This window comes from Bradyrhizobium canariense, assembly GCF_900105125.1.
GTDB lineage: Bacteria > Pseudomonadota > Alphaproteobacteria > Rhizobiales > Xanthobacteraceae > Bradyrhizobium > Bradyrhizobium canariense_A.
The window spans coordinates 674,989-898,043 of sequence record NZ_LT629750.1 but is presented as its reverse complement, the minus strand read 5'-3'; the positions used below and the strand labels follow the sequence as shown (position 1 = coordinate 898,043).

Annotated in this window: 240 protein-coding genes, 3 tRNA genes and 2 pseudogenes (1 of these 245 running past the window's edge); 92 read left to right on the top strand and 153 right to left on the bottom strand. The window is 61.7% G+C overall.

Features of this window, described 5'->3' with window-relative positions; all coding sequences use genetic code 11:
* Positions 1–89: 89 nt before the first annotated feature.
* The 5 genes and pseudogenes from BLV09_RS38435 to BLV09_RS04470 form a co-directional block, all read right to left on the bottom strand.
* Entirely contained in the window at positions 90–344 is a 255-nt protein-coding gene (locus tag BLV09_RS38435) for a glutathione S-transferase family protein (protein ID WP_283806833.1), read from the bottom strand.
* A pseudogene (locus tag BLV09_RS04485) lies at positions 301–1,016 on the bottom strand (IS5 family transposase). Before BLV09_RS04485 ends, BLV09_RS38435 begins: the two are co-directional and overlap by 44 nt.
* A complete protein-coding gene (locus BLV09_RS04480) occupies positions 988–1,749 on the bottom strand; it encodes a glutathione S-transferase (protein ID WP_433994380.1) in 762 nt (253 codons plus the stop codon). Before BLV09_RS04480 ends, BLV09_RS04485 begins: the two are co-directional and overlap by 29 nt.
* Before the next feature lie 22 nt (positions 1,750–1,771).
* Positions 1,772–1,993, bottom strand: coding sequence for a hypothetical protein (locus tag BLV09_RS04475; RefSeq protein WP_146686447.1), 222 nt, complete (start codon positions 1,991–1,993; stop codon positions 1,772–1,774).
* 20 nt (positions 1,994–2,013) lie between these two features.
* Complete coding sequence (locus tag BLV09_RS04470) at positions 2,014–2,238, bottom strand: hypothetical protein (protein ID WP_146686446.1); 225 nt, start codon at positions 2,236–2,238, stop codon at positions 2,014–2,016.
* Positions 2,239–2,498: 260 nt separating this feature from the next.
* Between BLV09_RS04470 and BLV09_RS04465 the strand changes: the two genes are divergently transcribed.
* Positions 2,499–2,858: a hypothetical protein gene (locus tag BLV09_RS04465; protein ID WP_146686445.1), complete on the top strand. Its 360-nt coding sequence runs from the start codon at positions 2,499–2,501 to the stop codon at positions 2,856–2,858.
* 242 nt (positions 2,859–3,100) lie between these two features.
* On the opposite strand, the gene ldtR is transcribed toward BLV09_RS04465, so the two are convergent.
* Entirely contained in the window at positions 3,101–3,616 is a 516-nt protein-coding gene (gene ldtR, locus BLV09_RS04460) for a transcriptional regulator LdtR (RefSeq protein ID WP_100382217.1), read from the bottom strand.
* A gap of 479 nt (positions 3,617–4,095) precedes the next feature.
* Positions 4,096–4,554, bottom strand: a complete 459-nt coding sequence (locus BLV09_RS04455; RefSeq protein ID WP_146686444.1) for a DUF6163 family protein — start codon at positions 4,552–4,554, stop codon at positions 4,096–4,098.
* 164 nt (positions 4,555–4,718) lie between these two features.
* Here BLV09_RS04455 and hemB point away from each other — a divergent pair, with 164 nt between their 5' ends.
* From hemB to BLV09_RS04440, 3 genes are all read left to right on the top strand, one after another.
* Positions 4,719–5,780: a porphobilinogen synthase gene (gene hemB / locus BLV09_RS04450; RefSeq protein WP_146686443.1), complete on the top strand. Its 1,062-nt coding sequence runs from the start codon at positions 4,719–4,721 to the stop codon at positions 5,778–5,780.
* 263 nt (positions 5,781–6,043) lie between these two features.
* Positions 6,044–6,595 (top strand): RDD family protein, encoded by a 552-nt coding sequence (locus BLV09_RS04445; RefSeq protein ID WP_146686442.1) that lies wholly within the window; start codon positions 6,044–6,046, stop codon positions 6,593–6,595.
* A gap of 89 nt (positions 6,596–6,684) precedes the next feature.
* Positions 6,685–7,461, top strand: coding sequence for an arginyltransferase (locus BLV09_RS04440; RefSeq protein ID WP_100382221.1), 777 nt, complete (start codon positions 6,685–6,687; stop codon positions 7,459–7,461).
* Between the two features lie 26 nt (positions 7,462–7,487).
* Here the strand turns inward: BLV09_RS04440 and BLV09_RS04435 are convergent, their stop codons facing one another.
* Positions 7,488–8,873, bottom strand: coding sequence for an Nramp family divalent metal transporter (locus BLV09_RS04435; protein WP_146686441.1), 1,386 nt, complete (start codon positions 8,871–8,873; stop codon positions 7,488–7,490).
* A gap of 587 nt (positions 8,874–9,460) precedes the next feature.
* Here BLV09_RS04435 and BLV09_RS04430 point away from each other — a divergent pair.
* Positions 9,461–10,714, top strand: a complete 1,254-nt coding sequence (locus BLV09_RS04430; protein ID WP_146686440.1) for an MFS transporter — start codon at positions 9,461–9,463, stop codon at positions 10,712–10,714.
* 86 nt (positions 10,715–10,800) lie between these two features.
* Here the strand turns inward: BLV09_RS04430 and BLV09_RS04425 are convergent, their stop codons facing one another.
* Positions 10,801–12,060, bottom strand: coding sequence for an adenylate/guanylate cyclase domain-containing protein (locus BLV09_RS04425; protein WP_100382223.1), 1,260 nt, complete (start codon positions 12,058–12,060; stop codon positions 10,801–10,803).
* 154 nt (positions 12,061–12,214) lie between these two features.
* On the opposite strand from BLV09_RS04425, the gene BLV09_RS04420 reads away from it, so the two are divergent.
* From BLV09_RS04420 to BLV09_RS04410, 3 genes are read left to right on the top strand one after another with little or no spacing between them, the layout of a single operon-like run.
* Positions 12,215–13,372, top strand: coding sequence for an MFS transporter (locus tag BLV09_RS04420; protein ID WP_146686439.1), 1,158 nt, complete (start codon positions 12,215–12,217; stop codon positions 13,370–13,372).
* Positions 13,369–13,632, top strand: a complete 264-nt coding sequence (locus tag BLV09_RS04415) for a hypothetical protein (RefSeq protein WP_244548966.1) — start codon at positions 13,369–13,371, stop codon at positions 13,630–13,632. The genes BLV09_RS04420 and BLV09_RS04415 overlap by 4 nt, the downstream gene beginning before the upstream one ends.
* 27 nt (positions 13,633–13,659) lie before the next feature.
* A complete protein-coding gene (locus BLV09_RS04410) occupies positions 13,660–14,076 on the top strand; it encodes a RidA family protein (protein ID WP_146686438.1) in 417 nt (138 codons plus the stop codon).
* Between the two features lie 3 nt (positions 14,077–14,079).
* Here the strand turns inward: BLV09_RS04410 and BLV09_RS04405 are convergent, their stop codons facing one another.
* Positions 14,080–14,973 carry a DMT family transporter gene (locus tag BLV09_RS04405; RefSeq protein ID WP_146686437.1) on the bottom strand — a complete coding sequence of 298 codons (894 nt, stop codon included), beginning with the start codon at positions 14,971–14,973 and terminating at the stop codon, positions 14,080–14,082.
* 81 nt (positions 14,974–15,054) lie between these two features.
* Here BLV09_RS04405 and BLV09_RS04400 point away from each other — a divergent pair, with 81 nt between their 5' ends.
* Positions 15,055–15,879 carry a helix-turn-helix domain-containing protein gene (locus BLV09_RS04400; protein ID WP_146686436.1) on the top strand — a complete coding sequence of 275 codons (825 nt, stop codon included), beginning with the start codon at positions 15,055–15,057 and terminating at the stop codon, positions 15,877–15,879.
* Positions 15,880–15,944: 65 nt separating this feature from the next.
* Here the strand turns inward: BLV09_RS04400 and BLV09_RS04395 are convergent, their stop codons facing one another.
* From BLV09_RS04395 to rpoZ, 15 genes are all read right to left on the bottom strand, one after another.
* Entirely contained in the window at positions 15,945–16,760 is an 816-nt protein-coding gene (locus tag BLV09_RS04395; protein WP_433994409.1) for an N-acyl homoserine lactonase family protein, read from the bottom strand.
* 99 nt (positions 16,761–16,859) lie between these two features.
* Complete coding sequence (gene dmeF, locus BLV09_RS04390) at positions 16,860–17,816, bottom strand: CDF family Co(II)/Ni(II) efflux transporter DmeF (protein ID WP_146686434.1); 957 nt, start codon at positions 17,814–17,816, stop codon at positions 16,860–16,862.
* Positions 17,817–17,908: 92 nt separating this feature from the next.
* Entirely contained in the window at positions 17,909–19,930 is a 2,022-nt protein-coding gene (locus BLV09_RS04385; RefSeq protein ID WP_167558620.1) for a PQQ-binding-like beta-propeller repeat protein, read from the bottom strand.
* Positions 19,931–20,051: 121 nt separating this feature from the next.
* Complete coding sequence (locus tag BLV09_RS04380; RefSeq protein WP_146686432.1) at positions 20,052–21,002, bottom strand: cation diffusion facilitator family transporter; 951 nt, start codon at positions 21,000–21,002, stop codon at positions 20,052–20,054.
* Between the two features lie 150 nt (positions 21,003–21,152).
* Positions 21,153–23,408, bottom strand: coding sequence for a DNA topoisomerase IV subunit A (gene parC / locus BLV09_RS04375; RefSeq protein ID WP_146686431.1), 2,256 nt, complete (start codon positions 23,406–23,408; stop codon positions 21,153–21,155).
* A 278-nt stretch (positions 23,409–23,686) separates the two neighbouring features.
* On the bottom strand, positions 23,687–24,094 hold the full coding sequence (locus BLV09_RS37855) for a hypothetical protein (RefSeq protein ID WP_244548965.1): 408 nt from the start codon (positions 24,092–24,094) through the stop codon (positions 23,687–23,689).
* 239 nt (positions 24,095–24,333) lie between these two features.
* On the bottom strand, positions 24,334–25,077 hold the full coding sequence (gene recO, locus BLV09_RS04365; RefSeq protein WP_146686430.1) for a DNA repair protein RecO: 744 nt from the start codon (positions 25,075–25,077) through the stop codon (positions 24,334–24,336).
* A 128-nt stretch (positions 25,078–25,205) separates the two neighbouring features.
* Complete coding sequence (locus BLV09_RS04360) at positions 25,206–25,586, bottom strand: hypothetical protein (RefSeq protein ID WP_146686429.1); 381 nt, start codon at positions 25,584–25,586, stop codon at positions 25,206–25,208.
* Positions 25,587–25,596: 10 nt separating this feature from the next.
* The gene (gene era, locus BLV09_RS04355) at positions 25,597–26,523 is read right to left on the bottom strand and encodes a GTPase Era (RefSeq protein ID WP_100382237.1); all 927 of its coding nucleotides are present in this window, start codon (positions 26,521–26,523) and stop codon (positions 25,597–25,599) included.
* On the bottom strand, positions 26,516–27,220 hold the full coding sequence (gene rnc / locus BLV09_RS04350) for a ribonuclease III (RefSeq protein ID WP_244548964.1): 705 nt from the start codon (positions 27,218–27,220) through the stop codon (positions 26,516–26,518). The genes era and rnc overlap by 8 nt, the downstream gene beginning before the upstream one ends.
* A gap of 104 nt (positions 27,221–27,324) precedes the next feature.
* On the bottom strand, positions 27,325–28,083 hold the full coding sequence (gene lepB, locus BLV09_RS04345; RefSeq protein WP_100382239.1) for a signal peptidase I: 759 nt from the start codon (positions 28,081–28,083) through the stop codon (positions 27,325–27,327).
* A gap of 268 nt (positions 28,084–28,351) precedes the next feature.
* Complete coding sequence (gene acpS / locus BLV09_RS04340; RefSeq protein WP_146686427.1) at positions 28,352–28,771, bottom strand: holo-ACP synthase; 420 nt, start codon at positions 28,769–28,771, stop codon at positions 28,352–28,354.
* Entirely contained in the window at positions 28,768–29,538 is a 771-nt protein-coding gene (locus BLV09_RS04335; protein WP_146686426.1) for a pyridoxine 5'-phosphate synthase, read from the bottom strand. Before BLV09_RS04335 ends, acpS begins: the two co-directional genes overlap by 4 nt.
* A 63-nt stretch (positions 29,539–29,601) precedes the next feature.
* Entirely contained in the window at positions 29,602–31,890 is a 2,289-nt protein-coding gene (locus BLV09_RS04330) for a RelA/SpoT family protein (RefSeq protein WP_146686425.1), read from the bottom strand.
* A gap of 303 nt (positions 31,891–32,193) precedes the next feature.
* Positions 32,194–32,586 carry a DNA-directed RNA polymerase subunit omega gene (rpoZ, locus tag BLV09_RS04325; protein WP_024512695.1) on the bottom strand — a complete coding sequence of 131 codons (393 nt, stop codon included), beginning with the start codon at positions 32,584–32,586 and terminating at the stop codon, positions 32,194–32,196.
* Positions 32,587–32,934: 348 nt separating this feature from the next.
* On the opposite strand from rpoZ, the gene BLV09_RS04320 reads away from it, so the two are divergent.
* The 3 genes from BLV09_RS04320 to BLV09_RS04310 are packed head-to-tail and all read left to right on the top strand — an operon-like array spanning position 32,935 to position 34,782.
* A complete protein-coding gene (locus BLV09_RS04320; protein ID WP_100382243.1) occupies positions 32,935–33,564 on the top strand; it encodes an NYN domain-containing protein in 630 nt (209 codons plus the stop codon).
* Entirely contained in the window at positions 33,542–34,246 is a 705-nt protein-coding gene (locus BLV09_RS04315) for a uracil-DNA glycosylase (protein WP_146686424.1), read from the top strand. The genes BLV09_RS04320 and BLV09_RS04315 overlap by 23 nt, the downstream gene beginning before the upstream one ends.
* Before the next feature lie 35 nt (positions 34,247–34,281).
* Positions 34,282–34,782 (top strand): hypothetical protein, encoded by a 501-nt coding sequence (locus BLV09_RS04310; protein WP_167558619.1) that lies wholly within the window; start codon positions 34,282–34,284, stop codon positions 34,780–34,782.
* Positions 34,783–34,831: 49 nt separating this feature from the next.
* Here BLV09_RS04310 and BLV09_RS04305 read toward each other — a convergent pair whose 3' ends face one another.
* From BLV09_RS04305 to BLV09_RS37850, 5 genes are all read right to left on the bottom strand, one after another.
* Positions 34,832–35,407: a peroxiredoxin gene (locus BLV09_RS04305; RefSeq protein ID WP_100382246.1), complete on the bottom strand. Its 576-nt coding sequence runs from the start codon at positions 35,405–35,407 to the stop codon at positions 34,832–34,834.
* 93 nt (positions 35,408–35,500) lie between these two features.
* Positions 35,501–35,974: an SsrA-binding protein SmpB gene (gene smpB, locus BLV09_RS04300; RefSeq protein WP_100382247.1), complete on the bottom strand. Its 474-nt coding sequence runs from the start codon at positions 35,972–35,974 to the stop codon at positions 35,501–35,503.
* Position 35,975: 1 nt separating this feature from the next.
* On the bottom strand, positions 35,976–36,392 hold the full coding sequence (gene mscL / locus BLV09_RS04295; protein ID WP_146686422.1) for a large conductance mechanosensitive channel protein MscL: 417 nt from the start codon (positions 36,390–36,392) through the stop codon (positions 35,976–35,978).
* Positions 36,393–36,449: 57 nt separating this feature from the next.
* Positions 36,450–37,340 carry a 4-hydroxy-tetrahydrodipicolinate synthase gene (gene dapA, locus BLV09_RS04290; protein ID WP_146686421.1) on the bottom strand — a complete coding sequence of 297 codons (891 nt, stop codon included), beginning with the start codon at positions 37,338–37,340 and terminating at the stop codon, positions 36,450–36,452.
* Between the two features lie 170 nt (positions 37,341–37,510).
* Positions 37,511–37,741, bottom strand: coding sequence for a hypothetical protein (locus tag BLV09_RS37850; protein WP_244548963.1), 231 nt, complete (start codon positions 37,739–37,741; stop codon positions 37,511–37,513).
* Between BLV09_RS37850 and BLV09_RS04285 the strand changes: the two genes are divergently transcribed.
* Positions 37,734–39,815, top strand: a complete 2,082-nt coding sequence (locus BLV09_RS04285) for a lytic transglycosylase domain-containing protein (protein ID WP_244548962.1) — start codon at positions 37,734–37,736, stop codon at positions 39,813–39,815. The genes BLV09_RS37850 and BLV09_RS04285 overlap by 8 nt on opposite strands.
* 195 nt (positions 39,816–40,010) lie before the next feature.
* Here the strand turns inward: BLV09_RS04285 and BLV09_RS04280 are convergent, their stop codons facing one another.
* On the bottom strand, positions 40,011–41,618 hold the full coding sequence (locus BLV09_RS04280) for a porin (protein WP_146686420.1): 1,608 nt from the start codon (positions 41,616–41,618) through the stop codon (positions 40,011–40,013).
* An 882-nt stretch (positions 41,619–42,500) separates the two neighbouring features.
* Between BLV09_RS04280 and BLV09_RS04275 the strand changes: the two genes are divergently transcribed.
* Positions 42,501–42,594: transfer RNA gene (locus BLV09_RS04275), tRNA-Ser, on the top strand.
* A gap of 902 nt (positions 42,595–43,496) precedes the next feature.
* Here the strand turns inward: BLV09_RS04275 and BLV09_RS04265 are convergent.
* Together BLV09_RS04265 and BLV09_RS04260 are read right to left on the bottom strand one after the other, a co-directional pair.
* Entirely contained in the window at positions 43,497–46,193 is a 2,697-nt protein-coding gene (locus BLV09_RS04265) for a tetratricopeptide repeat protein (protein WP_146686419.1), read from the bottom strand.
* 194 nt (positions 46,194–46,387) lie between these two features.
* A complete protein-coding gene (locus BLV09_RS04260; RefSeq protein WP_100382253.1) occupies positions 46,388–46,654 on the bottom strand; it encodes a hypothetical protein in 267 nt (88 codons plus the stop codon).
* Positions 46,655–47,681: 1,027 nt separating this feature from the next.
* Here BLV09_RS04260 and BLV09_RS04255 point away from each other — a divergent pair.
* Complete coding sequence (locus BLV09_RS04255) at positions 47,682–48,119, top strand: hypothetical protein (RefSeq protein WP_146686418.1); 438 nt, start codon at positions 47,682–47,684, stop codon at positions 48,117–48,119.
* Here BLV09_RS04255 and gatB read toward each other — a convergent pair.
* On the bottom strand, positions 48,054–49,538 hold the full coding sequence (gene gatB / locus BLV09_RS04250) for an Asp-tRNA(Asn)/Glu-tRNA(Gln) amidotransferase subunit GatB (RefSeq protein WP_146686417.1): 1,485 nt from the start codon (positions 49,536–49,538) through the stop codon (positions 48,054–48,056). The two genes, BLV09_RS04255 and gatB, sit on opposite strands and share 66 nt — an antisense overlap.
* A gap of 263 nt (positions 49,539–49,801) precedes the next feature.
* On the opposite strand from gatB, the gene BLV09_RS04245 reads away from it, so the two are divergent.
* Positions 49,802–51,247 (top strand): FkbM family methyltransferase, encoded by a 1,446-nt coding sequence (locus BLV09_RS04245; RefSeq protein WP_146686416.1) that lies wholly within the window; start codon positions 49,802–49,804, stop codon positions 51,245–51,247.
* A gap of 28 nt (positions 51,248–51,275) precedes the next feature.
* Here the strand turns inward: BLV09_RS04245 and BLV09_RS04240 are convergent, their stop codons facing one another.
* The 7 genes from BLV09_RS04240 to BLV09_RS04210 all read right to left on the bottom strand — a co-directional run bounded on the left by BLV09_RS04240 (position 51,276) and on the right by BLV09_RS04210 (position 56,448).
* A complete protein-coding gene (locus tag BLV09_RS04240) occupies positions 51,276–51,584 on the bottom strand; it encodes a hypothetical protein (protein WP_146690978.1) in 309 nt (102 codons plus the stop codon).
* 8 nt (positions 51,585–51,592) lie between these two features.
* Complete coding sequence (locus tag BLV09_RS04235; RefSeq protein ID WP_146686415.1) at positions 51,593–52,690, bottom strand: sensor histidine kinase; 1,098 nt, start codon at positions 52,688–52,690, stop codon at positions 51,593–51,595.
* Between the two features lie 81 nt (positions 52,691–52,771).
* Positions 52,772–54,247 carry an Asp-tRNA(Asn)/Glu-tRNA(Gln) amidotransferase subunit GatA gene (gene gatA / locus BLV09_RS04230; RefSeq protein WP_146686414.1) on the bottom strand — a complete coding sequence of 492 codons (1,476 nt, stop codon included), beginning with the start codon at positions 54,245–54,247 and terminating at the stop codon, positions 52,772–52,774.
* On the bottom strand, positions 54,244–54,456 hold the full coding sequence (locus BLV09_RS04225; protein ID WP_100382260.1) for a hypothetical protein: 213 nt from the start codon (positions 54,454–54,456) through the stop codon (positions 54,244–54,246). Before BLV09_RS04225 ends, gatA begins: the two co-directional genes overlap by 4 nt.
* Positions 54,457–54,536: 80 nt before the next feature.
* Positions 54,537–54,824 (bottom strand): Asp-tRNA(Asn)/Glu-tRNA(Gln) amidotransferase subunit GatC, encoded by a 288-nt coding sequence (gatC, locus tag BLV09_RS04220; RefSeq protein WP_100382261.1) that lies wholly within the window; start codon positions 54,822–54,824, stop codon positions 54,537–54,539.
* A 237-nt stretch (positions 54,825–55,061) separates the two neighbouring features.
* Complete coding sequence (locus tag BLV09_RS04215; RefSeq protein WP_146686413.1) at positions 55,062–56,138, bottom strand: NAD(P)H-dependent flavin oxidoreductase; 1,077 nt, start codon at positions 56,136–56,138, stop codon at positions 55,062–55,064.
* Positions 56,139–56,223: 85 nt separating this feature from the next.
* The gene (locus BLV09_RS04210) at positions 56,224–56,448 is read right to left on the bottom strand and encodes a hypothetical protein (RefSeq protein ID WP_146686412.1); all 225 of its coding nucleotides are present in this window, start codon (positions 56,446–56,448) and stop codon (positions 56,224–56,226) included.
* Between the two features lie 53 nt (positions 56,449–56,501).
* Here BLV09_RS04210 and ruvX point away from each other — a divergent pair, with 53 nt between their 5' ends.
* Complete coding sequence (gene ruvX / locus BLV09_RS04205; protein ID WP_167558617.1) at positions 56,502–56,984, top strand: Holliday junction resolvase RuvX; 483 nt, start codon at positions 56,502–56,504, stop codon at positions 56,982–56,984.
* 253 nt (positions 56,985–57,237) lie between these two features.
* Here the strand turns inward: ruvX and BLV09_RS04195 are convergent, their stop codons facing one another.
* The 3 genes from BLV09_RS04195 to BLV09_RS04185 all read right to left on the bottom strand — a co-directional run bounded on the left by BLV09_RS04195 (position 57,238) and on the right by BLV09_RS04185 (position 60,603).
* A complete protein-coding gene (locus tag BLV09_RS04195; RefSeq protein ID WP_146686411.1) occupies positions 57,238–58,014 on the bottom strand; it encodes a CPBP family intramembrane glutamic endopeptidase in 777 nt (258 codons plus the stop codon).
* Between the two features lie 136 nt (positions 58,015–58,150).
* Entirely contained in the window at positions 58,151–59,794 is a 1,644-nt protein-coding gene (locus BLV09_RS04190) for an acyl-CoA dehydrogenase family protein (RefSeq protein ID WP_100382266.1), read from the bottom strand.
* A gap of 32 nt (positions 59,795–59,826) precedes the next feature.
* Positions 59,827–60,603 carry a M15 family metallopeptidase gene (locus BLV09_RS04185; protein WP_146686410.1) on the bottom strand — a complete coding sequence of 259 codons (777 nt, stop codon included), beginning with the start codon at positions 60,601–60,603 and terminating at the stop codon, positions 59,827–59,829.
* A 179-nt stretch (positions 60,604–60,782) separates the two neighbouring features.
* Here BLV09_RS04185 and BLV09_RS04180 point away from each other — a divergent pair, with 179 nt between their 5' ends.
* From BLV09_RS04180 to plsY, 3 genes are read left to right on the top strand one after another with little or no spacing between them, the layout of a single operon-like run.
* Entirely contained in the window at positions 60,783–61,736 is a 954-nt protein-coding gene (locus tag BLV09_RS04180) for an aspartate carbamoyltransferase catalytic subunit (protein ID WP_146686409.1), read from the top strand.
* 5 nt (positions 61,737–61,741) lie between these two features.
* Complete coding sequence (locus BLV09_RS04175) at positions 61,742–63,043, top strand: dihydroorotase (protein WP_146686408.1); 1,302 nt, start codon at positions 61,742–61,744, stop codon at positions 63,041–63,043.
* A gap of 35 nt (positions 63,044–63,078) precedes the next feature.
* On the top strand, positions 63,079–63,672 hold the full coding sequence (gene plsY, locus BLV09_RS04170; protein WP_100386918.1) for a glycerol-3-phosphate 1-O-acyltransferase PlsY: 594 nt from the start codon (positions 63,079–63,081) through the stop codon (positions 63,670–63,672).
* A gap of 109 nt (positions 63,673–63,781) precedes the next feature.
* Here the strand turns inward: plsY and BLV09_RS04165 are convergent, their stop codons facing one another.
* From BLV09_RS04165 to BLV09_RS37845, 3 genes are all read right to left on the bottom strand, one after another.
* Positions 63,782–65,023: an amidase gene (locus BLV09_RS04165; RefSeq protein WP_146690976.1), complete on the bottom strand. Its 1,242-nt coding sequence runs from the start codon at positions 65,021–65,023 to the stop codon at positions 63,782–63,784.
* 286 nt (positions 65,024–65,309) lie between these two features.
* Positions 65,310–66,098 carry a hypothetical protein gene (locus tag BLV09_RS04160; protein ID WP_146686407.1) on the bottom strand — a complete coding sequence of 263 codons (789 nt, stop codon included), beginning with the start codon at positions 66,096–66,098 and terminating at the stop codon, positions 65,310–65,312.
* Positions 66,099–66,108: 10 nt separating this feature from the next.
* Positions 66,109–66,309 (bottom strand): DUF6471 domain-containing protein, encoded by a 201-nt coding sequence (locus BLV09_RS37845; protein ID WP_146690975.1) that lies wholly within the window; start codon positions 66,307–66,309, stop codon positions 66,109–66,111.
* Positions 66,310–66,437: 128 nt separating this feature from the next.
* On the opposite strand from BLV09_RS37845, the gene dprA reads away from it, so the two are divergent.
* Complete coding sequence (gene dprA, locus BLV09_RS04150) at positions 66,438–67,574, top strand: DNA-processing protein DprA (protein ID WP_146690974.1); 1,137 nt, start codon at positions 66,438–66,440, stop codon at positions 67,572–67,574.
* Here the strand turns inward: dprA and BLV09_RS04145 are convergent, their stop codons facing one another.
* Positions 67,575–67,988 (bottom strand): winged helix-turn-helix transcriptional regulator, encoded by a 414-nt coding sequence (locus BLV09_RS04145; RefSeq protein ID WP_100386919.1) that lies wholly within the window; start codon positions 67,986–67,988, stop codon positions 67,575–67,577. It lies immediately after the preceding gene.
* A gap of 84 nt (positions 67,989–68,072) precedes the next feature.
* Between BLV09_RS04145 and BLV09_RS04140 the strand changes: the two genes are divergently transcribed.
* Positions 68,073–68,681: an FMN-dependent NADH-azoreductase gene (locus tag BLV09_RS04140; protein ID WP_100382274.1), complete on the top strand. Its 609-nt coding sequence runs from the start codon at positions 68,073–68,075 to the stop codon at positions 68,679–68,681.
* A gap of 75 nt (positions 68,682–68,756) precedes the next feature.
* Here the strand turns inward: BLV09_RS04140 and BLV09_RS36970 are convergent, their stop codons facing one another.
* Positions 68,757–68,918 carry a hypothetical protein gene (locus BLV09_RS36970; RefSeq protein ID WP_167558616.1) on the bottom strand — a complete coding sequence of 54 codons (162 nt, stop codon included), beginning with the start codon at positions 68,916–68,918 and terminating at the stop codon, positions 68,757–68,759.
* A 177-nt stretch (positions 68,919–69,095) separates the two neighbouring features.
* Complete coding sequence (locus BLV09_RS04135; protein WP_146686406.1) at positions 69,096–69,869, bottom strand: SDR family oxidoreductase; 774 nt, start codon at positions 69,867–69,869, stop codon at positions 69,096–69,098.
* Between the two features lie 119 nt (positions 69,870–69,988).
* Here BLV09_RS04135 and BLV09_RS04130 point away from each other — a divergent pair, with 119 nt between their 5' ends.
* Positions 69,989–70,456, top strand: a complete 468-nt coding sequence (locus tag BLV09_RS04130) for a winged helix-turn-helix transcriptional regulator (RefSeq protein WP_100382276.1) — start codon at positions 69,989–69,991, stop codon at positions 70,454–70,456.
* Between the two features lie 18 nt (positions 70,457–70,474).
* Here the strand turns inward: BLV09_RS04130 and BLV09_RS04125 are convergent, their stop codons facing one another.
* Positions 70,475–70,717 (bottom strand): hypothetical protein, encoded by a 243-nt coding sequence (locus BLV09_RS04125; RefSeq protein WP_100382277.1) that lies wholly within the window; start codon positions 70,715–70,717, stop codon positions 70,475–70,477.
* A 221-nt stretch (positions 70,718–70,938) separates the two neighbouring features.
* Here BLV09_RS04125 and topA point away from each other — a divergent pair, with 221 nt between their 5' ends.
* The 5 genes from topA to BLV09_RS04100 all read left to right on the top strand — a co-directional run bounded on the left by topA (position 70,939) and on the right by BLV09_RS04100 (position 79,294).
* On the top strand, positions 70,939–73,719 hold the full coding sequence (topA, locus tag BLV09_RS04120) for a type I DNA topoisomerase (protein WP_146686405.1): 2,781 nt from the start codon (positions 70,939–70,941) through the stop codon (positions 73,717–73,719).
* A 30-nt stretch (positions 73,720–73,749) separates the two neighbouring features.
* On the top strand, positions 73,750–76,092 hold the full coding sequence (gene rnr / locus BLV09_RS04115; RefSeq protein WP_146686404.1) for a ribonuclease R: 2,343 nt from the start codon (positions 73,750–73,752) through the stop codon (positions 76,090–76,092).
* Positions 76,080–76,520: a DUF983 domain-containing protein gene (locus tag BLV09_RS04110; protein ID WP_100382280.1), complete on the top strand. Its 441-nt coding sequence runs from the start codon at positions 76,080–76,082 to the stop codon at positions 76,518–76,520. The genes rnr and BLV09_RS04110 overlap by 13 nt, the downstream gene beginning before the upstream one ends.
* A 36-nt stretch (positions 76,521–76,556) precedes the next feature.
* Positions 76,557–77,312, top strand: coding sequence for an NUDIX hydrolase (locus BLV09_RS04105; protein WP_146686403.1), 756 nt, complete (start codon positions 76,557–76,559; stop codon positions 77,310–77,312).
* 296 nt (positions 77,313–77,608) lie between these two features.
* Entirely contained in the window at positions 77,609–79,294 is a 1,686-nt protein-coding gene (locus tag BLV09_RS04100) for a hypothetical protein (protein WP_174556523.1), read from the top strand.
* Between the two features lie 142 nt (positions 79,295–79,436).
* Here the strand turns inward: BLV09_RS04100 and BLV09_RS04095 are convergent, their stop codons facing one another.
* Positions 79,437–80,174, bottom strand: coding sequence for a glucose 1-dehydrogenase (locus BLV09_RS04095; RefSeq protein ID WP_146686402.1), 738 nt, complete (start codon positions 80,172–80,174; stop codon positions 79,437–79,439).
* Between the two features lie 248 nt (positions 80,175–80,422).
* On the opposite strand from BLV09_RS04095, the gene BLV09_RS04090 reads away from it, so the two are divergent.
* From BLV09_RS04090 to BLV09_RS04080, 3 genes are all read left to right on the top strand, one after another.
* Positions 80,423–81,751, top strand: a complete 1,329-nt coding sequence (locus tag BLV09_RS04090; protein WP_146686401.1) for an LLM class flavin-dependent oxidoreductase — start codon at positions 80,423–80,425, stop codon at positions 81,749–81,751.
* A 124-nt stretch (positions 81,752–81,875) separates the two neighbouring features.
* On the top strand, positions 81,876–82,043 hold the full coding sequence (gene rpmG / locus BLV09_RS04085; protein ID WP_100382284.1) for a 50S ribosomal protein L33: 168 nt from the start codon (positions 81,876–81,878) through the stop codon (positions 82,041–82,043).
* 135 nt (positions 82,044–82,178) lie between these two features.
* Positions 82,179–82,709 (top strand): hypothetical protein, encoded by a 531-nt coding sequence (locus BLV09_RS04080; RefSeq protein ID WP_146686400.1) that lies wholly within the window; start codon positions 82,179–82,181, stop codon positions 82,707–82,709.
* Between the two features lie 19 nt (positions 82,710–82,728).
* Here BLV09_RS04080 and BLV09_RS04075 read toward each other — a convergent pair whose 3' ends face one another.
* The 3 genes from BLV09_RS04075 to BLV09_RS04065 all read right to left on the bottom strand — a co-directional run bounded on the left by BLV09_RS04075 (position 82,729) and on the right by BLV09_RS04065 (position 85,694).
* Positions 82,729–83,508 (bottom strand): DUF6745 domain-containing protein, encoded by a 780-nt coding sequence (locus BLV09_RS04075; protein ID WP_167558615.1) that lies wholly within the window; start codon positions 83,506–83,508, stop codon positions 82,729–82,731.
* Between the two features lie 319 nt (positions 83,509–83,827).
* The gene (locus tag BLV09_RS04070) at positions 83,828–84,172 is read right to left on the bottom strand and encodes a hypothetical protein (RefSeq protein WP_157809944.1); all 345 of its coding nucleotides are present in this window, start codon (positions 84,170–84,172) and stop codon (positions 83,828–83,830) included.
* 124 nt (positions 84,173–84,296) lie between these two features.
* The gene (locus tag BLV09_RS04065) at positions 84,297–85,694 is read right to left on the bottom strand and encodes an ammonium transporter (RefSeq protein WP_146686398.1); all 1,398 of its coding nucleotides are present in this window, start codon (positions 85,692–85,694) and stop codon (positions 84,297–84,299) included.
* Between the two features lie 36 nt (positions 85,695–85,730).
* On the opposite strand from BLV09_RS04065, the gene BLV09_RS04060 reads away from it, so the two are divergent.
* Positions 85,731–86,039 (top strand): hypothetical protein, encoded by a 309-nt coding sequence (locus BLV09_RS04060; protein WP_146686397.1) that lies wholly within the window; start codon positions 85,731–85,733, stop codon positions 86,037–86,039.
* A 191-nt stretch (positions 86,040–86,230) separates the two neighbouring features.
* Here BLV09_RS04060 and BLV09_RS04055 read toward each other — a convergent pair whose 3' ends face one another.
* On the bottom strand, positions 86,231–87,463 hold the full coding sequence (locus BLV09_RS04055) for an MFS transporter (protein ID WP_146686396.1): 1,233 nt from the start codon (positions 87,461–87,463) through the stop codon (positions 86,231–86,233).
* Positions 87,464–87,625: 162 nt separating this feature from the next.
* Between BLV09_RS04055 and BLV09_RS04050 the strand changes: the two genes are divergently transcribed.
* Both BLV09_RS04050 and BLV09_RS04045 read left to right on the top strand, forming a co-directional pair.
* Positions 87,626–88,204, top strand: coding sequence for a TetR/AcrR family transcriptional regulator (locus BLV09_RS04050; protein ID WP_146686395.1), 579 nt, complete (start codon positions 87,626–87,628; stop codon positions 88,202–88,204).
* 232 nt (positions 88,205–88,436) lie between these two features.
* Positions 88,437–89,789 (top strand): globin-coupled sensor protein, encoded by a 1,353-nt coding sequence (locus BLV09_RS04045; protein ID WP_146686394.1) that lies wholly within the window; start codon positions 88,437–88,439, stop codon positions 89,787–89,789.
* An 81-nt stretch (positions 89,790–89,870) separates the two neighbouring features.
* Here BLV09_RS04045 and BLV09_RS04040 read toward each other — a convergent pair whose 3' ends face one another.
* Positions 89,871–91,244, bottom strand: coding sequence for a PleD family two-component system response regulator (locus BLV09_RS04040; protein WP_146686393.1), 1,374 nt, complete (start codon positions 91,242–91,244; stop codon positions 89,871–89,873).
* A 10-nt stretch (positions 91,245–91,254) separates the two neighbouring features.
* Positions 91,255–91,620 (bottom strand): response regulator, encoded by a 366-nt coding sequence (locus tag BLV09_RS04035; protein ID WP_100382293.1) that lies wholly within the window; start codon positions 91,618–91,620, stop codon positions 91,255–91,257.
* A gap of 224 nt (positions 91,621–91,844) precedes the next feature.
* Between BLV09_RS04035 and BLV09_RS04030 the strand changes: the two genes are divergently transcribed.
* Both BLV09_RS04030 and BLV09_RS04025 read left to right on the top strand, forming a co-directional pair.
* Positions 91,845–92,144, top strand: coding sequence for a DUF3572 domain-containing protein (locus BLV09_RS04030; protein WP_100382294.1), 300 nt, complete (start codon positions 91,845–91,847; stop codon positions 92,142–92,144).
* 148 nt (positions 92,145–92,292) lie between these two features.
* Positions 92,293–93,588, top strand: coding sequence for a DNA polymerase IV (locus tag BLV09_RS04025; RefSeq protein ID WP_146686392.1), 1,296 nt, complete (start codon positions 92,293–92,295; stop codon positions 93,586–93,588).
* A 118-nt stretch (positions 93,589–93,706) separates the two neighbouring features.
* On the opposite strand, the gene BLV09_RS04015 is transcribed toward BLV09_RS04025, so the two are convergent.
* On the bottom strand, positions 93,707–94,582 hold the full coding sequence (locus tag BLV09_RS04015; protein WP_146686390.1) for a cell envelope integrity EipB family protein: 876 nt from the start codon (positions 94,580–94,582) through the stop codon (positions 93,707–93,709).
* Between the two features lie 341 nt (positions 94,583–94,923).
* Between BLV09_RS04015 and BLV09_RS04010 the strand changes: the two genes are divergently transcribed.
* The 4 genes from BLV09_RS04010 (at position 94,924) to BLV09_RS03995 (ending at position 97,982) form a co-directional block, all read left to right on the top strand.
* Positions 94,924–95,391, top strand: coding sequence for a RidA family protein (locus tag BLV09_RS04010; protein ID WP_100382297.1), 468 nt, complete (start codon positions 94,924–94,926; stop codon positions 95,389–95,391).
* 13 nt (positions 95,392–95,404) lie between these two features.
* Positions 95,405–96,157 (top strand): glycerophosphodiester phosphodiesterase, encoded by a 753-nt coding sequence (locus tag BLV09_RS04005; protein ID WP_146686389.1) that lies wholly within the window; start codon positions 95,405–95,407, stop codon positions 96,155–96,157.
* Between the two features lie 104 nt (positions 96,158–96,261).
* The gene (locus tag BLV09_RS04000; protein WP_146686388.1) at positions 96,262–97,509 is read left to right on the top strand and encodes a GNAT family N-acetyltransferase; all 1,248 of its coding nucleotides are present in this window, start codon (positions 96,262–96,264) and stop codon (positions 97,507–97,509) included.
* Between the two features lie 50 nt (positions 97,510–97,559).
* Positions 97,560–97,982 (top strand): HIT family protein, encoded by a 423-nt coding sequence (locus BLV09_RS03995; RefSeq protein WP_100382300.1) that lies wholly within the window; start codon positions 97,560–97,562, stop codon positions 97,980–97,982.
* Positions 97,983–98,111: 129 nt separating this feature from the next.
* Here the strand turns inward: BLV09_RS03995 and tsaA are convergent, their stop codons facing one another.
* Both tsaA and BLV09_RS03985 read right to left on the bottom strand, forming a co-directional pair.
* A complete protein-coding gene (gene tsaA, locus BLV09_RS03990) occupies positions 98,112–98,603 on the bottom strand; it encodes a tRNA (N6-threonylcarbamoyladenosine(37)-N6)-methyltransferase TrmO (RefSeq protein WP_146686387.1) in 492 nt (163 codons plus the stop codon).
* A 71-nt stretch (positions 98,604–98,674) separates the two neighbouring features.
* The gene (locus BLV09_RS03985; protein ID WP_197685021.1) at positions 98,675–99,337 is read right to left on the bottom strand and encodes a TetR/AcrR family transcriptional regulator; all 663 of its coding nucleotides are present in this window, start codon (positions 99,335–99,337) and stop codon (positions 98,675–98,677) included.
* A 174-nt stretch (positions 99,338–99,511) separates the two neighbouring features.
* Between BLV09_RS03985 and BLV09_RS03980 the strand changes: the two genes are divergently transcribed.
* The 3 genes from BLV09_RS03980 to BLV09_RS38565 are packed head-to-tail and all read left to right on the top strand — an operon-like array spanning position 99,512 to position 101,250.
* Complete coding sequence (locus BLV09_RS03980; protein WP_146686386.1) at positions 99,512–100,084, top strand: hydrolase; 573 nt, start codon at positions 99,512–99,514, stop codon at positions 100,082–100,084.
* A gap of 6 nt (positions 100,085–100,090) precedes the next feature.
* The gene (locus tag BLV09_RS38570; RefSeq protein WP_349536716.1) at positions 100,091–100,429 is read left to right on the top strand and encodes an AbrB family transcriptional regulator; all 339 of its coding nucleotides are present in this window, start codon (positions 100,091–100,093) and stop codon (positions 100,427–100,429) included.
* 17 nt (positions 100,430–100,446) lie between these two features.
* Positions 100,447–101,250 (top strand): AbrB family transcriptional regulator, encoded by an 804-nt coding sequence (locus BLV09_RS38565; protein WP_349536715.1) that lies wholly within the window; start codon positions 100,447–100,449, stop codon positions 101,248–101,250.
* A gap of 6 nt (positions 101,251–101,256) precedes the next feature.
* Here BLV09_RS38565 and BLV09_RS03970 read toward each other — a convergent pair whose 3' ends face one another.
* Positions 101,257–102,264, bottom strand: coding sequence for a transglycosylase SLT domain-containing protein (locus tag BLV09_RS03970; RefSeq protein ID WP_433994379.1), 1,008 nt, complete (start codon positions 102,262–102,264; stop codon positions 101,257–101,259).
* Between the two features lie 81 nt (positions 102,265–102,345).
* On the opposite strand from BLV09_RS03970, the gene BLV09_RS03965 reads away from it, so the two are divergent.
* From BLV09_RS03965 to BLV09_RS03945, 5 genes are all read left to right on the top strand, one after another.
* The gene (locus BLV09_RS03965) at positions 102,346–103,281 is read left to right on the top strand and encodes a glycine/sarcosine/betaine reductase selenoprotein B family protein (protein WP_146686385.1); all 936 of its coding nucleotides are present in this window, start codon (positions 102,346–102,348) and stop codon (positions 103,279–103,281) included.
* Positions 103,282–103,428: 147 nt separating this feature from the next.
* Positions 103,429–103,785, top strand: a complete 357-nt coding sequence (locus BLV09_RS03960; RefSeq protein WP_146686384.1) for a PilZ domain-containing protein — start codon at positions 103,429–103,431, stop codon at positions 103,783–103,785.
* 117 nt (positions 103,786–103,902) lie between these two features.
* A complete protein-coding gene (locus BLV09_RS03955; protein ID WP_146686383.1) occupies positions 103,903–105,324 on the top strand; it encodes an MFS transporter in 1,422 nt (473 codons plus the stop codon).
* Between the two features lie 164 nt (positions 105,325–105,488).
* Positions 105,489–106,205, top strand: coding sequence for an SGNH/GDSL hydrolase family protein (locus BLV09_RS03950; protein ID WP_167558614.1), 717 nt, complete (start codon positions 105,489–105,491; stop codon positions 106,203–106,205).
* Positions 106,206–106,307: 102 nt separating this feature from the next.
* Positions 106,308–107,411 (top strand): acyltransferase family protein, encoded by a 1,104-nt coding sequence (locus BLV09_RS03945; RefSeq protein WP_244548960.1) that lies wholly within the window; start codon positions 106,308–106,310, stop codon positions 107,409–107,411.
* Positions 107,412–107,549: 138 nt separating this feature from the next.
* Here the strand turns inward: BLV09_RS03945 and clpA are convergent, their stop codons facing one another.
* Positions 107,550–109,970 (bottom strand): ATP-dependent Clp protease ATP-binding subunit ClpA, encoded by a 2,421-nt coding sequence (gene clpA / locus BLV09_RS03940; protein ID WP_146686380.1) that lies wholly within the window; start codon positions 109,968–109,970, stop codon positions 107,550–107,552.
* A gap of 235 nt (positions 109,971–110,205) precedes the next feature.
* On the bottom strand, positions 110,206–110,538 hold the full coding sequence (gene clpS / locus BLV09_RS03935) for an ATP-dependent Clp protease adapter ClpS (RefSeq protein WP_100382311.1): 333 nt from the start codon (positions 110,536–110,538) through the stop codon (positions 110,206–110,208).
* Positions 110,539–111,024: 486 nt separating this feature from the next.
* Between clpS and BLV09_RS03930 the strand changes: the two genes are divergently transcribed.
* Entirely contained in the window at positions 111,025–113,004 is a 1,980-nt protein-coding gene (locus BLV09_RS03930) for a TadE/TadG family type IV pilus assembly protein (RefSeq protein ID WP_146686379.1), read from the top strand.
* A 74-nt stretch (positions 113,005–113,078) separates the two neighbouring features.
* On the opposite strand, the gene BLV09_RS03925 is transcribed toward BLV09_RS03930, so the two are convergent.
* On the bottom strand, positions 113,079–113,387 hold the full coding sequence (locus BLV09_RS03925) for a phasin family protein (protein WP_146690971.1): 309 nt from the start codon (positions 113,385–113,387) through the stop codon (positions 113,079–113,081).
* Between the two features lie 398 nt (positions 113,388–113,785).
* On the opposite strand from BLV09_RS03925, the gene BLV09_RS03920 reads away from it, so the two are divergent.
* Together BLV09_RS03920 and BLV09_RS03915 are read left to right on the top strand one after the other, a co-directional pair.
* A complete protein-coding gene (locus tag BLV09_RS03920; RefSeq protein WP_146686378.1) occupies positions 113,786–115,600 on the top strand; it encodes a serine hydrolase in 1,815 nt (604 codons plus the stop codon).
* A 250-nt stretch (positions 115,601–115,850) separates the two neighbouring features.
* Positions 115,851–117,185, top strand: a complete 1,335-nt coding sequence (locus BLV09_RS03915; RefSeq protein ID WP_100381492.1) for an IS5 family transposase — start codon at positions 115,851–115,853, stop codon at positions 117,183–117,185.
* A 202-nt stretch (positions 117,186–117,387) separates the two neighbouring features.
* Here the strand turns inward: BLV09_RS03915 and BLV09_RS03910 are convergent, their stop codons facing one another.
* From BLV09_RS03910 to BLV09_RS03895, 4 genes are all read right to left on the bottom strand, one after another.
* Entirely contained in the window at positions 117,388–118,116 is a 729-nt protein-coding gene (locus tag BLV09_RS03910; protein WP_100382314.1) for a DnaJ domain-containing protein, read from the bottom strand.
* A gap of 111 nt (positions 118,117–118,227) precedes the next feature.
* A complete protein-coding gene (locus BLV09_RS03905; protein ID WP_433994408.1) occupies positions 118,228–118,944 on the bottom strand; it encodes a VWA domain-containing protein in 717 nt (238 codons plus the stop codon).
* A gap of 158 nt (positions 118,945–119,102) precedes the next feature.
* Positions 119,103–119,954 (bottom strand): alpha/beta fold hydrolase, encoded by an 852-nt coding sequence (locus BLV09_RS03900; RefSeq protein WP_146686377.1) that lies wholly within the window; start codon positions 119,952–119,954, stop codon positions 119,103–119,105.
* Between the two features lie 331 nt (positions 119,955–120,285).
* Complete coding sequence (locus BLV09_RS03895) at positions 120,286–121,209, bottom strand: division plane positioning ATPase MipZ (protein WP_100382317.1); 924 nt, start codon at positions 121,207–121,209, stop codon at positions 120,286–120,288.
* Positions 121,210–121,511: 302 nt separating this feature from the next.
* Between BLV09_RS03895 and panC the strand changes: the two genes are divergently transcribed.
* The gene (gene panC / locus BLV09_RS03890; protein ID WP_146686376.1) at positions 121,512–122,363 is read left to right on the top strand and encodes a pantoate--beta-alanine ligase; all 852 of its coding nucleotides are present in this window, start codon (positions 121,512–121,514) and stop codon (positions 122,361–122,363) included.
* A 185-nt stretch (positions 122,364–122,548) separates the two neighbouring features.
* On the opposite strand, the gene BLV09_RS37840 is transcribed toward panC, so the two are convergent.
* On the bottom strand, positions 122,549–122,947 hold the full coding sequence (locus BLV09_RS37840; protein ID WP_244548959.1) for a hypothetical protein: 399 nt from the start codon (positions 122,945–122,947) through the stop codon (positions 122,549–122,551).
* Positions 122,948–123,068: 121 nt separating this feature from the next.
* On the opposite strand from BLV09_RS37840, the gene BLV09_RS38430 reads away from it, so the two are divergent.
* Positions 123,069–123,203, top strand: coding sequence for a hypothetical protein (locus BLV09_RS38430; RefSeq protein ID WP_283806832.1), 135 nt, complete (start codon positions 123,069–123,071; stop codon positions 123,201–123,203).
* A gap of 20 nt (positions 123,204–123,223) precedes the next feature.
* On the opposite strand, the gene BLV09_RS03880 is transcribed toward BLV09_RS38430, so the two are convergent.
* From BLV09_RS03880 to mgtE, 9 genes are all read right to left on the bottom strand, one after another.
* Positions 123,224–123,661 carry a DUF1489 family protein gene (locus BLV09_RS03880; RefSeq protein WP_100382319.1) on the bottom strand — a complete coding sequence of 146 codons (438 nt, stop codon included), beginning with the start codon at positions 123,659–123,661 and terminating at the stop codon, positions 123,224–123,226.
* Positions 123,662–123,729: 68 nt separating this feature from the next.
* Complete coding sequence (locus BLV09_RS03875; RefSeq protein WP_146686375.1) at positions 123,730–124,746, bottom strand: hypothetical protein; 1,017 nt, start codon at positions 124,744–124,746, stop codon at positions 123,730–123,732.
* Between the two features lie 148 nt (positions 124,747–124,894).
* The gene (locus tag BLV09_RS03870; RefSeq protein WP_100382321.1) at positions 124,895–125,086 is read right to left on the bottom strand and encodes a hypothetical protein; all 192 of its coding nucleotides are present in this window, start codon (positions 125,084–125,086) and stop codon (positions 124,895–124,897) included.
* A 220-nt stretch (positions 125,087–125,306) separates the two neighbouring features.
* Positions 125,307–125,675 (bottom strand): YidB family protein, encoded by a 369-nt coding sequence (locus tag BLV09_RS03865; RefSeq protein WP_100386923.1) that lies wholly within the window; start codon positions 125,673–125,675, stop codon positions 125,307–125,309.
* A gap of 101 nt (positions 125,676–125,776) precedes the next feature.
* Positions 125,777–126,433 (bottom strand): glutathione S-transferase family protein, encoded by a 657-nt coding sequence (locus BLV09_RS03860; protein WP_146686374.1) that lies wholly within the window; start codon positions 126,431–126,433, stop codon positions 125,777–125,779.
* A gap of 95 nt (positions 126,434–126,528) precedes the next feature.
* Positions 126,529–127,395, bottom strand: coding sequence for a hypothetical protein (locus tag BLV09_RS03855; protein ID WP_146686373.1), 867 nt, complete (start codon positions 127,393–127,395; stop codon positions 126,529–126,531).
* A 44-nt stretch (positions 127,396–127,439) separates the two neighbouring features.
* Positions 127,440–128,258, bottom strand: a complete 819-nt coding sequence (locus BLV09_RS03850; protein ID WP_146686372.1) for an aldo/keto reductase — start codon at positions 128,256–128,258, stop codon at positions 127,440–127,442.
* A gap of 56 nt (positions 128,259–128,314) precedes the next feature.
* Positions 128,315–128,653 (bottom strand): helix-turn-helix domain-containing protein, encoded by a 339-nt coding sequence (locus tag BLV09_RS03845; RefSeq protein WP_146686371.1) that lies wholly within the window; start codon positions 128,651–128,653, stop codon positions 128,315–128,317.
* Positions 128,654–128,730: 77 nt separating this feature from the next.
* Entirely contained in the window at positions 128,731–130,152 is a 1,422-nt protein-coding gene (gene mgtE / locus BLV09_RS03840) for a magnesium transporter (protein WP_146686370.1), read from the bottom strand.
* 84 nt (positions 130,153–130,236) lie between these two features.
* On the opposite strand from mgtE, the gene BLV09_RS03835 reads away from it, so the two are divergent.
* Positions 130,237–131,055 (top strand): polysaccharide deacetylase family protein, encoded by an 819-nt coding sequence (locus BLV09_RS03835; RefSeq protein WP_146686369.1) that lies wholly within the window; start codon positions 130,237–130,239, stop codon positions 131,053–131,055.
* A 92-nt stretch (positions 131,056–131,147) separates the two neighbouring features.
* Positions 131,148–132,536 (top strand): polysaccharide deacetylase family protein, encoded by a 1,389-nt coding sequence (locus tag BLV09_RS03830; protein WP_146686368.1) that lies wholly within the window; start codon positions 131,148–131,150, stop codon positions 132,534–132,536.
* A gap of 5 nt (positions 132,537–132,541) precedes the next feature.
* Here BLV09_RS03830 and BLV09_RS03825 read toward each other — a convergent pair whose 3' ends face one another.
* From BLV09_RS03825 to BLV09_RS03815, 3 genes are all read right to left on the bottom strand, one after another.
* Positions 132,542–132,916 carry a hypothetical protein gene (locus tag BLV09_RS03825; RefSeq protein WP_100382329.1) on the bottom strand — a complete coding sequence of 125 codons (375 nt, stop codon included), beginning with the start codon at positions 132,914–132,916 and terminating at the stop codon, positions 132,542–132,544.
* Between the two features lie 326 nt (positions 132,917–133,242).
* Positions 133,243–133,327 (bottom strand) — tRNA-Leu (locus tag BLV09_RS03820).
* A 160-nt stretch (positions 133,328–133,487) separates the two neighbouring features.
* Positions 133,488–133,730 carry a FliM/FliN family flagellar motor switch protein gene (locus tag BLV09_RS03815; RefSeq protein WP_100382330.1) on the bottom strand — a complete coding sequence of 81 codons (243 nt, stop codon included), beginning with the start codon at positions 133,728–133,730 and terminating at the stop codon, positions 133,488–133,490.
* Positions 133,731–133,792: 62 nt separating this feature from the next.
* Here BLV09_RS03815 and lipB point away from each other — a divergent pair, with 62 nt between their 5' ends.
* Together lipB and BLV09_RS03805 are read left to right on the top strand one after the other, a co-directional pair.
* Entirely contained in the window at positions 133,793–134,533 is a 741-nt protein-coding gene (gene lipB / locus BLV09_RS03810) for a lipoyl(octanoyl) transferase LipB (RefSeq protein WP_146686367.1), read from the top strand.
* Positions 134,534–134,701: 168 nt separating this feature from the next.
* Positions 134,702–136,222 carry a PAS domain-containing sensor histidine kinase gene (locus BLV09_RS03805; protein ID WP_146686366.1) on the top strand — a complete coding sequence of 507 codons (1,521 nt, stop codon included), beginning with the start codon at positions 134,702–134,704 and terminating at the stop codon, positions 136,220–136,222.
* Positions 136,223–136,259: 37 nt separating this feature from the next.
* On the opposite strand, the gene BLV09_RS03800 is transcribed toward BLV09_RS03805, so the two are convergent.
* From BLV09_RS03800 to BLV09_RS03790, 3 genes are all read right to left on the bottom strand, one after another.
* Positions 136,260–136,559 carry an acylphosphatase gene (locus tag BLV09_RS03800; protein WP_146686365.1) on the bottom strand — a complete coding sequence of 100 codons (300 nt, stop codon included), beginning with the start codon at positions 136,557–136,559 and terminating at the stop codon, positions 136,260–136,262.
* Positions 136,560–136,566: 7 nt separating this feature from the next.
* Entirely contained in the window at positions 136,567–137,433 is an 867-nt protein-coding gene (locus BLV09_RS03795; protein WP_146686364.1) for an isocitrate lyase/PEP mutase family protein, read from the bottom strand.
* Positions 137,434–137,518: 85 nt separating this feature from the next.
* A complete protein-coding gene (locus tag BLV09_RS03790; RefSeq protein ID WP_146686363.1) occupies positions 137,519–139,534 on the bottom strand; it encodes an acetyl-CoA carboxylase biotin carboxylase subunit in 2,016 nt (671 codons plus the stop codon).
* A gap of 348 nt (positions 139,535–139,882) precedes the next feature.
* On the opposite strand from BLV09_RS03790, the gene BLV09_RS03785 reads away from it, so the two are divergent.
* The 6 genes from BLV09_RS03785 (at position 139,883) to BLV09_RS03760 (ending at position 146,892) form a co-directional block, all read left to right on the top strand.
* Entirely contained in the window at positions 139,883–140,950 is a 1,068-nt protein-coding gene (locus BLV09_RS03785) for an ABC transporter substrate-binding protein (RefSeq protein WP_244548958.1), read from the top strand.
* Between the two features lie 3 nt (positions 140,951–140,953).
* Entirely contained in the window at positions 140,954–142,645 is a 1,692-nt protein-coding gene (locus BLV09_RS03780) for an ABC transporter permease (protein ID WP_146686362.1), read from the top strand.
* A 56-nt stretch (positions 142,646–142,701) separates the two neighbouring features.
* Positions 142,702–143,745, top strand: a complete 1,044-nt coding sequence (locus BLV09_RS03775; protein WP_146690969.1) for an ABC transporter ATP-binding protein — start codon at positions 142,702–142,704, stop codon at positions 143,743–143,745.
* A 25-nt stretch (positions 143,746–143,770) separates the two neighbouring features.
* Complete coding sequence (locus BLV09_RS03770) at positions 143,771–144,454, top strand: MgtC/SapB family protein (RefSeq protein WP_146686361.1); 684 nt, start codon at positions 143,771–143,773, stop codon at positions 144,452–144,454.
* Between the two features lie 57 nt (positions 144,455–144,511).
* On the top strand, positions 144,512–144,901 hold the full coding sequence (locus tag BLV09_RS03765) for a DUF930 domain-containing protein (RefSeq protein WP_100382339.1): 390 nt from the start codon (positions 144,512–144,514) through the stop codon (positions 144,899–144,901).
* A gap of 140 nt (positions 144,902–145,041) precedes the next feature.
* Entirely contained in the window at positions 145,042–146,892 is a 1,851-nt protein-coding gene (locus BLV09_RS03760) for an alkaline phosphatase family protein (RefSeq protein WP_146686360.1), read from the top strand.
* A 35-nt stretch (positions 146,893–146,927) separates the two neighbouring features.
* Here BLV09_RS03760 and BLV09_RS03755 read toward each other — a convergent pair whose 3' ends face one another.
* On the bottom strand, positions 146,928–147,509 hold the full coding sequence (locus BLV09_RS03755; RefSeq protein WP_100382341.1) for a hypothetical protein: 582 nt from the start codon (positions 147,507–147,509) through the stop codon (positions 146,928–146,930).
* 380 nt (positions 147,510–147,889) lie between these two features.
* On the opposite strand from BLV09_RS03755, the gene BLV09_RS03750 reads away from it, so the two are divergent.
* A complete protein-coding gene (locus BLV09_RS03750) occupies positions 147,890–148,549 on the top strand; it encodes a peroxiredoxin (RefSeq protein WP_146686359.1) in 660 nt (219 codons plus the stop codon).
* 7 nt (positions 148,550–148,556) lie between these two features.
* On the opposite strand, the pseudogene BLV09_RS03745 reads toward BLV09_RS03750, so the two are convergent.
* Positions 148,557–148,951: pseudogene (locus BLV09_RS03745) on the bottom strand (DUF2177 family protein).
* 65 nt (positions 148,952–149,016) lie between these two features.
* Here BLV09_RS03745 and BLV09_RS03740 point away from each other — a divergent pair.
* Together BLV09_RS03740 and BLV09_RS03735 are read left to right on the top strand one after the other, a co-directional pair.
* The gene (locus BLV09_RS03740) at positions 149,017–149,787 is read left to right on the top strand and encodes an FAD-binding domain-containing protein (protein WP_433994378.1); all 771 of its coding nucleotides are present in this window, start codon (positions 149,017–149,019) and stop codon (positions 149,785–149,787) included.
* Positions 149,788–149,859: 72 nt separating this feature from the next.
* A complete protein-coding gene (locus BLV09_RS03735; RefSeq protein ID WP_146686357.1) occupies positions 149,860–150,150 on the top strand; it encodes a histone in 291 nt (96 codons plus the stop codon).
* Between the two features lie 62 nt (positions 150,151–150,212).
* Here the strand turns inward: BLV09_RS03735 and BLV09_RS03730 are convergent, their stop codons facing one another.
* Positions 150,213–151,091 (bottom strand): DMT family transporter, encoded by an 879-nt coding sequence (locus BLV09_RS03730; RefSeq protein ID WP_146686356.1) that lies wholly within the window; start codon positions 151,089–151,091, stop codon positions 150,213–150,215.
* A 118-nt stretch (positions 151,092–151,209) separates the two neighbouring features.
* Positions 151,210–151,656, bottom strand: coding sequence for a hypothetical protein (locus BLV09_RS03725; protein WP_146686355.1), 447 nt, complete (start codon positions 151,654–151,656; stop codon positions 151,210–151,212).
* Positions 151,657–151,868: 212 nt separating this feature from the next.
* Between BLV09_RS03725 and BLV09_RS03720 the strand changes: the two genes are divergently transcribed.
* The 4 genes from BLV09_RS03720 to BLV09_RS03705 all read left to right on the top strand — a co-directional run bounded on the left by BLV09_RS03720 (position 151,869) and on the right by BLV09_RS03705 (position 155,305).
* Positions 151,869–151,945: transfer RNA gene (locus BLV09_RS03720), tRNA-Arg, on the top strand.
* 845 nt (positions 151,946–152,790) lie between these two features.
* Positions 152,791–153,048: a hypothetical protein gene (locus BLV09_RS03715; RefSeq protein WP_146686354.1), complete on the top strand. Its 258-nt coding sequence runs from the start codon at positions 152,791–152,793 to the stop codon at positions 153,046–153,048.
* A gap of 402 nt (positions 153,049–153,450) precedes the next feature.
* Positions 153,451–153,891: a hypothetical protein gene (locus BLV09_RS03710; protein WP_146686353.1), complete on the top strand. Its 441-nt coding sequence runs from the start codon at positions 153,451–153,453 to the stop codon at positions 153,889–153,891.
* 184 nt (positions 153,892–154,075) lie between these two features.
* A complete protein-coding gene (locus tag BLV09_RS03705; protein WP_146686352.1) occupies positions 154,076–155,305 on the top strand; it encodes a hypothetical protein in 1,230 nt (409 codons plus the stop codon).
* A 79-nt stretch (positions 155,306–155,384) separates the two neighbouring features.
* On the opposite strand, the gene BLV09_RS03700 is transcribed toward BLV09_RS03705, so the two are convergent.
* Together BLV09_RS03700 and BLV09_RS03695 are read right to left on the bottom strand one after the other, a co-directional pair.
* The gene (locus BLV09_RS03700; RefSeq protein WP_100382350.1) at positions 155,385–155,648 is read right to left on the bottom strand and encodes a helix-turn-helix domain-containing protein; all 264 of its coding nucleotides are present in this window, start codon (positions 155,646–155,648) and stop codon (positions 155,385–155,387) included.
* A 70-nt stretch (positions 155,649–155,718) separates the two neighbouring features.
* Complete coding sequence (locus BLV09_RS03695) at positions 155,719–156,204, bottom strand: hypothetical protein (RefSeq protein WP_146686351.1); 486 nt, start codon at positions 156,202–156,204, stop codon at positions 155,719–155,721.
* Positions 156,205–156,448: 244 nt separating this feature from the next.
* On the opposite strand from BLV09_RS03695, the gene csgH reads away from it, so the two are divergent.
* The 7 genes from csgH (at position 156,449) to BLV09_RS03665 (ending at position 160,513) form a co-directional block, all read left to right on the top strand.
* Positions 156,449–156,751 (top strand): curli-like amyloid fiber formation chaperone CsgH, encoded by a 303-nt coding sequence (gene csgH, locus BLV09_RS38710; RefSeq protein WP_433994377.1) that lies wholly within the window; start codon positions 156,449–156,451, stop codon positions 156,749–156,751.
* Positions 156,736–157,233 (top strand): hypothetical protein, encoded by a 498-nt coding sequence (locus BLV09_RS03685; protein ID WP_146686349.1) that lies wholly within the window; start codon positions 156,736–156,738, stop codon positions 157,231–157,233. The genes csgH and BLV09_RS03685 overlap by 16 nt, the downstream gene beginning before the upstream one ends.
* 33 nt (positions 157,234–157,266) lie before the next feature.
* Entirely contained in the window at positions 157,267–157,569 is a 303-nt protein-coding gene (locus tag BLV09_RS03680) for a curli assembly protein CsgF (protein ID WP_146686348.1), read from the top strand.
* Positions 157,570–157,614: 45 nt separating this feature from the next.
* Positions 157,615–158,505 (top strand): CsgG/HfaB family protein, encoded by an 891-nt coding sequence (locus BLV09_RS03675; protein ID WP_146686347.1) that lies wholly within the window; start codon positions 157,615–157,617, stop codon positions 158,503–158,505.
* Positions 158,506–159,018: 513 nt separating this feature from the next.
* A complete protein-coding gene (locus BLV09_RS03670) occupies positions 159,019–159,738 on the top strand; it encodes a lytic transglycosylase domain-containing protein (protein WP_244548956.1) in 720 nt (239 codons plus the stop codon).
* Positions 159,739–159,929: 191 nt separating this feature from the next.
* Positions 159,930–160,085, top strand: a complete 156-nt coding sequence (locus BLV09_RS36965; RefSeq protein ID WP_167558613.1) for a hypothetical protein — start codon at positions 159,930–159,932, stop codon at positions 160,083–160,085.
* 179 nt (positions 160,086–160,264) lie between these two features.
* Complete coding sequence (locus BLV09_RS03665) at positions 160,265–160,513, top strand: hypothetical protein (protein ID WP_146686345.1); 249 nt, start codon at positions 160,265–160,267, stop codon at positions 160,511–160,513.
* Between the two features lie 68 nt (positions 160,514–160,581).
* On the opposite strand, the gene BLV09_RS03660 is transcribed toward BLV09_RS03665, so the two are convergent.
* Both BLV09_RS03660 and BLV09_RS03655 read right to left on the bottom strand, forming a co-directional pair.
* Entirely contained in the window at positions 160,582–161,010 is a 429-nt protein-coding gene (locus tag BLV09_RS03660; RefSeq protein WP_146686344.1) for a hypothetical protein, read from the bottom strand.
* Between the two features lie 147 nt (positions 161,011–161,157).
* Positions 161,158–161,751 carry a hypothetical protein gene (locus tag BLV09_RS03655; protein ID WP_146686343.1) on the bottom strand — a complete coding sequence of 198 codons (594 nt, stop codon included), beginning with the start codon at positions 161,749–161,751 and terminating at the stop codon, positions 161,158–161,160.
* A gap of 256 nt (positions 161,752–162,007) precedes the next feature.
* On the opposite strand from BLV09_RS03655, the gene BLV09_RS03650 reads away from it, so the two are divergent.
* Positions 162,008–162,391, top strand: coding sequence for a VOC family protein (locus BLV09_RS03650; RefSeq protein ID WP_146686342.1), 384 nt, complete (start codon positions 162,008–162,010; stop codon positions 162,389–162,391).
* Positions 162,392–162,626: 235 nt separating this feature from the next.
* A complete protein-coding gene (locus BLV09_RS03645) occupies positions 162,627–162,974 on the top strand; it encodes a GrlR family regulatory protein (RefSeq protein WP_100382360.1) in 348 nt (115 codons plus the stop codon).
* Positions 162,975–162,987: 13 nt separating this feature from the next.
* Here BLV09_RS03645 and BLV09_RS03640 read toward each other — a convergent pair whose 3' ends face one another.
* The 8 genes from BLV09_RS03640 to BLV09_RS03605 all read right to left on the bottom strand — a co-directional run bounded on the left by BLV09_RS03640 (position 162,988) and on the right by BLV09_RS03605 (position 172,563).
* Complete coding sequence (locus BLV09_RS03640) at positions 162,988–165,663, bottom strand: PAS domain S-box protein (protein WP_100382361.1); 2,676 nt, start codon at positions 165,661–165,663, stop codon at positions 162,988–162,990.
* Positions 165,664–165,757: 94 nt separating this feature from the next.
* Complete coding sequence (locus tag BLV09_RS03635; RefSeq protein WP_146686341.1) at positions 165,758–166,735, bottom strand: Bug family tripartite tricarboxylate transporter substrate binding protein; 978 nt, start codon at positions 166,733–166,735, stop codon at positions 165,758–165,760.
* A gap of 148 nt (positions 166,736–166,883) precedes the next feature.
* Positions 166,884–167,726, bottom strand: a complete 843-nt coding sequence (locus BLV09_RS03630) for an NUDIX hydrolase (protein WP_146686340.1) — start codon at positions 167,724–167,726, stop codon at positions 166,884–166,886.
* 123 nt (positions 167,727–167,849) lie between these two features.
* Entirely contained in the window at positions 167,850–168,803 is a 954-nt protein-coding gene (locus BLV09_RS03625; RefSeq protein ID WP_100382364.1) for a dihydrodipicolinate synthase family protein, read from the bottom strand.
* Between the two features lie 170 nt (positions 168,804–168,973).
* Positions 168,974–169,852 (bottom strand): SDR family oxidoreductase, encoded by an 879-nt coding sequence (locus tag BLV09_RS03620; protein WP_100382365.1) that lies wholly within the window; start codon positions 169,850–169,852, stop codon positions 168,974–168,976.
* Between the two features lie 105 nt (positions 169,853–169,957).
* Positions 169,958–170,818, bottom strand: coding sequence for a MaoC/PaaZ C-terminal domain-containing protein (locus tag BLV09_RS03615; RefSeq protein ID WP_146686339.1), 861 nt, complete (start codon positions 170,816–170,818; stop codon positions 169,958–169,960).
* Between the two features lie 207 nt (positions 170,819–171,025).
* Positions 171,026–171,415: a Zn-ribbon domain-containing OB-fold protein gene (locus tag BLV09_RS03610; RefSeq protein ID WP_146686338.1), complete on the bottom strand. Its 390-nt coding sequence runs from the start codon at positions 171,413–171,415 to the stop codon at positions 171,026–171,028.
* Positions 171,415–172,563, bottom strand: a complete 1,149-nt coding sequence (locus tag BLV09_RS03605; protein ID WP_100382368.1) for a thiolase domain-containing protein — start codon at positions 172,561–172,563, stop codon at positions 171,415–171,417. The genes BLV09_RS03610 and BLV09_RS03605 overlap by 1 nt, the downstream gene beginning before the upstream one ends.
* A gap of 986 nt (positions 172,564–173,549) precedes the next feature.
* On the opposite strand from BLV09_RS03605, the gene BLV09_RS03600 reads away from it, so the two are divergent.
* Entirely contained in the window at positions 173,550–174,749 is a 1,200-nt protein-coding gene (locus tag BLV09_RS03600) for an ABC transporter substrate-binding protein (protein ID WP_146686337.1), read from the top strand.
* A 282-nt stretch (positions 174,750–175,031) separates the two neighbouring features.
* On the opposite strand, the gene BLV09_RS03595 is transcribed toward BLV09_RS03600, so the two are convergent.
* A complete protein-coding gene (locus BLV09_RS03595) occupies positions 175,032–178,523 on the bottom strand; it encodes an indolepyruvate ferredoxin oxidoreductase family protein (RefSeq protein WP_146686336.1) in 3,492 nt (1,163 codons plus the stop codon).
* Positions 178,524–178,787: 264 nt separating this feature from the next.
* Here BLV09_RS03595 and BLV09_RS03590 point away from each other — a divergent pair, with 264 nt between their 5' ends.
* Positions 178,788–180,017, top strand: a complete 1,230-nt coding sequence (locus BLV09_RS03590) for a c-type cytochrome (protein ID WP_433994376.1) — start codon at positions 178,788–178,790, stop codon at positions 180,015–180,017.
* A 15-nt stretch (positions 180,018–180,032) separates the two neighbouring features.
* Here BLV09_RS03590 and BLV09_RS03585 read toward each other — a convergent pair whose 3' ends face one another.
* Complete coding sequence (locus BLV09_RS03585) at positions 180,033–180,674, bottom strand: trimeric intracellular cation channel family protein (protein WP_146686335.1); 642 nt, start codon at positions 180,672–180,674, stop codon at positions 180,033–180,035.
* Positions 180,675–180,837: 163 nt separating this feature from the next.
* On the opposite strand from BLV09_RS03585, the gene BLV09_RS03580 reads away from it, so the two are divergent.
* Entirely contained in the window at positions 180,838–181,302 is a 465-nt protein-coding gene (locus BLV09_RS03580) for a hypothetical protein (RefSeq protein WP_146686334.1), read from the top strand.
* A gap of 67 nt (positions 181,303–181,369) precedes the next feature.
* On the opposite strand, the gene BLV09_RS03575 is transcribed toward BLV09_RS03580, so the two are convergent.
* Genes BLV09_RS03575 through BLV09_RS03565 form a run of 3 tightly spaced genes read right to left on the bottom strand, consistent with a single transcriptional unit; the run spans position 181,370 to position 182,931 of the window.
* Positions 181,370–182,185 carry an isocitrate lyase/PEP mutase family protein gene (locus BLV09_RS03575; protein ID WP_146690967.1) on the bottom strand — a complete coding sequence of 272 codons (816 nt, stop codon included), beginning with the start codon at positions 182,183–182,185 and terminating at the stop codon, positions 181,370–181,372.
* A 49-nt stretch (positions 182,186–182,234) separates the two neighbouring features.
* Positions 182,235–182,579, bottom strand: a complete 345-nt coding sequence (locus BLV09_RS03570; RefSeq protein WP_146686333.1) for an antibiotic biosynthesis monooxygenase family protein — start codon at positions 182,577–182,579, stop codon at positions 182,235–182,237.
* A 43-nt stretch (positions 182,580–182,622) separates the two neighbouring features.
* Entirely contained in the window at positions 182,623–182,931 is a 309-nt protein-coding gene (locus BLV09_RS03565) for an NIPSNAP family protein (RefSeq protein ID WP_167558612.1), read from the bottom strand.
* Between the two features lie 75 nt (positions 182,932–183,006).
* On the opposite strand from BLV09_RS03565, the gene BLV09_RS03560 reads away from it, so the two are divergent.
* Positions 183,007–183,702, top strand: coding sequence for an ArsR/SmtB family transcription factor (locus tag BLV09_RS03560; protein WP_146686331.1), 696 nt, complete (start codon positions 183,007–183,009; stop codon positions 183,700–183,702).
* 214 nt (positions 183,703–183,916) lie between these two features.
* On the opposite strand, the gene BLV09_RS03555 is transcribed toward BLV09_RS03560, so the two are convergent.
* The 3 genes from BLV09_RS03555 to BLV09_RS03545 form a co-directional block, all read right to left on the bottom strand.
* Positions 183,917–184,150 (bottom strand): GCG_CRPN prefix-to-repeats domain-containing protein, encoded by a 234-nt coding sequence (locus BLV09_RS03555; protein WP_146686330.1) that lies wholly within the window; start codon positions 184,148–184,150, stop codon positions 183,917–183,919.
* Positions 184,151–184,239: 89 nt separating this feature from the next.
* On the bottom strand, positions 184,240–184,524 hold the full coding sequence (locus BLV09_RS03550) for a twin-arginine translocation (Tat) (RefSeq protein ID WP_146686329.1): 285 nt from the start codon (positions 184,522–184,524) through the stop codon (positions 184,240–184,242).
* Positions 184,525–184,658: 134 nt separating this feature from the next.
* On the bottom strand, positions 184,659–185,108 hold the full coding sequence (locus BLV09_RS03545; protein ID WP_146686328.1) for a hypothetical protein: 450 nt from the start codon (positions 185,106–185,108) through the stop codon (positions 184,659–184,661).
* 147 nt (positions 185,109–185,255) lie between these two features.
* On the opposite strand from BLV09_RS03545, the gene BLV09_RS03540 reads away from it, so the two are divergent.
* A complete protein-coding gene (locus tag BLV09_RS03540) occupies positions 185,256–185,837 on the top strand; it encodes a GFA family protein (RefSeq protein WP_244548955.1) in 582 nt (193 codons plus the stop codon).
* 44 nt (positions 185,838–185,881) lie between these two features.
* Here BLV09_RS03540 and BLV09_RS03535 read toward each other — a convergent pair whose 3' ends face one another.
* The 6 genes from BLV09_RS03535 to BLV09_RS03510 form a co-directional block, all read right to left on the bottom strand.
* Positions 185,882–186,196, bottom strand: coding sequence for a hypothetical protein (locus tag BLV09_RS03535; RefSeq protein ID WP_146686326.1), 315 nt, complete (start codon positions 186,194–186,196; stop codon positions 185,882–185,884).
* A 129-nt stretch (positions 186,197–186,325) separates the two neighbouring features.
* The gene (locus BLV09_RS03530; RefSeq protein WP_146686325.1) at positions 186,326–187,288 is read right to left on the bottom strand and encodes a dihydrodipicolinate synthase family protein; all 963 of its coding nucleotides are present in this window, start codon (positions 187,286–187,288) and stop codon (positions 186,326–186,328) included.
* Positions 187,289–187,492: 204 nt separating this feature from the next.
* A complete protein-coding gene (locus tag BLV09_RS03525) occupies positions 187,493–187,840 on the bottom strand; it encodes a hypothetical protein (RefSeq protein ID WP_146686324.1) in 348 nt (115 codons plus the stop codon).
* A gap of 182 nt (positions 187,841–188,022) precedes the next feature.
* Positions 188,023–188,595, bottom strand: a complete 573-nt coding sequence (locus BLV09_RS03520; protein ID WP_146686323.1) for a hypothetical protein — start codon at positions 188,593–188,595, stop codon at positions 188,023–188,025.
* Positions 188,588–189,490 (bottom strand): hypothetical protein, encoded by a 903-nt coding sequence (locus BLV09_RS03515; RefSeq protein WP_146686322.1) that lies wholly within the window; start codon positions 189,488–189,490, stop codon positions 188,588–188,590. Before BLV09_RS03515 ends, BLV09_RS03520 begins: the two co-directional genes overlap by 8 nt.
* A 113-nt stretch (positions 189,491–189,603) precedes the next feature.
* Positions 189,604–191,136, bottom strand: a complete 1,533-nt coding sequence (locus BLV09_RS03510; RefSeq protein ID WP_146686321.1) for an acyl-CoA carboxylase subunit beta — start codon at positions 191,134–191,136, stop codon at positions 189,604–189,606.
* 140 nt (positions 191,137–191,276) lie between these two features.
* Between BLV09_RS03510 and BLV09_RS03505 the strand changes: the two genes are divergently transcribed.
* On the top strand, positions 191,277–191,687 hold the full coding sequence (locus tag BLV09_RS03505; protein WP_146686320.1) for a DUF4260 domain-containing protein: 411 nt from the start codon (positions 191,277–191,279) through the stop codon (positions 191,685–191,687).
* A gap of 133 nt (positions 191,688–191,820) precedes the next feature.
* On the opposite strand, the gene blaOXA is transcribed toward BLV09_RS03505, so the two are convergent.
* From blaOXA to BLV09_RS03485, 4 genes are all read right to left on the bottom strand, one after another.
* Entirely contained in the window at positions 191,821–192,639 is an 819-nt protein-coding gene (blaOXA, locus tag BLV09_RS03500) for a class D beta-lactamase (RefSeq protein ID WP_146686319.1), read from the bottom strand.
* Positions 192,640–192,837: 198 nt separating this feature from the next.
* The gene (locus tag BLV09_RS03495) at positions 192,838–193,104 is read right to left on the bottom strand and encodes an EscU/YscU/HrcU family type III secretion system export apparatus switch protein (protein ID WP_146686318.1); all 267 of its coding nucleotides are present in this window, start codon (positions 193,102–193,104) and stop codon (positions 192,838–192,840) included.
* Positions 193,101–194,897 carry a flagellar hook-length control protein FliK gene (locus BLV09_RS03490; protein WP_146686317.1) on the bottom strand — a complete coding sequence of 599 codons (1,797 nt, stop codon included), beginning with the start codon at positions 194,895–194,897 and terminating at the stop codon, positions 193,101–193,103. Before BLV09_RS03490 ends, BLV09_RS03495 begins: the two co-directional genes overlap by 4 nt.
* 58 nt (positions 194,898–194,955) lie before the next feature.
* Entirely contained in the window at positions 194,956–195,741 is a 786-nt protein-coding gene (locus BLV09_RS03485) for an ATP12 family chaperone protein (protein ID WP_146686316.1), read from the bottom strand.
* A 77-nt stretch (positions 195,742–195,818) separates the two neighbouring features.
* Here BLV09_RS03485 and BLV09_RS03480 point away from each other — a divergent pair, with 77 nt between their 5' ends.
* The gene (locus BLV09_RS03480; RefSeq protein WP_146686315.1) at positions 195,819–196,268 is read left to right on the top strand and encodes a hypothetical protein; all 450 of its coding nucleotides are present in this window, start codon (positions 195,819–195,821) and stop codon (positions 196,266–196,268) included.
* Positions 196,269–196,278: 10 nt separating this feature from the next.
* On the opposite strand, the gene BLV09_RS03475 is transcribed toward BLV09_RS03480, so the two are convergent.
* Both BLV09_RS03475 and BLV09_RS03470 read right to left on the bottom strand, forming a co-directional pair.
* Positions 196,279–196,593, bottom strand: a complete 315-nt coding sequence (locus tag BLV09_RS03475) for a hypothetical protein (protein WP_244548954.1) — start codon at positions 196,591–196,593, stop codon at positions 196,279–196,281.
* 32 nt (positions 196,594–196,625) lie between these two features.
* A complete protein-coding gene (locus tag BLV09_RS03470) occupies positions 196,626–197,831 on the bottom strand; it encodes an RluA family pseudouridine synthase (RefSeq protein WP_146686314.1) in 1,206 nt (401 codons plus the stop codon).
* A 99-nt stretch (positions 197,832–197,930) separates the two neighbouring features.
* Here BLV09_RS03470 and BLV09_RS37835 point away from each other — a divergent pair, with 99 nt between their 5' ends.
* The 4 genes from BLV09_RS37835 (at position 197,931) to BLV09_RS03455 (ending at position 200,167) form a co-directional block, all read left to right on the top strand.
* Entirely contained in the window at positions 197,931–198,083 is a 153-nt protein-coding gene (locus BLV09_RS37835) for a hypothetical protein (RefSeq protein WP_244548953.1), read from the top strand.
* A gap of 93 nt (positions 198,084–198,176) precedes the next feature.
* The gene (locus BLV09_RS03465; RefSeq protein ID WP_244548952.1) at positions 198,177–198,686 is read left to right on the top strand and encodes an alpha/beta hydrolase; all 510 of its coding nucleotides are present in this window, start codon (positions 198,177–198,179) and stop codon (positions 198,684–198,686) included.
* A gap of 89 nt (positions 198,687–198,775) precedes the next feature.
* Positions 198,776–199,480, top strand: coding sequence for a hypothetical protein (locus BLV09_RS03460; protein ID WP_146686313.1), 705 nt, complete (start codon positions 198,776–198,778; stop codon positions 199,478–199,480).
* A protein-coding gene (locus BLV09_RS03455; RefSeq protein WP_146686312.1) for an IS5 family transposase occupies positions 199,404–200,167 on the top strand; the annotation gives its coding sequence in 2 pieces (ribosomal slippage) (positions 199,404–199,739 and positions 199,742–200,167; 762 coding nt in all). The genes BLV09_RS03460 and BLV09_RS03455 overlap by 77 nt, the downstream gene beginning before the upstream one ends.
* A 738-nt stretch (positions 200,168–200,905) precedes the next feature.
* On the opposite strand, the gene BLV09_RS03450 is transcribed toward BLV09_RS03455, so the two are convergent.
* Complete coding sequence (locus tag BLV09_RS03450; protein ID WP_146686311.1) at positions 200,906–201,928, bottom strand: IS110 family transposase; 1,023 nt, start codon at positions 201,926–201,928, stop codon at positions 200,906–200,908.
* 131 nt (positions 201,929–202,059) lie between these two features.
* Here BLV09_RS03450 and BLV09_RS03445 point away from each other — a divergent pair, with 131 nt between their 5' ends.
* Positions 202,060–202,263, top strand: coding sequence for a hypothetical protein (locus tag BLV09_RS03445; RefSeq protein WP_146686310.1), 204 nt, complete (start codon positions 202,060–202,062; stop codon positions 202,261–202,263).
* Positions 202,264–202,279: 16 nt separating this feature from the next.
* Here the strand turns inward: BLV09_RS03445 and BLV09_RS03440 are convergent, their stop codons facing one another.
* The 4 genes from BLV09_RS03440 to BLV09_RS03425 form a co-directional block, all read right to left on the bottom strand.
* Positions 202,280–202,789: a GDSL-type esterase/lipase family protein gene (locus tag BLV09_RS03440; RefSeq protein WP_174556521.1), complete on the bottom strand. Its 510-nt coding sequence runs from the start codon at positions 202,787–202,789 to the stop codon at positions 202,280–202,282.
* Between the two features lie 122 nt (positions 202,790–202,911).
* Positions 202,912–204,240, bottom strand: a complete 1,329-nt coding sequence (locus BLV09_RS03435) for a replication-associated recombination protein A (RefSeq protein ID WP_146686309.1) — start codon at positions 204,238–204,240, stop codon at positions 202,912–202,914.
* Positions 204,237–205,631: a DegQ family serine endoprotease gene (locus BLV09_RS03430; RefSeq protein ID WP_146686308.1), complete on the bottom strand. Its 1,395-nt coding sequence runs from the start codon at positions 205,629–205,631 to the stop codon at positions 204,237–204,239. The genes BLV09_RS03435 and BLV09_RS03430 overlap by 4 nt, the downstream gene beginning before the upstream one ends.
* Before the next feature lie 82 nt (positions 205,632–205,713).
* On the bottom strand, positions 205,714–206,091 hold the full coding sequence (locus tag BLV09_RS03425; RefSeq protein WP_146686307.1) for a winged helix-turn-helix transcriptional regulator: 378 nt from the start codon (positions 206,089–206,091) through the stop codon (positions 205,714–205,716).
* A gap of 115 nt (positions 206,092–206,206) precedes the next feature.
* On the opposite strand from BLV09_RS03425, the gene BLV09_RS03420 reads away from it, so the two are divergent.
* Positions 206,207–207,220 (top strand): zinc-binding alcohol dehydrogenase family protein, encoded by a 1,014-nt coding sequence (locus tag BLV09_RS03420; protein ID WP_146686306.1) that lies wholly within the window; start codon positions 206,207–206,209, stop codon positions 207,218–207,220.
* A gap of 18 nt (positions 207,221–207,238) precedes the next feature.
* On the opposite strand, the gene BLV09_RS03415 is transcribed toward BLV09_RS03420, so the two are convergent.
* From BLV09_RS03415 to rplD, 27 genes are all read right to left on the bottom strand, one after another.
* Positions 207,239–208,561: a chloride channel protein gene (locus BLV09_RS03415; protein WP_146686305.1), complete on the bottom strand. Its 1,323-nt coding sequence runs from the start codon at positions 208,559–208,561 to the stop codon at positions 207,239–207,241.
* 192 nt (positions 208,562–208,753) lie between these two features.
* Positions 208,754–209,548, bottom strand: coding sequence for an SDR family NAD(P)-dependent oxidoreductase (locus BLV09_RS03410; protein WP_146686304.1), 795 nt, complete (start codon positions 209,546–209,548; stop codon positions 208,754–208,756).
* Positions 209,549–209,737: 189 nt separating this feature from the next.
* Positions 209,738–210,154 carry a 50S ribosomal protein L17 gene (gene rplQ, locus BLV09_RS03405; RefSeq protein ID WP_100382398.1) on the bottom strand — a complete coding sequence of 139 codons (417 nt, stop codon included), beginning with the start codon at positions 210,152–210,154 and terminating at the stop codon, positions 209,738–209,740.
* Positions 210,155–210,339: 185 nt separating this feature from the next.
* On the bottom strand, positions 210,340–211,371 hold the full coding sequence (locus BLV09_RS03400) for a DNA-directed RNA polymerase subunit alpha (protein WP_100382399.1): 1,032 nt from the start codon (positions 211,369–211,371) through the stop codon (positions 210,340–210,342).
* A gap of 111 nt (positions 211,372–211,482) precedes the next feature.
* Positions 211,483–211,872, bottom strand: coding sequence for a 30S ribosomal protein S11 (gene rpsK, locus BLV09_RS03395; RefSeq protein ID WP_006021048.1), 390 nt, complete (start codon positions 211,870–211,872; stop codon positions 211,483–211,485).
* Between the two features lie 109 nt (positions 211,873–211,981).
* Positions 211,982–212,350 (bottom strand): 30S ribosomal protein S13, encoded by a 369-nt coding sequence (gene rpsM / locus BLV09_RS03390; protein WP_100382400.1) that lies wholly within the window; start codon positions 212,348–212,350, stop codon positions 211,982–211,984.
* Between the two features lie 183 nt (positions 212,351–212,533).
* Positions 212,534–213,397 (bottom strand): adenylate kinase, encoded by an 864-nt coding sequence (locus tag BLV09_RS03385; protein ID WP_146686303.1) that lies wholly within the window; start codon positions 213,395–213,397, stop codon positions 212,534–212,536.
* A 79-nt stretch (positions 213,398–213,476) separates the two neighbouring features.
* The gene (secY, locus tag BLV09_RS03380; protein WP_100382402.1) at positions 213,477–214,808 is read right to left on the bottom strand and encodes a preprotein translocase subunit SecY; all 1,332 of its coding nucleotides are present in this window, start codon (positions 214,806–214,808) and stop codon (positions 213,477–213,479) included.
* A 141-nt stretch (positions 214,809–214,949) separates the two neighbouring features.
* Positions 214,950–215,438 carry a 50S ribosomal protein L15 gene (gene rplO / locus BLV09_RS03375; RefSeq protein ID WP_100382403.1) on the bottom strand — a complete coding sequence of 163 codons (489 nt, stop codon included), beginning with the start codon at positions 215,436–215,438 and terminating at the stop codon, positions 214,950–214,952.
* Between the two features lie 75 nt (positions 215,439–215,513).
* A complete protein-coding gene (gene rpmD / locus BLV09_RS03370) occupies positions 215,514–215,720 on the bottom strand; it encodes a 50S ribosomal protein L30 (protein WP_100382404.1) in 207 nt (68 codons plus the stop codon).
* Positions 215,721–215,758: 38 nt separating this feature from the next.
* On the bottom strand, positions 215,759–216,334 hold the full coding sequence (rpsE, locus tag BLV09_RS03365) for a 30S ribosomal protein S5 (protein WP_029081759.1): 576 nt from the start codon (positions 216,332–216,334) through the stop codon (positions 215,759–215,761).
* A gap of 62 nt (positions 216,335–216,396) precedes the next feature.
* A complete protein-coding gene (gene rplR / locus BLV09_RS03360) occupies positions 216,397–216,756 on the bottom strand; it encodes a 50S ribosomal protein L18 (protein WP_100382405.1) in 360 nt (119 codons plus the stop codon).
* A gap of 11 nt (positions 216,757–216,767) precedes the next feature.
* Entirely contained in the window at positions 216,768–217,301 is a 534-nt protein-coding gene (gene rplF / locus BLV09_RS03355) for a 50S ribosomal protein L6 (RefSeq protein ID WP_100382406.1), read from the bottom strand.
* Positions 217,302–217,315: 14 nt separating this feature from the next.
* Positions 217,316–217,714, bottom strand: a complete 399-nt coding sequence (gene rpsH, locus BLV09_RS03350; RefSeq protein ID WP_100382407.1) for a 30S ribosomal protein S8 — start codon at positions 217,712–217,714, stop codon at positions 217,316–217,318.
* A gap of 12 nt (positions 217,715–217,726) precedes the next feature.
* Positions 217,727–218,032: a 30S ribosomal protein S14 gene (gene rpsN / locus BLV09_RS03345; RefSeq protein ID WP_100382408.1), complete on the bottom strand. Its 306-nt coding sequence runs from the start codon at positions 218,030–218,032 to the stop codon at positions 217,727–217,729.
* Between the two features lie 43 nt (positions 218,033–218,075).
* On the bottom strand, positions 218,076–218,633 hold the full coding sequence (gene rplE, locus BLV09_RS03340) for a 50S ribosomal protein L5 (RefSeq protein ID WP_100382409.1): 558 nt from the start codon (positions 218,631–218,633) through the stop codon (positions 218,076–218,078).
* The gene (rplX, locus tag BLV09_RS03335) at positions 218,626–218,940 is read right to left on the bottom strand and encodes a 50S ribosomal protein L24 (protein WP_100382410.1); all 315 of its coding nucleotides are present in this window, start codon (positions 218,938–218,940) and stop codon (positions 218,626–218,628) included. The genes rplE and rplX overlap by 8 nt, the downstream gene beginning before the upstream one ends.
* Positions 218,940–219,308 carry a 50S ribosomal protein L14 gene (gene rplN / locus BLV09_RS03330; protein WP_100382411.1) on the bottom strand — a complete coding sequence of 123 codons (369 nt, stop codon included), beginning with the start codon at positions 219,306–219,308 and terminating at the stop codon, positions 218,940–218,942. Before rplN ends, rplX begins: the two co-directional genes overlap by 1 nt.
* A gap of 80 nt (positions 219,309–219,388) precedes the next feature.
* Complete coding sequence (gene rpsQ, locus BLV09_RS03325; protein ID WP_079571012.1) at positions 219,389–219,637, bottom strand: 30S ribosomal protein S17; 249 nt, start codon at positions 219,635–219,637, stop codon at positions 219,389–219,391.
* 10 nt (positions 219,638–219,647) lie between these two features.
* Positions 219,648–219,854 carry a 50S ribosomal protein L29 gene (gene rpmC, locus BLV09_RS03320; RefSeq protein ID WP_100386933.1) on the bottom strand — a complete coding sequence of 69 codons (207 nt, stop codon included), beginning with the start codon at positions 219,852–219,854 and terminating at the stop codon, positions 219,648–219,650.
* A gap of 6 nt (positions 219,855–219,860) precedes the next feature.
* A complete protein-coding gene (rplP, locus tag BLV09_RS03315; protein WP_100382412.1) occupies positions 219,861–220,274 on the bottom strand; it encodes a 50S ribosomal protein L16 in 414 nt (137 codons plus the stop codon).
* 31 nt (positions 220,275–220,305) lie between these two features.
* Entirely contained in the window at positions 220,306–221,004 is a 699-nt protein-coding gene (gene rpsC / locus BLV09_RS03310; protein WP_100382413.1) for a 30S ribosomal protein S3, read from the bottom strand.
* 20 nt (positions 221,005–221,024) lie between these two features.
* On the bottom strand, positions 221,025–221,411 hold the full coding sequence (rplV, locus tag BLV09_RS03305) for a 50S ribosomal protein L22 (protein ID WP_100382414.1): 387 nt from the start codon (positions 221,409–221,411) through the stop codon (positions 221,025–221,027).
* A gap of 10 nt (positions 221,412–221,421) precedes the next feature.
* On the bottom strand, positions 221,422–221,700 hold the full coding sequence (gene rpsS / locus BLV09_RS03300) for a 30S ribosomal protein S19 (RefSeq protein WP_027536815.1): 279 nt from the start codon (positions 221,698–221,700) through the stop codon (positions 221,422–221,424).
* A gap of 12 nt (positions 221,701–221,712) precedes the next feature.
* Positions 221,713–222,546: a 50S ribosomal protein L2 gene (rplB, locus tag BLV09_RS03295; protein ID WP_100382415.1), complete on the bottom strand. Its 834-nt coding sequence runs from the start codon at positions 222,544–222,546 to the stop codon at positions 221,713–221,715.
* A gap of 12 nt (positions 222,547–222,558) precedes the next feature.
* Positions 222,559–222,858: a 50S ribosomal protein L23 gene (locus tag BLV09_RS03290; protein WP_100382416.1), complete on the bottom strand. Its 300-nt coding sequence runs from the start codon at positions 222,856–222,858 to the stop codon at positions 222,559–222,561.
* Positions 222,855–223,055, bottom strand: partial view of a 50S ribosomal protein L4 gene (rplD, locus tag BLV09_RS03285; protein ID WP_100382417.1) — the 3' end only. Its footprint extends 420 nt past the window's final position; the window shows 201 of its 621 coding nt (coding positions 421–621); its start codon lies beyond the right edge, outside the window — the gene reads right to left on this strand; it ends in the stop codon at positions 222,855–222,857. Before rplD ends, BLV09_RS03290 begins: the two co-directional genes overlap by 4 nt.

The following is a 223,055-nucleotide window of genomic DNA, read 5'->3' as shown; positions in this document are numbered from 1 at the left end:
TTGTAAATTTGATTTGGGTCGGGCGGGAACAGGAATATTTTTGAGCAGAGGGCTGGACAGGCAAATCACCTGATTGAGCCCGCTCCTCCTCACTTCGCAAAGCGGTACGCCCCGCCCTTTTCGATGGAGCGCTGGAAGGCCGGGCGCGCATGCATCCGCGACACCCAGGCGCTCAGGTTCGGATAGGGCCCAAGCTTCTCGAACACCTTCGCCATGTCGCCAACAAAACTCATCTGGATATCGGCGCCGGTCAGCGAGTTGCCGACAAAGAACTCGCGTCCCTCTAGGTGGTGTGGACACTTATCGCATCCATAAGATGATGGCTGCGAGAGTGATGACGGCAAGGTAATTTCGAGCGGTCTTTTCGAAGCGGGTGGCGACGCGGCGGAATTGCTTGAGCTTGGAGAAGCAGCATTCGACAAGATGGCGCTGGGCATAGAGATGTTTGTCGAGCGGATATTTGAGCGCGCGTGACGGGTTGTTGGGGATGACGGCGAGCGCTCCCTTGGCGGCGATGGCTTCGCGCAAATGATCGGCGTCATAGGCTGTATCGGCCATAACGATCTCGGCGGGCAATCCCTCGATCAATGCGGCGGCTTGCGGTGCATCGCCCTTCTGACCTGCGGTAAGCGTGAAGCGCACCGGACATCCCAGGCCGCGAACGGCCAGATGTATCTTGGTGCTCAGGCCGCCGCGCGAGCGGCCAAGCGCCTGATCTTCAGACCCCCTTTTTTCGCCCCGGCAGCGTGCTGATGCGCCCGGACGACGGTGGAATCGACGATCAGATATTCGAAATCCGGGTCGTCGGACATCGCCTCGAAGATCCGCCACCAAACACCCTTGATGCTCCATCGACTGAAGCGCCGGAACACGCTGTTCCAATCCCCGAACGCTTCCGGAAGATCACGCCAGGGAGAGCCCGTCCGCACGATCCACAGCACACCTTCCACGAACATCCGGTTGTCGCGCCCGGTGGAGCCTTTCTGGTCAGGCCGACCTATAATCAGAGGCGCCATCCGCTCCCAAGCCGCATCGCTCAAAACCAACCGATCCATCACACCCAAGGCCGCCTCCCAAAAAGAAGCCTTGAATCTGATTTGCTCCTAAAAGGGAATCCTTAGAGTCCACACCACCTAGCGCACCATCGACATAACCGAGGTGGTTGGCGATTTCGCTGTCGATGCGCGGATGCAACGGCGCTCCCGCCTCCTTCAGCCTGGAGACATAGAGGTTGAGCATCAGCGGCAGCATCGCCGAGCCCTCGGCATAATGCAGCCACTCATTGTAGGCCTCATACTCGGCCCCTCCGGGCACCGGCATCATCGCAGGTCTATCGTTTTCTTTGCCGTAGCGGCGGATGATGTAATCCACGATCGCGCCCGATTCCGCGATCCTGATCTCGCCGTCGGTGATGACAGGCGACTTGCCAAGCGGATGCACCTGCTCAAGCTCCGGCGGCGCCAGCCGCGTCTTCGCGTCGCGCTGGTAGCGCTTCATCTCATAGGGCGTGCCGAGCTCTTCCAGCAGCCATAGAATCCGCTGCGAGCGGGAATCGTTGAGATGATGCAGGGTGAGCATGGGATTTCCTCTGAGCTCTTTTTCGGACCTGAGGCTTATCAGAGACTTTCGATAAAAAGCAGCCGTCTCAACTTCGATGTCATCACCGGGCTGTCCCAGTGATCCCTGTCTTGAGTTATCCCGACGATCTACAAAAAAGTAGATGGCGGGCTCAAAGCCCGGCCATGACAAGTTTTGGAGAGACAACCTACCCCTACAGTCCTGTATAACCGGCCTTCACCGGATCGGTGCTGCCGTCGAGTTCGCGCAAATAGGTCAGGCCGCACACGGCCAGACGCTGCGGGTCCTTTTCGCCGGCTTCGAACAGTTTGCCTACATACTCGGTAACCTTGGCGCGCGCCTCCTCGCTGGCAGCGGTAGAGCGATTCACCAGCAGGGCATAGGTTTGCATGATGCGGTCGATAGCGGCTTCCATGATTTCCTCTTGGCTGGGAGTCAAACGAGTTGCGCGGCTTCAAATTTCGCAATCGCCTTGTTGGCGAGCCTGATCTTGTTGGATTCGCCGCGATGAAACATTTCGACGATGAGTTCGAGCAGCCGGTCGTTGGGAGCGATGGCGTCGGGAATCAGTCCGCTCTTGCGGAGATAGTTCGCGGCGATAGCATAGGCGTCGCCGATGACCTCGACATTTACTAATTGCAACCCGCGCTCGACCAGCATGGCTTCCGTCCTCTGCTACGTAAAAGTAAAGCGCGAGACCGGAGCAAGTTCCCTTTCGGGAAATCTATTTTTTTGCAGTGCCAAACAACAACCGCTGACCGATCCTCAAAGTTGGTCCTAAATCAGGTGACCTTTCGGCAGGGCGTATCGTCTCCACAATAGCTGCGGACAGGTTGCCAGACGCTCTTAGCTCACCTTGTAGGTACGATCTTCGAAAGTTAGATTGACGCTCTTTTCTGCTTCCGTGGGGGACATCCATTATGAAATCGCTATTTTACGTATCGGTTGCCGTTTTAACCATTTGCGCTGGCGGGGCTGCGGCCGAACCACGCAACGACACTCCGCACGCACTGGCCTGCATGAAGAAGTACGGCTTCACCTATGCACAATGGCGAGCCTATTCCGTCCCCGCTGAAAAGGCCGAGCCTTATCGGCTGTGCCGAGACGCCGGAACGGGCGAAGGCCGGACCTTCAACTCCTGCCTTTCCAAAGCCGGCGTCACACCGCAGCAATGGCACAATCGTCAAGCGAGTCTGGCCCAGGGCGCCAACGTCAGGGATTGCATAGCAGTGCACGGTGAAAGCATCAGTGTACGCCGGCGTGACGGGTCTACTCTCTGACCGCCGGTAATACACGCTTGAGAGGTTCGGCTCGCAAGATGTCGTTATCTTTGGCCGTCAGCTCAGGGACACCCGCTCCACTGCGGGAAAAGATCTTTTGCAACACCAAAACAAAACGCACCGGGGCCGGAAAACCGGACCCGATGCGCTTTTTTGGGAAGTGTCACTTAAGGTAAAGGCCGCCGGTCTTTTAAGATGCCGGCTTGGCCGATTTTTTTGGCCGTTTTCTTCAGCCGAAAATCTCAGAGCCGATACAGGATCTGGTCGGTCCAGAACCGCTCGAGCCGGTGCAGCGACTTGTTCAGGGTCGCGAATTCCTCGTTCGAGATGCCGCCGACCTGCTCCACGGTCTTGACGTGCTTCTGATAGAGCGCATCGACGATGCGGCGGATTTCCTGGCCCTGCGCGGTGAGGCGAATGCGGACCGAGCGGCGATCAACACGCGAACGCTGATGATCGAGGAAGCCCAGTTCGACCAGCTTCTTCAGATTGTAGGAGACATTGGAGCCAAGGTAGTAACCGCGCGTGCGCAGTTCGCCCGCGGTCAATTCCTTGTCGCCGATATTATAGAGCAGGAGTGCCTGCACCGAATTGATGTCGGCACGGCCGCGACGATCGAACTCATCCTTGATGACGTCGAGCAGGCGGCGATGCAACCGCTCCACCAGAGTCAATGCTTCAAGATAGAGCGGCTGAACCGGAGCTTGACCGGCAGCGCGTTCAGCGGTTTCCACCGCCGTTGCAACGGCTTTCATCATGACATTCCCCTGTTGTCGTTTTTATCGACTTATTCGACGAAACTTTTGTCTCGCCTGATAGCTTCAACTTAAGGGGGTCGGTTGAAGATCCGCTTAAATAAGACAATAAAGAGATCATGAATTTAAGACAGTGAATCACGGATTAAGCCCATGGATAAAGGGCTTCTGGCAACTTTTCATTGACGGTGGGAGGGCGTTGTTCACGCTTCGTCTGCGGGACTTGTTACATATGGAAACAACATCATTCAAATTCGAAAGGTCCGCGTAACAGGTATGACCACCGTGTTAGGGTGACTGAAAAGTTACCGGAAAAATCTGCGAAAAATTTTAGGGTCCCTGACTCGGATTTGCGATAATCCGGTGAGCGGCGGATACGCCAATTTCCGCACAGGCCGATCATCGTTTTTTTGACGCGTTTTCTTTGCGCGAACCGGTATCCATCCCGCTATCCAAGCGGGCAGGTTTCGCTCGATAACGCTTTATGGCGGTCGTTCGCGTGCCGCCATCCAGGCGAGTGCAAGGTAAGCCGCCAGCATCAAGGCTTCGAAACCCACGATCAACAGACTGCCGCCATAGATTCCGGGGAACATCAGTTCAATCACCGCCATCGACACCACGGTGGTGAGCCAGACCACCGCGCCCCACGGCGTAGCGAGCCACAATCCGACGGCGGCGACGAGTTCGATTACCGCGAAGTACACCGTCGCGGTTTGCCATGCCATGGGCTGGTTTTCGAATGCCTCGTCTTCGCCGCCGACAAAGCCCGTGACCTGCGCCCAATGATAGAGGCCCTTGGCCACCGAGATCACGGCCATGATGCGCAGGAAAAACACCAGCCGCCGGGTCCAGACATTGTCGTCGGATTGGATTCGGTCGGATGAGATCGCCGCGACCGACATGGCGTCCCGCGACTGGTCGCGCGATGGGGTTTCAGACATGTGAAACGGGGCTCATATTTTTTGAAAGCTCGCTGTGACGTCTTGGCCCGGCAGGCCGGCAAAATCAATTGGCTTGATCAGGCCGGTTGCGGTGACGGCGCGCGCGCAAGGTGCTAGAACTGGAAAAAGTCGAAACTGGCCTGCCGCTTGAGGAGTATCCACACATGGCGATCAAATTTGGGCGCCCGATCGAAATGCGCGACACCCCGCGCCCAAAACCTGCGCTGGCCGCCTCCCCTCTCGATTTGACCATCCGTCCCCGCCGTAACCGCAAGGCCGAATGGGCGCGGCGTCTGGTGCGTGAGAATGTGCTGACGACAGACGATCTGATCTGGCCGTTGTTCGTGGTCGATGGCCACAACCAGCGCACGGCGATCACCTCGATGCCCGGCGTCGACCGGCTCAGCGTCGACCAGGCGGTACGCGACGCCGAGCGCGCGGCGAAGCTGAACATCCCCTGCCTCGCGCTGTTTCCCTACACCGAGGCTTCGCTGCGCGACGAGCACGGTTCGGAAGCGGTCAATCCTGACAATCTCGTCTGCAAATCGGTCCGCGCGATCAAGAAGGAATTCCCCGATCTCGGCGTGCTCTGCGATGTGGCGCTGGATCCCTTTACCAGCCACGGCCATGACGGACTGATCGAGGACGGCCGAATCCTCAACGACGAGACCGTCGCGGTCTTGGTGCGCCAGGCGCTGGTGCAGGCCGAAGCCGGCTGCGACATCATCGCGCCGTCAGACATGATGGACGGCCGCGTCGGCGCCATCCGCGAGGCGCTGGACGCCGCCGGTTTCCTGGACGTCCAGATCATGGCCTATGCGGCGAAATATGCCTCCGCCTTCTATGGCCCGTTCCGCGACGCCATCGGCTCGGCGAAAACGCTGACCGGCGACAAGCGCACCTACCAGATGGACAGCGCCAATTCGGACGAGGCCTTGCGCGAAGTCGAGCTCGATATCGCCGAGGGGGCCGACATGGTGATGGTGAAGCCGGGCATGCCCTATCTCGACATCGTGCGGCGGGTCAAAGACGCCTTTGCGATGCCGACTTTCGTCTATCAGGTGTCGGGCGAATACGCGATGATCGCGGCCGCCGCGGGCAATGGCTGGATCGATGGCGAGCGGGCGATGATGGAAAGCCTAGTTGCCTTCAAGCGCGCCGGCGCTGACGGTATCCTGACCTACTTCGCGCCGCAGGCGGCGGAGAAACTAAGAAACCAGGGCTAAAGGGCCACAACCCGCCATTGCGGGCGGCGGCGAAGCCATCCAGAGCCGCGAGCGGGGCTGGATTAATTCGGCGCCTCGCTTGTGGCCATGACGCCGCATGCGCGTGGCTTGGCCGCGGAATCGCCGAATTATTTCGCTTTCTTAATTTAGCTGAGTCTTGCAAGCGCTCCGGCGGTTCCCATGTCCTTGCGGCGAGGGATGCTACCGCAATGCACGCTTGGAGAGCATTCCTGGAATGCACGCTCACTCTTGGAGGGCTGGTCATGTCTTACAGTGGTTCGGGTAATACCGGCGGCGGTGCCTGGCGCAATGAGGGCGAAGCTCAGCCGCATGCCTTCGATCCCTGGTCGCAGCCCGAATTGTTTCGCGGCGTGCTGACCCGCCGGATATTTGCGTTCCTGGTTGACCTCGTCGTGCTTTCGGTGCCCGTGATTTTGGCCTGCGTGTTCATTGCCGTGTTCGGCCTGGTCACGCTGGGGCTGGGCTGGGCGCTGTTCTGGCTGGTGTCGCCGGCCTCGGTGATCTGGGCGCTGGTCTATTACGGCTCCTCGCTCGGGGGGCCGCATTCCGCGACCCTCGGCATGCGGCTGATGGATCTGGAGATGCGCACCTGGTACGGCTCGCCCAGCTACTTCGTGCTGGGCGCCGCGCATGCCCTGCTGTTCTGGGTGTCGGTATCTTTCCTCACGCCGTTCGTTCTGCTGATCGGGCTGTTCAACGGCCGCCGGCGCCTGCTGCACGACATCGTCCTGGGAACCGTGATCGTTAACAGCTCGGTCCGTGTCCCGGTACCGCAGCCGGCGCGGACGTTCTGACCGCGAATGCGCACAAAGGCAAACCGATTGACCATTGGCCGCCGCGGCGCGATGCTGCGTTTTGCCGTTTCGGAGCCCGACGACATCCAGTGACCCAGCATTCGCGTGACACCCCGCAGTTCTATCTGACTGCGCCCTCGCCCTGCCCCTATCTGCCGGGCCGGCACGAGCGGAAGGTGTTTACGCATCTGGTCGGCGACAAGGCAGGCGACCTCAACGACCTTTTGACCCATGGCGGGTTCCGGCGCAGCCAGTCGATTGCCTATCGGCCCGCCTGCGATCAGTGCCGCGCCTGCGTCTCGGTGCGCGTCGTCGCCAACGAATTCCGGCCCTCGCGTAATTTCAGGAAAATCCTCGCCCGCAACACCGACATTGTCGGCGAACAACGCAGCGCGGTGCCGACGTCGGAGCAATATTCGGTCTTTCGCGCCTATCTGGACCAGCGCCACCGCCACGGCGGCATGGCCGACATGACGGTGCTGGACTACGCCATGATGGTCGAGGACAGCCACGTCGAAACCCGGATCATCGAATATCGCCGCCGCAACATCGATAGCGGCATCACCGGCCGCGGCTCCGATCTGCTCGCGGTCGCGCTGACCGACGTGCTGAGCGACGGACTGTCGATGGTGTATTCGTTCTTCGAGCCGTCCGAGCAAAGCCGTTCACTTGGCACCTTCATGATCCTCGACCACATCAACCGCGCGCGACGCCAGGGACTGCCTTACGTTTATCTCGGCTACTGGATCGAAGGCTCGAAGAAGATGGACTACAAGGGCCGCTTCCTGCCGCAGCAGCGGCTTGCGCCCAGCGGCTGGCTGCGCGTCGATGCCTCGGGCGAAGTGCCGTCGGAACCGCAGGATTGAGCCGGCGAACCGCTATTCGCAGCTCCTCAGCCGATCATAAAATCAAACACCAGCTTGATGTTCAGCGCGATGATGATCGCCGCCGTCAGCGTGGCCAGCAGCGTCAGCCAGCGCGGCGCGACGAAAGGTCCCATCTTGGCCCGGCTGGCGGTGAACATCACCAGCGGCACCACGGCGAACGGCAATTGCAGGCTGAGCACCACCTGGCTGAAAATCAGGAGCTGACCGGTCGCTTTCTCGCCGGCCCAGATCGTGACGACCACCGCCGGCACGATCGCAATCATCCGCGTCACCATCCGCCGCAGCCATGGCGCGATGCGCAGATTGAGAAATCCCTCCATCACGATCTGGCCCGACAAGGTCGCGGTGATCGTTGAATTCAGCCCGCAGCACAACAGCGCGACCGCAAACAGCGTCGGCGCCAGCGTCGAGCCAAGCAGCGGCGCCAGGAACGCATGCGCCTGGTCGAGTTCGGCGACGTCGATCTTGCCGGCGCGATGATAGGTCGCCGCCGCCAGGATCAGGATCGACGCATTGATGACGAGCGCCAGACACAGCGCGATCGAGGAATCGATCGTCGCGAGCTTGATCGCTTCGCGCTTTTCGCTGACGCTGTCGCCATAGCTGCGCGTCTGCACCAGGCCCGAATGCAGATAGAGATTGTGCGGCATGACGGTGGCGCCGAGAATGCCGAGCGCGAGATACAGCATTTGCGGATTGGCCAAGATCTCGCTGGTCGGCGCGAAGCCTCGCAGCACCGCCCCCCAGTCGGGATCGGCCATCGCGATCTGGACGGCGAAACAGGCTGCGATCACGCCCAGCATCGCCACCACGAAGGCCTCGATCCAGCGAAAGCCGAACGCCTGCAGCGCGAGGATCAGAAACACGTCGGCGGCGGTGATGATCACGCCGATCTCGAGCGGAATATGAAACAAGAGATTGAGGCCGATCGCGGTGCCGATCACCTCGGCGAGGTCGGTCGCGGTGATCGCAATTTCCGCCGACAGCCACAGCGGCAGCGACACCCAACGCGGAAAGGAATCGCGGCAGGCCTGTGCGAGATCGCGCCCCGCGCCGACGCCGAGCCGCGTGCAAAGCGACTGCAGCACGATCGCCATCACGTTGGACAACAATGCGACCGTCAGCAGCGCGTAGCCGAATCTGGAACCGCCCGCGAGCGAGGTCGCCCAATTGCCGGGGTCCATGTAGCCGACCGCGACCAGATATCCCGGGCCGAGGAAGGCCAGCAGCTTGCGCCAGAAAGACCCTTGTTTCGCCGTCTGCACCGAGGCGAACATGCCGGCCAGCGAGGGTTCGCCTCGCGCCGCGCGCCAGCCGGAGCCGTCCAGCTGAGAGGCTGCCACGGCCGTTGGAGAGGAATCAGGATTTAAATCCGGAGTTCTAGCGTCCATCCTCCCAAGATGGAGGATATCCCTCTTTATTGCAACTCATTTGCAACTGCATCTGAGATGGTTGGAACTCCGGTCCGCTACACCGGCGGCCACGGGTTCCCGCCTGCCTTCAAGCCACGAGAGTCCGGGTCCTTAGTGCCCGCTCAGCCCTAATTTCCACTCTTCGCCCAGCCGTCGGGATTCGGTGGTATCCAAACGCCTTTTCATCATGACGAGCTTGGGGGCCGGGATCGACGCCGATTAGCCGCGGCATCCACGTCGCCTTTCGCACGCCGCCGAGCCGCTGGGGAATGGCCATCCCGGGATAGGTTTGAGTCCTCAGGACATTCGATCCACGTAATTTTGCGCGCGCGTGTTTGTCACTGGCGCACTTTTCGATCAGCTCGCGCTCAAACCCTGGCTGGCCCGCCGGCAAATCCCGAGCGTGAGCCGCCCATAGGAATCGCTGTGCGAGCCAGCGAGTCCTTGATGGATATAAGAATCCAGTTCCCACGTTCGTCGCCGGAGCTTTATCGGAAAGCGGGTGGTTTGACGGTGATCGGAGCGCGACATTGTCGGCAGCAAAGACAATGCAAGGGAATCCGATCATGGCCGCGATCGACAACACGCTGCCGCCGACCTTCAACCGGCTCGCCTGGTCCAACCTCGCCGCGCAATCGGCCGAGCAAATTGCACTGGCCGCAGCCCCCATTGTCGCGGTGCTGCTGCTCGGCGTCGGCGAAGGCCAGACCGGTCTGCTGCAGACCGCGCTGACGCTACCGTTTATCCTGTTCGCGATCCCGGCAGGCATGCTGGCCGACCGCATCTCGCGGCGCTGGCTGATGACGTCAGCGGAAGCGCTGCGGGCGGCCGCCCTCGCCGCTATTCTGGCGCTGATCTGGCTCAACCTGCTGACACTGCCTTTGCTCGCGCTATCGGGCTTTATCGCGGTGTGCGGCACGGTGGCCTACAGCGTCGCGGCGCCGGCGCTGGTGCCGTCTCTGGTGTCGCCGAAATTGCTGCCCGCGGCCAATGCGCGGATCGAACTGGCGCGCACCGTTGCTTTCGCGAGCGGACCCGCGCTGGGCGGCGTGCTGGTCGGTTGGGTGGGGGCTGCGCCCGCATTCGGATTTGCCGCCGCACTCTCTGTCGTGGCGGTGGTGCTGCTATCGGGGATTTATGAGCCCGCGCGTGCGCCGGCGCCGCGACGCCATCCGCTGCAGGAGATCAAGGAAGGCGCTGCCTTCGTGCTGCACCATGCGCTGCTGCGGCCGGTATTCATCACGCAGTTCATTTTCAACACGGCATCATTCCTGCTGCTCGCGGTGTTCGTACCCTACGCGGTGCGTCGTCTGGGATTGTCGGCAACCGGCGTCGGCGCCACGCTTGCGATGTACGGCGTGGGCATGGTGGTGGGCGCGCTGTCGGCGACTCGGGTGATGCGGCGCCTGCCATTTGGCACCGTGATCGCGCTTGGGCCGGTGATCGGTTTCATCGCCGCCGTAGTGCTGGCGCTGACGACCTTCGTGCCGAGCCCCGTGCTCGCGGGCTTCGGCTTCTTCCTGCTCGGTGCCGGTCCGATCCTGTGGGTGATCAGCACCACGACGTTGCGTCAATCGGTGACGCCGCCGAGCCTGCTCGGCCGCGTCTCCGCCATCAATATCATGAGCTATGGCGCACGCCCGGTCGGCTCCGCGCTCGGCGCCATCGTCGGCGGATTTTACGGCGCCGAAGCCTGTCTTTATCTGGCGGTCGCGATCTTCGGCGCGCAGGCGCTGGTGATCCTGATGTCGCCGGCGGTCTCGCTGGCGCAGCAGCCGGAGATGGTAGGTGAGCCGGCGAAAGCGCTGCGGGCTTGCTGATGGCTTTCATCATCGTGAGGAGCGAAGCAATCCAGCTTTCTTCGGACTCTGGATATTCGCTTCAAGGATGGTTCTTAGAGAACAGCTCAGGTCTCCAGGTAACGCTCATAGCGCCCGGCCGCCGCCTCATCCGCGGCGATGACAGGATCGAGCGTGTAGAGATCCTGGGCACGGCCGATACCGCGAAGCGCAAACCGCCCGGTGGATACCAGGTTGCCGCGCCCGGCTGAATCGAGACCGGCGCGGAAGTCGGCGGACGCCAGAAACTCGCGATCGACAGAACCGCACATCGAAGCGATGCGGCTGACTTCATTGACCGCCGGTCCCACCACCGTGAAATCGAGCCGGTCGTCGCTGCCGATATTGCCGTAAAAGACTTCGCCGACATGCAGGCCGACATAGGCCGATGTGGTCGGACGGCCCTCGGCCGAGCGACGGGCGTTGAGCGTGCTCATGTTGTGCCGGAAACGATGCTCGGCCCGCAGCGCGCCGCGCCTGGCAGCCGCCATGTCCTCGCCGGTGAACATCGCAAGCACGCCGTCGCCGATCAGCTTGAGCACGTCGCCGCCGGCGTCATGAATGGCGTCGATCGCGGCCTGTGCGTAATCGTTGAGGAACGGGATGATCTCGTCGGGCGTCATGTTTTCGCTGATCGCGGTCGAGCCGCGCAGATCGGAGAACCACAGCACCGCATTGATGCGCTCGGTCACGCCGCGCGATATCCGCCCGCGCAGAACCTGCTCGGAGGCGTCGCGCCCGAGATAGACCCGGCCCAGCGTTCGCGCGATGTCGACCTGGGCGGCGGATTTGATCGCCAGTCCCAGCAGCGGCACCAGGTCGCGCAGCGCCGACAAGCCTTGCTCGCTGAATCCGTCGGGCCGCCGGGTCAGCCAGTAGGAATAGACGCAATCCATCTGGCCGATGGTGCCGGTTTCGCCGAACCGATGCACGAAGGCCACAAAATGCCTGTGCCCCTTCCCGGCCAGATCGTCGATCATCGAGAAATCGAGCGAAGCGCAGTCCGCGAGGTCGATTTGCATCTCGTCGTGGCCGTGCTCGAGCATGTGAAAGAAGGTCGAGCGCCGCCAGTTCTGCGCCGCATCGCCCGCGCTGGTCGATCCGTATTCGAAGATATCGCTCTCGTTGGTCTCGGTGTCGTTCCAGCGAAATCCACGGCCCTCGAAAATCGGATGCAGCGTGTCGATGAAGACAAGACCGCGCGACAGATCGAGCCCCTCCGCCCGACAGCGTTCGCAGAAGCCACGGAGCATATCGTTTTCGGGCAGACCCGTGAGACCCTGGCTGACCAGCCAGTTCATCAGGTTCAGTCGAGGCGTGAACTCCATACGGCATTATGCCGCGCAATCGCCTGAAGCGAAAGGTTTCGGGCTGACGGCAGCCGCGGCTTGACGACCATTGTGTGACAGATGCAAATGTTGACAGCAAAGCAGAACGGACGCAAATGCAGGCACAGGCCGCAGCAACCAAGTTCGCGGGTAAATGAGCGGTCGCCAGTTCCCCATCATTCTCGGACTTGGTACGACACAGACGCTGGCCTGGGCTTCGAGCTATTATTTGCCCGCGATCCTGGCCGATCCGATCGCGCGCGACCTCGGCGTTTCCAGCAACTGGATCTTTGCGGCGTTCTCGGCGTCGCTGGTGCTTTCAGCCGTGCTTGGTCCGCGCATCGGCCGGCAGATCGATCTCGTCGGCGGCCGGCAGGTGCTGTCGCTTTCCAATCTGACACTGGGCGCGGGACTGGCACTGCTTGGCGTCACCTGGTCGATCCCGGTGCTGCTGCTGGCCTGGCTTCTGCTCGGCATCGGCATGGGCCTTGGGCTCTACGATGCCGCCTTTGCCGCGCTGGGCCGCATCTATGGCAATGCCTCCCGCGGCGCGATCACCGGCATCACCCTGATCGCCGGCTTTGCCAGCACCGTGGGATGGCCCCTGACCGCCTGGGGACTGGACAGCATCGGCTGGCGCGACACCTGTTTCGCATGGGCGGCGGCGCACATCCTGATCGGCCTGCCGATCAACCTGCTTATCCTGCCCACCGTGAAGGGCACGAAAGTAACGGCGGAAAAGCCGATCAAGCCTCACATCCCCATTGATCGAACCATGATCCTGCTGGCTTTCGCGTTTGCCTCGGCCTGGAGCGTCACCGGAGCGATGGCGGCCCATTTACCCCGCATCCTCGAGGCCGCGGGAGCCACAAGCCGGCAGGCGGTGACCGCCGGCGCGCTGATCGGCCCGGCGCAGGTCATTGCCCGGATCGTCGAGGCGAGCTTTTTAAGCCGCTATCATCCACTGGTGTCGACCCGACTGGCGTGCCTGACGCACCCGATCGGCGCCGCGATCCTCGCGCTGGCCGGCGGCGGGGCGGCCAGCCTGTTCGCGATCTTTCACGGCGCCGGCAACGGCATCCTGACGATTGCGCGCGGCACGCTGCCGCTGGCGATCTTCGGCCCGGAAAATTATGGCTATCGCTTAGGCATTATCGGCGCCCCGGCGCGGATGGCGCAGGCGGCGGCGCCACTGGCGTTCGGATTGCTGATCGACACCATGGGCGAGCGCATCCTGATCGTCTCCTCCGCGCTTAGTCTCGCGGCTCTGCTGGCGCTGTGCCTGCTGCGGCAGGAGTCGGCCGCGTCGTGATCGGCGCACGGATTCGCCGGGCCGATTTACCCCTTCCAATTCCCGCCCGTTTCGAGCAAAACCACGGCATGGAAAACGAAACCGGTCCGACCACCTCTCTCAAGGGCTTAGTGCAGTGGGCGATCACCCCGCCGCAAGCCTATGTGGTTTATGTCATCGGTCTTTTGCTGGTGTTCAGCGTGTCGTACCTCGCGGGTACGATGAATCCGAAGAAGTCTCCCGGCGCCGAGCCGCCAGCGGTATCCGCGCCGCGGAATTGAAAACTTTCTTCAATTGGGATTGCAGATATGCCCCGCGAAGCAACGCCGTCGATCCGGCGCATCAATCCACCGGAACTTGGAACGCCGCCCGGCTATTCCCAAATCGTCGATGTCAGCGCCGGCCGCATGATCTTCATCGCAGGCCAGACCGCGCTCGATCGCGACGGCCATCTGGTCGGCAAGAATGACTTCACCGCGCAGGCGGCGCAGGTGTTCAGCAACCTCACTGTGGCCCTGGAGGCGAGCGGATGCACGCCGGCCAATCTGGTGAAGCTGACGGTGTTTCTCACCGACATGAACAATCTCGCGGGCTATCGCGAGGCGAGAAACCGCTTCCTTGCATCGGTGGCGCCGCCGGCAGCGCCTGCGGTGACGCTGGTCGAGGTATCGAAACTATACGGCCCGGATTTCATGATCGAGATCGAGGCCATCGCCGCGGCCTGATGTTTACGAAGCGGCTAGCTTTCGCGGCGTAACACCTGTGGTGGCGATCCATATCCCGGCAAATACCGCGACAAGCCCGACGACAAGATTGACCGTGATCGGCTCACCGACCAGTTGGTTGGCGAGCAAGGCCGCCGCGATTGGATTGGCCGTCATGGTGCTGGCGACGCGTGTCGGCGTCGCGCGCTCCAGCGCCAGGACCCAGAGGATGAAAGCGAAAGCACCGCCGGCGACACCGAGGTAAACGCCGGCCGTCCATTGCGCGGCATCAAAACCGCGCAAAACCGCGATGCTGCCGGTCAGCGATCCCATCACGATAAGCGCCGCCGCGCCCGTTCCCATGCCCAGCGCCAGGAAGCCGAGCGCGCTCGATCGCTGGATGAATGGACGCGACAAGACGTTGTAAAAGGCCATGCACAAGACCGCCGCGGTCATGATCAGCTCGCCTCGCCATGCACCCGGTGGTGCCGCTGATAGGCCGGATGCGAGCGCGGCGACGACACCGAGCACGGCCACGCAGACACCGGTTGATTTCCGCACCGTCAACGGCTCGATACCAAGCAACGCACCGACAACCATTGTATGCAGCGGCAACGTCGCCAATGCCAGACTGGCCCGCGCCGCGGTCGTGAAACCGATCGCGATGTTGTAGAGGATAAAGAACAGACCGAAGAAGCATAGCCCGAGGGTGGCGACCGCAAGCCAATCACTGCGCTGCGGCCACCTCACGCGAAGGAATAGCGCGGTCGGCAGCACACAAGCGAACCCTATTCCCCAGCGCAGAATGGCCAGTGTAATCGGATCGGCATTGCCGACCAGATAGCGGGTAACGGCCGCAGCCGTGCCACCGAGGCAGCTCGAGACCAACGCAATCGAAACACCGATCCCCTCACCCACGCTGATCTCCTGTGTCTCGCCGCACCGGCCTGTGGCATCCTGCCGAACGGCGACGTTTCGGCAACTACCTGGCAGGTATTCATGTCGCGGCAACCAAGCTTTGCAGCCAGCTTGCGCTGGTGGCGCCGGCACCGGGGCCTCTCGCAGCTCGATCTTGCAGGGCGCACCGAAATCTCGCAGCGTCATTTGAGCTTCCTGGAATTGGGCCGCGCATTACCCAGCCGCGAGATGGTGATGCGGCTTGCGGTGGCACTCGACGTGCCGCTGCGTCAGCACAACGCCTTGCTGATATCAGCCGGCTTTGCGCCGGTCTGGCGACAGACCAACCTTGCCGCCCCCGAGCTCGACCAGATCCGCAGCGCGCTCGACTACATGCTTGCCCAGCAGGAGCCCTTTCCCGGTGTTGCCGTCGATCGACACTGGAATTTGCTTCGAAGTAATTCGGGCGCGGTGCGCCTGGTCGAATTCCTGGTCGGGCCGCTGGCGCCGGATACACCGATCAATCTGGCCGATGCTTTGGTCGCACCTGACATATTGCGGCCGCATCTCGTGAACTGGCCAGACGTGGTTCGCTATTTCATCCGGAGCGTAGAAGCAGACGCAGCAATCGACGGCACTCCCGAGACCGCGGCTTTGCTCGAAAGGCTGCTCGGCTATCAAGGTGTGCGAGAGACCCTCAACGCCCCACCATCCGAGCTGGCGATCGCGCCGGTCCTCCCCATGCATTTCCGAAAAGGCAAGACCGACCTGCGACTGTTCACGACCATCGCGACACTGGGGATTCCCCAGGACATCACGCTGCAAGAGCTGCGGATCGAATGCTTCTTTCCGATGGATAACGAGACCGCGGGCATCCTGCGCGGCTGGTCCGAAGGCACGCCCGGCGCGCGGTCAGTCGCTAGATGAGAGTCATCCGTGCAAAGCAGAACATGCGATTGCGGCAGAGACAGCGATGCAAATTGCAGCAATGTTCAGTCGTAGAATTCAGGAGACATCTTCAGGCTGTCGCGCTGTGCCCTGTCGTGATTGATCCAGAGCTGCGCATTGTCCTTGGCCAGCGTGTCCGAGATCTTTTGCATCGATGCCAGCGTCTCATCCTTGCTGAAATTGATGCTGGGAACACGGCGGTTATCCCAGTTGCTCTTGAAATGAGCAGCGTCACCGGAAAGAACGATCGCGCCCGTCTTCGGCAATTTCACCAGCAACGACTGGTGGCCGGGCGTGTGTCCCGGCGTCGAGAGGATGATCAGGCTGCCGTCGCCAAAGACGTCGCGGTCCCCCTCCAGCTTCGTGACCGGATGTGACGGCTTGAAGCGAGGTTCGTTGTTGGCGCCGGGCCATTCGTACTCGGCCTTCTGCACATAAAGCATCGCGTCCGGAAACATTTCCACATTGCCGATGTGATCGGGATGGGTATGCGAGACAGCCATGGTCTTGATGTCGGAAGGTTTGACACCGAGCTGATCGAGCTGGGCCGCCAATGTCTTCGGACGCTTCCAGGAGACGCCCTTCGGATCGGGCGACGGCAGACCATTTGGCATGGCCGCGACCGCATCAGGGATGCCGGTGTCCCACAGGAACCAGCCTTGCGCATGCTTGATGAGATAGCAATTGTCGACGAAGTCCATCGATTGGCCTTCGTTGACGCCGGGAGACCACCGCGAAATATCGCCGGCGACGCCCTCGCCGCAATTGAGAATGTAAAGCTTTTCGACGCCCGGCTTGCCCGTTTGCGCGTGAGCCAGATTCGCTGACAAAACAACTGACAGCAACGCAGCCAATCCCATGAACCGGTTCATGCGCTTCTCCCTCATCAGCGGACCAGAGCCGACGGCACCAATGTTACTTTATCGAGGCTGTTCTATGATCACGCATGGCCCGCCAAATCAGCGCTGGTGCTCAAGCCGTTCATGCGGGCAACGCTCGACCTCAACCGTCACGTGGCAAAGACTCTTGAGGCCACCGAGGCGGCGCTTGTAGGTCGCGGGCGGCAATGGATTGTCGGAGACAAGCGATATCACCGCGGCGCGATGACCGGGACCGACCTGCCACAGATGCAGGTCGGTGACGCGATCGCCCTTGGTCTCCAGCCGGTCGCGGATCACGGATTCGAGGTCCTCGTCGGCGCTGACGTCGAGCAGCACGGCGCCGGACGCGCGGATCAGGCCGAACGCCCAACTGGCGATCACAACGCTGCCGATGATTCCGACCGCCGGATCGGCCCAGGTCCATCGCGAGTACATCGCGATCACCAGCGCCGTGATTGCGAGAACAGACGTTGCCGCGTCGGCCAGGACGTGGATATAGGCCGCGCGAAGGTTGTTGTCGTGATGATCGTGGCCGCCGTGGGAATGGGAATGGCCGTGGCCATGATGATCATGGTCATGCGTCTCGCGCAGCAGCCAGGCGCTGACAAGGTTGACGGCCAGGCCCAGCACCGCGACCGGGATCGCTTCGCCATAGGCAATCGGAATCGGGTAAACCAGCCGGTAGGCGCTTTCATAGGCGATCTGGGCCGCGATCAGCCCGAGGATGATCGCACTGGAAAACGCGGCCAGATCGCCGAACTTGCCGGTGCCGAAGCTGAAGCGCGAACTGCGCGCATGCTGGCGGGCGAACAGATAGGCAAACCCCGCGATCCCGAGCGCGGCGGCGTGAGTGGCCATGTGCCAGCCGTCGGCCAGCAGCGCCATCGACCCGAAAAACGATCCGGCGGTAATTTCGCCGGCCATCATGACGACGGTCAGCGCGACCACGAACCAGGTGCGGCGCTCATTGTGTTCGTGCTCCGAACCAAGGAACACGTGATCATGGGTCCATTGGTCGAGTGAATGTGAGTGCATGGCGCATCCTCAAAGGTATCGCGCGCGTCCCTGCTGAATATAGCTCGCCAAGACGAAAATTCCACGAAATCGGGACGGCGCAACGCTTCCCTTCAAAGCGAAACGGCAATCAGCTCCTCGACCAATGGGCCTCCGCCAACGGGGAATGCGATAAATTGCTTGCCGCCGGCCATGTACGTGATCGGCGCGCCGGACGCGTTGGCGGGTAGCGCGATCTCGGCCAGCATTTCACCGCTGGTCTTGTCGTAGACCCACAGATGCGGATCGAGATTGTGCAAATCCCTGATCGGCAAATTGAGGCCGGGCACGAAGCGCGGCGGACTAAAATATCCCATCTGCACGACGATCATGACGGTCTTGGTCACCAGCGCCCAGCTGCGGAACGGCAGTCCCAGCGGCTCGCGGATGCCGAGCTTCTGGATCGAGAGCATCGCCGTGCTGCGGCCGACAGGAATGCGCCAGCGGTGATCGCCTGTATTCATGTCGATCGCGACAATGCTGCCGAACGGCGGCTTGAGCAGCGGCAATCCCCGCGGCCCCGGAACATAGCTGGGCAACCCGATGAAATCGTAGGACGACTGCCAGGGCTCCGGCTTGCGAATGGTGACGAGGGTCGGCAGGTGTTGCGTGCCGACATAGAGCAGGCCGGTTTCCGGATCGATCGCGGCGCCGGCCCAGCTTGCACCACCGGCGTTGCCGGGCACCTGGATCATGCCGCGCTGCGACGGCGGCGTGAACAACCCGCCACGGTCATAGGCGGCGGCGATATCGATCGCCTCCTTGTGAATCTCCGGCGTCAGATCGATCAGATCCTCGTCGCGCGCTCCCTGCAGATCGAACGGGGCTGGCTTGGTCGGAACCGGCTGTGTCTTCGAGGCGCGCTCGCCGGGCACGCTGGAGCCCGGCACCGGCTGTTCCTCGATCGGCCACACCGGCTGGCCGGTGATGCGGTCGAACACATAGACAAAAGCCTGCTTTGTAACCTGCGCGACTGCCTTGATGCGTTTTCCGCCGACGGTGATGTCGATCAGGTTAGGCGCGGCCGGCGGGTCGTAGTCCCACAGGCCGTGATGGACGAGCTGGTAATGCCAGACCTTCTTGCCGGTCGCCACATCCAGACAAACGAGACTCTCGCCATAGAGGCCATCACCGGGGCGATCGCCGCCGTAATAGTCGTTGGTCGGCGTGGAGACCGGCAGATAGACATATCCAAGCTCCTCATCGGCGCTGATCGGCGCCCAGACATTGGCATTGCCGGCCTGTTTCCAGGACTCGTTCTCCCAGGTTTCAGCGCCGGGCTCTTCGCCCTGCCCCACGGTATGGAAGGTCCAGAGCAGACGGCCGGTGACGGCATCGAAGCCCCTGACATCGCCGGGCGGCGACGGCCGGTGCGCCCACCAGTCCATCACCGACGATCCGACCACAATGACGCCGCGGACGATCACCGGCGGCGAAGTCATCGTGTAGTAGTCGCGATCGACCGGCCGGCGCAGGCCTTCGGTAAGATCGATCCGGCCATCGGTCCCGAATGTCGGCACCGGCTTTCCGGTCCTGGCATCGAGCGCGATCATCTGCGCGAACGCGGTGAGGATCACGATGCGCTCGTCGTCACCGTTGCGCCAATAGGCGACACCGCGATGCAGCCATCCAAGGTTGGCGGGAAGACCAAGACCGTTCTCGTAGATCTTGGGATCGAACACCCACTTGGTTTCGCCTGACGCGGCGTCGATGGCGGCGACCTCAGAGAGCGATGTGCTGGTGTAAAGCGTGCCGCCGACCATCAGCGGCGTCGACTCATTGGCGAAGCTGGGACCGATCTGTGGATTGGCGTCCTTGATCGCCTGATCGGGAGACTTCCAGCGCCAGGCGATATGGAGATCCCTGGCGTTGCCGCGATCAATCTGCGCCAGCGGCGAATAACGCGCGGCGGCATAGGTTCCGGCGTAAGCGCGCCATTCACCCTGCGACAGCGCCTTGATGGACTCTTCCTGAGCGCCGGGAATGGCCTGCGCATGAAGGGGTGCAGGTAACCCGAGCAACGCGAATGCGATGCCGGTCATTGTTGCGACGGCGAGCGATGCTCTCCCCGGTCCCGGCAATCCCTTTGCACGCAAGGCTGCCTCCTTGATTTTGAGGCCGAGCATCCCCGAGAAGCGGCCCGCCGTCAAAGGAGATTATGGGGTCGATAACCCGGTCTTATCCGCGTTTGCGGGCGAAGATACCGCGCGCTCCCGGCTACACCACCTCCGCCGGAGCGAGCTTGCAGACATCACTGCCCGCCTCGATCTGTATCGTGGCGTGCTGAATCCTGAACCGGTGCGAGAGCTGCTCGCACACCTGATGAAGAAATGGATCGTCATAACCGCCGGGGCACACCAGATGCGCCGTGAGTGCGGTTTCGTTGGTGCTCATGGCCCAGATGTGCAGATCGTGCACCTCGATCACGCCATCGAGTTGGCCGAGATAATCTTTCACTTCGGCTAGTTCGATGCCCTTCGGCACGCCGTCAAGCGCGAGATTGACGCTGTCCCGGGCAAGGCCCCATCCGCTTGCGAGCACGACGGCGGCGATGCACAGGCTGATCGCCGGATCGACCCACAGCCAGCCCGTGAACATGATCACGAGGGCTGCGACCACCACGCCAAGTGAAATACCCGCATCCGCCACCATGTGCAGATAAGCGCCGCGGACATTCAGATCGCCATGACGGCCGCGCATGAACAACAGCGCGGTCGCGCCGTTCACGACGATACCCAGCGTCGCGACCAGAACCACCGTCCAGCTCGCTACCTCAGCGGGCTCCTTAATTCGGTTGATGGCCTCGACGGCGATGCCGCCGACCGCGATCAGCAGAAGGCCGGCATTGATGAGAGCCGCGAGGATCGAAGCCCGGCGATAGCCATAAGTGTGCTGCTGCGTCGGCTTCCTGCGCGCCAGCCATACCGCCCCCCATGCGAGCAGAAGTGCGATCACATCGGAAAAATTGTGGACGGCATCGGAGATCAGCGCCAGCGAGTTCGCGGCGTAGCCAAAAATCAGTTCCGCGGCAACGATCAGGGAGTTGAGCGCAACACCGCAGGCGAACGCAAACCCAAAACTGTCCGGCGCGTGGCTGTGCCCGGCGTGGCTGTGTCCGGAATGATCGTGCGCGTGAGAATGGTCGTGATGATCGTGGTGATGGGCCATGGCGCGCTTGCGATAATCGTTGCAGGGGTGGTCTCGTTTCGACCGCTGCGATTATAGCGCACAGGGAAAGCTGAATACTATTACGGCAACCCAACTGGCGTCGTCCCGGTGAGTGCCGGGACGACGCCGTAAAACTTATTCCACGAAGACCTACTCCATACCGCGCCCGAATTTGTTCGACTTCGGAAAACCCTTCGGCGGCAGGCGGCCGGCATCAGCGCGAGTACCGCGCCACTCGGCGAGCTCTTTTATTGTGGCGCTGAATTCACGGCCGGCGGAATCCTTCCAGGTCAGGCCTTCCTTGGCGTCGAACGTTGCGATGTCGGACAAACCGCCGTCCTTGTATTTCTGCAAGCGCACGCCGCGGCCGCGTGCCATTTCCGGCACTTGGTCGAGCGGAAACAGCAGCATCTTGCGGTTGTCGCCGATGACAGCGACGGTATCGCCCGTCACCGTCGTCAATGTGCGGGCCTCGTTCGGCATCTCGACGTTCAGCACCTGCTTGCCCTTGCGGGTGTTGCCGACGCAATCGTCCTCGTTGACCACAAAGCCCTGCCCTTCATGGCTCGCGACCAGGAACTTGCGCCCGCCCTTGTTGACGAACAAGGACACGATCGCCGCGTCCTGCTCCATGTCGATGAACATGCGAATCGGCTCGCCATGGCCGCGGCCACCGGGCAGCTTGGCCACGTCAAGCGAATAGAAACGGCCGTTGGTCGCGAACAGCAGAAGCTTGGACGTGGTCTCGGCGAAGAATGCCTGATCAAGCTTGTCGTCGGTCTTGAAGGTCAGTCCCGCGAGATCGGCGACATGGCCCTTCAGCGTGCGGACCCAGCCTTTTTCGGAGACGACGACGGTGACCGGCTCGCGCTCGACGAAAGCTTCCTCGATCGCGGCGAGATCGTGCTCGGGCGCGTCGGCAAATAGCGTGCGGCGTTTGCCGAGCGGGGTCTTCGGGCCGAAGATGTCACGGACCGTCCGCACCTGCTCGCCGACCTTGGACCATTGCTCGGTCTCGGAGCCGAGAAGCGCCTTGATGCCCTTCAACTCGCCGCGAAGGTTCTTGTCCTCGGTGCGGATTTCCATTTCCTCGAGCTTGCGCAGAGAGCGCAGGCGCATATTGAGGATGGCATCGGCCTGGACTTCCGTGAGCTTGAACGCCTTCATCAAGGCCGGCTTCGGCTCATCCTCGGTGCGGATGATCTTGATCACCTTGTCGATGTTCAGATAGGCGATCAGATAACCGCCGAGTACCTCGAGCCGATGCTCGATCTGCTCCTTGCGGTAATTGGAGCGGCGCAGCAGCACATCGCGCAGATGGTCGAGCCATTCGCGCAGGCACTCGGCAAGCCCAAGCACCTTGGGAATCCTACCCTTCACCAGCACGTTGAGGTTCAGCGGAATCCGGCTTTCCAGCTCGGTCAGCCGGAACAGCGATTCCATCATCAATTCGGGATCGACCGCACGCGATTTCGGCTCGATGACGAGGCGGATATCTTCCGCCGATTCATCCCTGACATCGCCGACCAGCGGCAGCTTCTTCTCGTTCAGCAGTTCGGCGATCTTCTCGACCAGCCGCGACTTCTGCACCAGCCAGGGAATCTCGGTAATGACAACGATCCAGGTGCCGCGAGCGCCCTCTTCCTGGCTCCATTTGGCGCGGACGCGGAACGAGCCGCGTCCGGTCATGTAGGCTTCGGTGATGCTTTCCTTGGAATCGATGACGATGCCGCCGGTCGGGAAATCCGGACCCTTGACCCAGCGCAGAAGCGTCTTCGACTTCGCATCAGGCTTGTCGATCAGATGCAGTGCTGCGTCGCAGAGTTCGGCGACGTTGTGCGGCGGGATCGAGGTCGCCATGCCGACCGCGATGCCCTGCGCACCATTGGCAAGCAGGTTCGGAAATCCACCGGGAAGGACGACGGGTTCTTTCGATTGGCCATCGTAATTGGGACGGAATTCGACGCCGTCTTCATCGATGCCGTCGAGCAGAAGCCGCGCGACCTCGGTCATGCGCGCTTCGGTGTAGCGGTAGGCGGCTGGATTATCGCCGTCGATATTGCCGAAATTGCCCTGGCCGTCGACCAGCGGATAGCGCGAGGAGAAATCCTGCGCGAGGCGAACCATGGCGTCGTAGATCGCCTGGTCGCCATGCGGATGGAACGAGCCCATCACGTCGCCGACGATCTTGGCGGATTTCTTGAACGGTGTGCCGGGGTCGAGCCGCAGCAGCCGCATGCCGTAAAGGATGCGGCGATGCACCGGCTTTAGCCCGTCGCGGGCGTCGGGCAGCGCGCGGTGCATGATGGTCGAGAGCGCGTAAGCGAGGTAACGCTCCTCGAGCGCATCGCGCAGCATGACCTCGTGAACTTCGGCCGGTTCCGGCGGAATCAGACGTTTGCCCATAACGTGAAGACTTTCAGTGGTTTCTCGGTAGCTTTGGAGGGTTTTTGTGAGAAGCCTCCCAATTGGCTGGGAGACCTGACAGGCGGCGACTCACGCCCCCTCAAACAGCCCGCTTATACCTAAAAAGGCGCTCCCGCGAAGCGGTGTCAACACCAGGGGCCTCCTGCACAGCAAACGGCCCCGCCTTGCGGACGATGCAGGCGAGGCCGTAAACGGCAGCGGCTTTATCAGGTAACGCCGCCGCCAGCATGTTGATTAAAGCGCTGCCGTGATGGCGCTCAGAACGCAGCGTAGGCCTGCCTGAATGCGATCGCGCCGGCCAATGAGCGTGGACGTGTCCGGACCGCATGCCCGTCATTGCCGCTCTGGACAATCCACTGGCCATTTTCCTGGCCAACGATCTTGCCTACATGGTGACGCCAGACAACGATGGCGCCGACGGTTGGACCACCGGCGTTTGATCCATAGTGGGCCCACGACCTGGCGAGATTGTAGGACGGGCCCGGATCGCTGCCGACCTGCGAGCGCATGTACCAACCGCACCAGGCGCTCGGACGGCCGGCATAGCCGTAGTGCCGGCCAGCGTGGTGAGAATGATGATAGCGGCGATGGTGAGAATGTGAATGGGCCTCTGCGCTCGAACCAAAGACGCAAAGCACCAACGCGGCAGCCATGAGAGTACGCATTACTGGAAGTTCCTGAAGGGAGAGAGATCGCCTACTGCGATCAGGACAGCCGCTGCGTGGGAGGAGCAATAACTGCTCAGCAGCGGCACGGCTTAAACGCGCGGATCAAATCCGGCCTTGGTGTTTAAAAAACTGGGCGTGGCCAAAATGCGGCAATATCGGCCTTGGAACGCAGATCAGCCATCCGTTGGCGGCATGTCTAAGGCTATGTATTTAAAGGTTAATTTCGTGAATGGCCATCACGAAACCGTTAGTCTCGCCCGATGCCTCGCCACCGCGTTGATAAAGCCGTCGCGAGCGTCGGAATGACCGTGCCCGCGCGGTTCCAGCACGTGGCGCAGCAAGAACAATCCGGTCAGCCGAAAGCCGTCCTGCAAGTCCTGATCCGACCAGCCGCTGCCATCGTCCTGGCGCAGGAATGGCGGCAACCGCAGCAGCCGGTCGCGCCAGGGATCGCCGGCCCGGCGCGACACCGCGCCGCCGGATTTCGGCGAGACATAGATCAGATCGGAGGTCTCACCGGTCGCGGCGCAGTTTTCCAGATCGAGTCCGAAACCGAGTTCGGCGAGCATCGCGAGCTCGAATTTCACCAGATGAACCGCCGCTTCGCCCGCATCTTCGAAATCATCGAGGATGTGGTCGAGCCTGTCGTAGATGTCCTGATGTGGATCGCGCTCCGGCAGCAGCCGCGCCAATGCGGCCAGATGCGTCACGCCGTACACCGCAAAGGACGACGACAGAACGGTGGCCGCGCGCAATCTCGTTCCTTCGATCGCGTAAGTGCCGAGGTGCTCGTCGAGCCGCGCCCGCCACACCGCGCTCACGCTATTGCCCGGCTGTAGCAGCGGCCTCATTCGCGAACCGGCCCCGCCGCGCACCAGGCCGAGATGGCGGCCATGGTCGCGCGTCAGAAGTTCGACGATGGCGCTGGATTCGCCATGCCGCCGCACTCCCAGCACGATGCCTTCGTCGGTCCACTCCATCGGTGAGATCGTATCATGTAGGGTGGGCTAAGCGAAGCGAGCCCACCTCGCCCACAAGCCAACGCTGCCATTTCCCGGTGATGGGCACGGCGCGAAGATCGCGCCTTTGCCCACCGCCGTCGCGGCATTCACCCGTTAAACCAACCCTTCGCGTCGCCGGTGTAGGAGTAATACAGCCCGGCCGCCGTCAACGCGCAGGAAACGATCTCGATCGCACTGTCCAACGCCAGGCCGCTATCGCCAATGATCCCGACCAGCGAGTAAAGCGACAGCACCAGCGAGCCGATCAGCACCCAGCGCGGCCAGTTCTTCCGCCGCTGCGCGGCAAGCCAGACCAGATAGACCAGCGCCAGAATCATGCAGGCAGCGATCACGGTGGCAGTCGCGATCGTCGATTCCGTCACATCCGGGCTTGGCGTCCGGTCCTGGAACGCGACCGACAGCGAGTCGAGCGTCAGCGACAGATACAGCAGCACTTCAAACCACAACACATTTCGGGGCACGTTCATGCGACGCCGGTCATTCCTTCGGGAACTCTAGTCCCATTTCGCGATAGCGGTCGGGATCCTCGCTCCAGTTCTCGCGCACCTTCACGAACAAGAACAGGTGCACGGGCTGACCTACGATCTCGGCAAGCTCTTTTCGCGAGTCCGCGCCGATCGATTTGATGGTAGCGCCGCCCTTGCCGAGCACGATCTTGCGCTGGCTTTCGCGTTCGACAAAAATCGTCTGCTCGATGCGGACGGATTTGTCCTTGCGCTCGGTCCAGCTGTCGGTTTCGACCGTGGACTGATACGGCAATTCCTGGTGCAACTGGCGGAAGATTTTTTCCCGCGTGATTTCAGCCGCCAGATGCCGCATCGGCGCATCCGACATCTGGTCTTCCGGATAATGAAACGGCCCGGGCGGCACCAGATCCGCGAGCGTGCGGCGCAGATCATCGACACCATCGCCCGTCAGCGCCGAGATCATGAAAGTCCCCTCGAAAGGCAGGCGTTCATTGGCGGCCTTGGCCAGCGCCAGCAACTTCTCGCGCGGGACCAGATCGATCTTGTTCAGCACCAGAATTTTCTTGTGCGCAACGGTCGCGGCCTTGGTCAGGATCGCGTCGGCCTCCTCGTCGATCCCCGCTTTGGCGTCGAGCAGCACGCAAACGAGATCGGCGTCATGGGCCCCGCTCCATGCCGTCGATACCATGGCGCGATCGAGCCGGCGCTTCGGTGAAAAAATCCCGGGCGTGTCGACGAGAATGATCTGTGCATTGTTTTCGATCACGATGCCCCGGATCAGCGCGCGCGTGGTCTGCACCTTGCGCGAGACGATCGTGACCTTGGAGCCGACCAGCGCGTTGACCAGGGTGGATTTGCCGACATTGGGGGCGCCGATCAGCGCGACAAAGCCGCAGCGCGTTGCAGCCGGTGCTGCATCCTCGGGAGATTCAGCCATCACTACCGCCAACGCCTTCGCGCGCGATCATCACCGAGGCCGCGACCTTTTCGGCGGCGCGCTTGCTGCCGCCGACGCCTTCGGCCGGGTCAAGTCCCGGCAAATCCACGGCCACACGGAACTGCGGATCGTGGTGCGGTCCGGTGCGTTCGATCTCGCGATAGACCGGTGTCGGCAGACCCTTGCCCTGGGCCCACTCCTGCAGCACCGTCTTGGGGTCGCGCAGCGGCCGCCGCGGCTTGCGCATCCGCTCGGTCCAGTTGCGTTCGACGAATTGGGCGGCGGCAGCGTGGCCGCCGTCGAGATAGACGGCTCCGATCACGGCTTCGCAGATGTCGCCGAGCACGGATTTACGCAGGCGCGCGCCCGCGCCCGCGCCGACCGCGCCAAGCTTGATTTCGTCAAGCAAGCCCAGCGACTTCGCCACGTCGGCGCAGCTTTCCTTGCGCACGAGGTCGGCGAGCCGCTTCGACAACTCACCCTCATCGGCACTCGGGAAGGCGCGATACAGCATGTCCGAGACAACAAGGCCGAGGACGTGGTCGCCGAGAAATTCGAGGCGCTGGTAGCTGTCGCCGCGCTTGCGCGCGGACTTCAGCGCGGAGACATGGGTCAGCGCGGTGGCGAGCAGCGTGGGATCGGCAAATTTGTGCCCGATGCGCGCCTCGATCGCCGCAGCCGCGGCCTTGGCGTTCACCTTGGTGCGCTTCTTCTTCGCCGCCGCAGGCTCACTTCCGGCGTCCGGCTGAGAGCTTGCTTCGCCAGATGACGATGGGGGCCGGATGTCCTGCGCGTCGTCGTTCATCGCACGATGGAGAATATGCGATTCCAGCGCACCGCAACCGGCCAGCGCCAGAACATCCAGGCGTGTTCGCCCTCGGCAATGGAGAAGAAGATCATCTGGGCGCGGCCGATCAGGTTCTCGAACGGCACGTAACCCACCGCGGACAGCACCCGGCTGTCGGTCGAATTGTCCCGGTTGTCGCCCATCATGAAGAAGTGGCCGGCCGGCACGGTGTAAACATTGGTATTGTCGTAAAAACCGTTGTCGACGCAATCCAGCGTCTCATAGCTGACGCCGTTCGGCAGCGTTTCCTTCCAGCGCTTCACCCGCGCCGTGGCGTCCGATCCGCAGGGGTCCTCGCCGATGAAATCGCTCAGACGTTCGCGCACGACCGGCGTATCATTGATGTAGAGCAGGCCTTCCTTCATCTGAATGCGATCGCCGGGCAACCCGATCACGCGCTTGATGTAGTCGGTGGAATCATCCTTCGGCAGCCGGAACACCACGACATCGCCGCGCGACGGCTCCGAGCCGAAGATACGCCCCGAGAACAGCGGCGGCGACAGCGGGATCGAATAGTGGCTGTAGCCGTAGGAATATTTCGAGACGAACAGATAGTCGCCGACCAAAAGCGTCGCCTTCATCGATCCCGACGGGATGTTGAAAGGCTGGAACAGGAAGGTGCGGATCACCAGGGCGATCAAGAGCGCATGAACGACGACGCGGATGGTTTCACCCAGGCCGCTTTCAGATTTTGTTCCGGATGTCACGCTCATCGCTTTCCCACTTCCCGTCACGACTGCCGCACGGTGGCAGAACATCTTCTTTACGCGAATCGGCCCCCGCTCCGCGTCAAGAAAATCGTCTTTTCTGATGTGAAAGCGAATCCTGGCGCAAACCCGAACTCGCCCTAGTCTCCCCGCGGCGTTTTAGACCGTTGTTCGCAACCACGCAATCAACGGGCCCTTCAAAACTTGCTAATCTCTTGATAAATCGTCGATTTTTTGTTTCGTCGCCGGATGCCGAATCCCGCCCATTGATAGATCAGGGTTTGCCGGGCGTCACCGCCGAAATTATGACGAAAGCCTGCGCCAGCGGCCAATCGTCGGTAATGCTGAGGTCGATCCGCGCCTCACAGCCGGGCGGCGTCAGCGCCTCGAGCCTGGCCAGCGCCCCGCCGGTCAATTGCATGGTCGGACGGCCGCTCGGCAGGTTCACCACCCCCATGTCCCGCCACCAGACGCCGCGCCGGATTCCGGTGCCAAGCGCCTTGGAACAGGCCTCCTTGGCGGCAAAACGCTTGGCATAGGTTGCCACCACCATTTTCTGGTTTTTGGCCCGGCGTTCGGCCTTGGCGCGCTCGGCGTCGGTGAAGATACGGTCGAGGAAGCGATCGCCGTGACGGTCGATCACGGCACTGACGCGGCGGATATCGATCAGGTCAGAACCGATGCCGATGATCATGCCGTGTCCAAACCCGCGACCTTCTTGCGCCCGCGATCCATGGCGGCCCGCATCGCGCGAACGGTCTCGGCGAGACCGACGAACAACGCCTCCCCGATCATGTAGTAGCCGATATTCAGTTCGACGATCTCGGGCCGGGCCGCGATCTTCTCGGCAGTGGTGTAATCGAGCCCGTGCCCGGCATGGACTTCCAGGCCGGCGGAGCGGGCCAGCGCGGCGCCTTTGACGATGCGCTGCCATTCCGCTTCCGCCTTTGCCGAGTGTCCGTCCGCGACGGCGTCGCACCAGGCGCCGGTATGAATCTCGATCACCGGCGCGCGCAATTGGGCCGCCATTTCGATCTGCCGCGGGTCGGGCGCGATGAACAGCGACACCCGCACGCCCGCATCGTTCAATTGCGCGATGAAGGGCTTGAGCGCGTTGTGCTGTCCGACCACGTCGAGGCCCCCCTCGGTGGTGAGCTCTTCCCGGCGCTCCGGCACAAGGCACACGGCATGAGGCTTGGTCGCAAGCGCGATCCCCAGCATGTCCGGGGTCGCCGCCATCTCGAAATTCAACGGCTTCGAGATTTCCGCCTTCAGCCTCGCCATGTCGTCGTCGCGGATATGGCGGCGGTCCTCGCGCAGATGCGCGGTAATGCCGTCGGCGCCCGCCTCGATCGCGGCGAGCGCGGCGCGCACGGGATCGGGATTACGGCCTCCCCTGGCGTTGCGCAGGGTGGCGATGTGATCGACATTGACTCCAAGGCGCAGCGGAGGAACAGGCATACGGGACTCACCGAAGAGAAGAATGCAGGAGATGATTAGCCGAACTTCCCGGGGCGTCCAGCTTTATCCATTGACGCGTTCGACCCGCGCGACGACGGCTTTGGCGCGCAACTGGGCGATAATGGCACTGAGATGCTTCAGGTCATAGACCTCAAGGTCGATGGTGAGTTCGGTGAAATCCGGCGAGCGCCTGCTCATGCTGATGTTGTCGATATTGCCGTCATGCTCGGCGATCACGGTGGCGACCTGGGCGAGGCTTCCGGGCTCGTTGACGTTGTCCACCCTGATCCGCGCCGGAAAGCGCTGAGGCGTCGAGTCGTCGACATCCCAGCGCACGTCGAGCCAGCGCTCCGGCTCCTCCTCGAAATCCTTCAGCGCGGGCGACTGGATCGGATAGATCGTGATGCCCTCGCCTGGCGAAACGATCCCGACGATGCGGTCGCCCGGCACGGCGCCTCCGTTCGGTGCAAACTTGACCGGCAAATCGGAATTGATGCCCCGGATCGGGATGGCGGATGTGCTGCGCGCCGCGTCGGGCGGCGATTTCACCGAGAGGTTCTTTTTCGCGCCAAACCGCCCGATACGCTCTTCCTTGTAATCGGGATACATCGCGCGCGCGACGTCGGACGCCTTGATCTCGCCGCGGCCTACCGAGGCCATTACATCTTCGATCGAGGCCCGTGCCAGCCGCGGCAGCGCGCCTTTCAGCTTGTCGTCGGCGTATTCGATCTTCGCACGCGCGAACAGCCGCTCGACGATGCGGCGGCCGAGGCCGGCATATTGATCGCGCACCGCGGTCCGGGTCGCACGCCGGATCGCCGCCCGCGCCTTGCCGGTGACTGCGAGCGCTTCCCACGCCGACGGCGGCGCGGCCTGCGCTTTCGAGGTCAGGACCTCCACTTCGTCGCCGTTTTGCAGTTCTGAAGACAGCGGCGCGAACTTGCCGTTGATCTTGCAACCCACCGCGCTGTTGCCGACATCGGTATGCACGGCGTAGGCGAAATCGATCACATTGGCCTTGCGCGGCAGCGCGATCAGCTTTCCCTTCGGGGTGAAGCAGAACACCTGGTCGTGGAACAGCTCGAGCTTGGTGTGTTCGAGAAACTCTTCCGGGTTAGCGCTTTCCGACAAAATCCCGATGGTTCGACGCAACCAGGCGAAGGCGTTGGATTCCCGCTTGAGCCGCTCGGTCGGTGAACCCACGCCGTCCTTGTAGAAGGCATGCGCGGCAATGCCGAGTTCGGCGATCTGGTCCATCTCCTCGGTGCGGATCTGCAGTTCGACGCGCTGGTTGCCGGGACCGATCACGGTGGTGTGGATCGAACGATAGTCGTTCTGCTTCGGCGTCGAGATGTAGTCCTTGAACCGGCCAGGTACCACCGGCCAGGTCGTGTGCACCACCCCGAGCGCGCGATAGCAGGCCTCGACCGTGTCCAGCACGATGCGAAATCCGAAAATGTCGGACAATTGCTCGAAGCCGACCGATTTGCGCTCCATCTTGGTCCAGATCGAAAATGGCTGCTTGCGCCGGCCATAGACATGCGCGGCCATGCCGTTCTTCTGAAGATTCCGGGAGAGCTGGCTTTCGATTTCGCTGATCAGATTGCGGTTGCGGTCCGCCAGCGAATCCAGCCGCTGCATCACCACCGCGTGCGCTTCGGGATCGAGCATGCGAAAGGAAAGGTCTTCGAGCTCTTCCCGCATCTCCTGCATGCCCATCCGGCCGGCGAGCGGCCCATAGATGTCGAGGGTCTCCTCGGCGATCCGGCGGCGCGAGGCGGGCGGCACGAACTCCAGCGTGCGCATATTGTGCAGACGGTCGGCAAGCTTGATCAGGAGAACGCGGACATCGTCAGCGATCGCAAGCAGCAGCTTGCGCAAGTTCTCGGCCTGCTTGGCTTCCCGCGAAACCAGTTCAAGCCGTTTCAGCTTGGTGAGCCCCTCGACCAGCGCGCCGATTTCATGCCCGAAGATGTGGTCGATTTCGGCGCGGGTGGCCTCGGTGTCCTCGATCGTGTCATGCAGCAGCGCCGCGACGATGGTGGCGTCGTCGAGCTTGAGGTCGGTAAGGATCGCCGCGACTTCAAGCGGATGCGAGAAATAGGGATCCCCGGAGGCGCGGGTCTGCGCGCCATGTGCCTTCATGGCGTAGACATAGGCGCGGTTCAGCAGATCTTCGTTGGTGTCGGGATTATAGGAGCGGACGCGTTCGACCAGATCGTACTGGCGCATCATCTTGGTGCGCGGCGACTTGGTTGTCTTCGCCTTAGCTGCCGCGGGCAACGCCGGTACCACGGCGACCGAATCGGACGCGGCCTGCATCTGCCGTTGGTTGCGACGCCAATTCGCCATCGAATCACTGCCTTTACGCGGGCTTCGGATGCGACCCGCTTCACATACAATCTAACGCATCCTCAAGCGCAGCAGCGCCTTGGTTGAGGCGAGAAACGCTCGATTTTGGGCACGTAGCGCAGTTTATCGCGAAACTGGCCACCCACCGATCAAATCGAAGGCAACCTGCGCGAACTGGTGCGCGTCCATGATAGAGGCATGATAATCACAAAAAATGCCAACAAAAGCAAAGGCCCAGGCAAATGCCCGGGCCTTTGGTAAATCGGATATGTTCGGGGAGCGCGCCGCGCACGATATGGCGGCTTATTCGTCCTCTTCGGGCTGCTCTTCCGGAGGCGCAAGGCCTTCGAGACCTTTCAGGAGCTCTTCCTCGGTCATGCGTTCGACGGCGACCTCGGTGTCGTCGGCATCGACGCTGGCGCCTGCCGATCCGATCAAAGGCACGGTATCGGGCTCGGGCTCATCGACCTCGACGAATTTCTGCAGCGAATGAACCAGTTCTTCGCGGAGATCCTCGGGCGAAATCGTCGAATCCGCGATTTCGCGCAGCGACACAACCGGATTTTTGTCGTTATCGCGATCAACTGTAAGTTGTGATCCGGACGAAATCATACGGGCGCGGTGTGCTGCCAGCAGAACCAGGTCGAACCGATTGTCGACCTTATCAATACAATCTTCCACGGTGACGCGCGCCATCGACTGTCGCTCCGTTAAATGGGACCGGAAATGCGGATTATGTCCGGTAGTTATAGGGATCGGTGGGTTTTCGCAAGACCAATTTGTGATTTGGCCTCCGCAATCGGCTCTGCTAACCCACCGTGGGGCCAGAAGGCCGGAACATCCAGACAAACCCGGAAACGCAGGGTATTGTCTAGGACAAGAAATCGCTTCATTACAAGTCGACAGTATGGGTTTTCTCGCCCTCGCCGCACCACATTTGCAGTGGTGATTACCGGGTTGGATTCTCCGAGCTCTAGACAATCTTTCGTGAGATGCGCGGCCCCCTGCCGTCGCGCCAAAAACGTTAACAACGCGAGAAACTTGATGTCACCTGCTTCCAATAAAATCGCGCTTTTTATCGATGGCGCTAACCTCTACGCAACGGCCAAGACGCTCGGCTTCGACATCGATTACAAGCGCCTGCTGAAGGAATTCCAGAGCCGCGGGACCTTGGTACGCGCGTTCTATTACACCGCGATTATCGAAGATCAGGAATATTCGTCGATCCGTCCGTTGATCGATTGGCTCGATTACAACGGCTATACCGTCGTCACCAAAGCGACCAAGGAATTCATCGACGCCAGCGGCCGCCGCAAGGTCAAGGGCAACATGGATATCGAACTGGCGGTCGATGCGATGGAACTCGCCGAGCACGTCGATCAGATCGTCCTGTTTTCCGGCGATGGCGATTTCCGGTCGCTGGTCGAAGCGGTGCAGCGGCGCGGCGTCCGGGTCACCGTGGTCTCGACGATTTCAAGCCAGCCGCCGATGATCGCCGACGAATTGCGGCGCCAGGCCGACGTCTTCACCGATCTGGTGGAACTGCAATCCAAGCTCGGCCGCGATCCATCCGAGCGCCCGGCCCCGCGCGAGCCGCGTCATCACGCGCCGCAATTCCTGCAGCGCGCGACCACCATGGCGCCGAGGGGCGATGACGACGATTTCGACGACTGATGCTGCGCGCGGCAAGCCGCCGCCCGCCAATTCCCTCCTCCGCACCGCACCCGATCGCAATTGCCCGCTTTGCCCGAGGCTCGCTGAGTTTCGTGCGCAGGCACGCGCGCGCGAACCCGGCTGGTTCAACTCGCCCGTGCCGTCATTCGGCGATCCCGATGCGAGGCTTCTGATCGTAGGCCTCGCCCCCGGCATGCAGGGCGCCAACCGTACCGGACGGCCCTTCACCGGCGATTACGCCGGCGACCTGCTTTATGCGACCTTGCTCGAATACGGTTTTGCCAAAGGGAATTATCAGGCGCGGCCGGACGACGGACTGACGCTGGTCGATTGCCGGATCAGCAACGCCGTGCGCTGCGTACCGCCGCAGAACAAGCCGCTACCCGCCGAAATCAATACCTGCCGCTCATTCCTGTCAGCGACGATCGAGACCATGCCGAAGCTGCGCGCGATCATCGCGCTCGGGCGGATCGCGCATGACACCACGCTGAAGATTTTGAATCTTCGCGGCGCCGCTGCGCCATTTGCGCATGGCGCGATCCATCAGGCCGGCACCATCAAGCTGTACGATAGCTATCATTGCTCGCGCTACAACACCAATACGCGGGTGCTGACGCCGGACATGTTCCGCAGCGTGTTTGCGAAGGTCAAAGCGGATTTAGACGAACGCCGAAACCCGTAAGCGAGATCTTCTCTTGCATGCTTGCCCGGTTCGACATGAAGCGGCTCCACGCTACCCTCGATGCCGAGCGTCGTGCTCGCGGGTTGAGCTGGAGCGAACTTGCGAACGAGATCAATAAACCGTTCGAGAGTACGCCTTCCATTCCAATCAGCGTTGCAACGATCAGAGACATGTCGAGCAAAAGCTCGGTTACCGGCGCGGTTGTGCTGCAGGTTCTCAGGTGGTTGCGACGGACGCCGGAGAGCTTTCTCGCGGGACACGAGGATGCTCCACCGAAAGCAGAGGAGGCGCTGCCCGATCCCGGACCGCCGCTTATCCTGCGCTTCGACACGCGGGCATTGTACGCGGCGCTCGAAACCGAACGGAGCGATCGAGGCTTAACCTGGAAGCAGATCGCCTGTGAATTGCCCGGTTTCACCGCGAGCATGCTGACTAATCTTTCGACCGGTCCCTTGATCGGCTTTCCCAGGGTGATGATGCTGACGCAATGGTTGCGTCGTCCGGCCGCAAGCTTCGTGCGGGGTCGGGCGCGGTGAACCGCAACGACTCAACAACGCGCCCCTTTGCCGGATTGGAGTCCCGGTCCTAAACCGGATTGTCCTGCAACCACGCCAGCACGTCGCCGGCGTTTCGATCGGGCGGAAATACCGGGTAAAACACATGCGTGATGCGCGCGTCGTCGACGATCAGCGCTAACCGCTTGATCAAGGTCAGCCCCGCGACCTGCATGGTCGGCAGATTGAGCGCGCGGGTTAACGCCAGCTTTTCATCCGACAATACCGGGAACGGCAGATGCAGCCGCGACGCCATCTCGGTCTGGTATTCGTTGCTCTGCGTCGACAGGCCGAACACATGCTTGACGCCGGCGGCCTTCAATTCCGCAAACAGATCGCGAAACGCACAGGTCTGGGGCGTGCAGCCCCGCGCGCCCGGAATCATGTCCCAGTCATCGACCAGACCGATCTTGCCGGGCTCGCCGGTCCTGGGATAGCCGAACACCACAATGCGCCCCGGCAACGCCGACAGCGTCACCGACGTATCGTCGGTCGCGACCAGGCTCACCGGGGGGATCGTCATGCCGACGAGATGCTTCGCCGCGCCGTCGTCAACAGGTGCTGGAATTTTGCTCCAGTCGACTTCGAGCAGGTTCTTCTGATTCATCGTACCATTCTCCATCGGTCGTCTTTGCCTGCGTGCGGCGCATTGCGCCGACCCGTTGGCTCGCAATGACGGACAGGAACGTGCGACACTTGCCTATCCCCGCGCCCGCATCAGGCGGCCCTTCTCCCTGCTCCAGTCGCGCTTTTTCTCGGTTTCGCGCTTGTCGTGCAGCTTCTTGCCCTTGGCGACCGCCAGTAGCAGCTTGGCGCGGCCGCGCTCATTGAAATAGAGCTTGAGCGGGATGAGCGTCATGCCCTCGCGATCGACCGCGCCCATCAGCTTGTTGATCTGCTTTTTGTGCAGCAACAGCTTGCGCGGCCGTTTCGGCTCGTGGTTGAAGCGGTTGGCCTGAAGGTATTCGGGAATGTTGGCGTTGATCAGCCAGATCTCGCCGTCCTTGGTGTCAGCATAGGATTCCGCGATGGTGGTCTTGCCGTTGCGGATCGACTTGACCTCGGTGCCGGTCAGCGCGATGCCGGCCTCCAGCGTGTCCTCGATCGCATAGTTGAACCGGGCTTTGCGATTTTCGGCGACAACCTTGATTGCACGCTCGTTCTTCTCGGCCACATCAAGCCTTCTTCAGCAAATCGCGGATCTCGGTGAGCAGTTCTTCCTCGCGGCTCGGCTTCGGCGGCGCGGCAGGCGCGGCCTCATTCTTTCGCTTGAGCTGGTTCATGAGCCTGATCACGATGAACAGCACGAAGGCGACGATGAGGAAATTCAGCGTCAGCGTGAGGAAGTTGCCCCAGGCCAGCACGGCGCCCTGCTTCTTGGCGTCGGCCAGGTTGGTGGCTATAACAGCTTTCGAGAGGCCCGTGTAATAATTGGAAAAGTCGAGACCGCCCGTGATCGATCCGATGATCGGCATGATGATGTCGCCGACCAGCGAAGCCACGATCGCGCCGAAGGCAGCGCCGATGATGACGCCGACCGCGAGGTCGACCACGTTGCCCTTCATCGCGAATTCTTGGAATTCCTTGAGCATCTACAGTCCCCCTCCTCAGTATCCCGAACAGCCAGAGCCATAGCGGCAACCGAAGGCCTAGTTGATCAGGCCCGCATGCACCATCGCGCTACGCACCGCCACCCGCGTCGGCTCCGACACCGGCACCATCGGCAGGCGCAGCTTCTCGTCCATCTTGCCGAGCAGCGAGAGTGCGTATTTCACGGGCGCCGGATTGGACTCGATGAAGAGATTGGTATGCAGCGGCATCAGCTTGTCGTGCAGCTTGAGCGCCGTGGCGTGGTCGCCTTTCTGCCAGGCCAAATGAAACTCGGAGCACAGCCTGGGAGCGACGTTGGAGGTCACGGAGATGCAGCCGTGACCGCCATGCGCCATGTAACCGAGCACGGTCGCATCCTCGCCCGACAGCTGGTTGAAATCCTCGCCCATCGCCGCGCGCTGCTGCGACACCCGCACCATGCTCGCGGTCGCATCCTTCACGCCGGCAATGTTCTTCAATTCGAACAGCCGCTTCATGGTGTCGACCGACATGTCGATCACGGAGCGCGGCGGAATATTGTAGATGATGACCGGAATTCCGATCGCATCGTTGATCGCCTTGAAGTGCTGGTACAGGCCTTCCTGGGTCGGCTTATTGTAGTACGGCGTCACCACCAGAGCGGCATCGGCGCCGGCCTTCTCGGCATGCTGCGCCAGCTCGATGGCTTCCTTGGTCGAATTGGAACCGGCGCCGGCGATCACGGGCACGCGGCCCTTGGCCTCGTCGATGCACCATTCCACCACCCGATTATGCTCGTCGTGGCTCAAGGTGGGGCTTTCGCCGGTCGTGCCGACCGGTACCAGGCCGTGGGTTCCCTCGGCGATCTGCCAGCTGACAAGGGCGCGAAATGCCGCTTCATCCAGCGAGCCGTTTTTGAAAGGCGTGACCAGGGCAGTGAATGAGCCTCGAAAATTCGTCTTGCTTGCCATGGACTTCCTCCGAACGCGCGCGGCATGCCATCAAAACTGATTAGGGATCATTCATATCGGGTCTGACGTGGCTGCGAAAGGGCCGCGCAGGCCCAATCCCGGCCGCGATTTTGCCGCGGTGATGGTCCAGACAGCGGAAATTACGGCGGTTTTGGCATTTTTTCCAAATATCAATCAATTAAACTTAGAGCATCATCAATTGATGATTCGCCGCGAAGGAACGCCGTGAGCCAGTTCACCCGCGCAGCCGCTTTGCGATCGACGGCCTTATCCATGGTCTTGTCGAAGGCGTTGGCGACCAGCCTGGTGCTGACCCTTGCGTTATCGGCACTCGCGACGGCGGCCACGGCGAAAGTTCCACTGCCGAAGCCACGGCCGATCGCTCGCAACGCCATGCCCAAGACTACGGCCAATGGTACGGCCAAGAATGCCGCCAAGACGACGGCAGCCCCGGGTGCACCCGCGCCGGTAGCTCCGACTGCCCTGGCGCCGGCGACCCGCCAGCACGCGGCTTTGCCGCCACCGCCCGCGCGCAAGCCCTCGATCCCGGCGGCCGTGGCCGCGACGTCGTCGACCTCGCAGGCCGACGCCGACGCGCTGGAAAATGTCATCGATCTCGTGCGCAAGCATCAGCCCGCCGATGCCACACAGGTCGAAGCCGCGATATCCGATCCGCTTGCGAAGAAGCTCGCAGAGTGGATCATCCTGCGCAGCGACGACAACGGCGCCTCCGTCGAACGCTATCGCGCATTCATCGAGGCCAATCCGAGCTGGCCTTCGCAGAGCTTCCTGCGCCGGCGCCTGGAGGCTGTGCTGTGGGACGATCATCGCGACGATGCGACCGTGATGTCGTGGTTCGCGAACGAGTCGCCGTTATCAGCCAAAGGCAAATTCGCGCTGGCGCGAGCCATGATCGGACGCGGCGACCGGACCAACGCGGAGCGTCTGGTGCGAGACGCCTGGCGAAACGATGCGATGTCCGAGGAGACCGAAAACAACGCGCTCGACCTGTTCGGCGCGCTGCTGACACCGGGCGACCAAAAGGCGCGGATGGATCTCTTCCTCTATGGCGGCGAGCACGAAATCGCATTGCGGGCGGCGAAGCGGCTTGGCGGCGCTGAGGTTGCGCTGGCGAAGGCGCGTATCGCGTCCTATCGCAAAGCTCCCAATACCGAGGCTTTACTCGAACAGGTTCCGCGCGAACTGCGCGGCGATGCGGGCTACATCTTCAGCAAGATCCAGTTGCTCCGCCGTGAAGAGAAATTCGCAGAGGCCGCGCAGCTCATGCTGAGCGCGCCCAAAGACCCGGGTCGCCTGTACAATGTCGATGAATGGTGGATCGAGCGGCGGCTGATGTCGCGCAAGCTGCTCGATGTCGGTGAGTACCGCACCGCCTATCTGATCGCGCGCGATGCGGCACTTCCCGCGCGCGACATCTACAAGACCGAGCAGGAATTTACCGCAGGCTGGATCGCGCTGCGTTTTCTAAGGGACCCCGCGACAGCAGCGCAACATTTCGCCCGCATCGGCGTCGGCAGTTCCAACCCGACCGCGCTGGCGCGCGCCGGCTACTGGCAGGGCCGGGCCGCGGAAGCCGCCGGCCGCTCGCAGGAGGCCCGCGCCGCCTACATAGCCGCGGCGGAACATTCGACCAGCTATTACGGTCAACTGGCGCGCGCCAAACTCGGCCTGCCGCAGATCGCGCTGAACGGCGCGCCGGCTGCGCGTGGGCGTGGAATCGAGCGGCTGGAGGTCGTGCGCGCGGTGCAATTGCTGTACGCGCTGGACGAGCGCGAGATCGCGATCCCGATCCTAGCCGACATGGGCGACAATGGCGATCCCGACGCGCTGGTGGGCCTTGGCGAACTAGCCTCGCGCAACGGCGACGCCCGCGGCATGCTGCTGCTCGGCAAGGCTGCGCTCAATCGCGGGCTGCCGTTCGATTTCTATGCCTATCCGGTGAACGGGATCCCACCGTTCAAGTCGATCGGACCCGACGTCGAGCAGAGCGTCATCTTCGCGATCGCCCGGCAGGAAAGCGCCTTCAATCCGGCGGTGGTCTCGCCGGCCCAAGCGTACGGCCTGATGCAGGTGACACCGGACGCGGGCCGCTATGTCTGCAAGAAATACGGTGTGGGCTTCGATCTCCAGCGGATGAAGACCGATCCCGTCTATAACGCGGCGCTGGGAGCTGCCGAACTCGGCGGCCTGCTGGAGGATTACCGCGGCTCCTACATCATGACATTCGCGGCCTATAATGCCGGCCGCGGCAGCGTCAAAAAATGGATCGAACGCTACGGCGATCCACGCGACCCCAAGGTCGACGCGGTCGACTGGGTCGAACAAATCCCGTTCTCCGAAACCCGCAATTACGTGCAACGGATCATGGAGAATTTGCAGGTCTATCGCGCACGGTTTGGCGGCGGAACGCGGCTTCAGATCGAGGCCGACCTGCACCGCGGCTCCATGGAATAACCGCGTGACCCTTCGCCTTCCCTGCGCATGCAAACCGTGACGTTCCCAAACCGGTTCGGGAGCATGACCTAAGCCATTGAACCGCCAATAGCGCATGGCCCGAACGGCTTCCCCAAGCGCAGGAAGCAACGCAAAGAAAAACCCCCGGCAGTTTCCTGCCGGGGGTTCTTTTAGAGCGTTGTCAAACAATCCGGATCAGAAGTTGCGCTGAACGCGGAAGTTGAGGGACACCGTGTCCTGGCTCTTGAACGTGTAAGCGCCAGTCTGCAACGGAGCTCCCGGAGAGAACGCTGCTGTGGTGGTTCCCGAGAAGCTGGTGTTCAAGTGAGCCCAGATCGTTTCTGCCGAGAACGTCAAGTTCTTGACGGGAGTCCACCGGGTGATGAAACCAAGTTCCGACATCGAGAAGTTCGGATCGCAATGTACGCCGCCGCCAGCAGTCGGGTTGCTCGCGAAGAAGGCCGCGCAATACTCAGCCTTTGCGGTTCCGTCATACTGCACCCAGCCCATGCCGCCGAACAAGCTGCTCGACCAGTATGGATCCCAGTTGTGGTTGAACGCACCGCGAACACCATACGCCGTCGTCAGATGGATCGATCCGTCGCCGCCGGCCGAGGTCGGAAGATAAACACCGTCCGTGGTCGCACCGAAGGCCATGGTACCGGAAGAACCGAGCTGACCCGGAACGCCACCGAACATCGCGAAGCTCGGGGAGCTTGCGCTGGTGGAGATCACGTTCTTCGTGTCACCCTTCGCCCAAGTCGCATCGAACTTGATGTCGTCGCCCGGACCGGTCGGGATGTTCTTGATCTGCAACGCTGCCATCACCGAGCCACCGTATTTGGTGTCGGGGTGACCGCTGAGCATCGACGCAGTCGTCGACGCAACCGCATCCGCAGGCGTCAAGCCAGAGCCGGCGAGTGTGTTGTACGAAGCGTCAACTTCATGCAACGCACCCGACAACTGGAAGAGACCCCAGGCCTGGTCGACCTTGATGTTGGCGACGACGTCCGGCATGTTCACACCGCCATAGGCGTTGCTCCCAGTGCCGGTGGCACCGATGCCGCCCGGCAGCAAGCCAGCGCTGGCACCGGTCGAGAGGTTGTAAACCGAGGTACGGTTGAATGCGCTCGGATCATCGAGACCGATGCTGGCCGACACGCCGTTACCGAACTGAGCGGTGTACTGGATGTTGTTCACGCCGGTGACGGTGTCATTGCCACCGATCAAGAACGACGAGTTGTTGCCCGGATAACCATTCCAGGGCGTCGAATAGGCCGAGGAAGACTTACCGAAGGTGAACCCGGCGAACTGGATGAAGACGTATTCAACCGCGACATAGCCGCCGCCCGGTGTTCCCAGGATCGACGAAGTGTTGTTGCCGAGGTTCGAGGACAGGGCCGTCGGGTTGGAGGTGCTGCCGCCAAGGGTATCGAACTGGAAGTCGCCCTGGGCGAAGGTGCGGACCACGCCGTATTCAGACGCAGTGCGGGTATCAACCGTCAAAGCAAAACGCGAACGCTCCGAGAAGGCGTTGCGATAGCGATCGCCGTTACCCAGATCGCTGCTCCACGCCGGCTGGTCGTAAACGCCGGCATTGAAATCGCTGTCAATGCGCAGATAACCACCGATCTTGATGCAGGTGTCAGTGCCCGGAATGTAGTAGAATCCTGCACCGTACAGGGAACACACCCTCACGTATTCGACCGCTTTGGCCTTTACGGGAAGGTCAGCTGCCTGCGCCCCGCCCACAGCGACAAAGCCAGCCGCCGTTGCGAGGACGAGCCTCTTAACCATCTTCATGTTAACCTCCAAGTTGCTCTACAGGGAGGGTTCCGGATCCGCTGGGTGAAAACACCCTGGGGTTGGTTCCCTTGTCCCTTGAAACCCGCCTAGTCGCTTCGCGCCTTCGGACACACCCGCGTGCGCGAGTGACTGAAGCGAACCACCTAAAACGGGACGACCTCGGGATGCCCCCCTCCGTCGCACCATCACAATTACCGAAGGCTCCTTCGTTCGCAACAAAGGAACCGCTTCAGAGCGGCTGCGATATTCGGTTTTTGGACGGGTGTTGCACAAATAGCACGTAGTTGCGCTTGTGCATTCGCCGCAAGTATTTGTTTTTTATGACAGTTTTGAAACAGGCCGACCTTGCCCTTGGATCGTCGCCAGAGAGGCCGCCTCGGCGGCTTGCGCCCACCTCACATCGAGTGGGACCGAATCGAACGACCGAAACGGTTTCCGCGCACTCAAATATCCCCGGGGAAATGCCGGGATTCGTCGAATGTTGGACGTCGGCGGAGCCCGGAGCTACCAGCTCGTCTTTATATAGCGAGCGTGGCGGGCCATGAATTGGCACAGTGATCCCCTGTTTTGCTCGGCAGCCCGAAGCAATCTCATCGGGCGGCACCGGCAGCCCCGGGGCGCCAGCCAAAAACAATCGAACCAACTGGCGCGGCCAGAAAATCCCGAAAGCCGGCGTGAACGATCCTTGGCGGCGTCAGGACGTCCGTGCGACGAAATCCGAGCGCAGGCGGTACCGAACATGGTTTTCCCGGGGATTCGCCTGAGCGCCACAAGTTCGGCCCTCGAGCCTCTATATAAGTCTTTAAATCGGCCGGGAATCTGGCAGCCTTAAATCTGCCGCTTGCGGCTCGCCGCCGTGTCGGGCATATCGGCCTTGCTGGAGATGTGGCCGAGTGGCTGAAGGCGGCGGTTTGCTAAACCGTTATAGGGTTGTAAAGCCCTATCGAGGGTTCGAATCCCTCCGTCTCCGCCAGTTTTCGTGTGTCCGGCCCGGAGACATGGGTAACGGAACGTACCTGAGACATGGGTGACAACCTCGTGCCGAACGGGTTGTCGAGGGGCTGCAAGGTTTTCTGCTCCAGGTCGAAATATCCGAGATCACAGTGCCGGAAGCTAGCGAGCCAAATGCCGTCGTCGACCTCCTTGATGCCGAGCTTTTGGCCGGCGAGCACAGTTGAGATGTTGATCCGCTCGCGATGCAGGCAGAGGCGCGCCGCGCTGTCTGCTCTGGCGATTAAGGGCTAGTCGCAAGGACCATCCTTGGGGAAAACGAAAGCTAACGCGCGATCGATGAACGACGCGGCGGAATGTCTTTTTGTTTAAGAGCCGAACCCTATCGGTGTCCGGGTCATACCTTCGCCCGCGGTAACGTCTTCTGGCAGGCCTTCGGTGTTAAGCCACCGATCCCGCGAGCCGACCGCGATCAGGACTATTGCGGCACTGCTGAACAGTACGAACATCACGCAATCCATAATTCTCTCCCGTCATCAAGCGACAAGATTTATAGACGCACTGCTGAACTGCATTCAGGCGCGAAGGCAAGAGACACAGCGACTCAGTCGCGAAGTTGAGCAGCAGCGAGTTTCAGTTGGCTCGCGCGATTTACTGACAGCGCACCCTGTAATCGTAGGCATAACGTGGTTAATAATTTCCTGCCCTCGTAATTTTATAGTAATTCGGAATGCCTTCAGAGCTTGCGATGCAGCCGATCCTGGAAAGCCCGCTCCTGTGAAGTCGCTGCTGTATCGACGCCAGGGCGAGTCCACCTATCCCGACGCGCCGAGACTTGTCCTCAAGCCACCGCTGCGCGATCGGTGATCCGACCGCTCATATGCCCGCCTCGATCCCGATTTCCGAAATCACCCCGCACAAAATCTATTGCGGGACATCAATATGGTCAGGAAGAAGACCGCTTTGATGGCGCGCATACATCGTCGTGTAAGCGCTTTCGATATGACGCGTATAGAGCTCTGTATTGAATAGCGGCCTGGTCAAACGATTTTGCGCAAGCTTGGCTTTAATCGCGGCCAATGCATCCGGCCTAGTCGCGAGTTCGATCGCGATGCTTTCAAATTGCTCCTGCGTCTCAGCGATCAGTTCCGGCAAATCGAGCGCGGTCAGCAGACCCGCAGCCACCCTGCCCGCGAACGTCTCGCCTAGTTGCGTCAACACGGGCAAACCTGCCCATAGAGCATCGCTCGCCGTGGTGTGAGCGTTGTACGGCAACGTATCCAGAAACAGATCCGCCAAACGATGGCGCGCCATATGGTCGGGCGCCGATGGCAGGCGACCGGCAAACACTAGCCGATCGGGATCGACGCCCGCAGCAGTAGCTTCCGCTCGCAGGTTTTTGACGGCCGAAGCATTGTTTTCAGACAGCCACAAAACGCTGCGATCGACCGCCTTCAAGAGTTTCATCCGTGATCGAAACAGACGCGGATTCAGCTTGTAGGAATTATTGAAGCAGCAAAAAACGAAGCCGCTCGCCGGCAGTCCGAAATCGGCGCGCGCAAGGGATCGGTCCGAGATCCGGCGGCACGTATCATCGTGCGGCATATAGCTATGGGGAAGACGAACGATCTTCTCCATATAAGCGTCTTGATGCGATGGCGGGATCAGGGTTGGGTCGGCGATGATGTAATCCATGTATTCGGCGCCCATGGTTCCGGGATAACCCAGATAATTCACCTGAATGGGCGACGGCCGCCGCGCGACGATGTTCGTCCGCGAGAGCTTTGTAAGACCGGTCAAATCAACCACGATATCGATTTCCAGCGACTTGATGAGGCGAGCGACCTCGTCGTCGCTGTGCGTCTCGACGTCGATAAATCGCTCGAAGCAAGCCTCCAGCCGTTTGCGCAGCTCCGAATTGTCACTCCGCTCCCAGGATATCGCGGTGATCTCGAACCTTGATTTGTCATGGTGCTCGAACAATCCGGCGGTGAGCTGGGCAACCGGATGTTCGCGAAAGTCGGAAGACAGATAGGCGATGCGAATCCGATCGTGAACGTAGCGCTCGCCCTGCCAAAGCCGTTCACGGGATGGCGGATACATCACCTTGATCCAGGACTTCGCGCAGTCAAGCTGGTCTTGAGCTGTAGACGGGACCGCAAGAAATTCGAACGGCCCGGCGTTCATGCTGCCGCTCTTGACCGATGAAATCAGGCGCGCGCAATCGGCATCCCATCCTGCCCAGTTGCAGACGCAATTCTTGACGTTGATGCGGGCGCTTTCCGCGCCTGTTAGGCCCGGCCGCAGGGATAGCGTCTTGTCATAGGCAATCAGCGCCTCGTCATATTGCTTGAACTCGCGCAGCATGTTGGCACGCCCGTTCCAGGCCTCCGCGAGCCCCGGCTTGAGCGCGATAGCCTGATCATAGGCGGACACCGCCTCCCGATAGCGGCGCAGCTCATAGAACACGTTGCCGAGGCCGACCCAGGCTTCCGCAAGCCCCGGGTCGTTGTCGTAAGCCGCAAACGCCTCATCGAACCGCTTGAGCCGCAGCAAGGCGTTGCCCCGGCCAAGCCACGCTTCGACGGATCCCGCTTTGGCTGCGAGCGCCGCGTCGAAGGCCGCGAGCGCTTCCTCGTGCCGCAGCAATTCCAGAAATACATTGCCCCGGCCAAGCCAGGCCGCGGCGGCTCCTGCGTCAAGTGCGAGGGCCTTGTCGAAGCAGGCCAGCGCGGCCTCATATTGTTTGAGCTCGCGTGCCACGTTGCCACGGCCGACCCAACCCTCAGCCGATCCGGGCCTGAGCGCGAGCGCCTTATCGTAGGCCAACGAAGCCTCGGAATAGCGGCGCAGCTCGTAGAAGACATTGCCGCGACCGAGCCAGGCCTCATCCAGATTGGTCCTGAGTGCCTGAGCCCTGTCATATGCAACAAGAGCGTCGTCAAAGCGCTCGAGCTCGAACAGGACGTTGCCAAGGCCCAGCCAGGCGTCCGCCAGGTTCGGATTGAGCCTCAGCGCCTTGTCAAAGGAAGCAAGCGCCTCGTCATGGCGCTTGAGCTGGCCGTACAGCACAGCCCTGTTCAAATGAGCTTCCGCATATTGCGGATCAAGCGCGAGCGCCCTGTCGATGCCAGCCAGCGCCGCATCGTGTTGCTTCAATGCCAGCAGAACGGAACTGCGCTCGGTAATCGCCGCGACATGATTGGGCTCCCGCGAAAGAAGCCTGTCGAAGGTCGAAAGCGAGTCCTGCAATCGATTTTGTTTGAGCAGCGCGCCGGCGGCGACGTAGAGCAGATAGGCGTTCGCGCCCTCTATCTCCAAACCCTTCAGGCACACCCCGCCCGCGGTTTCGAAATCGCCGAGCTGGCACAGCACCGTGGCGTAGTTCTGCATGAACTGGACGTTTGTCGTCTGAACGGACAGCGAACGAGCCATCAGCCGCGCGGCTTCACCCAGATTGCCGTCCGCCGCCTCGATAATCCCAAGCGAATGAAGCGCGTTGGATTCTCTCGGATTGCGCTTGATGATTTTGCGATAAAGCTTCGCGGCTTCGGCGAATTTTCCGCTTCTGTGCAGCGAGAAAGCCAGTTGCAGGCTCTGGGCTTCGTCACGGTTCGACATGAAAGTCGCGTAACAGAATGTAGCCGCGGATACCAGCCGCGGCTGCTGCCTGCCCGCTGTCAGGATCCCCGGCAGGCGGGAATTCCCCAGCCTGATGATAAAATGCGGACGGCTTCGCTTTCCGCCTGTCCGCCAATCGAACCATGGGGAGCATCGACCGGCCCGAAGGCCGAACGCCTGCTCCCGGGTGCGGATCAGTGCGCCGTCATCCAGGCCCGGGCTTCGCGCTGGGCGGTAGCGATCTCGACCTCTGACATCAACTCGGCGACCTCGCGGCGCAGCGGAATCGCATCACTGCGGCCTTTCAGGGCTGCGAGGTTAAACCACTTATGCGCTGCGACCAGATTGACCACGCCGGAACGCCCGCTGGCCCAATACAGGCCGCGCTCGAACAGCACGTCCGGGATCGCGCTCGCCGCCACCGGTGTAGCCATGTCCAGATCGATGTGCCCCTGAAACATCCGTCATCTCCTTTTGATTTTTGCGCCGCCCCGTTGCCGAGCGCGGCCCCTGTCCACTGTTTGAAACGTCCCGATATTCCCCACGCCGTTTGCCGGCTTGTTGGGATGACCATGCCCATCAAATTTGAAGGGCAGTTTAAGTATCGGGATGAATCGAATGTGAACGCGATTTCGGCCGGCACGCCGGGAAATCGCAAAAACGCCCATTTGGCGCCGGTTACTGCCTGATGGAGAAATTCGGTTTACCCTGCCGTTTCGCGAAACGATAACCATTCGCGGCAGTCGCAGTCCCCGGCTTGTGCCGGCGCGGCGGCAGGTGTTCGCAGGTCAAGCCGGGAGCGACGGCACGACAACTGCGACAGACGTGCTGTCCTTCCCGCGCGGGACGCGGACGGCCAACCGAATTTTGGGGATGTTGGAAATCAGAGCGCCCGGTTGGGCGCCGATGGGAACGAGGGCGTCGGCGAACACGTCAGGACCAGATTTCACCTTGGGCTTTGAGCCCGATGAAATTGCGGACCACAGATCCGCACCGAACGAAGAAAACTTGTTTCTTCTGCCGGACCGGGCTTCTCGGAGCGAACTCCTCGAAAGAACGATCCAGCCGTTTGACCTGATGTCTCGCCGACACCCTCTTTCGTCGACAGAGCCTCTGGATGAGATCCGTTTCGAGAAACAGACTGTCCTGGGGTTCTGGTGACGTCGCCGGCATCAAGCCGCCGGCAATTTCTTAAGCGAGATTTACTTCTTCTTCTTCGCGACCTTGCGGGTCTTCTTCGCAGTCTTCTTCACTGCGCTCTTCGCTTTCTTCGCCTTCTTCGCTTTCTTGGCCATGTTGCCCTCCTGATGTAGTGAGATGGCTTAATCGCTGCGTGCACTCGGGAATCGAAATGCACTACATCCCGAATACACCAACACATTGGAAAAAACAGCGTCCGCCTTAAGGAAGTGTTGACGCCCGAATGGCAGAGCGCGCGACGCGGGCGGATCGGCAACACACCAATACTCACGCGCAACGATGCGAGTAGTGGGCGAAAACGCGACACTTGCATTTGTCAATATCGAAGGAAATGCCTGTGCCGCAGGCGTTTCCTTAATTCGCGTATCCGACGATCATCGCATCGTCGCGGCCATCGCGACTCACCGATACCGGCTCAAAGCACGTTGCGCGGACTCTGAGTCGCCATTTTTGGCAATGAAAAAATTTTCGCGTTTCCGGCCATCGCGTCTCATCGGTGCTGGCCCAAACCGGTTTTTTGCTCGAATCGTGACCGCCGATTCGTGGGCACGATTTCCCGGCGCGGCGGTGAACCACCGCTCGTTCGGCGGCGAACAATGCTCGCTTACGCGTCTTGATCGACGACGCGCCGACAATGCCGGGCACGACATCGCACGTCACTCAGATGCCAAGTTTGGCCTTGAGCAGATCGTTCACGGCTTGCGGATTGGCCTTGCCGCCGGATGACTTCATCACCTGACCCACGAACCAGCCGATCAGCTGCGGCTTGGCTCGGGCCTGCGCGACCTTGTCCGGATTCGCGGCGACGATATCGTCGACCACCTTCTCGATCGCGCCGAGATCGGTGACCTGCTTCATGCCGCGCGCTTCGACCAGCGCACGGGGATCGCCGCCCTCCTGCCAGACGATCTCGAACAGATCCTTGGCGATCTTGCCGGAGATGGTGCCCTCACCGATCAGATCAACGATGGCGGCAAGCTGTGCCGCCGACACTGGCGAGGCCGATATGTCGCGGCCTTCCTTGTTGAGACGCCCGAACAGCTCGTTGATCACCCAGTTGGCAGCGAGTTTGCCGTCACGCTTCCTGTCGGCGAGCGCCGACAGCACGGTCTCATAGAACTCGGCGCTCTCGCGCTCCGCCACCAGCACGCTGGCGTCGTAGGGCGAAAGTCCGAACTCGGCGATGAAGCGAGCCCGCTTCTGGTCCGGCAATTCCGGCAGCCCGGCCTTCAGATTGGCCACATAGGCGCCGCTGAATTCCAACGGCAGCAGATCGGGATCCGGGAAATAACGATAGTCGTGCGCCTCTTCCTTGGAGCGCATCGAACGGGTCTCGACCTTGCCGGGATCGAACAGCCGCGTTTCCTGGTCGATGACACCGCCGTCCTCGATGATTTCGATCTGACGCCGCGCCTCATACTCGATCGCCTGGCCGATAAAGCTGATCGAGTTCATGTTCTTGATCTCGCAGCGGGTGCCGAGCGGCCCGCCCGGCTTGCGCACGGAGACGTTGACGTCGGCGCGCAAGGATCCCTTCTCCATGTCGCCATCGCAGGTGCCGAGATAGCGCAGGATCGAGCGCAGCTTTGTCACATACGCTTTCGCCTGCTCGGACGAGCGGATGTCCGGTTTCGAGACGATCTCCATCAGGGCAACGCCGGAGCGGTTGAGGTCCACGAACGACAAGGTCGGGCTCTGGTCGTGCAGCGACTTGCCGGCATCCTGCTCCAGATGCAGCCGCTCGATCCCGACCGCTACGGTCTCTCCCCCGGCCAACTCAACGATCACCTCGCCCTCGCCCACGATCGGCGACTTGTACTGGCTGATTTGATAGCCCTGCGGCAGGTCCGGGTAGAAATAGTTCTTGCGATCGAACACCGAACGCAGATTGATCTGCGCGTTCAGCCCAAGACCGGTGCGAACCGCCTGCCTGACGCACTCTTCATTGATCACGGGCAGCATGCCCGGCATCGCCGCATCGACCAGCGAGACATGCGAGTTCGGCTCGCCACCGAATTCCGTCGATGCGCCGGAGAACAGCTTTGAATTCGATGTGACCTGGGCGTGAACTTCCATGCCGATGACGATTTCCCAGTCACCGGTAGCGCCCTTGATCAGATTGGATGGTTTGACGGCAACATTCATGGACAACTCGATCGGATAATGTCGTGCGACACGAAATCACAGCCAAAGAAGTTGAAATAATTCAATATTTCTTTGCTGGGCGATGACTTTTCCGGCAGGCTCGCAGCATGGCGCTGCCGTATGATGCAAATTAAGCCGACGTCGGGGCCGATGCAACCTGCCCTTCGGCGAGACTTCCGCTTCGACGGGTGAATATTTCCGCAATCCGTGCAAATACACGGCGACACCGCATACCTTCCTCACTCGCATTTTCGAGAGGCACGATGGGCGAGATTTCCCTGCGCATGGTCGATGGAACGCATATCGTCGTGCCGTCCTCGCTCGAGGCGTTCACGACCTACGTCATCCTCGAGCAGGAAAAGTGGTTCGAGAAGGAGACCGCGTTTCTCTCGCGCTGGCTGAAGCCCGGCATGACCGCGATCGATATCGGCGCGAACCTTGGGGTTTACAGCCTGCCCATGGCGCGGCTGGTCGGGCCCAAGGGGCAGGTCTTTTCCTACGAACCGGCAACAGCAACCTGCCGTCTGCTCGAAATCAGCAAGGCGGAGAACGGCGCCGACAATTTACATGTGATCCCGGCCGCGTTGTCGGACGGCGAGCGCGAGGGTCATCTGGTGCTGGGCGCCTCGAGCGAACTGCATACGCTGGAGGGCGATGGGCCCGGCGAGAGCGTTCGGATCACTTCGCTGGATGCGGAAGAAAAAGCGAGGAATTGGGGCGCGATCGACTTCATCAAGATCGACGCGGAGGGCGAAGAAGAACGGATTCTGGCCGGCGCCGGATCGTTCTTTTCAAAACGCTCGCCATTGGTGATGTTCGAAGTAAGGGCCAAGTCAAAACAGAACGACAACCTTCCCGCCGCATTTAACGCCCTGGGTTTTGCCACCTACCGGCTTTTGCCAGGCGCTCCTGTTTTGGTGCCGGCCGGCGCGGAGGAATTGCTCGATCATTATGAGCTCAATCTGTTCGCCGCCAAACCCGACCGCGCGGCAGCGCTTGCCGAGCAGGGATTGCTCATCGAGGCCATTCCGGAATGGGCGCCGGACGATGAAATCCGGGCCAAGGCGCTGGAGTTTTTCAAGGCACAGCCGTTCGCGCCGATATTCGCGGCGTTGCCCGGCGGTGGGGCCGCGTTAGAACCGGCCTATCGCGACGCGCTCGCGGGCTATGCGATGTGGCGATCCCGGGACCTTTCGTTGTCAGAGCGTTACGCCGCTCTGCGGTTCGCCGGTGACACCCTGACCGCGCTCTGCGACAAGCAGGCGTCGCTGCCGAGGCTGTCGACGCTTGCCCGCATCACCTGGGAGATGGGGCGCCGTACCATCAGCGTCAAAGTACTGGGCATCATGGCCGACGTTCTCAAACGCGGCACCGGCCGGATCATGGAGCCCTTCTGGCCCGCGAACCCGCGATTTGACCACGTCCCACCGGGCGCAAATGCCGTTGAATGGTTCGTGGTCGCGGCCCTCGAACAGTTCGAACAGACCGCTTTCCAGTCATCGAGATTTGGAAGCTCCGGCGTCGATCTCGACTGGCTCAGCAAACAGCCCCTTGCCTCCACGGAGATCGAGCGGCGGCGGATTTTACAGCGAGCGCTGGCCGGTCAAAAAAACGACGTGCCGCCGCGGCTGCTGGCGCCCGCCCCGGACCATTTGAACGCCGAAGCCTGGCGCGGCGGTCTGGTCCCAAACACAATCGTGGGCCGGTGACATCGGCGCACGTCGTTCGGAATATGGGCTATGTGTTTGCCGATGGATCCTTGGGGATCAGCGCCGCGACGATCCGCTCCCATTCGGTCTCGAGCGAATCCGTCGCGACCGCCTTGCCCGCTCGCCGGTACCAATAGCCGGCATTGCCAAGATCACCCTCGAGCCGATGTAGATAGGCATGGACCCAGGCTGCGTCAGCCGTCTCTTCGTCCTGGACGAGCTTGTGCGCCTGATCCCATTGGCCCTTCGCGGCCCACCACAGGGCGGCGAGCGGCGCGGCGATACCTGGCGCCGGTGCAGTACCCGATAAACCGGCTTTAAAATCCGCCATGCTCATCATCGGGCTCAGTTCGGCTTCGCTCCGGACGCCGCATCGAAGGTCAGGGTGAACCATGTTCCCTGCCCGCGGATGCTTTCGGCGCGGAACACGACATTCCCGGCATTTTCCTTCAGCGTCTGCAGGACCAGCGCGCCGAGTTTCCGCGGTGACGGCCATTCCTGATTTTCGCCGAGCCCAACCCCATCGTCGGATACGATAACCGTCACACGGCCGTCGCTCTGCTTGCAGATCAGCCGCAACTGGCCGCTGCTGCGGCCGACAAACGCATATTTCAGCGCGTTGGTCAGCATCTCGTTGATCAGGAGTCCCGTGGGCATCGCGACGTTGATCGAGAGCGGACAATAGCCGGACTCGATGTCGAGCTTGATGCTCTCGGCGGCGCTGACCTGCATCACGGAGGTTGCGATGTCGGACAGATACTGGCCGAGATCGATTTCGGGCGGGGCGTTTTCAGCCGACAAAGTCCGGTACAGCACCGTCAACGCATCGATCCGGCTCGCCAGCCGCCCCAAAGCCACCGTCTCGCCTTCCGCCGCCGATCGTGCTTCCAGACGGATCAGCGCCGTGATGAGCTGCAAATTGTTTTTCACCCGGTGCTGAAGTTCGCGCATCAGCACGTCGCGATCGCGGATCTGGCTCTCGAATTGTTCGATCTGCGCGCGTTCCCGGCCGCCGACATCGACCAGCGCCGCGATCCGAAAACTCTCGACGCCATCGTCGCTTTCGATCACCGAGGCATAGGCCTGCACGATGACCAGCCGGTCGACTGGACCGGATGGACGGAACACGCCGATGAAATCCTCGCCGTCCTGGATCGCCTCACCCAACGTCCTGGTCGGGCTGTCCTCGTCGAGAAAACCATCCAGACAGGTCCAGCGCTGGCCCTCCACGTCAGGGGCTGCCATCGACATCAAATTCTCGAACGCCTTGTTGATGTAAACGACGTGCTGCTCCTCGCGGAACCCGCGCGATACCGCGAGCGCGACCGGAACATGATCGAGCAAATGCTTGTATCGGTCGTTCTCGATCGCCGAAGCGAGCTTCGACGAGCCGAGAAGCTGATCGACCTGTTGGGAAGATGGAACGCCGTCATCCGCGCTCATGCGCTAACCCTGCTCATCGGCGAACCATGGCGAAGCCCGGCAAAAAACGCAAACCCAAAAGCTAGTCGCGCGACATGGAACTCACGCCCACCATTTTGGTGGTGTGAATCGTCCCGCCGCCTGCTCGATTACTTCGCCGAGCGAGAACAGCGTCTCCTCGTCGAACGGACGGCCGATCAACTGCAGGCCGAGTGGCAGCCCTTGCGCGTCCTTGCCGGCGGGAACCGCGATCCCCGGCAATCCCGCCATGTTCACCGTCACCGTGAAGATGTCGTTAAGGTACATCTCGACGGGATCGGCGCCCTTTTCGCCGATGCCGAACGCCGCCGACGGCGTCGCCGGCGTCAGGATCGCGTGCACGCCCTTGGCGAAACAGTCCTCAAAGTCTTTTTTGATCAACGTGCGCACTTTCTGCGCACGCAGGTAATAGGCGTCGTAATAGCCGGCCGAGAGCACATAGGTACCGATCATGACGCGGCGGCGGACTTCGGCGCCGAAGCCTCTAGCGCGGGTATTCTCGTACATCTCGCCGATCGAGCGGCCGGGCACGCGCAGGCCGTAACGCACGCCGTCGTAGCGCGCGAGGTTCGACGAGGCTTCCGCAGGCGCGACAATGTAGTAGGCCGGCAAGGCATATTTGGTGTGCGGCAGCGATACCTCGACCAACTCCGCGCCCGCGGCTTTGAGCCAGTTGGCGCCGTCGCTCCAGAGCTTCTCGATTTCCCCGGGCATGCCGTCGAGACGGTATTCTTTGGGAATCCCGATTTTCATGCCCTTGACGGATTTGCCGATCGCCGCCTCGTAATCCGGAACCTCGCGATTGACCGAGGTGGTATCCTTGGGATCGTGACCCGCCATCGAGCGCATCAGGATCGCCGCGTCCCGCGTACTGCGCGCAATCGGCCCGGCCTGATCGAGCGAGGATGCGAACGCAACGATGCCCCAGCGCGAGCAGCGCCCATAGGTTGGCTTGATGCCGACGGTTGCGGTGAAAGCGGCCGGCTGACGGATCGAGCCGCCGGTGTCGGTCGCGGTCGCTCCCATGCAAAGCAACGCAGCGACGGCTGATGCCGAACCGCCGGAGGAGCCTCCCGGCACCAGTTGTTTGTCGGAGCCGTCGCGGCGCCACGGATTGACCACGGCGCCGAAGCACGAGGTCTCGTTCGACGAGCCCATCGCGAACTCGTCATTGTTGAGCTTGCCGAGCATGACGGCGCCGTCGCGCCAGAGCTGCGAAGTCACGGTTGATTCGTAAGGTGGCACGAAATTGCCGAGGATTTTCGAGCAGGCCGTGGTGCGCACGTCCTTGGTCGCAAACAGATCCTTGATCCCGAGCGGAATGCCCGCGAGCGGACCACCCTCGCCCCTGGCGATCCTGGCATCGGCGTCGCGGGCCATGGCGCGGGCCTGATCCGGCGTTTCCAGCACGAAGGCATTGAGGACACGCGCGTCCTCGATCGCCTTGAGATGGGCGTCCGTCAGTTCAAGCGAGGTAAAGGATTTGTTCGCAAGGCCGGTCCTGGCCTCGGCGATGGTCAGCGAGGTCAAATCGGTCATTTATCAACCGGGCTGCAAAAGAACGGAGACAGCGTCTTGTCGTTGGCCGGATCATCCAGCTTGCTGCGCGCCTTGTCGGCGGCTTCGAGCTGGTCGAGCACCGCGTCCATCGCCTTGTCGGGATCCGCAGCCTTGCCCTGCCGCTCCATGGCGTCGAGATAGTTCATATAGGCCTGATAGGCCTTTTCATCGTCGCAGAGCAGACACATCGGATTTCCTGTCTACAAAACTGATTTTTTGACGCGGTTTCTTGCGCGAACCGGCATCCACTTCACTCGAAACGCCACGCCTACTCGACGACTTTCGGCACCAGGAAGAAATGATCCTGGGTCTCCGGCGCATTGGCAACCACTTCGTCGGCGATCTCGCCGTCATCGACCACGTCGTGGCGCTTCTTCATTTCCATCGGCGTGACCGATGTCATTGGCTCGACGCCGTCGACATTGACTTCGCTGAGCTGCTCGACAAAGGCCAGCATCGCGTTCAGTTCACCCTGCAAATGGGGAACCTCCTGCTCAGCGACCGCGATCCGCGCAAGATGCGCGATGCGGCGAACGGTGGCGGCATCAACCGACATTATATACGGCCTCTCACGGCAAATTCAGCCTGCCGTATAGCAGACGGGCCTTTTGCGTCGCAACCGTGGCTTCCCAATGTTTGAGGGACCGCAGACGATCCTTCGGCTTCTCGGCACGAACAGAGGGCTCCCGGTGGGAGAGGGTTGGGGTCAGGTGGTTCAGGGTCCACCCTTTGGCCGAGTCCCCTCACCCGGCGCTACGCGCCGACCTCTCCCCATGGGAGAGGTGACAAAGATTCAACCGGCCATTTGGCTCAGCCGCGCCAGCGCGCCGCCGGCCAGGGCCCGCGTCAGCTCGGCCGCCGGCATTTCGCGACCGAGCCGGATCGCCTGGCCGGCCCAAAGATTGGTGAAATCAACCTTGCCGAGCGTTTCCGAGGCCGCCTTCAGGGGACCCAATGAGGTCGCGGCATGGGGAAATGCGGGCGCATCCGGGCAAATCGGGCCGACTTCCCGCATCGCACGATTGGCGACGCCGCGGGCCGGACGCCCGGTCATGACATTGGTGATGACGGTGGAATCATCACGCGCCTGGGCCAGTGCCGATCGCGCCAGCGCCGTCACCCTGGATTCCGGACAGCGCAGATAGGCGCTGCCGATCTGCACGCCGGCCGCGCCCAGCGCGAACGCCGCGGCGATACCGCGCCCATCGGCGATGCCGCCCGTCGCGATCACAGGCACTCTGACCGCATCGACCACCTGCGGCACCAGCGCGAAGGTGCCGGGCTGTTCAGCGATATTCTCGGTCAGGAACATGCCGCGATGGCCGCCCGCCTCCGCGCCTTGCGCGATGATGGCGTCCACGCCGTTTTCCTCAAGCCAGATCGCTTCCCGCACGATGGTCGCGCAGGCGATCACGATGCAGCCCGCCGCCCTGACGCGCTTGAGCAGCGCCGGATCCGGCAGGCCGAAATGGAAGCTGACGATTTCGGGTTTCAGCTCCTCGACCACTTCGCACATCGCGGCATCGAACGGCGCGCGGTTGGCGGCATTGACCGGCGCGGTGTGGTCGAGGCCCAATTCCTGGTAGTAGGACTTAAGCCGCTTCTTCCATCCGGCCTCGCGCATGGGATCGGCGTCGACCAGCTTGTGGCAGAAGAAATTCATGTTGATCGGCGCAGCGACGCGCTGGCGGATGATGTTGACCTGCTCGCGCGCCTTTTCGGCCGTGATCATCGCGCACAGCAACGAGCCCAGCGCGCCGCCCTGCGCCGCCGCGATCACGAGCTCGGCGTCCATGATCCCGGCCATAGGCGCCAGAACGATCGGAAATTCGGTCTTGAAAAGCTCGATAAGTCGGCGGTCCGGCCACATGGTCTGCTCATTCAGCTGATTTTGAGGGTATCGGCGCGGGCGTCGTTGCCAGGGGCGCGTTCAAGGTTAGCACGAGGCAGCCGCGCTATGCCATGCTCTGTGGCCTGATGCTCCAGCGCCGCAGCGCGACCACGGTCCAGATCGCCTCGACCAGCCCAAACGGCCAGGCGCCCTGCAGAAACCCGTAAATCGAGCCCAGCGCGCAGGCGCACGCGAATCCAAGGACGAACCAGCGGCTGCGATCCTCCAGCGCGTAGCACACGAGCATCGCGGTAACCGCGAACAATCCGAACAAGGTCAGCCGGTCCATTGATATTCATCCTTCGCTTTGCACGTCCTGCTCGCCGCGTGGTATGCGGAGCCATGCCTGCTCTCATCTTACCGCTGACCGACGCCGTTGCGCACTGGCCGGAACGCGGCGCACTCGTTGGCCTCGATCTCGGCACCAAGACCATCGGCGTTGCGGTGTCCAACCCCGACCGCAGGCTTGCGACCGGCGTCGAGACCATCCAGCGCAAAGCGTTCAAGGCCGATGCGGCGTGCCTGCTTGCGATTGCCGGCGAGCGCAACGCGGTGGGCTTCGTGCTCGGCCTGCCGATCAACATGGACGGCAGCGAAGGCCCGCGGGCGCAATCGACCCGCACTTTCGCCCGAAATTTCTCCAAACTCACTGATCTCGCCATCGCGCTGTGGGACGAACGGCTCTCCACCGTCGCGGTCGAGCGTGAATTGATCGGCATGGACATGAGCCGCGCCCGGCGCGCGGAAGTGATCGACGAGCATGCCGCGATCTTCATCCTGCAAGGCGCGCTCGACCGGCTGGCGAAGCTGCGCGGAGATCGCTGAGGATGGCGGTCGTTGTTGCGGCACTAATGCCGGTAGATGCACCCCTGCTCACCCAGATCATCACACTGCAAACCATTCTGGCCGCCGCGACCATGCCGATCGCGATTGCGCTGGTGGCGTGACTTTCCCCTTCACCTCTCCCATCGGGAGAGGTCGGCGCGTAGCGCCGGGTGAGGGGTTCAGTTCTATCGACAAACCGTCCCCCCTCACCCCAACCCTCTCCCCATGGGAGAGGGAGTTCTCCATCGCAGAACTAAGACTGTCCCGTAAGCAACAAGGTCTGCACCAGTGCGGCCAGATTGTTGAGACCATGCAGCAAAATGGTCAGCCAGATCGACTGGCTGCGATAGCGGAGATAGCCGAGCACGAGTCCGATCGAAAATACTTCGCCCAAAAAGAACCAGTCGTACTGCAGATGCAGCATGGTCCAGACCGCCGACGACAGCAGGATGGCGCCCAGCGGCCCGAGCGCCGATTCCGACCAGCCGCGATAGAGGAAACCGCGTGCGAAAAACTCTTCCGTGATCGGCGCGGCAACACAGAACGCCAGCACCAGCAGCCATAACGCGCCATCGGCAACGGCCGATTGCACCACATCCCCCATGAATCCCGGCTGCACCTCGCGCCCGGTCAGGCGCGACACCAGATCCCACCCCATCACCACGACGACCATGGCGACGATGCCGATCAGTAGATTGGTCCACGAGGTCCAGCGCAGCGCGAGATAGTCGGCAAATGACGTGCGCGACAGATGGATCGGCAGCCACAGCGCGGCGAGAACGGCGGGCAGACCGGTAATCACGGAAAGTGAAATCGTCAGGCCGCCACCGAGCACGTGGATAGCTGCGGCAATATCGATCGGCCCATGCTGCCGCAGGACAAACCAGGCGACGACCGCGAGCTGGCCGACAAACATCGCGGCAAAGATAAAAAAGCCCCACAGCGCGGTACCCCAGAACTTCCAGACTCGCGGCGGGCGTTCGGCGGGGGTTATGGTGATCGGAGGGCTTGCGGGACTGAGGGAATCCATCAACTGACTTTCAATTGTGTAATCGGTGTCTGCTCTCGTCGTGGCTGGACTTGTCCCGGCCATCCACGCCTTGTTTCGTCACAAGAGAAGACGTGGATGCCCGGCACGAGGCCGGGCATGACGGTGAGTGAGATGCTCACGGTAACGCCCGCAACAGCAGGCTCTTGATATCGTCATTGGCGAGATCGACGGCGCCGTACATGCCGGCGTGAGTCCCGGCAAGCCGTGTTGCCGCGAATAATTCCGCGTTGCGCGGCGATACCTTGTTGAGCGCGGCGGCGGCTGCCAGCAGCGCCAGTTTCTCGACCGCGAGCCGTGCCACACGCTCGCTGTCCGGCCTGCGGAATGCCTTGCCGATGAACGCCGCCGCGTCCGGAGCGCCGGACAATCCCCTGGTTTCCGCGACAAGCCGCTGCAAGACGGCCGCCGCCGCGTCGGCCTCGCGTGACAACGCTCGCAGCACGTCCAGGCACATCACATTGCCCGAACCCTCCCAGATCGCATTGACGGGGGATTCGCGGTAATGGCGCGCCAGAATGCCTTCCTCTACGTAACCGTTGCCGCCCAGGCACTCCATCGCTTCATAGAGAAAGCCCGGCGCGCTCTTGCACGTCCAATATTTGATCGCCGGCGTCAGCAGCCGCATATACGCCGCCTCGCTGGCGTCATCAGGCGCGCGGTCGAATGACTGGCAGAGCCGCATCACCAGCGCGATCGATGCCTCAACATGCAGCGCCATGTCCGAGAGCACCGCCTGCATCAGCGGCTGATCGGCGAGGTGCTTCTGGAACACGCTGCGATGACGGGCGTGATGCAGCGCGTGCGCGAGCCCGGAACGCATCAGGCCGGCGGATGCGATCGCGCAATCCTGCCGCGTCAGCTGCACCATCTGGATGATGGTGCGGATGCCCTTGCCCTCGTCGCCGACGCGCAAGGCATAGGCGTTTTCGAATTCCACCTCTGATGACGCGTTGGAACGGTTGCCGAGCTTGTCCTTCAGCCGCTGGAAATGAATCGCATTGACCGATCCATCCGGCTTGAAGCGCGGCATGAAGAAGCAGGTCAGGCCGGCGTCGGCCTGTGCCAACACCAGGAACGCGTCGCACATCGGCGCCGACATGAACCATTTATGGCCGATGACGCGATAGGCATCGCCGTCGCGTTCCGCGCGGGTCATGTTCGAGCGCACGTCGGTGCCGCCCTGCTTCTCGGTCATGCCCATGCCGAGCGTCATGCCACGCTTGGTCCACCACGGCGCGAAGCTCGGATCATAGGAGCGCGTCGCGATCACGGGCATCGCTGTTGCCAGAAGCTCAGGCTGCACCGCCAACGCCGCCACCGATGCGCGCGTCATCGTGATTGGGCAGAGATGACCGGTCTCGACTTGCGCCGCCATGTAGAATTTCGCGGCGCGCACGACTTCGGCCGCCCCGCCGGCCGGCTTGCCCTGCGCGCTCCAGGTCGAATTGTGCACGCCGGCATGGGCGCTGTGCGCCATCAATTCGTGATAGGCCGGATGGAACTCGACGACGTCGCGCCTGACGCCGCGCGCATCGAACGCCCGCAGTTTCGGCGTGTTCTCATTCGCAACACGGCCCCGCTCGGCCATCGCAGCCGAACCCCAGTGCCGCCCGAATTCGGATAATTCTTTTTCCGCAGAACGCCCACCATTGGTCCCGACCGCGTCAACCAGCGGCCGGTCCAGCGCAAACAGGTCTACATCCTCGAACGGTGGCGACTGGTTGAACACTTCATGGGTCGCGAATGAAGGCTGGGTCATGGGCCGTCCCTCACGGTCGAAATTCGGCAGAATCAATGGCGGCGTGCCGCGATCGGGAAATCATAGGCCGCCCTGCCAGCGCCCGGCAGGGAAAAGTGCCACCACTCCTTCGAATAGTTCACAAACCCTTGCCGGCCCATCGCGGCCACCAGCAGGTTTCGCCAGCGCCGTTGCGCCGGCGTGATCGACACGGCTGCCGTATGCGCCTTCAGATCGGAACAGTCATAGCCGGTGCCCATGTCGATACTGGCTTCCGGTCCCCTCAGTTCCGCGGGCGCGGTGCAATCGGCGTAGGCCTTGCCCGGATCCTTGGTCGGATCGAACCGGCCTGAATTGTCAGCCCTCAAATCAACCAGCGTGAGGTCGACGGCAGCCCCGGTGGAGTGCTGGGAATGCGTGGCGATGTAGCCGAGCCGGAACAGATCCTTCTTGCTGAACGCGGGATTATAGCGCCGCTCGGCCGCGGTCTCCGTGCCATTGCGAGACCACGCCACCATGTCGGCAACCGCGCGCGCCGGGCGGTAGCAATCCAGCATCTTCAGCGACAGTTTCTGCCGGGCGAGTTCCTGCTGGATGTTTTTCAGTGCCAGTCCGACCGCGCGTTTCACCACGCATTCGGCCGCGCCGTAGCCATCAAGCGGCCGGCCAACGAAATTGTTCGATCCGGCGTAGCGGATGTCCTGGATAACAGAGGGATCGATATCACGCAGGTACACGAAATCGCCGGGCAAGGGCTGTGCAGCAGCTGAGCCCGCGCACGCGATGACCGCGAAGGTGATTGTAGCCGTTTTCACGAAAAGCTGTTCCATACCGTCATGGCCGGACTTGTTCCGGCCATCCACGTCTTTTTTACGGTTAACGACAAGGAAGACGTGGATGCCCGCGACAAGCGCGGGCATGACGAGATAGGACATCCCCGGGGGATAACTCGCCGACGCTTTTTTCGTGCTTGCCCCACCCCCCATCCCCGCCTATAGCTCTCGCTTTAATGACCCCTGCATCGAAATCGACCTTCGTCCTCGGTCACCGGCATCTGCTGGGAATCGAGGGCCTTTCCGCTGCCGATATTTCCGGCCTGCTCGACCTTTCCGAGGAATATGTCGAGCTCAACCGCCAGGTCGACAAAAAGCGCACCTCGCTGCGCGGTCGCACCCAGGTCAACCTGTTCTTCGAGGCCTCGACCCGCACCCAATCCTCGTTCGAAATCGCCGGCAAGCGCCTCGGCGCCGACGTCATGAACATGTCGGTCTCCTCGTCGTCGATGCGCAAGGGCGAGACGCTGATGGACACGGCGGTGACGCTGAACGCCATGCACCCGGACATCCTGGTGGTGCGGCACCACGCCTCCGGCGCGGTGGAACTGTTGGCGCGCAAGGTCGACGGGTCCGTCGTCAATGCCGGCGACGGCGCCCATGAACATCCGACCCAGGCGCTACTGGATGCGCTCACCATCCGTCGCAACAAGGGCCGGATCGAGGGCTTGGTGATCGCGATCTGCGGCGACGTGATGCATTCACGCGTCGCGCGCTCCAACATCATCCTGCTCAACACCATGGGCGCCCGCGTGCGTGTGGTCGCACCCTCCACCCTGTTGCCGAGCGGCATCGAGCGGATGGGTGTCGAGGTTGCCCGCGACATGCGCGAAGGGCTGAATGGCGCTGACATTGTGATGATGCTGCGGCTGCAGCGCGAGCGCATGAACGGCTCGTTCGTGCCGTCGAGCCAGGAATATTTCCATTATTTCGGCCTCGACCAGAAAAAGCTCGCCTACGCCAAACCGGATGCGCTTGTGATGCATCCGGGGCCGATGAACCGCGGCGTGGAAATCGACTCATTCGTGGCGGACGGCGCGCAATCGCTGATCCGCGAACAGGTGGAAATGGGAGTGGCGGTGCGGATGGCGGTGCTCGAGGCACTCGCCCGCAACCTGCCCAACGCGTAAAGATCATGCTGACCGATCGCCGTCCAATCCTGCTCGCCAACGCCCGCGTCATCGATCCCTCCAGGGATTTCGATGGCATCGGCGACGTCCTGATTGCCGATGGCGTCATCCGTGATGCCAGGCGCGGCATCGGCGCCGCCGGCGTGCCCGAAGGCACCGACATCGTCAATTGCGCCGGCAAGATCGTCGCCCCCGGGCTGGTCGACATGCGCGCCTTTGTCGGCGAGCCCGGCGCCAGCCACCGCGAAACCTTCGCCTCCGCGAGCCAGGCGGCGGCAACCGGCGGCATCACCACCATCATCTGTCAGCCGGATACCTCGCCTGTCATCGACAATTCGGCGACGGTGGATTTCGTGCTGCGCCGCGCGCGCGACACCGCTATCGTCAACATCCATCCGATGGCGGCGCTGACCAAGGGCATGCGCGGCGATGAGATGACCGAGATCGGCCTGTTGAAAGCCGCGGGCGCTGTCGCCTTCACCGACGGCGCACACAGCGTCACCAATGCGCAGGTGATGCGCCGCGCCCTGACCTATGCCCGTGATTTCGACGCGCTGATCGTGCACTACACCGAAGACCCCGATCTGGTCGGCGAAGGCGTGATGAACGAAGGCGAGTTCGCCTCAAGGCTCGGCCTGACCGGCATCCCCGTTGCCGCCGAGGCCGTGATGCTGGAGCGCGACATGCGCCTGGTCGCACTGAGCGGCGGCCGCTATCACGCGGCGTCTCTCTCCTCGACCGACTCCCTGGAAATCCTCAAGCGCGCACGTGACGCGGGGCTTGCGGTCAGTGCTTCCGCCTCGATCAATCACGTGACGCTGAACGAGAACGACATCGGCCCCTACCGGACGTTCCTGAAACTCTCGCCGCCGCTGCGCACCGAGGACGATCGCCGGGCGCTGGTCGCAGCCGTCGCTTCGGGTCTTATCGACGTCATCATGTCCGATCACAATCCGCAGGATGTCGAAGTCAAGCGGCTGCCCTTCGCGGAGGCCGCAAGCGGCGCGATCGGCCTTGAAACCATGCTGCCGGCCGCCTTAAGGCTGATCCATAATGGCGAAATGGATTTCAAGACCTTGATCCGCGCGATGTCGACGCGACCCGCTGAACTGCTGGGCCTGCCGGGCGGATCATTGCGCGCGGGCTCGCCCGCCGACGTGATCGTGATCGACGCCGATACGCCCTGGGTGCTCGATCCCGCTGATCTCAAATCGCAGTGCAAGAACACGCCATTCGACGAAGCGCGGTTCTCGGGCCGCGTGGTGCGCACCATCATTGGCGGCCGGACCGTCTACGAGCATGTCTGAAGCGCGGCAACTAACTTGCGACGGGAGCGACCGTGATATCGGCTGAGGCGTTTCTCATCGTGGCGTTTCTGATCGGCTATCTCTTTGGCTCGATTCCGTTCGGGCTGGTGCTGACCAAACTCGCGGGCACGCAGGACCTGCGCTCGGTCGGCTCCGGCAATATCGGCGCCACCAACGTGCTGCGCACTGGCCACAAGGGCCTCGCCGCGGCGACGCTGATCAGCGATATGCTGAAAGGTACGATCGCGGTGATCATTGCCGGCTCGTTCGGCGGACCCAACGCCGCGATGCTGGCGGCATTGGGCGCCTTCCTCGGCCACCTCTTTCCGGTATGGCTGAAGTTCAGGGGCGGCAAAGGCGTCGCGGTTTATATCGGCGTGCTGATCGGCCTGTTCTGGCCGGCCGCGGTGGTATTCTGCGTGCTGTGGCTCACCACCGCCGTGATCACGCGCTACTCATCGCTGTCGGCTTTGGTCGCGAGCTTTGTCACGCCGATCTTCCTGTGGTGGTTCGGCCACCTCGCGCTGGCCTCGCTGTTCGCGGTGCTGACGCTACTGCTGTTCTACATGCACCGCGAGAACATCAAGCGGTTGCTGGCGGGCACCGAAAGCAGGATCGGGAAGAAGTAAGCTTGGCGTCACTTTCTCTCGTCATTCCGGGGCGACGCGTTAGCGTCGAACCCGGAATCTCGAGATTCCGGGTCTGGTCCTTCGGACCATCCCGGAATGACGGTATCTTTCATCGCCGCGCCAGCGCCTCTTCAACAAAGCGCGCCGCCGAAAGCGCCCTGGCGTCGTCGCCAAATCCGGCGATGATCTGCACGCCGACCGGCAATCCGCCATCGGTGACATCAGCCGGAATGTTGACGCAGGGCACGCCCATCAGCGTCCAGAGCCGGTTGAAACGGGCATCGCCGGTCGAGGCCAGTCCTTTTGGCGCGGCGCCCGGCGCGGAAAACGTCAGCAGCACGTCAACATCGTCAAATGACTTCGCCAGGGCTCTTCGAGCCCGGTTGGCGATCGCGCGCGCCTCGTCATAGGTGGCGGGCTTGATGCCGACATTTTCGTCGAGCTTTTCGCGCATCAGCGGCGGTATTTCGTCGTGATGCGTGCGGTATTCCCAGGCCAGCGCCTGATGCGCCTCGAACTCCTGCACGACGGGATGAATCCGCCACGCCTCCGCAACGATCTCCGGCATCGCGAGCGTGCGAACGGAGGCGCCGGCGCGTTCCACCGCAGCCACCGCGATCCGCAGCGCCTGCCCGCTTGATCCCTCCGGCGCGCCCGCGAATTCCTGCATCACCAGGCCAATGCGTGGTGTCGTCTTCGCGGCATCGCCAAGCAGCTCGGGCCGGTTGGTCATCGCCGAAAGCCCGTGCGCGAGATCTTCGACGCCGGCGGCGAACAGCCCGACCGTATCCAGCATCCACGAATAGCACTTCACGCCCACCGTCGGCAGCAGCCGGTAGGATGGTTTGATGGCGGCCACGCCGCAGAACGAGGCCGGCCGGATCACCGAACCGCCGGTCTGCGTTCCCAGCGCCAGCGGAATCATTCCGGCCGCGACCGCTGCCGCGGAGCCCGAGGACGATCCGCCCGGCGTGTGTCCGTGATTTCGCGGATTGAGCGTCGCGGTCGGATCGCGCGAGGCGAACGCCGTCGTCGTGGTCTTGCCGATGATGGTCGCGCCCGCCCGTCTCAGCATCTCGACCACGGACGCATCCGCACGCGGCTGCCAGCCCCGGTAGATCGACGATCCCATCTCGGTCGGAAAGTCCGCGGTATCGATGATGTCCTTGATGCCCACGGCGATGCCGCGCAGCGGGCCGGCACCCGCCGCCCGCGCGCGGGGGTCATGACAGACGAACGCGCCGATGGTTTCGTCCTGCGCGCCGATCGCCTCCAGCGACTGCGCGATCGCGGCATCGGCGGAGAGGTCGCCCCGGTCGATCCGGCGCTGGAGTTCGGCGAGCGATATCATTGGCATTGGCATCATTCCGTGCGGATTGGGGGAAGGATTAGCTTACTCAGGTTCTGCTATATATTGTTTCTACCGTCATTCCGGGGCGATGCGTAGCATCGAACCCGGAATCTCGGGATTCCGGGTCCACGCGAAGACGCGTGTCCCGGAATGACGTGTGGGGAAAATAACGTGGACGCCATCAACAACACTACGCACCTGACCGCCGACGAGCGGATGAACCGCCTGCGGCTAATCCGCAGCGGCAACATCGGCCCTAACGGTGTTATGGCGCAAACGCCACCGCCTAATTGGCGTCATTGCCTTCGCTGCACGTTTCCATAGTCTCGTTACCGGCAGCAAAGTTTTTGGCTGTGAAAGCCATGCGGAAGCGCAAATATCGCCTGTGTCCGTAAACGTCGCTGTATCGAACAATTCCCCAAGCGAAGAAAGCGGCTTTGTCGTTTCTAACTGCCTCAAAAGAATATCGACTCAGGGGCTCGCTCATTCTCAAATGAGAGATCAGGGAGCCGTCACGCCCGATAGTGCTCTTGGAGCCACCCGGAGTGACCGTGGGGTCCGTTTCGCCAGGCTCGTCTACGAAATCTCGAACTTGAACACTCATTCGGAGGACGACATCGATCGCAGGGGTTTGACCGACATTTTTGAATTGGAGGATCACGTTAGGCAGCTTGCCAACTTCGAAATCCTCGACAGTGGTGCCCCTCAAATCAAAGTAGGCCCTCAATTGTCTTTCCGCCGTCCTATCCGCGCTTCTTACGAGACCGACGGTCGCCCCCCACAACATCAGCGTTACAATGGAAAGCAGCCACTCGCCGGGCTTTATGCCCAAGATCGAGATTTCCGAAGCGTCCTCGCCGCTATGTTGACTCTCGTATTTGCCACTTGGATTTACCTGCGTGGCTGGACGGTCTTCGGCCGGATTGGCACTGCTTATGCCATTTTCGGATTGATGCTGCGCATCGACCTTTGGAGCTTGGCGATAGGGATAATACGTGGGCCATAGAGCGATGATAGCTATCGCTTGGGCTCCTATGATTGCCCAAAGCAGTTCGCGCGGTACAGACCACTGCAACCGTTGCCCCCTATATCTCCTCTAACACTACTCCCTCCAATTCCACCGCCGCAATGCAGACGAGAAAGAACTTTGCGGAAAACGTCCCGCGTTTCAGCTTATTCGTTATCGAGGCCCCGGTTTCGGAGAAGCTGTGCTTTTTTGAGACGTTCGCCAGTTCAACATATGTCAGTTCGGATTCTTTGAGTTTTGTGCCTTTCGATCGGCCCATCCGTTCAAAGATCTTCTGGCCTTTAATACTCGCAGGCAAGAAAGACGTGGATGCCCGGCACCAGGCCGGGCATGACGGGAAACATTCTCGCAAGCCATCCCCCGTTGCCCACGCCCTTCGGTTGCGCCATGTTGTCGGCGCAAGGAGATAACGTGGACGCCATCAACAACACGACGCGGCTGACTGACGACGAGCGGATGAACCGCCTGCGGCTGATCCGCAGCGACAATATCGGGCCTCGAACCTTCAGCTCCCTCCTGAACCATTTCGGCAGCGCCCGCGCCGCATTAGAGCGGCTGCCTGATCTGGCGCGGCGTGGCGGCGCATCGCGTCCGGGACGGATCTGCAGCGAGGACGATGCGCGTGCCGAGCTCTCGGGCAGCCAAAAAATCGGCGTCCGCCTGCTCGCGCCCGGCGAAGCCGGTTATCCGCCACGGCTTGCGATGCTCGACGATGCGCCTCCCCTGCTCGGCGTGCGCGGCACGCTGGACGTGCTGATACGGCCGATGATTGCGATCGTCGGCTCGCGCAATGCGTCCGGCGCCGGCCTCAAATTCGCAAGCCAATTGGCGCGCGATCTCAGCGAGGCCGGTTTTGTCATCGCCTCGGGGCTGGCGCGCGGTATCGATCAGGCGGCGCACCGCGCCAGCATCACCGGCGGCACCGCGGCGGTGCTGGCCGGCGGTCACGACAGGATCTATCCGCCGGAGCATGAGGATTTGCTGGCCGAACTGCTCCACTCCGGGGCTGCGATTTCCGAGATGCCGCTCGGACACGTGCCGCGCGCCCGGGATTTTCCACGGCGCAACCGGCTGATCTCGGGCGTCGCGCTCGGCGTCGTCGTGGTCGAAGCCGCGCATCGCTCCGGTTCGCTGATTACCGCACGGATCGCCGCTGAACAGGGCCGCGAGGTGTTCGCCGTCCCCGGCTCGCCGCTCGATCCGCGCGCCGCCGGGACCAATGATCTGATCAAGCAGGGCGCGACGCTGATCACGCAAGCCTCCGATGTGATCGATGCCGTCGAGCCGATCATGGAGCGGCCGATCGAACTGCGTGAACCCGATGATGACGAGCGGTTCGATTTCGAACCCGAGGCCAGCGATCGCGCGTGCATCGTCAACCTGCTCGGCCCGAGTCCAATCAGCCTCGACGATCTGATCCGGATGTCAGGGGCCTCGCCGACCACCGTGCGCGTGGTGCTGCTCGAACTCGAATTGGCCGGGCGACTGGAGCGTCACGGCGGCGGGCTGGTGTCGCTGATCTAATTAACCGGGCTCATTGCGCCCATCGAAGCGCGCGCGTGCGCCTTCGATTTCCGGCTGATGTTCGTGGGCCCATTTGCCGAGCGCTTCCACCGGTTTCGATAGCCCGTGTCCGAGATCGGTCAGTTCGTAATCCACCCGTGGCGGAATGGTCGGAAAAACGGTGCGCGTGACCAGGCCATCGCGCTCCAGGCCACGCAGCGTCAAGGTCAGCATCCGCTGCGAGATACCGCCGACCATGCGCTTGATCTCGTTGAAGCGCCGCGGCCCGTTGCCGAGCAGCATGATGACGAAGACGCTCCATTTGTCGCCGACGCGCGCCAATACCGAGGCGACCGCGCGGCAGTCACCGTCGAGGTGCGCGTTGGGCGGCAGGACAGGCACTTTTGTGTGCTCGGGTTTCAACGGTGTGCTCAGGTTCCAAAAATGTGCGTTCTTGCGGGTCTTATAGACGGTCACTCATATAGCGCCAGTTACAAATCTATACCAAGGGTGACCCCAATGAAACTTCTGCATATCGACTCCAGCGTCCTCGGCCCGCACTCCGTCAGCCGCCGGGTTTCCGCGGCCATCGTGGACCGGCTGCGTCAGGCGACCCCCGGCATCCAAATCACCTATCGCGACCTCACCTCGACCCCGCTGGCGCACCTGTCCGGCCTGCATCTGGCCGCCGCGCAAGGCGCCACGCCGGAAGCCGCGTTGCTGGCGGACATCGCCGCCGGTCAGGCCGTGCTGGGCGAGTTTCTGGCCGCCGACATCGTCGTGCTGGGCGCGCCGATGTATAATTTTACCATCCCGAGCCAGCTCAAGGCCTGGATCGACCGCATCGTCGTCGCCGGCAAGACCTTCAAATACGGCGCGCAAGGCGCGGAAGGATTGGCTGGCAACAAGCGCGTCATCATTGCCATCTCGCGCGGCGGCTTCTACGGCGCCGGCACGCCGGCCGCTATTGGCGAACATCTGGAGACTTATCTGCGCTGGGTGTTCGGGTTTATTGGTGTCACCAATCCTGAGTTCATTTTCGCCGACGGCATTCAGGTCGGACCGGAACACCGCGAGAAGGCGCTGGCTGGCGCGCTGCAGGCCGCGACCAATCTCCACGCGGCCTAACGGAAAAAACACCGCCTGCTGCCGTCAGACGACGGCGGCAGGCTGGAACGTTGATTTGGAATCAGTCGAGGCTGGTTAGTACCAAGCCGGCTGCACTCCCATCAGCACGGCAATCAGCGAGATCAAAAGGCCTGTGCCGGAAAATAACGCGATCAAGACCAGCGGGTGGCCTTCGGCTCTCTCCGACGAAACCGATGATGCCGGGACCGATGCGGAGATACGGGTAGCTTTCGGCATATCAATCTCTCCAATGCGTCAGCGGTGAAAACTCCCATCTATAAAAAGGTCTACGCAGCCACGACGAAGGTTCAATGAAGGTGGCGATTCCCCGAAAAACGCCTGTCGAACGGCAAAGCCGGTCAGCGCGCATTTGAAGAAAATTGCGCTGGCCGGCTTTGATTCTCAAAATTCCCGTCAGCCGCGATAGATCGGCGCGCCGGCTGGAGATCCGGTCGAGCCGCCGTCGACAAAAATCTCCGCGCTCTGGACGTTCGATGCATCGTCGGAGGCGAGGAACAGCACCGTCTTGGCGATTTCGTCGGCCTCACCGAGCCGCCCCAGCGGGATGCTGCGGGAAATGCGCTTGTCGAGCGCGGCAAAGGCTTCGGGTGTCGGCGCAGCGCCGTTCCAGATCGGGGTCCGCGCTGCACCTGGAGAGACCACATTGACCCTGATGCTTCGCGGTGAAAGCTCCGAGGCCATGACCCGCGCCATTGCCCGAACGCCGGCCTTGCTGGCCGCGTAGGCGGCATAGCCGGGATTGCCGAGCACCGAGATCACCGAGCCGTTCAGGATGATCGAGGCGCCGTCATTGAGATAGGGCGCAGCCGATTGCACCGTGAAGAACACGGAGGTGATATTGGTCCGGATGACGGACTCAAATGCGGCAAGCGTGGTCGATCCGATCGGCGTATTGCCGGGGATCCCGGCATTGGCGAAAACGATGTCGAGCTTGCCGAATTTTTCGACCCCGCGCTTGATGGCGGCGTCCGTGGCCGCAACGTCGGTGGCGTCGGCCACGACCGCGAACGCGTTCGGCCCGAGCTCCTTTGCGGCGGCTTCCAGCGTCGCCTGATTTCGGCCGGTTATCGTGACCTTCGCGCCCTCCTTCACGAACAGCCGCGCGGTCGCCAGCCCGATGCCGCTGTTTCCCCCGGTAATCAACGCCGTCTTGTTGGCCAATCTCATGATACCCTCCAAGTGGTTGCATTATTAAACTTGATTGCCATCTAGAGTGCCTGGTTTCATAATGCAACTACACAACGCCGTGATCGGAGAATTCGTTGTGGGATCGAAAGGACGCCACGATGAGACGGACAAGCTTTGAAAAGGCGGAATGCCCGATCGCGCGATCGCTGGATGCGATCGGCGACTGGTGGTCGCTGCTGATCATTCGCGACGCTTTTCTCGGCGCGCGCCGCTTCGGCGAATTTCAGAAGAGCCTGGGGCTGGCAAAGAACATCCTCACCGTGCGGCTGCGCGCCCTGGTCGAAGACGGCATCCTCAAGACGGCGCCCGCCTCCGACGGCAGCGCCTATCAGGAATATGTGCTGACGCCGAAGGGGCGCGGGATTTTCCCGATCATGGTGGCGCTTCGGCAATGGAGCGAGGAATTCGACGATCGGCCAAAGGAAATCGCAACCATCCTGGTCGACCGCGAGAAAGGCCGGCCGGTGCGGAAGCTTGAGCTGCGTTCGCAAGACGGCCGACTGCTCGATAGCGCCGATACGATGCTAAAGCCCAGTCCTGATCACAAGCGCCGCCGGCGCGCCTGACGTTCAGTCGCACCCGCGTCACGACAGATTGCGCTTGCCGCGTAGCCGCAAGTATTCCTCCGCTTCCAGCTCCGCCATCCGAAGCAAATGGCTGAGCATCTCCAGTCCATGGCGGTGCGCCAGCTGGACCAGATCGGCGGTGCTTTCTGCGATGAAGGCTGCGGCCTCCTCCGGGCCGCCCTCGCCACGCGGCTCGTCATCTCGCGAACGTCGGCCTTTGCCCGAAGACGGGCGCTTCCGGCCGCTCTTTGCCTTGGTCAAAGCACATCCGAATCCGTGTGTTCACGAAAGGTACGCTTTTTAAGAGCGCAACTCTAGGACGTATTTCACAACTTTCTAGATACTAAGTCGGAGCCCAAAGGCATGCTTTCAACATCTGTCGATTTGACAGGGGCCCCCGCTGCACCCATGTTCGGAACGAAACGGCCGGCGCGAGTCTCGCGGAACCGGCCTTTATTCTCTCCCTAAGTCATTGGAATGACATGAATATCGTCATTGTCGAGTCGCCGGCGAAAGCCAAGACGATCAACAAATATCTGGGCGCGTCCTACGAGGTTCTGGCCTCGTTTGGCCATGTCCGCGATCTCCCGGCGAAGAACGGATCGGTCGATCCGGAGGCCAATTTCCAGATGATCTGGGAGATCGACGCCAAGGCGGCAGGCCGGCTCAACGACATCGCGAAGGCGCTGAAGGGCGCGGACAAGCTGATCCTCGCGACCGACCCCGATCGCGAAGGCGAAGCGATCTCCTGGCACGTGCTCGAAGTGATGAAAGAGAAGCGCGCGCTAAAGGACCAGAAGATCGAGCGCGTGGTGTTCAACGCCATCACCAAGCAGTCGGTGACGGAAGCGATGAAGCATCCGCGCGAGATCGACGGCGCGCTGGTCGATGCCTATATGGCGCGCCGCGCGCTGGATTACCTGGTAGGCTTCACGCTGTCGCCGGTGCTGTGGCGCAAACTGCCGGGCGCGCGCTCGGCGGGCCGCGTGCAGTCGGTCGCGCTGCGGCTGGTCTGCGATCGCGAACTCGAAATCGAGAAATTCGTCGCCCGCGAATACTGGTCGCTGGTCGCGACCTTGACCACGCCGCGCGGCGATGCGTTTGAAGCGCGCCTGGTCGGCGCCGATGGCAAGAAGATTCAGCGACTCGACATCGGCACCGGTGCGGAAGCCGAAGATTTCAAGAAGGCGATCGAGGCCGCCAACTTCACGGTCTCCACCGTTGAAGCCAAACCGGCACGCCGCAACCCCCAGGCGCCATTCACCACCTCGACGCTGCAGCAGGAAGCCAGCCGCAAGCTGGGCTTTGCGCCCGCCCACACCATGCGGATCGCGCAGCGGCTCTATGAAGGCGTCGAGATCGGCGGCGAGACCACAGGTCTCATTACCTATATGCGAACCGACGGCGTGCAAATCGACGGTTCCGCAATCACCCAAGCGCGCAAGGTGATCGGCGAGGACTACGGCAACGCCTATGTGCCGGAGGCGCCGCGCCAGTACCAGGCTAAGGCCAAGAACGCGCAGGAAGCACACGAAGCCATCCGTCCGACCGATCTGTCGCGACGGCCTTCGGAACTGCGCGGCCGCCTCGATCCCGACCAGGCCAAGCTCTATGAACTGATCTGGATCCGCACTATCGCGAGCCAGATGGAATCGGCGGAACTCGAACGCACCACCGTTGACATCGCGGCCAAGGCAGGCTCGCGCGTGCTGGAACTGCGCGCCACCGGCCAGGTGATCAAATTCGACGGCTTCCTCGCGCTCTATCAGGAAGGCCGTGACGACGATAGCGACGACGAGGACAGCCGCCGCCTGCCCGCGATGAGCGAGGGCGAAGCGCTGAAGCGGCGGGATCTCGCCGTCACCCAGCATTTCACCGAACCGCCGCCGCGTTTCTCCGAAGCGTCGCTGGTCAAGCGCATGGAAGAACTCGGCATCGGCCGGCCCTCCACTTACGCCTCGATCCTGCAGGTGCTGAAGGACCGCGGTTATGTCAGGCTGGAGAAGAAACGCCTGCATGGCGAGGACAAGGGCCGCGTCGTGGTCGCGTTCCTGGAGAATTTCTTCGCACGCTATGTCGAATATGATTTCACCGCCGACCTGGAAGAACAGCTCGACCGTATCTCCAATAACGAGATCTCCTGGCAGCAGGTGCTGAAGGATTTCTGGGGCGACTTCATCGGCGCCGTCAACGACATCAAGGATCTGCGCGTGGCGCAGGTGCTGGACGTGCTCGACGACATGCTGGGGCCGCACATCTATCCGCCGCGCACGGATGGCGGCGATGTCAGGCAATGCCCGACCTGCGGCACCGGCAAGCTCAACCTCAAGGCCGGAAAATTCGGCGCCTTTGTCGGCTGTTCCAATTATCCGGAGTGCCGCTACACCCGCCCGCTCGCGGCCGACAGCGAAGCCAGCGCCGATCGCATTCTGGGCAAGGATCCGCAGACCGATCTCGACGTCGTGGTGAAGGCCGGACGGTTCGGACCCTATATCCAGCTCGGCGAGCAGAAAGATTATGCCGAGGGCGAAAAGCCGAGGCGCGCCGGCATTCCGAAGAACATGTCGCCCGGCGACATTGAATTGGAGCTGGCGCTCAAACTGTTGTCGCTGCCGCGCGAGATCGGCAAGCATCCCGAGACCGGCGAGCCGATCACGGCCGGCATCGGCCGCTTCGGCCCGTTCGTGCGCCACGAGAAAACCTATGCCAGCCTCGAGGCCGGCGATGAGGTGTTCGATATCGGGCTCAACCGCGCCGTCACCCTGATCGCCGAGAAAATCGCCAAGGGACCGAGCGGACGCCGCTTCGGCGCCGATCCCGGCAAGCCGTTGGGCGATCACCCGACGCTTGGCGGCGTTGCGGTCAAGAACGGCCGTTATGGCGCCTATGTCACCTCAGGCGGCGTCAACGCCACGATCCCGAGCGACAAGACGCCAGAGACCATCACATTGCCCGAAGCCATCGCGCTGATCGACGAGCGCGTGGCAAAGGGTGGCGGCAAGCCCAAGCGCGGCGCCAAGACAACGGCCAAGACAGCCAAGACGGGTTCCAAGAAAGTCGCGGCAGCAAAGCCGGCCAAAGCAGACGACGATGGCAAGGCTACAAAGCCTGCCAAAAAGGCGGCGGCAAAGAAGTCTGCGGCCAAGCCGAAATCCGATGCCGCGAGCAAAGCGCGCGCACCGGTAACGGCGACGGCCAAAACTTCGGCCGCCAAGGCGCCAAAGCCCGTTGCAAAGAAGAGCGCGGGCAAGGCAAGTGGATAATAAGGCAAGTGGATAAGGCAAACGGATAGAGTGGCCCAGCATCGCGACAAGGTCTTTCCAAGCCGGGACGCCATCGTCGCCTTTATCCGCGCGCATCCGGGCAAAGTCGGGACCCGCGAAATCGCACGCGAATTCGGCCTGAAGAACGCCGACCGTGTCGAGCTGAAAAATATCCTGCGTGAGCTCGCCGACGAAGGCGCGATCGCCAAGCGCAAGCGGAAGATCCACGAGCCGGCGGCGCTGCCGCCGACCGTGATGGCCGACATCACCGGACGTGACAGCGACGGTGAATTGCTCGCCACGCCCACCGAATGGGATGAGGAAGAAAACGGCACCGCGCCGAAAATCCGCATCCATGTCCCGCGCCGTCCGCTGCCGGGCACGACGGCTGGCGTCGGCGACCGCGCACTGCTGCGCGTCGAGAAGATCGACGAGAGCGAGGGCACGCCTTATCGCGGGCGCATCATCAAGGTCATCGATCACGCCCGGACACGGCTGCTTGGAATCTTTCGCAGCCTGCCCGATGGCGGCGGACGGCTCGTCCCGGTCGACAAGAAGCAGGCCGGCCGCGAACTCAACATCGCAAAAGCCGATAGTAACGGCGCCGAGGATGGCGATCTCGTCAGCGTCGACCTGATCCGCACCCGCGGTTTCGGCCTCGCCTCCGGAAAAGTGAAGGAGCGGTTGGGGTCGCTGGCATCCGAGAAGGCGGTCAGCCTGATCGCGATTCATGCCCACGAAATTCCGCAAGCCTTCTCGCCGAGCGCGCTGCGTGAAGCCGAGGCGGCAAAGCCGGCAGCACTCGCTGGCCGCGAGGATTGGCGCGACCTACCGCTGGTCACCATCGATCCACCCGACGCCAAGGACCATGACGACGCGGTTCATGCGGAGTCAGACTCCGATCCGAACAATAAAGGCGGCTACATCGTCAATGTCGCGATCGCCGATGTCGCTTTCTATGTGCGGCCGGGGGCGGCGCTCGACCGCGATGCGCTGACGCGCGGCAATTCGGTGTATTTCCCCGACCGCGTGGTGCCGATGCTGCCGGAGCGCATTTCAAACGATCTATGCTCGCTGGTGCCGGGCGAGCCGCGCGGCGCGCTCGCGGTGCGGATGGTGATCGGCAATGACGGCCGCAAGCGTTCGCACGGCTTTCATCGCATCCTGATGCGCTCGGCCGCGAAACTGAATTACGCGCAGGCGCAGGCGGCGATCGACGGACGGCCCGACGACATCACGGGACCCCTGCTCGATCCTATCCTGAAGCCGCTTTACGCGGCCTATGATCTCGTCAAGCGCGCGCGCGACGAACGCGATCCGCTCGATCTCGATATTCCCGAACGCAAGATCCTGCTGAAGCCCGATGGCACCGTCGATCGCGTGATCGTGCCTGAACGACTGGATGCGCACCGGCTGATCGAAGAATTCATGATCCTGGCCAATGTCGCCGCCGCCGAAATGCTTGAAAAGAAGGCGTTGCCACTTATCTATCGAGTGCACGATGAACCAACGCTTGAGAAGGTTCACAACTTGCAGGAATTCCTGAAAACGCTCGACATCCCCTTCGCGAAGAGCGGCGCGTTGCGTCCCTCGCTGTTCAATCGCGTGCTGGAGCAGGTCAGCGGTCACGATTCCGAACCGCTGGTGAATGAAGTGGTGTTGCGCTCGCAAGCCCAAGCCGAATACTCCTCCGAGAATTACGGCCATTTCGGCCTGAACCTCAGGCGTTACGCCCATTTCACTTCGCCTATCAGGCGATACGCAGACCTGATCGTGCACCGCGCCCTGATCAGGGCCCTCGGCCTTGGCGAAGGCGCGCTTCCCGAAACCGAAACGGTCGAAAGCCTGAGCGAGATCGCGGCGCAGATTTCCGTCACCGAACGCCGCGCCATGAAGGCCGAGCGCGAAACCGCCGATCGCCTGATCGCGCACTTCCTCGCCGATCGCATCGGCGCCACCTTCCAGGGCCGCATTTCCGGCGTGACCCGCGCCGGGTTGTTCGTCAAGCTCAGCGATACCGGCGCCGACGGCCTGATCCCGATCCGCACGCTGGGCACAGAATATTTCAATTACGACGAGACGCGTCATGCGCTGGTCGGCTCACGCAGCGGTGCCATGCACCGGCTGGGTGACGTTGTCGACGTTCGTCTGGTAGAAGCTGCACCCGTAGCAGGCGCGTTGCGTTTCGAATTGCTGTCGGAAGGCCGTGTCGAGCCGCGCGGAAGAAGGCGTGATCGCGCGCGCGGCGATGGCCCAAGGGCCCAAATGAACACTAAGGCCAAAAAGCATCCGGGCCGAAGCCCGCGCAAGAAAGTTCGCAAGCCGAAGGGCAAACCCGCTAAATCAAAGAGAGGCAAGTCATGGACACCGTGAGCATGGCACCCAAGGTCTGGACGAGACAAGCCGGACTGACTGAAAAGCGCGACGTGTGGACCGCGATGAAGCGCGGCTTTCGCGGCCGCTGCCCACGCTGCGGCGAGGGCAAGCTGTTTCGCGCTTTCCTGAAAGTCGACGGCAATTGCTCGGTGTGCGGCCTCGACTTCACGCCGCACCGCGCCGACGACCTCCCGGCCTATCTGGTGATCGTGATCGTCGGACACATCGTGGTGCCTGCCGCATTGTTCATCGAAACCAACTATTCACCGCCGGTGGCGTTGCAGCTTGCGATCTATCTGCCGTTCACGTTCGTCGCCTCATTGCTGTTGCTGCAACCGGTGAAGGGCACCGTGGTCGGGATGCAATGGGCGCTGCGCATGCACGGATTCGACGAGAATGCTCCTGACGACATGCCTCCCGTTTAGTTCGCTCAAATCAAAAACAACATCGATGGGGTGGAGATGACGGAAGTTGCGCAGGTCGCAAAACAAGAAAAGAAGGAAGAAAAGGAAGCCGATCACCATCCCTATTTTCGTCCCAAGGACGCCGCGACGCTGATCCTGGTCGATCGCAGCGCGGCCGTCCCGAAAGTCCTGGTCGGCAAACGCCACGACAACGTGGTGTTCATGCCCGGCAAGTTCGTATTCCCCGGCGGCCGGGTCGACAAATCCGACAACCGTGTCCCCGTTGCCGCGCCAATCTCGAAAGCCCTTGAAGCCAATTTGCTGAAGGGAAGCCCGAAGATCACGCCGTCGCGCGCGCGCTCTCTCGCCATCGCTGCGATCCGCGAAGCCTGCGAGGAAACCGGCCTTTGTCTGGGCCGCAAGAGCGAAGGCGCGACGCCAAAGCTCGACGGCGCCTGGAAGCCTTTCGCCGAGGCAAGCCTCCTGCCCGATCCGTCCGGACTGTTCCTGATTGCGCGTGCGATCACCCCTCCCGGCCGCGTGCGGCGCTTCGATACGAGATTTTTCACCGCGGATGCCTCCGCCATCGCGCACCGCGTCGAAGGCGTAATCCACCCCGATGCTGAACTGGTCGAACTGGTGTGGGTCGAGATCGGCTCCCAACCGCTCGCCGACCTGCATCCCATGACCAGGAATGTCCTGAACGAACTCGAAAAGCGCCTTGCCACCGGACCATTGAACCACGACGCGGCGGTACCGTTTTTCCATTTCTACGGCGGCAAGATGCAGAAGGACGTTTTGGGCGCCGCCTGAACGGGATGCCAGGATAACGCCGCTGGTGTGACCCCTACGACCGATGGCGGCGACGTTTTGGCAGTGAGCCGCATCAGACGTGTGGATACGGCTCAACTTTCAACATCCATTCGTATCGCGTTCTTACGATTGTAATAGAGCACGGGCAGTTTCCCCGCTGCCGCCACGGCACAGTGAACGTTGCCGCAGGCGAGGCATTGGGGAGTTTTACGATGAATGCTCTAAGACAGCGCTTTTTTTCTGGGCTGCCAGTTTTTCAATCAGGTTTGGCGGTCACCCTTGTTTTGTCGGGTGTCGTGGGCGCAACGGGTGCCTTTGCCGACGACGACGATGTAAATTTTAGACCGGGAAATTTGCTGGTCAGCCGCTCCGTGTATGACAACAATCGCGCCAATGTCGTCGTGGGGGCGCCGTTACCGCCGAACTGCGTCGCTCCCAATTGCGTGGCCGCGACCAACGACGGCTCCTATCCGAATGTGTGGAATAATGTGCTCGCCGATGCCAGTTTCGGCATCACCGCGAAGATCGTGCTGGATCAGCTCAAGCCGACCGGCCAGCTGGTGAACTCGCTCGAAGTGCCCAACAGCTCGGACCGCGGTACCCCGCCGAGCAAGGATCAGATGGTCACCAGCTTCTCGTCCAAATCGGAGATCTCGCTCAATCTGTCGACCGATGGCCGGGTCGTAACGTTTATGGGATACCTTGCGCCCGTCGATGTGATCGATGTCTCGAATTCCAATACACCGGCGGTGGTCGATCCAACCAATCCTGTCCCCGGAAGTTTTTCTCGCGTGGTCGCGGAGGTCGACGAGCACGGACGGTTTCAATTCACAAAAACCAATGCCTACAGCGGCAACAACGGACGCGCCGCCATCCTGAACGACAAGGGCGGCGCGAACCTCATCTACACCGTCGGCAATGCCGGCAACGGTGCAAATCCGCAGCCGAACGGAATCATTATTGGCGCGGGAGCGCAGATCTTGACCGCGGAACACAAGCCACTCGTCGCGCAGGATCCCGGCCTGCCGACGCCGGTCGGCAGCTTCAGCATCACGCAACTGGGACTGAAGGCGGACAAGGTCGGCAAAGACACCAACTTCCGGGGTCTCACGACTTTCAACAACGTTGTCTATACAACCAAGGGCAGCGGCAGCAACGGCATCAACACCGTCTATTTCATCGATACGACGGGGTTCGATTCGAACGGCAAGCCGCGGGCCTGCCCGAACGGCGTCGGTGTGCCGGCGGCAACCGCCACCCTGCCCTCCGCGCCGATTTTCTACGACGCCACGCAGTTGCAGACGAACGGCGTCGTCCCCTACAACATGTGCGTCCTGAATGGTTTTCCGACGACGCTGGCAAAGACGTCAACGGCGTTCCCATTCGGCGTCTGGTTCGCCGATGCCAAGACGCTCTATGTCTCCGACGAAGGCAACGGCACCACCACTTTTGATCCGGTGTCGGGCAAGTACACGGCCGCTGCTTCGCAGACCACGGCGGGATTGCAGAAGTGGGTGTTCGACTCCAGCCTCGGTGCATGGAAGCTGGCCTATGTGCTGCAGGCTGGCTTGAACCTTGGCGTGCCCTATACCGTGAAGAATTATCCCGCCGGCCAAAATCCCAAGACCAGCTTGCCGTGGTCGCCCGCGGCCGATGGCCTTCGGAACATCATGGGGCGCGTCAACCACGACGGCACCGCGACGATCTGGGCGATCACCTCGACCGTTAGCGGAAATGGCGACCAAGGTGCTGATCCGAACCAGCTGGTCATGATCACCGACAACCTGGCCGCAACCAGCCTTCGCGCAGGCGAAAGCTTCACGGCGATCCAAACGGCCCGCTCCGGCGAAGTCCTCCGCGGCGTTTCGTTTACGCCGGGAACCGATCGCGATCAGCTGGCCGATGATCATGCTCACGATCACGATCATGATCACGACGACGATAACAACCACGATCACGAGCGACACGCCGACGCCGACTAACAATCAACGGGCTGGTGCAACGACCGATCAGCCGGCGCCACGCAGCGCCGGCTGATCGCGTCAACCATTGCCGCGTGACCCGTGCCGATACCGAACCGATGTGGGTCGAGATCGGGCTCCAACCGCTCACGCGTAACTCGATTCAGATCGCCGTCGCTCCGCCGTCGACGAACAATTCAATGCCGGCCACGAAACTCGAATCGTCCGAGGCAAGAAATAGCGCGGCCTTGGCGATTTCATCCGATGTGCCGATGCGACCCAGCGGTACGGTCGATTTCATGTAATTCTTCACGTCGTCGTTGGCGAACACGTCAAATCCCGGCGTCTGGATCGGCCCGGGGCTCAGAACATTGACGCGGATATTGCGGGCCTTGAGGTCGGAGGTCCACGTCCGCGCAAACGAACGGATCGCGGCTTTGGTGGCGCCGTAAACCGTGTCGGCTTCGAAGCCCTTCGAGCCCGCCACCGACCCGGTGAGAATAATCGAACCACCGTCGGCCATCAGCGGCGCCGCCTGCTGCACCGTGAACAGCACACCCTTGACGTTGATATCGAACATCTTGTTGTAGGCGTCCTCGGTGATCGCGCCAAATGGCGTGAATTCGTAGATCCCGGCATTGGCGAACAGAACGTCTATTTTTCCCTTTGCGGCCTTGACCGTATCGAACAGGCGGGCGAGGTCGGCTGTGCTTGAAGCGTCCGCTCTCACTGCCGTGGCGTTGGGGCCGATCTCTTTCACCGCGGCGTCCAGCTCTGCCTGGCGGCGGCCCGTGATGAACACGTAAGCCCCCTCCTCGGCGAACCGCTTGGCGGTCGCAAGACCAATGCCCGCGCTGCCACCGGTGATTACTGCGACTTTTCCTTCGAGCTTCCTGGCCATGACACTCTCCCTGATGTGAAGCGGCGGCGCCGCCTGTCCCGGAAAATGTGATCCATCCAAAAAAAGGGAATATGGCTCTACTGGATATTATTTATCCGGATATCGGACAGGTAATGGATTGGTGATCGCTCGGGAATTATCCTCTTCCGGCGACGTGCAAATTGCAAAATTCTTCCCATCCGCCTGGATGGCGTTGCCTCTCCGGCTCCCCATCTATCCGGGAACCACAACTGAGACGGATTGGGGCGATGGCGAAACGTCAACTCAGGCTCGGCGCTTTCATGCGGCCAGTCAGCATTCACACCGGCGCATGGCGCTATCCCGGCGCGTGGCCGGACGCCAATTTCAACTTCCCGCACATCAAGCGGCTGATCCAGAAACTCGAAGCCGGAAAATTCGACGCCTTCTTCATGGCCGATCATCTGGCCGTGCTGAACATGCCGATCAATGCGCTCAAGCGCAGCCACACCGTCACCTCGTTCGAGCCGTTCACGCTGCTGTCGGCGCTGGCCGGCGCCACCGAGCGGATCGGGCTGATCGCGACGGGGTCTACCACCTTCGACGAGCCCTATCATGTCGCCCGGCGCTTCGCCTCGCTCGACCATATCAGCGGCGGCCGAGCCGGCTGGAATATCGTCACGACCTCCAATCCTGACGCAGCGCTGAATTTCGGACTCGATGACCACATGGAGCACGCCGAGCGCTACAAGCGGGCGCGCGAATTCTATGACGTGGTCACCGGGCTGTGGGATTCCTTTGCCGACGATGCCTTCGTGCGCGACGTCGAATCCGGCCTTTATTTCGATCCGGCGAAGATGCACGTGCTCAACCACAAGGGCAAATACCTCTCGGTGCGCGGCCCGCTCAACATCGCCCGGCCGGTGCAGGGCTGGCCCGTGATCGTCCAGGCCGGCGCGTCCGATGATGGCAGGCAGCTGGCGGCGGAGACGGCGGAAGCCGTGTTCACCGGCGGCGGCAGCCTCGCCGATGGGCAAAGGCTTTATGCCGACATCAAGGGCCGCATGGACAAGCTAGGCCGCGACCGCAACCATCTGAAGATCCTGCCGGGCGCCTTCGTCGTGGTCGGCGACAGCGTCGAGGAAGCCCAGGAAAAGCGCGTCTTGCTCGACAGCAAGGTGCATTACGACAGCGCCATCGCCTCGCTGTCGGTGATCCTCGGCACCGACGCGTCGGGCTTCGACCCCGACGGGCAATTGCCGCCGATTCCCGAAACCAATGCCAGCAAAAGCGGCCGGCAGCGCCTGGTCGATCTCGCCGCACGCGACAAGCTCACCGTCCGCCAATTGGCGCAGCGCGTCGGCGGTTATGGCGGGCTTTCCTTTGTCGGCACGCCCTCGACGATCGCCGATCAGATGGAGGAATGGCTGACGACGGAAGGCTGTGACGGCTTCAACATCATGTTCCCGTTCCTGCCCGCCGGCCTCGACGATTTCGTCGACAAGGTGGTGCCGGAACTGCAGAAGCGCGAAATCTTCCGGAGGGAATATGAGGGCAAGACGCTGCGGGAGAATCTGGGCCTGCCGAGGCCGAAAAACCGCTTCTTTGAAGCCTTATGAGGGAGAATCGCGCGGGTTTTTGGCTCCAAAACCTTGACTTTGGGCGGATCGAGGCTAGGTTGCGCGGCAAACGCGGGCCGGTTTGGCCGGCAGCCGAATACCCCAGACATCAGAGGTTCTGAACATGGCCAAAGCGGTCACCATCAAGGTCAAGCTCGTTTCCTCGGCGGATACCGGCTTCTATTACGTCGCCAAGAAGAATTCGCGCACCATGACCGATAAGCTGGTCAAGAAGAAGTATGACCCGGTCGCGCGCAAGCATGTCGAATTCCGCGAAGGCAAGATCAAGTAAGATCGCGGAGCGCTGCTGACTTCAACGGGGCCTTGCGGCCCCGTTTTCATTTTGCGGCCAAATGTCGTGGCCCGCGGCTCTCGTGCGTCGGATAATGTTAGAACCACACTAGGCAGGCCTGGGCGTAAGGTTCACATGGTCGCAACCTTGGACGAGGGAAACGTTGGTGGCTACTCCGTTGCCTACGGGCGCGATGACACCTACTTTCCCGTCTACATTACCGCCGCCCTGGCCGCGGTATTTCTCACGACCGCGTGGATCACGGGCGCCATCTATTGGCTGGCGCTTGCCGCGGCGGCGGCCGGCTTCGCCTACTACAACATTCCCTTGCTGGACACCGGACGGCCTACCATCGGCGCCAATCAATACGGCATCTTCATCCAGGCCTTCGGTCTGATCCGGTGGCGCGCCATCGAACGCATCGATCTCGCTGAAATCGCCGAGCGCGCAATGACCGTCCATGAGCTGCAGATCATGCTCAGCACGCCTCTCGGCAGCGCGCTGGTGGCCGACTGGCGCAAGCAACCGATCTATCGCCTGCCGATGCGCCTGCCCTGGCGCATGGACCACAAGGGCGTCGTGCGGGTCAATCTAGAGCCGTTCGACCGGCCGCCCGATGAAATCCATCGAACATTCCTCCGGATGTGGCGCTATTATCGGAGCTAGCCCGGATCACGCGCCGGCCTCACGTTCTGACGACAAGGCGGGCGTATGCATCGGCCCTCAATCCATAGGTCCAGGCGACGGCCTCACGGGCCGTTCGCATGTTGGTGGGAACCTGAAGAAAGAACTGCTTGTGCGTGCCGTCAGGCTCGGGCGTTGCGTTGATCACCTCGACGGCAGCCCAGGCGTCCGATGCCAGCCATCTCTTGCGCCAAAGGACACCCGTTTCATCCTCGGCCACGCGAACCGCGCCGCCGAGCGTCACGTAACGCCGCGGCGTCATGATCTCGATCATGCAGCAGCGAACCTGAACATTGGATTCCCCGTCGATCGAGGCCAGCGTGATCTGCTCCGGCTGCTCGATCACCCAGCGGGGAACCTCGACGCCTTTCCAGGCCCACACCGACCAGCCATCGGGGAATCGAAGCGCCGGCCCGCTCGCGCTGTGCAGCCGATCGCCTGCATCGCCACGCAAAAGATTGGGCCGCTCGGCGAGCCAGCAGGTATGCTCATGCGGCTGCAGCCAGCCCAGGCTTGTCGCCAGTTGCCACAAACCCATGAGAGGCGCGGTCTCGGCTTGCAGACCGAGCACGTCGCGGATGTAATCGTAGGCGGCGAGCCATGACAGCTCATGCTGGCCAATAGCGCTGTCGCGAAAACCTTGCCGGCCGAGCAGCGCGGGCAAGCTCCAAGCCAACGGATAGCCTCTGCGCATGCGCATCAGCAGGGACAGGTTTTCGTCGGGCGTGCGCAGCATGACTGCGTCGGCAACGGATGCGACCAACGCATCGGCGGGATTCACCGCGCGCTCCACTTCCGCCCGCACGCGCTTGTGCAGACGCCTTCCGACCCATGCGGCAACCTGTCGGCGAGGCCGATGGATAATGGCAGATTTGACGTTCGGACCATCGTCGCGGGAAGCCCGGCCTGCGCGCTGAAAGAGCGCAAGCGGGCTTTCACACCACACAAAGCGGGCCGGAGGCTTGAGCCCGGCGGCGTGGTAGGCAAGCCGCGCGCCCTCTTCGGCCGCGCTGCGATCCGCTGATACGGTCGACCGCCGAATGCCAGCCCACCGCGCCCGATAGTCTCTCAGCACGGCCGTTTGCGCTGGCGTAAGCGCCTCAGTCGGCAAGGACACGCGCATCCCGTGGTCCAAGCTCGCGCTGTCGGCGAACGCGATAGGTTCCTCGCGGCAAGGTAAGCGGCGCATGCTCATCATGCGTCACCCTTGCATAGGCAGAGCTGACCTGGACATGCCCAATGTAGAGGCCTGCAGGTATGTCGCGTGCGAGTCTGTCATCGCGAAACATGGTTACGCGCTCGCAGATCGCATGGCGGTGGCCGGTTTCCTCGCCCTCCGCCAGCACGACTGGCGCGCCTTCAGCATTTTCCTCGACCGTTCCCGATGGCGCGACATCGGGGACGCGCTCGATCAACAGATCACCTTGCGCGAAGATCTCGGTCATCATGACACCTCCTTGCGCTCAAGCACCCGTCAAGGCCCGGGTGCTTGTATTGCTTCCGCCCTATTTTTTTCCCCGAGTTCGGCGGCGGAAATGCCGCCGCTCCGGGACACCTTCTTGATAAGTTTTACTGCACCACTTCGCCATGCAACGCGAGATCGAGGCCCTCGCGCTCGGTGTCCTCCGACACCCGCAGGCCAACGAATATCTTGACCACGAAGAGGATGATCAGGCTGACGACGGCGTCATAGATGAAGACGGTGGCAACTCCGATGCATTGGTTGAAGAACTGACCGATGTTGCCCTCGAGAGCACCCGCGGTCCCGCCATATTGCTCGACCGCAAACACCCCGGTCAGCAACGCCCCGACGATGCCGCCAACGGCATGCACGCCGAAGCAATCCAGCGCGTCGTCATAGCTGAACATGTGCTTCAAGCCGGTGCATCCCCAATAGCAGAACACGCCTGCGGCAATTCCGATTGCAAAGGCACCCACGGGGCCGACGAAACCGGAAGCCGGCGTGATGGCAACAAGACCGGCCACCGCACCGGAACAGATGCCGATGACGGTCGGCTTGCCCTTCAGCGCCCATTCCACCAGCATCCAGGTGAAACCGGCGACGGCCGTGGCGATCTGGGTCACCAACATCGCCATGCCAGCCTGCATCCCTGCGGTGACGGCCGAGCCGGCATTGAAACCGAACCAGCCGACCCACAGCAGAGCGGCGCCGATGAAGGTCAGCACCATGTTGTGCGCCGGCCCGGTCTCTTTGCGCTTGCCGAGCATGATGGCGCACATCAGCCCGGCCACGCCGGCGTTGATATGCACGACGGTCCCGCCGGCGAAGTCGAGCACCTTAACCCAGGCGGCATCGTTGCCGGACGAGAAGATCCCGTCAGGACCCCACACCCAGTGCGCGATTGGCGCATAGACGAAAATCGCCCACAGACCGATGAACCAGAGCATGGCCGAGAATTTCATGCGCTCGGCGAACGCACCGGCAATGAGCGCCGGCGTAATGATGGCGAAGGTCATCTGAAAGCAGATGTACACGCTCTCCGGGATTGTCGCGGCAAGCGGATTGGGATTGCCGATGCCGCCCTTGCCGATGTCGCTCAGGATGTCCTTGAGAAACATGCGGTCGAGGCCACCGAGAAAGGGAGTGCCGGCGCGAAACGCCAGGCTGTAGGTGAGGATCGCGAAAAGAATCGTCACGAGGCAGGTCACGGCAAAGCTGGTCATTACCGTGTCACCGACATTCTTCTTGCGCACCATGCCGCCATAGAACAGCCCGAGGCCGGGGACCGTCATCATCAACACCAGCGCAACCGATGTGAGCATCCACGCGGTGTCGCCGGAGTTCGGAGTGCAGTTTTCCAGAATCTTGCCTCCGCAGGCCGGAGGGGCCGCCGCGTCTTCCGCGAGCGCGATGTCACTGAGTAAAAAACAGAGAAGCGCAATGCCCAGGAGAGCGGCCACCGATGTCACGAGCCTTTGGCGCGCATATGTCGTTAATTCCATCATCTTCCTCCTCGTCCCAAGAGATGTCGGTGAACGCCTGTGGAGCTTGCGAACAGAAACGGCGCGCTCGACGGCGAAGCGAAATTCCTGATGTCGCCTGCCCGTCCCGTTCTCGCGATGTTTGGAAGTGCTGCCATGATCGCTGCCCGGCGGCTCAAGGTGGCGGCGCGATCGGTCCTGATCTTTGGCGCAAAGCTCAAGATGCTCGGCACGGCGGTAAAGTCGCCGAGTTTCACCGGCTGGCGATTGGCGGCGACTCGCCTCATGGCTGTCGGCCTTTTCCCTGGGTCGCCAAGGTCGGAAAACGTCAACGACGGTTTCCACCTCCAATTCTTGGCCAACGATTAATCAAGATTCGTGCCATCCATGGCACTCGGATAACCCACTGAATCTTCTCGGATCCCGGTTTGCGGGTTCAGGAAAAGGCTTGTCGCTGCCGTTTCTGAAGGCAGATGACTGCTCAAAAAAAGGGCAAATCTCGCTGCCGCTTAACTTGATGGCACCCGGCAGCAGGGGCTCGCGAATGAGTTGCGGCGCTCCTACGCCGCTCGCAACAAGGGCGGGTGCGACGGCCGGATCAGCGCGAAAGCGACCTGGATAATCCCCGCCGCCAGTCCGACGGCAACGCCGATCCGCCAAGCCATGTCGTAAGAGCCGAGCGCGTCGTAGATCAGGCCGCCACCATAGGCGCCAAGGAAGCTACCGAGCTGATGGCTCATGAAGGCGAGCCCCTGGATCATCGCCTGCCAGCGCAGCCCGAACATCTCGGCCACGGCACCCGCCACCAGCGGCCCAACGCCGAGCCAGAGAAATCCCATCATCGCGCCGAACAACAGCGTCGTCGCCGGCGATGGCGGCAGCATGAAGTACCAGGCGAGCACCAGCGAGCGCGCGATATAGATCGCGCCAAGCAGCGCCAGCTTGTTCCAGCGCTGGCCGGCCCAGCCGAAAAACAGGCTGCCGAGCACGTTGAAGCCGCCGATCACGCCCAGCGTCTGCGCGCTCAGCATCGGATCCATGCCGCAGATCGCGAGATAGGACGGCAGATGCGTGGTGATGAAGACGAGCTGCATGCCGCAGACGAAATAGGCTGATGTCATCACCACGAAGGACGCATTGCCAAACGCGGTCTTCGCCGCGGCACCGGCCGACGCGGCGCCGATGTCATCGGAAGCAGGCTTCGGCAATGGAATCCTGTCGACGCCGCCGGCGAACCAGGCCGCCGGAAGCAGTCCGAGCGACAGAATCACAAAACCGGCCAGCCCGGTGCGCCAGCCATAGCCTTCGCTCAGCACCTGCCCGATCGGCGCCGCCAGCAACGAGCCCAGCGATCCCGCCGCCGATACGATACCGAGCACTGTGCTGCGCACCGTCGCGGGCACCGCGCGCGCCGCCACCGACATGGCGATGGCCGCCGCGGTGCATGCCAGCGACGTCCCGATCAGAACGCCCGCCCCGATCAAGATGCTGATAAAGCCATGCGCGCTTGCCATCAGGGCAAGGCCTGCGATGTAGAGCATCGCACCCAGCACCATGATCGTGCGAAAGCCGTAACGCACGGTCATCGCGCCCGCGAGCGGCTGCAGGAACCCCCAGGCAAGGTTTTGCACAGCGACCGCCAGCGTGAAGTCGGAAACGGAGATCCCGACGTCATGGGTCAGCGGCTGCAGGAAGATGCCAAGGCTCTGGCGCAGGCCCATGCTCAATGTGAGCATCAACGACGCGCCGATCAGAATGGGAAGCGCGGGACGCAAGGTTCGCAGCAGGAGCATTGTTCTTGTTTCCCCTTTTGGCCGCCGCTTCAAAAAACCGGGACTTGGCGTCGCATCGGCTTGATTACACCGATCTGTGTAATTAAAAGGTGAGGCAGCTCCGCTGTCAAGAGCTAGATAACACAGGTCTGTGTAATGATGTCCACGCCCGAAAAACCGGCCATGAAAGACCGGATTCTCGAAACCGCCGACCGGCTGTTTTATTTGCAGGGCATTCGCGCCGTCGGTGTCGATACCATTGCCGCCGAAATCGGCATCAGCAAGCGCACGCTCTATAATCACTTTCCGTCAAAGGACGAGTTGGTATCGGCGTATCTGATGCGCCGCTTCGTGCAGCCTCGGGCCTCCGACAAGTCGCCGATCGAACAGATTCTCGGCACCTTCGATTCGCTGGAACGGCGCTTCGCCAGCAAGGATTTTCGCGGTTGCCCCTTTGTCAACGCGGTGGCCGAACTCGGCACCAAAGATCGGGCGGTGAAAAAGATCGCGATCGCGTTCAAGGAAAGCCGCCGCGTCTGGTTTCGTGATCTGCTGCTGCTGCTCGGCGCCACGGACGCGGAAGGCCTTGCGACACAACTCACATTGCTCGTCGACGGCTCCATCGCGCAGGACCTGGTGCGCGACGATCCGTCGATGGCGCGCGCGGCGAAAGAAGCCGCGCGGGTGCTATTGGCGAATGCAGGGATCGGAAGCGGCGGTTCGAATATCGCGCAAACACCGCGCGTCAGCCAGACCGGCTGAATTCGAATCCAGGCAGCGACGCCACACGTCTGACTGTACGCGGGATATTCGCTCCACCAAAGCGCGATCAAACCATGGCCTGGGCACAACGCAGCCATGCGCGTGGCAGCGTACGATTGTGAGTTTTCAGACATCGATCGACCAGAGGCCGCAACCGAAACTTTGGATTTGGCGCATTACGGTTTTGTGGGCCGAATCATTTGCCTTACTCCAATCGAACAGTGGAAAACCGATGAACGACGAACAATCCATCCGATCTCGCCTCGACTTCATCGGTATCGATAACGCCACACGAGAAGCGCTGCACGAACTGCAGCCATTGATAGCCAGTGCCTTGCCAGGAATTCTCGACCGGTTTTACGCGTCGATCCTGAAGTATCCACGGATCGCCGGATTGTTTCCCAACGAGGCGACGGTTCGCCACGCCAAGCAAGCCCAGATCAACCACTGGACCTCGATTGCGACCGGCAGGTTTGACGAGGCCTATGTCCAATCGGTGACGCGGATTGGCCGGGCGCACAATCGGCTGGGTCTCGAACCGCGCTGGTACATCGCCGGTTATTCCATGATCCTGACCGAAATGCTGCGGGCGATCGAAATGGAAACTGGACAAGGCTGGTTCGCAGGCAATGCTTCGCGGGAGAAGAAAGCCGCGCTGCAAGGCGCGATCACCCGTGCGGCGATGCTCGACATGGATCTCGCGATCTCGGTTTATCTCGAAGCCGCCAAGCAGGAACAGCAAACGGCGGTACGGCGGATCGCCGACGATTTCGAGTCCGCCGTCGGCCAAATCATCAACACGGTTTCTGCCGCTTCGACCGAACTGGAGGCATCCGCGGGCACCCTGACGAAAACCGCGGAGATGACCGAGTCGCTCTCGGCGGCCGTTGCCACCGCCTCCGATCAGGTCTCCACCAATGTTCAGTCTGTCGCATCCGCGACCGAACAAATGGCTTCGTCGGTCAACGAAATCGGCCGTCAGGTCGGCAAATCAACCGCGATCGCCGAAGAAGCGGTGCGTCAGGCGGAACAAACCGATGCCGACATCAGCGAGTTGTCCCGCACGGCCGACCGCATTGGCGATGTCTTGAAGCTCATCACGTCTATTGCCGAGCAGACCAACCTTCTGGCGTTGAACGCCACCATCGAGGCCGCGCGCGCAGGCGAAGCCGGGCGCGGCTTCGCCGTGGTTGCCTCAGAGGTCAAGGCGCTCGCCTCGCAGACTGCCAGGGCCACCGACGATATCGGCCAGCAGATCGCGGGCATCCAAACGGCAACGCAGGCTTCAGTTGCGGCGATCAAGCGGATCGGCGGCACGATCCGGCAGATCTCCGATATCGCCGTCAGCGTCGCCGCAGCGGTCGAACAACAGGGCGTCGCCACCCGGGAAATCTCACGCAACGTCCAGGAGGTCGCGGGTGGAACCGGCAAGGTCGCCGCTAATATCAGCGAGGTCAACCATGGGGCTCGCGAGACCGGCTCTGCCTCGTCGCAGGTCCTCGCGTCGGCACAATCGCTCTCTCAGGAAAGCAACCGCCTCAAGCTCGAAGTCGACAGATTTCTCAATACCGTTCGCGCGGCCTGACCGGCGAGGACGATTGTCGCAGCGCGTGCTTCGCGAGCGGTCAGGCGTTCGCTCGCGCGACCGCTCCGACAGGCTGCCAGTTCAGGCCGCGGCCGCGACCACCCGGTTGCGGCCGTCGTTTTTGGCGCGGTAGAGCGCGATATCCGCGCGCTTGAGCACATCGGCGACGGCCTCGCCTTTGACTTCGAGTGTCGACAGCCCGATCGAGATCGTGACGTCGATGCGCTTGGTGCCCTTGTTGACCGCGAAAGGCTCGCCCGCGATCGAACGCCGCAGCCGTTCCGCCACCATGCCCGCGACGTGCAGGTCGGTCTCCGGCATCACGATCACGAACTCCTCGCCGCCGTAGCGGCAGGCGAGATCGATGCCACGGATCGATTTGCGGATCCGGACAGCGAATTCGCGCAACACGTCGTCGCCGGCATCGTGGCCGTAATTGTCGTTGATCGATTTGAAATAATCGATGTCGAGCATCATCAGCGCCAGCGGTTTGCCGCGGCTTGAGGCCTGTTCGGCCAGCGTTCCCAGATGGCTCTCCATGTAGCGGCGATTATGCAGGCCGGTCAGCGCATCGGTGATCGCCATCTCGATCGAGTTCTGTACGTTGTCGCGCAGATGATCGGTATAGCGCCGTTTGCGGATCTGGGTGCGCGCGCGCGCCAGCAACTCGTTTTTGTCGACGGGCCGCAGCAGATAATCGTTGACGCCGATCTCGAGGCCACGGAGCAGCCGCGTATTGTTGTCGGCATCCGCGATCGCGAGGATCGGCACCTGGCGGGTCCGTTCCAGCGAGCGCGCCTGGCTGCACAGCCGCAAGCCGTCGAAATTCTCCAGGCCAAGCGAGACGATCAGCAGATCGTAATTGCCTTCGGCGGCATGAAACAGCGCTTCCGCAGGATTGGTTTCGACGTCGACGGTATGCTCCGTGCTCAGCACCGGCGCCAGCCGCTCATAGGACGACGCTCGGTCGTCGACCAGCAGGATACGGCCGCCCTTCCCGGTGTCGGCCACAGCGCTACGCTCCGGGGCCTGGACGCCGATCTCGAGCGAGGTGATGGCGCGCATGCGCAGCTCATCGGTCATCATCTTCAGCCGGGTCAGCGAACGCACCCGCGCGATCAGCACGATGTCGGACACCGGCTTGGTCAGGAAATCGTCGGCGCCGGCCTCGAGGCCGCGGACGCGATCGGCCGGACTGTCGAGCGCCGTGATCATGACAACCGGAATGAAATGCGTGGCCGGATTCGACTTCAGCCGGCGGCAGACCTCGAAGCCGTCGATGTCGGGCATCATGACGTCGAGCAGGATCATGTCGCAGTCGGCGCGCGCGCAGAGCTCAAGCGCCTCGGTGCCGTTGCTCGCGGTCAGGACGTCGAAATATTCGGCCGACAGGCGGGCTTCCAGCAGCTTGACGTTGGCGGGCACGTCGTCGACAACCAGGATACGCGCAGACATCGCAATTCCCCTAACCTACAAAGCGTCGAACGGTCTCAATAAATTTGCCTACGGAAATCGGTTTGGACAAATAAGCCTCACAGCCGCCTTCGCGGATACGCTCTTCATCGCCCTTCATCGCGAACGCCGTGACCGCGACCACCGGAATCGCGCGCAGCTCCGGATCGTCCTTGATCCATTTTGTCACTTCGAGGCCGGACACCTGTGGCAACTGAATATCCATGAGAACGAGATCCGGACGCAGCTTGCGGACCAGATCAAGCGCCTCGAAACCGTTGCTGGTCCCGGACGTCTGATAGCCATGCGCTTCCAGGAGATCGCGAAAGAGCTTCATATTGAGCTCGTTGTCCTCCACGATCAGGACGGTTTTGGCCATCCGTCCCTCCAATCCCGTTGTTCGGCCCGCATGCGGCGCATCAACCATCGCACCAAGCGTGTTAAAAAGTGAATTCAAACTAGCGCCAGATTCGCTCTAACCCGTTAAGCTGCGGCGGTATCTTTCGGTGCGGCGGTTTGCACTTGCTTGAACATTTTTCGCAGACTCGGGCATGATGGTTTTAAAAATAGAGACCAGAAGTTACAGAAAGGCAAACAGGACAATTGAAGAAACCTGTTCACAACCCTCGCGAAGTAGCTGAAATCGTTGCCGTTCAGGCGCTTTCCTTCATCGCCGGAGAGCCCGAGCGCTTGGGCTTGTTCCTGGCTGAAAGCGGGATTGGGCCCGAAACGTTGCGTACGGCCGCCAAGGATCCACAATTTCTCGCGCATGTGCTCGATTTCATCATGCGCGATGACGCCACCGTGAAGGCGTTCGCCGCCGCCTCGCAGCTTCATCCCACCAACATTGCCGCCGCCCATCAGGCGCTGAACGATCCGCACTGGGAGCGCGATGTGCCGTGAGCGACGGCGCACCCGTGCGGCGAATTTGAAGTTCCTATCAGACTCGCGGTAACCTCTTCATAGGAACTTCAAATTCGAACCCGCACTGGAAAACGACAATTTGCTGGTGCTCCTTTGATTCCGAAGTTCGCATAAGGGGTCGCGGCATATGCATGCGAACTTCGGAATCGGAGTACCAGGGCCCACCTGCTTCTGCCGGGATTGCCTCGTCGATCTCGATGGAGCGACCCGGCGGTGCAGCGAATGCGGCTCGCCTCGCCTGGTTCGTCATCGCGCGCTGGCCTCGCTGATGCTGGCGCATATCGACTGCGACGCATTCTACGCAACCGTGGAAAAGCGCGATAATCCTGAATTGGCCGACAAGCCCGTCATCATCGGCGGCGGCAAGCGCGGCGTGGTCTCGGCGGCTTGTTACATTTCGCGGACCTACGGCGTGCGCTCCGCCATGCCGATGTTCAAGGCGCTCGCGCTCTGCCCGTCCGCCGCTGTGATCCGGCCCGATATGGCAAAGTATGTCAGGGTCGGCCGCGAGGTGCGTCATGCGATGCAGGCACTGACCCCGCTGGTCGAGCCGCTCTCGATCGACGAGGCGTTTCTGGATCTTTCCGGCACCCAGCGCGTCCACGGCATGATCCCGGCAAAAGTGCTGGCGCGCTTTGCCCGCGAGGTCGAGGCCGGTATCGGGATTACGGTTTCCGTCGGCCTGTCCTGCAACAAGTTTCTGGCCAAGATCGCCTCCGACCTCGACAAGCCCAGAGGTTTTGCGGCGCTCGACCAGGAGGAAGCGAAGGCGATGCTGGCCGACAAGCCGGTCGGATTCATTTTCGGCGTCGGACCGGCGACCCAGGAGCGGCTGTCGCAGCGCGGCTTCAACACCATCGCCGATCTGCAGCGCGCCGACGAAGTCGAATTGATGAAACAATTCGCAACCGACGGTCGCAGGCTGTGGCGGCTGGCGCGCGGCATCGACGACCGCCGCGTGGTGCCCGACCGCGGCGCCAAGACGATTTCCAGCGAGACCACGTTCGAAACCGACATCCGCGATTTTGCGACGCTTGAGAAAACCCTGTGGCGGCTGTCGGAAAAAGTCTCCTCGCGGCTCAAGAACAGCAATCTCGCAGGCTGCACCATCACGCTGAAACTGAAGACCGCCGATTTCCGGCAGCGCACCCGCTCGCAATCGATCCACGGCCCGACCCAGCTCGCCGCCAAAATCTTCGCGATCTCCAGGGAAATGCTGGCAAAGGAAATCGACGGCACCGCATTCCGGCTGATGGGCACAGGCGTCAGCGCGCTGCGGGAGGGATCGCAGGCCGACGACACCGACATGCTCGACCGCCGCTCCGCCCATGCCGAGCGCGCGATGGACGATCTGCGCAAGAAGTTTGGCAATGCCGCCGTGATCCGGGGGATTGCCTATGACGGGCCGCAGAAGCCGGAATAACCACAATCGTCATTGCCGGGCTTGACCCGGCAATCCATCTGTTTCGCGAAAATCATGGAAGATTGATGGATGCGCGGGTCAAGCTCGCGCATGACGGTCCGAGCACGCGGCCCGCGCCTCACTTACACGGCTTGGAGTCCTTGACGTCGAATTTTCCCATCGCGCCGGAAATCACGAAATCATTGTAGTCGAGCACCAGCGCCCGCGAGACGCCGTTCTCATACAGTTCGAACGACATCGAATAGACCGGCGTCTGCTCGCCGTCCGCCGGCTTGGCTTCGCGGTCGAAATAGCTGACCGTGACCGGCCACCGCGTCAGCGACTTCATCGTGTCATTCGCTGTCGACGGATCGGGGTCGGCAGGGGCGCGGTCGCCGGGAATTGGCTGTCCGATCACGGACATCGTATTGTAGACTTTCTCGCCATTGTCGGAGCCGTCATAGACCGTAAGCTCGAGCACGGATTTTCCGGCGCGCGCGGCCTCGATGATGCGCTCGATCTGCTGGGTCGGAAACACCGTATTGCCGTCGAGCGTAAAGGTCTTCTCCTCGGGCAATTTCAATTTGACCGTGACGTGATCGCCGGTTCGCTCGGCGACGCCATCAACCGGACTGGAATCGGTTTCGTTCATCCGCGCATCGATCTTGAAGCGATAGGTCTTGCCCGCACCGTCCTCCCAGGAGGTCGAGCGCAGGTCGCTCAACGTCACCTTGTCCTCGCCGCTTTCCATCTCCGAGACTTGCCTGAACTCCGAGGTGTAGCCCTCGCAGGCGCTGCCGGAGAAATTATAGAGAATGCGGCCGCGCGCGCTGTTGATCGAACCGGAGCCGCGGGATTTCACCAGGCTGAGGTCGTAGAGCGCCTGATGCGCAAGAAAAGGCGTGCCTGCGGCGGCATTGGCCGCGCCGGTCGCAAAACCCGATCCAAGCCCGATAGCAACAAGGGTCAGCGCCAGGGATCTGGCGCGACGAGGCGAAGTAAGCGAGCGGGTCATGTCGTGTTCTCGGTCAGGATTTCGTCACATTAGGGACTGCGCCATTGCGCCGCAACTAGGGCAAGAGGGACAAATATCTGTCAGGGCGCAATGTTTTCCAGCCGGCCCCGCGCGCGGTGCCGCAGAAAACGGCAGCAAGCATCAAACCCGCAAGCGCTTTTCGGTTCTGGTTAAACCAGTCCCTGAGCTCCCGTCTTTGTTTTGACGCGTTTTCTCCATGCGAACAGGTCCCACTTCGCTCGAAACGCGGGCCGGCTTGCATGTGATGGCGCAATGCGCGAAACAAAGCGCACTCCCGATCGCATGGATCGGGTGCAGATCACATCAAACGAGGACGGAACATGGCGGGTACGATCGAGCAGAAATTGGCGGCACAGGGCATTGTCTTGCATCAGCCCGCAAGCCCGGTGGCCAATTATGTCGGCTTTGTGCGCACCGGAAATCTGCTGATCGTGTCCGGCCAGGTCTGCGTCGACGCGGAAGGCAAGCTGATCGCCAAGGGCAAGCTCGGCGCCGGCGTCACCGTCGAGCAAGGCAATGCGGCGGCGCGCGGCTGCGCGATCAACCTGCTGGCACAGATCAAGGCAGCGCTTGGCGACCTCGACAAGGTGGTTCGCGTGGTCCGGTTGGGCGGTTTCGTCAATTCCGCGCCGGATTTTCTCGACGGGCCGAAGGTATTGAACGGCGCTTCCGACCTGATGGTCGCGGTGTTCGGCGACAAGGGCCGCCATGCCCGCACCACCGTCGGCGTGTCCTCGCTTCCCGGGGACGCGGCGGTAGAGGTCGAAGGTATCTTCGAGGTTTCCTGAAGGAAGCGATCCGGTGCGCGCACCTGACTGGCTGACGGCGCGCCCGGTCGCCCATCGCGGCCTGCATGATGCCGCGCGCGGCATCATCGAAAATATGCCGGGCGCGGTTCAGGCCGCCATATCAGGTAATTTTTCGATCGAGGTCGATATCCAGCGCACCGCCGATGGCGAAGCCATGGTGCATCATGACGATGCCCTCGGCCGCCTCACCGAAGGCTCAGGCGCGCTGCGCGACAAGACCGCGGCCGAACTCAAGGCGGCCACGTTCAAGAACACGTCCGAGCGAATGATGTCGCTCGGCGATCTCTGCGCGCTGATCGCAGGTCGCGTCCCCCTCGTGATCGAAGTGAAGAGCCATTTCGACGGCGACCGCAAACTGGTGAAGCGGATGGCCGAGGTGCTTGCCTCCTATTCCGGGCCGGTGACCGGAATGTCGTTCGACCCGGATCAGGTGCTGGCGCTCCGCGAACTGATGCCGAAGCTGCCGCGTGGCATCGTGGCCGAACGCCACTATACCGAGGGCGATTGGCCGGAGGCTTCGCCCGCCCAGCGCCGAGAGATGACGCATCTGCGGCACGCCTTTCGCACGCAGCCGCATTTCGTAGCTTACTGGGTCAACGAATTGCCGGCGCCCGCGCCCTGGATTACGCGCAACATTGTCGGACTGCCGCTGCTGGCCTGGACCGTGCGCACGCCCGAGCAGCGCCAACGCGCCGCCCGCTACGCCGATCAGATGATTTTCGAGGGTTTTACGCCGGGAACCTGATACGGATTGCGCACTTGAACTCTCGCGCGTGATGCACGATCTTTGCGGTGTTGGTCACCACGAGCGATGGCCGATCGTGACGAAAGACCGGTCCTAAATCGTCGATGGCGTCATCCGAAATATCCCTTGAAGCAGTGCCTTCCGTCAGCGACATCCCGGCTGAGGACTGGAACGCGTGCGCCAATCCGAGGCCCAATCCGGACAGCCTCGAAGGCCTGGATACGTTGGCCTCGCCCAACGCCGCGGGCAACTCCTGCGCCGATCCAAGAGTGGGCTATAACCCCTTTGTTTCGCATGCATTTTTCTCGGCAATCGAGGCCTCAGGTTCCGCCACCGCGCGGACCGGCTGGGGACCGCGGCATCTGCTCGCGAAAATCGACGGCAAAATTGCCGGCATCGTCCCCTGCTATCTGAAATCGCACTCGCAGGGCGAATACGTGTTCGATCGCGGCTGGGCTGATGCCTATGAGCGCGCCGGCGGCCGCTATTATCCCAAATTACAGGCGTCGGTTCCCTTCACACCGGCTACCGGCCCGCGGCTGTTGATCCGCGACGGCGTCGACATGGACCTCGTCGGCACCGCGCTCGCCAGCGGACTGGTGGCGCTGTGCGGCGCCACCAAAGCCTCATCGGTTCATGTGACCTTTGCGCGCGAGGCCGAACAAAAATTCCTGGCCGAGCACGAATTCCTGCAACGCACCGATCAGCAGTTTCACTGGCACAATGAAGGCTACGGCAGTTTCGAGGATTTCCTCGCCACCCTCAATTCACGCCACCGCAAGGCGATCAAGCGCGAACGGCGCGAGGCGCTCGCCGCCGGAGTCACGATTCACTGGCTGACCGGCAGCGACATCACCGAAGAGGCATGGGATGCCTTCTTCGAATTCTACATGGAGACCGGATCGCGAAAATGGGGCCGGCCCTATCTCACCCGCTCGTTCTTCTCGCTGATCGGCGAGAGCATGGCCAAGGATGTGCTGCTGGTGATGGCGAAGCGCGATGGCCGCTGGATCGCCGGTGCCATCAACTTCATCGGGTCGCATACGCTGTTCGGCCGCAACTGGGGAGCGGTCGAACATCATCCGTTCCTGCATTTCGAAGTCTGCTATTATCAGGCGATCGATTTTGCGATCCGGCATCGCCTGAAGACCGTCGAAGCCGGTGCGCAGGGCGAGCACAAGATCGCGCGCGGATATTTGCCGCAAACGACCTATTCCGCGCATTATATTGCCGACCCCGGCCTGCGCCACGCCATCGCGGATTATCTCAAGCGCGAACGCGCTTATGTGATGGAAGCGGGGCGCGAGCTCACAGAAGCCGGGCCATTCCGCAAGCCCGCCGATGATGCTTGACCGCGCATAGGCCGGCTGCGAGAAATTCGAGATATCATTCAGGAGCCGACATGCCCGCCTATGACAGCAACAACGTCTTCGCAAAGATCCTGCGCGGCGAGTTCCCCTGTTACAAGGTGTATGAGGATGACCACGTGTTGGCCTTTCTCGACATCATGCCGCGCGCGCCCGGCCATACGCTGGTGATTCCGAAGGCCCCTGCCCGCAATATCCTCGATATTTCCGCCGATGATTTCGCCCATGTTGCGCGCGGCACCCACAAGATCGCTCGCGCCGCCATGACAGCGTTCAAGGCCGACGGCATCACCATCCAGCAATTCAGCGAGCCAGCCTCCGGACAGGTGGTGTATCACCTGCACATGCATGTGATGCCGCGCTACGACGGTGTCGCGCTATTGCCGCCGGCGAGCCGCAAGGAAGATGGCAAGGTGCTGGAAGACAACGCCGCCAAGCTGATCGCGGCGCTAAAATAACTCCCTCCCCCTGCAAGGGGGAGGATTGGGGTGGGGTCCGCCGCAAGCTCCGTAAGGGAAGATGACCTCCTCACCCGGATCACCAAAGGTGATCCGACCTCTCCCTTTCCAGGGACAGGTAAAGGAAGATCACTCCGTCTCGAAATCCCCGGCCTGCGGCGGCGCCAGCGGCGTGAACTCGCAACGGTCGGGCTTGAGATCGAGTAGCGGCGTCTCGTCGAGGCAATCGAGGCCACGCACCAGAACCACGTTGCCCTCGATCCCGACCAGCTTGACGATCGAGGTGCCGATCGGATTAGGCCGCACCGGCGAGCGCAACGAAAACGTACCGCGGGTCGACTTGTTGTTCTTCGGGCTTTGCAGCACGAGGTCGCGGCGCGACTGATGCAGCCAGTAGATCACTTCCAGATTCGAATAGAAATCGACGCCCTTGATCGCCGGCACCCAGGGCTCGAAAATCTCCAGCCGGCAGACCGGGCCGTCATGGCGCCCCTGCCGGGGCGTCATCAGCCGCGAGGTCCAGGGGGTGCGGATGCGACCGATAAAGACGAGACCGGCATCCCGCGCCGCCGGCATATCGACGGCGATTTCACCTTCGCGGACTTCACTCTCTCGAACCATGCTTCAATCCAATCCATGCGGCCCATGAGTCTAGCCGAATATCACACCGCCGCAATGCGGCACGGTTGTATCTAGCGCTTAAACCCGGCGAGCTTGCTGGCGAGATAAAGCCGGTTCATCAGGCTCAGTTCGTCCGCACTTCCCGGACTCGTGGGCGCCGATTTGTCGACCGTCATGGCGACCATCGTCTTCATATTGTTGAGCAGGACAACCGCCATGTCCCGCGCCGTCTTCCGCGGCAATCCGGGCGCCCTGAGCAACAGCGTGTTGGCAACACGCTTCAGGGCCTGCTCGCGAAACTCAAGACGCTTGGCCGACCAATGCGACCGCGCCTCCAACAGCGCGGTCAAGGCGCCGCTTTCGTGATGGATTCTCACAAGGAAGTTCACGAAGAGATCGGCCAGTTCATCCACCGTGAGCGCGGACAGGCGGGCGTCGATCTCATCGCAGGCGGTGTCGATCAGATCCGCGTAACGCTGCATCAGCGCATCGGCCAGAACTTCCTTGCTCGGAAAGAACCGGTAGAGCGAACCGACCTTCGCCCCCGCCCGCTCCGCGATCTCCGCCATCGTAGCGGCATCGAATCCGCGCTCGCGAATGACGTCCGCCGCGGCAATCATCAAATTGGCGACGCGCTTCCGCCCGACGCTGCGCTGGGGCGAAAGTGCAGGACGGTCGCGATTGGGCCTTGAAGCCGCCGTGGCTGGCCGCCGCTTTGCAGGACGTGAGGACATGCCGGGAGCCTAGCAGCAGTCACCGATGACGGCCAATTCTTATTTGAGGTTGCACTCAAGCAGCTTCCATGTTTGAGTATATCCTCAAATTCATCACGGCGGCCTGAACGGCCGGCAAAGCCCGCGACCGGACAATCGTCGCGGCTGTCCTCACCTCACCCAGGAATCATCGCAATGCCCGAATTCTCCCCCGCGACCACGGCCCTCGTCCTGATCGATCTTCAGCAGGGTATCGTCCCGATGCCGGCGCTTGCGCCGCGATCCGGCGCTGACGCCGCGGCGGCGGGCATCAAGCTCGCGCAGCGTTTCCGCGCCGCCGGCGCGCCCGTCGTGCTGGTCAACGTCGCGTTCGCAGCGGATTACGGCGATGCATTAAAACCGCCGGTCGACAGGCCGATGGCGCATCCGGAAGGCGGTTTTCCCGCCAACTTCAGCGACCTCGTCGAGGGCCTTTATCGTCCCGGCGACATCCTCGTGACCAAGCATCAATGGGGCGCATTTTACGGCACCGATCTCGACGTGCAGCTCCGCCGTCGCGGCATCCGGACCATCGTGCTCGGCGGGATCGCAACCAATATCGGCGTCGAATCGACGGCGCGCCAGGCACACGAACACGCCTACGAGGTAGTGATCGCGGAAGACACGACAACCAGCTTCTCCAGCGAGATGCATGCGTTCGCGATCAATGCCATCTTTCCGATGTTGAGCCGCGTGGTGAAGTCCGACGACATCGAGCTGAAGCGCTGAGTGGCAATGCCAGCGCCGCGCGCACTGCCGTTTGCGAATCTTTCGCTTTCCGTTCAGTGGGTCGTCCTCGTCGCCATTTCGGTGGTGACGACGGCCATCCTTGAATGGGTGCGACTGCCGGCCGCCCTGATGCTGGGTCCCATGATGGCGGGCATCCTGACGGCGACCGGCGGCGGCACGGTGCGCATTCCACGACTGCCGATGAATTTTGCGCAGGCAATGATCGGCTGCCTGATTGCCCGTTCGTTTACCTCGGAGATTCTCGTCAGGTTCGGTGAAAGCTGGCCGCTGTTTCTGGTTGTCGTCGTCACCATCATCATCGCCAGTGCCGCCTCGGATGGCTGATCAGCACGCTTCGCATCATGCAGGGCACGACCGCGGTTTGGGGATTATTGCCGGGCGCCGCGCCGGTGATGATCCTGATGGCGGAAGCCTATGGCGCCGATGCGCCGCTGGTCGCCTTCATCCAATATCTGCGCGTGGTGTTCGTGGCCATCACGGCATCGCTGATTGCCCGCTTCTGGGTCCACGTTCCCGCAGATGCGGCACATGTCATGATCTGGTTTCCAGCGGTTGCATGGCCGTCATTGCTGGGAACGCTGCTGATCATCGCCGTCAGCTTCCTCGCTTTACTCGTACCGGGAATCCCCGCGGGCGTCCTGATCGCGGCGATGGCGATCGGCGGCGTGTTGCACATCGGCGGCTACAGCGCCATCGAACTGCCGCCCTGGCTGCTCGCGACAGGCTACGCATTGGTCGGCTGGAATACCGGCCTGCGCTTCAGCCCGAAGCTGTTGAGCGCGGTCATGCGGGCGCTCCCCCAGAGCGTGTTTTCGATCGCAGTCATGATCGCGTTCTGTGGCGGGCTGGCGGCGCTGCTGGTGCGTATCGTCGGCGTGGACCCGTTGACCGCTTACCTTGCGACCAGTCCCGGCGGCGTCGATTCCGTCGCCATCATCGCAGCCTCGACCAAGGTCGACACGTCCTTCGTGATGGCGATGCAGACCGTTCGCTTCGTGCTGATCCTAGTGGCGGGACCCACGCTCTCGCTGTTCGTCGCCCGGCTTGTCGGCAGAGAACATGGCCCGGCGCCGGAGCTGTCGCCGACCTCCGTTCTACAAATCGAACGTCGCGCAGCCGAGGATGATCTCGGCGACCTCGACTGAACGTCATCAGCCCGCGACGTTCGGGTTTCGCAGCACAAAACAGCCGCCGCCGGCGTGGCGGATACGGTTGCAGAGATCGTTCGCGGCAGGGCGCGTGTCGGCGCCGATCCGCACCTGATAGAATGTGCGGGTGCCGCGGCTGCGCAGCATCGAGCTGAGCAGGCTCGGATCCTGGTCGCCGATCACGGCGCTGAGCCGCTTCATCGCACGGGCATACATCGCCAGCGCCTGGTCGCGGTTAAAGCCGGCCGCAAGCTGCACGCCCCATAGCTTGGCCGCACTCAGCTTCACATGCTGTTCGAGCTGGGTGACAAAGGGATTGGGCGCGCGTCGCAACAGCGCCATCAGCTCGCGACAGCCCAGATTCTGCGTTGATGGCCCAAGGTCATCGGGTGTCTTGCCATTCTTGCTGGCCGCGGCCCAGTCGTCGACGGTTGAGCCGGTAATGGCGACGACGTAGTGGCGGGTCTCCTGCGGCATGCCGCCTGATCCGGCGAGCCAATCCTGCACACGTCGCGGTCCGGCATTATAGGCGGCGGCGGCCAGCCCGAGATTGCCGAACTGGTTGCGGAGTTCGTTCAGGAATTCCGCGGATTTCGGCAGCGCCTGCACGGGATCGAAGGGATCGAGCAAACGGCGTTCGCTCGCGGTCCCCGGCATGAATTGCGCGATCCCCTGCGCGCGTTGGCCATTGCGCGTGACCGGTCCCACCGCGTCGGACTGAAAGCGGCTCTCCTGCCAGATCACGCGCGCGAAAAACTCGACCGGCAGATTTTGCGACTTCGCCGCCGATTCGATCATCAGGCACATGGCCTCGCGGGTGCCGACATCGCCGGCGGTTTCGTCAGGCTTTTGCGGCGTGCCATCGGTGGCCAATTCCTCGACGCTGGGCCGCGCCACATTGGTCATCGCGGGCGAGGTGTCTTGCGCGCATGCGCCCGCCACTTGCATGAAAAGCATCGCAACCGCGGCGTAAAGCTCCGCTCGCAGCCCCATGACCGTTCGCAACGCCATGTCTCGACGACCTGCTTGACACACCAAGAGGACTATCTAGCTAATTCGACAATGATGGCGCGCATGTGGGAACACTAAAACATGACCGTACCGCTCGACGACCAGCTCGGCTTCGCGCCCGACAATGACGTGCCGGTTCCCTATATGGCGCGGACCCGGGAATATTATCAGGCCATCGGTTACACCACGCCCTATCGCTGGGCGCATTATGTCGATGCGCCGTTTCAACCGCTGCGCAAGCCGCTCCATCAATCCCGCGTCGCCATCGTCACGACCGCAGCCCCGTTCGATCCCGCCAAAGGCGATCAAGGGCCGGGCGCGAAATACAATGGCGGCGCCAAATTCTACTCGGTCTACGACGGCGACACCTCGAAGACACATGATTTGCGGATCTCGCACGTCGCCTATGACCGTGTGCACACGACGGCCGACGACAGCGGCACCTGGTTTCCACTGCCACAACTGCAACGGCTCGCGCGTGAGGGGCGGATCGGCACGGTTGCACCACGCTTCTTCGGCGCGCCGACCAACCGCAGCCAGCGCGTCACCATCGAAACCGACGCACCCGAAATCCTCGCCCGCTGCCGCGCCGATCAGGTCGATGCCGTCGTGTTGGTGCCGAACTGCCCGGTATGCCACCAGACCGTCAGCCTGGTGGCGCGGCATCTGGAAGCCAACGGCGTTCCCACCGTCGTGATGGGATGCGCCAAGGATATCGTCGAGCACGCCGCGGTGCCGCGGTTTCTGTTCAGCGATTTCCCGCTCGGCAACTCCGCGGGCAAGCCGCATGATCCGGCCTCGCAGGCCTTCACACTGGAGCTCGCGCTGCGGCTCTTGGAAACCGCACCGGGACCGCAAACCACGCTGCAATCGCCGCTGCGCTGGAGCGCGGATGCTTCCTGGAAACGCGACTATAACAACGTCGCCATGCTGAGCGCCGACGAGCTGGCGCGGCGGCGGCGCGAGTTCGACGCGCAAAAGGAAATCGCTCGCGGATTGCGCGAAAGCGCCGCGTAAGGCGCTGCCGCTCGGCTGACACACACCCGAAAACCCGTCATCCACGACCGCGATCGGTTTACGTTAACACAGCATTTTGCCGGCCCTGCCCCTTTCTTGGGCAGCGAAGCGTCGTATGGTCGCCCCGTTTTATTGGGAGATTATCCGATGCAGGACCGACGCCAGAATACGCGCGACAAGGTCATCTATGGCGGCGTTGCCGAGATCGGCGAAGCCGGCACGACCAAGGATTGCGTCGTCCGCAATATCTCGGAAAAAGGCGCCAGCATCGAGTTCAGCGACGGCGTCGGGCTTCCCAAGGAGCAGATGTCGCTGACCATCGCGCGCAAGGGCCGTTCTTTCCTCGCCAAGGTGATCTGGTGGCGCGATAATTTCGTCGGCCTGGCGTTCAACGCGGAAACACCTTCCGAGCCCGTCTCCGACCTGGAGGAACGGCTGCGCAAGAGCGAGGCGAAAAAGCGCCAGTTGCAGCGCCGGATCAATGAACTTCTCGGCGAAGGCTGAAGGCAGCCGAGGTCCCGGCGCCTGCCGGAACCCGCGCACCACTTCGAAGTTGCAAAATACCGGCTAATCTAGCATGCGGTAGCCAGCCGATGCCGGAATCGAAGGCAACTTCACTACATGTCGACCACTATAATCGAGCACGCCGACGGCCTGCCGCAGCCGCAGCGCAATTGGGCCATTGTCACGATTGCGCTCGGCCTTGTCATGGCCGTGATCGATGGCTCGATCGCCAACGTCGCCCTGCCCACGATCGCCAAAGATCTTAACGCGAGCCCGGCGTTCTCGATCTGGATCGTCAACGGCTACCAGCTGGCGATCACGATTTCGCTGTTGCCGCTGGCCTCACTCGGCGAAATCATCGGCTATCGCCGGGTCTATGTGGCGGGGCTGTTGCTGTTCACGCTGGCCTCGCTGTTTTGCGCACTGGCGCACACCCTGCTTCTGCTGACCGTGGCGCGCATTGTGCAAGGATTTGGCGCCGCCGGGATCCTGAGCGTCAACGCGGCGCTGGTCCGCTTCACCTACCCGCGCGCGTCGCTCGGCCGCGGTATCGGCGTCAATGCCCTGGTCGTCGCCATCTCGGCTGCCGTAGGCCCTACCGTGGCCTCGGTCATTCTGGCGGTCGGAACATGGCCGTATCTGTTCGCCATCAACGTCCCGCTCGGTATCGTTACCCTGGCGCTGGGATTGCGCTATCTGCCGCACACACTGCCCGCCGTCCACGCCTTTGACTGGCAAAGCGCAGGCTTAAGCGCCATTGCCTTTGGGCTTGGCATCGCCGCGATCGATAGCACCGGCCATGGCGAGGCGCTGTATCTCAGTCTGATCGAGTTTGTGATCGCCGCCGCCGCAGGCGTTCTGCTGGTGTATCGGCAGACGCATCTGCCCGCGCCGCTATTGCCGGTCGACCTCTTGCGGATTCCGATTTTTGCGCTGTCGATCGGCACCTCGATCGCTTCCTTCTGCGGTCAGATGCTGGCCTTTGTCTCGATGCCTTTTTATCTCGAGACCCATTTCGGATATTCGGCGGTGCAGATCGGCCTTCTGATCACGCCCTGGCCGATCGCTGTCGCGTTCGCGGCCCCCCTCGCCGGCCGGCTGGTCGAACGCTATCCGGCCGGCCTGTTGGGCGGCGTCGGATTGCTGTTGTTCGCGGCGGGGCTCGGCGCATTGGCGCTGATGCCGGCCGACGCCTCTGCTTTCGACGTGGTATGGCGCATGGCGCTGGCCGGCGCCGGCTTCGGCTTGTTCCAGACCCCCAACAACCGCACCATGATCGCCGCAGCTCCGCGCGAGCGCTCCGGCGGCGCGAGCGGAATGCTCGGGACCGCGCGGCTGCTGGGACAGACGATCGGCGCGGCGCTGGTGGCGTTGTTTCTGGCGCGCTATCCGGCGGAAGGCACCCGGATCTCGCTGCTGGTCGGTGTCGGCTTCGCTATGCTTGGGGCTGTGCTCAGTGCGCTGCGGTTATCGCCGACGGGCAGCCGAGGCGCCGAGCGCGTGCGGGTCCATGAGAGCCAGCGCCTCAAGGGCGAATGAGCACCTGGTAGCGCGCCAGGCACGCGACTTCCTGCATGGTTACCCAATCGATAATCGGACGCCGCACGCGGTGTTTGCCTTGCTTTCAGCAAAGCTCTTGGAAAGCATTTTGTGTTGTCCTGAGCTCGGGGTGCGCGATGCGCGCCCAGTTATCCAGAGAGCTCATGACCTTTCTCGAAAAATCCATGTCGGCGCGACAGCTTTCGGGAGTGCGCGTGAACTGGATGTATTTCGGGCTCGTCATCCTTGGGATCAGCGCAGCTTTTCTCATCTGGGCCAGGAAAGCGGATGTCGTCGACGATCACCGGCGCGCCCGTCAACTTGTTCTGTATTACACCCTGAGCAGAACAGAGGATCCCGTGATTGTCCTCGGCGACAGCATCGTCGAGGCTTCGACGTTGCCGAGATCGATATGCGGCCATGCAATCGTCAATGCAGGCCTTAACGGCGCGTCAACCGCAAGCGACCTCGGGAACTGGCTGTCCCAGGCGCTGGACGCCAAACGAGCTGCCTTGATCATCGTATCGCTGGGAACGAACGACGCGCTGGTATCGGCCACCAGCAGCAAGCAGGGTTTTGGCGATCGTTATCGCGCCTTGCTGGCCCAGCTATCAAAACTGACGCCGCAACTCGCCGTATTGGAGATCCCGCCGGTCGAGGCGAAGGGTCGGATGACGGTTGCCATGCAGAACGAGGCCAGCGCGACGATCACCGAATATAATTCCGTCTTGCCCGACGTAACCAGCCAAAGCGGTGCAGCATTCGTCGCGCTGCCGGCGATGCAGAAGCCATCCACGATCGACGGCGTTCACCTGAGTTCTGGTGGCTACCAGGCCTGGGACCGGGCGGTCACGGAGACGGCCGCGAGGATTTGCAGCTAGAGCGAGCCCCTGCGGTCCGATTCGATCAGGCAGGCCCTGGGGGAATTGGTTCAACTGAAGAAGCTAGACTTTGTCGCCAGACTTGCGATGACCGGAAAGCCAGTGTCACCAAAAACGAATAAACTGCTGGGATTGGAGGTGCTGCGTTTCGTGGCGGCATTTGCCGTTCTGATCTGGCACTACCAGCATTTTTCCTACGTTGCGGACACGCCGGTTGATCTCTTCAGGGATCAACTGCCGCTCTATGGTTGGCTTCGACCATTTTACCAAACCGGCGAATACGGCGTCTGGGTATTCTGGTGCATCAGCGGCTTTATCTTCTTCTGGAAATACCGTGACGCCATTTCCGATCGGTCGATGCCCGGACGGACCTTCTTCGTATTCCGCCTGTCACGACTGTACCCGCTGCATTTCGTGACGCTGATCATCGTGGCGGTATTGCAAGCCGCCTACTTCCGCCTGCACGGATATTTCTTCGTTTATCAGGACAACGACGTCAGACATTTCCTGCTGCAGATTTTCATGGCGAGCAGCTGGGGCTTCGAGCACGGCGGCAGCTTCAATGAACCAATATGGTCGATCTCGGTCGAGGTCCTGGTCTATGTCTTGTTTTTTCTGACGTTGCGCTTTGTGACGAAATCGGCGCTCTTCAACGTGTTTGTGATCGTCGTCTGCCTGAATCTGCACGGACAGCTATTTTCCTGTCTCGCATTCTTCTATGCTGGCGGCCTTGCAGCCATCGCCCGCAGGGCCATCGCGCCGGCGACGTCGCGGCTCGCGGTCGAAGGCCTGGCCTGGGCCACGGTGGCGGTTGTTCCAGTTTCGATATGGATGTTCAGCCTGCAAGCCTCGATCGTCGATTGGGTGTTTCTGCTGAGCTACACGCCGGTGCTTCTGTTCTGCCTGTCCCGCGAGATCATCCTGTCGTCATCGACGACCAGGCTGATGGAGGCCGCCGGCAACATGACCTATTCCTGTTACCTTCTGCATTTTCCAATTCAGCTTCTCATCGCGTCAGGGTTTGCGGCATCTCGCGTTCCCATGCCATTCTACGACACATGGTTTTTCGCGATATTCGTCACGTCAACGCTGCTGGCGTCATATCTTACCTACCGCTGTTTCGAAGCACCGGCCCAGGCGTTTATTCGCCACTCTCTGTTGCTGGATCGGGGAACGGCCCCGCGGGTCAGTGTCCCCCAGCCTTGAGTGGCTGCGTAGCGAAAGCGCCGTGATCATTGGCCACGCATCGCCCCTAATGAGGGACCGCTCCCCGGTCGACCAAGCGCCCATCAAAAAGCCGGCGGTCTTGCGACGCGCCGGCTTTCAATTCGCAGTATCGGCCGCTCAGGCCTTCACCAGCGGCCCTCGCGAGGCCGGCCCCTTGGAGCCGCCACCGCCATTGGGGCCACTGGGCTTCGGCTTACGCGGCACCGTGCGCTTGCGCGCGCCGGGCAGCTTCTCCGGCTTCGGCGTGACCGGTCCCTCGACAAACTCGAAGCCGATCTTTTCCTGATCCACGGTGGCCTCGTCCTTGACCAGCACGACGCGAACGTGGCCGCCACCCTTGAGCTTGCCGAACAGCACTTCGTCCGCCAGCGGCTTCTTGATGTGCTCCTGGATCACGCGCGCCATCGGCCGTGCGCCCATCTGCTCGTCATAACCGTGCTGGATCAGCCACGCCTTGGCCGGTTCCGACAGCTCGATCGTGACGTCACGATCGGCGAGTTGCGCCTCGAGCTGCAGCACGAACTTCTCCACCACCATGCCGATCACGTCGGCATTGAGATGCGCGAACGAGACGATGGCGTCGAGGCGGTTGCGGAATTCGGGCGCGAACTGGCGGTTGATCGCTTCGTGATCGTCGCCTTCCCGCTTGTTCCGCGTGAAGCCGAACGCCTGGCGCGCCAGATCCGCGGCACCCGCATTGGTGGTCATGATCAGGATCACGTTGCGGAAGTTGACCTGCTTGCCGTTGTGGTCGGTGAGCCGGCCGTGATCCATGATCTGCAGCAGCACGTTGTAAAGATCCGGATGCGCCTTCTCGATTTCGTCGAGCAGCACCACGCAGTGCGGATGCTGGTCGACGCCGTCGGTCAGCAGGCCGCCCTGGTCGAAGCCGACATAGCCCGGAGGCGCGCCGATCAGGCGCGACACGGTATGCCGTTCCATATATTCCGACATGTCGAAGCGGATCAGTTCGACGCCAAGCGACGCCGCCAGCTGTTTTGCCACTTCGGTCTTGCCGACGCCGGTCGGACCCGAGAACAGGTAGGAGCCGATCGGCTTTTCCGGCTCGCGCAAGCCGGCGCGCGCCAGCTTGATCGATGCCGAGAGCGACTCGATCGCCTTGTCCTGGCCGAACACCACCCGCTTGAGCGTCTGCTCAAGATGCTTGAGCACCTCGGCATCGTCCTTCGACACGCTCTTGGGCGGAATCCGCGCCATGGTCGCGATCGTGGTCTCGATTTCCTTGATGCCGATGGTCTTCTTGCGCTTGTTTTCAGCAACCAGCATCTGCGCCGCGCCGGATTCATCGATCACGTCGATCGCCTTGTCCGGCAGCTTGCGGTCATGGATGTAGCGCGACGACAATTGCACCGCGGCCTCGATGGCCTCGTTGGTATATTTCAGCCGGTGGTAATCCTCGAAATAGGGCTTCAGGCCCTTGAGGATCGCAATGGCGTCTTCCACCGTGGGTTCATTGACGTCGATCTTCTGGAACCGGCGCACCAGCGCACGGTCCTTCTCGAAGTGCTGACGATATTCCTTGTAGGTCGTCGAACCCATGCAGCGGATCGTGCCTGACGCCAGCGCCGGCTTTAACAGGTTCGATGCATCCATGGCGCCGCCGGAAGTCGCACCGGCGCCGATCACGGTATGAATTTCGTCGATGAACAGGATGGCGTTTGGATGGGCCTCAAGCTCCTTGAGAACCTGCTTCAACCGCTCCTCGAAGTCGCCGCGGTAGCGGGTGCCCGCCAGCAGCGTGCCCATGTCGAGCGAGAACACCGTGGCGGCCGCCAGAACTTCCGGCACTTCGCTGTCGACGATGCGCTTGGCCAGCCCTTCCGCGATCGCGGTCTTGCCGACACCGGCTTCGCCGACGAACAGCGGATTGTTCTTCTGCCGGCGGCACAGCACCTGGATCGCACGGTTGATTTCGGAATTGCGCCCGATCACCGGATCGATCTTGCCGTCGCGCGCCTTCTTGTTAAGGTTGACGCAGTAGGTCTCGAGCGCCTCACCCTTCTTCTTGGAATCCTCGTTGCCCTTGGTCTCGGCCTCTTCGTCGACACCGCGCACGGGCCGCGCTTCCGACACACCGGGACGCTTGGCGATGCCATGGCTGATATAGTTCACCGCGTCGTAGCGGGTCATGTCCTGCTCCTGCAGGAAATAAGCCGCATGGCTCTCGCGCTCGGCGAAGATCGCGATCAGCACGTTGGCGCCGGTCACTTCCTCGCGGCCGGATGACTGGACGTGAATCACCGCGCGCTGGATCACGCGCTGGAAACCGGCGGTCGGCTTGGCGTCATCGGCGCCATCCGTCACCAGATTTTCGAACTCGGTTTCGAGATAATTGACGAGGCTGGTGCGCAGCTTGTCGAGATCGACGCTGCAGGCACGCATCACAGCGGCCGCATCGGAGTCATCGATCAGCGACAGCAAAAGATGTTCAAGCGTCGCATATTGATGATGCCGCTCGTTCGCAATCGCCAGCGCGCGATGCAGGGATTGTTCAAGGCTTTGAGAAAAAGTTGGCATTCGCGTCCTCTGTGGCCCCCGATCATCATGATCGTCATTACCCGGTCAGGCAACAACAACCTTTGACATATAGTTACACATGATCTTGGCGAAAGGTCGGTTCCGCAACAGTGTTTTTTCCGGCTTCCACATGACGCCAGCCCCGCAGAATGCAGGGAATCCCGACCCGTCCGATTCGATCAGGTTAGCGGATGCAAGACCCGTTCCCGTTTTTAGAATCCGACCAGAAGCTGGATCACTTCTTTTCCATCACGCATTGCAGGGGGTGCTGATGCTTGCGGGCAAAATCCATCACCTGCGTGACCTTGGTCTCGGCGATCTCGTAGGTAAACACGCCGCACTCGCCTATTCCGTGATGATGGACGTGGAGCATGATCTTGGTCGCGGCTTCGACATCCTTCTGGAAGAACTTCTCCAGGACGTGAACGACAAATTCCATCGGCGTGTAGTCGTCATTCAATATCAGCACCCGATACAGGTTCGGCCGCTTGGTCTTCGGCTTGACCTTGGTGATGACGGATGTTGCCGGACCGCCCGTCCCGCCGGCGCGATTCTCGTCATTGCTCATTCGAAGAGCAGATGCGACGGCTGGCAGCGGCACGGACGGGTCATATCTGAGAGTTAATTGTAGCATGGCACTGGCGTTTGAAATCCCCACGGAGAATCGGACAGCAGCCGAACCCCGACATCAACCAGGTGATGCGCAGAGTTCCCAGACACGCTTCCAGATCGCCGCTCCATCCCGATCCATGCGCTGGGCCGGTAATACGAATATGGGTCGGCCTTCGGCCCGCCGCAAGCGCGCAGAAACCGGCGGCGTGCACTTGCGGTGGGCTTCAAACCGGTGCCGGCGATCCAGCCAAGGTTAATCAATTTCGACGGATTTGACAAAGGAATGCCGTCAGCCATTTAGGGGCTATTGACGATAGAAACCGGTTTCGAAGGCTGATTCGGAGCTTCGGTGGCTATCGAGCGGGGTTTCTCGGAACCGATTTACCACCTGTTTAGTCGCGAGAGCCGAAATGGCGGCAGAAACCAACCTTCGGTGACAGCCATGCTCGGTTCATCCATTCTCCGTCACGTCCGCGAAGCGGCCCGCCGCTTTGTCGGAGCCAATGAGGGCAATATCGCGGTGATCTTTACCATCGCGGCCATCCCGATCATCAGCTTCGTCGGCGCCGCGATCGACTACAGCCGCGCCAACAGCGCACGCACGTCCATGCAGGCCGCGCTCGATTCAACCGCATTGATGCTGTCGAAGGATCTATCCAGCAACGTTATTACGACCGACCAGATCGGCGCGAAGGCGCAAACCTACTTCGCGGCCCTTTATACCAATCCCGACGCCAAATCGGTCAGCGTCGTCGCGACCTATACAGCCAATAACGGCAATTTGGGCAACACGGTCACGATCAGCGGCTCCGGATCTGTCAACACCGACTTCATGAAGATCGCAGGATATCCCACAATCCCCTTCAGCACGTCCACGACATCGGCGTGGGGTAACGTGAAGATGCGGGTCGCGCTGGCGCTCGACAACACGGGATCGATGAAAGACAACGGCAAAATAACCGCGCTGAGAAATGCGGTCGCCGGAACTGGCGGTCTCATCGACCAGCTCAGCGGGCTCGCCAAAACCGATGGCGATGTCTACATCTCCGTCGTTCCGTTCGCCAAGGTCGTCAACGTCGGCGCCAGCAATGCCGGTGCGACCTGGATCGACCAGACCGACTGGCTCAACCCGCCGACGGCACAACCGAACAACAACGTCGGCGGCACAAGATATGAAGCGATGCTTCCCGCATACTGGCATGCACTCGGGCCCGGCACGAAGTGTCCATTCACGACCAGCAATAGCGGCTTCACCTGCACCAGCGGCCCGACCAGCACTTCAAATGCCTCGACGATTCCATCGAGCGGCACTTATTCAGGCTACATTTGCCCAAGCGTCGACGCCAACTCCCATACGCTTTACAACGGCTGTTGGGATAGCGAGCCAACCAACCAGACGGAAACGTTCTGCTCGGGAAGTTCATCCTGCAGTTGTCCGACGACTTCCTCCGGCGCTGCCGTCAATGGTTGTACCTGCAGCGGCAGCGGCAGCAGCAAGTCGTGCACCGGCTATACTTATGTCCACAACTGGACACAGCCTGGTCCTAATGACTCGACAGATAATTCGAATCAGCCCCGGGTTAATGCCTATGTCGGCTTCCTAAATCACCGTTGGACGGCCAGTAACTGGGGGACTCCGGTTAGCAAAAAAGATGCAAATAACGTTTCTATTCCCTGGCAGACGCTGGACGCGAGCCTCGATTCGAACGTCACCCAGAATGCAGTTCAGAACAACTACATCGGAGCCTCGACCAATCCGATCAGCACCTGGACCGGCTGCGTCACTGACCGCACCCAGAGCTTTGATACCAGAGGTGATGCGCCGACGCAGAACATCACTGCGACGCTGTTCCCGGCCAACCAGTATTACGAGAACAGTACGGCCTATTGTAATCCCAATAGCTCGACTTCGCTCGAGCCGATCATGCCTCTGACCTACACCTGGAGCTCGCTCAAGGCCGCCGTCAACGCGATGCAGCCGACGGGCGGCACCAATCAGGCCATCGGGCTCGCCTGGGCATGGCAGACGCTTCTGACGACCGGTCCCGTGCCCGCGCCGGCCGAGGATTCCAACACCACCTACAACAGGGTGATCATCATCCTGTCCGACGGTCTCAACACCGAGGATCGCTGGCCCGCTTACGGCAATGGCAGCTCGCAAACGGGCACTGACATCGACAATCGGCAAGCGTTGCTGTGCCAAAACCTCAAGAGCCAGATCGATCCCACGACCAACGGTCCGATGTATACGATCTATGCCATCCAGGTGGACACGAGCACGCCAGCCGACCCCACCTCAACCGTGCTGCAAAATTGCGCGAGCAGCCCGGACAAGTTCTTCATGCTGACCAGTTCCGGCCAGATCGCCACGACCTTCACCACGATCGGCACTGCGCTCAGCGAGTTGCGTGTCGCGCGATAACCGCGGCACCATCCGACAAGAAAAAAGCCCGGCCGCAACGGCCGGGCTTTTTGTTGCCGAAGCAACGTGAGTGATCAGGCGGCAGCGGACGGGGTAAACTTCGCAGCCATGCCTTCCAGCGGCTTGAAGGTCTGCTTGGCAAGGTCGGTATAAAGCCCGGCAATCTTCTGCGACTCGGCCACGAAGGTCTCGTAAGCGGACTTTGCGTATTCGGTCTGCACTTCGAGCGCCTTGTCCAGCGACTTCACGCCGGTCAGCTTCTCGACATACGATTTGGTGTCTTCAAACGACTTCTTGGTGTAGTCGCCATAGGCGCTCGCGATCGCCTGAACGCCGGTTTGCAGCGAAGTCCCGTACCGCTGAATTTCCTCGATTTTGACCATCATGGAGTCCTTTCCCAGACTGATGTTTGACAGATCGGCGGGAGGTCCCGGCTCCCTGACACGTCATTATATAGTGCACCGCACAATAAAGTCAAGAATATTTGTGCGATGCACAAATCGTTAAGTTTGTCGTCAAACACCGCGAATCCAGGCAAGGGTTGCTTAACCTTTTGGAAACCCGGGCGACCTAACCTGATTCCGTCGTTATTCGCGCTCCCGACGGACTCGTCAAAAAAATTGTTTACGTGCAGTCGGTTAGCTAGAACAGCGGTCCGATTGGCCTTTCCAGTGGAAATGCCTGCCCAGCGGGCACTTCGGACAGGAAACGTCGCCAACCGTTGGGCATAATTTGGCCCCACGAACCGGTGAACAAGACAGAAATTGGGACGGGGAAGTTCATGCTTCGTACAACCTTGGCTTCCTCGCGCGTGCTGCGGGTTTTCGCGCTCGGGCTGGTCACCGCTACCGCCGCGGTCATTTTCACCAGCAGTACCGCCGATGCACGCCACTATCGACATCATCACGCCGCGCGCCACCACGAGGAACACGAGAGCTACAGCCCGGCATTCTCCTCCATCATCGTAGACGCCAATTCCGGCGCGACGCTCACTTCAAACAGCGCCGACAGCATCCGCCATCCGGCTTCGCTCACCAAGATCATGACGCTCTATCTGCTGTTCGAGCGCCTCGAATCCGGCAAGATGACACTCGACACCGAGATGCCGGTCTCAGAGCGTGCCTCCGACCAGGCCCCCACCAAACTCGGCCTGCGTCCCGGCCAAACCCTCCGCGTCGAAGACGCCATCAAGGGCATCGTGACACGCTCGGCGAATGACGCCGCCGTCGTGGTCGCGGAAGCCATCGGCGGCGACGAAGAAGAATTCTGCAAGATGATGACGCGCAAGGCGCGCGCACTCGGCATGACCAGGACGACTTACGTCAATGCCAACGGCCTGCCCGACGACGACCAGGTGACCACCGCGCGCGATCAGGCCACGCTTGGCCGCGCCATCCAGGATCGCTTTCCGCGCTATTATCGCTACTTCTCGACGCTCGCGTTCAACTATCACGGTCAGACGATCCGCAACCACAATCACCTGCTCGGCAGCATGGAGGGTATCGACGGCATCAAGACCGGGTACACTCGCGCATCCGGCTTCAACCTCGTGACCAATTTGCGCCGTGGCAACCGTCACCTCGTCGGCGTGGTGATGGGCGGCCGGAGCGGCGGTTCGCGCGACGCCATCATGCGCAGCCTGCTTGCCGAGAATCTGGATAAAGCCGCGACCACGCGGACCGTTGCCGCGATCACCGAGCGCAGTCCCGCAGACGCCAACGCCGACGTTGCGGAAGACGAGGCGCAGTCCCGGCCGACGCAGACGGTTCAGGTCCAGGGGGCGGTTCAGGTCGCGTCCACATCATCAGAGCCGGCCGCGCCGCCGCCGGTTCGTTCGAGCGCGCCGGTGCAAAAGCCATCCGTGCTCGCCGCGGCAGCCGCAGCAGTGCCGCCGGCACAGGCCAAGCCTGAACCCGCGCCGCTCACGAGCGGGGTGATTCAGAGCCAATCGATTGCCGCGATCCCCGGTTCGTCCGAGCCGATGAAGCCGGTCAAGGTGAAAACCGTTCAGATCAAGGCCGGACAGATGAAGGTGGCCTCGGCCGCACCGTCGCAGTCTGCTACATCCATCACCAGCGCCATACCGCCGGCCCGCACGGAAGTGCCGGAGACCTCCGGCGCCATCGTCGCCAAGGCGGAAGGCAACAAGGAAGACAACCAGGTTGACGCCGCCAGGACCGAAATGCCGCCGCAGCCGGCAAACTTCGGCACCGGACACGGTGTGCTTGGCGTGTTGCCCGCCTCCAGTTTGCCAGCCGCGCCACCCTCGCAGGCGATGGCCTATGCCGATCCAAAGCCGCAGCCGCAAGCCGTTCAGCAGAACGGCGCCATCAAGCCCGTCGCAGCCCACACCGGATGGATCATCCAGGTCGGCGCCCTCGACAGCGAAGACGAGGCACGCGAGCGCATCGAGGCCGCCCGCAATCAGGCCCACGGTCTGCTCAGCAAGGCCGATCCCTTCACCGAACCGGTGGTCTCCAAGGGCGACAAGAAGCTGTTCCGCGCTCGTTTCGCCGGCCTCGATCGCGACCAGGCCGAAGCGGTTTGCCGGACGCTGAAACGCTCCGACATCTCCTGCATTACCTTTAGGAACTGATCCCGGCCCGCCACGGGTCGGAACGGCATCGCGATCGAAAACGTTCCTGGCCGTCTGCCTCAAGCAGACGGCTTTTTAGTCGTCTGTGAAGAATGCGGATCGGCCTAAGAAATAAGCGGAATTGGTGTTGAGATCGTATTGGATTTTGCAAGAAAGCGGGGCATTGAGCCTCGCTTTCTTGCGTTTTGGGATTTTGCTTTTGAGCGATTCGTGATTCCCTGACGGCGGATCATCGACATTGGGGAGGGCGATGAGCAAACCGCGGGACGATCGCCAGAAAGACCTGTTGCTTCCGGCGTTAGATCGAATCATCGACATGAGCCATCCGCTGGTGCAGTTGGCAGCGCTGATCGACTGGAAGGTCCTGGATGAGCGCTTCAGTTCGGTGTGCCAAGCAGGGTCGGGGCAGCCTGGCCTTCCGACGCGGCTTGTCGCCGGCCTGTTCATTTTGAAGCACATGCACAACCTGTCAGATGAGGTGTTGTGCGCCCGCTGGATCGAGAACCCCTATTACCAATACTTCTGCGGTGAATTGAGCTTCTGTCACCGTCTGCCGTTTGATCGATCGTCGATGACGCGCTGGCGCCAACGGCTCGGAGAGGAACAGCTCGTCGCACTGATCCAGGAAAGTCTGTCGGTGGCACACAAGACTGGCGCCATCGGCCCCAAGGACCTGGAGCGGGTGGTCGTCGATACCACGGTGCAGCCCAAGGCGGTTGCGCATCCAACCGACGCGCGGCTGATGCATCGGGCAATCATCAAGCTTGTCGGGCTCGCCAAGCGCAACCGTTTGCCGCTGCGCCAGAGCTATCTGCGCCTGGCCAAGCGTGCCGCCATCATGGTCGGCCGCTATACCCACGCGCACCAGTTCAAACGCGCCCGGCGCCAGCTCAAGTTCCTGCGGACGCGGCTTGGCCGGATCATCCGCGACATCCGCCGCAAGATTGATGGCGATACAGTGCTGGAAGCTCGCTTCGGCCCGCTGCTCGGTTTAGCGCAGCAGGTACGCAGCCAGGATCAGCATCAGCGCGGTCCAAAGGTCTATGCGTTACATGCCCCGGAGGTCGAGTGCATCGGCAAGGGTAAGGCCCGCGCGCCCTACGAGTTCGGCTGCAAGGTCAGTATCGCCACCCCCGTGACGTCTCCGAAGGGCGGACAGTTCGTGCTCCACGCCAAGGCCCTGCATGGCAATCCTTTCGACGGGCACACGCTTGGCCCCGTGATCACCGACATGGAGAAGCTCACCGGCGTGCAAGCTCGCCGTATCCACGTCGACAAAGGGTATCGCGGCCACAATCACCCGCATCGGTTCAGGGTCTGGATCTCGGGGCAGGTCCGCCGCGTTACGGCTTCCATCCGTCGCGAGATGAAGCGTCGCGCGGCTGTCGAGCCCGTCATCGGCCACGTCAAGGCCGAGCACCGCATGGACCGGAATTACCTCAAGGGACGCCTCGGCGACCGCATCAACGCTGTCCTCGCCGCTGCAGGCTACAACTTCGGCCTGCTCCTGCGATGGCTCGCAGAACTCTTGCGCCTCATTATCCACGCCTTCATCGAGACCGCCCCGGCTCAAAACAGCGCTTGAGCCTCGTTCTTCACGGACGACTTTTTACTGTCTGCCCTCGATCCCTGACGCAAACCCCTTTCCGCAAACCTCTCGTCAAGGTTTGGCGGCTACAACTAAAGGACAGAAGAGATCGACCACGCCGGACAACGGCGGGCGATGACGGGGCGTCAACAGAGCAGAAGCAACTCGCGGTTTGGAGCGTTCAGTAGCGTTGCCGGAGTTAGTTGTGATGCGTGCGAAGCAAAGTATCCTTGGCCTCGTTTACACGGGCGGCCAGATACGTCGACCCCCCCTGATCGGGATGCAGTTTCTTCATGAGTCCGCGGTGCGCCCGGCCGATTTCGTCGCGCCCCGCCCCCGGCTGCAGGCCAAGGATCTGATAGGCCTCCTCGTCCGTCATTTTGCCGCTCGACGCCGCTCGGCTTTGCCCCCCTGCCGTATTTCCCTGCGCGTTCTGACGCCAGGCGGGAAACCGGCGGTCCAGATAGCTTTCAAGTAACGACACGCTCTCGGCGTCGAAGTTCGGGACCATCGCCATCAATTGCGACAGGTCGAATTCACCGAGGGAATGGCCGGCATGTGGCCCGGCCACGATCTGACCGTCCAATTCGCCGCTATCGTGATCGAGGCTCATGTCGAGGAATTGCGAGCGGACCCGCGACGCCTGTCCGGCCGACCGTTTCGCGCCTGAACCGAATATGCCGCCGAGTTGGCTGAAGCCTGATGCGCCGAAGGGCGACCAGCCGAGCAGTCCCGCGCCGAAAATCCCGATCGGGATCGCTACTGCAAGTTCGCCCTTGAGGCCAGTAAACGCCGCGACCGCAAGGGCCACCACGCCGCCGACAATCTTGACCGCACGCGCCAGCACGACCGGATTGGCCGCGCGAAACATCTGCAGCAGCGTGTATAGAACGAAAACGGCGAGAGCGCCGGCGATCAGCGTTGGCATGAACTCAATATAGCGCGCTGCGCTGTAAAAAGCATGCGGCCGCGGGTCTTTCCTCCGGCGACAGACCGGGACAAGATCAAAGACAAGACCGAAGACGGGATCAGAGCCCGATCACTTCATCTGGCCGAGCAGTTTGGCCGCCCCGCTTCCTGTTTTCGACAGCCGCAAGAGGGCCTCGCGGCCGCCAGCGGCATAGGCTGCCGCCGCGCGCAGCAATTCGCGCAATTGCGCCGCGGCGCCCGGATCGAACCGGCACCATGCGCCGCCGGTCAGGCGCGCGATCTCCTTGAACGCCTGTTCGGCGACACCGTCATTGCCTTCCTGGAACATAAACACGGGAACCTTGAGCATACCCAGCTCGCCCGCCTTGACGCAGAGCTGATCGACCGCCTCCTCCATGGCGTCGCCGACAAAGACCACCGCGCGCACCGCGGAGGCGACGGCTTCGCGCCGCGCTTCCGACAACACCTTGCCGATCTGCGTATTGCCGCCCCGGCAGTCGATCTTGCTCATCAGTTTGGCCAGCTGGGCGCTGTCGGAGATCCAGCCGGTGGCGCGGCATTCATTCAGGCCGCGATAATAGACGAGACGGATATCGAGACTGCCGAGGGCGGCCGCCTCGCGAAACATGTCGGCCTGCAGCGCACAAGCCATGTCCCATGTCGGCTGCCGGCTCATGGTCGCGTCCAGTGCAAATACCAGCCGGCCCCTCGCGCCCGCAGCATGGGGCGACATCGCACGGGCTTTGGCAACAAAGGCTGCAATGTCATCCGAAGCGGATGTCAGCGAATCGCCGCCGCCCGGCGAAGGCTTTTTCGCCGACGGCATTTCGTTCGCGGATTTCGGTTTGACGGGTTCGCCGGACATAAGCGCTCGCTGATTGCCGCAAGCTTATGTGGAGCGAGACCAGGCAACGGTCAATGCGCTGAAGGGGCGCCCCGCGCGCCGCCAACAGTCAGATTTGGATCAACCCGTAACGCCGATCGTCAGTTCTTGACCGGCGCGTAAAGCGCAACCGGGCCCGGCTCGGTGATCTTCGGCATATCGGTATTGACCGGTCTCAGCGGGCTGTCGTCTTCGAGGAACTTGTCGAGCATGCCCTCAATGCTCGCCTTGGCGTCATCAGGCCCGCGATCGCTCATCCAGGTGTGCTGATAGCTGGTCTGTACGACCGTGATGCCCGATTTCTCGCAGATCGCTTCGTCGGGTACGACGCCGGGATCGGGCTTGAACACCGGATCCTTTGAGCGGAATGAAAGTATCTTGAACTTGCCGTCGGTCATGAACGGCACGCGAAGGTTGTCGAGCGTGACGACCTTCTTGATTTCATCGGGATACATCTTGGCGAAATACATCGAGATGTCGCCGCCATTGGAATGCCCGACCATGGTCAGATGATCGTAATCCGCATTCGGCTCGAGCTTCTTCATCTGGTCGACGGCAAACCTGATATTGGCTACGCCGCGCTGATATTGCGGCAAGCGTCCGACATAGATTTCACCGACATTCGTCACCATCGGCGCATCGGTCGGCAGATCATGCTGAATGCTGACGACAAGGTAGCCGCGGGCGGCGAAGACGTTTGCCAGAAACGAGTATTCGGTGAACTTGACGGTGTTGCCATGATTGAGGATCGCGACCGGCAACATGATCATGTCGGCATCGGCCAGCATTTCCTTGTCGCGCCGAACAGCAACGTCCACCGCAACCGGGCGGTTGTCGCGCGCCGGATCAATGAAAGTGATGGTCTCGTGCCGGATGGCCCATTTGCTCGCGGTGAAATACGCGGCGGTCATCAACACGCAAAGAGAGAGCAGAACGGCTATTCCACGTTTCATGTTCGTCCTCGACGCATTGGCCTCTACGGGCCATCCCAATTTTTCGGAACTCTGCGGTCCCTTTTGTTCAATATACGTCACGGCTACGTGACAGGAAGGCTAAATGTTGTGAATTGGCCGCCCGAACGTTGTGCGACGCACCCTATTATTGTGCAAATGCACAATCAGGCGTGCAAACACATCCCCTTCCCTGCAAGTCACTATGAGACGCCCCGAATGAAGGTCGGGTTCAGGTTTTACGTAAAAGTCCGGTGAAAACCGCCTTTGGCGGTTCGATTCCACCTGGGAATGCCGAGCCAGGCTAAACTTACGGTAATATCATACTATAGAATCAAGCGCCGATGATGTCGTGCACTTCGAGCGGCTTGTCGAGTTGGCTGAACCATTCGGCCCGATTGGCCGCCCGGCGCCGGCCCCGCTCATCCAGAGGCAATTTCAACTCACGCAGCAGGCTGGTGACTTCCTCGCGCGCGGTGACATGACCCATGCTCGGACGGGTGCCCAAAGTTGCCTCGTCGAGGTCGTCGAGCGCGGTCAGCCCGCGGGGAAAGAATTCGCGATAAACCACGCGTTCGGCGAAACCGTCGATTGCCCGGAAGCCAAGCCGGAACGACAGATCCTTGAGACTGTCGGCGACCAGTTGCTTGTTGCGCGAACCCAGCATCGACAATCGGTTGCGGACCACGATCCAGTCGCAGCTCGCGCCGTCGAGCTGACGGCGCTTGCGCCTTGTGTCCCGCACCATCTCCGCATAGTGGCTCTCGCCGGTCACCGAATAGGTGGCGGGGTCGACGGTGCCCAACACGTCGAAGTCGAGGAAACTGTCATTGATCGGCGTCACCAGGGTGTCGGCCATCGAATGTGCCAGCCGCATCAGGTAGCTGTCGGAACCCGGCGTATCGATCACGAGAAAATCGAAAGTCCGTTCCACCGCGCTGACGGCTTCCGTGAATTGCTGCAACTCGGAAGATTCGTTGTCGGCGATCTGCATGGTCTCGCCGAGCTTGATGCAGCAATGCACGGGAACTTCGAGATCGAGGCCGGTGCGGCGCGCCCAGGCGCGGCGGTTATTGATGTAACGGGTGAAGCTTTGCTGGCGGCAGTCCAGGTCGATGGTGGCAACGCGCTGGCCGGCCTTCATCAGCGCGACAGCGATATGCAAGGCGGTGGTCGATTTGCCCGAACCGCCCTTCTCATTGCCCAGCACAACGACATGGGCTGAGCCTGATTGCCCCTGGGTAGTCTGCACCAGCATTTCACGTCCCCTGCACGCATCTTCAAATCACGCGCGACTGCGGTCAAGTGAAATGCGCGACGACGGCATTCAATCATTGATTGTCCGTCTTAATCATGAATCGCGCGCGCGAAATTCGCGGTTGCAGCTTCGATGCGCAACGAACAGGCGCGCACCTTGATCCAGGAATCGGATGACCGAGATCGAATCGCCGACAGTCCGCTTGGCGAGAGAGCACTGGCCTTGATAGGGTTGGCATCCCGCCGCCGGCAAAGGCCGGCCGTCTCAACCTTGGTCGTCTCAACCTTACAGATCGAGTCCCTATGTCGCGAAGTCCCATGATCGCCCGCACGATCCCCGCATTGCATCGCGCTCTCGATGGCCTTCGCTTGCGAAAGGCCACGGTCGCGTTGGTCCCAACCATGGGAGCGCTCCATGACGGCCATGTGTCTCTGGTTCGACTGGCCAAGCGCCGCGCCAAGAAGGTTGTGGTCTCGATCTTCGTGAACCCCACCCAGTTCGCGCCGACGGAGGATTTCGGCTCCTACCCGCGCACCTGGAAGTCCGACGTCGCCAGGCTCGCAGCCGAGGATGTCGACCTGATCTGGAATCCGGACGTCAAGGTGATGTACCCGGACGGCTTTGCCACGCGCATCGTGCCGGAAGGTCCGGCTACCGCCGGCCTCGAGGATCGTTTTCGGCCGCATTTCTTCGGCGGCGTCGCCACCGTGGTTGGCAAGCTGTTCACGCAGGTCCGGCCGGACTTCGCGATGTTCGGCGAAAAGGACTATCAGCAGTTGCGGGTCATCACGCAGATGGCCCGGGATCTCGACCTTGGCGTCAAAGTGACGGGATCGCGAACCGTCCGCGAGCGCGATGGCCTCGCGATGTCTTCGCGGAACGTCTACCTGTCCCCGGAAGAGCGGCAGATGGCGCCGGTGCTGTACCGGGCCATGAAGGAAAGCGTCCGGCGCTTGCGGGCGGGCGACGATACCGAGGCCGCGATAGCCGGTGGCGCCGAAATGATCGTCGCCGCGGGCTTCACGCTCGACTATTTCGAGGTGCGCCACGCCGAAACCCTGGCCCCGATCGGCTCGGTCAACGACGGCCCGATGCGGATACTGGTGGCGGCGAGGCTCGGCAAAACCCGGCTGATCGACAACGTCGCGGTTTAGGGGGCGCGCATACTTGCGCAGCGCTATTTCCGGATGGAATATCGCCGCGGGGAATTTGCTCGGGGGCTACCGGCATGGGCGCGTTGTCCGTACGCACGATCATTTCCGGCGGGCTGATGATGTTGGTTGCCGCCGGTTTTGCACAGGCGCAGATGCCGCAGCGGCCGCCGGTCGGCGGCATCGGTTCACCGCCCGACGCCATGATCTTTTACGTCGCACGCGGTGCGGCCGATTCGTGCGGAAAGGGCTGCTCGGAATGGATCGCCGCCGAGGGAACCGTTCAATGGGATACCTACAAGCGGCTGCTCGCGATCCTCGACCGGCAGGCCGGGCGCAAGCTTCCCGTCATCATCCATAGCTGGGGCGAGTCCAATCTCAATGTCGCGGTCAGCCTTGGCTGGATCCTGCGCGACCGCGGCATGGACACGACGGTGGGAACGACCGAAGTCGAAGCCTGTAGCGGGAAAACCGAAGCGGAATGCTTTGCGCTCAAGCGTCCGGGCGGGCCGCTCGACGCGAAGATGAACTTGCCGGACGCGCGCTGCGAACTCGCCTGCGTGCTGATGCTGGCCAGAGGCATCCACCGCAGCCTGCCGCCCGGCACCAAGATGATCCTGACCGGCATGTTCATCCGCAACCGTTTAGCGCCCAACGTGTCCGACGAACGGCGAAGGCCTGACTGCACAATTTGGCGAACAGTTCCGCATGTATCTGCGGGACATGGGCGTTGCGCCGGAGCTGCTCGATATCGTCGACAGGAATTCAGAATCCCGGCGTCCAATCGAAATGCCGCCCTCCGAATGGGTTCGGTTGCGGATCGTCACCGCCTCGGCGCTGTAACGCGAACGGCCCCGTATGCGTTACAGCAGCCCCAGATCGCGCAATTCGCGCCGCAATGGCTCGGGCATCGCCGCGACGCCGGCGCCCACGGAACCGAGATCCGGTGGCACATCGCCATCGGCGAAATAGCGCCAGCCCTGGAAGGCCCGCATCGGCCGCGGCATCACGGCGATCACCTTGGGCTGCATGACCAGACGGCATCGTCCGATGCCATCGCGATCGCGGAAGGGCTCGATCGCAATGATCTTTTCACGCGCCGCGATTTCACCGCGGATCACCCAGTATAGCGAGCCGCCCGCAAGCACCTCTTCGTCGCGCTTCGGCGTCATGCGAGTGATGTGGATATGGTGACGCGGCAGGCCTTTCTGCTTTGCGGTGCGCATCCGCTCGGCGACCCAGCTTTTCAGCTGCTTTACGGAATCACATCCGACGGCAAGCTTGATGAGATGAAGCGGCATTACTTTTGAAATTCTTTCTGAAGTTCCTGGCTTTCCAAACTAGCGATCGGCAACCGCGTTTGGAAGAATCAATCGTTTGAGGCCGCAGGGGCAGCCGCAGGCGCAGCCGCGGGCTCTGCAGGCGTCGCGGGCGTGATCTGAACGGGTGCGGCTGTACGCGGCTTTGCTGCGGGCTTTTTAGCCGTGGCCGGGATCGAAGCCGTCGCCTGAGGCTGGCGCGGTGGCGATGGTGCGTTTGCGGTCGCTGCCGGCGCGCGCGGCGGCGGGGATGGCGTCGCTGGCGCGGCCTTCGTGCCCGGCTCCGGCGACATGATGCTGACAGGCGGGATTGAGGCCGCGCTCGGAAAATCGGCATTGGTGGGCCTGCCGGTGGGCACCGACGGCGGAAGTGCTGCGAGCGCTCCTACGGCTCCGCCTGCGGCCACAGGACCTGCGGCCACAGCAGGCGCGTTCCACAAGAGCGCGTAGCGCGCGATCAGACCGTCATAGACCCGCTCGTCCATGTTCGCCACGATCTGATTGTGATCCGGCAGCGAACGGAACGCGGCGCATTCCGATGGCGTGCAATGGTCGCGGGTCAGCAGCACATAGGCCACCAACCCATAGCGGTCGCGCTCAATCGCGCGGCGGATCGCCTGCAGCTCCGGCGTCATCTTCTTGTCGGCGGTGGCGACGTCACCGAATGACGTCAGCTGGGTGAGCCGGGACGCTGCATAGGATACCGCCGCGGCCGCGGACTCAGCCGAGCCAAACAATACCTTTTCGCACGCCGTCAAAACGGTTTCTCCGGCGAGGTCGTCGACGCAGGACAGCGCGGGCAGCGTGGCGTTCACCGCCGGAGGCGATTGAAGGATCTCGGCGGACGTAGCCTCAGGGCCGAATCCGCGAATGGTCGCGGCAACCGCGACGCCGACCGCCAACAGCGTGATGACAGTCAGCGCACCGTTGGCGACCGACTTCTCGGCGCGGAACAGCGTGATAAGGACAATGATTCCAAAGAAAGCCGCCGCGGCCAGTGTGAGCCACATTGGAAAAGCCGGCGAGCGCCAGGTTTGGTCGAACGATGTTGCCGAGGCCCAGTTCATGCGCGATGTCCCTCAACGCAGCATAAAACGTATTCACCGAAAGTGAATGCCGTTCTCACTGAAGCTTGTGCAGAATGGTTCGGCGAACAGGGCCTTTTAACGGCGGGTGAAACAGGAACCGTTCCACCTGCTCAGGCGCGAGATCGTTTTAGGAGATGGCGAGCTGGCTTTCCTTGGCCACCCGTTCGAAAGCCTCGGTCGAGCTCTTGATCCGATACTGACAGTCGTCGCCGTCGGTCGGAAGCAGGCGAACCACTTCATAGGTGCCGGTGGCGGCTGGACGGGCAACATTGCTGGCAGTGAAATAGACGGTCTCTCCAACGGTGAATTTGTGCTTCAACGCCCTTCTCCTACGTGCAGAACGCCGGTCGCGCTCACGGTCCCGCAGCAGCGGCCGGCTGAAAACCCCAAAAAAGACCTACCACGGCGCAGGTCTTTTTGGCCAGCATCATCCGGACATGGCAAATACGCGGATTTTGCAGGTTTTTCAGTGCGATAGGTCTTTTTCCGCGAGTTCCCCCGGAATTCGCGTTCGGCGGCCTGGAGCGACGCCCCGGAGGTCAGGCTGAAGGCGGAAGCTGGCCGTTCGGGCTGGCGCCGTCCACGGCCTTGGGCAGTTGCTGCGCCAGGATCTGGGACAGTTGGTCCACCGGGATATTGAACCGCGCGGCCAATTGCCGGACCGTGTCGCTGCCCAGCACCTGTTGCAGCTGCTCGGCGGTGATCGGCAGGTTCTGGCCGTTACCGATCCAGGATTTGACCTGATCGCCAAGGCCGGCCTGCTGCAGCTTGGCGACGATGGCGGAAAGCCCACCCTGGCTGCCATTGCCGAGGACTTCGCTCAGGACAACCGGGAGCACGGCGCCCTCAAGCTGGCCAAGCGCGCCCTTGAACGCGGGCGAATTTTCCAGTGAATCAAGAATTCCCATCGTCATAGCCCTTTCGCGTCAGGTCGGTTTTCGAATTCAGACCGCTTTACCGGCGGTCCGTCAAGACATCATGACAGCCGGCGCATGCCGCAACGGATGGATTACACCGTTTCGAACTTCTCGATCACGATGGTTTCGGCGAGGCCCGCGCGAGTCCACTCCTGGAAGGCCGGCAACGCCATCATCGCATCCATATAGACCCGTGCTTCCGGCGCCAGCTCGATCGCATAGGTGCGAAAGCGATGCACCACCGGCGCGTACATGGCGTCGGCTCCGCTAAAGGCTCCGAACAGGAACGGCCCGAATTTTCGGTAACGTTCGCGGCACTCGATCCAGATTTGCTCAATACGCGCAATGTTGTCGCGCGCATCGGCCGACAGCGTGATGGCTCCGACTGGCCGGTGCAGGTTCATTCCGCATTCGTTGCGCAGCGCCGCAAACCCCGAATGCATTTCCGCCGAAATCGAACGGGCATGGGCGCGGCTGGCACGGTCCTCGGGCCACAGCCGCGCTTCCGGAAAGCGTTCCGCTGCATATTCGATGATGGCCAGCGAATCCCAGACCGTGATGTCGCCATCCACCAGCGCCGGTACTTTGCCTGAACGCGTGAAAGCCAGAATCCGCTTCTTGTCGGCTTCGCCGGTATAAAGCGGGATAAACACCTCATCGAAGGCAATGTTGCTGGCGCGCAGCGCCAGCCAGGGCCGCATCGACCAGGATGAATAATTCTTGTTGCCGATGACAAGCTTCAGCGCCATGCGAAGAAATCCTCCTTTGAGCCGCCGTCATATGCCATGCCGCTCGGCGCGCGTACAACCCGCCATTCGCAAAGCTCTCGCCGAGAGGCCTCGCCTCAAGACGCGCCGGTGAAATCCTGCGGCGTGAAGCTGAGATCGAGCACCCTCCATTCGTTGTATTTATCCGCCGGCAACATCGCATAGGGCTCGCACGCCTGCAGGGCATTGATCGCACTTTGCATCAGGGCCGGTCCTTTTGCGGATGCGCTGGCCTCGATCAGCATCGGCTTTGCCGCGAGCCTTCCGTCCGTCGTCATGAACACTCGCAGCTTGATCGCGATCTTGTCGGAGGGAGAGACCGATTCAGGCAGCCTCGAGCACGTCTTGAGATGGCTGCGAAACTCCGCGATGGGCCCGGATGCAATTTCGGCCTTCCGCGTTGCCACGGCGTCGAAGCCGTCGCCGGGTCTGTCCTGGGGCAGACCGAGCAGCACGTGGTATTTGATGGAAAGATCGGGTTGCGCCGGAATGTAGGCAGGCGATTGCGACGCCGATGGCGGCTGCTGTTGTACGGCTGCCTGCTGTTGATCAGGACTTGGTATAGGACTTGGCGTCGGACTTCGATCTGCACTTGGCGCTGGGTTTGGCGCAGGATTTGGCACGGAACTCGCTGGCGTCAGCGCGGCCTGTTTTTGCGGCTGCGGCTTGGTTGCAGCGTCTTGCGGAGCATCCGGCGGCGGCGAACTCGGAGCCGCCTTCGAGGAAAGGTCAAAGGAATCGGAAGGTTGCTGTTTTGGCACGGGAGGCGGGTCCGGCTTCTTCTCTGTCACCTCATCGGGCGTCACGATATCGACCGCGATGGATTCAGCCGTGACCGAACCGAACGGATGGACCTCGGTAAAGAAAATCACCAGCATCAGAAACGACAGATGCGCGATCGCCGATGCCGTGATGCCCGAGCTTATGATCTGTCGCGGTTCCACCGTATTTGATCACATTGATCGTCTCAGCCCGCAAGCAGCATATCTCAATCCCATTTCGGCGCGAAACCGAAATCGGTGAGCCGGCCCTTGGCGCTTCCCATGGCGGATATCTGGCGCATCTGCTCGTCCGACAGTTCGAAGTCGAAGATGTCGATGTTTTCCGACAACCGCTCGACCCGCGACGTCCGCGGTATCGCAGAAACATTTTGTTGCACGAGCCAGCGCAGGGAGACCTGCGCGCCGGTCTTGCCGTGGGCCTGTCCGATCCGGGCCAACGTCCGGTCGTTCTTGATCCGGCCTTTGGCGACCGGACTGTAGGCCACCACCGCCATGCCGTTTTGCGCGCAGGCCTCCAGCACCTTGGTCTGATCGAGATAAGGATGGAATTCGACCTGATCGCATACCAGCGGCTCCGAACAGGCGGCCACCGCCTCTTCGATCAGCGCCACGGTGAAATTCGAGACCCCGATGTGTCGCGCCAAACCGAATTTCTTGACGTGTGCCAGTGCGCCCAGCGTTTCCTGCAGCGGCACCCGCGGATTGGGCCAATGCAGCAGCAACAGATCGACCTCGGACAAATGCAGCTTGCTCAGGCTTTCCTTGGCAGACCGCTCGAGATCGTTAGGCGCGAAATGGGTGGTCCAGACCTTGGTGGTCACGAACACATCGTCGCGCTTGATCCCGGACGCGCGCAGGCCGTCGCCGACCTCGCGTTCGTTCTCATAGACCTGCGCGGTGTCGATATGGCGATAACCGAGCCTCAGGGCCTGCTCAACCAGACGCGCGCAGGCTCGCCCGCGCAATTCCCAGGTCCCCAGCCCGATCGCTGGGATTTTCGCGCCGTTGGCCTCGACGAACAGCATGAGCAGAGACTCGAATGGTCGAGCCCATTATGTCCCTCAGGGACCGCGCTGCCAACTCAGGCCGGGGATGGTTCCGTCGCCAAAGCGGCGAACACGGTGTCGGGTGCATGGGCGATCACGGCAAGCAGCGCCCGCGCCGGTCCGCGTGGCATGCGTTTGCCCTGCTCCCAGTTCCTGATGGTTTCGACGGGAACGCCAAGCCGGGCGGCGAATTCCAGTTGCGTCAGCTGAGCCCGCCGGCGAAGGTCGCGAACCCCGTGCGATGGCGCTGCCTCTTCCGGGACTGCGGAAGTCATCACCGGCATAGCGGAAGGCGCCAGCGGGGCCAGCGGGAACTCCTGCCCGTCCCGCAATTCGACGATCCGCCCGTCTGCTTTCAGCCGCAACCGCTGCATGCTCTACCCCGCGCTTGCGGAAGTATCGCCGATAGCTGTTAAGGTCCGATTAACGATACGCCGTCCGGTCGATCGGCTTAATTCAGCCCGAACCACAGCGTTGCGATACCGAGAAACGAGAAAAAGCCGACGACATCGGTAATCGTCGTAACGAAGGTGCCCGACGCCACCGCCGGATCGGCCCGCACCCGCTCCAGTACCATCGGGATCAGAATGCCGCCGAGCGCGCCGGCAACGAGGTTGCAGATGATCGCAAGCCCGATCACGACGCCCAGTCCGGGAATCCTGAACCAGGCGATCGCGGCAAGACCGGTGATAATGGCAAATGCGACCCCGTTGACGAGGCCGACCAGGGCCTCACGCATCACCACCCGGTATGCGTTGTTCGAGCCGAGTTCGCGGGTCGCCAACGCCCGCACCGCGACCGTCATGGTCTGGGTCGCGGCATTGCCGCCCTGGCTCGCGACGATCGGCGCCAGCACCGCGAGCGCCACCATCTTTTCGAGCTGCCCCTCGAACAGGCCCAGCACCGAAGAGGCCAGAAAGGCGGTGGCGAGATTGACCAGCAGCCAGTTGAAGCGGCCCTTGGCAATGGTCAGGACGCTGTCGGACAATTCTTCGTCGCTGGTCACACCACCCAGCGCCTTGAGGTCCTCGTCAGCCTCTTCCTCGATCACATCGACCACGTCGTCGATGGTGACGACGCCGACCAACCGGTTGGTGGTGTCGACAACGGGGGCTGCGACCAGATTGTATTTGCCGAACATCCGCGCGACTTCTTCCTGGTCGTCCAGGGCGGACACGCGCCGGCGATCTTCGTCGATCAGATCGGCCAGCGGCACGGGCCTGCGCGAGCGCAGCAGGGCATCCAGGGATATCGCGCCCTGCCAATGCTTCGCCTTATCGACCGCATAGATTTCGTAAAACCGCTCCGGCAGGTCCGGCGTGTCGCGCATGTAGTCGATCGCCTGCCCGACATTCCAGTCCGGCGGCACCGTGATGAACTCGGTCTGCATCCGGCGGCCGGCGGAATTTTCCGGATAAAGCAGGCTGCGCTCGAGCGTGTCGCGCTCCTCCGGCGGCAGCTTGTCCAGGATCTCTTCCTGATCCTTCTCGTCGAGCGCCTCGAGCAATTCGACGGCGTCGTCGGACTCCAGTTCGCGGACGCCCTCCGCGACCGTCTCCGGTCCGAGTTCCTCGAGGATTTCCTCGCGGACCGTGTCATCGACCTCGTTGAGCGCCGAGAAATCGAAATCCGTGCCGGTCAGTTCCACAAGGCTGACGCGGTCGTCAGGTTCGAGCGCCGCGATCAGATCGCCGAGATCGGCCTCATGAAGTTCGGCCACGATGGCGCGCAGCATCGGGGTGTCGACTTCGTGAATGGCGTGTGCGATTTTCTCGACGAATTCCGGGCGAATTTCGCCATTTTCGTCGCGCATCGGGAGACGGTCGAGCACCGGCGCATCGGCCGGTCGGGCAATGTCCACGTCCTCGGCCATGCCGCGCCTCACCGGTTTGACAGAATTGCTGAACTCGTCTGAGTTATGGCTTCACGCATTACCCAATGGGCAACACCAAGCGCAATGAAAAATATCCAGCGGCTTAAATCGACCCCGAAGCTCATGAGCGCATTGGGGGCCGGCCTTGTGGTCTCGATGGCATGGACCGTCGCGGCCCAGGCGGCGGACTGTCCCCGCAAGGACGCGCTCGGCACCTCGCGCATTCTTGCCGTCGATGCCGCCACAACGCCACGGGTCGGCCTCAAAAGCTTTCCAGATACCCTGCCGCTTGAAGATCATGAGGTCGTGCTGACCTTCGATGACGGCCCCTGGCCTGCCACCACGCCGAAAGTGCTGGCGGCGCTGGCCCATGAATGCGTGCACGCGACGTTCTTCCTGATCGGCAAGCCCGCCTCGGAGCACCCCGACCTGGTGCGACGGATCGCAGCCGAAGGCCATACCGTCGGAACTCATACCTGGACGCATTTCAGCCTCGCGCAAATCAAGCCCGGTGAGGCCGTTGAACAAATCGATCACGGCATATCGGCGGTGAAGGCGGCGCTGAACAGCGACGGCGTCACCAGGCCGCTCGCGCCGTTCTTTCGCTTTCCCGGCTTCGAGAGCACGCCTGCGACGCTTGATCTGCTGCAATCGCGCGGCATCGTCGTGTTCGGGGCCGACCTTTGGGCCAGCGACTGGAACCCGATGACCCCCGCCGAGGAATTGAAGCTGCTCACCGACCGGCTCAACGCCGCCGGCAAGGGAATCATCCTGCTGCACGATCCCAAAGGGCACACCGCCGCCATGCTGCCGGCTTTCTTGCGTTATCTCAAAGAAAACCACTACAGCGTGGTCCACGTGGTACCGGCCACGCCGCGGACTGGCGTCGCCCGCGCCCCTTGAACCCAAAACCACGTCGGGAAGTCCAATCATTAAGGCGCCGTTCACGGCGCGGCGCGTAATGACGATTACGCAAACGGGAATGACGGTGTTTCATGATTGGTAAGGCGTCAGTGGGGGCTCGGACACGGCAACGGGCCGTTTTAGGCTCCGCGCTGTCTTTGGGGCTGTTGACCTGCATCGCCGCGCAGACGGCCTCCGCCGCCGACTGCCCTGGCAATCCCGACGCGATCGGCACCTCGCGCACGCTGGTGGTCGATCCCCGGGAGCACCCCCGGATCGGCACCATGCAATATGCCGAAACCCTGCCGCTCAGGGACCACGAGGTGGTGTTGTCATTCGACGATGGCCCGCTGCCGCGCAACAGTAATCAGATTCTGGCCATTCTCGCCTCGCAATGCGTGAAAGCGAATTTCTTCCTGATCGGCCAGATGGCCCGGACCTATCCGGAAGGCGTCCGCAAGCTCCGCGACGCCGGCCATACCATCGGCACCCACAGCCAAGATCATCCGCTCACCATGAACAAGATGCCGATCGAGCACGCCAAACAGGAGATCGACGACGGCATCGCATCGGTCAAGGCGGCGCTCGGGCCTGATGCGGACAAGACACTTGGGCCTTTCTTCCGGATTCCCGGCCTGGAGCGGGCTACGGCTGTCGAGGACTATCTCGCCTCACAGGGCATCCAGACCTGGAGCGCCGATTTCCCGGCTGACGACTGGCGGCACATTTCGTCGTCGCGGGTCTATGATCTCGCCATCCAGCGGATCGAGGCCAAGGGAAAAGGCATTCTGCTGCTTCACGACATCCAGGCGCGAACGGTCGCGGCGTTACCGAAAATCCTGGCAACCCTGAAGGCGCGTGGCTACCACATCGTCCATGTGGTGCCGGCAACACCGGACCGGCCGGCGACGCCGACCGAGCCGCAGGAATGGCGGTTGCATCCGACACTGGAGACCGTAGCGATCTCGCATTGGCCAAAAGTACCCAATTTCGTCTTCGCCAGCGCCGATGCGTTCGCTGTCCCTGCCCTGTCGGATTTCGCCGGCACGGGTGGAGAGCTGGTGCCGCAGGCGGAGCCATTCGATCGCGTGAGCCACCGCGGGCGCGGCATTCCGCTGCCGCAGGAAGCACCATGGCGCGGGGAAACGCTGTTTGCCATGAATAGCGCTGCGACTGCCCTGCCCGTTCCGGCGCAGACCGTGTTCGAGATCCCGGAAATGCCGCGCCCGACCGCCGAGGCCGTCGCTCTGCTCGCGCCTCCCGCGAAACCAACGATAGCGTCCGCGCGCGAATCGCAAGCCCAGGCCATCTCCGTCAGTGCGACCGATTCCCGCCGCGCGGTCCGCGGCACGCCGGTCTCCGGTCAAAACAAACGATCAATGGCGGCGTCTCACCAGACCCGCCGGGCAACAGCCGTCGCCGCGCATGGCCGCCGGACCCCACTCAAGCATCTGGTCCAGGTCAAAAAAAGAAACGTCTGACGGGCTCAATCCGTTACGATCTTGGAAATGCACAGCAGCACGACCAGCGCGAGAAACAACAGGTCGATATAGGCCTTCATTTCACCGTCACGGCGAAGAGACGAGACGTCACTGATAACCTGCTTGCGGGAGGCGCTGGCGGCCGGGCCGTCTCCGGTCATGCCCGCCAATCGACGCGCCTCGATCTCGAGACGCTCGATGCGCTGGAAGAAATAAAACGAACGAAACGCCGACATCGCGCGCATCCCGGCGTAGACCAGCACGAGGATCGCGAGGATCGCGCGCTGCTGATATTTTTCCATGAAGTTCAGGCTGTAATAAACCAGCGCCAGAAAGATGAAATTGGAGAGGAACCGATAGGCGTAGCCCAGGAATTTCATGCGCGTGCTCCGATCGGTTCAGCCAGTTAGTCTCGATCCAACTCGATCCAAAGAACTCCGGTCGCGAGATCGTATATCGCCGGGCCCGAAATCCGCGTCCGTCGATGTACGCCGACGTTGTTACAAGGCAACGAATGGCCGGTTCGGCATCCAACGCCGATTCCGGCTTGAGGAGCTAGAGCCTGATTCGGCTTTATCCTGCTCGGGCATGATCGTTCCCGAAAGCCGGTTTCGGCTTTTTGGGATCATGCCCGGGGTAACGGCGCCACGGATAGCGATCGCTCGCGTCCCCTTTTGGTCCGGCTAGGCCTCATTGCACGATTTTGTGGTGCGCTCGGAGGGACTCGAACCCCCACGATTTTACTCACTGCCACCTCAAGGCAGCGCGTCTACCAATTCCGCCACGAGCGCTTTTGTGGGATCGGCGCGGGAGATGTCCCGCGACCGGATCAACGGCGCGGGATGTAACAAATCAGGAATGGGGGGACAAGGCCTGCCGGTGGATGGTTTCAGCCCGCCGCCAAGCCCTCGATTCCCGGATCCCTCGTTTCCCTGAGTTCTCCGGGGCCGCCTACCGAACGCCCGGCAACCTCGGCAGCATTTGCTTGACTTCGACGGCAATCCGGTTGCGATCGACAAGCACCGTGCCGCTGGCGATCGGAAGGTTATTGGCGAGGATCTTGACCTCGTCCGCCTCCGTCGCATCCAGTTCAATGATGGCGCCACGGCTCAGGCGCATTACCTGATGAATGGGCATTGACGTGGTCCCGAGGACCACCATGAGATCGACCGTTACTTTATCGAGCGTTGCCACTGGAACCCGGACTAACAGATGCAAAATTGCGTAGTTCCAGATCACCACGTTATGGTTAGCTAATGGTTAATGATCGCCAAAGCCTCGATTTAACGACATTTGCGCGGCCTCTGGCCGGGGCCGCGGTCGAATGGCGGATATCTGAGGCGCCGGTACCCTATCCCGAGGCCGTCGCGGCCATGGAATCACGCGTTGCCGCGATCGCGGCCGGCGAGGCTCCCGAGCTGGTTTGGCTGCTGGAACACCCCCCGCTCTACACTTCGGGCACCAGCGGCAACGCCGGTGACCTGCTTGAGGCTCGTTTCCCGCTATTCGCGACCGGGCGCGGTGGCCAGCTCACCTATCACGGCCCCGGCCAGCGGGTGGCCTATGTGATGCTCGACCTGAAACGGCGGCAGCCCGACGTGCGGGCCTTTGTAGCCGGTCTTGAAGCCTGGATCATCCGCACGCTGGCGGCCTTCAATGTGCGGGGCGAGCGGCGCGAGGATCGCGTCGGCGTCTGGGTGAAGCGGCCGGACAAGGGCCCCGGCTTCGAGGACAAGATCGCGGCCATCGGGGTACGGCTGCGGCGCTGGGTCTCGTTCCACGGCATTTCCATCAATGTCGAGCCGGATTTGACGCATTTCGACGCGATCGTGCCCTGCGGCGTCGTGGACCCGCGTTATGGCGTCACCAGCCTTGCCGATCTGGGTCATCCTGTCTCTATGATGGACCTCGATATCGCGCTCCGGCAGGCCTTCACCGAGGTGTTTGGCCCGGCGGAGGCCCGCCTGCTGGAGACCAGGAGCCAAGCTACGGTTTGACGCGTCTTTTCAGGCTGACTGGTTTCCACCCCAGCGGGTACGATTTCGAATGCACAGCAATACGCACGCTCACCGCATTTTCCTCCCGGCGCGGACCTGCGAGAAGGTTCCACCGCGGAGGAACAAATTTACCTGCCATGCGTTTGGCCCGGTCAAGGCGGGGGTTTGATGGCTCAAAAAGACCGGCAACACAGGGATTTATTCGAGAGCGAGCGCAGTTTCCGGCTTCTCGTCGAAGGTGTTGCCGATTACGCGATCTACCTGCTCGATCCGACCGGCATCGTCACCAACTGGAATGTCGGCGGCCAGCGGATCAAGGGTTATTCCCCCGAAGAAATCATCGGCGAGCACTTTTCCCGCTTCTACACCGAGACCGATCGCGCCAACGGCAAACCTGCCCGCGCACTCAAGATCGCGGAAGAGCACGGCCGCTACGAGGAGGAAGGCTGGCGCGTCCGCAAGGACGGCACCTTCTTCTGGGCAAGCGTCATCATTGACGCGATCCGCGAGGGCGGAGAGCTGGTTGGCTTTGCCAAAATCACCCGCGACATCACCGAGCGACGCGAAAGCCAACTCCGCCTCGAGCAAATGCAAAAGCAGCTTGCGGAATCGCAAAAGCTCGACGCGCTGGGTCAGCTCACCGGTGGCGTGGCTCATGATTTCAACAACCTGCTGATGATTATCAGCGGCAGCGTTCACACCCTGAAGAAAGGCGTGGGCGACGACGCCAGACTGCAGCGCGCGATATCCGCCATCGAGGCGGCATCAAAGCGCGGCGCCGCCCTTACCAGTCAGCTGCTGACATTCGCGCGCCGGCAAAGCGTCAACCCGCAGTCGATTGATCTTGCCGCGAGGATCCAAGCCGTACGCGAGGTTTTGGGCACCGGCGTTGGCAGCTCGGTCGCACTGGCGTTCGACATCGATCGCGACGTCTGGCCGGTCACCGTCGACATTTCCGAGTTCGAAACCGCCTTGATCAACCTCGTCATCAACGCCCGCGACGCCATGCCGATGGGCGGAACGATCACGATCGCTGCCCACAACAGCGCGGTTGCCGCCTTGCCGAATGCCAGCGACTGCGTTGCCATCAGCGTCGAGGACTCCGGCGTCGGGATCGCGCCGGATGTGCTGAGCAAGATATTCGACCCGTTCTTCACAACCAAACCTGTCGGCAAGGGCACCGGCCTCGGCCTTTCACAAGTTCACGGTTTCGCCTACCAGGCGGGTGGAACGATCAAGGTCGATAGCGAACTCGGCAAGGGCACCAAGATCACGATCCTGCTGCCGCGGGACAACGCCGCTCCAAAGATCCAGCATCATGATGCCACCGAGGCCGACGGCAGCGGGACCGTGCTGCTGGTGGAGGACAATCCGGATGTCGCCTCGGTCAGCGCCAGCCTGCTTGAACAACTCGGTTATACTGTTCGCAGGGTGCCCGACGCCGAGACGGCGTTGCGCGAAATCGAGCATGACGGGATTGATCTGGTGTTTTCCGACATCGTCATGCCTGGAAAGATGGATGGTCTCGGCCTGGCCCATCGCCTCAGGGAAATCCGCCCTCATCTGCCGATCCTGCTGGCGACCGGCTACAGCGAGGCGGCGCTGAATGTGCGCGGCGACTTTCCCATTCTGCGCAAACCCTACGAGATCCACCAATTGAGCCAGGCGATCGCGAAGCTGCCGCGGTAATTTCGGCGCGTTCTTGTCGCGCTTTGACGCGGTTTGTTTAGATCGTCGGCAATACCGAAAACCGGTCGCCCGCCAGCCGCAGATTCAGTGCGTCAGCGTCCGCAGGCTCCTCGGCGACTGTATCGACGTGCGCGAAAGATGGCCCGTGACGGCAGCGCGCAATCATCTCGGACACGACATCCGCGGGCCCGGCAAACAACGCCTCCACGCTGCCGTCGCGGCGATTGCGAACCCATCCTTCAAGCCGGGATACCCGCGCCTGATGTTCGACCCAGGCGCGGTAGCCGACGCCCTGCACCCTTCCCCGGATCGTCACCTGACGGATCGCGGTGTTCATCTATTTCCTATTTCCTGAGTCCGAGAAGCTCGGCGCCGCGCTTCTTCATGTCCGCACCACGCATGACACGCTCTGTCAGCTCGGAGGATGCGAGGCCTTTCAAATGCTTTGGAGATTGGCCGTCGCGCAGCGCCTTGAGGGTCTCGTAGACCGCCTGCGTCGCCGCGGCGAACGGCGCGTGCCCCTGCAAGGCGATGCGCACGCGCTGTCCGGCAAGATAATCAAGCGCGTTGATCTCCTCCGGCGCGCCGCCGAGCACGATCGGCAAGGTTGTCGCGGCGGCGATGGCCTCCAGCTCCGCGCGGTTTTTGATGCCGGTGAAGAATAGCGCATCGACGCCTACGGCTTCATAGGCCTTTGCGCGCTTGATCGCGTCCTCGAGCGAGGTGATCGAGGCGGCTCCCGTACGCCCTATGATGACCAGCGAAGGATCGCCGCGCCCGTCCAGCGCTCCCTTCATCTTGCCGACGCCTTCCTCGAGCGAAATCAGTTGCGCCTTCGCCTCGCCAAAGGCCTGCGGCAGCAGTGTGTCCTCGATGGTGAGACCGGCAGCGCCAGCCGCTTCCAGCTCCTGCACAGTGCGACGAACGTTCAGCGCGTTGCCGTAGCCATGATCGGCATCGACCAGCACCGGCAACGATGCCGCGCGCGACATCCGCCGCATCTGCTCGGCGAGTTCGGTCAACGTGATCAGGGTAATGTCGGGATCGCCCAGCACCGCCAGCGATGCCACCGAGCCGCCGAACATGCCAACCGGAAACCCGAGATCCTCGGCAATGCGGATCGAGGTCGCGTCGTAGACCGACCCCGGATGAACGCAGGACGATCCCGACAGGATCGAACGCAGGGCGTCGCGGCGCTTTCGAAAGGCCATCGCAAAATCCTCTTTTATCTGGCGCCTGTTCTGCCGCAGATGGATCTACGCAAGCCGCGCAGACCTGAGTGCGGAACACGCGGCTTTAGGCAAATTCGAGAATGAGCGCGTCCACCGCCAGCGTCGCACCGGGAGTCGCGTGAATCTTCTTCACGATACCGTCGCGCTCGGCGCGCAGCACGTTCTGCATCTTCATGGCTTCGATCACGGCCAGCGTTTCGCCGGCCTTGACCTCCTGCCCCTCGGTCACCGCGATCGACACCACGAGACCAGGCATCGGGCACAGCAATTTCTTGCCGGTATCGGCCGCCGTCACCACCGGCATCAGCCGGGCCGATGCCGCCTCGGCCTCGGTGAAAACGTAGACCGGGACTTCAAAACCCTGATGCGCGAGACGAATGCCGTTGGCAATCGGTCGCACCTGCATGGCTACCGCGTGTCCGTCGATGGTGCCCTGCCAAACCGGTTCACCCGGCGTCCACGGCGAGACCAGCTGATGCGGATGTCCCGGCGTGCCGTTGGCGCCGATAAAACGCACCGTGATCCCGTCGGCTTCGCGCCCGACATCAAGCGCGATCTCGTTGCGCTCCAGCCAAACCGCGCGGCGACGTTCCCGCTGCACCAACCGGCCACCCAGCTGGCCGGAAATCTGCCGCTTGCGTTCACCGAGCACATGATCGATCGCGGCTCCGACCGCCGCGAGCCGCCGTGCGACTTCGCCTTCGGGCGCGCGTGCGGTAAATCCTCCTGGAAATTCCTCCGCGATGAAGCCGGTCGACAGATTGCCTTCGCGCCAGCGCGGATGGTGCATCAGCGCCGACAGGAACGGGATGTTGTGACGGATACCGTCGACATAAAACGCATCGAGCGCGTGGGACTGCGCCTCGATGGCGGCGGCGCGTGACGGCGCATGGGTCACGAGCTTGGCGATCATCGGATCGTAATAGATCGAAATCTCGCCGCCCTCCTGAACACCGGTATCGTTGCGAACGGTGATGCCGTCGACGCTGGCTTCCGCCGGCGGACGATATTTCACCAGCCGTCCGATCGAAGGCAGGAAGTTACGGAAGGGATCCTCGGCATAGACCCGCGATTCCACCGCCCATCCGGTCAGCGTCACGTCCTTCTGCGCGATCGAAAGCTTCTCGCCGGCCGCAACGCGGATCATCTGCTCGACCAGATCGATGCCGGTGACCAGTTCGGTGACGGGATGCTCGACCTGCAGCCGCGTGTTCATTTCGAGGAAATAGAAGCTCTTGTCCTGCCCCGCGACGAATTCGACCGTGCCGGCGGAATCGTAATTGACGGCCTTCGCCAGCGCGACCGCCTGCTCGCCCATCTTGCGGCGGGTGGTCTCATCGAGCAGCGGTGATGGCGCCTCCTCGATCACTTTCTGATTGCGGCGCTGGATCGAGCATTCGCGCTCGCCGAGATAGATCACATTGCCATGCTTGTCGCCGAGCACCTGGATTTCGATGTGGCGAGGATTGACAATGAACTTCTCGACGAAGACGCGATCGTCGCCGAAGGATGATTTGGCCTCGGCCTTGGCGAGGCTAAAACCTTCGGCGACTTCGGATTTCGAATGCGCGATCCGCATGCCCTTGCCGCCGCCGCCGGCGGAAGCCTTGATCATCACGGGATAACCGATCTCGTCGGCGATCTTCACCGCATGTTTTTCGTCCTCGATGACGCCGAGATGGCCCGGAACCGTCGATACCTTGGCTTTCGCGGCGGCCTTCTTGGATTCGATCTTGTCGCCCATCGCGGCGATCGCGCCTGGATTGGGCCCGATGAAGACGATGCCGGCCGCGGCCAGCGCGCGCGGAAAGGCTTCGCGCTCGGACAAAAATCCATAGCCGGGATGCACGGCTTGCGCGCCGGTCTTGCGGCAGGCGTCGACGATCTTGTCGATCAGGAGATAGCTTTCGGCCGCGGCCGGCGGCCCGATCAGGACGGCCTCGTCGGCCATTTCGACGTGGAGCGCGTCGCGGTCGGCCTCGGAATAGACGGCGACCGTCTCAATCCCCATCCGGCGGGCGGTCTTGATGATCCGGCAGGCGATCTCGCCGCGATTCGCGATCAGAATTCGTTTGAACATGCTGTTTTTGCTTGCGACCTTGGGGCAGGATCCTCCCTTCCAATCTGGCACGGGCGGACGGACGTAACAATTCCGTCCTACAGCAAAACGGGCCCGAGGCAACGGTATATGTCGGCCCGGAGCATCCCAAATCCGCCGGGGGCGCGTTCCGGAACAGAACGGCTGGCGGTCCCGGGAAGCCAGGCATCGCCGCCCAGCCACATCCAATTGGACGGCGACTAATCCGTTTTGGCGCATACGCCCGCGTGAATAAACGCAGCCAAGACTGCCGATCAGAGAGACCGCTTGACAGCCGGGCGCGCGGACTCAAGAGTCCTGTCAACGACAGAAAATTGTGAGGGGGAAACGATGATTGCGACCGGAACCCGACCTTTCGTCGGTTCGAACCGTTCAACCTCACGAGGCGTCAACAGACGAGTCGTATTGGGCTCGATGCTTGCCACGCCGTTCGTCGCCCGCGAGGCTTTTGCCGGCGACACACTGAACGCCTATTCGATCTGGCCCGAAAACTACGCGCGACCGATGATGGAAGCCTTCGAGAAATCGTCGGGCATCCATGTCAAGTTCATTCGTTTTTCCTCTGGCGAGGCACTCGCCCGCGTCACGGCCGAGAAGAACAACCCGCAGATCGACGTGCTGTTCGGCGGCCCCGTTGAAACATTTACGGCCGGTCAAAGTCAGGGAATATTCGATCCTTACCCACCTCCCGGCGCGGCTGACTTGCCGGCGCGATTCAAGGACAAGGGCGGCGCATGGACCGCAATTGCCGACGATCCACTGGTCTTCATGACTAACACTCAATTTCTGAAGCAGAATAATCTGCAAGCGCCGGCGTCATGGGATGATCTGCTCAATCCCGCCTACAAGAACATGCTGCAGATGGCCGATGCGCGGACGTCCGGAACGGCGGTAACGCGCATCTTCTCGGTGCTTCAGGTGCACAACCGCAACGAGGATGAAGCTTTTGCCTATATGAAAAAGCTCAGGCAGAACGTGCAACTGTATACCAAGAGCGGCGGCGGCGGCACTTTGCCGGTCGGCCTCGGCCAGGCAGGTGGCGGCATCTTCTTTATCGTCGACGCGCTGTTCACGCGCCAGCAGGGCTACGACGTACAGATCTCTTTTCCCAAGGAGGGCATTGGGTCTGCGGCAGAATGCATCGCCTTGATCAAGGGTGCCAAGAATCCGGAAGCGGGTAAAAAACTGATCGACTGGGCGACGAGTCCGGCGATGCAATCGCTTCTCGCACCCAACAAGATCAATTTCATTCCGGCAAATCCGAAAGTCGAAACCGACCCCGGCCTCGCCTCGGTACTGAAGGGCGCAAACATCATCGAGATCGACGACGCCTGGGCCGGAGCCAATCGGCAACGCATCGTCCAGCGCTGGGTCGCTGAAGTATTGAACGCCTCGTAGTCAATGGCGTTGGGGCGTGCATGGACGCGGTGGCGCAGCACAAGAGATCCGCTGCGTTCTTTCGTAACGGCCACTCTCTGGCTGCTGCTAGCGCTTTTCGTACTGTATCCGCTTGTCGAACTGATTCGACGCGCCCTGAGCGACGACAGCGGCTTCACACTCGCCCCGCTGATCTCGGCCATCAACAACAAGAACAATCTTCGCGCTTTCGTAAACAGTCTGTTGCTCGCAACGCTGGTCGGAATATGCGGTACCGTCTTCGGTTTTCTTTTCGCCTTCACGGTGGAGCGCACGCAGGCGCCGAGGCTCTGGATAAGGTTGCTCGACGTCGCAACGTTGCTGCCGTTGATCTCACCGCCCTTCACCACCTCGATCGCATTTGTGTTCTCCTTCGGTCCCCGCGGCTTCATCACCCATGACCTGCTGCGGCTGAACAACGCTACGGTCTACGGTCTCTCCAGCACACTGGCGGCGGAGACTTTGACCTATTTCCCACTTGCCTATATGGCGCTGCGGCCCATGCTGGCCGGAATCGGCGGCGACCTCGAGGAGATGGCCTTCAGCCTCGGCAGCTCGCGCTGGCGGGTATTCCGCACCGTGACGCTGTCATTGACGGTGCCCGGACTGGCCAACGCATTCCTGCTGCTGTTCGCAGCTTCCCTGGCTGATTTCGCGACGCCGCTCATTCTGGCCGGCAACGAATTTCCGGTGCTTCCGACCGAGGCCTATCTGCAGATCACCGGGATGTTTGATCTCAAAAGCGGCGCGGTGCTGTCGCTTTTGCTGCTGGTACCGGCCGGAATCGTATATCTGCTGCAGCGGAACGTGATCGCCCGCCGGCGTTACGTGACCATGACGGGAAAAGGCCGTGCGGGAGCATCGCGAAATAGCGTCGCGCCCTGGACGGGCAGGATGCTCATGGCGTTCTGCCTCGTGGTCGTGGTCTTTATTCTCTATCTCTATGCGTTACTGCTGATCGCTTCCCTGGTGCTGTCTTTCGGCGCCAACTATACGCCTACCCTCGCCCACTACCGGGTCATCTTCACCGAGGGCATCCCGGCCATCGAGGATACGCTGATCATCGCGCTGGTCGGCATGCCGATCGGCGGGCTTTATGGCGTTATCGTCGGTTATCTCGTCGGCCGCACCCAGTTCATTGGACGGCAGGCGATGGAAATCGTCACGATGCTGAACTATGCGCTGCCCGGCACCATCGTCGGGATCGCCTATCTGATCGCCTTCAACGAGCCTCCCTTTCTGCTGACGGGGACCGCCGCGATCATCATCGCCTGCTACGTGTTTCGCTATAGTCCGACCGGGATCCGCACCACGGTCGCCCTGCTCCAGCAGATTGATCGCAGCATCGAGGAGGCCTCGCTTAGTCTTGGCGCGAGCAGCTTCATGACTTTTCGCCGCGTCATGTTGCCTTTGATCATGCCGGCATTTTTCGCAGGCTTGAGCGTGGTCTTTATTCGATCGATGACGGCGATCAGCGCCACGATTTTCCTGGTTTCCATCAACTGGACCCTGATCACCGTGCGCATCCTCGAGAATATGACGGAACTATCGCTCGGGCCGGCGGCGGCGTTTTCAGTATTTGTGATCCTGGTGGTTATCGTTGTAACCAGCGGGCTTGGCTGGGTTTTGCGGCGCGTGACAGCCCCAGGCCTGCGGCTTCCTGCGGTCGAGGGCTGAACATGAGCGAACGCAGCGAGCCCGCCGGCATTCACCTCGAAGGCGTATCGGCCACGATGCACGACCGCAATCGCGGCGAGATCATGGCAGTCCGCAATGTCGATCTCGATGTGCAGCCTGGCGAATTACTGACATTGCTCGGCCCGTCCGGCTGCGGCAAGACGACGACATTGCGCATGATCGCCGGCTTTCAGGAGCCAAGCGCTGGCAGGATTCTCATCGCGGGGCGTGACGTAACCCGTGTGCCGGCGAACCAGCGCGATATCGGCTTCGTGTTCCAGAACTATGCGCTGTTTCCACATTTGACGATTTTCGGCAACGTGGCCTACGGCCTGCAGGTCCGCGATAAATCTTCCGGCGAAATACAACGGGCCGTCGCGGAGGCGCTGGATCTCGTCGGACTGGCAGGATTCGGGGAGCGGCTGCCAAATGAATTGTCCGGCGGGCAGCAGCAGCGAGTCGCGCTGGCCCGCGCCATTGTCATACGGCCCCGGGTCTTGCTGTTCGACGAACCTCTTTCCAATCTGGATGCGAAGCTTCGCGTATCGATGCGGTCGGAGATCAGGCGTCTGCAGCAAACACTGCAGATCACGACGGTATATGTTACCCACGACCAGGAAGAGGCCATGGCGATTTCAGATCGTATCGCCGTTATGGAGGCAGGCCGCATCGCCCAACTGGACACCGCCGAAGTGCTGTACCGCCATCCGACTTCCGCTTTCGTTGCGGGATTTATTGGTCGGGCTAACCTGCTTCGCGCGACCGTCGAGAGCGTGACCGACGGCCGGGCAATGCTTGAAATCGACGGCCAGAAGCTGGTCGCGCGCACCGAACGCACGCTCGCCCCTGGCGATCCCGTGAGTGTCGTGGTGCGACCGGAATCGATCGCCATCGTCAGGTCTGGCGCGAGTACCGGCCTGACGGGAATCGTGCAGACGCGGACCTATCTCGGCGATAAGATCGAGTATGAGGTCGCCTTTGGCGGACAAACGCTAAGCGTCGTGCGCTTTAACCCAGCCGATAACGAAGAATTTATGCCCGGGAGCACCATTTCCATCAGCGTTCCCGAAGCAAACGTCCGTCTGGTAGACGGGGCGTAGACTTCGATTTGAGCCAGAGGTGACAATGTCCAATTCGGAGATGCTTATACGACTGCTCACTTCGGCGGCGCTCGGCAGCCTTATCGGATTTGAGCGCGAGCGCCTGCTGTGGGCTGCGGGAATTCGCACCCACATGCTGGTGTGTGTCGGGTCATGCTTGATCATGATCGTGTCGCAGTATGGTTTTGCGAACATACTGACCCAGCAGAATGTCGTCCTTGACCCGTCGCGAATCGCCGCACAGGTTGTTTCGGGAATCGGCTTTCTGGGCGCCGGCGCGATTCTCGCTCGCGGCGAGATCGTAAAAGGTCTCACGACCGCGGCCAGCATTTGGACGGTGGCAGCAATAGGTCTGGCTGTCGGGGGCGGCTTGTATCTGGCGGCGGGCGCTTCGACCGTCATTATTTTGATAATATTGGCCGGCATCAAGCCGCTTGAAGAAGCCTACAGATCCAGAAACCAAAGCTGCCAGTTGAAAATCGAGGTCGACAACGGAAGCCTCACCCCCGAATTGTTGAGAGAAACGCTTGGCATCAGAATCGGCCAGATCAAACGGTTTCTCGTCGAAACTCGCAACCCGCAGGGAACAGATGACCTCATCATTCTGCTCAGCAAGGTATCTTCCCAGGATATCGCAACGTTCCCCCAGAAGCTGAAAGAACTCGACGGCGTTCGGGAAGTCACGGTCATGAAGAAAGCGATCGACTGACCTGCGGCCGGACCTGTCGCTGCAGCGCCCAACCAACAAGACCTTCAGAAACTTGAAATGAAAACTATCGGATTAGCCTCTGTCTTTGTAACGATCGCTGTCGCGCCCGTGCTCGCGGCCGATGCCAGGTTCGTAGCGAGTTTGGGACGACTGGATCCGCAAACCCGGCTCGAGCAGATATGCGACTATGAAGCCATGGATCGCATCGGCCACAGCGGCACAGGATATCATCCCGACCGTGCAAAGTCCGACGTGATGACAGCCCCCCAGCATTTGGGAGATTTGCTGGTCGGAACAGGCGCTGCCTTTCGCAGTGACGGACACTGGTATCAGTTTTCATTCAAGTGCCGGACGGCGCGCGACCACCTGAAAGTTCTCTCCTTCGAGTATAAGGTCGGCGCGATTATTCCTGAGACGAAGTGGAATTCGTACGGATTGTGGCGCTAAGGCATATCAGCGCGAATTGACTTGACGCAACCTGGTGGATCGAACCGTAATCCATCGCCGGCTGTAACAATTCTGTCATGCAGCAAAACTACACAGCGGCAACGGATTGACCTGAACTGGCTGCTGAGGGGGAGAATTCGATGCGCCGTGCCGTCGTGCTGTTATCCGCGAGTCTGGTCATTCTGACCGCCAACGCCGCATCGGCGCAAAACAACGCCCCCCACAATCTCATTCTATTCGTCCCGGACGGCCTGCGTGGGCGGATCGTTACCCCGCAAACCGCCCCCGCGATGGCCGAACTCCGCGACAAGGGCGTCAATTTCAAGAATTCGCACTCGCTGTTTCCGACCTTCACCACCGCCAATGCGTCGGCGATGGCCACCGGCCACTACCTCGGCGACACCGGCGACTTCAGCAACACGATCTATACCGGCTACCCGGTCGGGCCTGCGGATGGCACGGTCACGCCGTTCCTCGAGGCCGATCCGGTGTTGCGCGACGCCGACGAGCATTTCGGCGGCGACTACCTCAATGAAGAGACCATCCTGAAGATGGCCCGCGCCAAAGGCTACAGCACCGCCGCACTCGGCAAGCTCGGCCCTACCCTGATTTTCGATCATACCGACAAGATCGGCACCGATGGCCTGCATTCGATCGTCGTCGACGACTCCACCGGCAGCAAGAACGGCGTCCCGCTTTCCGACGAAATGAAAGCCGCCCTGACCAAGGCCGACCTTCCGCTCGCCACGCCGTCGCGCGGTGACAACGGCAAGATCGGCGATGCCAAGACGCCGGGCACGACGGTCGCCAACATCGCGCAGCAGGCCTACTTCGCCGATGTCGCCACCAAGGTCGTGCTGCCGATGTTCAAGGCGCGCAACAAGCCGTTCGTGCTGGTGTTCTGGTCGCGCGATCCCGACGGCAGCCAGCATAACAATGGCGACAGCCTCAACACCGTGACCCCCGGCATCAATGGCCCGACCTCGCTCGCGGGCATCAAGAACGCCGACGACAATCTGGCGCAACTGCGCAAGGCCCTCGACGACCTCGGCCTCGCCGCAACCACCAACATCATCGTCTCCTCCGACCATGGCTTCTCGACCATCGCGAAGGAGAGCAAGACCAGCCCCTCGGCGAAAATCACCTACGACGATACGCCGAAGGATTTCCTGCCGATGGGCTTTCTCGCCATCGATCTTGCCAAGTCGCTCAACCTGCCGCTGTTCGATCCGAACGACAAGAACGCGCGCGTGGCCGACAATGCCCACCCCAAGGCCGGCAACGGCCTGCTCGGCAACGACCCCGCAAAACCTGATCTCGTAATCGCCACCAATGGCGGATCGGACCTGATCTATCTGCCCAACCGGGACAAGAAGCTGGCGGATCGCACGATCAAGGCGCTGCTCGAACAGGATTACGTCAGCGGGCTGTTCGTTGACGACAAGCTCGGACGCTTTCCCGGCACCCTGGAAATGTCGCAGCTTGGCCTGAAGGGCAAAGCGGTCACGCCGAACCCGTCGATCGTGGTCAACTTCCGCTCCTACACGACCGGCTGCGACGAGCCGACCAACTGTTCGGTCGAGATCGCCGATACCGTGCTGCGGCAGGGTCAGGGCATGCATGGCAGCTTCGGCCGTGGCGACACCCTGAATTTCACGGCCGCGATCGGGCCGGACTTCAAGGCCGGCTATCTCGATCCGCTGCCGGTCAGCAATGCCGACGTCGGCATGACCATCGCGCAGCTGATGAACTTGCGCCCCGTGGGTGCAGGCGGCCTCACCGGCCGCATCATGTCGGAAGCCCTGCCCAACGGCATCGTCCCGAAGACCGCCGACGGGTCGATCGTCTCCAAGCCCGCCTCGAACGGGCTCAGGACCGTGGTGAAGTACCAGCGCGTGCTGTCGCAGCGCTATTTCGACGTCGCGGGATTCCCGGGCCGGACGGTCGGGCTTGACGACGAAGCCGGCAAACAAAAAACGGCGGGGAAATAACCCGCCGTCCTCACCTACACTGCGATCGGCGGATTTTACATGCCGATGTCGAACACGTTCGGCAACTGCACCAGCGGCAGCGTCGCGACGCCGACAATGGTGGCGACCAGCGCCATCAGGGTGCGGTTGCTGCGGCGCTTGCCGCGCATCTGGCTTGCGATCCACTCCAGCACTTCGGTATCGACACCAACGGCCTGAGTGGGCGCCCAGCTATCGATCGCCGTATCGGGCGACAGTGCTACCGTGCGCGGCGGGACCGGCAGGCCGGACGCGGAGGCCGCATGGTGCACGACCGCTTTCGCCAACAGGTCGTCGAAAAGGCCATCGTCGCTGCGCTCGGTGGCGGCATCGTTGATCTCAAACAGGGTCTCGGCTTCGGCGCGGCTGACCGGCTGATGCTCGACGGCGGTTGCGGTCAGGATGCGCGCGCACCAGGCGGCGTCATCGGCATCGAGTTCGCGGGAAAAATGAACGCGGCCCTTGGTGGTGGGGCCTTCGCCGGTGATCACCCCATCACGTACGATCGCGAGAGCCTGTGCGGCGGTATTCCGGCAGGAAATCTTCGAGGGTTCCAGCGCGCCGATCGGTTCGGCGAGGTTAGCAAGCGGGGCGGACATTGGTAGTTACTCTTCTCAGTTTTTTGTTCTGGACCAGCATTTCCATGCGGGCGTAAACGAGTAGTTAATGATTCGAAACTTGGATCGCGAGTTTTTTACATGGTTGCCGATTAGTCGCGACCAACTTCGCCATGGTTCAGAGCTATAGCAATCGGGCTGCGGGTGATGGGCGGTATAAGAGGCGATATCACGGCAGTGAAGAGGCTTTTGAGACCGCTGTGATCTTTTCGCCGCAGGGCCAGGACCGAAAGAAGATGCTAGGAGTTCCCTGCCCCAGAGAATGATCTTGCCTTTTGCGGCCGACGGTTCACTTGAGGCGTACGGGCTCATATACTTCAAAGACAATTTTCCCTGTAACTTGAATAACATGAGGTCAAAACATGGCACTCCAGATTGGCGCTGTCGCCCCGGATTTCGAAGCCGAAACCACCGAAGGGAAAATCAAATTCCATGACTGGATCGGCAATAGCTGGGCGCTGTTGTTCTCACATCCCAAAGATTTTACTCCGGTTTGCACCACCGAGCTCGGCGCGCTGGCCAAACTGAAGCCGGAATTCGACAAGCGCGGCGTCAAGCTGATGGGCTTGAGCGTCGATCCCGTCGACAAGCATTCGAAATGGTCCGAAGACATCAAGGAGACGCAGGGCGCTGCGCCGAACTATCCGATGATCGGCGATACCGACCTGAAGGTTTCCAAGCTCTATGACATGCTGCCGGCCGCGACCTCAGGCGATGCCAACAACCGCACCGCCGCCGACAACCAGACCGTCCGCAACGTCTTCATCATCGGGCCGGACAAGAAGATCAAGCTGGTGCTGGTCTATCCCATGACCACCGGGCGCAATTTCCAGGAAATCCTGCGCGTGATCGATTCACTGCAGATGACCGCGAAGCATCGCGTCGCAACGCCGGCCGACTGGAAGCAAGGCGAGGACGTCATCATCGCGGGCTCCGTCAGCGACGACGAGGCCAAGACGATCTACCCGCAGGGCTGGAAAGCGCCAAAGCCCTATATCCGGATCGTGCCGCAGCCGAAGTGACGGCTGATCAGACTCTCGGCACAAGCCAGTTGGCAATCAGAAGGCCGGCGGTCGATGAGACCGCCGTCACCACCAGGACACATCGAGCAGGACCACCGGCCGGGTCCAGTGCTTGAGCAGCGACAGCGACGTCAATTCGAACGTCGCATAGCAAAAGAGCCCAAACAGCGCGCCATAGAGCAACGCCGATTGCCGCGTCGCGTCCGACGGGCTGCTGACGAAGATCAGGATGCCGGCTACGTACAGCAGATAAAACAGGATCGCGGGCGCGGTCCTGATCTCGCCCAGCATGTCGCCAACTTCAGCGGTGAAAAAGCCCTTGGCGACGAGCCCGAGGAACAGGAAGTCGAGCGGGACGATGACGATCAACGTCGCCAGATAGAGAACGGCATACCGCTTCACGAGAGCCTCCAGCTCTTTTGGCGCACGGCCAATACCAAGTACGCATCCGGCCCAACCAAGTTGCAATGTCTTGCCCGCGCGCGGACCTAACCTGCGCCTTGCGAGTTGACCGCCTGATGGCCAGCCAATCCGCTTCTCCCTGCATCGTCTGGTTTCGCGACGATCTCCGCCTCTCCGATCATCCCGCCTTACATGCCGCCGCCGAGACCAGTGCGGCGACCGGCGCGCCGCAGATCTGTCTCTACGTGTTCGACCAGGTGAGCAGCGCCCTGCAGAAAGGCCTCAATGCGATCGGGGCATCGCTGGTGCTGCGCAAAGGGGCTGCCGCGCAGATCATCTTCGGGCTGGCGCGCGCGACCACGGCTGGTGCGGTATTCTGGAATGAGATCACGCAAGCACCTCATCAGGCTCTCGCCGAAGAGGTCGCAACCGGCCTTGGGGAAATCGGCGTCGCCTCGAAAAGCTTTCCCGGCGATCTTCTGAGGTCCCCCGACCGATGGTTTTGGGATACGCCGGTTGATGCCGATGCCGGCAGCAATCCCGCGAACTGGCAGTGGGTCGCCGGTTCCGGCACCGATGCCGCGCCGTATTTCCGCGTCTTCAATCCCGTTCTGCAGGGCAAGAAGTTCGATCCCGACGGCGCCTATATCAGGCGCTGGGTGCCGGAGCTCGCCGGTTTGCCACCCACGCGGATCCATCACCCCTGGAGCGCTGCGCCGCTCGAACTCGCGAGCGCCGGCGTGGAACTCGGCAAGACATACCCGCACCCGATCATCGATCACAAGGCCGGCCGCGAGCGAGCGCTCGCCGCCTACGCCAGAGTTCGCAACACGTGATGCGAAGGCGTCTGTTTGACGTATTTAAGAATCTCGCTATCGTCTTAGCTTCGTTAAACCCTGGGGGATGATATGGACGACGATAAACCGGTTCTCGAACAGATGACCGACGCGGTGAGCAGTGCTGCGACTGCGACCACCGAAGCTGCCAAGACTGTGGTGAAGAAGGTCAGGAAAGCCGCCAAGAAGGTCGTGAAAAAAGTAGCGCCGAAGAAGGCCAAGAAAGCCAAGAAAACGGCGAAGAAGGCCGCGAAGAAATCGGCCAAGAAGAGCAAAAAGGCCGCCAAGAAAGTCAACAAGAGAGCCGCGAAAAAGACCGCCAAGAAGACCAAGAAAAAGAAGGCGAAGAAGTCGAAGCGCTAAATTTTTGGGATCGCTGAGTAAGAGCCTCGGAGTGAAAACCCCGAGGCTTTTGTTTTAGCGCGTCAGGCCCGCGCCAGCCGATTGACCAGAAAAACCGCGGCGGCGCATGCAACCATGCCGGCAATCGAGACCGGGTCGAGCCGCTCACCGAACAGCACATAGGCCATCAGGGCCGTCACCGCCGGCACCAGATAGAACAGGCTTGCGACCGACGTCGCCGCCGAGCGCCGGATCAGCCAGTACAACAGCCCGATCGATCCGATCGACAGCACCACCGCGAGCCAGATCACCGACAGCACGAACTCCGTGGTCCAGTGCACCACATTGCTTTCGAACAACCAGGCGCCGGTGGCAAAGAAGATCGCGACCGCGATGTACTGGATGAGATTGCCGGCGCGCCAATCGATGCCGCCGCAATATTGCCGCTGGTACAAGGTGCCCAAGGTGATGCTGACCAGCGACACGCCGGAAGCAAGCCAGCCCCATCCCGCCTCCCCGCCCATCGGACGGCCGTGCAGGATCAGCACCACGCCCGCGAGCCCGATCAACAGCCCCATCCACTGCAGCGGCGTGACGCGCTCGCCGAGCCAGCGATTCGCCAGGGTCGAGGTCAGGATCGGTTGCAGCCCTGGAATCAGCGCCGAGAGCCCGGCGGGAATCGAATGGGCGATCGCGACCGCGGTGCCGCCCAGATAGAATCCATGCACCAGGATGCCCGCGACGACGCTGTGGCCGACGCCGAACCAATTCGGCCATCGCGGCCGCGCGATCGCGGCAATGATCGCCAACAGGCCCACCACCAGAATCATGCGGATGGTGAGATAGGTCAGAGGCTCGGCATCGCGCAAAACGTATTTGGTGCCGATAAAGCCCGTGCTCCAAAGCACGACAAAAATCGCCGGCGCCGCGCGCGCGGCGAGATTCTCGAAATTCTTGTTCATTTGCAGCTTTGATTGCCCGAACAGACGCCTTCCGGCAACCATGAACGCTGCCGGACCAACAGCCTGGTCTCACATGACGAAAATCGCAGGAGCGCCCTGACTTGCGACCGAGTGGCGTCTAGAAGTCTTCCGGACAGGGATCGACGATCTTCCAGAGATCGACGCCGTTCTTGATCTTCTTCATTTCGGTGGTCAGCCCGCCATTGCGACGGATCCAGTCCTTCACCGTGTCAGGATAGTAGGACATCAGATCCGCCGTCCCCCCGGCGCTGGTGACCTTGATGCCGAACGTGAACGCCTTGTCGTAATAAGCCTCGTGGAAGCCGACGCTGGCCCGCGGCGTCACGCAGATCTTGTTCAGGGGTACGATGCCGAACACCAGCGTGCAGGCCGAGTTGCAGATGCCGTCGATGATCACGCGCTCATGGTTGTCGCGAATCCGCTGGTACTTGGCCTTGTACTCCTCGACATAGCCGCCGTGATCGCGCGTGATATGCAGGTCGGCGAGAGCCGGCGTTGCGGCCAGACACGAGAGCAACAGCAGGGCGAGCGATGTGATGCGCATGGATCGGTCGGGAACCCCGATAGAGCCTATGAAACGGTCGGCCGGCAATTGCGACCAGAAGGCACGACTCTGGCCATACTGTGTTGGGAATTCGTTAAGCATCTGAATCTAGGCAAAAATCGGTCTTTTGGGACGGATTTCCGCACTTTCCCGGAAGGGTCGGATTGACCGCTGCTGGCCCTGCCCGGCCAAGTCTGGTAATCGAGCCGCACGCGCTCGTAGCTCAGCTGGATAGAGCATCGGATTTCGATTCCGAGGGTCGGGAGTTCGAATCTCTCCGAGCGCGCCAAACAAAATCAACCACTTACAGCCGAGTCTGAACCTAATCTCTTCCCAGAAAATAAGCGCTGGGAAGCAATTGGTAAGCGCTATCGATGGATTCGCCCGATCGTGTTCGCCCCGCCCCGCGCGGCGCTGGGATCGCGAGCGCCTTAGCGCTGGTCGTAGGTCGGGAAACGCGGCGTCGCGCGATTGTGAGTCAGGCAAGCGGAAAACAGATACCGGAAGCACGTAAGCCCGGTGTAAGCCCGCGGCTCTAGTATCGCGTTCTCGCCAGCTACAGCGGAAAGCCACAGTCAGTCCGATGCAATTTCTGAAGGCGCTTCCCTGTCTGATTCTCACCGCTTGCTCGTCATTTGCGGACGCTGACCTTCCCCAAAAGGAAGATCCTGCGCCCGTCACTGCGTCATCCGTGCCGGATCTGCGGAAAGCTGCGGAGCAAGAAAACCTTGTCCCTCCACTGGAGGTCGCGGGGCCTATTGCAGCTAACCCAATTGAACCCGGTCCATGGCTCATTTGCTTGAGAAGCCGCTCACCCACAAACGCTGGGCGCCCGGCGTACGCCGTATTTTTCACGGACGGGAAATTCAACTCGGTACGTGCGGCTGCTGTCATCGACAATTGCGAGTCACAGGTCTTTTCGCCGATCGAGCTGGACATACCTAAATCTGCGGCAGCTTCGGCTTCACCGCCATCACCACCGCCGCCATCGAAGAAACGGCACCACGACCGCGGCGACAGCTGAAGGCCCGCAGCGCTCGCCGGCTAATAGGACCATCTGAAAATCACGATAAGGTAATTGGCGGAATTGAAGGTGCATTCCCATTTTCTCCTCACACGATGTAGGAGACGATGATGAAATTCGCATTGATCGGCGCTGCCGCTATCGCCGCCGCAGCTTTCGCAACGCCTGCGCTGGCGCAGGCCGTTATCTCAAACCCCGGCCGTTGCGCCCAGTTCTATCCGAACGCCAATTGCGAGAACTATGGACCGGGCAATCCGTATACCGATGGCGGCTATTTTCGCGATGACAGGTGGCAGAACGAGAACGCCATGATGCCGCATCATTCATGGCATCACGCCTATCGGCATCATCACCGCCAAACGAACTGACGTTGTGAACTGATTTTTCGAATTGCAAAGTCGTAAGGATTCGGCGCTTCGGTGAGAAAACCTGTTGGCCAGGCTTTCTCGACCGGGGCCGGCAGATTTAAGCACCGGTCAACCCGGAAGCCGCTGCGGTCTTGCTAGCGGCTTTTTTCATTCGCGCGTACAGCCTGCCGCTGCGATGAACGCTCTCGCCCCGCCTCGACCCAATGTGTGAGTCCGGTCACCTGATCCCCGATGTCGCACTCGCGGCTCTTCGGTCGTTCGATGCAATTCGGACACAGCCAGTTGCCGCCGCGAACGGAAAGAGCTCACTGTAATGTTGCTGTCATAATCGTGAGACAAGACGTCGCCAACCGGAAGCAGAACGCGTTCTGTCGACCGGATTGCGTGGAATGGCTTTATTGAATGAATCGGTACGGATATTCGATTTTCTGCGACGATATTCGCAACGAGGCGGGCGGCAAGCTCAGCTTCATCGGTTGCTACAACGGCGTCATTTTCATTTCGGGCCAGTTTCCGCTGGTGCTTCCGAAACTGTGTGTCCACATTCATATTCTCTCGCCCGCGTCGCAGCCGTTCAATTCGATCGCGGTGCGATGCTATCTCCCCGGCGAGGAAAAACCCTTTTTCGAAGAGCCGATTGAAACGCCCGAGCGTCACGATCAGACCGAGCTCGTGGCCAACTTGAAGACCGATACAGGCGCGCCGCTGTTTATCGTTGCAGCCACCAGCCTGATCTTCGCGCCGCTCGAGCTTCGCAGCTCCGGGCTGATGCGCGTCCGCGCCGCCATAGATGCCGATCAGGAATTGCGGCTCGGCTCGCTGCGGATCGAACACGCCGCCTGATTCAATAGCTCAGTAGTTGTCTGCAGAACGCGCACCTATCTGCGCGGGCGGTCGCGCGCGCGTAAACGTTAACAAGAGGTGAATCAAAACTGTCATCTGCTCGTTAGGTTAAGAATGTTTTAACGCGCGCCGAGGGCGGCGATACCCGCCGGCCCCGCTTTGGAAAACGAAGGAAGATTTCCTCATGAAAATGATGACCGCTTTGGCGCTCGTCCTCGCGAGCGCGCCGGCCGCCTACGCAGCCGGTCCGCTCGACAACGAGTCGTTCATCGACCAGGTCGGCGCGTACAACAGCGCGACCGTCTCGCAGAAGAACGGCAACAATGCTCAGGGCACCTTCCAGGCTGGCAAGGGCAACTCCGTCATCACCTCGCAGGTCACGAAGCCCAGCACGGCGGCCGGTTTGAGCGGCCAGAACAACTCGGGTAACATTCAGGTCGGCGTCGGCAATACCGCCACCACCACCCAGACCAGCACGGAGCCCAACTCGCAATTTCTGGGCACGCCCTTTGCCAACAACTCGTTCAGCGCCCAGTACGGCGTTCGGAACGACAGCACCGTCAGCCAGACCGGCGGTCAGAATAGCCAGGGCACGGTTCAGGCTGGCAAGGACAACGAGTCCGTGATCGGTCAGTCGGACAAGAGCGTTAGCGCGACGGGCGCTGCGAACACCTCGTTCACCGGCCAGTTTGGCGTCAACAACCTCGCCGCCACTTCGCAGAAGAGCGCAGATGGCACCAGCGATTTCGGCCAGTTCGAAAACGGGCACAGCAACGCGTCCGCTTCGCTGCAGATCGGCAACGGCAACGAAGTCTCCACCGATCAGAAGTCGGTGGGCGGAACAGGACTGGGCGCCTACAACGCGTCGGCCACGGTTCAGGTTGGCAACGGCAATATCGCCGAAGTTAAGCAGGGCGGAAGCGTCGGCGACGACGTCGCCACTCTTGCCCCGCAGACCAACGGTTCGTTCGTCGGCCAATTCGGCGCGAGCAACGGCGCCGGAATCACCCAGGCGAACGGCGGAAACACTCAAGCTACGTTCCAGTCCGGCTATGGGAACACCGCAACCGTCGACCAGAAGACCCAGGTTTTCGGTACCGGTAACGGCACCAACAACGCCGTGACCGCCCAGTTCGGCGTCGAGAACCAGGCAACCATCAAGCAGGCCATGGCTGTTCCGCTCGCGGCGGGCAACAACAACTCGTTCAGCACCCAGGTCGGCGGTTTCAACGTGGTCAACTCCGCGCAGACCACCGGCCAGCAGGCGAGCGCCGGCAACAACACGCAGGTTGCACTGCAGGTTGGCTACGGCAACTCGGCTACGGTTGCCCAGGCGACCGGCGCGAATGTTTCGAACACCTCGTTCACCGCGCAGTACGGCGTGCACAACACCGCGGTTGTTTCGCAGAAGTAATAATTTCAGGCGGCGGGCATTGCCCGCCGCCTGCTTTTCTTCCTACGCGTAAAAATGATCGAGCAACGCCCACTGCTCTCTAATCGCTCGAAGTCTTCGGCGCGATGATCCTGATCGGCTTGTGACCGATCGTCGATGTCATCGGCGCGATATTCTGTCCTGCCGCGTCTTCCGGGCGACGCAATTCAAACGTGATTTCGCGATCCAGCGCCCACGCAAGGTCGGCAAGCGAGCGCAAGGTTATTTCCACCTCGCCTGATAATTGCCGGTTGATGTTCGAGCGGCGGCTTTCAAGCCGGCGAGCCAGCTCCTGCTGGGTCAAGCCCGCGCCCTTCTCCTCCATGACAGCTCTGAGGAGTTCTCGGCGAACTCTTCCGATGAACCTGCCGGCCGTTCGGGATCGCGCGTCGATGTCAAACCGAAAGAACGTCATCAGGCGCAACTCCCCTTACACACAGCGTCTCGTCGATACCCAATTCGCGTCGCAGCCGCCGGATCGCGAGGCGATAACCCCGGTACAGATCATGGTCTTTGATTGTGTCAGCCCAATTGCCGAACACGGCAACAAAGCAATCCTTGGCCATGAACCAACCGAAGATACGAACATCCGGCGTCTTCAATTCCCAGACTGCATTTTCCTCAGCCCTGACGACGCGAAACTGTCTTGTAAAGATCAGATGCTCGCCACTCAAGAACGAATGAAAAAGATCGTCAACTTGCTCTGCAGCCGAAGTACGTCCGAGCAGTTGCGGCGGCTGCTCGCCGTTAAGGATCTCCTTCAGCCATCCAACAAATTGCGGCGTGCCGTAAAGCAGTCGCAGTGGTTGATCGCGAGCCGCGAGCTCGACGTCGATTTTTACAATCGCTCCATTGTTCACGAGGTCTGCGATGGTCGGCATGTGCTGAACAAGCAACGTTTCAGAGAAAAATACGGCATCTGGTGAAGCAAGTACTTACGCGATTTCGTTGTGATCCGCACTGTTACACAAGTGTCACGAAGGCTCTCTAGATATTTTGATCAAATGCGAACTGGCGCACGCCCGCTGTCAAAAAAGGGCAACCATGCGCCTCTACTCATTACTTCATCAAACGATTGCCGAGTGCGGTAATCATCCGAACTGAACGACGGACGCAAAGAGATCCATGACGGTATTGCCGCCCACCGGAATAGAATGTGTGATTCGGGCTCAGCCGGAAAAGGATTTCCTGCGGCTTCAGGCCGTCGTGCGATCCGATAAACCGGTTGCGGGACAGTACCGTTTTCTGATCGCCAAGCAGAGCTCGACCGGAAGCAGCAACAATATGCAGAGCGGCACATTCGCTTTGCAGGACCAGCCAGAACAGATTCTTACGACGCTCATTCTGGATCGCTCGGCCATAGGGCATTATCACGCCGAGCTTTCACTCCAATCAGACCGCGGGAGATTTACATGCACTTCGCCATGAAAGGCATCACGTCGCTACGAGCAGGATTGGCCGGCGCGCTGATGCTGGTCGCATGCCCGGCGGCGTTTGCGCAGTCGGCTTATATCACGCAGGCCAATCCCCGCTCCGGATTTGAATCGACAGCGGCTTCCCAGCCGACGCAGACGGTGCCGGTCTTTCAATACACACCGAGCCAGACGGCATTCGTTCCGACGCCGGAGATGGCGACGCCACATAACGGAAACATCGCTCAGACGCTTCAGATCGGAAGCTACAATCACGTCTTCCAGTCGCAATCCGGCGGAAACAATTCTTCCAATGTCGGAATCATTGGTGGCAACTCCAATAATGTCGGCGTGTGGCAGGGCGGCAAGGATCTGTCGAACCTTGCTCTGATCAACACGCAGGGTCTTTCAATCGGCGTCATCCAACCTCCCGGCTCCGCACCACTCAACATGCTGATCGCGCGGCTGCCTAACGGCGGCTTGTTGATCAAACGATAAAGTCCAGGGACAATTCAAATCGAGGGGCTTGTTATGCGTAAAAAGTATTTGGCAATTGCGGCGATCACCATAATCGCAATGAGTGCATCGGCACCCGCCTTCGCATCTGAAATGGTTTATCACCCGGTCAATCCGACATTCGGGGGCAATCCGCTCAACGGCAGCTTCCTGCTCTCTACGGCGCAGGCCCAGGGCGAGGGTGTCAAATCCGGCCAGCAAGGTCCGGATCTGTCCGGTCTCAGCAATGCATTGAGCAATATCGGTTCAGGCGCGGTTGTCATTGGCGGAACGGGCAACAACGGCACCAACAGCGGCAGCGGCGGCACTACCCCCTGAGACGAGAAGTCTGGCCGGATTCGAAGCTCACTGGATTTCAAAACAATGAACAGGTACTTCCGGGGCATCGCCGCGATTGCGATGCTCTCTTTCAGCTTGGGCGGATGCATCACCGGATCGGCTGACGATCCGCTGGCGCATGCAGCCACGCTCGTTCCCGACACCAAGACGGGTATCGTTCTCGAACACCTGCCCCCGCCGCGGCGGCAGCTGGACGTCACCGTCTACAACTTTCCGGATTTGACCGGGCAGAACAAACCGAATGACAATTTCGCGGAGTTTTCGCGGGCCCTTACGCAGGGCGGCAGCGCGGTCCTGATCGATGTGTTGACCAAAGCAGGTGGCGGTGCCTGGTTCAACGTCGTCGAACGCAACGACCTGCAACCGCTACTGCAAGAGCGCCAGATCATCCAGAATACCCGCACCGCTGCGGAGGGCGACAAGGCGCCGAGCCTGCCGCCGCTTCGCTTTGCCGGCATATTGCTGGAGGGCGGTATCATTGGTTACGACAGCGACGAGGCCACCGGCGGGATCGGCGCGAACTATCTGGGAGTTGGTCCGAATATCCAATATCGCCAGGACATCATCACCGTGGCGCTGCGGGCCGTCAGCGTGCAAAGCGGGCGCGTCGTGGCCTCGGTAACGACCACCAAGACGATCTATTCACTCCAGGTTCAAGGCTCCGCTTTCCTGTTCGCTGCCGTCGATCAACTTCTGCAGGCAGAACTCGGTTTCACCAAAAACTCCCCGGTCACGCTGGGCGTTCGCGAGGGCGTGCAGCTTGCCGTCTATTCTCTCATTTTCGAAGGCGTGAAGAATAATCTGTGGCAGTTCAAGGATAAGGCCGCCGGAGACGCGTTCATGATCGAGCTTGAAAAGCAGCGCAAGGCCACATTCATTCAAGCTAACTCGCAGGATGCCCCGAAAAAAAGCTAAGCGCTGACGGAGACTATCGTGTTGCCGGCCGTGCCTGCTGGGTCGCTGTATAACAGGCTTGCGATGAGGATGCATTCTGCGCGTTGCAAGTTACCGGAGCCGTCGGTCCCGTATTTTGGATCGGAGCACTTGTGGCTTCGGGCGTCGGCTTCTGGACTTTTGTGCCCGGTGCGACAAGGCCGCGGGACTGCTGAATGTACACTTCCGATAGAGCAAGAGTCGCGGATTGCGCAGTCGCGTTACCCGAAAGACCGGCCGGCAACATCGCAACGGCGATCCACATCCATGATCGTGTTCTCATCGCTCGGCTCTCTGCTTGAAAGATACATCGTTGGGAAGCGTGTCTTTACACAAGAAGACCGCCATGACGATAGCGCAATTTGGCCGGGCCGCAAACGCGATCCGCGAAGTCATCGTTTTGCGATGCGCGCCGCCTCCGCGCTCCGCGGCAGACTCTGTGTCTTGCTCGCAGCGGTCGCGCTTCCAGGCTCTGCGTTCTCGGCGCCGTTGACGATGGATGCAGCGCGCGTCGCCGACGGAGACGTTTCGATCGCCCAGGTGCCTGCGGGCATGACGTTGCATTTCGCCAGACGCCGGCCAATCGCCGCTTCAACGCATCCGCATACCCAGGCGGATGCGGCGCTGAAGAAAATGGCTGAGGATGCCGCGACGGCGCATACCTTGCCCGTCAATTATTTCCTGCGATTGATCCGGCAGGAGAGCGGATTCAACCCCGACTCCATAAGCCGTGCAGGCGCGCAAGGCATTGCCCAGTTCACGCCCGCAACGGCGTTCGCGAGAGGTCTGAAAGATCCGTTCGACCCCGCCGAGGCGCTACCAAAGTCCGCTGAACTTCTAAACGAGCTCAAGGATCATTTTGGGAATTGGGGTTTGGCCGCCGCCGCCTACAACGCCGGTCCTGAGCGTATCCGCCGGTGGCTCGCCGGCGAAAGCCAATTGCCGCAAGAGACGATCAATTACGTCCGCGTCATCACCGGGCATGACGCGGCTGATTGGGCGAAGTCAAACGACCTGGCGATCAGTCAGAACGCCGACGCGTTTGAGCTTTCGTCACGCGTACACGTCAGTCACCTCTCCTGGGAAACCCAGCTTCTGGCAACGCTTCGCGCCACATCGGTGGATGGATCCGCTATATCCGTAGCAACGGCTTCGACCAGCAAGACGGGAGAAGCATCGTTATGCTCACATTGCATCCTGCAATCGTCCTATTAGAGCCGGTTCGGTCCAGTGGAGTCGGCACCGAGTTCCCGGTTCTTGTGCTGGCGCGTTTTCTTCCCGCGAAGCCGATACCAACTTCGCCGGAAAACGCTATCTGTGTGACTTGGTTCACATCGCTCGCGCGCCACTGAAGCTACACCTGCCAAACCGACTCCGCTTCGGAGTCCTGGATTTGGAGGCCGCAAATGGCTGCTATCGCAAGGGTTCTCGCGTGGGCTTTACCCAAAGCGTCATTCGAGAGCGAAATTCTGAAGCAGCTCGCGCTGTTTTGCGGCGCCGGACTGTTGGTGTCGCTGCTCATGATGACCTACGGCCTGGATCTCAGCGCCGGCCTGTTCTAGCGGCCACGGCCCGTTTGATAGGGCCTTAAGCCGGTCGCGGGAGAAAATGATCATGCATCGAGCAACTCAATATGGCGCTGCATTTCGAGCGCGCCCTTTGAGCGGCGCTCATTCCATCGTCGCCTCTATTTCGCCGCGAGTTGCGATATCATGGGCTGATGATGCAGAAAAATATAACTATGACGCGGCTACCGGGATTAACACTTATCGCAGCTGGTCTGTCGTTGGCATTTCTGGTCGCCTTGACGCCTTCGGCCGACGCGCGCGGCGGTCATGGATCTGGCCGCGCTCTCGGCGGCGGCGGACTGCATGGCGCACAATTCGCAGGCGGCCACCGTCACGGCAATGATGATTACATCAAAGCCGCCTCGGAAGAGCGCGACAGATTGCTGAACACCCAAATCAAAAGCATCTGCCGCGGCTGCTGAGGATTTTAGCGGGAAGCTGAGATTGGGGCGCTGGGATTTCGCCGATTCATTCAAACCCGGCCAGTCGCCTACCAGAATCGATTACCGAAAAATCCAAACTGCGGCTGTTGCGCCACCATCATTGTCGGTGGGGCAACGTGCCTCTTCGCAATTTTACGCCTTCGTGGCTGCTTCGGTTCCGGCTTTTTCAGCTCGGGCGGCGTGAGTTGCGCAAATGCTTCCCGCGCGGTCGCCTGTACAGGAACTTCGGCGACTTTCGCCGGAGCCGCAATGTTGGTCTGGTTATTCGCTGTCTGCACGGGAACAATGGTCGGGGCGCTGGTGTCGAAAACCACCCGCTCCGGCCATTTGCGATCGCTGTGAATCCGTATCACGGGTAACTCAGCCGCTGTATTTACAGTCTGCGCATCCGGTAGTTGTGGCAATGCCGCGCTGACAACGAGCAGCAGCGCGAGCAACGCTCCGCCGACAAACAGGAAATATCGCGCCACGGGCATATCAAAAACGCTCCACCCGCGCGATCACGCGGCTTCACTCACAACTTGGGTTCAAGTAATTGGTTCCCGCCGGGTGCGCCAGGTTCAATACGACCCGATCGCTTCTTCGTGAACGAGGGCGCCCGCTGGTATCCCAGCTCGTTCTACTCAGATGTGGCTGGCGCTGACCAGCGAGCATCTGGCCTGATTGGCGTTAACGTTGACGAAGCCGATATGCAGGCGCGCGAAGGTTTTGCGGCTTTTCATCTTGACCGTGTCGTGGATCATGCGTGCGCGGTCGGTCAAATGGCTTCCGTCCCTGCGGCTGAACGCACAGGAAATCTCGATATCCTTGACCGCATAATCATTGCGGTTGCGGAGTGTGAACGTGACCAAGGCGTTGGAACCGAGCCCTCCCCGCCGCCAGCGCTGCGATGAAATCTTGAGACCGTCGATCGGCGCCGGCTGCTCGGGCACAATCTCCTCCGGATCGAGCGGAAGTCCATCCGGCGCGGTAGCCGTCGCCGGTGAGGTTGCCGGCTCAAGCAGGGCAGCCGCCACCAGATGCACGGGCTCGCTCACCACCGGATCGCCACGATGGCCGGACAGGAGCACCCATCCCCCGCATCCGGCAGCCAAGACGACTGCCAGCCCAATCAGTCCCGTTCTGAAGTGGTTGACCGGCGCCTTGTCCGGCCGGCCAAAGAAATGGCCGCCTGACGCGAGCCTGGTCCATTCGAGGCGATACAGCCCGGTGTTCATGGTCACCCCATCGCGTTGCGACGCGCGGCTCCAAAAACGACTGCCGATTGCGGGACTCACCCGCCAGTACTAATCGGCAAAATAGGAAATAGTTGCACCAAAAGGCAACAATATGGGCGCCGGCTTGGCCAGAACACAGGGGGATGGCCAGTCGGGAATCCAACCGCTAAAACTGACCGCGCCAACGAGCGCAGGCCAAAGCCAACGCAAGAGCGCCGTATCAAGCGACGCGGAAACCACCAAGGAGAGACCGACGATGCCGATAGTCACCTGGGATCATGTCCATTTGCGCAGTCCCGATCCGGAGGCGACGGCCGCCTGGCTCGAAAATATCCTGGGCGGCGTGATCATTCGCGGCCCCGGGCGAATTGACGTGAAGCTTGGCGGCGCCAACGTGTTCATTGCGCCGGTCACCGCGGGCGACGGCGTCAACACGCCGCCGATAACACCCTATCAGGGGCTCGATCATTTCGGGCTGACGGTAAAGGACATCGACGCGGTAGCAGCCGAGATCAAGGCCAAGGGCGTGGAGTTCACCAAGGAGCCCACCACGATCCGGCCAGGCGTCCGCATCTGCTTCATCCGCGGGCCGCAGGGCATCTCGATCGAACTGCTCGAGCGCGACAAGAAATATGCCTGACCAAGCGCGACGCCGGGCTTGACGGCTTGCCGGGGCCGGGGGGGCCCCTCGGCCTCTCTGTGCCCGCGAACCAGCGACCTCCGCACTGTCATCTAACTGTCATATAACAGGGGTCGAATGACGTTCGCTGGCCGCAAGGCTCGCGGGCAACCTGCCGCGTTGACGCTGCATACGACTTTGGCATAACAGACAAGTACCAATTCCGTTGGACGACGGAACTTGGCATCGGGACACAATGAAGAACGGTCTGTATTCAATCCATGTCACCCTGCAGGATGGCCGGGAAGGCAAAGGCAGCGGTGTGGTCCTGTTCCGGGATGGCAAGATCCTGGGCGGCGACGCCTATCTGTTTTATACGGGCAGCTACGTGGTGAAGGGCGACGCCTTCAAGGGCGAGGTGCTGGTCCAGCGTCATACCAGCAGTCCCGATGCAAATCCGCTGTTCGGCGGTCCGAGTGCGGTCGGCGTTGGCGTCTCCGGTACCTTCACCGACGAGGCTGCTGTCATGGACGGAACGGCGCTTGTCGGCAAAGCCAGTCAGATTTTCACGGCGACGCTGCGCAAACTGACCGAGACCGATTAAGCCATCGAACGCACTATTCGGCAGCCTGCTCCAGCGGTGCAGTCCGGGGAAGGACGATCTGGATTCGCGTGCCCCTCCCCAGTTCGGAATCAAGGTCGAGCCGGCCGCCCAGCCGCGTCGTCACGATGCTGTAGACGATATGCAGTCCAAGCCCGGTGCCGCCCTGATCGCGGCGCGTGGTGAAGAACGGATCGAACGCCCGACGCCGGACGTCGAGACTCATGCCGCAGCCATCGTCGGAAAAAATGATCTCGACATTGTCCTTGCCGGATTCCCGCACCTGAATGTCAACTGCCCCGGGCCTGCCATCGGGGAAAGCATGCGCCACCGCGTTGAGGAATAGATTGGTGAGCACCTGTCCGTAGGGACCGGGATAACTGTTCATGGTGAGGTTGGGCTGGCAGTCGACGGTTAGCGTCAGATGGTGCTTTCGCAATCCGGGCCGCAGGCTCATCACCACCTGCTCGGTCAGATCGCCAAGATCGAACATGCGCTGATCGGAGTAATTGCGATCGGCGGCCACCTGCTTGAAGGACTGGATCAGTTCTGCCGCGCGATTAAGGTTGGCGACCAGTTGCGACGCCGCATCGCGGCTGGTTTCGAGAAAATCGTTCAAGCGGGATCGCCTGAGATCGCCGCGCTCCACCTCGGCGGCGAACGTCGCGGTCTTGCGCTCCAGCGCCGAGGCAACCGTCAGGCTGATGCCAACGGGATTATTGACCTCATGGGCGACGCCCGCCACCAGGCGTCCGAGTGCTGCGAGCTTCTCGGCCTCGATCAGCGAGTTCTGGGTTTCCCGCAGATTGCGCAACGCCGCTTCGGCCGCATCCTTGGCCTTGCGCATTTCCAGTTCGCCGCGCTTGCGTTCGCCGATGTCGAGCGCGACAGTGACGATCGTTTCGATACCGCCATCGGCATCGAGCAGCGGCAGCTTGTTTACCAGCCATTGCCGCAAGCTGCCGGAGGAATCCATATATTCCTCCTCATAGAACCCGAGCCCCTTGCCCGTCGCCAGCACCCGCTTGTCATTTTCGTCGGTCTTCTGCGCACCGTAGCGCGACATCAGGTCAGAGGTGGTGCGGCCGATCGCGTCCGCCGGTTCGACGCCGAAAATGCCCGCCATGTATCGGTTCATCAGGACATAACGGAGTTGCTTGTCCTTGACGTTGATCACCGCCGGCACGGTGTCGATCACCTGCTGCAGCAGCCGCCGGCCCTCTGCGACCGCATCCTCGGCGCGTTTCTGGTCGGTGATGTCGCGGACGGTTCCCTCGTAGCGGATAACCTCGCCGGCCTCATCGCGAACGACGGTCGCGCTGTCAGACAGCCAAAGTACACCTCCATCGCGCCGCTTCACCTGGTATTCGAATTCGCGCACCATGCCGTCGCGCCGCATCATCGACTGATAGATCGCGCGCACCGACGGGTGAACATAGATCGTATGCGCGATATCGCTGACGCTATGGATCAGTTCCTCCGGCGTCTCATATCCCATCATCCGCGCCAGCGCCGGGTTGGCGTTGAGAAGCGCGCCGGCCGGCGTCGTCACGTAGATCCCGTCAACCGAACCTTCGAACAGCTTGCGATAGCTTGCTTCGGCCAGGCGCTGCTCGGCCAAAGCGTGAATAGCCGCCTCACGCGCGGTGTCGGCATCGACCAGCGAGCGGCGGAACACCTCGGCGGCGCGGGCAATGTCGCCGATTTCGTTGTTCACATCCGTTGCCGGAATCGAAGTGTGTTTCTCACCGCCAGCAAGCGCGCGGATCGATCGGGCGATGGCCTTGAGCGGGCGGACGGTCCGGCGCACCACGATGACCGCGGCAGCAAATCCCGCCAGCACACCGGCCATGCCGAGGATAATGCTCTGCCATTTATCGTCTCTCAGCGTCCTGGCAAAATCATTGGCCAAAACGCGACCTCGGCGAGCGCTGATGTCTCGCAGCAAATCGGTGACGCGGCCGATCTGGCGGCCTTCGGTGCCGAGCACTTCCTTGTCGAGCTTGGCGATCTCGCCTTCCGTCCCGGCGATCGAGATAATCGCTTCGGCGTAGGCGTCGGTCGCGGAGCGAAGCTCCGGATTATCGATCGATATCGCCTGCATGCGCTGGGCCGACTGCTGGGCGCCCATTGGATCCTGCGCCAGCAAGGCCGCCGCGACCTGATTCTGGGCCCGGAACAGGTTTCTGGCGGTGATCCGATCGGGCACCAGGGCGATCGTCGATTCAAACTGCTCCCGCAGCGGCGGCAGTGCCGTGACCAATTCCGCGCGGCGCGCGATCAGCGCCGTGACGTGTTCGATTCCTTCGCGGTAGTTCGCGAGCCGCTGGGTGACGCCGTCGATCATGTCCCGCTGCTCAGGCGCAAGCTCCAGCCGCGTTTTCTTCAAGAGGTCGTTCAACGCCGATACGGCGGTTGAAACCCGATCGGACCGGGCGGCCGGATCGGTGACGAAGTCGCGCGCCGCCAGCCGCAGTTCGTTCATCCGCCGGTCGATCTCCTCGGCCAGGTCGCCGACAGCCTGCAACCGCTGAAGCTCGGCAAAGGTCGTACCGATATGGCGGATGGCGATGACGCTGGCCATGCTGGTCGCGGCGATCACCGCCAGCACCAGGAAAAAACTGCCAAAGGTCAATTGACCGATCGAAAGCGGAAACGACCGTATCCGTTGGACGATGGCGGCAAAGGGCATGAGGTTCGGGACCGTCTCCAGGCAGCCCGCTTTATACGCCGGAATCCGCCCTCAGGGGAACCTGCCCGCCGGCCCGGATATGCCCTCGCGAGGCTCAATCCGGCGGGATTCCGGCCTCCTTAACCACTTTGGCCCACAGCGCGACGTCGGCCTTGATGATGCCAGCGAACTCGGCGCGCGGGGCTACCTTCGGCTCGCATCCCGCGATATCAAGCTTGTGCTGCACGTCCGCCGAGGCAAGCGCCGTGTCGAGCGCCTTGCTGATCCGGTCGACGATCGGCCCGGGGGTGCCGGCGGGCACCACGATGCCGAACCACGGCGTCACTTGAGCCTCGGCATAGCCCTGTTCCGCCATGGTCGGCACGTCAGGGAAGTATTTCGAGCGGCCATCATTGATCGCGCCGATGATCCGGATGGTGCCGGTCTGCACCTGCGCCAGCGCCTGGTTGGCGGACAGGAAGGTCGATGTGATCAGGCCGCTGGAGATATCCGCCACCATCTGCGGGTAGCCGCGATAGCCGATGCCGGTGACGTCGATGCCGGCCAGCCGCTTGAACAGTTCGAAGCCGAGATGCCCGGTCGATCCCTTGCCGGGATGGCTGTAGTTCAGCTTGCCGGGCTTTGCCTTGGCGAGCGCCACATACTCGGCCACGTTCTTCACCGGCAGCGTGGTGGGAACGACGAAGAAATTCGGCGCACGGCATATCTGCCCGATCGGGATGAAATCGCGCACCGGATCCCAGTGCAGACTGACATTCAGCGACGGACTGGCGGTGAAGAAGGTCGTCACCAGCAGCCATGTGTAGCCGTCAGGCGCGGCGTGCGCGACCTCCTCCGCGGCGATCGAACCATTGCCGCCGGATTTGGATTCGGTGAGGATCGTCCCCTTCCACTGCACGGCCATGTTCTGCGCGACGATGCGCCCGAACACGTCGGCAACGCTGCCGACCGAATACGGATTGATCAGGCGGATCGGATGATCGGGAAAGCTATCTTGCGCGACGGCCAAGCTGGGCAAGACAAAAAACGTCAGCCACGCGCCTATCACCACGCCAACGCGCCCAATCTTCATGATGCGCTCCCTGCCCTGATTATTTTTCTGGCAGGATGCCGCCAATCCCGGTGGTCAGCAAGGGCGGAATGTCAGGCCGCAATCTAGACTGCTTCGTCACCCGGGGGTTCGCCGCGATGACGCGGCGCGCGCTCGTTGCGATCGAAAGCTAACCGGCCGCGCCGACTTCAAACAGCTCGCCGTCGTAACCTGCTTCGGCCGGGATGCGGAGCTGCCGACCGCCATTGAGCCTGGTCATGACCGGCATCACCGTGACGATCGGCTTGCCTTTCATGTCGTCGAGGGCCGCGCGCACGTTGGGCTGCTTGCCAAGACGGATCAGGTTGCGCGTGGTCGGGAATGGCAGCTTGAACCGCCCACTCTCACCGCCCGCCAAGGCCTCGCGCGGCGACACCCAGATCGAGTCGGTGGATTCCCTGCCGTCGTGGGCGCCGGCCTGCGCCGGTGGCGCAGATGCCAGGAAGAACCAGGTATCGAACCGCTTCGGCATGCCCTCCGGCGTGATCCAGTGCGCATAAGGCACCAATTCATCGAGCGCCAGCGACATTTCATTGTCGGCGAGAACTTTCGGAAATGTCGTCTTGCCCTCGCACAAAGCACTGCGATGGGCGGCCTCGATTTCGGCGGCGCGCTTGGCGTCCACAAGGGTGCTCGCGCCGCGCGGCCGGGCCAGCAGGATACCGCTCTCCTCGAAGGTCTCGCGGATCGCGGCGATGCGGAAGCTCAGCGCCGCGGCGTCGAGCCCCTCACCGCCCGTGTAGAGTTCGGGCCTCGCGATGATTTCCTTGTCGCTGGCGTCGACACTGCCGCCGGGAAATACCAGCGCGCCGGAATTAAAATCGATCTCATAATGGCGCACCATCATGAAAACTTCGATCTCGCCGCGGCCCTTGCCGTCGGCATCGCGGCGCTTGCCGTCGACGTCGCCGGCACTGTCGCGCAACAGCAGAATCGTGGACGCCGGACGCGGCGCGACAGCTTCGGCAGGCATGAGCTTTCATCCTCTCCGTCATCCTGAAGAGCGGCCTCTTGGCCGCGTCTCGAAGGATGAGAAACGTATCGGCCCATGGTTCGAGACGGCGCAAGCGCGCCTCCTCACCATGACGTAATTTTATCAACCCGCCGCGCTGGACTGCGGCTGCAGGTTCGCGCGTTTGTCGAAGCGTGCGACCCGCGACAGCAGATAATCCACTTCCGCCCTTGCAGCCGGCGTGATGTTCGAGCCCGGCTTGCGTTGCGCGCTCGAGGCGATCACGCCGCGCTTTTGCAGCACGTATTTCCGCACCGCCAATCCCGCGCCGGGCTGCTGCTCGTAGCGGATCAGCGGCAGATGCGCGTCGAACAGATCGTGCGCGGCGTCGCGCTTGCCGGCTTTCGACAATTTCACCACGTCGATCAGCAATTCCGGAAAGGCGTAGCCAGTCATCGCGCCGTCGGCGCCGCGTTCCATCTCGAAATCGAGGAACAGGCCGCCATTGCCGGTCAAGATCGACAGCGGCCGCAGCGAACCGTCCTTCTGGAACGCGCGAAGCGTGGAGATCTTCTCCAGTCCCGGCCAATCCTCGTGCTTGAGCATCACGCAGGACGGGCTGTCCATCACGATCTTCCGGATCACCGCCGGTGTGAACACGACCGACAGCGTCAGCGGATAATCCTGCAGCACCCAGGGAATGTCGTCGCCGATCGCTTCCACCGCCTGCTTGAAATAGCCGATGATCTGATCGTCGGTGCGCAAATGCGGCGGCGGCGCGATCATCACGCCGGCGGCGCCGGCATCCATGGAAGCCCGCGCCAGCGAGCGCATCGTGGCAAATCCGGGCGCGGAGACGCCGACGATGATCTGCATGTTCTTGGCGCGCTTGACAAAGCGTTTTGCCACCTCTTCGGCTTCCGAGCCGTCGAGTTTAGGCGCCTCGCCGAGGATACCCAGCACAGTGACGCCATCGCAGCCGACTTCGGCATAGAAGTCGGTCAGCCGGTCAATCGATTTCTCGTCGATCCGGCCGTCATCGTGGAACGGTGTCGGTGCAATGGCGAAGGTGCCTGCGGCTTTGGCGGTGAGTTTCATGAGAGATGCCTTTGAATGGATGACGTCATTCCGGGATGGTCCGTAGGACCAGACCCGGAATCTCGAGATTCCGGGTTCGCGTTCCGCGCCCCGGAATGACAACTCTATATCAGCCCGCGCCGAGACGCGCCAATCGCCTTGCCGGCATACGGCGTGTCACAAGGCGCTCTTTAAAACCGCCGCGCACCCATCTTGATCTGGTCTTCAGAAAAGAAGATGTCCTTGGCGTGTTCAGCAATATCCTGCGCCTTCCATCCGGTGTGCGGCGGCTTCCAGCCTTCCATTTCCATCATCCGCATCTCGCGGACGCCGCGCGGGCCGGAAACGCCGAGCACCTTGCCGGTCTGGTCGCCTGACAAATCGCTGACCATGTATAGCACCGCCGGCGCGATCCCGTCCGGCCCCAGGGCCGCGCCCGGATTTTCGATATAGCGCGGCAGGTCGGCGGTCATGCGGGTCAGCGCGCCCGGGGCCAGCGTCCAGATACGGATGTTGTATTTCCGGCCCTCGATCGCCAGCACGTTCGACAGTCCCCAGATACCGCCCTTGGCCGCTCCGTAATTGGACTGGCCGAAATTGCCGATCAGGCCCGAGGTCGACGACGTGTTGACGATGACGCCGCCGCCATTCTCGCGCATCCACCGGAACACCGGTTGCGTGCAGCAGAACGTACCTTTCAGATGCACCTTGATCACCTTGTCCCAGGCCGCTTCGCTCGCCTTGGCGAAGGTCTGGTCGAGCAGGATGCCGGCATTGTTGACGAGGATGTCGGCGCGGCCGAAATTCTTGATGGCGTCGTCGAATACCGACTGTCCGCCGGCCAGGGTCGAGATATCAGCGCCGTTGGCGACCGCGCGGCCGCCTTCGGCCTTGATCGCGTCGACCACTTTCTGCGCCATCGACTTGTCGTTGCCGGAGCCGTCGCGCGGCCCGCCGAGGTCGTTGACCACGACGGCTGCGCCCTCACGTGCGAACAATTTGGCATAGGCTTCGCCAAGCCCGCCCCCCGCGCCCGTGATCAGCGCGACCTTGCCGTCGAGTAATCCCATGATGTTTTTCTCCCTATTATTGCTGTCATTCCGGGGCGCGCAGCGAACCCGGAATCTCGAGATTCCGGGTCTGGTCCTTCGGACCATCCCGGAATGACGGAAATCTCACCCCAGCACCGTCCTGCCGCTCTTGATGACGGTGACGTTGCGCGCCTTCACCTTGGCCTCGAATGAAATCACATGGCCGTCCTTCCACAGCTCCATCGTCACGGTCTCGCCGGGATAGACCGGCGAAGAGAACCGCGCGGCGTGCTGCCTGAACGCGGACGGGTCATAGTCGGCATAGGTCTGCAACACGCCGCGGCAGGTGATGCCGTAGGTGCACATGCCGTGCAGGATCGGCTTGGGAAAGCCGGCGCGCTTGGCAAATTCGGGATCGGAGTGCAGCGGATTGCGATCGCCGCAGAGCCGGTAAACCAGCGCCTGATCCGGCCGCGTCGAGATATCAATGGTCTGGTCCGGCGCGCGGGTCGGCACCTTGTGCGGCTCGGGCTGGCCTTCCGATGGCCCGCCAAACCCGCCATCGCCGCGCGCAAAGCGCGATGCGACCAATGTCGCCAACTTCTCGCCCTTGTCATCCTTCAGCACCGTCTGGTGCCGGATCACGGCGCCCTTATCCTTGCCCTTGTCGAAAACATCGAGAACGCTGGAATCGGCGGTGATGTGGGCCGCGGTGGAAAGCGGCTTGTGAAAGGTGATGTCACGCTCGCCATCGACCACCATCACACGGTTGAGATTCATTTCGCCGGGCCCCGCACCCCAGGCCGCAACGGAAGCAAAGGTCGGCACGACCTTCAGCGCCCGCGGCGTGGCTACGGCCTCGTTGACGAAGGCGAGTTCTTTCTCGTCCATCGGATCCGCACCAAGCCCGATGCCATAGGCGTAGAGCATCACCTCGCGATCGGTGTAGGCGTATTTCTGGCCGAGGTTTTTCAGGGCCATCAGCTCGTCGTACTTGATCGGCATTTGCAGTTTTCTCCCGAATATCTTTTTCTTTAGCGGTGCCCGTTGCTGCGCCCTCTCCCCTTGTGGGAGAGGGCTGCATCGACGCCAAACACAAACCCAATTAGGGTGAGGGGTCGGCGCGACGGATGGATACTTCCCAGCGGATAGAAACCCCTCACCCGCCCTCGCTTCGCTCAGGCACCCTCTCCCACAAGGGGAGAGGGACACTCACACCGGCGTAAAGAACGGCAGTGGCGCGCCTTCGGTCGGCTTGAACACCACCTTGACCTTCTGGCCGATCTTCAGCTTGTCGATATCGCAGTCGACCAGATTGGTCTGCAGCGACGGACCTTCCTTCAAGGTGACGTAGGCGATCGCATAAGGCCCGGCCGGCGATTTGCGCATCAGGCTGAAGGTGTAGATCGTGGCCTCGCCCGAACTTTCTTCCCACACCGTCTTGTCGGAAAAACAGAATGGGCAGATCGAACGCGGAAAATAATGCGGCTCCCCGCACGCCGTGCAGCGCTTGATCATGAATTTGCCCTGGGCTGCGGCATCCCAGAATGGTTTGGTTTCGGGATTGCCCTGCGGCGCCGGATATTTCTTTGCTTCAGCCATCACGCACGCTCCAGAATGCAGGTTGAGGCGGCATGGCGCACGCCGAGCAGGCCACCGGTGCCGTGGGCGATCGCGAGATCGCAATTGGGCACCTGGACTTTCGGATGCGCTTCGCCGCGCAGCTGGCGCACCGCTTCGATGATCTTGGTCATGCCGCCGCGGTTGACAGGATGGTTGCTGCACAGGCCGCCGCCATCGGTGTTGAACGGCAGCTTGCCGACGCCGGAGATTAAGTTGCCGTCGGCGACGAACTTGCCGCCCTCGCCTTTTTTGCAGAAGCCGATATCTTCGAGCTGCATCAGCACCGTGATGGTGAAGCTGTCGTAGATCGAGGCGTATTTGATGTCCTTCGGGGTCACGCCCGCTTCCTCGAAGGCGCGCGGTCCGGACCACACGCCCGCCGAATAGGTCAGGTCGAGATCCTTGCCGCCGCGCGGTCCTTTCATCGCCTCGCCGTGCCCGATCAGGCGCACGCGCGGCTTCTTCAGGCTTTTCGCGATTTCCGGCGTGGTGACGATCAGCGCGCCACCGCCATCGGTGACGACGCAGCAATCCATCCGGTGCAGCGGATCGGAGATCATCGGCGAGTTGAGAACGTCCTCGACGGTGACGACCTCCTTCAGCATCGCGTGCGGGTTGTATTGCGCGTGATGGGAAGCCGCGACCTTGATCCAGGCGAGCTGCTCGCTGGTGGTGCCGTAGTCGTGCATGTGGCGCATGGCACACATGCCGTAGGCATTGTGGGTGGTCGCGCCATAGGCAGCCTCAAAATCGGCCTCGGCGCCCGCCGCACGCGGCGGCATCGCGCCAGTGCGCGGCTTGCCCGCCAGCGTGATCAGCGCGATCGAGCACTTGCCCGCCGCAATCGCTTCGGCGGCATGTCCGAGGTGGATCAAATAGGAACAGCCGCCGGTCTCGGTGGAATCGACGTGGCGTACTTTCAGGCCGAGGTAATCGACCATCGGCCAGAGGCCGCCGGGCGCGTCGCCGGCGCAGAAATAGCCATCGACATCGGCCTTGGTCAGCCCGGCATCTTCCAATGCGCCCTTGGCGACCTCGGCATGGAGCTGCGCGGTGGATTTATCGGGTGCGTGCCGGGTCGGATGCTCGTAGATCCCGGCAATGTAGGCTTTGCCCTTGATGGTCAAATCGTTCTCCGCTGGCGTTTCTCATTCCCAGCGGTTTTCTCGCCTGTCGGGCCAGCCTTGGCAAGCGCCGAAATATTCCGTCAGGCGAGACGGAATACGAAGCCGCACTCAAGCGGGAGACACAGCGCACCGCAGCGCTTTCGCTTACACCGTCATTCCGGGATGGTGCGTCAGCACCAGACCTCAGATGCGCAATCGCGCATCGGGGAATCTCGCGCCGTAATGTCGGGATTCCGGGTTCGATGCTCCGCATCGCCCCGGAATGACGTGCATCCACATTCCCGCGGCACGATTTGCCCGGGTTGTGCAAGCTCGATGTCCCTCAAAAAAACAGAGGGCGCAGGGAAAGCCGGGTGCCCGCTGCACCCGTAGCCTCGCGTGCAAAGTGTAGAAAGCACACGAGTTAGTCACCACAGGTTCACCGGAGCAGTCCGGCCTTCCCTGCGCAATGGTTTTAACGGCTTGCTTCGTGCTCTCCCCGGTGACCGGGCTTTCTTGTCACCGTCATCGGTGTGATGCGAAGCGACATCACTTGCGTGATGCGCAGGCATCATCGACCGACTTGACACCAGCGTCGGGGCGTCAGGACCACACGACTTCACCGTCCGCACCAGCGCCGTTCGTCTCTCGCGCGCCGCCGCATCCACCGCATCCCGCACCCAACGTCCGTGACGATCGCGATACGCCCCTCTTGTGAGGACGGGACTCACTCGCCCTATCGCTGTTTCTAGGCATCGGCCAAGCAAAAAATTTTTCAGGCTGGGCTGGACACCGAAATCAAAAAACAGCCCGTCGGGCAAATCAGCAATGCCTCGACGAAATGATGGACGCGATACAACGAAGGGCTACGGCAAATTGGCTGCGGTTTCGATCGTGCGTCAGGGCCGCGATTGACCATCGTGAATGTGAATGGACCGGCGTCATCAGCCCGATACAGTCCAATGGTTGCTTATCCAAATCCCTCGTCATAACCGGAATGCAGTCTCATGCTCGCTAGATTAAAGGTCCTGCTGCTCGCCACATGCAGTTTTGCTGCCTCCGTGGGCGTTGCGCACGCTGCCGACCAGGCACCGGTCCACATCACGGTCATCTCGGATTTGGACGACGATCTTTACGATGCACGATCCGGTCGCGGCGGAGTGGACGCAACCCGCATGGCTGTCGCGGATTTCGGCGGCACGGTTCTGGGCCGGCCGGTGATTGTCGATGCCTTGAACGACCATAACAAGCCTGCGGAGGCGCCGGGGCTTGCAACGCAGGCCTATGATGCGGGTGCGGACCTGCTCATGGACGTGCAGAACTCGCCGATTGCGCTGGCCATCGCCAAGGTGGCGAACGAACGGCACAAATTGGCGATCAGCACCGGGGCGGCCGCTCCCGCCCTCACCCGGGGCGCCTGCAGCCGCTACGTCTACCATTACTCGTTTGACTTGCCGGCGATTGAAACCACGACCGCCGATTACCTTGCGCAGACTGCGCAGGGCAAGCGTTGGGCATTCGTTTCAGAAGATACCGGCTTTGGCCGCGCCGGCATCGCGACCATGACAGCGCTCATCACGGTGCACGGCGGGCAGGTCGTGAAGTCCTTTGTTGTGCCATCGACTATGAGCGATTACTCGACCATTCTTGATGAATTACGCGGCCTAAAACCCGAGGTGGTGGCGGTCATCGACGCCGGTGCGAAGGACGATGCCGGCGTGACAGCCGTGACCAAGGCCGGGCTTCCGGCCGTGACGACGACGGCGCTGCTCTATCTGTCCGACGTTGATCGGGTGCAAGGCGGCTATGCCGGCGTGGTAGCAGCCACGCCTTGGTACTGGAATCTCGACGCCGCAGCCCGCGCATGGTCTGACCGGTTCGCTGCGGCGCATGACGGCCGCCGGCCGACCGAAGCTCAAGCTGCTGATTACTCGGCCACGACGCAATGGCTGAATGCCGTCCGCACCGCCGGGACCACGGATGCCGATGCGGTCGTCCACGCCCTGGACGGGCACAAGTTCAACGATTTTTTCGCCCATGATGGCGAGTTCCGCGCGAGCGACCATGCGGTCGTGCATGATCTGTACGTCGTAAAGGTCAGAACACAGGCCGAGCTGCCGGAGCCGCATGCCTGGTACGAGGTGCTGGCGACCGTACCCGCGGCGACCGCATTCCCCGTCGGGACAGAATGCAAGATGGCCCAGTGACCGATCCGGACACACGGACGGAACGACCGAAAAATCATTCCTTTTTCGTCATGGCCGGGCTTGTCCCGGCCATCCACGTCTTTCTCTCGGCTGCGCATTAAGGCGTGGGATGCCCGGGACAAGCCCGGGCATGACGAGCTTTGATGAAAAGCCCTATTTCACTGGCCGCATTTTGAGCGCCGTAGGGTGGTTAGCCGAAGGCGTTGCCCACCAATTTCAGAATGATACACAAAGAAGGCGGGTTACGCCGCGCTAACCCACCCTACGCGACCACGCGAGCGCCTACTCCGCCGCGATCTGCCTCGGCGCGGGCGGCGGGCTGACCAGATCGGCAACGAGCTGTGCGTGCCGGGTTTGCGCTTCCCTGGCCGCTTTCTCTTTCACCGGCCCATAGCCCCTGATGCGATCGGGCAGCGACAGCAGTTCGACCGCGGTATCGAGCGTGACCGGCGAAAGCGCGCCGAGCGTGGTTGCGACGTCTTTCTCGTAGGCCGCGATCAGATCGCGTTCGAGCTTGCGGTCGGCGCCGCGACCGAAGATATCAAACGCCGTGCCGCGAAAGCCACGCAGACCAGCGAGAACCTTGAACACCGGCATCATCCACGCACCGAATGCGCGCTTCTTCGGCCGGCCCAATGCGTCGGTGCCGCCGCCGAGCATTGGCGGTGCGAGATTAAAACTGATCTTGAAGTCGCCGTCGAACTGATCACGGATCTGCTTTTCAAACCTGCCATCGGTGTAGAGCCGCGCCACCTCGTATTCGTCCTTGTAGGCGAGCAGCTTGGCGTAGTTGATCGCGACCGCGCGCGGCAACTCGTCGCCAAAACCGCGATCGGTAGCCGCGTTACGCACCTTCGTCACCAGATCGCGGTAACGCCCGGCGAGCTTTGCGTTCTGATAATCGGTCAGCAGCGCGCTGCGATGCGCGACGATCTCGTCAAGCGACATCGCCTCCAGCGTCTTCGGCGCGACCGTCTCGTCCTGCCCCTTCATCATCGCCGCCAATCGCGCGGGATCGACAGCGGCCAAACGCCCGAGCTGGAAGGCCTGCGTGTTCATCTTGACCGCGACGCCATTGACCTCGATCGCCTGCTCGATCGCCTTGGCCGAGAGCGGCAACAGCCCCTTCTGATAGGCGTAGCCCATCATCATCATGTTGGTGGCGATGGAATCGCCGAGCAGGAGTTCGGCCGGTTTGGTGAAATCGAAGAACGAGGAATCCTTGCGGAGCGCTGTTTCCAGCACGTGATTGACTTTGCGGGCCTGGAAATTGAAGTCGCGGTTCAGGATGAAATCCGCGATCGGAATGAGATGGGTGTTGATGACGCCGGTGGTGCGGCCGGATTCGCAGAGCGTCATGGTCTCCTTGGCGGCCGCCACCACTTCATCCGCCGCCAGCACGAGATCGGCGGTGCCGGTGACGATGCGCGAACAGGTGACGTCGGCGGTATGCTCCGACAGCCGGACGTGGCTCAGTACCGCGCCGCCCTTTTGTGCGAGGCCCGACATGTCCAGAATCATGCTGGCCTTGCCCTCGATGTGGGCGGCCATGCCGAGCAGTGCGCCGATGGTGAGCACGCCGGTGCCGCCGACGCCGCCGACCGCGACGTTATAGGGCCGATCCAGCGAGGGCCGTGATGCCGGCTCCGGCAGATCGCCGATAGCACCCAGGTCCGCGGGTGCGCGGCGACGAAGCTTGCCGCCGTCGACCGTGACAAAGGACGGACAAAAGCCCTTGAGGCAGGAATAATCCTTGTTGCAGCTCGACTGATTGATGGTGCGCTTGCGCCCCAGCTCGGTTTCCAGCGGCTCGACCGAAATACAGTTCGACTGCACCGAACAATCGCCGCAACCTTCGCACACCGCGGGGTTGATGAGCACACGGCGTTGCGGATCCTCCATCGTGCCGCGTTTGCGGCGGCGGCGCTTTTCGGCCGCGCAGGTCTGCACGAACACGATCGCAGACGCACCCTTCACCTTGCGCAACGTCTTCATCACGGCATCGAGCTCATCGCGATGCGCGGTCTTGGTGCCGGGCGCGATATCGGAGGCCGGATAGGCGTCGGGATTCTCCGACACCAGATAGATGTCGCGGATGCCTTCGGAGTGGAGCTGGAAGGTGATCTGCTGCGGCGACAATTCGCCGTCGACATGCTGGCCGCCGGTCATCGCGGTCGCGTCGTTATAGAGGATCTTGTAGGTGATGTTGGCTTTGGAGGCGACGGCCTGACGGATCGCGAGGCTGCCGGAATGGAAGTAGGTGCCGTCGCCGAGATTGGCGAACACGTGCTCTTCCTTGGTGAACGGCGCGACGCCGACCCAGGGCACGCCCTCGCCGCCCATATGGGTGAAGGTCTCGGTGTTGCGGTCCATCCACAACGCCATGAAGTGACAGCCGATGCCGGCAAAGGCGCGGCTGCCTTCCGGCACCTTGGTGGAGGTGTTGTGCGGGCAGCCCGAACAGAAATACGGCGTGCGTGTAATCGGCGCCACCGCCTGCATCTGGCTCGCCTGCCGGCCGTTGAACCAGTCGGCCTTGGCGCGCAGCATGGCGGCGATTTCGGGATTGAGATTGAGCCGCAGCAGCCGCTCGGTCAGCGAGCTTGCCAGCGACGCCACGCTCAGCTCTTCGGCGAAGGGCAGGAAGCGCTTGTCGTGGTCGTCCATCTTGCCGACGATGCGCGGGCGCACATCGTCGCGCCAGTTGAACAGCTCCTGCTTCACTTGATTTTCGACGATCTCGCGGCGCTCTTCGATGATGAATATCTCTTCGAGTCCGACAGCGAATTCGCGCACCCCTTGCGGCTCCAGCGGCCAGGGCATGCCGATCTTGTAGAGCCTAAGTCCGATCTTGGCGGCGACTTCCGGCGTGATGCCGAGTTCCCGCAGCGCCTGCCGGATGTCCTCATAGCTCTTGCCCGAGGCCATGATGCCGAACCGCGCATTGGGCGAATCCATCGTGATCCGGTTGACCTTGTTGGCGCGCGCGAACGCGATCGCGGCAAAGCCCTTGTAGTCCTGCAACCGCCGGTCCTGGTCGTAGCGGTCATCAGGCCAGCGCAGATTGAGTCCGCCCGGCGGCATCTCGAAATCGGTGGGAATGATGAAGGGCTTCATCTCGTCGGTGAGGTCGATCTCCGCCGTGGTCTCCACGGTCTCGGTGATCACCTTCATGCCAACCCAGCAGCCGGAATAGCGCGACATCGCTATTCCCAACAGGCCCATCTCGATCATTTCATGGATGCTGGAGGGATAGAGGTAGGGCATCAGCGCGGAGATGAAGGCGTGGTCGGACTGATGCGGCACGGTCGAGGATTTGGCGCCGTGATCGTCACCGGCGAGGCAAAGCACGCCGCCGTTTTTCGCCGAGCCCGCGGCATTGCCGTGGCGGAACACATCGCCACAGCGGTCGACGCCAGGGCCCTTGCCATACCAGATGCCAACCACACCATCGTGATTGGCGCCGGCCGAGAGATTAAGCTGCTGCGAGCCCCAGATCGCGGTCGCGGCCAGATCCTCGTTCACGCCGGGCTGAAACTTGATGTTGTATTGTTCGAGGTGTTTTCGCGCGGCGAACAGCTGCTGATCGTAACCGCCCAGCGGCGAACCGCGGTAGCCCGAGATGAAGCCTGCGGTGTTGAGGCCGGCGGCGCGATCGCGGCGGATCTGCGCCATCGGGAGCCGGACCAGCGCCTGGATACCGGTCAGGAAGACATGACCGGAGCCCTGGGTGTATTTCTGATCGAGACTGATCGGACCCTGATTGATTCCCATTCCACCCTCTTCTACCGGATGGCGAACAGCCGGCCGGCTCTTTTATCTAGGCATCTAAAGTCGTTAGAACCAGTCTATGTCGGTTCTTGAGCCAAGCGCACCACAAATATCGATAGCCGAGCCTCGCCTTTTGCAGATCGCAATTTCGTGCCGGGAATACCCGAGGGTTTTTTCGGTTTGTGTCGTTGAACAGCCCAATCGCGAAATGGCGTGGCGTAGTCGTTCTCCTGGGTTTCACGATATAATGGTGTGGGAGAGCAATTAGTGCCGAGACGATATTACGCAGCGCGGGCGATTCTCGCGGTCCTGTTTTTGTGCACCGCATTCGTCGGCGGCCAGACCAAGGCGCAGCCCTCGCCGGAGATCATCGCCCGCGGCAAGGCGCTGACGGAAGCGGCCGATTGCGCAAGCTGCCACACCGCCGATCCCTCAAAGCCGTTCGCGGGGGGAAAACGCATCGACACCCCATTCGGGGCAATTTATTCGCCAAACCTGACACCGGATCGAGATACCGGCCTCGGCGGCTGGAGCGATGACGACTTCTACCGCGCCCTGCACGAGGGCATCGCACCCAATGGTTTGCGCTATTATCCAGCGTTTCCCTATCCGAATTTCACGAGGATCACCCGCGACGACGTGCTGGCGATCCGCGCCTACCTTGCGACGCTCACACCGTTCCGCAATACGCGGCCGCCGCCGGAATTACGCTGGCCGTTGAACCACCGCGTGGTCATGCGCGCCTGGGACTGGCTGTTCTTCCGGCCTCGTACCTTTGTGCCAAAGCCGGACAAGAGCGCGGAATGGAATCGCGGCGCCTATCTGGTCAGGGGCGCGGCGCATTGCGGCGCATGCCACACGCCTAAGAACCTGTTCGGCGCCAACAAACGCGGCCGGGCCTATGGCGGCGCGCCGGTCGCGGGCTGGTTCGCGCCGCGGCTCGACGGCGCCGAGCGCGGTGGGCTCAAATCGTGGAGCGTCGACGACATCACCGAATATCTGCAAAGCGGCCGCAACGGCCGCAGCCACGCCGATGGATTGATGGCCGAAGTTGTCGTCAATTCGACCTCGAAGATGAGCGATGCCGACGTCCACGCCATGGCCGTCTATCTCAAGGATTTGCGGGCGCGCGCGCCTGAGCCTGTTGTCGCCCCGCCTCCTCCGACGCAAATGGCTGACGGGCAGAAAATCTACAGAGGCGCTTGCATCGCCTGCCATGAGATGGATGGAAGCGGCGCGCCGCGGATTTATCCGCCGCTGCCTGGCAACGCCAACCTGCAATCCGCCGATCCCTCCAGCACGCTGCGCATTATCCTGGACGGCGCGGAGACCGTGACGACGCCGCGCGCGCCCAACAGCGGATCGATGCCGGCCTACAGCGAAAAATTGTCCGATCAGGAGATCGCTGATGTCGCGACCTATATCAGGAATTCGTGGGGCAACGCCTCGCCCGCGGTGACGCCGGCCCAAGTCGCGAAGGCGCGCAAACAGCAATGAGATTTTGCGCCTCGCTTAACGCCCGTCCTCGTTGAAGACGAATTTCGGCATTTCCCATTTGTAGCGGATCGCCAACAGCCGAAACGACAGGCCGAGGACGAACGTTAGCGCCGTCCAGGTTTCGTCATTCAGTTTCAGGCCGAACGCGGTGGCGTAAAACAGACCGGTGACGGCGGAAACGCTGGCGTAGAGCTCGGAGCGAAACAACAGCGGCACGTCATTGCAGAGGATGTCACGCAGCACGCCACCGGCGCAGCCGGTGATCATCCCCGCGACAATCACGATCGGCAGCGCGTCATTCATCTGCCAGGCGACATCGCAGCCGGCCATGGTGAAGACCACGAGGCCGATGGCGTCGAGGACCAGAAACGCCAGATTGAGCCGGTGGACCACGCGCGCGGTCAGGATGGTCACGAAAGCCGCACCTGCCGTCAGCGCGAGGTATGACGGGTTCTGCACCCACAGCAGCGGATAGTGTCCAAGCAGGACATCGCGGATGGTGCTGCCGCCGAGCGCGGTGATGCAGCCCAGCAGGCATACGCCGACCCAATCCATGCTGCGCCGGCCCGCGGCAAGGGCCGCCGTCATCGCCTGCGCCGCGAGCGCCACCAGCGACAGCGCATACAGGACGATATCGCTCGGCGGCAGGCTTCGCATCGCAACCTCATGAGGTCATGGCCACGGAACTTACGGCGCGGGTTCCAACCTGAACAGGCCCTCGAATTATCCACAGCCGGATCGACCGGTTCATAAATGGGCGGATTCCCGGAACCTCGGAGGGGCGACAGCCATTGTCATAGGTCTAACGGAGGAACCATTCATGGCCAATCAACGCATGCCGAACGATCCCTATCGTTCTTCGAACGATCCATATCGCCCGAACCTTGCCGGCGACGACATTGGTAGCCCGGCCCCACTCGACAACGAATTGCAGCCCGATCCCGAACTCGCGGAAGGCCCGGCCGGCAGCGGCAGAATTGCGCTGTTTGCGATCGGGATCGCGGTGATTTTGGGCGCCGTGTTCTATGGCTTGAACAACACCAGTATCAATCAGGCCAGCACCGCGCCGCCGGCGCAAACCGCGCAGACCCAGACGGCTCCGCCGCCGGCGCCTGCGGGCATGCGCGACGTGACGCCCCATGCGAACAGCCAGCCGAATAGCCAGCCTGGCGTGACCACGGGTGCTGCGACCAACCGTCCGACGCCGCCGACGTCCGGCCCGACCGGCTCGGAACTCGATCGATCGGCTAATCCTTCGGCGGGCCAGAACAACGATAACCGCTAAGACCGTTGCGATATGGACTTGAGCGCAGCGGGCATCGATTGCCCGCTGCGTTTTTCTCTGCGGAGTTTCAGCCGAACATCTTGTTCAATTCGCCGCCGGGATAGCCATTGGCGAGCTCGGTGAACGTCCCCTTCTCCGCGATCTCGCGCGCCGACCGCATGAAACCGGCCCACGCCGTGCGCGCCAACGAGCCGCCGACGCTGATCCGGCGGACGCCGAGATCCTCGGCCTGCTTGACCGAAAGACCGGACGCGCCGATCAGGAGATTGACCGGCTTCGGCTGCACGGCCTTCACGATGGCCGTGATCTCTTCTTTGGTCTTGATGCCGGGCGCGTAGAGACAGCCGGCTCCGGCTTCCGAATAGGCTTTCAGCCGATCGATCACCAGGTTCAGATCGGCCTGTCCCCACAGGAACGCCTCGCAGCGCCCGGTGAGCAGCACGCCGCTTTTATCCGCGTCGATTGCCTTGCGCGCCGCCTTGATGCGCTCGATAGCCAGGCTTCGCTCGTAGAGCGGCCTGGCCTTGTCGCCGGTGGAGTCTTCGATCGACAACCCCGCGACGCCGGTTTTGACCGCGCGCGCGACATTGGCCGCGACGCCTTCCGGCTCATCGGCAAAGCCGCCTTCGAAGTCCGCGTTGACAGGCAGATCGACCGCGCCGTTCAGCTCTGCGAGATGATCGCAGACGTCATCGACCGTCACATGGTTATCGGCCTTGCCGATCGACCACGCAAAGCCCGCGCTGGTGGAGGCGATCGCCTTGAAGCCGAGATGCTGCAGCGCGCGTGCGCTGCCGATATCCCAGGGATTGGGCAGCACGAAGCATCCGGACTCGTGCATCTTGTGAAAAGCTTTTCGTTTATCTGCTGCTGTTACCGGCATCATCTTTTTCCTTCTTTTTCTACGCAACGAAACCGCGCGAGCATTGGCGTCAGGCGTGAATGGCGCGGCTATCCTTCGGCGCCTGCGCACGATCGTTCATGCCGTAGTCGCGGATCACACCGGCAATGCGCAGACGGTAATTCTCGAAAATCTTCGCCCGCCCTTTAGCCTGGCTCCTGCGATGCTCTGCCACGTTGCGCCACGCCTCGACAGCGGCCTCATCGCGGAAGATCGACAACGACAGGATCTTGCCCTTCTCGGTCAAGCTTTCAAACCGCTCGACAGAGATGAAGCCGTCGATAATCTCAAGGATCGGCTTCAGTTGGCCAGCAAGGTCGAGATAGTCCTGTTTATATTCCGGCTTCGGCCAGACTTCGAAGATGACGGCGATCATTTCTTCCTCCCTTGCGGATCGAGGTAGCCCCCGCCGCGATGGCCTATAATGCCACCTTACGCAGAAAGGTTCGCTCTTCCGCCAGAATAAATTGGTGTTCCTCGGCGAAATTGAAATTGGCAACGCCGTCGCTGTCGGTGCGCAGCCGCGCCCGATAGCTCTCATAGGCTGCGAGATTCTCGAACGAGATCAGCGCGAACGCAATGTTGTTGGTGCCCTCATGCGGCATCCAGTAGCCCTGGAGATCGCCGCCCGCCTTTGGAATGATGGTGAGCCAGCGTTTGGCATATTCTTCAAACATCGTGCGTTTGAATGGATCGATCTGGTAGCGGATGAAAACGGTGATGGCCACGGGAACCTCCGGCGTTGCTGACAGTGGAGAGAATAGACGCTTGATCGACGCTAACGCTTCGGCTATCATCGAACTATGAAAGCAGGTCCCGATATCGCCATGGTCGCCTCGCTGGTCGGCGATCCCGCGCGCTCCAATATGCTGACGGCGCTGATGACCGGCCGCGCGCTGACCGCAAGCGAACTGGCGCACCAGGCTGGCGTCACGCCGCAGACCGCGAGTTCGCACCTTTCGAAGCTCGAGGCCGGCGGGCTGATCGAGCAGGAGAAGCAGGGCCGCCACCGCTATTATCGCCTCACCGGCCCCGATGTGGCCGCTGTGCTGGAGGGGCTGGAGGGCCTTGCCGCGCGCGCCGGCCATTTGCGGGTACGCACCGGGCCGAAGGATCCGGCGCTGCGCCGTGCGCGGGTCTGCTACGATCATCTCGCCGGCGATCTCGGCGTGCAGATGCTCGACAGCATGAAGAAGCAACGGCTGCTGCGCCAGCGCAAACAGGATATCGAATTGACCACTGAGGGCGAACGCTTCCTGAGCGAGAGCCTGCAGATATCGACCGAGGCCCTCGCCCACCCGCGCCGCCCGCTGTGCAAGAGCTGCCTCGACTGGAGCGAGCGGCGTCATCATCTCGCCGGCACGCTCGGCGCTGCGATCCTGAACAGGTTCACGGAATTGAAATGGGCCGCGCGCGATGCCACGCCCGGCAGCCGTGTCGTCAATTTTACCCGTAATGGCGAGAAGCGGTTTGCCGCCCTGTTCGGCGAGAACGAATAGCGCGTCTCGATCCCCTGAAAAAATTCAGCGAGCCGACGCCCGCTTCTCGAAAATTATGTGAGAGCAGGAGCGGAAACAGGGACCGATACTGCGGCCCCTGCCCCAGCTAGAGCATGATTCAACTGAGTTGAATCATGCTCTAGGTGTTATCTTTTTGTTTGAGCATGATCTTTTCGGAAAACTGGTTTCCACTTTTCCGGATCATGCTCTAGCGTCAGTTCCTGAAGCACTTCTTGCCGTACGGCCCGGTGTGCCAGCCGGGAGGGCAGGTAAACAGCGGGCGGCACATGCCGGCCGGGCCGCGATGCATGCCGGGGCCGCAGCCCTGCGCGACGCGCGTGATTTCGTTCGAAACGGGCTTGTCAACCGGAGCAATCGGCATGGCCTGGGCGGAGACGCTCATCGAGCCGAGGCCGATGGCAAACGCGGAAGCAGCAAGCAGTCTCATGGATGTTTCCTTTCCTCTGGTTTCGCCGCGACGCGGCACAATCATTTACGCAAACAACATGGCAGGCCGGTAACGCCAAACGATCGGCCTTACCAGCGGCGGCGGTGCCAGTGATGACGATGCCAGCCCCAATGACGACGATGCCAATGCCTGTGCCAGTGATGGCCCCAGCGGACCTGCTCCGGCTTCAGATGATCGACGTCAGCTTGCGTCACTACCGCAGATTCTGTGTTTTCGCCACGCGCAGGCACGAGGCCCTGCACCGGTGAAATCGGCGATAACGGCACAGCGTTCGCACCCGCAGCAAGCGCTGTCGCGCCCGCTGCCACTCCGGCTACGCCAAAGGCGAGTTTTAGAAATTCTCGGCGCTCCATCTGTTCTCCCTTCGCACAAAGTTGAATCAACGAAGGGGAGTTTCGCTGCGCCGACATGAATGTTCGCTGAACCGCGGCGCAGGTTTGTGACGCGCAGGCGACAACGCTGGAACGACACTGATGTCTGGGAGCACCTATTTCTGTTTCTGCCGGTCGAGAAACTCCTGCCCCTGCTTCAGCATCTGCTTCGTCATCTCGTTAGCCTTGGCGTCATCATCATCGTCACTGTCAACATCATCCTTGGTGGTGTCGGCCTTGGTCGCGGCCGGCGGCGCCGATGGATCGGGACAGTTCAGGTCGGCATCCTTCACGCGGGTGTAGGAATGACCTTCGGCCGCGACGTGGGTGCACATCACGAAATCCTTTGCGCCTGCGGGCACCGGCTTGACGCAAACCACCGTGGCAAAACCATCAGGGATCGCCATGTTGCGGTTCACCTCGCAGGCCATCACCTGCGCATAGGGATTGTTCGCGGTCACCGTAACCGTCTTCTTGTCCGCGCTGAGCGTGCAGGTCGCAACGTCAGCCGCGAACGCCGGACCGGCGGCGAACAAGATCGCCACCGCACCAAACCATCTGTTCATGAAATCCCCTTCTCGCCACCATCGGCTCTCTTGGTCGCGGCGGGACGAGAATTGGTTCATGCGGACCGAGAACAGGCAAACTCCCGTTCGTCATTCCGGGATGCGCCTCTCGGCGCAGGCCCGGAATCCATACTCCCTGTTGCGGTTATGGATTCTCTGATGCGCAATTGCCGCATCAAAGCGCGCTCGTTTCAATGCCGATGCGGCAAGGTGAAGTTGGAGGCAATCGGCCGGCCGATTCTGACCGCCTCCTGCTATTGCGCGAGTTGCCAAGAAGCCGGAAGTCGCTTCGAACAACTGCCTTCCGCGCCACCCGTGCTCAATCCCGACGGTGGAACAGACTACGTCCTATATCGAAAGGATCGAGTGCAATGTGTGACAGGGCAGGAGTATCTTGAAGAGCACCGGCTCAAGCCTGATTCCCCGACCCGCCGGGTCATTGCCACATGTTGCAATTCGGGCATGTTCCTCGACTTTACCAAGGGACATTGGCTGACGATGTACCGGAACCGCTTTCCGGCAGGCGCGCCGCCCCTTGAAATGCGGGTCATGACACAAGACCGACGAGACGGCGTCGAGCTTGCTGATGACTTGCCGAACTATGATGGTCACTCTGGCAAGTTCATGTTGAGGCTTATCGCCGCTTGGATCGCGATGGGTCTCCGCAGGCCAGAAATCACCTTGGGAAAGACCGCTTGCCGTGGGCGAAATTTCGCGCCGATGCAATGATGCGTGTCCGAATCTGGCGCTTCTGTTCACGCGCTAATGAATGTTCAGGCCGCAAATTCTTCCGCGAGCACAAAGCTCTCGCGCGTGCGCGTGACATCCGGCCAGTCGCGATTGAAATCAGCGACCAGCCGCTTCATGTCCGCGCCATTTATCGCGCGATCCAGCGAGGCTTCGCCAGCGAACTGATACGTCGCCTCATGCTGACTGGGATCGGTGAGGCTCCAGCACCGCCACGCCTTGGTCACGCCAAACGATTTTGTCGCGTCCGGCAAATGCTCGCGGCTGTACCAGGTGTCAAAGGCCTTGCGTTTGGCGGGATCGGAGACGGTGGCGCGGACGACGAAATAGGCTGTGGGCATTTTTTCTTCCCTCTATGTTCATCGCTCTTCGTAGGGTGGGTTAGGCGAAGCCGTAACCCACCAACGGAAGCACCGTACATAAACACTTCGGTGGGTTACGCTACGCTAACCCACCCTACGCTAACGACCCTATGCGGCGTTGCGTCCGAGCGCCGCTTGGGTGCCGAGCAGCCCCGCCTCGATCAGCGCGTCCCGGATCCGCGCAACTTCCGCGTCTGATATCTTGACCAAAGGCGGCCGCACCACTGCGCGCGGCAGCTTGCCGAGCAGCACCAGCGCTTCCTTCATGCGGTTGTGCATGTCGACAAAGGGATCGGCGTAGAATACGCGGGCAAGAGGATAAATCCGGTCGTTCAGCCGGCGGGCTTCCGCGAGATCGTTGGCCTTTACGGCGCGATAGAGTTTTGCCTGGAGGTCGGCAATCACGCTGCCGCTGCCGGAAAGCAAGCCATTGCAGCCGAGCACCAGCGAACTCAACAGCCACGCGCTGTTGGTTGTGAGCACGTTGATCGGACGCCTGCGCCCCTGCAACGCGCGTATCTGGCTCTCATGCTGCGGCACGAGCGGCGTCCAGTCCTTGATGGCTCGAATGGTTGGCACTTCGTCGAACAACCGCTCCAGCGTCACCGCCGGATAGCCTTGGCCCGTGGCCAGGGGATATTGAAACACGATCAACGGCAGATCGGTCGCGTCCGCGATGGTCTTGAAATGGGCCAGCGCCATCTCCGCCGACTGGCCGAGCGCGAAGGGACCCGGCGGGAAAACCAGCAGCGCCGAAGCCCCGCCGGCCTGAGCCTGGCGCGCGATCCGCGCCGCCTCCAGACTGCCGTCCGCCCAGACCCCGTGAATAACAGGCAATCTGTCGCCGACTTCTTCGCCCGCGATCTCCATGACGCGACGCTGCTCTTCCGGGGTGCACGAGGCAACCTCGGTCGAATGGGCGTTGACTGTGATCGCCGACAGTCCTTGCACATCAGCGACATCGCGCAAGTGAGCCCGGAAACTCGCCTCGTCGATCGACAGATCGCCGTGGAAGGGTAGCAGTACCGCCGGGATCACACCTTGAGGCACGAAATCAGGATGGCGGGGCATCGGATCGGCTCCCTGGTCGTTATTTTTGTTCGCAAGCTCCGTATGGCGGATCAGCGTAGCGTAATCCGCCAAAATCTCAACAACACTCGGCGGGTTATGGCTTCCGCCTTCGCTCTTCGAGTTACGGCGGACAAGTCGCCTGGCCCGCCCCGCGCTGACCAGCCAGCGAGTAGCGCGCATGAGCGAAGCAACGTGTGAGACTCGTCAGATCAGCTTAACCGGCGCATCGCGAACTACGCGAAGGCCGATCCTGCTGATCAGGTCCGAACGGCGCGCCTCGGCGGCGTTGATGGCAGCGTCAGTCTGCCGCAACGTACTGACATTCGATCCGAGCGACACGATTCCGCCGAGCATCAAGGCAATCGATCCGAGCGCGGCGGACTGGCCGGCCCCGAACAGGCCAAGCATCGCGACGAGCAGCAAGGCGACGCCACTGACGATCGCAGCCTTGGACGCCAGAATGAACTTCCGGCATCGTTCGGCGGCCTCAGCAAATGCCTCGATCCGCTCCTCGATTTCTGAAATCTCGTCGGTCGGATCGTCTTCAGTCATAAGATACAAGCTCGTGGAGCGGATTGGGCGACTTCTCCGCCGTAACTCGAAGAGCGAAGGCGGAAGCCGTAACCTACCGCCGATCGCGCGGAACGAAAATGGCGGGTTACGGCTTCGTCTAACCTACCCTACGACGCTTGCCCTGTTCTTTCGCAGCTCCAGATATCGCCTCGCTCATCCGGCTACGCTTGCTCCGTTTTCCCAGATTGGTATTCTTTGTACAAACGATTGTATTGCTCGTAGTGCCACGTTAGCTGCCGCATAAGATCAACTAGTTTCCAAGTTTTTGTACAAACGTAAATGAGCAGCCCAACATCTACCACTATAAGATATTGGTTGAGATAATCGCAGTCGAACAACCGAGTGAGAGCGGCCATGCCAGCCGATGCAAGTAACAGAGCAATTTGGAGTAAGAGAGTAAATTGCGGCCAGAACAAAAATTGATCAAATAGCTTTTCGTCGCGAAGATAGCTGGAGAATGGATATTCAGCGACCATCCGCTGCACTTGACCAATCGTCGCGACAGACACCGAGCCGAAAAACCCCGCAACGACTGCGATGGCAGAGAGCACCGTCGCAATGCTGCCGTCCGTTATTTGGGGCCGTAGAGAACTCCTCACGAGGAACACGACGCCAATTGGCAAAGCGCAACAGATAAATAACCACCACGGAACATAGGCTAAAAATCCACGCCGCGAAGCGGATAATCCCAAGGCCTCGGCCAGCACAGACCAAAAATTCGGACATCTATCCATCCTCATCATCCACGCCAGAAGATTCAAATTGACGCGCGATTTTTCGAATCCGCGTGACGTAGGCCTGATTGAATGGATAAGCTAACTTTTCTGGCACATTAATTCGTACCCCAACGCTTTCGTCGCGCACCGAGTCCTCTTCATCCACCGCCAATTCCGTTGTTCTTCCCGGCTTTGGCACTTTCACTTCGGTCCCTTCATCAGTTCGACCAACAAATCCAACCTTTGCGTGCCCACTCTGTTGCAGTTGCTGCACCGATGTGAGGAACCCTCCTTCCAACGTCATCGGCTCAGAGGAAGGCGCTGTCGCCTTTCCGCTGATTTTCTTTATGTGGTCGAGCTTACGGCTTTCATCGAGCTTTAAGCCGAGATCTCCCGTGTGCGGATTTACCGGAAAAATGTCGAACGTCACCTCAATCAACCGAAACCGATTGATAGCTTTTCGAAGATCAAATGTTTCTTTTATTGGCTCGACGACAAAAAAAGCTCGATGTCGATGCACCAGAATTTGATGGAGTCTCGACATTGCACTATCGGCCCGCACCTGGTTACTGTCAGAACAAGCAATCATGCGTAGGCGCGGCAGACAGACGAACGCCGCATTCGGATAATCGTCGTCGTCAACCTCTATTTGATATGTTTCATCTTCGTTGGCGTCGTAACTTGTCACTTCTCTTTCAGTTGAATGACGACCAATTAGGCCAACGAAATCTGATCGGTATTCGCGCACGAACATCAGCACGCTATCGCGCTTCCCGCGATATTCCGCTAGCTCACCATACGCGTCAGTTCCTCTCGAACGCTGAAACAACTTGAAGTGATGATCGGGGTGAATCTCGCGCTCTTTTTCCCCGACGATCTTGGTCAGCGTGTACCTGTATAGCTTGTAGTGCATCGGTTGGCCCCCCAGCCAATGCACGCACTGTAGCTGTCTGCAGCTATTTTACAACGAATGATTGCGCAATATTTGGCTTAGTCATTAAGCGAAGCTACGACGGGGGCTTTCCATCACAACGGCAAATTGTCGTGCTTCTTCTCGGGCATTTCCACCTTCTTGTCTTTCAGCATCGCCAGTGCCCGCGCGACCCTTCGCCTGGTCGAATGCGGCATGATGACGTCGTCGATATAGCCGCGCTCGGCGGCGATGAAGGGCGACAGGAAGCGGTCTTCGTATTCCTTGGTGCGCGCGGCGATCGCCTCGGTGTCGCCGATGTCGCCGCGGAAGATGATCTCCACCGCACCCTTGGCTCCCATCACGGCGATCTGCGCCGTCGGCCATGCATAATTCATGTCGGCGCCGATTTCCTTTGACGCCATCACGTCGAACGCGCCGCCATAAGCCTTGCGCGTGATCACCGTGACCAGGGGCACCGTGCATTGCGAATAGGCGAACAGCAGCTTGGCGCCGTGCTTGATCAGCCCGCCATATTCCTGCGCGGTGCCCGGCAGGAAGCCCGGCACGTCGACGAAGGTCACGATCGGAATATTGAAGGCGTCGCAGAAGCGCACGAAGCGTGCCGCCTTGCGCGAGGCGTCGCTGTCGAGCACACCCGCCAGCACCATCGGCTGGTTGGCGACGAAGCCGACCGTGCGGCCGGCGATGCGGCCGAAACCGGTGACGATGTTCTTGGCAAACGTCTCGGAGATTTCAAAGAAGTCGCCCTCGTCCACGACTTTCAGGATCAGCTCCTTCATGTCGTAGGGCTTGTTCGGATTGTCGGGGATCAGCGTATCCAGCGACATCTCCACGCGCCCGATGTCGTCGAAACTCGGCCATTCCGGCACGCCGTCGGTATTGTTGGAAGGCAAAAAGTCGATCAGCCGGCGCATCTGCAACAGCGTCTCGACGTCGTTTTCGAACGCGCCGTCGGCGATCGAGGAACGCGTGGCGTGCACCGAGGCGCCGCCGAGTTCTTCCGCCGTGACCACCTCGTTGGTGACAGTCTTCACCACATCAGGACCGGTGACGAACATGTAGCTGGTGTTCTTCACCATGAAGATGAAGTCGGTCATCGCAGGCGAATAGACGTCACCGCCGGCGCACGGCCCCATGATGACGGAGATCTGCGGGATCACGCCCGACGCAATCACGTTGCGGCGGAACACATAGGAATAACCGGCCAGGGCAGCTACGCCTTCCTGGATGCGCGCGCCGCCCGCGTCGTAAAGCCCGATGATCGGCGCCCTCGCCTTCATCGCCATGTCCTGGATCTTGACGATTTTCTGGGCGTGGGTTTCCGACAGCGAGCCGCCGAATACGGTAAAATCCTTGGCGAAGACAAACGTCTTGCGGCCGTTCACGGTGCCCCAGCCGGTGACCACGCCGTCGCCGGGTACCCTGGATTTGTCCATGCCGAATTCCACCGAGCGATGCTCGACGAACATGTCGAACTCCTCGAACGAGCCCTTGTCGAGCAACAGCTCGATGCGCTCCCGCGCGGTCAGCTTGCCGCGGGCGTGCTGCGCTTCGATGCGCTTTTCGCCGCCACCGAGCTTGGCGCCGGCGCGCCGTTCCTCAAGGGTATCAAGGATATCTTTCATGTCTGCATTTCCCGCTGGGGTTTTTTGCCTTCTAACACGCCCTTTTCCGAACCGGAAACCGGCTTTTCGGACACGAACTTCATACGCCCGAGGACGACACTGGGCTACAATAGCAGCTCAATTCAGGGGGAAGCCGAGCCATGAGCGAAACAACCGCGACCGAGGCCACGGGCGCCGCCACCGGCGGATTGCGCACGATGCTGCGGCTGGAAGGGCTGACGCTGTTTATCGGGATGACGCTGCTTTACGCCGTCTGGGGCGGATCGTGGTGGATTTACGCGGTCCTGTTCCTGGTGCCCGATCTGAGCTTTGCGGCCTATCTCTCAGGGCCGAAATTCGGCGCCATGATCTATAACACCATGCACAGCTACATGGCGCCGATGACCCTGATGACCACGGGCTTTGCCCTGGCCTCGCCGCTCACGCTTTCGATCGCGCTGATCTGGCTCGCCCATATCGGCATCGACCGCGCGCTCGGCTACGGCATGAAATACAGCGCCGGTTTCAGCTTCACCCATCTCGGCCGCATCGGGAAAAATTTTAGCGTTTGAACAACCGTCTGAAAACGCTTTGAGGTCTCTCCACTGTCATGCCCGGTTTTATCCCGGGCATCCACGTCTTCTCTCCGCAAGCCGCAAAGACGTGGATGGCCGGGTCAAGCCCGGCCATGACGGACATTGAGCATTAGATCGCGCCGATGTCGCGCAGGCACGTCTGCGTCAGCGTCATGCGATCGGCGATATGACGCGGCTCCGGGCAGTCCATGTTCAGCGCGAACACGGTCGGCGTGGTGCCCTTCTCGACCCAACCCACCATCCAGCCGAGCGACGGCTTGCCGGTCTCCGCGCCCAACAGGCCGCTCTTGGCCCGGATGGTGGCGTCGCCCACTTTTGTGACCGGGAGGATGTCGCACACCAGATCCTGGCTTCGTTTCGAGACCGGCAGCACGCCGCGACGCAGCCGATCGAGGAAATCGATCTGCTGCACGGGATCGATCCGCAAATCGCCGGTCAGCCAGAACTGATCGATGCCGCCGCCGATGTTGTGGTTGCCGTAGTCGAACAGGTCGACATATTTCTGCATCCGCTCTTGCCCGATGCGCCGCGCAATCTCCTGATAGACCGGCACGGCGGAAGCGGCGATCGCCGAGCGCATGGTGTGATCACGATTCCACGCCTCGATGCTGCGCTTCACGCCATCCCACTTGAAGACGTCCTTGTCCGGATCCTGCACCACGCCGGTTTCCAGCGCGATCAGCGAATTCGGCACCTTGAAGGTGGAGGCCGGCAACCTTGCTTCACCCGACCGATCCTTGTCGCTGGCGATGATCAGGTAGTCGTCGACCTTGTAGCCGACAAAGGTCCCGGCCGTTCCCTCGTCGATAAACCGCTTGGCGAGATCCTCGCGGATTTCGCTGCGCTGCTGCGCCACGTCGGCAAAACTCCGCGACGGCAGAACACCCGCGGCGGCAATAAGACCGAGGGCATGACGACGATTGATCACGGCACATTCCAATGTGATGACGAGAATGCGGCAGAGATCAACGACATCGTGGTGAAACGATGACGTTCGAAAATGTTGGAGCCTGGTTCAGCTTCGCTGAATCAGGCTCGTCGCTTTATCTCTTGTTTGGGCATGATCTATTCCGAAAACCGGTTTCCACTTTGCGCTAACGCGGCCCTTTCGGGTCGGGATCATGCCCTACCTCACCCGCCCCGACATCCGCAGCACGAAGATCAGCACCTCCGCCACCGCCTTGTAGAGCTCCGCCGGAATCTCGTCGCCGAGTTCGACATGCGACAGCGCGCCGGCCAGCACTTCATTTTCCTCGATCGGAACGCCGTTGGTCTTGGCGACCTCGATGATCTTCTCGCCGATGCTCCCTCTGCCCTTGGCGACAACCCGCGGCGCGCCGGATTTATCGTAATGCAGCGCGACCGCAAGCTGGTTCTTTGCGTTTCCGCTCATAGCGCGCGGTCCAGAAAATGCCCGGCGCGCGCGGCGGTCGATTGCATCGGTGCACCGTCGCGGATCACGATATCGCCGGGCCGCAAGTCCGCGCGGCTCAGCGCCTGACTGAGCTGCGATACCCCGGCGCGCAATTGATCGGCCGTCGCCGGCCGTTCCGCCCACATCCGCACCGAGGTCCGGTCACCATTCAATGAGACCAGCGCATGGACCGGCCCTGTCGGTTCGACATCGAGCGAGAACCGCGCGCGCCAAACCCGCTTGGCCGCTTCAGTCTCGGTGCCGCCGCCATCGCGCGAAATCTCGAACTGCGCCATCGCCGTTCCCTGCGGCGTTGCAAACGGGATTTCGAAATTCCATCGCGGCGCCGCTGGATCGATCCGGCCCACCATCGAGCCGGCCTGGTCCGGCAGCGAGGCGACCTGCAACAGCGTTTGCCGCGCAATGGCCCCATCAGTATCCGTGAGTAGATGGCGCATCGCCGCGTCCGGCGAGGAATTCGTCACCAATGTCGCCGGCATCACCGGCTGCGCCGCAGGCAACGCGCCACTGAGCGGCGGTGGCGGCACATTGGTGCGGGCAAATTCGGCCTCGTCGATACCAGCGATGCGTGCGCCGGCCACCACCGGCAGCAGCGACAGCATCGCCCCATTATCCGACGCGAGCCCCGCCAGGTTTGCTGCGCCCAGCGGAGCGGCCTGAACGGCCTCCTGCAACAGGTTGAGGGCGGCGCTGCTTGCAGCCGTGCGGGCAGCCGCATCCGCCGATGTCGTCGCGGACGAAATGACAGCGCTTGCGGCGCTGAACTCGAAAACCGCTTGTGAAAGCTGCGGCGTATCGCCTTCCGAAGCATTGAGCACCAAGGCCTCGGCCGTGAGCAGCGGCGCCAGCGCGGGCGATGCGGTAGCGACCATGTCAGGCTCGGCCGTCATCGTGACCGGCAGCGACGAGACTTGAACCGTTGGCGATGTGCCCTGCGGCTGCACGACGGTTACTGTGGTCGTGCCCTGCGGAACCGTTGTGGCTGTCGCGGTCGGCACGCTTGGCGTCGGCGCCGTCGGCGCCGCGGCATTGAGCGATGTCGTCAGCACCTGGCGCAGCACGATCAGCGCCGCCTTGAGATCCGGCGTGCCGGACGATGAAACCGATCCGGCCGCCAGCGAAGCTTCCAGAAAGAGGCCGGAGCTCTGGAACGCCTGCTTGATGTCCTCGCCGGTCAAATTTGGGTCGAGGCTGGTCTGTTGCGCCAGCACCTGCGCCACGGCCTGCTGAAGCTGCGGCGACAGGCCGCTGATGCCGGCGGCAACGCCGAGATTGGAAAACAGCGGCGCCAGACTGGTCTGCTGGGTCGCCGCGGTCTGCGCCGCGGCAGAGACAGCAAGCGTCTCCAGCGGCGCGAGCTGATTTTGTGAAAGAACAATCGCCGACGTGATTTGCGCGGCGATATTGGCGACCGCGCTGGGCGCAAGCGTCACGGTGTCGGCGGCGAAATTCGCAGCGGCGGGATTGGCGGCCCCCTGGTTGGCCGCAGCGCCGCCCTGCTGGTTGACCACCGCGAGCTGGATGCTGCCGTCGGACGCTTGCGACACCGAAAGCTGCAGCGTCTGGCCGGCCTGCAGCGGCACCTGCGTGACCACATCGATCGACTGGCCGCCGATCGAAATCTGCGCCTGATCGTTGCCGAGGATTTGCAGCACCTGGGCCTTGACCACCGTCCCCGGCTGCAGCACGACATCCGCCGTCGCGCCCTGCACGGCGACGAGCGGCACACTCTGATTGATGACGATCGACATGGCTTCGCTTCACCGGGTCATGCCCGGCCAAAGCTACTCTTCTGTCGTAAACCTCTCGTTAACCGATGGCGGATTCAGAAGCTTTAAGAATGCTCACGGCAGCCTTGAAATCGACCAGCCGGGCCGCGCGGCGTGCCGCGACCTCCTCGTCCGCACCCCATTTTTCGTTGTTCCAGTCCTCATCGACATGCGCGGCGGCCCAGACCTGATCGGGATCGAGCACGCCATGCAGCAGCGCCAATGCCAGCAGCGCCGAGCCGGTCAGCGTCGTCACCACATGCAGCGCCGCAACCGACCAGGCATCTTTGGGAAATACGGCCCGCGCCGCCTTGATCGCCGCATCCGGCTGGGCGACATGCACGATCCCCTCCGCCAGAATGAAATGGGCGCCGAGCTGGTCCGCGGCCCAGAACAACACCGGATCCCAAGCCGCTGCCTCGCGCGCCACCAGCGCCTCGGGATGTCCGGCACGATAAAACAGCAGATCCGAGCCGAGATATTTCGCGACATCGTCAGTGACCGCATCGGCCCGATCGACCACGCCTTCGATTACGCTGTTGGCAAATCTCGTCAGCGGCATCGTCAGGGGATCGATGATCTCCTTCTGTGCGTTCCATTCCGCCGCGATGCCCTCGGCGAGCTCGCGCCTCGGCGCCACCAGCGGACGCCCCGACGGCGTACGAACGGTCTTGCCATCGAGGACGACGGCAAATCCTTCGGGCACCTCAGCGACGCCGGCCTGCGCGTAAAAACGCTTGCGCTGCGGCCCGCGCGTGGTGCGCCTGACCGCCTCCTCCGGATCGAGCGGAGAATGTCCTGCAACTTCGTCAAACAATTCACGCATTCGGGTTTCGTCTGTCCATCCGCGATCGATTTTGTGCAGAGTATGATAAGTTTGGACTCGAATAAAGCGAGCCGGCGATGGGGAAAATCTTCGTAAGCGTCGTGGGTCTGTTGGCCGGCTTGGGAGTCTCACCCGTTCAGGCCGGTTTCCGTTCGCCGGAATCGCTGGTGAGGAACGTCTACGCCTATTATGGCAATGGTTCGTCCGACCTCTCGCACGGGCTCGCGCGCGATGCCGCCACCACGCAGCAATTTTTCGATCCGAGCTTGCGCGGCGCATGGAGCCGGCTGAAGAATCCGCCTTACGATTTCTTCGTGCAAAGCCCGACCTGGAAACTCGGCGGCATCTCGATCGCCATCCTGCGCAAGCAATACGACAAGACCTATGTCGCTGCGGCCTTCGACAACAAGGGCCGCGCGGTCACGCTGAATTTCATTCTGGTCAATGGCCCCGACGGCTGGGTCATCACCGATGTCGAAAGCCCGCACGATTCACTGCGGATGTTCCTCGCGCAGTTCGATAATTAGCGGTTTGCCGTCATCTGTTGGCGCAGGCGCGCGAATAGGCCGCGCGCTTGCCGGGGCCATATCCTGCTGCGGCCGCTTCATCGAGGCATCGGTTGATCCGGTCGCTGAAGGAACTGCGCCGCGAGGCTTGCACATGCGGCTGCGACGGCACGTTCATCCTGGGCACAACAGGCACTTCGATTTTGGGCGATGGCGGCGGGGCCAGTGGCGGCGGGTTGAACTGCGACCAGCCCGGCGGGATCATCTGCTGAGCAAAGGCCGCGTCAGCGACCGATACGCACGCGATCGTGGCGATCAAAATCGATAATTGTTTCATGGAGGACATGTCGTGATCCTGCGAAATAACCGCAAGATCAATTATTCTTCAGGCGCATTCTCGATCGGGTCGAACCGGTCGGCCTCAAGCCCCAGCAGGTTCCAGGATTGCAGCATGTGCGGCGGCAGCGGCGCGGTGGCGTCGATTACGCCGCCGCGCGGATGCGGAATCACGATCCGGCGCGCCAGCAGATGCAACCGTTTCTGCAGGCCGCCCGGCAGCTCCCAGTTTTCCTTGTTGAAATATTTGGGATCGCCGACGATGGCGTGATCGATATGCGCCATGTGCGCGCGCAATTGATGGGTCCGTCCCGTGACCGGCTTCAGGGATACCCAGGCGAGCTTCTGCGCCGACGTCTCGACCACGGCATAATAGGTCACGGCATGACTCGCGCCCTCGTCGCCATGGGCCGCGATCCGCATGATGGTGTCGTCCTCGCTCTCTTCCTTGGCGAGGTAGGTCGAAATGCGGCCCTGCTTCGGCTTCGGCACGCCGGCGACCAGCGCCCAGTAAATCTTGCGCGCCGAGCGATGGCGGAATGATCCGGTCAAGGCGGTCGCGGCAAAACGCGTCTTCGCGACCAGCAGGCAGCCCGCGGTTTCCTTGTCGAGCCGATGTACCAGCCGCGGCTTTTGCCCCTTGGCGTCGCGCATCACCTCCAGCATCTGATCGACGTGCCGCGTGGTGCCGGAGCCGCCTTGCACCGCAAGCCCGGCCGGCTTGTTCAGCACCATGACGTCGGCATCCTCAAACAGGATCATGTCCTTGAGGGCTTGAAGCGTCTTCGCTTCGGCTTCCGAGAGGTGTCCGGCGACCTTGGGCGTATCCAGCTTCAGCGGCGGAATGCGAATGCTCTGGCCTTCTTCGATCCGGTCCTTGCTGTCGGCGCGCTTGCCGTTGACGCGCAACTCGCCTTTGCGAACAACGCGCTGGATGTGGGAGAACGACAGGCCGGGAAAGCGCGCCTCCAGAAAGCGATCCACGCGCATGCCGTTCTCGTCCGCGGTCACGACAACGGTCTGAACCTTGGTCGGCAGCGGCGGCGGCTCGGCGGCGATCTTTTCGGGCTCGGGAATGAACGGAGCCGGCTTGGCCACACGGGGCGCAGAAAACCGCGCAGGCGGCTTGCCGCCGGGGCGATGCGCCTGCGGCCGTTCGGCCTGCGAGCCGCGATAGGGGTGCGCGCCCTTGGGGCGGTCGCCCGGCGCGCGGGACTTTGCCAGTGGTTTTTTGAAGCGTCGGCTCATGGCCGTTGCGTAGCGCAAAAGCAGCGAATCGTCACGGCGAATCACTGCGAATTCGGCCATCATCGACAAAACAGCCGGGAAATCAGCGGGAGCCTCGGAATGTCGTTGAAATCGGTTCTGGGTGTGGTCGCGGCATTGATCATCACGGTGACGGCGGCACAGGGCCAGGAAGGCCCGATGCCGGCTGATATCGCAGCCCGGCTGCAAGCGCTCGGCCGCGTCATCGATCCGCCCAGGACTGCAGCGCTCTAGGCACCGCTCCAGCAGAGGGAACCGTATCCGGGCGTCAGGATCGAGCGCGATGTTGAATACGGCGCTTCCATTCGCAATCTGCTCGACGTCTTCATGCCGGAGACAGCGGCTTCGAACCGTCCGGTGCTGATTTTCGTTCACGGCGGCGGATTCATCGCCGGCAACAAACACGCTCCCGGCAGCCCGTTTTACGACAATGTGATGCTATGGGCGGTCAAGAACGGCTTTATCGGCGTCAACGTCACCTATCGCCTCGCGCCGCAATCACCGTGGCCGGCGGGTGCGGAAGATCTGGCCAGCGCCGTTCAATGGACCTCGGACAGGATCGGCGAGCGCGGCGGTGACCCTGCCCGCCTCTATCTGATGGGACATTCCGCAGGCGCGGTTCATGTCGCTAACTACGTCTCGCACCCCGAGTTTTACAAAGTGAGGGATGGCGGACTAGCCGGCGCCATCATGATCTCCGGCATCTATGACCTCACGGAGACACCGGCCGGTGACGCCGAGATCGCCTATTTCGGCTCCGATCCCTTCTATAATCCGAGCCGTGAGGTCAAGCCCTCTTCTCCGGCGCGCTCGATGTCTGATATTGCTCCGTTTTGAGAGCGGGCCCCCCTGAATTCAGGCATTGTTAACTCGAATCAATGAAGCTGCTCCCGACAGTGCAGTGCGCATTTGCGGGAGTAAGGCTTTTGGCGACGATTTCCGCAACCGCGCCGTCGATCGGCAATGTCCTGGCGCAGCTGATTGCCAGCGGTTCCAGCGCACCCCCGGCGCCGACAGCCACCAGCAGCAGCTCCGCTTCCTCATCCGCGGCGACATCGAGCGCCGGCTCCGGCGCGGCAGTCTTCGTTACGCTATCCGATCAGGCCAAAGCGGCGGCCGCCGCCAAGGTGCAGTCCGATCAGGACGCCGCCGACCGTTTGCAAGCCTATGTCGATCAACAGCGCGCCAACAACGCCGGCACCAAAACGGGCGCGCCCGTCAGCTTGCAGGGTATCCTCGAAGAGAACACCGAAGCGACCGACACCCCGCCGGCTAGTGCACAACCGACAACCGGCTCGAAGGTCGAAGCGATCGTGGCGCAGATCAAGACGCTCGCCGACGCCAATGAACCGCCGCCGTTCCAGTCATTCGTACCGAGCAAGAGCCTGTCGAACAGCTTGACCGTCGATGGCTTCACCCTGACGGTCGATACCAATGCCAGCACGCAGTTTTATGGGACCGCGCTAAGTGGCAACGGCACTCTAGGTGGTGTGGACTCTAAGGATTCCCTTTTAGGAGCAAATCAGATTCAAGGCTTCTTTTTGGGAGGCGGCCTTGGGTGTGATGGATCGGTTGGTTTTGAGCGATGCGGCTTGGGAGCGGATGGCGCCTCTGATTATAGGTCGGCCTGACCAGAAAGGCTCCACCGGGCGCGACAACCGGATGTTCGTGGAAGGTGTGCTGTGGATCGTGCGGACGGGCTCTCCCTGGCGTGATCTTCCGGAAGCGTTCGGGGATTGGAACAGCGTGTTCCGGCGCTTCAGTCGATGGAGCATCAAGGGTGTTTGGTGGCGGATCTTCGAGGCGATGTCCGACGACCCGGATTTCGAATATCTGATCGTCGATTCCACCGTCGTCCGGGCGCATCAGCACGCTGCCGGGGCGAAAAAAGGGGGTCTGAAGATCAGGCGCTTGGCCGCTCGCGCGGCGGCCTGAGCACCAAGATACATCTGGCCGTTCGCGGCCTGGGATGTCCGGTGCGCTTCACGCTTACCGCAGGTCAGAAGGGCGATGCACCGCAAGCCGCCGCATTGATCGAGGGATTGCCCGCCGAGATCGTTATGGCCGATACAGCCTATGACGCCGATCATTTGCGCGAAGCCATCGCCGCCAAGGGAGCGCTCGCCGTCATCCCCAACAACCCGTCACGCGCGCTCAAATATCCGCTCGACAAACATCTCTATGCCCAGCGCCATCTTGTCGAATGCTGCTTCTCCAAGCTCAAGCAATTCCGCCGCGTCGCCACCCGCTTCGAAAAGACCGCTCGAAATTACCTTGCCGTCATCACTCTCGCAGCCATCATCTTATGGATGCGATAAGTGTCCACACCACCTAGTCCTCGACAAGCATTTCGGGTCGGAAGACGAAGCCGGCGGTGGCACCGGGGCGGCTCCCGGTGTTAGCGTCAGCACCGCAGAGGTCAACAACAATGAGGCCCTGGACGCCGTCACAGTCACCCGGAACATAGCCACGGCAAGCAGCGCCTCGATATCCTCGTCATCGGCCGGCTCGATCTCCACAAGCTCGGTGAACGCCCAATCGTCGTCGATCACATTCCTGGTCAATTATGCAACCGGCCAGATCAGCGCGGAGGGGTCCGCGGCTTCGGTATCCGCCCGATCAACCTCGGTCGGCCCACCCGGCTCGACCCTTTCGACGCTGGCATGAAGCACAATGTACGTCAGTCCCAATAATATCAACATGACGCCTATTGGGTAACCGGAAATGATGTCTGGGCGGCCCGCCCTTTCGGTCGGTCACGCTCTAGTCTCGGGCATAGATCCGCGACCGGAGCCACCGCTCGCCGGTGTCTCCGCCCATTCGGGCAACGATCGTTGCCGCATCATGCGGCTATCGTTCCGCGATCCACCACTGCCTGGCCCGCGCTTCTGTCCGGAGTCAGCCCTACGGCATGCTCCATGATGAGGTCCGGCGAGTTAGGTCGTCCAAGCTCACAGCGCGTGCTTGAGCACCGCACAGGGATCGAAACGGACTGACCCTCCCCACGTCCTCGGCAGAGCAGATCGTTACGCCGGGACGATCCCTATGTGGTTGGGTCACAGGCGGCTTTCCGAAGCGGAAGTCCGTTTCCTCGACCCACATTCGATGCATGATAATCGCGAGTTTGCGGGCAACTGCCACGCACGCTTTCCTGGACCCGATACGTTTGGCGAGCTTGACGCCCCAGGCCCGAAGTGTCGACCACTTTTGGAAATACGCATGTGCGAGTTCGCGGCCTCATAGAGCGCATGCCGCATCAGCTTGTCGCCGCACTTGCTGATATTGCCTGATCGATCAATCTCACCCGACTGATAGACGCGAGGGGTCAATCCCAGATGTGCCGCAACGGCCTTGGAATCCTTGAACCGGTTTGGATCGTCAATCGTTGCTTTGAACGATAGGCTCACGAGCGGACCAACGCCGGATACGGTCATCAACCGCTTGCAAACATCATCCTTGCGAGCCATTTGCGAAAGCTGCCGATCCATAAGGGCTTTGTGCTTACGCATCATGTTGCGCGCTTCGAGCAGCGGCTCGATGGCCATACGCAAGTCAGGCGCATCCGCGAGCAGAGTTTCGACCCTCGCCGCAAACCGACTTCGATGCACTGCACCAAGCTTTAACCCATGCACCTTCATCAACCCCCGGATAGTGTCTTCGATCGCCAGCATGTGATCGACGAACTTCTTGCGCGCGATCAGGGTCGTTCGGAGCAACTGTGACGCTTTGCTCTTCACATGAACCGATCGATAGTGTCCGAGGCGCATCATTTCAGCGATGCCGCGCGCATCGCTGCGGTCGGTCTTGTTGGGACGAGAGGACAAGAAGCGCTGTGCATGCCGGGTCTCAATGCAGACGATCTGAAACCCACTCTCAACCAATGCGCCGTAAAGCCATTCGGAAAGCGGACAAGCTTCGATTCCGACGAGAGCGATTTTTTCTCGCCAAGGCGAAAGCACCTTGACCAACGGGACCGGCTCGCTTTCGGCTTTGCCTTCCCATACCGACGAGCCATCCGCTTCGACGACGCAGATTGACGTCATTCTTAGTGAAATATCCAGTCCGACATACAGGGCCATCGCTTGTCTCCTTTGCTGGGCCGAATCAACCCCAGCACAAGATTAGCGAGTGGCCGGGATCGGATTACCCCAGCTCACGCTATGCCGAGCGGTCCTCGCTGCAGGGTTTGCTGGCAACAAAGATACCGCTGATGATCGCTTCCGCCGAACTCGACCCGCCCCGCTTCGTCGAGCAATTCGAACTGCTGAAGACCGCGACCTGCAAAGGCGCCAACGGATGTGCGCATGCGTTGATGCTGGCGCAGCACAGTCATATGTCGGAGATCTATTCGATCAATACCGAGGACACGCGGATGAGCGACCAGGTCCTGGATTTCATCAGGACGGGGAAATAGGCAGCGATTGTCCGTTCTATCTCACCATGCCCGCCAATATGGCCGCGACCTTCTTGTTGCCTTCGACGCTCAAATGACGGCCATCGGGGCCCGCGCCGCCGGGTTGCCTCAGTATGGAGATGACGGTCCCCGTGGCGTCGACGACCCGGATGCCACGCGCCTTCAACTGGCTCTTGATCGCTGCGATATTTGCCAGAGCCTGGACTGGGCTCATATTGTGCCGCACATCATTGAACTGATTGTCGGCCAGGATAACGATCCTGGTCCCTTGCGGGACAGCGCTCGAAACCCGCGCAAGTGTTGCATCCGTGGTCTCGCCCCAAACTCCGGCGTTGGCGACATGAACCTGTGAGCCCTTCGCCCGCAGCAATCCCTCCAGCACGGCCGGCCACATTTCGGACTCGGAGACGTTGCCGCGTACCATACTATGGCCGAGCGCCACGATTTGCGCAGATGCACAGTTGATCGATGCGAAAACGAAACTAATAAAGGCGAACGCGAAGACGCGTGCATTCCGGCAATTCATGTTGGCTCCATCCACATCCGATTCAAATTCGATCAAGGCTTAATCGACACTTGCAACCGGAAACTGGCAATATGGATTGAGCCGAATTCTCCGCTTTTTTACGTTTTCGACCGCAAAGCCTGTTAGCCGCGCTCGCGGCGCAGCTTGGCCCAATAATCCAGCCGCCTGCGGATCTCGCGTTCAAAGCCGCGGTCGGGCGGATCGTAAAAGGTCTGGCGGCCCAGCGCTTCCGGGAAATAGTCCTGACCGGAGAATGCATCGGGTGCATCGTGATCGTATTCGTAGCCGCCGCCATAGCCTTCCGACTTCATCAGCTTGGTCGGAGAATTCAGGATGTGCTTTGGCGGCAGCAGCGAACCGCCCTCCTTGGCCGCGCGCATCGCCGCGCCAAATGCCTTGTAGGCGGCATTCGATTTCGGCGCGGTCGCGAGATAGATCACGGCTTGCGCGATCGCGAGTTCGCCTTCGGGATGGCCGAGGAAGTCATAGGCGTCCTTGGCGGCGTTGCAGATCACCAGCGCCTGCGGATCGGCAAGGCCGATGTCCTCGACCGCCATGCGGACCACGCGTCGCGCCAGAAACAACGGGTCCTCGCCGGCATCCATCATCCGCGCGAGATAATACAGGGCGGCGTCGGGATCGGAGCCGCGCACCGATTTGTGCAGCGCCGAGATCAGGTTGTAATGTCCATCGGCGGATTTGTCGTAGATCGGCGCCCGGCGTTGCAGGATGTCCTGCAATTGCTCGGCATTGAAAATTTCGCCCTCGCGCGCGGCGCGCCAGACCTCTTCGGCAAGCGTCAGCGCGGCGCGGCCATCGCCATCGGCCATGCGCACCAGTACGGCGCGCGCTTCCGCGTCGAGCGGCAGCTTCCTGTCTTCGATTTTTTCGGCATGGGCGAACAGCTTTTCGATCGCCTCCGGAACTAGCGAATGAAACACCAGCACGCGCGCCCGCGACAGCAAAGCGGCGTTGAGCTCGAACGAGGGATTTTCGGTGGTCGCCCCCACCAGCACCACGGTGCCGTCTTCCATGACTGGCAGGAACGAGTCCTGCTGCGCCCGATTGAACCTGTGCACCTCATCGACGAACAGCAGCGTTCCCGTGCCGGTCTCACGCCGGGCGCGCGCGGCGTCGAACACCTTCTTCAGATCGGCGACGCCGGAGAACACCGCCGATATCTGCTCAAAATGCAGTTCGGTCGCGTCAGCCAACAGCCGCGCCACGGTTGTCTTGCCGGTGCCGGGCGGGCCCCAGAAGATCAGCGAGCCGAGCGTGCGCGTCTCCAGCATGCGCGTCAGCGCACCGTCCGTCCCCAGGATGTGATCCTGGCCGACCACATCCGACAGCGTGCGCGGGCGTAATCTGTCCGGAAGCGGATGCGGCGCGTCCCGCTCCATTCCCGCCGCAGCGAAAAGCGTTGCCGTTTCGCGTGGTCGCTTCGGGCTCATCCGCCGAGCGTGACGTTGATCTGCTGACCGCCGCGCACCAGCGTAATGCGCCAGACCCTGTTCGACTCCCGCGTCGCCTTCTCGAGATCGGCAGTCTTGGCGATCTTCTGGTTGTTGACGGCAACGATGATGTCGCCCTTCTGGAAACCGAGGTCGGCGGCCGTTCCGCCATCGGCAAGATCGGTCACCACGACGCCTTCGGTGTCCGCGTCCAGATGCAGCTCGTCGGCCACCGCGGGCGAGATGTTCGCCACCTTGGCGCCCTGGAACGGCGAGCGCGACGTCAGGACGATTTCGCTGCGGCCGGTGTCCGGCGCGGTTTCAAGCGGCACCGTCAGCTTTACCGTTTTCCCGGCGCGCTGCACGTCGACCTCCGACGTTCCGCCGATCGGGCGGGTCGCAAAACGGTAATCGAACGCATTGGGATCTTCGACCGGTTGCCCATCGATCGCGATGATGAGATCGGACAGCTTCAGCCCTGCCCTTGCCGCCGGACTGTTCGGAGCAACGCTGGCAACCAGCGCACCGTTGGGAAGCTTGATCCCCAAGGTCTCGGCAATCTCGGGCGTGACCGCCTGCAACCGCGCGCCCAGCCACGGCCGCTTGACGGCCTTGCCGCCGCTCTTGGCGGAGGCGACCACGACCCGCACCATGTTGGCGGGAATCGCAAAGCCAATGCCTTGCGAGCCGCCGGAGCGCGAGAAGATAGCGGTGTTGATGCCGGCGAGCTTGCCGGTCATATCGACCAGCGCGCCGCCGGAATTGCCGGGATTGATCGCCGCATCGGTCTGGATGAAGAATTGGTAATCGGTGATGCCGACTTGCGTTCGCGCCAGCGCGGAAATGATTCCGTGCGTCACCGTCTGCCCGACGCCAAAGGGATTTCCGATCGCCAGCACGACGTCGCCGACCATCAGCTCATCGGAGTTGGCGAAATCGAGCGTCGGGAATTTCTCGTGGGTGTCTTTCAGGCGCAGCACGGCGAGATCGCTGCGGGTATCCTTGAGCACGATCTCGGCCTCGAACTCCCGTTTGTCCGAGAGCGACACCTTGACCTGATCGGCGCCTTCGATGACGTGGACATTGGTGACGACCAGGCCGGACGGATCCACCATCACGCCCGATCCGAGCGAACGCTGCATCTGTTCGGGCTGATCGCCGGGAACGCCGAAGAACCGGCGGAAGATCGGATCGTCGAGCAGCGGGTTGCGATTCTGCACGACCTTGGCGGCATAGACGTTGACGACGGCGGGCTGAACGCGCTGCACGATCGGCGCGTAGGAAAGCCGGAGCTCCGCGGCGGAAGACGGCACGCGGCGGTCCTGCGCCAGCGCCGGTGCTACAACCAGCACCGAGATGAACAGCGCGGCCAAAATACGGATCGATGTCATGCGGAGAATCCTGAAATTTGTGGCTCAGATATAGGCTTGAGGGGCCTGTCAGAGAAGGGAAACGGGGACGCGAGTTCGTTACCTAGGCCGCGCGATGAGGCGCTTTGATGATTTCCGGAACAGCCGCGCAGGACAGTCTTTCCTGATGGCCTTCGCCCCACGCCTTGAGGATATCGATCACCGGACGCAGGCTTTCGCCGATCTCCGACAGGCGGTATTCGACCCGCGGCGGCACCTCGGCATAGACCTTGCGGATCACCAGATCGTCGTCCTCGAGCGCACGGAGCTGCTTGGTCAGCATACGCTGGGTAATGCCAGGCATTCGCCGGCGCAATTCGCCAAACCGCTGAGTGCCGCCTTGCAGATGGTAGAGGATGACGCCCTTCCACTTGCCGTCGATCAGATCCAGCGTCGCTTCGACCGCGCAGCCGGGCCGGTGCGCGAAATTCCGTCGTTTCATGGGTATTTTCCCAATAGTATCCAAACAGGGACTATATCCCCGGATTTACAGTACTTGCCAAAAAGACGCCAGCGCGACAGTTAGGTGCTCACGACATCAAATGGAGACAACGGACATGAAGGCTGTCGGCTATAAAAAGTCACTCCCGGTCGATGATCCCCAGGCATTGATCGATTTCGAGACCGCCAAACCGGAACCGCGCGGTCGCGACATCCGCGTGGCCGTGAAGGCGATTTCGGCCAATCCGGTCGACTACAAGGTGCGCAAGCGCGCCGCCCCGCCTGAAGGCGAGACAAAAATCCTCGGCTACGATGCAGCCGGCATCGTCGACGCCGTCGGTCCCGACGTCACACTGTTCAAGGCCGGCGACGAGGTTTTCTATGCCGGCTCGATCCAGCGCCAGGGCACCAATTCTGAATTTCATCTGGTCGACGAACGCATCGTCGGACGCAAGCCGAAAAGCCTTTCCTTCGCGCAGGCCGCCGCATTGCCGCTGACCTCGATCACCGCCTGGGAATTGCTGTTCGACCGGCTCGGCGCCGTGCCCGGCAAGAGCGTCGATCCGCGCACGCTGCTGATTACGGGCGGCGCCGGCGGCGTCGGCTCGATCCTGATCCAGCTCGCGCGCCGTCTCACCGGCCTTACCGTGGTCGCCACCGCGACCCGGCCGGAATCGCAAAAATGGTGCCTCGACCTCGGTGCCCACGCCGTGATCGATCACGGCAAGCCGATGAAGGAGCAGATCGACAAGCTCAAAGTGCCGCCGGTGGCGCTGGTCGCAAGCCTCACCTACACCGACCAGCACTACAAGGCGATCGCCGACTTCATGGCCCCGCAGGGCAAATATGGCCTGATCGACGATCCCCCGGAATTCAACGTCAGCGCCTTCAAGGGCAAGGCCATCTCGATCCACTGGGAATCGATGTTCACGCGCTCATCGTTCCAGACCCCGGACATGATCGGCCAGCACATGCTGTTGAACGACGTCGCCGATCTCATCGACAAGGGCGTGCTGCGCACCACGATCGATCAGACCTTCGGAACCATCAACGCCGCCAATCTCAAGCGTGCGCACGCGCTGCTGGAGTCCGGCAAGTCACGCGGCAAGATCGTACTGGAGGGGTGGTAACAGTATGGCGGATTAGCGTCAGCGTAATCCGCCACCATCGGAAGAACGCGGCGTCGCTCGCGCGATAAACCCCTGCGCGAGCGCATGGTAGATCCCCTCCTCGCACACCAGACGAGAGGTGCCGTAAGCAATCATGGCGGCGGCCATCAGCGGCACGACCATGGTGTGGTTGTCCGTCATCTCGGTGACGATGACAAAGGCCGTAATGGGCGCCTGAACGACGCCGGCAAAATACGACACCATTCCAAGCAGCATGATCGCCGAGATCGGCGCCCCCGGGAACAGCGAAGCGACATTGGTGCCGATTCCGGCGCCCACTGCGAGCGAAGGCGCGAAAATCCCACCGGGAATCCCGCTGATCGAGGCAAACGTCGTCGCCAGGAATTTCAGGATGGAGAAGTCCGCCGGCAGCGGCGTGCCGCTTTCAAGCGCCGACTTCACCTGCGAATAGCCCGTGCCGTAGATGGTATCGCCGGAGATAATGCCGCAGATCGCGACTCCGAGACCGCAGATCACTGCGAACCCCAGCGAATAACGCTTGATCGCGCGCCCGACCGGATTGGCAAATCCCCGCGCCATGACGATGACGATACGGCTGAAAACGCCGCCGGCCAGCCCGCCAACGACACCGCACACGGGAATCGCGAGCCAGTCGAGGCCGTTGCGTAACGCCATCGCGCTGCTGCCGAAATAAGCGTAGTTGCCCATCAGCGCGATCGAAGTCAGGCCGGCCGCAACCACCGCGCCGATGATAAGGCCGCTGGTCCGGGTCTCGAAGGCGCGGCTCATCTCCTCGATCCCGAACACGATCCCGGCAAGCGGCGTGTTGAAAGCCGCCGCGACGCCAGCGGCAGCGCCGGCCAGAATCAGGCCGGGCTGACGCCGGGGCGAGAAACGACCCAGTGCGAACATGATGGATGCACCGATCTGGACCGTCGGTCCCTCGCGCCCCACCGAAGCGCCGCAGAGCAAACCCAACAAGGTCAGAATGATCTTGCCGAATGCAACGCGGAGTGAGACGAGACTCTCGCGCGCCGCCTGGTCGGTGAGGTGACGGGCGGCGATGGCCTGTGGAATGCCGCTGCCCTGCGCATTCGGAAAGAAGCGATTGGTCAGGTGCACCGCTAGCGCAAAGCCGAGCGGCGTGACCACGAGCGAGATATAGCGGGATTTCGACAGCAAAAGCGCAAAGGCGATTTGCGCGAAATCCGCGAGTTGCGCCAGCGCCACGGCGGCCGCACCGACCGCAATGCCGCCAAGCAGGAAGATGCCGCGCCGCTGCCACCGGCGGGATGTGATCCTGATCCGTCGCTTGCTACGGAGTGAGAGGGCGAGCGTCATGGGACGCACATTTAGTCGATCAGCGGCAATGGAGGAAGTAAAACTCCACCCCGCGGAAGTGTGCTGCGAGATCGCAGCGATGGTGGCCCGTGCCATGGATCAGGCCACAACACTCGCACGCCCGGCGGCGATGGGCATCCTCGCCGCCGCATCGCGGGCCTCACCCTCAGAGATCGAATCAGCCCTTGCGCATCACGCGATGGTCTGGACGATGCCGCCCTCGGCGCGAAGCGCCGCGCCGTTGGTGGCTGAAGCCTCTTTTGAGCTGATATAGACCACCATGTTGGCGATCTCCTCGACACTGGCGAAGCGCTGCAATAGCGAGGTCGGCCGATGCTGCTTGACGAAATTCGCCGCCGCCTCCTCGACCGACTGGCCGTTCTGCTTGGCGAGATCCCTGACGAAGGTTTCCACGCCCTCCGACATCGTCGGTCCCGGCAGCACCGAATTGACGGTCACGGCGGTGCCGCGGGTCATCTCGGCAAGGCCGCGCGAAATAGCAAGCTGCGCGGTCTTCGTGGTGCCGTAGTGGATCATTTCCTTCGGGATATTCAGCGCGGACTCCGATGAGATGAAAACGATGCGGCCCCAGTTGCGTTTCAGCATGCCCGGCATGTAGGCGCGCGACAGCCGCACGCCCGACATCACATTGACCTCGAAGAAGCGGCTCCAATCCTCATCGGGAATGTCGAAGAAGCCCTTGGGCTCGAAGATACCGGCATTGTTGATGAGGATGTCGACGTCGGGCAGCGCCGCGACCAGGCTTTTGCAGCCCGCGCCCGTGGACACGTCGGCGGCGACGCCGCGAACCTTGCTGCCGGGTACGGCCTTGGCGAGTGCGGCAACCGCTGCGTCCACCTTGCCTTGCGTCCGGCCATTGACGACAACGCTCGCACCCGCCGACGCAAGGCCCTTGGCGATCGCATGACCGATGCCGGCCGTCGAGCCCGTCACCAATGCGGTTTTTCCCGAAAGATCGATTTTCATGGCCGTATCTCCAACGTTGATGCGCAGGATATCGGGTTTGGTTCGCAAGAGCGCAATCGGGCACCCGTCATAACGGCCATTTGAGTCATGACGACCTCGTGAGTCATCAAAGCCTTGCTCAATAAACTTGCCCAATAAAAAAGCGGCGCACGAGGCGCCGCTTTTGATTGGGTCATTCCGAAGTCCGGCTTATGCGGCTTCGTCGGCCTTTTCCTGCACCGGACCGGAATCCAGGCCCTTGGCATCGACATCGCGGTCGACGAATTCGATCACGGCCATCGGCGCGTTGTCGCCGTAGCGGAAGCCGGCCTTGATGATGCGGGTATAGCCGCCCTGGCGGTCCTTGTAGCGGGTGGCGAGCACGTCGAACAATTTCCTGGTCTGATCCAGATCGCGCATTTCGCTGATGGCCTGCCGGCGCATCGCCAGACCGCCCTTCTTGCCGAGCGTAACCAGCTTCTCCACGATTGGGCGCAATTCCTTGGCCTTCGGCAGCGTGGTGACGATCTGCTCGTGCTTGATCAGCGATGCGCACATATTGGCGAACATCGCACGCCGATGTTCGGCGGTGCGGTTGAGCTTCCGATGAACCTTGCCGTGACGCATGATCTAATCCTTGAATTCAGTTGGTCGCGACGGTTCGTCGGACACATTGCTCAGGTGGGCCGCCTGCGTTCGCCCTGGTCAGTCATTCCGGACGTCGCGAAGCGGCGATCCGGAATCTCGAGATTCTCAGGTGCGCAATTGCGCACCACAGTTCGATGCTGACGCATCGCCCCGGAATGACGAAATCAATAATGATCTTCGAAGCGCTTGGCGAGCTCGTCGATATTCTCCGGCGGCCAGCCCGGCACTTCCATGCCGAGATGCAGACCCATCTGGGCCAGCACTTCCTTGATCTCGTTCAGCGACTTGCGGCCGAAGTTCGGGGTGCGAAGCATCTCCGCTTCCGACTTCTGCACGAGGTCGCCGATATAGACGATGTTGTCGTTCTTCAGGCAGTTCGCCGAACGCACCGACAATTCAAGCTCGTCGACCTTCTTGAGGAACGCCGGGTTGAACGCGAGATCGGGAATGATCTCCTGTGCGACTTCCTTGCGCGGCTCTTCGAAGTTGACGAACACGTTGAGCTGATCCTGCAGGATGCGCGCGGCATAGGCCACCGCATCATCCGGGCTGATCGCGCCATTGGTCTCGATGGTCATGGTCAGCTTGTCGTAGTCGAGGATCTGGCCTTCGCGGGTGTTTTCCACCTTGTACGAAACCTTGCGCACCGGGGAGAACAGGCTGTCGACCGGGATCAGGCCGATCGGCGCGTCCTCGGGACGGTTGCGCTCGGCGGCGACATAGCCCTTGCCGGAGGCGACCGTGAATTCCATGCGAATCTCCGCGCCCTCGTCGAGGGTGCAGATCTGCAGGTCCGGGTTGAGCACCACGACATCGCCGACGGTCTGGATGTCGCCGGCCGTGACGGCGCCCGGGCCCTGCTTCTTCACGACCATGCGCTTGGGGCCTTCGCCCTGCATCTTGATCGCGATGTCCTTGATGTTCAGCACGATGTCGGTGACGTCCTCACGGACGCCCGCGATCGAGGAGAACTCGTGCAGCACGCCATCGATGTGCACCGACTGCACCGCCGCGCCTTGCAGCGACGACAGCAGGATACGGCGCAACGCGTTGCCGAGGGTTTGACCGAAGCCGCGCTCGAGGGGCTCGGCGACCAGCGTTGCGAAACGATTCGCGTCGCTGCCGGGAGTTACCTGGAGCTTGTTCGGCCGGATAAGTTCTTGCCAATTTTTCTGGATCGTCACTGTTTCACCCATACAGGCCTGTCATTTGCCAACTAAATGACTGGCGTTGGAGATCGCGGATCAGTCCGCGGCTAGCAAAATATCAAAACCGCTGCAGGCAGAACGGCTGCCCGCGGTCGAACATCACACACGCCGGCGCTTGCGCGGACGGCAACCATTGTGCGGAATCGTCGTCACGTCGCGGATCGATGTGACGGTGAAGCCCGCGGCCTGCAGCGCACGAAGCGCCGATTCGCGGCCCGAACCTGGACCAGCAACTTCAACCTCCAGCGTGCGCATGCCGTGTTCCTGCGCCTTCTTGGAGACGTCTTCCGCCGCCACCTGCGCGGCATAGGGAGTCGATTTGCGCGAGCCCTTGAAGCCCATCGTGCCAGCCGACGACCAGGCAATGGTGTTGCCCTGCGCGTCGGTGATGGTGATGGTCGTGTTGTTGAACGACGAATTCACGTGCGCGATGCCGGACGCGATGTTCTTGCGTTCGCGGCGGCGTACGCGGGTGGCTTCCTTGCCCATTCCAAAACCTTTCCTGTGATCTCAAACGCCGCCGTAATGCCAGCGGCTACACCTAAAAAGTGAGCGGCGAACAAAAACTATTCGCCACGCCCTCTTCGCTATCAGTCAATTACTTCTTCTTGCCGGCGATCGACTTGGCCGGGCCCTTGCGCGTGCGCGCATTGGTGTGGGTGCGCTGACCACGCACCGGCAATCCGCGGCGATGACGCAGGCCGCGATAGCAGCCGAGGTCCATCAGACGCTTGATGTTCATGCCGGTCTCGCGACGCAGATCGCCCTCGACCAGATAGTCGCGGTCGATCACTTCGCGGATCTGCAGCACTTCCTGGTCGGAGAGCTGCGACACCCGACGGTCATCGGGAATCTTGACCTTCTCCAGGATCTCAGCCGCATTCTTCTGGCCGATGCCATGGATGTACTGGAGCGCGATCAGAACGCGCTTGTTGGTCGGAATATTCACGCCGGCAATACGGGCCACGGACTTCTCTCCTGTCGCCGACCACTCGCGGACCGGCTGTTCTCTAAGTTATTTCGGGCAGGCGTCCGCAAACGCGAACACGACGCCCCGCCCCTCGGGTATCTTCGGGGCCGGCATCGTCTGGAAACTATCCGACTTGGATAGCGCTTATTAAAGGATTCAACTTGGTTTCGTCAACCGTCACTATGCTTTAGCTCGCTTTTTCGTGACCTTTTTGGCGGTTTTCTTCGCTGTTTTCTTGGGCTTCCCGAACGATCGGGCCTTGGAGACGCCGGCCGTCCGGCGAGCCGACTTCTTGGCGCCTTTGGCGGCTGATTTGCCGGCCTTTTGGGCCGCCTTGGCGGCCTTTTTCGGCGTTTTGACGGTCCGGTCCGGGGATCGTGCGCCTGCGGCCCTGGCCGTCTTGGCGCCTTTCGCGGCTTGCTTGGCAGGGGCCGCTTTCTTGATCACGGGTTCCACCGCCCCGATCGCAGCCAGGATGCGGTTAATTTCGCGGGTGACGTGTTCGATGGTCATCATGCCGTCGACCGTCAGCAGCTTGCGCCGTTCCGAATAGTAGTGAATCAGCGGCTCGGTGAGCGACCGGTAGCTCGCCAGCCGCTTTGACAGCACTTCCGGGGTGTCGTCGACGCGCACTTCCTCGCCTCGCGCCCGCATCTCGGCCACGCGTGTCTCCACGCGATTGAGCAGCGCGCTCTCATTGACGCGCAGCTCGACCACGGCGTCCAGCCTGATGTGCTTGCGCTTCAGGAGGTCGTCGAGCGCCTCGGCCTGCGGCACGGTGCGCGGAAAGCCGTCGAGAATGAAGCCGTTCTTCATGTCCGGCTGGTCGAGGCGATCGGAAATGATGCTGATCACCATCTCGTCCGGCACCAGTGAGCCGCTGGCCATGATATCCTTGGCCTGGAGACCGATCGGGGTCTGTGCCGCCACCGCCGCGCGCAGCATTTCGCCGGTCGATAGCTGCACGATACCGTACTTCTGGACCAGCCGTTGCGCCTGCGTCCCCTTGCCCGCCCCCGGCGGTCCGAGAAGAATCAGTCTCATCTATGTTCGCCCCCCGGCTCGGTGGGCGAAACGACCGCACACCTTTTGTTTTAAGTATCAGTCCACGCCGAGCGCAGCCTCAGCGCCGACGTCCCCGCAATTTCGACTTCCTGATCAACCCTTCATACTGGTGGGCGAGCAGATAGCCCTGGACCTGCGCAACCGTATCCATGGTCACGCTGACGACGATCAGCAGCGAGGTACCGCCAAAGTAGAACGGCACCGAAGCGTAGGAAATCAGGATCTCGGGAATCAAGCAGACAATCGCGAGATAGATCGCGCCCAGCACCGTGATGCGCGAAAGCACGTAATCGATGTATTCCGCGGTCCGTTCGCCCGGCCGGATGCCTGGAATGAAGCCGCCATGCTTCTTGAGATTGTCGGCGGTCTCGGTCGGGTTGAACACGATCGCGGTATAGAAGAAGGCAAAGAACACGATCAGCGCCAGATAGAGAATCAGGAACAGCGGGCGGCCATGGCCGAGCTGCGTCGTGATCCACTGGAACCATTCCGGCCCCTTGCCGGCATTGAAGTTCGCAACCGTGGTCGGCAGCAACAGCAGCGAGGATGCGAAGATCGGCGGAATCACGCCCGAGGTGTTCAGCTTGAGCGGCAGATGCGAGGACTGGCCTTCGAACATCTTGTTGCCGACTTGCCGTTTTGGATACTGGATCAGCAGCCGGCGCTGCGCGCGCTCCATGAACACGATGAAGGCGATCACGGCGACCGCCATCACGATGACGACCAGGATGAGGCCGGTGGACAGCGCGCCCTGCCGGCCGAGTTCCAGCATGTTGGCGAGCGCCGAGGGCAGTTCGGCGACGATGCCGGAAAGAATGATCAGCGAAATGCCGTTGCCGATGCCGCGCGAGGTGATCTGCTCGCCCAGCCACATCAGGAACATGGTGCCGCCGGTCAGCGTGATCGCGGTCGACAGGCGGAAGAACATGCCGGGATCGCTGACGACATTGCCGGCGCCTTCGAGGCCGACCGCGATGCCGTAGGACTGGAACGCGGCCAGAAGCACGGTGAGATAACGGGTGTACTGGTTGAGCGTCTTGCGGCCGGACTCGCCTTCCTTCTTCAGGGCTTCGAGCTGCGGCGACACCGTGGTCAGAAGCTGAATGATGATCGAGGCCGAAATATACGGCATGATGTTCAGCGCAAAGATCGCCATGCGGTGGATGCCACCGCCGGCGAACATGTTGAACATGCCGAGAATGCCGCCGGCCTGGGTGCGGAACACCTGTTCCCAGATGTTGGGATCGATGCCCGGCAGCGGGATGTAGGTGCCGAGCCGATAAACAAGCAGCGCACCCAGCGTGAACCAGATGCGCTTCTTTAACTCATCGGCCTTGGCAAGCGCTCCGAAATTGAGGTTTGCCGCCAGTTGTTCCGCTGCTGAGACCATGTTTGGCTTTCTCCCGCCGCCCTTGCGCCGACGCCCCGCGGGACCATCGGCAGACGCCGGACATTATTTGGTGCTCGGCTTCGATAAGTCCATTGTTCTATCATGCAGATCGCCCGCGAGCGGCGGGCGATGACGCAGATGTTACGCCGCCTCGCCTTCGTCCTTTTTGGCCGGCGCCAGGATTTTTACCGTGCCGCCTGCCTTCTCGACCGCAGCGATCGCCGATTTCGACGCACCGTGAACCTCGATATTCAGCTTGGCCTTGATTTCACCCCGGCCGAGCAGCCGCACGCCATCCTTCGAACGGCGCAGGACGCGGGATTTCACCAGCGATTCGGCGTTGATGGTGTCCTTGGCGTCGAGCAGCTTGGCATCGATCGCCTGCTGGAGGCGGTCGAGATTGATCTCGGCGAAGTCCAACCGGAAGATGTTGTTGAAACCGCGCTTCGGCAGGCGCCGATGCAGCGGCATCTGGCCACCTTCGAAACCTTTGATGCGCACGCCCGAACGCGCGGTCTGGCCCTTGCCGCCGCGGCCCGCGGTCTTGCCCTTGCCTGAACCGATGCCACGGCCGACGCGCATACGCTTTTTGCGCGAGCCGGCATTGTCGGCGATATCGCTGAGCTTCATTGTTCGCTTCCTTTATCCTTGGAGCATGATCGCAACCGAAAACCGGTTCCCGCTTTTCGGGATCATGCTCCGAGCTTATTTCTCGTCGACCACGCGGACGAGATGTTGAACTTTGGCGATCATGCCGCGAATCGCAGGCGTGTCGTGCAACTCGGTCACGCGGCCGATCTTGTTGAGCTTGAGGCCGATCAGCGTCTCGCGCTGCGAGTGATGGCGGCGGATCGCGCTGCCGGTCTGCTCGACCTTGATCGTCTTTGCGGCCTTGTTTGTAGCCTTGGCCATCGTCGTAAACTCCGAAAAGCGCCGTCAGCGCGTGTTGTTTATTCAGCCACCGCTTCGGCGTCGCCACCGACACGGCGCGACTGCAGCGTGGACACCTTGATGTTGCGGCGCGCCGCAACCGAGCGCGGCGAATCCTGATGCTTCAGCGCGTCGAAGGTTGCGCGAACCATGTTGTAGGGGTTCGACGAGCCGATCGACTTCGCCACCACGTCCTGGATGCCCAGCGTTTCGAACACCGCGCGCATCGGGCCGCCGGCGATGATGCCGGTACCGGCCGGAGCCGCGCGCAGATAGACGCGGCCGGCGCCGTGGCGGCCTGCGATATCGTGATGCAGCGTACGGCCTTCGCGCAGCGCCACCCGCGTCAAATTGCGCTTGGCCGATTCCGTCGCCTTGCGGATCGCTTCGGGAACTTCGCGCGCCTTGCCGTGGCCGAAACCGACCCGGCCCTTCTGATCGCCGATCACGACCAGCGCCGCAAAGCCGAAGCGCTTGCCGCCCTTGACGACCTTCGCCACGCGATTGATGTGGACCAGCTTGTCGACGAACTCGCTGTCGCGCTCCTCGCGATCCCTGCTCCGTTCGCGTCCGCCGCGTTCGCGTTCACCTGCCATGGTGTTTTCCAATCTCTGAGAGGCTTGAGCCTCTAGTCCTTGTGTTCGTTCAAACCAACTTGTTAGAAGCTCAACCCGCTTTCGCGGGCCGCATCGGCGAGCGCCTTGACGCGCCCGTGGTAGAGATAGCCGCCGCGGTCGAACACCACTTCGGTGACGCCGTTCTTCACGGCGCGCTCCGCGACCAGCTTGCCGACGGCCTTTGCCGCATCGATGTTGGCGCCGGTGTTGCCGCTCTCGCGCATCGTCTTTTCCAGCGACGAGGCCGAGGCCAGCGTCTCGCCCTTCAGGTCGTCGATGACCTGTGCGTAGATGTGCTTCGACGAGCGGAAGACCGACAAACGCGGACGTCCGTTGGCAATGCGGCGCAACGACAGCCTTACGCGTTGCTTGCGCCGGGCATTCGTGACTTTCAGTGACATGACCGGCTCCGTTACTTCTTCTTGCCTTCCTTGCGGAAGATGAATTCGTTGGCGTATTTCACGCCCTTGCCCTTGTAGGGCTCCGGCGGACGATAGCTGCGGATCTCGGCGGCCACCTGGCCGACGCGCTGCGAATCATTGCCGGTGATGATGATCTCGGTCGGTTTCGGCACCGCGATCGCGATCCCTTCCGGGATCGCATAGACGACGTCGTGGCTGTAGCCGAGCGCGAGCTGCAGGTTCTTGCCCTGCATCGCGGCGCGATAACCGACACCCGTGATCTCGAGCTTCTTCTCAAAACCCTTGGTGACACCTTCAACCAGATTCGCAACCTGCGCGCGCGCGGTGCCGTACATGGCCTGCGCGCGATTGGTCTCGACCCGCGGCGCGACCGTGACCGCCCCGTTCTCGAACTTCACCTCGACATCGTCGTGGACGATGAACTGAAGCTGGCCTTTCGGCCCCTTCATTTTGACGGTCTGCCCTTCGACGCTCGCCGTCACACCCGACGGGATCGTCACAGGCCGTTTGCCAACACGTGACATACTTCTATCCCTTCTCAGAACACCGTGAAGAGAATTTCGCCGCCCACGTTCGCGTCGCGCGCTTCGTGGTCAGCCATGATTCCCTTCGGGGTCGACAACACCGAAATGCCGAGACCGTTGTTGACGCGCGGCAGGTTCTTCACCGAGGCATAAACCCGCCGCCCCGGCTTCGACACCCGCTCGATCTCGCGAATGACCGGCTCGCCGTCGAAATACTTCAGCTCGATCTCAAGCTCGCTGCGGCCGCTGGAATGTTCGACGCTGGCATAGCCGCGGATGTAACCCTCGGCCTTGAGCACTTCGAGCACGTTGGCGCGCATCTTCGAGCCCGGGGTCGAAACCTTGGGCTTGGCGCGCATCTGCGCGTTGCGGATACGGGTGATGAGATCGCTGATCGGATCGTGCGTTGACATCTGACGACCCCCTTACCAGCTCGACTTCACGAGCCCGGGAACCAGGCCCTTGGAGCCGAGTTCACGCAGCGCGATGCGGCTGAGCTTGTTCTTGCGGTAGACCGAACGCGGACGGCCGGTCATTTCGCAGCGATTGCGGATCCGCGTCGCCGAAGAATTGCGCGGCATCTCGGCAAGCTTCAGCGTCGCCGCGAAGCGCTCTTCCATCGGCTTCTGCCTGTCGGCGATGACGGCCTTCAAACGCGCGCGCTTGGCGGCGGCGTTCTTGGTCATCCGCTTCCGCCTGTTATTCTTCTCGATCGAACTCTTCTTTGCCATGCTTGGCTCCTGGGTTTCCGCGTTTGAGAGGCTGATCAGCTTCTCACTGCCGGAACGGGAAATTGAATGCGGTCAACAAGGCCCGGGCTTCGTCGTCGGAGCCTGCAGTGGTGCATACCGTGACGTCCATGCCCCATGTTTCCCCGGTCTTGTCGAAGTCGATTTCGGGGAAAATGATGTGCTCCTTGATGCCGAGCGAATAGTTGCCGCGGCCATCAAAACTCTTCGGATTAAGGCCGCGGAAGTCGCGCACGCGGGGCAGCGCGACGTTCACCAGCCGGTCGATGAATTCATACATCTTGGCCTTGCGCAGCGTGACCTTGCAGCCGATCGGCTGATTTTCACGCAGCTTGAAGGTTGCGATCGCGACGCGCGAATAGGTCACGATGGCCTTCTGACCGGCAATCATCGAAAGATCGCCAGCGGCCACTTCCGCCTTTTTGCGGTCGTTCACGGCCTCGCCGACGCCCATGTTGAGCACGACCTTGTCCAGGCGCGGCACCTGCATGACATTGGCGTAGCCGAATTGTTCCGTCAGCTTGCTGCGGATGCTGCTGTCATATTCCGCGCGCAGGCGCGGTACGTAAGCGGTCTCAGCCATCGATCTCTGCTCCCGAGCTCTTGGCAATGCGTACTTTCTTGCCATCGGCCTGAATCTTGAAACCCACGCGGGTCGGCTTGCCGTCCTTGCCGACATACGCGATGTTCGACAGGTCGATCGGCGACTCCTTGGAGATGATGCCGCCTTCCTGGTTCTGGGTCTGCTTCTGGTGGCGCTTCACGAGGTTGACGCCGCGAACCAGCGCCTTGCCCTCGGTCGGACGCACCTCGAACACCTCGCCGGTGCGGCCCTTGTCGCGGCCGTTCAGCACGATGACCTTGTCACCTTTCCGGATCTTGGCAGCCATCACAGCACCTCCGGCGCAAGCGAAATGATCTTCATGTGGTTCTTGGCGCGCAGCTCGCGCGGCACCGGCCCGAAGATACGGGTGCCGACCGGCTCCGACTGATTGTTGATCAGCACGGCGGCGTTGCGGTCGAAGCGGATGACCGAACCGTCGGCGCGGCGGATGTCCTTGCGGACTCGCACCACGACGGCCTTCATCACGTCGCCCTTCTTCACCTTGCCGCGCGGGATAGCGTCCTTGATCGACACAACGATAACATCGCCCACGGTGGCATAGCGGCGCTTGGAGCCCCCAAGCACCTTGATGCACATGACACGGCGTGCGCCTGAATTATCGGCCACGTCGAGGTTGGTCTGCATCTGAATCATTGATGCACCTCGTCCTCTTTCTGATGCGCAACGTTGCGCCTAAAATTTCCTGCAGCTTGCCCGGCGGTACCGAACAGACTTCAGGCCGTTTTCTTCTGCTCGCCCCGGACCACCGTCCAGCGCTTCAACTTCGAGATCGGCTTGCTCTCCTCGATCCATACCTGGTCGCCCGGCTTGAACTCGTTGTTCTCGTCGTGCGCGTGGTAGTTCTTGGAGCGGCGGATCGTTTTCTTGTAGATCGGATGGGTGAAGCGGCGATCGACGCGCACCACCACTGTCTTGGCTTGCTTGTCGCTGACGACCACGCCTTGAAGGGTACGTTTGGGCATATCAGACCTCTTACTTCTTCTTCGCGCGCTGTTGCGCGGCGATGGTCTTGATTCGGGCGATGTCGCGGCGGGCTTCACGCAGCCGCGAAGTGTTCTCCAGCTGCCCGGTGGCGCGCTGGAAACGCAGATTAAAGCGCTCTTTCTTCAGATTGAGGACGGCGTCATCCATCTGATCGGGGCTCATTCCGCGGATATCGGCGACTTTCATCTCGGCCATGATCACTTACTCCGCAATGCGCGCGACGAAGCGCGTCTTGATCGGCAGCTTGGCGGCGGCGAGCGACAGCGCTTCTTTCGCGGTCTGCACCGTCACGCCGTCGATTTCAAAAATCACGCGGCCGGGCTTGACCCGCGCCACCCACAATTCCGGCGTACCCTTGCCGGAACCCATGCGGACTTCGGCGGGCTTCTTCGACACCGGCACGTCCGGGAACACGCGGATCCAGACGCGGCCGGCGCGCTTCATGTGACGGGTCAGCGCGCGGCGCGCGGCTTCGATCTGGCGGGCGGTGACGCGCTCGGGCGCCATCGCCTTCAGGCCGAACTGACCGAACGACAACGTCGCGCCCGAAGTCGCAACGCCGTGGATACGGCCCTTATGCGCCTTCCGGAACTTCGTTTTCTTTGGTTGCATCATGGCTTACGCCCTCAAACCTTCTCTATTTCGCTCAAGCAGCGTCGCGACGGGGCCGCGAGGTTTCGCCCTCGGCCATTTTCTTGTCCTGGGCCATCGGATCGTGCTCGAGGATTTCACCCTTGAAGATCCAGACCTTGACGCCGCAGGTACCGAATGTCGTGAACGCGGTTGCGACGCCGTAGTCGATGTCGGCGCGCAGCGTGTGCAGCGGCACGCGGCCTTCGCGGTACCACTCCATGCGCGCGATTTCAGCGCCGCCGAGACGGCCCGAGCAGTTGATACGAATGCCTTCGGCGCCAAGACGCATCGCCGACTGCACCGCGCGCTTCATGGCGCGGCGGAACGCGACGCGGCGCTCGAGCTGCTGCGCGATCGATTCGGCGACCAGGGTGGCGTCGAGTTCAGGCTTGCGGATTTCGACGATGTTGATGACGACGTCGGAAGCCGTGATATCGGCAACCCGCTTGCGCAGCTTGTCGATGTCGGCGCCCTTCTTGCCGATCACCACGCCGGGACGCGCCGAGTGAATCGTCACGCGGCACTTCTTGTGCGGACGCTCGATCACAATCTTGGCGACGGCCGCCTGCTTGAGCTCCTTGTGCAGGATCTCGCGGATTTTCACGTCCTCGTGCAGCAACTTGCCGTATTCGGCCTTGCCAGCGAACCAACGGGAATCCCACGTCCGGTTGATGCCGAGACGCAGCCCGATTGGATTGATCTTTTGACCCATCGTTTTCTCCCGCGCTCTCTTTAAGCGCTCGCCTCGGCCTCGACCTGACGAACCACGATCGTCAGCTGCGAGAACGGTTTAAAAACACGGCCCGAACGGCCACGGCCGCGCGGTGCGAAACGCTTCATTACAATGCCGTTGCCGACATGCGCTTCCGACACGACCAGATCATCGACATCGAGATCATGATTGTTTTCGGCATTCGCGATCGCCGATTCCAGGCACTTCTTGACGTCGACAGCGATCCGCTTGCGCGAAAACTGCAGATCAGCGAGCGCAGCCGAAGCCTTCCTGCCGCGAATCAATTGCGCAACAAGATTGAGCTTCTGCGGGCTCACCCGCAGCATCCGGGCGACCGCCTTGGCCTCGTTATCCGGGAGGCTCCGTTCGCGCTTTGGTTTGCTCATCGCTTAATCCTCAAGCCTTCTTGGCTTTCTTGTCGCCAGAATGGCCGTGGAAGGTCCGGGTCGGCGAGAACTCGCCGAACTTGTGACCCACCATTTCCTCGTTGACCGATACCGGCACGTGCTTCTGTCCGTTGTAGACGCCGAACACCAGGCCGACGAATTGCGGCAGGATGGTCGAGCGGCGGCTCCAGATCTTGATCACGTCATGACGGCCTGACGCACGTGCGGCATCTGCCTTCTTGAGCAGAGAGCCTTCAACGAACGGGCCTTTCCAGACTGAACGAACCATGTCCGGCGTTCCTTACTTCTTCCGCTTGTGGCGGCTGATGAGAATGAATCTGTTGGTCGACTTGTTCGAACGGGTCTTCTTGCCTTTGGTCGGCTTGCCCCACGGGGTCACCGGGTGGCGGCCGCCCGAGGTACGGCCTTCGCCGCCGCCGTGCGGGTGATCGATCGGGTTCATGACGACGCCGCGGTTATGCGGACGCCAGCCCAACCAGCGGGTACGGCCGGCCTTGCCGATCGAGATGTTCATGTGATCGGGATTGGAGACCGCGCCGATGGTGCCGCGGCAACGGCCGTGGACCAGGCGCTGCTCGCCCGAGTTCAGGCGCAGGATGACGTAATCCTGGTCACGGCCCACCACCTGCGCGTAGGTGCCGGCGGAGCGCGCGAGCTGGCCGCCCTTGCCGATCTTCAGCTCGACATTGTGGACGATGGTGCCGACCGGCATGTTGCCGAGCGGCATGACATTGCCCGGCTTCACGTCGACATAATTGCCGGCGACGACCGTATCACCGACGGCAAGCCGCTGCGGCGCCAGGATATAGGCCTGTTCGCCGTCCTGATACTTGATCAGCGCAATGAACGCGGTGCGGTTCGGATCGTATTCCAGCCGCTCGACGACCGCGGGCGCATCGACCTTGTCGCGCTTGAAGTCGACCGTCCGGTAAGTCTTCTTGTGGCCGCCGCCGCGGAAGCGGACGGTGATGCGGCCGGTATTGTTGCGGCCGCCGGTGCCGAGCTTGCCTTCGGTCAATGCCTTGACCGGCTTGCCCTTGTAGAGCGCCGAACGATCGACCATCACCAGCTGGCGCTGGCCTGGTGTCGTGGGGTTGAATGTTTTCAATGCCATCGTCGTATCGCCTTATAGTCCGGTGGTGACGTCGATGCGGTGGCCCTCTTCGAGGGTCACGATCGCACGCTTCACATCCGACTGAGAACCGAACTGGCCGCGGAACACCTTGGTCTTGCCCTTGCGCACCAGCGTGTTCACGCTCTTGACCTTGACGTCGAACAGCTTTTCGACAGCTTCCTTGATCTGCGGCTTGGTCGCCTTGCTCGCGACCTTGAACAGAACCTTGTTATGCTCGGAGGCCAGCGTCGCCTTTTCGGTCACAACCGGGGAAACGATGATGTCGTAAAAGCGCGGATCGATATTCTTCATTTGAATCGCGCCTCCAACGCATCAAGCGCCGCCTTGGTCAGCACCAGCTTCTGACGACGCAGAATGTCATAGACGTTGATGCCCTGGATCGGCAGCACGTCGATGTTCGGAATGTTACGGGCAGCAATCGCAAAACCGTTATGCAACTCGGCACCGTCGATGATCAGCGCGTTGGTCAGGCCGAGACCGGAGAAATG

Bases quoted from the DNA above. Each gene is read 5' to 3' on its own strand.
- BLV09_RS03930 (WP_146686379.1), top strand. From the start codon at position 111,025: ATGCTCGGTTCATCCATTCTCCGTCACGTCCGCGAAGCGGCCCGCCGC.
- BLV09_RS03740 (WP_433994378.1), top strand. From the start codon at position 149,017: ATGTCTTGCCCGCGCGCGGACCTAACCTGCGCCTTGCGAGTTGACCGC.
- BLV09_RS03770 (WP_146686361.1), top strand. From the start codon at position 143,771: ATGTCCAATTCGGAGATGCTTATACGACTGCTCACTTCGGCGGCGCTC.
- recO (WP_146686430.1), bottom strand. From the start codon at position 25,077: ATGGAGTGGACCGACGAAGGCATCGTGCTGGGAGTGCGGCGGCATGGC.
- topA (WP_146686405.1), top strand. From the start codon at position 70,939: ATGAATATCGTCATTGTCGAGTCGCCGGCGAAAGCCAAGACGATCAAC.
- BLV09_RS03995 (WP_100382300.1), top strand. From the start codon at position 97,560: ATGCCCGCCTATGACAGCAACAACGTCTTCGCAAAGATCCTGCGCGGC.
- BLV09_RS03955 (WP_146686383.1), top strand. From the start codon at position 103,903: ATGTCGACCACTATAATCGAGCACGCCGACGGCCTGCCGCAGCCGCAG.
- BLV09_RS03385 (WP_146686303.1), bottom strand. From the start codon at position 213,397: ATGAGACTGATTCTTCTCGGACCGCCGGGGGCGGGCAAGGGGACGCAG.
- BLV09_RS03655 (WP_146686343.1), bottom strand. From the start codon at position 161,751: ATGAACACCGGGCTGTATCGCCTCGAATGGACCAGGCTCGCGTCAGGC.
- BLV09_RS04320 (WP_100382243.1), top strand. From the start codon at position 32,935: ATGTCACCTGCTTCCAATAAAATCGCGCTTTTTATCGATGGCGCTAAC.
- BLV09_RS03580 (WP_146686334.1), top strand. From the start codon at position 180,838: ATGGCCAATCAACGCATGCCGAACGATCCCTATCGTTCTTCGAACGAT.
- lepB (WP_100382239.1), bottom strand. From the start codon at position 28,083: ATGAGCGTGACATCCGGAACAAAATCTGAAAGCGGCCTGGGTGAAACC.
- BLV09_RS03610 (WP_146686338.1), bottom strand. From the start codon at position 171,415: ATGGCTGAAGCAAAGAAATATCCGGCGCCGCAGGGCAATCCCGAAACC.
- BLV09_RS04215 (WP_146686413.1), bottom strand. From the start codon at position 56,138: ATGTGGCCGGACCGCCGACTTATCGAGCTTTTCAAGACCGAATTTCCG.
- BLV09_RS36965 (WP_167558613.1), top strand. From the start codon at position 159,930: ATGGCTGCTATCGCAAGGGTTCTCGCGTGGGCTTTACCCAAAGCGTCA.
- rplF (WP_100382406.1), bottom strand. From the start codon at position 217,301: ATGTCACGTGTTGGCAAACGGCCTGTGACGATCCCGTCGGGTGTGACG.
- BLV09_RS03475 (WP_244548954.1), bottom strand. From the start codon at position 196,593: ATGTCCTCCATGAAACAATTATCGATTTTGATCGCCACGATCGCGTGC.
- BLV09_RS04175 (WP_146686408.1), top strand. From the start codon at position 61,742: ATGCTGACCGATCGCCGTCCAATCCTGCTCGCCAACGCCCGCGTCATC.
- BLV09_RS03725 (WP_146686355.1), bottom strand. From the start codon at position 151,656: ATGCGCATCACATCGCTCGCCCTGCTGTTGCTCTCGTGTCTGGCCGCA.
- BLV09_RS03640 (WP_100382361.1), bottom strand. From the start codon at position 165,663: ATGCCCTTTGCCGCCATCGTCCAACGGATACGGTCGTTTCCGCTTTCG.
- BLV09_RS04315 (WP_146686424.1), top strand. From the start codon at position 33,542: ATGACGACGATTTCGACGACTGATGCTGCGCGCGGCAAGCCGCCGCCC.
- rpmD (WP_100382404.1), bottom strand. From the start codon at position 215,720: ATGGCCAAGGCTACAAACAAGGCCGCAAAGACGATCAAGGTCGAGCAG.
- BLV09_RS37835 (WP_244548953.1), top strand. From the start codon at position 197,931: ATGTCGTTGAAATCGGTTCTGGGTGTGGTCGCGGCATTGATCATCACG.
- BLV09_RS03595 (WP_146686336.1), bottom strand. From the start codon at position 178,523: ATGGGAATCAATCAGGGTCCGATCAGTCTCGATCAGAAATACACCCAG.
- BLV09_RS04055 (WP_146686396.1), bottom strand. From the start codon at position 87,463: ATGCTCCTGCTGCGAACCTTGCGTCCCGCGCTTCCCATTCTGATCGGC.
- BLV09_RS03630 (WP_146686340.1), bottom strand. From the start codon at position 167,726: ATGCCTGCCGAAGCTGTCGCGCCGCGTCCGGCGTCCACGATTCTGCTG.
- parC (WP_146686431.1), bottom strand. From the start codon at position 23,408: ATGGGCAAACGTCTGATTCCGCCGGAACCGGCCGAAGTTCACGAGGTC.
- BLV09_RS03900 (WP_146686377.1), bottom strand. From the start codon at position 119,954: ATGAAACGTGGAATAGCCGTTCTGCTCTCTCTTTGCGTGTTGATGACC.
- BLV09_RS04235 (WP_146686415.1), bottom strand. From the start codon at position 52,690: ATGAGCGCGGATGACGGCGTTCCATCTTCCCAACAGGTCGATCAGCTT.
- BLV09_RS04080 (WP_146686400.1), top strand. From the start codon at position 82,179: ATGGTCGCAACCTTGGACGAGGGAAACGTTGGTGGCTACTCCGTTGCC.
- BLV09_RS03490 (WP_146686317.1), bottom strand. From the start codon at position 194,897: ATGTCGATCGTCATCAATCAGAGTGTGCCGCTCGTCGCCGTGCAGGGC.
- BLV09_RS36970 (WP_167558616.1), bottom strand. From the start codon at position 68,918: ATGCCGAAAGCTACCCGTATCTCCGCATCGGTCCCGGCATCATCGGTT.
- BLV09_RS03845 (WP_146686371.1), bottom strand. From the start codon at position 128,653: ATGCAGCGGTTGCGGCTGAAAGCAGACGGGCGGATCGTCGAATTGCGG.
- BLV09_RS37845 (WP_146690975.1), bottom strand. From the start codon at position 66,309: ATGGGCCGATCGAAAGGCACAAAACTCAAAGAATCCGAACTGACATAT.
- BLV09_RS04130 (WP_100382276.1), top strand. From the start codon at position 69,989: ATGAGACGGACAAGCTTTGAAAAGGCGGAATGCCCGATCGCGCGATCG.
- ldtR (WP_100382217.1), bottom strand. From the start codon at position 3,616: ATGATGAAAGCCGTTGCAACGGCGGTGGAAACCGCTGAACGCGCTGCC.
- rpsH (WP_100382407.1), bottom strand. From the start codon at position 217,714: ATGTCAACGCACGATCCGATCAGCGATCTCATCACCCGTATCCGCAAC.
- hemB (WP_146686443.1), top strand. From the start codon at position 4,719: ATGGCGATCAAATTTGGGCGCCCGATCGAAATGCGCGACACCCCGCGC.
- era (WP_100382237.1), bottom strand. From the start codon at position 26,523: ATGGCTGAATCTCCCGAGGATGCAGCACCGGCTGCAACGCGCTGCGGC.
- BLV09_RS03920 (WP_146686378.1), top strand. From the start codon at position 113,786: ATGCTTCGTACAACCTTGGCTTCCTCGCGCGTGCTGCGGGTTTTCGCG.
- BLV09_RS03790 (WP_146686363.1), bottom strand. From the start codon at position 139,534: ATGTTCAAACGAATTCTGATCGCGAATCGCGGCGAGATCGCCTGCCGG.
- BLV09_RS03910 (WP_100382314.1), bottom strand. From the start codon at position 118,116: ATGCCAACGCTGATCGCCGGCGCTCTCGCCGTTTTCGTTCTATACACG.
- BLV09_RS04190 (WP_100382266.1), bottom strand. From the start codon at position 59,794: ATGACCCAGCCTTCATTCGCGACCCATGAAGTGTTCAACCAGTCGCCA.
- BLV09_RS03700 (WP_100382350.1), bottom strand. From the start codon at position 155,648: ATGGAGGAGAAGGGCGCGGGCTTGACCCAGCAGGAGCTGGCTCGCCGG.
- BLV09_RS03530 (WP_146686325.1), bottom strand. From the start codon at position 187,288: ATGCCCCGCCATCCTGATTTCGTGCCTCAAGGTGTGATCCCGGCGGTA.
- BLV09_RS38570 (WP_349536716.1), top strand. From the start codon at position 100,091: ATGCCAGCGCCGCGCGCACTGCCGTTTGCGAATCTTTCGCTTTCCGTT.
- BLV09_RS03780 (WP_146686362.1), top strand. From the start codon at position 140,954: ATGGCGTTGGGGCGTGCATGGACGCGGTGGCGCAGCACAAGAGATCCG.
- rplO (WP_100382403.1), bottom strand. From the start codon at position 215,438: ATGAAGCTCAGCGATATCGCCGACAATGCCGGCTCGCGCAAAAAGCGT.
- rplV (WP_100382414.1), bottom strand. From the start codon at position 221,411: ATGAGCAAACCAAAGCGCGAACGGAGCCTCCCGGATAACGAGGCCAAG.
- BLV09_RS03760 (WP_146686360.1), top strand. From the start codon at position 145,042: ATGCGCCGTGCCGTCGTGCTGTTATCCGCGAGTCTGGTCATTCTGACC.
- acpS (WP_146686427.1), bottom strand. From the start codon at position 28,771: ATGATCATCGGCATCGGTTCTGACCTGATCGATATCCGCCGCGTCAGT.
- gatA (WP_146686414.1), bottom strand. From the start codon at position 54,247: ATGACCGATTTGACCTCGCTGACCATCGCCGAGGCCAGGACCGGCCTT.
- BLV09_RS03510 (WP_146686321.1), bottom strand. From the start codon at position 191,136: ATGAAAGATATCCTTGATACCCTTGAGGAACGGCGCGCCGGCGCCAAG.
- BLV09_RS03615 (WP_146686339.1), bottom strand. From the start codon at position 170,818: ATGCCGATCAAGTACGACGAGCTGATGGCCCTGAAAAACCTCGGCCAG.
- BLV09_RS04095 (WP_146686402.1), bottom strand. From the start codon at position 80,174: ATGGCCAGGAAGCTCGAAGGAAAAGTCGCAGTAATCACCGGTGGCAGC.
- BLV09_RS03465 (WP_244548952.1), top strand. From the start codon at position 198,177: ATGCCGGAGACAGCGGCTTCGAACCGTCCGGTGCTGATTTTCGTTCAC.
- BLV09_RS03525 (WP_146686324.1), bottom strand. From the start codon at position 187,840: ATGACTGAAGACGATCCGACCGACGAGATTTCAGAAATCGAGGAGCGG.
- BLV09_RS04410 (WP_146686438.1), top strand. From the start codon at position 13,660: ATGCCCCGCGAAGCAACGCCGTCGATCCGGCGCATCAATCCACCGGAA.
- BLV09_RS38430 (WP_283806832.1), top strand. From the start codon at position 123,069: ATGTATCTGCGGGACATGGGCGTTGCGCCGGAGCTGCTCGATATCGTC.
- BLV09_RS03445 (WP_146686310.1), top strand. From the start codon at position 202,060: ATGATCGCTTCCGCCGAACTCGACCCGCCCCGCTTCGTCGAGCAATTC.
- rpsN (WP_100382408.1), bottom strand. From the start codon at position 218,032: ATGGCAAAGAAGAGTTCGATCGAGAAGAATAACAGGCGGAAGCGGATG.
- BLV09_RS03830 (WP_146686368.1), top strand. From the start codon at position 131,148: ATGATTGGTAAGGCGTCAGTGGGGGCTCGGACACGGCAACGGGCCGTT.
- BLV09_RS03555 (WP_146686330.1), bottom strand. From the start codon at position 184,150: ATGAGACTGCTTGCTGCTTCCGCGTTTGCCATCGGCCTCGGCTCGATG.
- rpsC (WP_100382413.1), bottom strand. From the start codon at position 221,004: ATGGGTCAAAAGATCAATCCAATCGGGCTGCGTCTCGGCATCAACCGG.
- BLV09_RS03515 (WP_146686322.1), bottom strand. From the start codon at position 189,490: ATGCACTACAAGCTATACAGGTACACGCTGACCAAGATCGTCGGGGAA.
- BLV09_RS04070 (WP_157809944.1), bottom strand. From the start codon at position 84,172: ATGACCGAGATCTTCGCGCAAGGTGATCTGTTGATCGAGCGCGTCCCC.
- BLV09_RS03600 (WP_146686337.1), top strand. From the start codon at position 173,550: ATGCTCGCTAGATTAAAGGTCCTGCTGCTCGCCACATGCAGTTTTGCT.
- BLV09_RS04240 (WP_146690978.1), bottom strand. From the start codon at position 51,584: ATGAGCATGGCGGATTTTAAAGCCGGTTTATCGGGTACTGCACCGGCG.
- BLV09_RS03710 (WP_146686353.1), top strand. From the start codon at position 153,451: ATGAATCGGTACGGATATTCGATTTTCTGCGACGATATTCGCAACGAG.
- BLV09_RS03535 (WP_146686326.1), bottom strand. From the start codon at position 186,196: ATGCCCACAGCCTATTTCGTCGTCCGCGCCACCGTCTCCGATCCCGCC.
- BLV09_RS03660 (WP_146686344.1), bottom strand. From the start codon at position 161,010: ATGCCCGTGGCGCGATATTTCCTGTTTGTCGGCGGAGCGTTGCTCGCG.
- rplB (WP_100382415.1), bottom strand. From the start codon at position 222,546: ATGGCATTGAAAACATTCAACCCCACGACACCAGGCCAGCGCCAGCTG.
- BLV09_RS03850 (WP_146686372.1), bottom strand. From the start codon at position 128,258: ATGCTGTTCGTCGAGGCCAACGGCGCGAAAATCCCAGCGATCGGGCTG.
- BLV09_RS04045 (WP_146686394.1), top strand. From the start codon at position 88,437: ATGAACGACGAACAATCCATCCGATCTCGCCTCGACTTCATCGGTATC.
- BLV09_RS04105 (WP_146686403.1), top strand. From the start codon at position 76,557: ATGACGGAAGTTGCGCAGGTCGCAAAACAAGAAAAGAAGGAAGAAAAG.
- BLV09_RS03730 (WP_146686356.1), bottom strand. From the start codon at position 151,091: ATGAACAAGAATTTCGAGAATCTCGCCGCGCGCGCGGCGCCGGCGATT.
- rplN (WP_100382411.1), bottom strand. From the start codon at position 219,308: ATGATTCAGATGCAGACCAACCTCGACGTGGCCGATAATTCAGGCGCA.
- BLV09_RS03860 (WP_146686374.1), bottom strand. From the start codon at position 126,433: ATGGCGCTGAAGCTTGTCATCGGCAACAAGAATTATTCATCCTGGTCG.
- BLV09_RS04050 (WP_146686395.1), top strand. From the start codon at position 87,626: ATGAAAGACCGGATTCTCGAAACCGCCGACCGGCTGTTTTATTTGCAG.
- BLV09_RS03575 (WP_146690967.1), bottom strand. From the start codon at position 182,185: ATGCCGGTAACAGCAGCAGATAAACGAAAAGCTTTTCACAAGATGCAC.
- BLV09_RS04305 (WP_100382246.1), bottom strand. From the start codon at position 35,407: ATGAATCAGAAGAACCTGCTCGAAGTCGACTGGAGCAAAATTCCAGCA.
- BLV09_RS03425 (WP_146686307.1), bottom strand. From the start codon at position 206,091: ATGAAACGACGGAATTTCGCGCACCGGCCCGGCTGCGCGGTCGAAGCG.
- BLV09_RS38565 (WP_349536715.1), top strand. From the start codon at position 100,447: ATGCAGGGCACGACCGCGGTTTGGGGATTATTGCCGGGCGCCGCGCCG.
- mgtE (WP_146686370.1), bottom strand. From the start codon at position 130,152: ATGGCCGAGGACGTGGACATTGCCCGACCGGCCGATGCGCCGGTGCTC.
- BLV09_RS04090 (WP_146686401.1), top strand. From the start codon at position 80,423: ATGGCGAAACGTCAACTCAGGCTCGGCGCTTTCATGCGGCCAGTCAGC.
- BLV09_RS03545 (WP_146686328.1), bottom strand. From the start codon at position 185,108: ATGAACAGATGGTTTGGTGCGGTGGCGATCTTGTTCGCCGCCGGTCCG.
- mscL (WP_146686422.1), bottom strand. From the start codon at position 36,392: ATGCTCAAGGAATTCCAAGAATTCGCGATGAAGGGCAACGTGGTCGAC.
- rplQ (WP_100382398.1), bottom strand. From the start codon at position 210,154: ATGCGTCACGGCAAGGTTCATCGGAAGCTCAACCGCACCGCCGAACAT.
- BLV09_RS04455 (WP_146686444.1), bottom strand. From the start codon at position 4,554: ATGTCTGAAACCCCATCGCGCGACCAGTCGCGGGACGCCATGTCGGTC.
- BLV09_RS04185 (WP_146686410.1), bottom strand. From the start codon at position 60,603: ATGGAACAGCTTTTCGTGAAAACGGCTACAATCACCTTCGCGGTCATC.
- BLV09_RS03560 (WP_146686331.1), top strand. From the start codon at position 183,007: ATGAAAGCAGGTCCCGATATCGCCATGGTCGCCTCGCTGGTCGGCGAT.
- BLV09_RS04065 (WP_146686398.1), bottom strand. From the start codon at position 85,694: ATGATGGAATTAACGACATATGCGCGCCAAAGGCTCGTGACATCGGTG.
- BLV09_RS03520 (WP_146686323.1), bottom strand. From the start codon at position 188,595: ATGGATAGATGTCCGAATTTTTGGTCTGTGCTGGCCGAGGCCTTGGGA.
- BLV09_RS04335 (WP_146686426.1), bottom strand. From the start codon at position 29,538: ATGCCTGTTCCTCCGCTGCGCCTTGGAGTCAATGTCGATCACATCGCC.
- BLV09_RS03960 (WP_146686384.1), top strand. From the start codon at position 103,429: ATGCAGGACCGACGCCAGAATACGCGCGACAAGGTCATCTATGGCGGC.
- BLV09_RS03290 (WP_100382416.1), bottom strand. From the start codon at position 222,858: ATGAAGAATATCGATCCGCGCTTTTACGACATCATCGTTTCCCCGGTT.
- BLV09_RS03415 (WP_146686305.1), bottom strand. From the start codon at position 208,561: ATGACGCTCGCCCTCTCACTCCGTAGCAAGCGACGGATCAGGATCACA.
- BLV09_RS03680 (WP_146686348.1), top strand. From the start codon at position 157,267: ATGCGTAAAAAGTATTTGGCAATTGCGGCGATCACCATAATCGCAATG.
- BLV09_RS04360 (WP_146686429.1), bottom strand. From the start codon at position 25,586: ATGAACGTGCCCCGAAATGTGTTGTGGTTTGAAGTGCTGCTGTATCTG.
- BLV09_RS04380 (WP_146686432.1), bottom strand. From the start codon at position 21,002: ATGGCCCATCACCACGATCATCACGACCATTCTCACGCGCACGATCAT.
- BLV09_RS03410 (WP_146686304.1), bottom strand. From the start codon at position 209,548: ATGAAAATCGATCTTTCGGGAAAAACCGCATTGGTGACGGGCTCGACG.
- BLV09_RS03715 (WP_146686354.1), top strand. From the start codon at position 152,791: ATGAAATTCGCATTGATCGGCGCTGCCGCTATCGCCGCCGCAGCTTTC.
- BLV09_RS03775 (WP_146690969.1), top strand. From the start codon at position 142,702: ATGCACGACCGCAATCGCGGCGAGATCATGGCAGTCCGCAATGTCGAT.
- BLV09_RS04465 (WP_146686445.1), top strand. From the start codon at position 2,499: ATGAAATCGCTATTTTACGTATCGGTTGCCGTTTTAACCATTTGCGCT.
- BLV09_RS04210 (WP_146686412.1), bottom strand. From the start codon at position 56,448: ATGGACCGGCTGACCTTGTTCGGATTGTTCGCGGTTACCGCGATGCTC.
- BLV09_RS04135 (WP_146686406.1), bottom strand. From the start codon at position 69,869: ATGAGATTGGCCAACAAGACGGCGTTGATTACCGGGGGAAACAGCGGC.
- secY (WP_100382402.1), bottom strand. From the start codon at position 214,808: ATGGTCTCAGCAGCGGAACAACTGGCGGCAAACCTCAATTTCGGAGCG.
- BLV09_RS04000 (WP_146686388.1), top strand. From the start codon at position 96,262: ATGGCGTCATCCGAAATATCCCTTGAAGCAGTGCCTTCCGTCAGCGAC.
- BLV09_RS04110 (WP_100382280.1), top strand. From the start codon at position 76,080: ATGGACACCGTGAGCATGGCACCCAAGGTCTGGACGAGACAAGCCGGA.
- BLV09_RS03695 (WP_146686351.1), bottom strand. From the start codon at position 156,204: ATGCCGACCATCGCAGACCTCGTGAACAATGGAGCGATTGTAAAAATC.
- BLV09_RS04225 (WP_100382260.1), bottom strand. From the start codon at position 54,456: ATGTGTCTGCTCTGCGACGATGAAAAGGCCTATCAGGCCTATATGAAC.
- BLV09_RS03470 (WP_146686314.1), bottom strand. From the start codon at position 197,831: ATGAGCCGACGCTTCAAAAAACCACTGGCAAAGTCCCGCGCGCCGGGC.
- BLV09_RS37855 (WP_244548965.1), bottom strand. From the start codon at position 24,094: ATGCGTACTCTCATGGCTGCCGCGTTGGTGCTTTGCGTCTTTGGTTCG.
- BLV09_RS04330 (WP_146686425.1), bottom strand. From the start codon at position 31,890: ATGGCGAATTGGCGTCGCAACCAACGGCAGATGCAGGCCGCGTCCGAT.
- BLV09_RS04035 (WP_100382293.1), bottom strand. From the start codon at position 91,620: ATGGCCAAAACCGTCCTGATCGTGGAGGACAACGAGCTCAATATGAAG.
- BLV09_RS03765 (WP_100382339.1), top strand. From the start codon at position 144,512: ATGAAAACTATCGGATTAGCCTCTGTCTTTGTAACGATCGCTGTCGCG.
- BLV09_RS04010 (WP_100382297.1), top strand. From the start codon at position 94,924: ATGGCGGGTACGATCGAGCAGAAATTGGCGGCACAGGGCATTGTCTTG.
- rpsE (WP_029081759.1), bottom strand. From the start codon at position 216,334: ATGGCAGGTGAACGCGAACGCGGCGGACGCGAACGGAGCAGGGATCGC.
- BLV09_RS03480 (WP_146686315.1), top strand. From the start codon at position 195,819: ATGGGGAAAATCTTCGTAAGCGTCGTGGGTCTGTTGGCCGGCTTGGGA.
- BLV09_RS03585 (WP_146686335.1), bottom strand. From the start codon at position 180,674: ATGCGAAGCCTGCCGCCGAGCGATATCGTCCTGTATGCGCTGTCGCTG.
- BLV09_RS04470 (WP_146686446.1), bottom strand. From the start codon at position 2,238: ATGCTGGTCGAGCGCGGGTTGCAATTAGTAAATGTCGAGGTCATCGGC.
- BLV09_RS03785 (WP_244548958.1), top strand. From the start codon at position 139,883: ATGATTGCGACCGGAACCCGACCTTTCGTCGGTTCGAACCGTTCAACC.
- BLV09_RS03430 (WP_146686308.1), bottom strand. From the start codon at position 205,631: ATGACATCGATCCGTATTTTGGCCGCGCTGTTCATCTCGGTGCTGGTT.
- BLV09_RS03635 (WP_146686341.1), bottom strand. From the start codon at position 166,735: ATGAAGATTGGGCGCGTTGGCGTGGTGATAGGCGCGTGGCTGACGTTT.
- clpS (WP_100382311.1), bottom strand. From the start codon at position 110,538: ATGAGCAATGACGAGAATCGCGCCGGCGGGACGGGCGGTCCGGCAACA.
- BLV09_RS04025 (WP_146686392.1), top strand. From the start codon at position 92,293: ATGCATGCGAACTTCGGAATCGGAGTACCAGGGCCCACCTGCTTCTGC.
- BLV09_RS04430 (WP_146686440.1), top strand. From the start codon at position 9,461: ATGGCCGCGATCGACAACACGCTGCCGCCGACCTTCAACCGGCTCGCC.
- BLV09_RS03440 (WP_174556521.1), bottom strand. From the start codon at position 202,789: ATGAATTGCCGGAATGCACGCGTCTTCGCGTTCGCCTTTATTAGTTTC.
- BLV09_RS04425 (WP_100382223.1), bottom strand. From the start codon at position 12,060: ATGGAGTTCACGCCTCGACTGAACCTGATGAACTGGCTGGTCAGCCAG.
- clpA (WP_146686380.1), bottom strand. From the start codon at position 109,970: ATGCCAACTTTTTCTCAAAGCCTTGAACAATCCCTGCATCGCGCGCTG.
- gatC (WP_100382261.1), bottom strand. From the start codon at position 54,824: ATGTCGGTTGATGCCGCCACCGTTCGCCGCATCGCGCATCTTGCGCGG.
- BLV09_RS04400 (WP_146686436.1), top strand. From the start codon at position 15,055: ATGTCGCGGCAACCAAGCTTTGCAGCCAGCTTGCGCTGGTGGCGCCGG.
- BLV09_RS03750 (WP_146686359.1), top strand. From the start codon at position 147,890: ATGGCACTCCAGATTGGCGCTGTCGCCCCGGATTTCGAAGCCGAAACC.
- dprA (WP_146690974.1), top strand. From the start codon at position 66,438: ATGTTGTCGGCGCAAGGAGATAACGTGGACGCCATCAACAACACGACG.
- BLV09_RS04195 (WP_146686411.1), bottom strand. From the start codon at position 58,014: ATGGATTCCCTCAGTCCCGCAAGCCCTCCGATCACCATAACCCCCGCC.
- rpsQ (WP_079571012.1), bottom strand. From the start codon at position 219,637: ATGCCCAAACGTACCCTTCAAGGCGTGGTCGTCAGCGACAAGCAAGCC.
- rplR (WP_100382405.1), bottom strand. From the start codon at position 216,756: ATGTCACTGAAAGTCACGAATGCCCGGCGCAAGCAACGCGTAAGGCTG.
- BLV09_RS04445 (WP_146686442.1), top strand. From the start codon at position 6,044: ATGTCTTACAGTGGTTCGGGTAATACCGGCGGCGGTGCCTGGCGCAAT.
- BLV09_RS03950 (WP_167558614.1), top strand. From the start codon at position 105,489: ATGACCTTTCTCGAAAAATCCATGTCGGCGCGACAGCTTTCGGGAGTG.
- BLV09_RS04040 (WP_146686393.1), bottom strand. From the start codon at position 91,244: ATGTCTGCGCGTATCCTGGTTGTCGACGACGTGCCCGCCAACGTCAAG.
- BLV09_RS03685 (WP_146686349.1), top strand. From the start codon at position 156,736: ATGCACTTCGCCATGAAAGGCATCACGTCGCTACGAGCAGGATTGGCC.
- rpsK (WP_006021048.1), bottom strand. From the start codon at position 211,872: ATGGGCAAGGAAGCCACCCGCGTACGCCGCCGCGAACGCAAGAACATC.
- BLV09_RS03905 (WP_433994408.1), bottom strand. From the start codon at position 118,944: ATGCCGTCGGCGAAAAAGCCTTCGCCGGGCGGCGGCGATTCGCTGACA.
- BLV09_RS04245 (WP_146686416.1), top strand. From the start codon at position 49,802: ATGGGCGAGATTTCCCTGCGCATGGTCGATGGAACGCATATCGTCGTG.
- BLV09_RS03435 (WP_146686309.1), bottom strand. From the start codon at position 204,240: ATGAGCCCGAAGCGACCACGCGAAACGGCAACGCTTTTCGCTGCGGCG.
- BLV09_RS04310 (WP_167558619.1), top strand. From the start codon at position 34,282: ATGAAGCGGCTCCACGCTACCCTCGATGCCGAGCGTCGTGCTCGCGGG.
- BLV09_RS04165 (WP_146690976.1), bottom strand. From the start codon at position 65,023: ATGATATCGCTCGCCGAACTCCAGCGCCGGATCGACCGGGGCGACCTC.
- BLV09_RS04260 (WP_100382253.1), bottom strand. From the start codon at position 46,654: ATGTTTCAGGGGCACATCGATCTGGACATGGCTACACCGGTGGCGGCG.
- BLV09_RS03985 (WP_197685021.1), bottom strand. From the start codon at position 99,337: ATGTCCTCACGTCCTGCAAAGCGGCGGCCAGCCACGGCGGCTTCAAGG.
- BLV09_RS04280 (WP_146686420.1), bottom strand. From the start codon at position 41,618: ATGAAGATGGTTAAGAGGCTCGTCCTCGCAACGGCGGCTGGCTTTGTC.
- BLV09_RS03550 (WP_146686329.1), bottom strand. From the start codon at position 184,524: ATGGAGCGCCGAGAATTTCTAAAACTCGCCTTTGGCGTAGCCGGAGTG.
- rplX (WP_100382410.1), bottom strand. From the start codon at position 218,940: ATGGCTGCCAAGATCCGGAAAGGTGACAAGGTCATCGTGCTGAACGGC.
- BLV09_RS04285 (WP_244548962.1), top strand. From the start codon at position 37,734: ATGCCCAAGACTACGGCCAATGGTACGGCCAAGAATGCCGCCAAGACG.
- BLV09_RS04265 (WP_146686419.1), bottom strand. From the start codon at position 46,193: ATGTCGAACCGTGACGAAGCCCAGAGCCTGCAACTGGCTTTCTCGCTG.
- BLV09_RS03980 (WP_146686386.1), top strand. From the start codon at position 99,512: ATGCCCGAATTCTCCCCCGCGACCACGGCCCTCGTCCTGATCGATCTT.
- BLV09_RS03970 (WP_433994379.1), bottom strand. From the start codon at position 102,264: ATGGCGTTGCGAACGGTCATGGGGCTGCGAGCGGAGCTTTACGCCGCG.
- BLV09_RS03540 (WP_244548955.1), top strand. From the start codon at position 185,256: ATGGATTCTCTGATGCGCAATTGCCGCATCAAAGCGCGCTCGTTTCAA.
- BLV09_RS03755 (WP_100382341.1), bottom strand. From the start codon at position 147,509: ATGTCCGCCCCGCTTGCTAACCTCGCCGAACCGATCGGCGCGCTGGAA.
- dapA (WP_146686421.1), bottom strand. From the start codon at position 37,340: ATGGCAAGCAAGACGAATTTTCGAGGCTCATTCACTGCCCTGGTCACG.
- BLV09_RS03420 (WP_146686306.1), top strand. From the start codon at position 206,207: ATGAAGGCTGTCGGCTATAAAAAGTCACTCCCGGTCGATGATCCCCAG.
- BLV09_RS03865 (WP_100386923.1), bottom strand. From the start codon at position 125,675: ATGGGAATTCTTGATTCACTGGAAAATTCGCCCGCGTTCAAGGGCGCG.
- BLV09_RS03825 (WP_100382329.1), bottom strand. From the start codon at position 132,916: ATGAAATTCCTGGGCTACGCCTATCGGTTCCTCTCCAATTTCATCTTT.
- BLV09_RS03735 (WP_146686357.1), top strand. From the start codon at position 149,860: ATGGACGACGATAAACCGGTTCTCGAACAGATGACCGACGCGGTGAGC.
- BLV09_RS03400 (WP_100382399.1), bottom strand. From the start codon at position 211,371: ATGGGTGAAACAGTGACGATCCAGAAAAATTGGCAAGAACTTATCCGG.
- BLV09_RS03450 (WP_146686311.1), bottom strand. From the start codon at position 201,928: ATGGCCCTGTATGTCGGACTGGATATTTCACTAAGAATGACGTCAATC.
- rpoZ (WP_024512695.1), bottom strand. From the start codon at position 32,586: ATGGCGCGCGTCACCGTGGAAGATTGTATTGATAAGGTCGACAATCGG.
- BLV09_RS04435 (WP_146686441.1), bottom strand. From the start codon at position 8,873: ATGGACGCTAGAACTCCGGATTTAAATCCTGATTCCTCTCCAACGGCC.
- BLV09_RS03675 (WP_146686347.1), top strand. From the start codon at position 157,615: ATGAACAGGTACTTCCGGGGCATCGCCGCGATTGCGATGCTCTCTTTC.
- BLV09_RS04475 (WP_146686447.1), bottom strand. From the start codon at position 1,993: ATGGAAGCCGCTATCGACCGCATCATGCAAACCTATGCCCTGCTGGTG.
- BLV09_RS04140 (WP_100382274.1), top strand. From the start codon at position 68,073: ATGAAACTTCTGCATATCGACTCCAGCGTCCTCGGCCCGCACTCCGTC.
- dmeF (WP_146686434.1), bottom strand. From the start codon at position 17,816: ATGCACTCACATTCACTCGACCAATGGACCCATGATCACGTGTTCCTT.
- BLV09_RS03895 (WP_100382317.1), bottom strand. From the start codon at position 121,209: ATGCTGGTGCAGACTACCCAGGGGCAATCAGGCTCAGCCCATGTCGTT.
- BLV09_RS03805 (WP_146686366.1), top strand. From the start codon at position 134,702: ATGGCTCAAAAAGACCGGCAACACAGGGATTTATTCGAGAGCGAGCGC.
- BLV09_RS03485 (WP_146686316.1), bottom strand. From the start codon at position 195,741: ATGCGTGAATTGTTTGACGAAGTTGCAGGACATTCTCCGCTCGATCCG.
- lipB (WP_146686367.1), top strand. From the start codon at position 133,793: ATGGTTAATGATCGCCAAAGCCTCGATTTAACGACATTTGCGCGGCCT.
- ruvX (WP_167558617.1), top strand. From the start codon at position 56,502: ATGCCTGCTCTCATCTTACCGCTGACCGACGCCGTTGCGCACTGGCCG.
- BLV09_RS03625 (WP_100382364.1), bottom strand. From the start codon at position 168,803: ATGAAACTCACCGCCAAAGCCGCAGGCACCTTCGCCATTGCACCGACA.
- BLV09_RS03570 (WP_146686333.1), bottom strand. From the start codon at position 182,579: ATGATCGCCGTCATCTTCGAAGTCTGGCCGAAGCCGGAATATAAACAG.
- BLV09_RS03650 (WP_146686342.1), top strand. From the start codon at position 162,008: ATGCCGATAGTCACCTGGGATCATGTCCATTTGCGCAGTCCCGATCCG.
- tsaA (WP_146686387.1), bottom strand. From the start codon at position 98,603: ATGGTTCGAGAGAGTGAAGTCCGCGAAGGTGAAATCGCCGTCGATATG.
- BLV09_RS03705 (WP_146686352.1), top strand. From the start codon at position 154,076: ATGAAAATGATGACCGCTTTGGCGCTCGTCCTCGCGAGCGCGCCGGCC.
- BLV09_RS03795 (WP_146686364.1), bottom strand. From the start codon at position 137,433: ATGGCCTTTCGAAAGCGCCGCGACGCCCTGCGTTCGATCCTGTCGGGA.
- BLV09_RS04015 (WP_146686390.1), bottom strand. From the start codon at position 94,582: ATGACCCGCTCGCTTACTTCGCCTCGTCGCGCCAGATCCCTGGCGCTG.
- BLV09_RS03835 (WP_146686369.1), top strand. From the start codon at position 130,237: ATGAAAAATATCCAGCGGCTTAAATCGACCCCGAAGCTCATGAGCGCA.
- BLV09_RS03800 (WP_146686365.1), bottom strand. From the start codon at position 136,559: ATGAACACCGCGATCCGTCAGGTGACGATCCGGGGAAGGGTGCAGGGC.
- BLV09_RS03875 (WP_146686375.1), bottom strand. From the start codon at position 124,746: ATGAACTGGGCCTCGGCAACATCGTTCGACCAAACCTGGCGCTCGCCG.
- csgH (WP_433994377.1), top strand. From the start codon at position 156,449: ATGACGGTATTGCCGCCCACCGGAATAGAATGTGTGATTCGGGCTCAG.
- panC (WP_146686376.1), top strand. From the start codon at position 121,512: ATGTCGCGAAGTCCCATGATCGCCCGCACGATCCCCGCATTGCATCGC.
- BLV09_RS03965 (WP_146686385.1), top strand. From the start codon at position 102,346: ATGACCGTACCGCTCGACGACCAGCTCGGCTTCGCGCCCGACAATGAC.
- BLV09_RS03495 (WP_146686318.1), bottom strand. From the start codon at position 193,104: ATGAGCGGAAACGCAAAGAACCAGCTTGCGGTCGCGCTGCATTACGAT.
- BLV09_RS03915 (WP_100381492.1), top strand. From the start codon at position 115,851: ATGAGCAAACCGCGGGACGATCGCCAGAAAGACCTGTTGCTTCCGGCG.
- BLV09_RS04180 (WP_146686409.1), top strand. From the start codon at position 60,783: ATGACCCCTGCATCGAAATCGACCTTCGTCCTCGGTCACCGGCATCTG.
- BLV09_RS03665 (WP_146686345.1), top strand. From the start codon at position 160,265: ATGACGCGGCTACCGGGATTAACACTTATCGCAGCTGGTCTGTCGTTG.
- rpmC (WP_100386933.1), bottom strand. From the start codon at position 219,854: ATGGCCGAGATGAAAGTCGCCGATATCCGCGGAATGAGCCCCGATCAG.
- rplP (WP_100382412.1), bottom strand. From the start codon at position 220,274: ATGATGCAACCAAAGAAAACGAAGTTCCGGAAGGCGCATAAGGGCCGT.
- BLV09_RS03505 (WP_146686320.1), top strand. From the start codon at position 191,277: ATGAGCGAAACAACCGCGACCGAGGCCACGGGCGCCGCCACCGGCGGA.
- BLV09_RS03620 (WP_100382365.1), bottom strand. From the start codon at position 169,852: ATGGGATTACTCGACGGCAAGGTCGCGCTGATCACGGGCGCGGGGGGC.
- rplE (WP_100382409.1), bottom strand. From the start codon at position 218,633: ATGGCTGAGACCGCTTACGTACCGCGCCTGCGCGCGGAATATGACAGC.
- rpsS (WP_027536815.1), bottom strand. From the start codon at position 221,700: ATGGTTCGTTCAGTCTGGAAAGGCCCGTTCGTTGAAGGCTCTCTGCTC.
- BLV09_RS04395 (WP_433994409.1), bottom strand. From the start codon at position 16,760: ATGGGATTGGCTGCGTTGCTGTCAGTTGTTTTGTCAGCGAATCTGGCT.
- BLV09_RS04420 (WP_146686439.1), top strand. From the start codon at position 12,215: ATGAGCGGTCGCCAGTTCCCCATCATTCTCGGACTTGGTACGACACAG.
- BLV09_RS03670 (WP_244548956.1), top strand. From the start codon at position 159,019: ATGGATGCAGCGCGCGTCGCCGACGGAGACGTTTCGATCGCCCAGGTG.
- BLV09_RS03880 (WP_100382319.1), bottom strand. From the start codon at position 123,661: ATGCCGCTTCATCTCATCAAGCTTGCCGTCGGATGTGATTCCGTAAAG.
- BLV09_RS03925 (WP_146690971.1), bottom strand. From the start codon at position 113,387: ATGGTCAAAATCGAGGAAATTCAGCGGTACGGGACTTCGCTGCAAACC.
- BLV09_RS03645 (WP_100382360.1), top strand. From the start codon at position 162,627: ATGAAGAACGGTCTGTATTCAATCCATGTCACCCTGCAGGATGGCCGG.
- gatB (WP_146686417.1), bottom strand. From the start codon at position 49,538: ATGAATGTTGCCGTCAAACCATCCAATCTGATCAAGGGCGCTACCGGT.
- rpmG (WP_100382284.1), top strand. From the start codon at position 81,876: ATGGCCAAAGCGGTCACCATCAAGGTCAAGCTCGTTTCCTCGGCGGAT.